General features: G+C 41.7%; 146 protein-coding genes, 1 tRNA gene and 1 other RNA gene (1 of these 148 running past the window's edge). 79 read left to right on the top strand and 69 right to left on the bottom strand.

Annotation, left to right across the window (positions count from 1 at the left end; translation table 11 throughout):
• Positions 1–308: 308 nt before the first annotated feature.
• Positions 309–1,412, bottom strand: a complete 1,104-nt coding sequence (locus LX73_RS13070; RefSeq protein WP_211359415.1) for a TolB family protein — start codon at positions 1,410–1,412, stop codon at positions 309–311.
• A gap of 247 nt (positions 1,413–1,659) precedes the next feature.
• On the opposite strand from LX73_RS13070, the gene LX73_RS10665 reads away from it, so the two are divergent.
• The 4 genes from LX73_RS10665 (at position 1,660) to LX73_RS10650 (ending at position 7,351) form a co-directional block, all read left to right on the top strand.
• Positions 1,660–2,250, top strand: a complete 591-nt coding sequence (locus LX73_RS10665; RefSeq protein WP_148899486.1) for an RNA polymerase sigma factor — start codon at positions 1,660–1,662, stop codon at positions 2,248–2,250.
• Between the two features lie 73 nt (positions 2,251–2,323).
• A complete protein-coding gene (locus tag LX73_RS10660; RefSeq protein ID WP_148899485.1) occupies positions 2,324–3,733 on the top strand; it encodes a hypothetical protein in 1,410 nt (469 codons plus the stop codon).
• Between the two features lie 22 nt (positions 3,734–3,755).
• The gene (locus tag LX73_RS10655) at positions 3,756–4,709 is read left to right on the top strand and encodes a FecR family protein (RefSeq protein ID WP_148899484.1); all 954 of its coding nucleotides are present in this window, start codon (positions 3,756–3,758) and stop codon (positions 4,707–4,709) included.
• A gap of 5 nt (positions 4,710–4,714) precedes the next feature.
• A complete protein-coding gene (locus LX73_RS10650; RefSeq protein ID WP_148899483.1) occupies positions 4,715–7,351 on the top strand; it encodes a TonB-dependent receptor in 2,637 nt (878 codons plus the stop codon).
• Between the two features lie 136 nt (positions 7,352–7,487).
• Here the strand turns inward: LX73_RS10650 and LX73_RS10645 are convergent, their stop codons facing one another.
• The 3 genes from LX73_RS10645 to LX73_RS10635 form a co-directional block, all read right to left on the bottom strand.
• Positions 7,488–8,072 (bottom strand): outer membrane protein, encoded by a 585-nt coding sequence (locus LX73_RS10645; RefSeq protein WP_148899482.1) that lies wholly within the window; start codon positions 8,070–8,072, stop codon positions 7,488–7,490.
• A gap of 202 nt (positions 8,073–8,274) precedes the next feature.
• Positions 8,275–8,982 carry a hypothetical protein gene (locus LX73_RS10640; RefSeq protein WP_148899481.1) on the bottom strand — a complete coding sequence of 236 codons (708 nt, stop codon included), beginning with the start codon at positions 8,980–8,982 and terminating at the stop codon, positions 8,275–8,277.
• A gap of 73 nt (positions 8,983–9,055) precedes the next feature.
• Entirely contained in the window at positions 9,056–9,418 is a 363-nt protein-coding gene (locus tag LX73_RS10635; RefSeq protein WP_148899480.1) for a response regulator, read from the bottom strand.
• A gap of 215 nt (positions 9,419–9,633) precedes the next feature.
• Between LX73_RS10635 and LX73_RS10630 the strand changes: the two genes are divergently transcribed.
• The 3 genes from LX73_RS10630 to LX73_RS10620 all read left to right on the top strand — a co-directional run bounded on the left by LX73_RS10630 (position 9,634) and on the right by LX73_RS10620 (position 12,118).
• Complete coding sequence (locus LX73_RS10630) at positions 9,634–10,098, top strand: NfeD family protein (protein ID WP_148899479.1); 465 nt, start codon at positions 9,634–9,636, stop codon at positions 10,096–10,098.
• Positions 10,099–10,235: 137 nt separating this feature from the next.
• On the top strand, positions 10,236–11,180 hold the full coding sequence (locus LX73_RS10625) for an SPFH domain-containing protein (protein WP_148899478.1): 945 nt from the start codon (positions 10,236–10,238) through the stop codon (positions 11,178–11,180).
• Positions 11,177–12,118 (top strand): SPFH domain-containing protein, encoded by a 942-nt coding sequence (locus LX73_RS10620; RefSeq protein WP_148899477.1) that lies wholly within the window; start codon positions 11,177–11,179, stop codon positions 12,116–12,118. Before LX73_RS10625 ends, LX73_RS10620 begins: the two co-directional genes overlap by 4 nt.
• Positions 12,119–12,129: 11 nt before the next feature.
• On the opposite strand, the gene LX73_RS10615 is transcribed toward LX73_RS10620, so the two are convergent.
• On the bottom strand, positions 12,130–13,125 hold the full coding sequence (locus LX73_RS10615) for a TIGR00341 family protein (RefSeq protein WP_148899476.1): 996 nt from the start codon (positions 13,123–13,125) through the stop codon (positions 12,130–12,132).
• 530 nt (positions 13,126–13,655) lie between these two features.
• On the opposite strand from LX73_RS10615, the gene LX73_RS10610 reads away from it, so the two are divergent.
• A complete protein-coding gene (locus LX73_RS10610; RefSeq protein ID WP_148899475.1) occupies positions 13,656–13,970 on the top strand; it encodes a hypothetical protein in 315 nt (104 codons plus the stop codon).
• 138 nt (positions 13,971–14,108) lie between these two features.
• On the opposite strand, the gene katG is transcribed toward LX73_RS10610, so the two are convergent.
• The 3 genes from katG to LX73_RS10595 all read right to left on the bottom strand — a co-directional run bounded on the left by katG (position 14,109) and on the right by LX73_RS10595 (position 19,810).
• Positions 14,109–16,334, bottom strand: a complete 2,226-nt coding sequence (gene katG / locus LX73_RS10605; RefSeq protein ID WP_148899474.1) for a catalase/peroxidase HPI — start codon at positions 16,332–16,334, stop codon at positions 14,109–14,111.
• A gap of 348 nt (positions 16,335–16,682) precedes the next feature.
• Positions 16,683–17,052: a transfer-messenger RNA gene (ssrA, locus tag LX73_RS10600) on the bottom strand.
• Between the two features lie 172 nt (positions 17,053–17,224).
• Positions 17,225–19,810 (bottom strand): bifunctional aspartate kinase/diaminopimelate decarboxylase, encoded by a 2,586-nt coding sequence (locus LX73_RS10595; protein ID WP_148899473.1) that lies wholly within the window; start codon positions 19,808–19,810, stop codon positions 17,225–17,227.
• A gap of 200 nt (positions 19,811–20,010) precedes the next feature.
• On the opposite strand from LX73_RS10595, the gene LX73_RS10590 reads away from it, so the two are divergent.
• The 3 genes from LX73_RS10590 (at position 20,011) to LX73_RS10580 (ending at position 22,563) form a co-directional block, all read left to right on the top strand.
• Positions 20,011–20,688, top strand: coding sequence for a DUF4159 domain-containing protein (locus tag LX73_RS10590; protein WP_148899472.1), 678 nt, complete (start codon positions 20,011–20,013; stop codon positions 20,686–20,688).
• A gap of 126 nt (positions 20,689–20,814) precedes the next feature.
• Positions 20,815–21,258 (top strand): ribose 5-phosphate isomerase B, encoded by a 444-nt coding sequence (gene rpiB, locus LX73_RS10585; protein WP_148899471.1) that lies wholly within the window; start codon positions 20,815–20,817, stop codon positions 21,256–21,258.
• A gap of 6 nt (positions 21,259–21,264) precedes the next feature.
• On the top strand, positions 21,265–22,563 hold the full coding sequence (locus tag LX73_RS10580; RefSeq protein ID WP_148899470.1) for a serine hydroxymethyltransferase: 1,299 nt from the start codon (positions 21,265–21,267) through the stop codon (positions 22,561–22,563).
• A 4-nt stretch (positions 22,564–22,567) separates the two neighbouring features.
• On the opposite strand, the gene LX73_RS10575 is transcribed toward LX73_RS10580, so the two are convergent.
• Entirely contained in the window at positions 22,568–22,753 is a 186-nt protein-coding gene (locus LX73_RS10575; RefSeq protein ID WP_148899469.1) for a twin-arginine translocase TatA/TatE family subunit, read from the bottom strand.
• Between the two features lie 199 nt (positions 22,754–22,952).
• Here LX73_RS10575 and tatC point away from each other — a divergent pair, with 199 nt between their 5' ends.
• The 3 genes from tatC (at position 22,953) to LX73_RS10560 (ending at position 25,642) form a co-directional block, all read left to right on the top strand.
• Positions 22,953–23,795: a twin-arginine translocase subunit TatC gene (tatC, locus tag LX73_RS10570; RefSeq protein WP_246138234.1), complete on the top strand. Its 843-nt coding sequence runs from the start codon at positions 22,953–22,955 to the stop codon at positions 23,793–23,795.
• A gap of 61 nt (positions 23,796–23,856) precedes the next feature.
• A complete protein-coding gene (locus tag LX73_RS10565) occupies positions 23,857–25,095 on the top strand; it encodes a TlpA disulfide reductase family protein (RefSeq protein WP_148899468.1) in 1,239 nt (412 codons plus the stop codon).
• The gene (locus LX73_RS10560) at positions 25,088–25,642 is read left to right on the top strand and encodes an FKBP-type peptidyl-prolyl cis-trans isomerase (RefSeq protein WP_170245666.1); all 555 of its coding nucleotides are present in this window, start codon (positions 25,088–25,090) and stop codon (positions 25,640–25,642) included. Before LX73_RS10565 ends, LX73_RS10560 begins: the two co-directional genes overlap by 8 nt.
• Positions 25,643–25,645: 3 nt before the next feature.
• Here the strand turns inward: LX73_RS10560 and alr (LX73_RS10555) are convergent, their stop codons facing one another.
• Together alr (LX73_RS10555) and LX73_RS10550 are read right to left on the bottom strand one after the other, a co-directional pair.
• Entirely contained in the window at positions 25,646–26,710 is a 1,065-nt protein-coding gene (gene alr, locus LX73_RS10555) for an alanine racemase (RefSeq protein ID WP_148899466.1), read from the bottom strand.
• An 81-nt stretch (positions 26,711–26,791) separates the two neighbouring features.
• A complete protein-coding gene (locus LX73_RS10550; RefSeq protein WP_148899465.1) occupies positions 26,792–28,390 on the bottom strand; it encodes a phytoene desaturase family protein in 1,599 nt (532 codons plus the stop codon).
• 103 nt (positions 28,391–28,493) lie between these two features.
• Here LX73_RS10550 and sppA point away from each other — a divergent pair, with 103 nt between their 5' ends.
• Positions 28,494–30,281, top strand: a complete 1,788-nt coding sequence (gene sppA / locus LX73_RS10545; protein WP_148899464.1) for a signal peptide peptidase SppA — start codon at positions 28,494–28,496, stop codon at positions 30,279–30,281.
• A gap of 194 nt (positions 30,282–30,475) precedes the next feature.
• On the opposite strand, the gene rho is transcribed toward sppA, so the two are convergent.
• Entirely contained in the window at positions 30,476–31,948 is a 1,473-nt protein-coding gene (rho, locus tag LX73_RS10540) for a transcription termination factor Rho (RefSeq protein ID WP_148899463.1), read from the bottom strand.
• Between the two features lie 131 nt (positions 31,949–32,079).
• Entirely contained in the window at positions 32,080–33,345 is a 1,266-nt protein-coding gene (locus LX73_RS10535; RefSeq protein ID WP_148899462.1) for a bifunctional folylpolyglutamate synthase/dihydrofolate synthase, read from the bottom strand.
• Positions 33,346–33,640: 295 nt separating this feature from the next.
• Here LX73_RS10535 and LX73_RS10530 point away from each other — a divergent pair, with 295 nt between their 5' ends.
• On the top strand, positions 33,641–34,723 hold the full coding sequence (locus tag LX73_RS10530; RefSeq protein WP_148899461.1) for a quinone-dependent dihydroorotate dehydrogenase: 1,083 nt from the start codon (positions 33,641–33,643) through the stop codon (positions 34,721–34,723).
• An 8-nt stretch (positions 34,724–34,731) separates the two neighbouring features.
• Here LX73_RS10530 and porW read toward each other — a convergent pair whose 3' ends face one another.
• Positions 34,732–37,305, bottom strand: a complete 2,574-nt coding sequence (gene porW, locus LX73_RS10525) for a type IX secretion system periplasmic lipoprotein PorW/SprE (RefSeq protein WP_148899460.1) — start codon at positions 37,303–37,305, stop codon at positions 34,732–34,734.
• Positions 37,306–37,406: 101 nt separating this feature from the next.
• Positions 37,407–38,837, bottom strand: coding sequence for a pyruvate kinase (gene pyk / locus LX73_RS10520; RefSeq protein ID WP_148899459.1), 1,431 nt, complete (start codon positions 38,835–38,837; stop codon positions 37,407–37,409).
• 211 nt (positions 38,838–39,048) lie between these two features.
• Here pyk and LX73_RS10515 point away from each other — a divergent pair, with 211 nt between their 5' ends.
• The 4 genes from LX73_RS10515 to LX73_RS10500 all read left to right on the top strand — a co-directional run bounded on the left by LX73_RS10515 (position 39,049) and on the right by LX73_RS10500 (position 46,991).
• Positions 39,049–40,494 (top strand): GWxTD domain-containing protein, encoded by a 1,446-nt coding sequence (locus tag LX73_RS10515; RefSeq protein ID WP_148899458.1) that lies wholly within the window; start codon positions 39,049–39,051, stop codon positions 40,492–40,494.
• A 19-nt stretch (positions 40,495–40,513) separates the two neighbouring features.
• A complete protein-coding gene (locus tag LX73_RS10510) occupies positions 40,514–41,920 on the top strand; it encodes a GWxTD domain-containing protein (protein ID WP_148899457.1) in 1,407 nt (468 codons plus the stop codon).
• Between the two features lie 449 nt (positions 41,921–42,369).
• Complete coding sequence (locus LX73_RS10505) at positions 42,370–45,420, top strand: SusC/RagA family TonB-linked outer membrane protein (RefSeq protein ID WP_148899456.1); 3,051 nt, start codon at positions 42,370–42,372, stop codon at positions 45,418–45,420.
• A gap of 11 nt (positions 45,421–45,431) precedes the next feature.
• Positions 45,432–46,991 (top strand): RagB/SusD family nutrient uptake outer membrane protein, encoded by a 1,560-nt coding sequence (locus LX73_RS10500; RefSeq protein WP_148899455.1) that lies wholly within the window; start codon positions 45,432–45,434, stop codon positions 46,989–46,991.
• A 221-nt stretch (positions 46,992–47,212) separates the two neighbouring features.
• On the opposite strand, the gene alr (LX73_RS10495) is transcribed toward LX73_RS10500, so the two are convergent.
• From alr (LX73_RS10495) to LX73_RS10470, 6 genes are all read right to left on the bottom strand, one after another.
• Positions 47,213–48,388, bottom strand: coding sequence for an alanine racemase (gene alr / locus LX73_RS10495; RefSeq protein ID WP_148899454.1), 1,176 nt, complete (start codon positions 48,386–48,388; stop codon positions 47,213–47,215).
• Positions 48,385–49,542, bottom strand: a complete 1,158-nt coding sequence (locus tag LX73_RS10490) for an amidohydrolase (RefSeq protein ID WP_211359414.1) — start codon at positions 49,540–49,542, stop codon at positions 48,385–48,387. The genes alr (LX73_RS10495) and LX73_RS10490 overlap by 4 nt, the downstream gene beginning before the upstream one ends.
• 106 nt (positions 49,543–49,648) lie before the next feature.
• Entirely contained in the window at positions 49,649–50,245 is a 597-nt protein-coding gene (locus tag LX73_RS10485; protein WP_148899452.1) for a peptidoglycan DD-metalloendopeptidase family protein, read from the bottom strand.
• 75 nt (positions 50,246–50,320) lie between these two features.
• A complete protein-coding gene (locus LX73_RS10480) occupies positions 50,321–51,391 on the bottom strand; it encodes an alanine racemase (RefSeq protein ID WP_148899451.1) in 1,071 nt (356 codons plus the stop codon).
• A 3-nt stretch (positions 51,392–51,394) separates the two neighbouring features.
• Positions 51,395–51,835, bottom strand: a complete 441-nt coding sequence (locus LX73_RS10475; RefSeq protein ID WP_148899450.1) for a GNAT family N-acetyltransferase — start codon at positions 51,833–51,835, stop codon at positions 51,395–51,397.
• A gap of 1 nt (position 51,836) precedes the next feature.
• Positions 51,837–53,384 (bottom strand): sodium:solute symporter family protein, encoded by a 1,548-nt coding sequence (locus LX73_RS10470; protein ID WP_148899449.1) that lies wholly within the window; start codon positions 53,382–53,384, stop codon positions 51,837–51,839.
• A 216-nt stretch (positions 53,385–53,600) separates the two neighbouring features.
• On the opposite strand from LX73_RS10470, the gene rocD reads away from it, so the two are divergent.
• Positions 53,601–54,836 (top strand): ornithine--oxo-acid transaminase, encoded by a 1,236-nt coding sequence (rocD, locus tag LX73_RS10465; RefSeq protein ID WP_148899448.1) that lies wholly within the window; start codon positions 53,601–53,603, stop codon positions 54,834–54,836.
• A 462-nt stretch (positions 54,837–55,298) separates the two neighbouring features.
• On the opposite strand, the gene LX73_RS10460 is transcribed toward rocD, so the two are convergent.
• Positions 55,299–55,371: transfer RNA gene (locus LX73_RS10460), tRNA-Met, on the bottom strand.
• Between the two features lie 113 nt (positions 55,372–55,484).
• Between LX73_RS10460 and lat the strand changes: the two genes are divergently transcribed.
• Positions 55,485–56,819, top strand: coding sequence for an L-lysine 6-transaminase (gene lat / locus LX73_RS10455; RefSeq protein WP_148899447.1), 1,335 nt, complete (start codon positions 55,485–55,487; stop codon positions 56,817–56,819).
• A gap of 89 nt (positions 56,820–56,908) precedes the next feature.
• On the opposite strand, the gene LX73_RS10450 is transcribed toward lat, so the two are convergent.
• The 3 genes from LX73_RS10450 to LX73_RS10440 form a co-directional block, all read right to left on the bottom strand.
• Positions 56,909–57,628 carry an SDR family oxidoreductase gene (locus tag LX73_RS10450; protein WP_148899446.1) on the bottom strand — a complete coding sequence of 240 codons (720 nt, stop codon included), beginning with the start codon at positions 57,626–57,628 and terminating at the stop codon, positions 56,909–56,911.
• 175 nt (positions 57,629–57,803) lie between these two features.
• The gene (gene purL / locus LX73_RS10445) at positions 57,804–60,050 is read right to left on the bottom strand and encodes a phosphoribosylformylglycinamidine synthase subunit PurL (protein ID WP_148899445.1); all 2,247 of its coding nucleotides are present in this window, start codon (positions 60,048–60,050) and stop codon (positions 57,804–57,806) included.
• Positions 60,051–60,079: 29 nt separating this feature from the next.
• Positions 60,080–60,772, bottom strand: a complete 693-nt coding sequence (locus LX73_RS10440) for an HAD family hydrolase (protein ID WP_148899444.1) — start codon at positions 60,770–60,772, stop codon at positions 60,080–60,082.
• 246 nt (positions 60,773–61,018) lie between these two features.
• On the opposite strand from LX73_RS10440, the gene LX73_RS10435 reads away from it, so the two are divergent.
• From LX73_RS10435 to LX73_RS10425, 3 genes are read left to right on the top strand one after another with little or no spacing between them, the layout of a single operon-like run.
• A complete protein-coding gene (locus LX73_RS10435) occupies positions 61,019–61,606 on the top strand; it encodes a LemA family protein (RefSeq protein ID WP_148899443.1) in 588 nt (195 codons plus the stop codon).
• An 18-nt stretch (positions 61,607–61,624) separates the two neighbouring features.
• Positions 61,625–62,065, top strand: a complete 441-nt coding sequence (locus LX73_RS10430) for a TPM domain-containing protein (RefSeq protein WP_148899442.1) — start codon at positions 61,625–61,627, stop codon at positions 62,063–62,065.
• Positions 62,066–62,080: 15 nt separating this feature from the next.
• Entirely contained in the window at positions 62,081–62,866 is a 786-nt protein-coding gene (locus LX73_RS10425) for a TPM domain-containing protein (protein WP_148899441.1), read from the top strand.
• Between the two features lie 65 nt (positions 62,867–62,931).
• Here the strand turns inward: LX73_RS10425 and LX73_RS10420 are convergent, their stop codons facing one another.
• The 5 genes from LX73_RS10420 to trmB all read right to left on the bottom strand — a co-directional run bounded on the left by LX73_RS10420 (position 62,932) and on the right by trmB (position 68,751).
• Positions 62,932–64,167 carry a trans-sulfuration enzyme family protein gene (locus tag LX73_RS10420; RefSeq protein ID WP_148899440.1) on the bottom strand — a complete coding sequence of 412 codons (1,236 nt, stop codon included), beginning with the start codon at positions 64,165–64,167 and terminating at the stop codon, positions 62,932–62,934.
• A 4-nt stretch (positions 64,168–64,171) separates the two neighbouring features.
• A complete protein-coding gene (locus tag LX73_RS10415) occupies positions 64,172–64,648 on the bottom strand; it encodes an Lrp/AsnC family transcriptional regulator (RefSeq protein WP_148899439.1) in 477 nt (158 codons plus the stop codon).
• A gap of 178 nt (positions 64,649–64,826) precedes the next feature.
• Entirely contained in the window at positions 64,827–67,319 is a 2,493-nt protein-coding gene (locus LX73_RS10410) for an acyl-CoA dehydrogenase (protein WP_148899438.1), read from the bottom strand.
• A gap of 33 nt (positions 67,320–67,352) precedes the next feature.
• A complete protein-coding gene (locus LX73_RS10405; RefSeq protein ID WP_148899437.1) occupies positions 67,353–67,964 on the bottom strand; it encodes a TetR/AcrR family transcriptional regulator in 612 nt (203 codons plus the stop codon).
• 109 nt (positions 67,965–68,073) lie between these two features.
• Positions 68,074–68,751, bottom strand: coding sequence for a tRNA (guanosine(46)-N7)-methyltransferase TrmB (trmB, locus tag LX73_RS10400; RefSeq protein ID WP_148899436.1), 678 nt, complete (start codon positions 68,749–68,751; stop codon positions 68,074–68,076).
• A gap of 345 nt (positions 68,752–69,096) precedes the next feature.
• Here trmB and LX73_RS10395 point away from each other — a divergent pair, with 345 nt between their 5' ends.
• Both LX73_RS10395 and LX73_RS10390 read left to right on the top strand, forming a co-directional pair.
• On the top strand, positions 69,097–69,312 hold the full coding sequence (locus tag LX73_RS10395; RefSeq protein ID WP_148899435.1) for a hypothetical protein: 216 nt from the start codon (positions 69,097–69,099) through the stop codon (positions 69,310–69,312).
• Positions 69,305–69,478: an energy transducer TonB gene (locus tag LX73_RS10390; protein ID WP_170245665.1), complete on the top strand. Its 174-nt coding sequence runs from the start codon at positions 69,305–69,307 to the stop codon at positions 69,476–69,478. Before LX73_RS10395 ends, LX73_RS10390 begins: the two co-directional genes overlap by 8 nt.
• A gap of 8 nt (positions 69,479–69,486) precedes the next feature.
• Here the strand turns inward: LX73_RS10390 and pdxH are convergent, their stop codons facing one another.
• The 7 genes from pdxH to LX73_RS10355 all read right to left on the bottom strand — a co-directional run bounded on the left by pdxH (position 69,487) and on the right by LX73_RS10355 (position 77,218).
• Positions 69,487–70,143, bottom strand: coding sequence for a pyridoxamine 5'-phosphate oxidase (pdxH, locus tag LX73_RS10385; RefSeq protein ID WP_148899433.1), 657 nt, complete (start codon positions 70,141–70,143; stop codon positions 69,487–69,489).
• 12 nt (positions 70,144–70,155) lie between these two features.
• Complete coding sequence (locus LX73_RS10380; protein ID WP_148899432.1) at positions 70,156–70,734, bottom strand: thioredoxin family protein; 579 nt, start codon at positions 70,732–70,734, stop codon at positions 70,156–70,158.
• Between the two features lie 283 nt (positions 70,735–71,017).
• Complete coding sequence (locus tag LX73_RS10375) at positions 71,018–72,085, bottom strand: PA0069 family radical SAM protein (protein WP_148899431.1); 1,068 nt, start codon at positions 72,083–72,085, stop codon at positions 71,018–71,020.
• A gap of 140 nt (positions 72,086–72,225) precedes the next feature.
• Complete coding sequence (locus tag LX73_RS10370; protein WP_148899430.1) at positions 72,226–73,026, bottom strand: hypothetical protein; 801 nt, start codon at positions 73,024–73,026, stop codon at positions 72,226–72,228.
• 147 nt (positions 73,027–73,173) lie between these two features.
• Positions 73,174–74,535, bottom strand: a complete 1,362-nt coding sequence (locus LX73_RS10365) for an NAD-dependent succinate-semialdehyde dehydrogenase (RefSeq protein ID WP_148899429.1) — start codon at positions 74,533–74,535, stop codon at positions 73,174–73,176.
• A 183-nt stretch (positions 74,536–74,718) separates the two neighbouring features.
• Positions 74,719–75,831 carry a vWA domain-containing protein gene (locus LX73_RS10360; RefSeq protein WP_148899428.1) on the bottom strand — a complete coding sequence of 371 codons (1,113 nt, stop codon included), beginning with the start codon at positions 75,829–75,831 and terminating at the stop codon, positions 74,719–74,721.
• Between the two features lie 196 nt (positions 75,832–76,027).
• Positions 76,028–77,218, bottom strand: a complete 1,191-nt coding sequence (locus LX73_RS10355) for an aspartate aminotransferase family protein (RefSeq protein WP_246138233.1) — start codon at positions 77,216–77,218, stop codon at positions 76,028–76,030.
• 84 nt (positions 77,219–77,302) lie between these two features.
• On the opposite strand from LX73_RS10355, the gene LX73_RS10350 reads away from it, so the two are divergent.
• A complete protein-coding gene (locus tag LX73_RS10350) occupies positions 77,303–77,740 on the top strand; it encodes a hypothetical protein (protein WP_148899427.1) in 438 nt (145 codons plus the stop codon).
• A gap of 1 nt (position 77,741) precedes the next feature.
• On the opposite strand, the gene LX73_RS10345 is transcribed toward LX73_RS10350, so the two are convergent.
• From LX73_RS10345 to LX73_RS10335, 3 genes are all read right to left on the bottom strand, one after another.
• Positions 77,742–78,371 carry a thioredoxin family protein gene (locus tag LX73_RS10345; RefSeq protein ID WP_211359413.1) on the bottom strand — a complete coding sequence of 210 codons (630 nt, stop codon included), beginning with the start codon at positions 78,369–78,371 and terminating at the stop codon, positions 77,742–77,744.
• Between the two features lie 43 nt (positions 78,372–78,414).
• On the bottom strand, positions 78,415–79,257 hold the full coding sequence (locus LX73_RS10340) for a UbiA family prenyltransferase (protein WP_170245664.1): 843 nt from the start codon (positions 79,255–79,257) through the stop codon (positions 78,415–78,417).
• 258 nt (positions 79,258–79,515) lie between these two features.
• Positions 79,516–80,262, bottom strand: a complete 747-nt coding sequence (locus LX73_RS10335; protein WP_148899425.1) for a hypothetical protein — start codon at positions 80,260–80,262, stop codon at positions 79,516–79,518.
• 217 nt (positions 80,263–80,479) lie between these two features.
• Between LX73_RS10335 and LX73_RS10330 the strand changes: the two genes are divergently transcribed.
• Positions 80,480–81,382 carry a 3-methyladenine DNA glycosylase gene (locus tag LX73_RS10330; RefSeq protein ID WP_148899424.1) on the top strand — a complete coding sequence of 301 codons (903 nt, stop codon included), beginning with the start codon at positions 80,480–80,482 and terminating at the stop codon, positions 81,380–81,382.
• A gap of 23 nt (positions 81,383–81,405) precedes the next feature.
• Here the strand turns inward: LX73_RS10330 and LX73_RS10325 are convergent, their stop codons facing one another.
• Positions 81,406–82,308: a LysR family transcriptional regulator gene (locus LX73_RS10325; protein WP_148899423.1), complete on the bottom strand. Its 903-nt coding sequence runs from the start codon at positions 82,306–82,308 to the stop codon at positions 81,406–81,408.
• A gap of 132 nt (positions 82,309–82,440) precedes the next feature.
• Here LX73_RS10325 and LX73_RS10320 point away from each other — a divergent pair, with 132 nt between their 5' ends.
• The 5 genes from LX73_RS10320 (at position 82,441) to thrC (ending at position 88,929) form a co-directional block, all read left to right on the top strand.
• Positions 82,441–82,773 (top strand): hypothetical protein, encoded by a 333-nt coding sequence (locus LX73_RS10320; RefSeq protein ID WP_148899422.1) that lies wholly within the window; start codon positions 82,441–82,443, stop codon positions 82,771–82,773.
• A 305-nt stretch (positions 82,774–83,078) separates the two neighbouring features.
• Positions 83,079–84,362 (top strand): proton-conducting transporter transmembrane domain-containing protein, encoded by a 1,284-nt coding sequence (locus tag LX73_RS10315; RefSeq protein ID WP_170245663.1) that lies wholly within the window; start codon positions 83,079–83,081, stop codon positions 84,360–84,362.
• Between the two features lie 19 nt (positions 84,363–84,381).
• Positions 84,382–86,742 carry a DUF2309 domain-containing protein gene (locus LX73_RS10310; protein WP_148899420.1) on the top strand — a complete coding sequence of 787 codons (2,361 nt, stop codon included), beginning with the start codon at positions 84,382–84,384 and terminating at the stop codon, positions 86,740–86,742.
• Positions 86,743–86,856: 114 nt separating this feature from the next.
• A complete protein-coding gene (locus LX73_RS10305) occupies positions 86,857–87,111 on the top strand; it encodes a hypothetical protein (RefSeq protein WP_148899419.1) in 255 nt (84 codons plus the stop codon).
• Positions 87,112–87,216: 105 nt separating this feature from the next.
• Complete coding sequence (gene thrC / locus LX73_RS10300) at positions 87,217–88,929, top strand: threonine synthase (protein WP_148899418.1); 1,713 nt, start codon at positions 87,217–87,219, stop codon at positions 88,927–88,929.
• A gap of 238 nt (positions 88,930–89,167) precedes the next feature.
• Here thrC and msrA read toward each other — a convergent pair whose 3' ends face one another.
• The 4 genes from msrA to LX73_RS10280 all read right to left on the bottom strand — a co-directional run bounded on the left by msrA (position 89,168) and on the right by LX73_RS10280 (position 92,423).
• Complete coding sequence (gene msrA, locus LX73_RS10295) at positions 89,168–89,848, bottom strand: peptide-methionine (S)-S-oxide reductase MsrA (protein WP_211359412.1); 681 nt, start codon at positions 89,846–89,848, stop codon at positions 89,168–89,170.
• Between the two features lie 95 nt (positions 89,849–89,943).
• A complete protein-coding gene (locus LX73_RS10290; protein WP_148899417.1) occupies positions 89,944–90,696 on the bottom strand; it encodes a 2,3,4,5-tetrahydropyridine-2,6-dicarboxylate N-succinyltransferase in 753 nt (250 codons plus the stop codon).
• Positions 90,697–90,846: 150 nt separating this feature from the next.
• On the bottom strand, positions 90,847–91,731 hold the full coding sequence (gene dapA / locus LX73_RS10285; protein WP_148899416.1) for a 4-hydroxy-tetrahydrodipicolinate synthase: 885 nt from the start codon (positions 91,729–91,731) through the stop codon (positions 90,847–90,849).
• Positions 91,728–92,423 (bottom strand): 4-hydroxy-tetrahydrodipicolinate reductase, encoded by a 696-nt coding sequence (locus LX73_RS10280; protein ID WP_246138232.1) that lies wholly within the window; start codon positions 92,421–92,423, stop codon positions 91,728–91,730. Before LX73_RS10280 ends, dapA begins: the two co-directional genes overlap by 4 nt.
• A 110-nt stretch (positions 92,424–92,533) precedes the next feature.
• Between LX73_RS10280 and LX73_RS10275 the strand changes: the two genes are divergently transcribed.
• From LX73_RS10275 to LX73_RS10260, 4 genes are all read left to right on the top strand, one after another.
• Entirely contained in the window at positions 92,534–93,787 is a 1,254-nt protein-coding gene (locus LX73_RS10275) for a DUF819 family protein (RefSeq protein ID WP_148899415.1), read from the top strand.
• A 131-nt stretch (positions 93,788–93,918) separates the two neighbouring features.
• Positions 93,919–95,121, top strand: a complete 1,203-nt coding sequence (locus LX73_RS10270; protein WP_148899414.1) for a serine hydrolase — start codon at positions 93,919–93,921, stop codon at positions 95,119–95,121.
• Between the two features lie 16 nt (positions 95,122–95,137).
• Positions 95,138–95,620, top strand: a complete 483-nt coding sequence (locus LX73_RS10265) for a hypothetical protein (protein WP_148899413.1) — start codon at positions 95,138–95,140, stop codon at positions 95,618–95,620.
• A gap of 5 nt (positions 95,621–95,625) precedes the next feature.
• The gene (locus LX73_RS10260) at positions 95,626–96,351 is read left to right on the top strand and encodes an SAM-dependent methyltransferase (protein ID WP_148899412.1); all 726 of its coding nucleotides are present in this window, start codon (positions 95,626–95,628) and stop codon (positions 96,349–96,351) included.
• Positions 96,352–96,412: 61 nt separating this feature from the next.
• Here LX73_RS10260 and LX73_RS10255 read toward each other — a convergent pair whose 3' ends face one another.
• From LX73_RS10255 to LX73_RS10240, 4 genes are all read right to left on the bottom strand, one after another.
• A complete protein-coding gene (locus LX73_RS10255; protein ID WP_148899411.1) occupies positions 96,413–96,790 on the bottom strand; it encodes an ankyrin repeat domain-containing protein in 378 nt (125 codons plus the stop codon).
• Between the two features lie 163 nt (positions 96,791–96,953).
• Positions 96,954–98,507: a dipeptidyl-peptidase 3 family protein gene (locus LX73_RS10250; RefSeq protein ID WP_246138231.1), complete on the bottom strand. Its 1,554-nt coding sequence runs from the start codon at positions 98,505–98,507 to the stop codon at positions 96,954–96,956.
• Positions 98,508–98,624: 117 nt separating this feature from the next.
• Complete coding sequence (locus tag LX73_RS10245) at positions 98,625–99,620, bottom strand: mechanosensitive ion channel family protein (RefSeq protein WP_148899410.1); 996 nt, start codon at positions 99,618–99,620, stop codon at positions 98,625–98,627.
• A gap of 4 nt (positions 99,621–99,624) precedes the next feature.
• Entirely contained in the window at positions 99,625–102,501 is a 2,877-nt protein-coding gene (locus tag LX73_RS10240; protein ID WP_148899409.1) for a coiled-coil domain-containing protein, read from the bottom strand.
• 253 nt (positions 102,502–102,754) lie between these two features.
• Between LX73_RS10240 and LX73_RS10235 the strand changes: the two genes are divergently transcribed.
• The 4 genes from LX73_RS10235 to LX73_RS10220 all read left to right on the top strand — a co-directional run bounded on the left by LX73_RS10235 (position 102,755) and on the right by LX73_RS10220 (position 105,761).
• Positions 102,755–103,966 carry an N-acetylmuramoyl-L-alanine amidase family protein gene (locus tag LX73_RS10235; RefSeq protein ID WP_246138230.1) on the top strand — a complete coding sequence of 404 codons (1,212 nt, stop codon included), beginning with the start codon at positions 102,755–102,757 and terminating at the stop codon, positions 103,964–103,966.
• Between the two features lie 6 nt (positions 103,967–103,972).
• Positions 103,973–104,593 carry a uridine kinase gene (udk, locus tag LX73_RS10230; RefSeq protein WP_148899407.1) on the top strand — a complete coding sequence of 207 codons (621 nt, stop codon included), beginning with the start codon at positions 103,973–103,975 and terminating at the stop codon, positions 104,591–104,593.
• Positions 104,594–104,655: 62 nt separating this feature from the next.
• A complete protein-coding gene (locus tag LX73_RS10225) occupies positions 104,656–105,375 on the top strand; it encodes an SDR family oxidoreductase (RefSeq protein ID WP_148899406.1) in 720 nt (239 codons plus the stop codon).
• Positions 105,372–105,761 (top strand): DUF4296 domain-containing protein, encoded by a 390-nt coding sequence (locus LX73_RS10220; protein WP_148899405.1) that lies wholly within the window; start codon positions 105,372–105,374, stop codon positions 105,759–105,761. Before LX73_RS10225 ends, LX73_RS10220 begins: the two co-directional genes overlap by 4 nt.
• A gap of 10 nt (positions 105,762–105,771) precedes the next feature.
• Here the strand turns inward: LX73_RS10220 and LX73_RS10215 are convergent, their stop codons facing one another.
• Complete coding sequence (locus LX73_RS10215; protein ID WP_148899404.1) at positions 105,772–107,706, bottom strand: RecQ family ATP-dependent DNA helicase; 1,935 nt, start codon at positions 107,704–107,706, stop codon at positions 105,772–105,774.
• 113 nt (positions 107,707–107,819) lie between these two features.
• Between LX73_RS10215 and LX73_RS10210 the strand changes: the two genes are divergently transcribed.
• The gene (locus LX73_RS10210) at positions 107,820–110,588 is read left to right on the top strand and encodes an AAA family ATPase (RefSeq protein ID WP_148899403.1); all 2,769 of its coding nucleotides are present in this window, start codon (positions 107,820–107,822) and stop codon (positions 110,586–110,588) included.
• Positions 110,589–110,673: 85 nt separating this feature from the next.
• Here LX73_RS10210 and LX73_RS10205 read toward each other — a convergent pair whose 3' ends face one another.
• The 3 genes from LX73_RS10205 to LX73_RS10195 form a co-directional block, all read right to left on the bottom strand.
• Positions 110,674–111,441 (bottom strand): succinate dehydrogenase/fumarate reductase iron-sulfur subunit, encoded by a 768-nt coding sequence (locus LX73_RS10205; RefSeq protein ID WP_148899402.1) that lies wholly within the window; start codon positions 111,439–111,441, stop codon positions 110,674–110,676.
• Positions 111,442–111,552: 111 nt separating this feature from the next.
• Positions 111,553–113,472 carry a fumarate reductase/succinate dehydrogenase flavoprotein subunit gene (locus tag LX73_RS10200; protein ID WP_148899401.1) on the bottom strand — a complete coding sequence of 640 codons (1,920 nt, stop codon included), beginning with the start codon at positions 113,470–113,472 and terminating at the stop codon, positions 111,553–111,555.
• A gap of 88 nt (positions 113,473–113,560) precedes the next feature.
• Positions 113,561–114,256, bottom strand: a complete 696-nt coding sequence (locus LX73_RS10195) for a succinate dehydrogenase cytochrome b subunit (RefSeq protein ID WP_148899400.1) — start codon at positions 114,254–114,256, stop codon at positions 113,561–113,563.
• A gap of 375 nt (positions 114,257–114,631) precedes the next feature.
• Here LX73_RS10195 and LX73_RS10190 point away from each other — a divergent pair, with 375 nt between their 5' ends.
• From LX73_RS10190 to coaBC, 7 genes are all read left to right on the top strand, one after another.
• The gene (locus tag LX73_RS10190) at positions 114,632–115,255 is read left to right on the top strand and encodes an IMPACT family protein (RefSeq protein ID WP_148899399.1); all 624 of its coding nucleotides are present in this window, start codon (positions 114,632–114,634) and stop codon (positions 115,253–115,255) included.
• Positions 115,256–115,414: 159 nt separating this feature from the next.
• The gene (locus tag LX73_RS10185; RefSeq protein WP_148899398.1) at positions 115,415–115,969 is read left to right on the top strand and encodes a cob(I)yrinic acid a,c-diamide adenosyltransferase; all 555 of its coding nucleotides are present in this window, start codon (positions 115,415–115,417) and stop codon (positions 115,967–115,969) included.
• Positions 115,970–116,101: 132 nt separating this feature from the next.
• Positions 116,102–117,445, top strand: coding sequence for a phosphoglucosamine mutase (glmM, locus tag LX73_RS10180; RefSeq protein ID WP_148899397.1), 1,344 nt, complete (start codon positions 116,102–116,104; stop codon positions 117,443–117,445).
• A gap of 235 nt (positions 117,446–117,680) precedes the next feature.
• A complete protein-coding gene (locus LX73_RS10175) occupies positions 117,681–118,562 on the top strand; it encodes a YicC/YloC family endoribonuclease (RefSeq protein WP_246138228.1) in 882 nt (293 codons plus the stop codon).
• The gene (gene gmk, locus LX73_RS10170) at positions 118,555–119,136 is read left to right on the top strand and encodes a guanylate kinase (RefSeq protein ID WP_148899396.1); all 582 of its coding nucleotides are present in this window, start codon (positions 118,555–118,557) and stop codon (positions 119,134–119,136) included. The genes LX73_RS10175 and gmk overlap by 8 nt, the downstream gene beginning before the upstream one ends.
• A 4-nt stretch (positions 119,137–119,140) precedes the next feature.
• Positions 119,141–119,434 carry a DNA-directed RNA polymerase subunit omega gene (locus LX73_RS10165; protein ID WP_148899395.1) on the top strand — a complete coding sequence of 98 codons (294 nt, stop codon included), beginning with the start codon at positions 119,141–119,143 and terminating at the stop codon, positions 119,432–119,434.
• Positions 119,435–119,437: 3 nt separating this feature from the next.
• The gene (coaBC, locus tag LX73_RS10160) at positions 119,438–120,640 is read left to right on the top strand and encodes a bifunctional phosphopantothenoylcysteine decarboxylase/phosphopantothenate--cysteine ligase CoaBC (RefSeq protein ID WP_148899394.1); all 1,203 of its coding nucleotides are present in this window, start codon (positions 119,438–119,440) and stop codon (positions 120,638–120,640) included.
• Here the strand turns inward: coaBC and LX73_RS10155 are convergent.
• Together LX73_RS10155 and LX73_RS10150 are read right to left on the bottom strand one after the other, a co-directional pair.
• Positions 120,627–122,768, bottom strand: coding sequence for a PAS domain S-box protein (locus LX73_RS10155; protein ID WP_148899393.1), 2,142 nt, complete (start codon positions 122,766–122,768; stop codon positions 120,627–120,629). The two genes, coaBC and LX73_RS10155, sit on opposite strands and share 14 nt — an antisense overlap.
• Before the next feature lie 68 nt (positions 122,769–122,836).
• Positions 122,837–123,979, bottom strand: coding sequence for a hypothetical protein (locus LX73_RS10150; RefSeq protein WP_148899392.1), 1,143 nt, complete (start codon positions 123,977–123,979; stop codon positions 122,837–122,839).
• 128 nt (positions 123,980–124,107) lie between these two features.
• Here LX73_RS10150 and LX73_RS10145 point away from each other — a divergent pair, with 128 nt between their 5' ends.
• Together LX73_RS10145 and LX73_RS10140 are read left to right on the top strand one after the other, a co-directional pair.
• A complete protein-coding gene (locus LX73_RS10145; protein ID WP_148899391.1) occupies positions 124,108–125,082 on the top strand; it encodes a hypothetical protein in 975 nt (324 codons plus the stop codon).
• 2 nt (positions 125,083–125,084) lie between these two features.
• Positions 125,085–125,945, top strand: a complete 861-nt coding sequence (locus LX73_RS10140; RefSeq protein WP_148899390.1) for an esterase/lipase family protein — start codon at positions 125,085–125,087, stop codon at positions 125,943–125,945.
• 23 nt (positions 125,946–125,968) lie between these two features.
• Here the strand turns inward: LX73_RS10140 and surE are convergent, their stop codons facing one another.
• The 7 genes from surE to LX73_RS10105 are packed head-to-tail and all read right to left on the bottom strand — an operon-like array spanning position 125,969 to position 130,760.
• Positions 125,969–126,736 carry a 5'/3'-nucleotidase SurE gene (gene surE, locus LX73_RS10135; RefSeq protein WP_148899389.1) on the bottom strand — a complete coding sequence of 256 codons (768 nt, stop codon included), beginning with the start codon at positions 126,734–126,736 and terminating at the stop codon, positions 125,969–125,971.
• Positions 126,729–127,556: a 3-methyl-2-oxobutanoate hydroxymethyltransferase gene (panB, locus tag LX73_RS10130; RefSeq protein WP_148899388.1), complete on the bottom strand. Its 828-nt coding sequence runs from the start codon at positions 127,554–127,556 to the stop codon at positions 126,729–126,731. Before panB ends, surE begins: the two co-directional genes overlap by 8 nt.
• Positions 127,557–128,012, bottom strand: coding sequence for a 3-hydroxyacyl-ACP dehydratase FabZ (gene fabZ / locus LX73_RS10125; protein WP_425461090.1), 456 nt, complete (start codon positions 128,010–128,012; stop codon positions 127,557–127,559).
• Positions 128,013–128,043: 31 nt separating this feature from the next.
• Positions 128,044–128,733, bottom strand: coding sequence for a bifunctional demethylmenaquinone methyltransferase/2-methoxy-6-polyprenyl-1,4-benzoquinol methylase UbiE (gene ubiE, locus LX73_RS10120; RefSeq protein WP_148899386.1), 690 nt, complete (start codon positions 128,731–128,733; stop codon positions 128,044–128,046).
• Positions 128,734–128,764: 31 nt separating this feature from the next.
• On the bottom strand, positions 128,765–129,388 hold the full coding sequence (locus LX73_RS10115) for a histidine phosphatase family protein (RefSeq protein ID WP_148899385.1): 624 nt from the start codon (positions 129,386–129,388) through the stop codon (positions 128,765–128,767).
• A gap of 2 nt (positions 129,389–129,390) precedes the next feature.
• Positions 129,391–130,026: a hypothetical protein gene (locus LX73_RS10110; RefSeq protein WP_148899384.1), complete on the bottom strand. Its 636-nt coding sequence runs from the start codon at positions 130,024–130,026 to the stop codon at positions 129,391–129,393.
• Positions 130,027–130,079: 53 nt separating this feature from the next.
• On the bottom strand, positions 130,080–130,760 hold the full coding sequence (locus tag LX73_RS10105; protein WP_246138227.1) for a ComF family protein: 681 nt from the start codon (positions 130,758–130,760) through the stop codon (positions 130,080–130,082).
• A 156-nt stretch (positions 130,761–130,916) separates the two neighbouring features.
• On the opposite strand from LX73_RS10105, the gene LX73_RS10100 reads away from it, so the two are divergent.
• The 6 genes from LX73_RS10100 to ggt all read left to right on the top strand — a co-directional run bounded on the left by LX73_RS10100 (position 130,917) and on the right by ggt (position 139,747).
• Positions 130,917–132,056, top strand: a complete 1,140-nt coding sequence (locus LX73_RS10100) for a helix-turn-helix domain-containing protein (RefSeq protein ID WP_148899382.1) — start codon at positions 130,917–130,919, stop codon at positions 132,054–132,056.
• A gap of 27 nt (positions 132,057–132,083) precedes the next feature.
• Positions 132,084–134,084, top strand: coding sequence for an NAD-dependent DNA ligase LigA (gene ligA, locus LX73_RS10095; RefSeq protein ID WP_148899381.1), 2,001 nt, complete (start codon positions 132,084–132,086; stop codon positions 134,082–134,084).
• Between the two features lie 183 nt (positions 134,085–134,267).
• Positions 134,268–136,691 carry an HD family phosphohydrolase gene (locus tag LX73_RS10090; RefSeq protein ID WP_148899380.1) on the top strand — a complete coding sequence of 808 codons (2,424 nt, stop codon included), beginning with the start codon at positions 134,268–134,270 and terminating at the stop codon, positions 136,689–136,691.
• A gap of 6 nt (positions 136,692–136,697) precedes the next feature.
• Entirely contained in the window at positions 136,698–137,606 is a 909-nt protein-coding gene (xerD, locus tag LX73_RS10085; RefSeq protein WP_148899379.1) for a site-specific tyrosine recombinase XerD, read from the top strand.
• A gap of 151 nt (positions 137,607–137,757) precedes the next feature.
• Positions 137,758–137,943 (top strand): hypothetical protein, encoded by a 186-nt coding sequence (locus tag LX73_RS10080; protein WP_148899378.1) that lies wholly within the window; start codon positions 137,758–137,760, stop codon positions 137,941–137,943.
• A 103-nt stretch (positions 137,944–138,046) separates the two neighbouring features.
• A complete protein-coding gene (gene ggt / locus LX73_RS10075; RefSeq protein WP_148899377.1) occupies positions 138,047–139,747 on the top strand; it encodes a gamma-glutamyltransferase in 1,701 nt (566 codons plus the stop codon).
• A 266-nt stretch (positions 139,748–140,013) separates the two neighbouring features.
• Here ggt and ytxJ read toward each other — a convergent pair whose 3' ends face one another.
• The gene (gene ytxJ, locus LX73_RS10070) at positions 140,014–140,397 is read right to left on the bottom strand and encodes a bacillithiol system redox-active protein YtxJ (protein WP_148899376.1); all 384 of its coding nucleotides are present in this window, start codon (positions 140,395–140,397) and stop codon (positions 140,014–140,016) included.
• A 186-nt stretch (positions 140,398–140,583) separates the two neighbouring features.
• On the opposite strand from ytxJ, the gene LX73_RS10065 reads away from it, so the two are divergent.
• Positions 140,584–141,150, top strand: coding sequence for an ECF-type sigma factor (locus LX73_RS10065; RefSeq protein WP_148899375.1), 567 nt, complete (start codon positions 140,584–140,586; stop codon positions 141,148–141,150).
• Positions 141,151–141,192: 42 nt separating this feature from the next.
• A complete protein-coding gene (locus LX73_RS10060) occupies positions 141,193–144,009 on the top strand; it encodes a tetratricopeptide repeat protein (protein ID WP_148899374.1) in 2,817 nt (938 codons plus the stop codon).
• A gap of 60 nt (positions 144,010–144,069) precedes the next feature.
• Here LX73_RS10060 and LX73_RS10055 read toward each other — a convergent pair whose 3' ends face one another.
• From LX73_RS10055 to LX73_RS10045, 3 genes are all read right to left on the bottom strand, one after another.
• On the bottom strand, positions 144,070–145,254 hold the full coding sequence (locus LX73_RS10055) for a DUF5050 domain-containing protein (protein WP_148899373.1): 1,185 nt from the start codon (positions 145,252–145,254) through the stop codon (positions 144,070–144,072).
• Positions 145,255–145,529: 275 nt separating this feature from the next.
• Positions 145,530–146,717, bottom strand: coding sequence for a DUF5050 domain-containing protein (locus LX73_RS10050; protein WP_148899372.1), 1,188 nt, complete (start codon positions 146,715–146,717; stop codon positions 145,530–145,532).
• 369 nt (positions 146,718–147,086) lie between these two features.
• Entirely contained in the window at positions 147,087–147,755 is a 669-nt protein-coding gene (locus tag LX73_RS10045) for an L-threonylcarbamoyladenylate synthase (RefSeq protein WP_148899371.1), read from the bottom strand.
• A gap of 214 nt (positions 147,756–147,969) precedes the next feature.
• Between LX73_RS10045 and LX73_RS10040 the strand changes: the two genes are divergently transcribed.
• Entirely contained in the window at positions 147,970–148,677 is a 708-nt protein-coding gene (locus tag LX73_RS10040; protein WP_148899370.1) for a metal-dependent hydrolase, read from the top strand.
• Between the two features lie 162 nt (positions 148,678–148,839).
• On the opposite strand, the gene LX73_RS10035 is transcribed toward LX73_RS10040, so the two are convergent.
• On the bottom strand, positions 148,840–149,403 hold the full coding sequence (locus tag LX73_RS10035) for a DUF420 domain-containing protein (RefSeq protein ID WP_148899369.1): 564 nt from the start codon (positions 149,401–149,403) through the stop codon (positions 148,840–148,842).
• A 476-nt stretch (positions 149,404–149,879) separates the two neighbouring features.
• On the opposite strand from LX73_RS10035, the gene LX73_RS10030 reads away from it, so the two are divergent.
• The 12 genes from LX73_RS10030 to LX73_RS09975 all read left to right on the top strand — a co-directional run bounded on the left by LX73_RS10030 (position 149,880) and on the right by LX73_RS09975 (position 163,036).
• On the top strand, positions 149,880–150,530 hold the full coding sequence (locus LX73_RS10030; protein WP_148899368.1) for a cytochrome c3 family protein: 651 nt from the start codon (positions 149,880–149,882) through the stop codon (positions 150,528–150,530).
• Between the two features lie 36 nt (positions 150,531–150,566).
• Complete coding sequence (locus tag LX73_RS10025) at positions 150,567–153,617, top strand: TAT-variant-translocated molybdopterin oxidoreductase (RefSeq protein WP_148899367.1); 3,051 nt, start codon at positions 150,567–150,569, stop codon at positions 153,615–153,617.
• Positions 153,618–153,634: 17 nt separating this feature from the next.
• Positions 153,635–155,068 carry an NrfD/PsrC family molybdoenzyme membrane anchor subunit gene (gene nrfD / locus LX73_RS10020; RefSeq protein WP_148899366.1) on the top strand — a complete coding sequence of 478 codons (1,434 nt, stop codon included), beginning with the start codon at positions 153,635–153,637 and terminating at the stop codon, positions 155,066–155,068.
• A 12-nt stretch (positions 155,069–155,080) separates the two neighbouring features.
• Positions 155,081–155,629, top strand: a complete 549-nt coding sequence (locus LX73_RS10015; protein ID WP_148899365.1) for a DUF3341 domain-containing protein — start codon at positions 155,081–155,083, stop codon at positions 155,627–155,629.
• A gap of 140 nt (positions 155,630–155,769) precedes the next feature.
• A complete protein-coding gene (locus LX73_RS10010) occupies positions 155,770–156,648 on the top strand; it encodes a c-type cytochrome (RefSeq protein ID WP_211359410.1) in 879 nt (292 codons plus the stop codon).
• A gap of 46 nt (positions 156,649–156,694) precedes the next feature.
• Positions 156,695–157,879 (top strand): hypothetical protein, encoded by a 1,185-nt coding sequence (locus tag LX73_RS10005; protein ID WP_148899363.1) that lies wholly within the window; start codon positions 156,695–156,697, stop codon positions 157,877–157,879.
• Positions 157,880–157,938: 59 nt separating this feature from the next.
• Positions 157,939–158,487 (top strand): hypothetical protein, encoded by a 549-nt coding sequence (locus tag LX73_RS10000; protein WP_148899362.1) that lies wholly within the window; start codon positions 157,939–157,941, stop codon positions 158,485–158,487.
• A gap of 16 nt (positions 158,488–158,503) precedes the next feature.
• Complete coding sequence (locus LX73_RS09995; protein ID WP_148899361.1) at positions 158,504–159,340, top strand: SCO family protein; 837 nt, start codon at positions 158,504–158,506, stop codon at positions 159,338–159,340.
• Positions 159,327–160,277 carry a cytochrome c oxidase subunit II gene (gene coxB, locus LX73_RS09990; RefSeq protein WP_148899360.1) on the top strand — a complete coding sequence of 317 codons (951 nt, stop codon included), beginning with the start codon at positions 159,327–159,329 and terminating at the stop codon, positions 160,275–160,277. The genes LX73_RS09995 and coxB overlap by 14 nt, the downstream gene beginning before the upstream one ends.
• Position 160,278: 1 nt before the next feature.
• Positions 160,279–162,018: a cytochrome c oxidase subunit I gene (gene ctaD / locus LX73_RS09985; RefSeq protein ID WP_148899359.1), complete on the top strand. Its 1,740-nt coding sequence runs from the start codon at positions 160,279–160,281 to the stop codon at positions 162,016–162,018.
• 36 nt (positions 162,019–162,054) lie between these two features.
• Positions 162,055–162,711, top strand: coding sequence for a cytochrome c oxidase subunit 3 family protein (locus LX73_RS09980; protein ID WP_148899358.1), 657 nt, complete (start codon positions 162,055–162,057; stop codon positions 162,709–162,711).
• A gap of 22 nt (positions 162,712–162,733) precedes the next feature.
• The gene (locus LX73_RS09975) at positions 162,734–163,036 is read left to right on the top strand and encodes a cytochrome C oxidase subunit IV family protein (protein WP_148899357.1); all 303 of its coding nucleotides are present in this window, start codon (positions 162,734–162,736) and stop codon (positions 163,034–163,036) included.
• A 255-nt stretch (positions 163,037–163,291) separates the two neighbouring features.
• Here LX73_RS09975 and LX73_RS09970 read toward each other — a convergent pair whose 3' ends face one another.
• Positions 163,292–164,233 carry a COX15/CtaA family protein gene (locus LX73_RS09970; protein WP_148899356.1) on the bottom strand — a complete coding sequence of 314 codons (942 nt, stop codon included), beginning with the start codon at positions 164,231–164,233 and terminating at the stop codon, positions 163,292–163,294.
• A gap of 166 nt (positions 164,234–164,399) precedes the next feature.
• On the opposite strand from LX73_RS09970, the gene cyoE reads away from it, so the two are divergent.
• Positions 164,400–165,305 carry a heme o synthase gene (gene cyoE, locus LX73_RS09965; protein ID WP_148899355.1) on the top strand — a complete coding sequence of 302 codons (906 nt, stop codon included), beginning with the start codon at positions 164,400–164,402 and terminating at the stop codon, positions 165,303–165,305.
• Positions 165,306–165,325: 20 nt separating this feature from the next.
• Positions 165,326–166,519 carry an FG-GAP repeat domain-containing protein gene (locus LX73_RS09960; protein ID WP_148899354.1) on the top strand — a complete coding sequence of 398 codons (1,194 nt, stop codon included), beginning with the start codon at positions 165,326–165,328 and terminating at the stop codon, positions 166,517–166,519.
• 58 nt (positions 166,520–166,577) lie between these two features.
• Here the strand turns inward: LX73_RS09960 and LX73_RS09955 are convergent, their stop codons facing one another.
• Complete coding sequence (locus LX73_RS09955; RefSeq protein ID WP_148899353.1) at positions 166,578–167,294, bottom strand: RDD family protein; 717 nt, start codon at positions 167,292–167,294, stop codon at positions 166,578–166,580.
• Positions 167,295–167,430: 136 nt separating this feature from the next.
• On the opposite strand from LX73_RS09955, the gene LX73_RS09950 reads away from it, so the two are divergent.
• The 4 genes in view from LX73_RS09950 to LX73_RS09935 are tightly spaced (at most 52 nt apart) and all read left to right on the top strand, a layout consistent with a single transcriptional unit that may run on beyond the window.
• On the top strand, positions 167,431–168,399 hold the full coding sequence (locus LX73_RS09950) for a stage II sporulation protein M (protein ID WP_148899352.1): 969 nt from the start codon (positions 167,431–167,433) through the stop codon (positions 168,397–168,399).
• Entirely contained in the window at positions 168,392–169,267 is an 876-nt protein-coding gene (locus LX73_RS09945) for a DUF7847 domain-containing protein (RefSeq protein ID WP_148899351.1), read from the top strand. Before LX73_RS09950 ends, LX73_RS09945 begins: the two co-directional genes overlap by 8 nt.
• Positions 169,268–169,319: 52 nt before the next feature.
• Positions 169,320–169,994 (top strand): DUF4129 domain-containing protein, encoded by a 675-nt coding sequence (locus LX73_RS09940; RefSeq protein WP_148899350.1) that lies wholly within the window; start codon positions 169,320–169,322, stop codon positions 169,992–169,994.
• Positions 169,991–171,068, top strand: the 5' portion of a protein-coding gene (locus LX73_RS09935; protein ID WP_148899349.1) for a DUF4350 domain-containing protein. 116 nt of this gene lie beyond the right edge of the window; only the first 1,078 of its 1,194 coding nucleotides appear in the window; it begins with the start codon at positions 169,991–169,993; the stop codon falls past the right edge of the window. The genes LX73_RS09940 and LX73_RS09935 overlap by 4 nt, the downstream gene beginning before the upstream one ends.

Raw genomic sequence — 171,068 nt, 5'->3', positions numbered from 1 at the left:
AGGTCGCTATTTGTATTGGTCGTCTCATAATGAAATAAGAGGTTTGTTTAAGTTAATTGTTGTGATTGGATATCATCACAGGTTGTTATACACATCGGTGGCAGGGGTACCCCTAAGATTATTCAACTTTTTTTTAAAAATTCTTGGATTGGCAGATTATTTCGTCTAAGAAGCAGGGGCTTCGTTAAAACCTCTTAACAATAGCAATGCCGCCGTAGTCAACGGCGGCATTGCTTGGCTTTCGCTCATCGGGGATTCGCGTCTGCCCAAGGGAGTTTCGAAGCTAAACTTCTTTTACCAATTTAGAACTACATGTCAACTAATTGAGCTATTGCTTCTGTTTTGGGAGTCCTAAAAGGTGGTATATCTCCTGAATTCAACAATGACTCTTTGGAGTGCTTGATATCATCTGGAGTCATAAAATTGGGTAAAATTACATCTCTTAATAGTGAGTGTGGAAAAGATGTAAGCTGCTTTGTAATTCTGCCATTAAAACCTGCTAGGTAAATATGTTCCATGCCCATCCATCCTTCACCAATTAACATTATTTTTCTGCCATCCGGCGACCACGAAGCAGAATGATCGGTACGAGTATTATCCGTTAACTGTCGAATTTTATTTGTCCTGGGATAAGTAACAAATATCTCTTTATCACCATCACGGTCACTGGTAAATGCTATTTTAAGCCCGTCCGGGGACCAGTCAGGCGCAACGTCCTCTGCCGCATTATTAGTAATGTTCTGCTGATTAGATCCATCCTTGTTCATTATGAAAACCTCGTGATTACCGTCAACAATGCGACTAAAAGCTATCTTAGTACCATCAGGAGACCAATCCGGCTGCCGGTCATTACCTCCTGTTGTAACTTGTTTGAGCAATCCATCTGTAGTTTCAAACGTCCAAATATTGCCATCTTTGCTAAATACTATTTTACTTTTATTTATTGTTTGATCAAGAAAAAGATCAGGGGCATTTAAGGTTTTTACTTCAGAACCATCCTTCATAAGACTATATAATACTGGACCTTTACGGCTGTCGATGAGGTAAACGAATTTGTTCTTCCACGGTGTATCTGGCATTGCATTACACTGAAGCCTCAATGTCACAGAAGTAGTATCATAACTATAAATATTAATACTGCGATTAGTATTTATAGACTTACATTTTTCTGAATGATTTGCTACTCCTAACTTATAAGTCCCTTCACGAAGAGGATTAAGAAAAAAGGTAGTTGTTAATTTACGTTTTTGACTAGATACTCCAGTTTTATGTGTTTGTACTGAAACTGTAATTTTGGCGATACCTGTTCTAGAATGATATACTTCCATATTAGAACAAATATTATAACCCCATCCTGCTACTAACAACAGTAACACCGCAAGTAATCCGAAAGGTTGTATCAGCTTTTTCATAATACTATGTGCATTAGGTTTTAAAATGATCATTACTCAGATCATCTACTTGTTATACACATAAATCCCTGCCCTACCCCTAACGGATCTGCAATATTTTCAACACTTATGAAAAATATTGGAACAGACACTTTATGTTACTGAAGTGTACAAACAGTTTATGTATTTTATTCTCGTATCAATCCTGATGATTTTAAATATAAATTTGTACATTATTATCACTGTTTTTTAACAACCTCAACTGTTAATGACTATTCCTCTTGGTCTTTCTCTCATATTACTATCCGTAGCTTCTTCAAAAGACAAGGAGTTAGACAGCACTGCATTAGCTCGGCAAATTAGGAAAGGTAACCACCAGGCTTTTCGAACTTTTTTTGATAAACATTACGATTCCCTGCTTCGCTTTCTTGTCAGCAAAAATACTACTAAAGAAGCTGCTGAGGATCTCATCCAAAAAGCATTTATTTATATCTGGGAAAATCGGCAATCCATCGATCCCGAAAAATCACTGCGGTCATATATATTCAGAATTGCATACACGCGCATGCTTAATCACCATCGGGATAACAAAAAATTTAACACAGAAGAGCCTATTCCCCAGCAACAGACAAACCTGACACCGGAAGATTCTGCCCAAAAATCTGATCTGGAAGAAGCCATCGACAAAGCTATTGATGCAATGCCCGAAAAAAGAGGAACAGTATTTTCGCTCTGTTTTATAGAAGACCTGACCTATAAAGAAGCCGCCCAAACACTCGAAGTTAGTCCCAAGACTATTGAGAATCACATGGGCCTAGCCCTAAAGGATATTCGCAAATCATTAGAAAATTTCCGGTAACCTCTTTAGGGGTACCCCCACTTTTCATGTGTACTATAATGTTTAGACATACATAAAAGACAACAATAATCCCATGCAATTACATTATCTCACCTATTTTTGGCTATTAATTCTTGTTTTCGTCAGCGGTTGTACGCTCGAAGTTTCTGATAGCAGTACTGATAATGCCATTACTGAATCGGATTTATTGGCCGCACGCCAAATTATCGGTGAAACTATATCAAGTGATAACAGCGGTGTTGTGCTGAGTATCAACGATGCCCTTACGATAATTGCCCAAACCGGTACCTCTCCATCAGCCCCTATTGCATATGCTAAAGATCGCAGCGGAATCGGCAATGAATCTGACATACAAACCGGCTTTAACCAACAGTCAGGTATATTTACGGTGTCTTTTCAACGAGAGGTTCAAGATCCGCTGTTTAGCAAATCAATTGTCAGTAAGCTTATTTATTTATACCAAAACAAAAACGGGGATATTGTTGCTAACCCGAATCAAAATATGAGTGCCGTTTCTTCTATTCAGTACACTGCAAATCATGATGGGGAGATACAAACACTCCGTAAACAATCATCTTTTATTTCGGATGATTCCCTGTTTATTTCAGGATTTGAATCAGGACAATCGAAGTCAATTGATGGGGTGCACAACAGAGGCGGCTCCGTTCAGTTTAAACCTTTTACCGACAATACAATACAACGATTTTACGACTTGCGTATTCGATTTTTGAATATTACGTCTCCCAAACAATTAAGCAGCGATGGACAAACCCCAAATATAGCATTAAACGGCAATATGGCATTTGAACTTGAACTCCGCTCAACGGAAGGCTCAACAACGAACCGGACATCAATAAGCGGTACGCTAGAACATAACGGGGACGGGACAGCTCTTTTACGATTCAAGAATAATCCTGAGCTATATCTTGTTGACCTTAAAAATGGAGAAAGTGTAAACCTGAATGAAGCGTTCAAAGGACAAGTGCTATCAGTAGATATCAACCAACAAAGTGTTTCTCTGGCCAGCGGTATTACTGTTTATATTAATGAAAATACGACATTCGAAAACCGCGATTTCAGCACATTGCAATCCGTTAAAAATAGCCTTTCAAATAATGAACCTATCTATACAAAAGGCGAAGGAACAGTTGACAATAATAAATTTATAGCCTCTTCCATTAATTTTGAAGTAGGCCAGCCTCAACTTGTTAGCCGAAAGGAAATTTTAGAATTTGAAGAAATTGTAAGCGAAACCAATCCCGTTGATTCATCTTTCCGGCTTGCAAACCAAGTAACGGTACAGCTCATAGACAGCACACAAGTAAATGAAAATGGCGATTATACTTCTCTGAACCAGTTAAAAGATGCCCTACAACGAGATATTACTGTAATTGCAGAAGGGAGAGCAATGCCTAGTAATAGTCGGTTATTAATCCCGGATACAGAAGGGGTAACATTTAAACGTATTGGCAATAGTAATTAATCTTAGTAATATTAACTGAGTAATGGATAACCAACTACCACATAACGATCCCGATTTAAAACGTGCCCGCTCTATTCGCAAAGCGAAGCAGGACAATAAGTCTCTGGAGGATTCCGACGATTCCATTCTTCAACAGCTACAGGAATATCAAGACATTAAACACGGGAAGGTACTCACATCCGACAAAGAAAAAGTCTGGCATAATATTTCCTCAGAAATTAGTGACCAGAGCAGCACCCCCGTCACTCCTCTTTTTAGCTCGTCAACGATGAAATGGGCTGTCGCTGCAGTTCTAATTTTAGGAGCCTTTATCAGTTATGTTATTTTTCAACCTCAACAGCCAGAACTGGTAGCTTCAAGCCAACAATCTATTAAGACCGTAACGCTTGGCGACGGTAGCTCTGTCACTCTTCGCCCACATTCAAAACTGTACGGCGTTAACAAACCAAACACCAGACAGTATCAACTAGAAGGTGAAGGTTTTTTTGAAGTTACCCACAATCCCAATCGTCCTTTTGCTGTAGAAACATCTTCGGGAACGGTAAACGTGCTGGGAACAACATTTATGCTCAGCTCTTGGGGACAAAAAATGCAGGTATATCTTAAAGAAGGCTCAGTACAGGTTAAAGCCTCAGAACAAGACAGTGCTGTTGTTCTTGAACCAGGCGAATCCGCTTCTGTTACAAATACAAAAGCCATACCTTCGGTACAATTGGCTAATGCCCAAGAGTTCACGGACTGGATGAACCAACAAATGGTCTTTAGTGATAAATCTGCCAGGCAAGTTGTAGCAGAATTAGAGCAACAGTTTAATATATCAATATCACTGCCTAAGGAGGTTACACAAAATAAATTATCGGGTGCACTTTCGCTGAACAATCTGTCCAAAGCACTTAATGATCTGGAACTGGTGTTAAATGGAAAATTTGTTAAAATGGGAGAACAAAGCTACCGCTTTGAAGGTAATTCGCAATAACAATCATGAGCAATAAAAAAATACTGCGCAAGGGGGTTTGTGTTCTATTTGTATTTATCTTTATGGCAAACTATGCCATCCAAGCCCAATATAACTATCAAGAAGAGCCACTGCTGCAGATTATCAATAATATTGAACAACAAACGTCTTATCGTTTTCTATACCGTGATGCACTAATAGCAGATATTACACTCAGCATAGAAAATAGTGATAATATATTCTCTGATTTACAAACAGCCCTGCTCGCTAAAGGCATTCAACTAAAAGTTGACCGGCAGCGAAAGCAAGCCATTATTTATCAACAGAACGATAATTCTTCTCACAAAGTTAGTATTCGCGGACAAGTAGTTGATGCTCAAACCGGTGAACGGCTTCCCTATGCCACTATAACCTGGAAACAGAATGGACAAACAAAGGGAACTTCCACGAATGAAAGCGGATCTTTTACGATAGATCGCACCTTTTTATCTGAATCTGTGGACATCAGCTGCTCGTATATAGGATATAACTCTAATAAAATTACACTGGATTTTTCTGAGTCGAACAACATTCAAAATCTTACTTTCCGGCTTAATCCAGAGCGAATAGATGGAAATCAACTTGTTGTAACCGGCTCCAATTATTACAGTAATCTTAATAAACAGGCTTCAAACCTTGTAGATATTGGTACTTTTAGTGTATTCGGTGAAACTAATAGCCTGCGCGCCCTGCAAACACTGCCTTCCGTATCACCATCCACAGCTGTAAGCGATGGTCTAAATGTACGAGGCAGCCCTTCTGATGGCTTTCGGGTACTTGTTGATGGTATTACTATTTACAACCAAAGTCACCTTTTTGGCCTTGTTGACAGTTTTAACGGTGATATTCTGCAGCGTAGCGGCTTTTTCTATGATATAGCTCCTGCCAATGTTCAAGCTCCACCCGGAGGAACACTGTCTCTTCTGACCAAAACAGGATCGCTCAAAGAATTTTCAGGTTCTGCCGGACTCAGCAATTCGTCCGCCCGCCTAACTTTGGAAGGTCCCATAAAAAAAGGGCGCAGCAGCTGGCTTATTTCAGGCAGAAAATCATACCTGAATACTATTGACTGGCTAAATAATTCTGAGCTCATAAGCCATGGACTAAATGTTGACCGCGACCACAGTATCCTCAATGACGGCTTAATTGATTTACAGTCACGGTTAGTTCGCCCAGGCAAAACAGATGCTTCATTTTTTGATCTGCATGGCAAACTCTACTTTGAAAACAAGAATGGCAACCGGTTAATCATCACCGGATATTTTGGAGGTGATAATACCCGTCAAAATGCAGAACGATTATTTCGAAATTTTTCCACATCCGTCGGAAACACCTTTGCTTATGAATCTGTTGCTGCTGAAAATGACTGGCAAAACGGGGCTGCTACCATCCAGTACCAACAATGGTTCAACGACAATTTATATAGTACTTCAACCCTTGGTACTAGTATTTACAGCACTTCTTTTTTAAAGGATGATTTTACCTACACGCGCGTTACGCCGGCCACACAATCACTGCAAAGCTTCGTTTATCTGTTCGAGAACAAAAGCGTGCTTAACCAATTTAAAGCCGAACAACAACTTGAGCTAAATGCCAATCCCTGGCTCCTTACAGGAGGTGTTTCTTATAACTACTATTTGAGCGAATATTACGAAAATTCGTTTGACCGTCCGGGCTATTTTACCTCTCGAGAATCGCATAAACTGGATACCTATCTACAACTCGATTTTACCGGGTGGGATCCTATCGATATTTTCGGTGGTACAAGGGCTCATTATTTTAGTAACGGACAGTACCTAAAATGGTCGCCCCGTATAAAATTCAATCTTTTTCCTGATTCCAGACTATCTTTTAGCGGTGGTTTCAGCCGCAACTATCAGTTCCTGAACCAGATAAAAATAAGTAACACCGTTACTTCTGATGTATGGATTTTATCCGGTGAGAATCAGAAACCCACGTCCGTAAACTATTTCTCAGCGGGCAGCTACTTTGATATTTCTAATCACTTTTATGCACAAGTAGAAACCTATTACAAAAGGTTCGAAAATTTACGACTACATGAGGTGAACACCTTTTCACTCAGCAACACCTTTAACACGAATCCTTTTTATAGTGATAACCAAGGTGAAGCCAAAGGGATAGAATTTTTACTGCGCTCACAGTGGTCTGTTTTCACTTTATCGCAAACGTTTACAATTTCTGAGATGGTAATATCAAACCCATCTATTAATAACGGGGAGCCATTTTATGCCGATTGGGATCGTACCTATAGATACAATGCTACGCTGGCTACCCAACCGCTTCCCAATTTTTCGCTATATCTTTCATGGATATATGCCAGCGGACGCCCCAACAAGCTTGCAACCTTTGGCCCTCAAAACAATGATCGACTCAATAAATATCAACGCACTGATATCTCTGCCGAATACAAACGTAAGTTTGAGTCACTACAACTTATGATTTCGGCTTCGGTATTTAACGTGATGGACCGACAAAACCCATGGTATCGAAAACTCAATATTGCCGTTGATAAAAATACAACTCCCAGCCAGTTTCGCCGAGCTTCGGTTGACGTTTATGATATTGGATTCCAACCCTCGATTAATATCCGCGTAAAATTTTAGCAACTAGAAGATTTATACTCCTTCATATAAAAAGCCCGTCTATAACTAGTAACTAGACGGGCTTTTATATTTTTAAAGAAGGAATTTTTCTTGATCATTTTCGAATTTATATCCGGTGAACTTCAGATTCAAATAACTAAAAATAAAACATAAGTCCACCGGTTAGCACATTACCGCTGTAATCTGTGTTCTGAAAGTTCGACTGGTTGTCATTAGGATTTAAGAATAAATATCGATAATCAACATTAAGTGCCACATTTGAACTAATAGGCAGCTCCACACCAAAACCGAGATGGTATCCAACATTGAATTCGTTCTCAGTATTGTTACTTATGGGGCCATCGGCATCATAAATAGTATAGTATCCCCCCAAGCCGGCAATACCATAAGGCGCAAAACTTTCACTCACCGGCAAAAATAACAACGCAGAAGCTGTTACCGGTACAAATTTAGTCTTAAAGGTTTGGCCAGCCAAGGAGTACTCCTGACCAGCGCGATACTCTATAGAGCCCTCCAAACCTAGTACCGTACCCAATCGAATGCGTGTTTGCAGACCAAAATAAAAATTACCTTCGTCTGCATCGTTTGCCTTATAGAATCCCACACGGGGACCTAATCCAATAGTATTTTCAATTCCTTTACCTTCGGATGAATTTTGTGCTTGTGATAGAAAAGGAACAAATAAAAATAACAGAAATGGCAGTAGAATTAGTTTTCTCATAATGAAGTTATTTAATTGTCATTAACTTCATTCCGTAGGTTCAACGGCAATATTTTGTTCCAAAATTGTTGCAGGCTTTGCATCTTCCCTTTTACTTTATCACAAGTCAGTTTATTTAAAAAGAGAGGACTATACTAGAGTTTTGGAATTTCATTGCACTACATGTTCTCGAGATGACTAAATATACCGTACCAAGAAAGCTCTACTGATTACTGATATGATAGCGAATAAGCTCTTCAATGGCAGGTAATTCTTCCTCACGTTGTTCAATGAGCCGTTGGACCTCATCTATTTCTACACCTGTATCTTTTAGTCTGATGAGCTCTTCTTTGGTAACATCAGTATACCCTAAATCATGTAAATTGCTGGTATAATAAGCTGTAACGCCATGCTGACGCAACTCCACCAACTCATCAACCGTCAATGTGTATCCCAGCTCTTTCATCATCGCCGTAAACGTAGAAGATACATCATTTTGGCTTAGCTGTACCACCTGGTCCAGTGTTAGGTCGGTGTACCCCAAATCATGCATACGCGAGATGAAAGTGGCTGTTACTCCTTGTTCGCGCAAGTCAATAAGTTCTTGTCGACTCAGATCGGTGTATCCCATTTCCTCCATCCAGCTGCCCATACCCTGCAGTAAATCTTCATCAGGTTCATTAACCCAGCTTTGGACGTCATCAAAAGAGGTATTGACAGACGGGATTGATCCTACGAGTGTAAATCCTGAGTAAAGCAGAAAGCTACTAAGAAAGCCAACAAAAAGTGCATTTTTTAGCCACTTTGGAGCAGAAAGACCAGAGAAAAACAATCCTCGAGATTGTCTCCCTTGCATCATTGATCGAGAGATAAGTTCTCCCTCTTCCAGCGATTTTAACTCGTCTTTCAGCTTCTGAAATTTGGCCGCCATGGTAATGTATATTTGTGATAATTCACAAATACATATTACGAAACTTTAGACGAAAAGATACAACAAATTTTACTTACGACGCCAGGTCGAAAGAGTCACTAAGTTCAGCAAGCGTAACCGGCTTAGCCAAAAACTCAATGTACTCACTTGGATCAACATCGGCACTTTTTAGCATATCGGTGTTGCCCGATACAAAAATAACCGAGATGTCATGTTTTTCTCGAATTATCTTTGTCGCTTCGATACCGTTGATTTCTCCATCCAACCGGATATCCATTAAAATAATATCAGGACTATGTTCTTCTGCCGCATCGATGGCTTCTTCTCCAGATGTTACTTTATGAACAACCGTATGTCCTAAATTATCAACCATACGCTCCACTAATAGAGAGATAATTGACTCGTCTTCGACTATTAATACGTTCTTCTTACTCATATATGATACCTTGTATATTTTGGGAGTTGCCTTGGACGTTTATTAACCTAAAGAGCTATTGAATATCTTGCCTGTTATAGTATAGGGGCAATGGGGCAATAATGAAACAGTTAAACATTAGAGTTAATTAATGTTTAATTATTAAATTTAACAAGTGTAATTTACCCATTTGTAATTTTTTAAGTATAATAAGCAAAAACTTATTTAATACAATAATGGATGGAGAAACTTTAACAACTATTTTTCTGGTGGGGGGAATCGTTTTTATGATTCTCGAAACCTTTATTCCGGGCGGAGTCTCTTTTTTCCTGGGCGTAAGCGGGCTGCTAGTTGCAGGGCTCCGGTGGATGGGCATTGTTGCAAGTCCGCTCACATCAGTCATCACATGGCTGTTTACCTCCGTTGGGCTCATTTTAGCCATGCGTCCCCTGTTGATGAAATACTGGGGTGGCGAGAGTAACTACAAACTGGCCAATGAAGATATAGAAGCAATGGACCAAGTTGTGGATGTCATTGAACCGGTTAACGCAAAGGATCAATCCGGACGGGTACGCTTTCAGGGGATTTCCTGGCAGGCTAAAACACTGGAAGGCGAAATACCGGCCGGGGCTAAAGCAAAAATCCGGTACCGCGATAATGTAACCTGGATTGTAGAGCCGGTAAATGATATTGAACAATAACTTTTTTCAAGACACAAACATAAAGACAGCGGGATGGAACAAATACTGATCACTAAATAGAGTGCTTTATCCAATCTGAATTATCATAGACTTTTATTCAAAAAAGCTTTCAACACTAACTATTAAATAACACTGCCATGTGGACTTTTTTTCTTATCGTTATTGCCATTGGCGTTTTCTTGTTTACCAAAGTGTTCATCATCGTTGAGATGCGCGAAGAGGTTATTCAAGAACGGCTGGGCAAATATGTTAAAACACTAAAACCGGGGCTGCATTTTTTGATCCCCTTTGTAGATCAACCGGCCTACCGGCAAGAAATGCGCGAACAAGTCATCGACGTGCCTAGCCAAACGTGTATCACCAAAGATAATATCGAAGTAGAGGTAGACGGCTTGGTCTATGTTAAGGTAATGGATTCGCACAAAGCCAGTTATGGCATCGGCAATTACAAACGGGCAGCTATAAATCTGGCCCAAACGACCATGCGCAGTGAGATCGGTAAAATTACACTCGACGACACCTTTTCGGAACGTGAGCATATGAATGAAAATATTGTTCGCGAAATTGACAAAGCCTCCGATCCCTGGGGTATAAAAGTACTACGATATGAAATAAGAAACATTCGCCCCTCGGATAATCTCATCAACACCTTGGAAAAACAGATGGAGGCTGAGCGTGACAAGCGCGCAGAAATTACTAAGTCTACCGGTACACGCGACTTCAAAATAAATGAATCGCAAGGCGAACGACAGGAAGCCATTTTGCTCTCCGAAGCCCAGCGGCAAAAACGTATCAACGAAGCAAAAGGACAAGCAAAAGAAATTAAACTTATCGCCAAAGCTACTTCTAAAGGCATCAAGCGAGTATCGGAGGCTATCCAAAAACCGGGTGGAGACCTAGCCGTAAAAACCCAACTTATTGAACAGTTTATTGAGCAGCTGGGTAACGTCATCGATCGATCCAATGTATCTGTGCTACCTACCGAAACTGCCAACTTAAAAACCTTTTTTGAAGGTGTAGGCAAAGTTAGCGACCATACTCCAACCTCAGCAACTTCTAATCCTCAGGGAGGCCAACAATGATTGAGACCATAAGCCAAATCGTACTCGGACTTTTAAGTATTTACATATTATATAAATTTATACAATCCATTCAACTGGTGCCTACACAACGTGCATATATTGTAGAACGGCTCGGAAATTACCATAAAACGCTGGGGCCGGGATTTCATGCCCTTATTCCCTTTTTTGACCAAGTCAAATATCGACAGGACTTGCGTGAAGAAACTATTGAAGTACAGCCGCAGGAATGCTTTACCAAAGATAATGTAAAAGTAGAAGTGGACGGTGTCATCTACCTAGCCGTGATCGATCCTGTAAATGCCAGTTACGGCATTACCGACTACCGTTTTGCTGCCGTGCAGCTTGCCCAGACGACTACCCGCTCTATCGTCGGCACAATGAATCTGGATGATACCTTCGAAGATCGCGCCATTATCAATAAAGAAGTGGTTAAAGTGCTTAGTGAGATGGAGCAGGCTTGGGGCATTCGGGTGATGCGTTATGAAATCAAGAATATTTATACTCCCAAGACCATCCAAAATGCAATGGAGCGCCAAATGACCGCCGAGCGCGAACGCCGCGCCACTATTGCAAAGTCTGAAGGTATCATGCAATCTACCATTAACGATGCCGAGGGAGAGAAAAAAGAAATTATTAACGTGTCGGAGGGAGAAATGCAGCGGCGTATTAATGAAGCTGAAGGTGTAGCTGAAGAGATTACCGAACTAGCTGAAGCTACCGCCGTTTCTATCGAAGAGATCGCGGATGCGCTTTCCAATGATAAAGGTAAAGAAGCGATGCAAATGCGTCTGGCTGAAAAATATATTGGCCAGCTTTCTAAACTGGCCGATGACAGCAACGACATTATCATCCCTACAGATATCACCAACTATGATGACATGATTAAGGGCTTGTCATTAGACAAGATCTCGATTATTCCCGATGAGGAAAAGAAATAGACTGCGGATAATTACTTTCCCCACAACCAAATGATGACGGCCAAAATAGCGAGCAGTCCGAACCAAACGCCAAGGGCTATCTTTGTGGCCCGTTTAGCATTTTCGGCCTCCCACCACGTGCGTGGCCGTACACCTTGGATAAGAAAGGTTAAAATTCCGGCCAAGTTGATGCAAATAAAGTTTGTAAGAGTTAAAATAATAGATCCCACTGCCAGAGTATTATATCCCGAGCCATAAAGCAGTCCCACATTCACCAGCGGGGGTAGCAGTGCTACTGCCACCATCACACCCACAATAGTTGCCGGAACGCCCCGGGTAAAAGCCAGTACGCCTGCGCTTCCCGCCGCCATGGCAATGGTTATATCCCCTAAGCTTACAATAGTGCGATTGTAAATTTGCTGTGATTCCGGATCCACATGCAAAATAAATCCCATAATAAACGCCACGGCTAATGCTGACACCACCCCTGCCCCGTTTGCCTTTAGTGAGCGCCAACCCAGCTCCACATCACCCAGCGTTGCCGCCAATGCCATCGAAACATTAGGTCCCAGCAACGGCGCAATAACCATGGCCCCAATAATTACTGCAACATCACCGCGGACCAACCCCACCCCGGCAACCAAAGTTGACAGTACAACCATAGCTACGTATACCCAATTTAGTTCACTGCCGCTGGTAACATCGGCATAAAGTTCTTCCCGGCTAATGCGTCCGACCAAGGATTCTTCCTCTTCGGCCTGCTCGTCTTCTTCCTCAATTTCGGGCTGGGGCAGTGTTGCCTGTACCGTAAAGAGCATAATTCTGAACCCTTCCTCGTCAGCGAATTTTCCGGTAAGGGTATCTGTAAGGGCCTCCGTTTTATCAGCATCAACTAACACTCGCAAAATAGCACAACCGTCCTCAAGATTATCGGACCATACGCCCATTACATTTTTCTCTTCCACAATGGGACGGGCCTTTTGTACCGTTTCCGGCGAAGCCGTGAGTTCCAGCATTCGATAAGTCATAGACGACCATTAAGGTTTTTGATAATTTTTCACAGGGTACAAAGGATTGGGAAAAGAAAAAAATGTACTGCCAGAAATTTAATGTAATATCACAACATTATGCTTATCAGCAATACATTTTATAACTATCTGTATATTATTTTATCGCTTTTATAAACTTTTTTAACCTATCAGTAGATAACAAGTACACTATAATATATCATGCAAATCTTCTTATCGAGATATTTATTGTGCTGAACCCAATCCTGACAGTTAAAAGAATTCGAGCTAAAGGGAATTATCAAAACTAAACCAAAGTGATCTTTACAAACGGGGCCAAGGAATCTGAAGTGATGGCAGATACTTTAGAAGAAGCTTACATAATTCAGTGGCCATATGCCTTCAAAAGAAAATGACAGATTCATTACCTTTAGCTGATAGTTCGACAGAAATATTAGAAGTACTACGGGACAAGATAAAAACCAGGGAAGCTAATGATATGGAACCGATCAAGCTTGATATGACAAGCGATCCATTACCCAACAAGCAATTTGATTTGGTTTATACGATATGACCCTCCATCACATTCCCGATACACAACTCATCCTCACGCAGTTTATGAGCTGCTAAATTCTGGCGGACACCTTTGCGTAGCTGACCTTGATAAAGAAGATGGCTCCTTTCACGGTCATGATGCTGAAGATGTCCATAAAGGCTTTGACCAGAAGAAACTAGCAGGGGTAGCGGAGAAACAGGGTTTTATAAATATCAGCTTTTCTACAGCCTATAAAATGGAACGAGAGGTGAATGAAAGCGACGAAACTAAACTTTTCCCAATTTTCCTAATGGTTGCTCAAAAGGAATAACCCGATTGGTTCCTTGGAGTATATTCAACTAGGTATGCACAAATAATAAAGGCAGCCTTAAAACAGGCTGCCTTTAAATATTATGGGACTTTTTAAACACTTACGGTTCTACAAAAGAACCATTAGTATTTATACTATTTACTTCAGATCAAAACGATCCAGTTTCATCACTTTGGTCCATGCATCTACAAAGTCCTCAACGAACTTCTCTTCAGCATCATCAGCTGCGTAAGCTTCAGAAAGAGCACGCAACTCAGAATGCGATCCAAAGATCAAGTCAACACGAGTAGCTGTCCATTTAACATCTCCGGTGTCACGATCTCGGACTTCAAAAAGCATTTTTTCATCCGAAGTCGGCTCCGTAGTGTAATTCATATCAAGCAGATTCGCGAAGAAATCATTGGTCAACGTTTCGGGTTGATCAGTAAAGACGCCGTGATCAGAATCGTCGAAGTTAGTATTCAGCACACGCATTCCGCCTACAAGTACCGTCATTTCAGGTGGCGTAAGCGAGAGCAATTGTGCTTTATCAACCAACAATTCTTCTGGTTTTGCTTTACGCTCACCGCTGTAGTAATTACGGAATCCGTCAGCATCAGGTTTGAGCCATTCAAATGATTCCTCATCTGTTTGCTCTGGCTTAGCATCATTACGTCCCGGAGTAAAAGGTACGTCGACCTCATGACCGGCATCTTTAGCTGCCTTTTCAATAGCAGCAGCACCACCGAGAACGATCAGATCCGCAAGTGAAATACGCTTATTATCTGATTGAGCATTATTAAATTCTTCCTGAATACCCTCAAGCACTTCAAGTGCCTTGGCTAGTTGTTCAGGATTATTCACTTCCCAGTCTTTCTGTGGAGCAAGTCGAATGCGAGCACCATTGGCACCGCCCCGCTTGTCAGAATCGCGATAAGTTGAAGCCGAGGCCCATGCTGTTTTAACAAGCTCCGATACGGTTAGATCAGTATCAAGGATCTTGCCTTTAAGTTCTTCGATATCCTTCTCATCGACCAGCTCATAATCAACTTCGGGGATGGGATCTTGCCAAATCAGATCTTCTTCGGGGACTTCAGGTCCAACATACCGAGATTTAGGGCCCATATCGCGGTGAATAAGCTTAAACCATGCACGTGCATAGGCATCTGCAAATTCATCAGGATTTTCATAGAATCGCTTTGAAATTTTCTTGTACTCCGGATCTGCTTTCAGAGCAAGATCTGTGGTCAACATCATCGGAGCATTTTTCTTATCCGAATCATGGGCATCGGGAACAGTACCCTCTCCTTCCCCATCTTTTGGCTGCCACTGATATGCGCCTGCAGGACTTTTTGTTAGCTCCCACTCATACTCAAAGAGATTTTCAAAAAAGCCCATATCCCATTGCGTAGGATTATTCGTCCATGCTCCTTCCTCACCGTCGGTAATGGTATCTCCGGCTTTCCCTGAACCATAGTCACTCATCCAGCCAAAGCCTTGCTCTTCGATGTCAGCTGCTTCTGGTTCTGGTCCTTTATGTTCTAAGGGACCGGCACCGTGAGTCTTACCAAAGGTGTGTCCGCCGGCAATAAGCGCAACTGTTTCTTCGTCATTCATTGCCATGCGTGAAAACGATTGTCGAATAAAGTGCGCTGATTTTTCGGGATCCGGTTCTCCATTCGGTCCTTCGGGGTTAACATAGATCAATCCCATATGGTCAGCAGCGAGGGGACCTTGTAAATTACCTTCTTCATCATGACGTTCATTATCCAACCATTCTTCTTCGGAACCCCAGTTAACAGAAGTATCAGGCTCCCAGTCATCTTCACGTCCACCGGCAAAACCAAATGTTTCAAAACCCATTGATTCCATCGCAACGTTACCGGCCAGTACTAACAAATCTGCCCATGATAGTTTGCGACCATATTTTTTCTTGATAGGCCAAAGCAAGCGACGCGCCTTGTCTAAGTTGGCATTGTCTGGCCAACTGTTAAGAGGTGCAAAACGTTGTTGCCCTCCGGCGGCTCCACCACGACCATCTGCAACACGATAAGTACCTGCAGCATGCCACGACATTCTGATAAAGAGACCACCATAGTGTCCCCAATCGGCAGGCCACCAGTCTTTAGAATCAGTCATGAGGTCGTTAAGATCCTGCTTAACGGCCTCAAAATCTAGTTTTTGAAATTCTTCTGCGTAATCAAAATCCTCATCCAGTGGGTTATCCTCCGATGAATGCTGGCGCAACATATCTACATTTAATCTTTCAGGCCACCATTTATCGAGTTTTGTACCACTGGCATCGGTTTCATTTGGATCCCCATTATGAAATGGGCATTTGCTTTCATTACTGCTTGACGTATTCTCTGTTTTATCTTTATCCATACAACGCTTGGTTTATCAGTTTCTATTCTTTCTAAAGTAAAAGTAATCAAATGATTTAATGATATAAATTAATCCTTAATAGATAATTATTATCACCTAGATTCCATTTGATTATAATGCTTAGTTAAAAGAGTATAACTTGACTGCGGGAATATCACTATAGTCAAACTAGTTAATATTACAAAAGCCCGAGCAAATACTTCTTATCAGGATGAGCAACACCTTTTGAAGTCGGCCTAGCTGAACCAAAGTACAATGAAATCCAAATAATGATATTAATTGCAGGAGACCTATAGAAGACTGCAAAATAAAAAAGCCCGACCTTGTCCCGGTCGGGCTCTAACATCATTGTGGAGGTGCGGGGAGTCGAACCCCGGTCCGAAATGGTATATCGTTCAAGTACCTACATGCATAGTTACCGAATTTAGGTTCGCCTGCAGGAACGCTCGGTAACAAACAACTGCAGACTATTCCGCATAAATTTTACATGGCACTTGGCGGAAGACAAGATACCATGCTATCCTATCATAGTCGGCGTTGCAACGGCACTGATAGGCAAGAAGCCGAAGCAACGGCAAAGCTGCGTTACGCAGCTAAGCTATAAGAATAGTTGTTGTCAACTACATTTAATGCAGAATGATTTTTATACGAGTGTCATTGCGCAAACTCGGCATGCAACCTGCGATTCTACTCACTCCGTCGAATCCGGTACACCCCCAAATTTTCAAAGAACTTTTCCCTTCTCAGCAATTAGATAATATAACAATTTTTATGCGAGATATCATTCCATCTTGTTCACTGATTTCTTGTCGCCAGTTACTATATAACCTGATGGTGATAGAACAATATTTTAGTTAGGAAATATAGTTTCAGTGGTCTTACTAAAAGATCTAGATCACCACTTCCTCAGCGGGCTCCCGCAGATTGTAATTCGAGCTCATCACATGTCCATAGGCTCCGGCATTTGCCAATAAAACTACATCTCCCTCCTCAGACTCTGGAAACATGCGATCAATACCCAGTTTATCTCCCGACTCACAAATGGGACCCACAATATTTACGCTCTGATTTGAAGGCTGATCAAGTTTTGAAAGATTTACAATAGTATGCCGTGCTCCGTACAGTGCCGGACGAATAAAAGAATTCATCCCCGTTTCAACACCCACATAGCGGACGTCCCCTTTTCCTTTAAGCTGCGTAACTTTGGTCAGCAATACTCCTGCGGCAGCTACCAGGTACCGCCCCGGCTCTACCCAAAGCTCATACTGGGGGTGTGCTTCCTTGAATTCGTTTAAGGACTTATTCACTTCTGAAATACCCAGCAACGACTGCGAATCATTTTCGGGAATCCCAAAGCCACCGCCCAGATCCAGAATTTGTACTCCGCCTAGTTCCTTGGCCACGCGGTGCAATGCTACGGCTGTGTCCTTCCAGGAATGGGGATCTTTGATACCGCTTCCAATATGAGCATGCAGGCCTTTGACAGTAATATTCAAATCGGCAACAAGATCTACAACTTCAGGTACCTCAAAGCGGGGAATCCCGAACTTGGAATGCACGCCCCCGGTTTTTACATGTTCGTGGTGACCGTGTCCGTGACCGGGATCGATTCTCAAAAACACGGTTTCATCCTTAAATAATAACGGCCACTGCTGTAATGGATAAATGTTATCCAGCGTAACATTAACACCCAATGACAACCCCTTTTCATATTCCGACCTGGGAGCAAAATTAGGGGTAAATAATATATTTTGGGGATCTATATCAGGGAACAGTTCCAATATTTTGTGCACCTCACCGATAGATACACATTCAAACCCCAGTCCCAGATCGCGAAATGTATTAAGCAATTCAGTATTATCATTAGCTTTCATTGCGTAAAGCGTACGGTCAACAGCATCAAGCGACTGGATTTTCTGGGCATATTTTTGGGCCGCTTGAGGATTATATACATAGGCCGAAGCCGACTCATCAGCAATCTCCAACAAACGATCCCTCTTTTGAACCCACCAACGGTCTTCAACCGTTTCCTCTTCTTGTTCGTCCCCCATAAGCTGCGGCCATGATGCCCCAAACGACTGCTGGTTAGAAGACTGCAAAATCACCTGTTCATGCAGCTGACGCACAAGCCGCTCGGCCTGTTCAGTTTCAACTACAAAAGTAAAGTTCAAGTCGTTAGCAGCCTGACTAACCAGATATACTTGGTGCTCCTGAAACACCTCGAAAGAAGGTCCCAGCTGATGAAGGATTGTACGAATATGTCGCCCCATCAAGCTTACAGCTGATACCGACTCAATCACATCTACCTGGCAAAATTCTTTTAATTCTTCTACAAACTGATCGCGTATATCTGCAAAATGATCATTAAGTCCGGGATCAAGCGATACCGTCACATTTGATTGCGATGTTGATACCAAGTCGATGGATAGTCCATACTGTTTGAATGTTTCAAAAGCATCTGCAAGAAAACCAACCTCTTGCCACATCCCCAGTGAGTTCATACTTACCAGTGTTACATCGTCCCGAACGGCCAGTGCTTTCACCAAGGCCTCATCACTGGCTGCATCCGCTGAAATAACGGTTCCCTCCAGCTCGGGATGCTCAGTGCATCGCACGTGCAGCGGAATCTGATGCTTCCGCACAGGCATAATACTTCGGGGATGCAGGATATTAGCTCCATTCGTGGCAATCTCTTGTGCTTCGGCGTAGCTAAGGTGCTTCAACAACCGCGCAGATGGTACTGCATGCGGATTGGCAGAAAACAAGCCCGGAACGTCAGTCCACACTTCTAGCCGATCAGCTCCAATTTTGGCAGCAAAATAAGCTGCAGACACATCCGATCCACCGCGTCCCAGCGTTACCGTTTTCCCTTCGTTATCACTACCGATAAATCCCTGAGTTACCACCAGTGAACCGGCCTCTTCTATAGCCGAAGCAACGTGAGGATCAGTGTCGGTACTGCTCACGGCCGAAAGAATTTGTGCTCGTTCGCTCACATTCTTCTGCGGAATTGTTTTAATATGATTGCGGGCATCTAGCCATATGGCTTCTCCTAATTCTTTTTGCAGATAGGCAGCACCGAGCTTCGTAGCCATCAGTTCTCCCATAGCCAGCAGCCGTGCCTGTACCCGGTAGCTGGCTTCACCAATCAGCTCAATGCCTTTTACAATATGTTCCAATTCCTGAAAATCATCTTCCAGCAAATCTTCAGCATTTAATCCCAGATCATCTGCTAATGAAATGTGCCGCTCTATGATCGAAGAAAGAAGCGGATCGAAATTACCTTGTGAAGCTTTTTCTATAATGGCCTGCAACTTGTTGGAAATACCGCTAAGCGCAGAATGAACAAGGCAAACGTTATATCCCTCTGATTGTTTTTGCTTTACTACAGAGACAATATTTTGCCAGTTTGAAAGGCTGGAGACACTTGTGCCACCAAACTTCAGAACAATAAAATTCCCAGAACGTTTAGTCATGTTTAGCTAAAGATTAATTATTTGAATAAGCTAAAATATATGCAGCTGTAATCATTTTTTTGAATTTTTATTACATAATTTTGCACCTGGTTTTATCACCATTATTATCAATCTTCATTTTTTCATCTACTCTTCAATATTCATTATCATGAATTCCTTTATCTATGAGAACGGATCTGTATAAATAAGGAATTATATTCATGAGAAATATTCTGCTGATACTTATTACATTTAGCTTTGTTTGTGGATATCACTTTGCAGCTACCGCTCAGCAAACTGAAAAATTCAAACTAGCCCGCATTAAATATCGCGGTGGAGGTGACTGGTACAATGACCCATCTTCGCTCAAAAACCTGGCAGAATTCGCATCCCAACAGGTAACTATTGCCATTAATCCTGAATATGACGATGTGGCCCTGGGCAGTAGCAATCTCTCTGATTATCCGTTTGCCTTTCTCACAGGTCACGGCAATATAAAAGTTAATGAAGCTGAAATCTCTAATTTGCGTACGTACTTAAATCGCGGTGGATTTCTCTATATTGATGATGATTATGGACTTGATGAACATCTAAAAAAAATGCTAACCCAACTGTACCCCAATGAAGAGTTAGTTGAACTGCCTTTTAACCATTCTATTTACCATCAGGTATATGACTTTCCTGAAGGACTTCCTAAAATTCACAAACATGATGGTAAAACACCGCAGGGATTGGGTCTCTTCCACAAGGGGAGATTGGTCATCTTTTACACTTATGAGACTAATCTTGCAGATGGCTGGGCAAATCCGAAAGTACATAATGACCCCGCCGCTGTACGGCAGAAAGCCCTGCAAATGGGTACCAATATCTTGATTTATGCGCTCACCCACGGTCGTTAGAACTTTACTTGTGCTATCCTCTATCCCATCCTAGGATACAATTTAGTTTTAGTTTCGATTCATCTTTTTGTGTTATCCTTTTTTTCAAGATATTTGAACTGTTATTTCATACTCAAACTACTAACTATGATTATTCCCATTGCCAGCGACCATGCGGGCTTCGAAGCCAAAGAAAAAGTAAAAAACATCCTAGAAGATCTCGGTCACATGCCGGTTGATTTTGGAACCCGCTCTGATGATTCTGTAGATTATCCGGATTTTGCAGTGCTCGTAGCAGAAAAAATTGATGAGGGTGATCAAGATTTGGGAATTCTCATTTGCGGAAGCGGTCAGGGTATGTGTATGACAGCCAATAAATTTCCCAATGTTCGGGCGGCGCTGGTTTATGATGATCATTCAGCAGAGATGACCCGTCAACACAATAATGCCAATGTCCTGTGTTTACCAGGACGAGAACTTAATGATGAAGAGCTTAGAAAAATTGTCACCACTTGGCTGCAAACCGATTTTGACGGCGGACGCCACGAACGACGCGTCAATAAAATCCACGACTTAACAGAAAATAAATAAGCATTCATGCAATCACTTTCGGAACAAGATTCGACCATTTTCAATCTCCTGTCTGATGAAAAGGAGCGTCAAAACAATAATTTAGAACTTATCGCTTCCGAAAATTTTGCTTCTCGAGCAGTCATTGAAGCAATGGGATCAACCCCTACCAACAAATATGCCGAAGGGTTACCGGGCAAACGTTATTACGGGGGGTGCGAAGTGGTTGACAAGATTGAAGAAGTAGCTCGTGAGCGTGCTAAAAAACTTTTTGGCGCAGAGTGGGTAAACGTACAGCCCCATTCAGGTGCACAGGCTAATGCTGCCGTGTACCTTGCATTTATGGAACCCGGTGATACGCTATTGGGATTAGACCTCTCCCACGGCGGACACTTGACACATGGATCGCCTGTTAATTTTTCAGGGATTTTATACAACTCTGAATTTTACGGCGTGGATAAAGATACAGGCCGTATTGACCTTGATGAAGTCCGAAAAAAAGCCAAAGAAGTACAGCCAAAGCTTATCTCTATTGGTGCGTCAGCCTATCCGCGTGACTTCAACTACAAAGCTTTCCGCGAAATTGCCGATGAAGTAGGGGCTTACCTCTGGATGGATATGGCACACACTGCCGGCCTGATCGCTACCGGATTGCTAAATAATCCCCTGCCGCACTGCCACGTTGTTACGACCACTACTCATAAGACATTGCGCGGACCCCGCGGGGGGATGATACTACTTGGTGAAGACGGCAAAAATACACTTGGCGTTGAGGCACGAAAATCGGGACGCACTAAACAGTGGAGTGAAGTGCTCGACTCAGCAGTCTTTCCCGGTACGCAGGGCGGGCCCTTGATGCACGTAATTGCTGCCAAGGCCGTGTCGTTTGAAGAAGCATTACAAGATGATTTCACTGCCTACCAACAACAGGTACAACAAAATACGCAAGCTATGGGTGACAAATTTATGCAGATGGACTATGACCTTGTCAGCAATGGTTCCGATAACCATCTTGTTCTCATTGATCTTCGCAACAAAGGACTGACGGGTAAAGTAGCCGAAGAAGCACTTGAAAAAGCAAAAATTACCCTTAACAAAAACATGGTTCCCTTTGATACTGAAAGTCCGTTTGTAACTTCGGGTATTCGTATAGGAGCACCGGCCATGACCACTCGTGGTTTTGGCAAAGAAGAGTTTGAACGAGTAGCCGAGCTGATTGATCAGGTGCTACAAGATCCTGAAGACGAAAATGTAATCAACAAAACAAAAAATGAAGTTGAAAATATGTGTGATCGATTTCCACTTTATGATTTTGTAACAGCTTAATAAACTAGGTCTGCTTATTTGACTCTTGGGTATTTCCCTCGACTTCTTGCTGCTCATCGTCTTCGGTAACGTTTTGAAATTCAGTAATTCCTTGACCAATACCACGTGCTAGCTCTGGAATTTTTTTAGCTCCAAAGAACAAGAGAATCACTAAAAGTATGAGAATAATTTCTGGGGCTCCAAAGGTCATAATATTTTCTGTTTACCAAAATTCACGGCTTTTTATCTAATCTTAAATTGACAGAAAATTTTGCCAATTCAAATCATGATTACGTTTGTCCAGAGAAATAATAACTATATTATTATTCAACAGGTATCTTTAAAAGTATGAAATTATACGCTTTAAATTTCTTACATTTACATTTTTCGCTATTTAATCAATAAGTATAGTGCAGAAACGAGAAATCATGACCGGAGATCCACCTCAGGCTGAACCTCCTGAGGATCGTACAGGTAATATGTCCTTTTTAGATCACCTTGAAGAATTGCGGTGGCGTATAATTAAAGGACTCGGGGGAATTGCCTGTGGAATCATTATTGCCTTTTTTTTTGGAGATTTTTTGGTGGAACATGTAATGCTTGGTCCCACAAAGTCGAACTTTTTTGTCTATAAAATACTGGGCATTGATGCTATTGACCTCACGATACAAAGCCGTAAGCTGCCCGGACAATTTTTTACCTACTGGGGTACGCTGATTGTCTTTGGGACTATTGTAGGATCACCTATACTTTTTTACCAGCTCTGGGCTTTCATTGAGCCTGCAATGGAAAGTACTGCAAAATGGAAAACATTCGGACATACAATTTTTATCACATTTTTCTTTCTGCTGGGTATTGCTTTTGGATATTTCGTGCTTGTACCTTTTGCCCTCCAGTTTTTTAGCCAGTTTCAAATTTCAGATGCCATCCATAACGACTTTGATATTAATGAATATTTTAGCTCGCTAACCATGTGGGTTATTTCTTGCGGAATTATATTTCAACTCCCTGTTTTAAGCTATTTCTTATCTAAATTTGGATTACTGACACCTGATTTTCTTAAGCAGTATCGGCGCCACGCAATTATTTCTTGCTTCATTTTGTCGGCATTCTTAACACCTCCTGACCCTGTCTCCCAGGTACTTATTGCTGTACCACTCATTCTCTTATTCCAACTTTCTGTTTGGGTAAGTCGTCTTGGGGTACGAAAACGCAATAAAACACTGGAAAAGGCATTTGGGAACGAAGGATAAAAATAGAGAAAGCTCAAGATTACGTTTTCCAACTCCACCTAAAAGTTTTATTTTTGTGCTCATGAATAAGCGACTCCAATATTTATTTTTATTCTCTGCTCTTTCGGTAGTATTAAGCGCATGCAGTGTGTCACCTACTCCTAAATCAGTAAGCGGACAGTACCGGGGTGTAATTCAAAGTCCGGGCGGTGAACTAGCTTTTCCTATTCATCTAAAAGCAAATGACAAATCCCTGAGCGGCTTCGTAGTTAATGGGGCTGATACTGCAGCTTTTGATGAAGTAAAGCTTAAAGGTGACTCACTCATCATGGGCTATTCTTACTATGATTCCTACTTGAAGGCAACTGTTCAGTCCGACGGGTCGTTGGCAGGCCAATGGGCCCGCCGAAGCGAAGGCGGTGATTATATTTCTATGGATTTTTCTGCTGAAAAAGGCAAGACATATCGTTACGAAACCGAATCTCCCGAATCGTATCCCTTTGACGGTGAATGGCAAGCTACTTTTAAAGAAGAAGACGGCACCACCTTTCCTGCCCACGGAAATTTTGTCTCCCAGCCCGGTGGTAAACTGTATGGGACGTTCCAAACTGAAACCGGAGATTATCGCTTTTTGGATGGTGTCTTCACTGATTCAACATTTACGCTATCCACTTTTGATGGGCCGCACGCTTTCCTTTTTAAAGGCAAACTTCAACCTGGTGGTACCATAGAAGGTGATTTCTGGTCAAAAGATACTTACCATGCTACTTGGACAGCCCAAAAAGGTGAAAACACATTACGTAATCCTCTGCAAATATCAGCCGAACAAGCTGTAGGTAATCATGTTACCTTTTCATTCCCTGACTTAAACGGTGATACAGTCTCATCCGCCGATCCAAAATTTGTAAATAAACCTATGCTCGTTTACCTGTTTGGCTCGTGGTGCCCAAATTGCGCTGATGAGGCCCGAATGCTGCGCAAACTGTATGCCCAAGAATACCGTGATACCGAATTACAGATAGTAGGGCTTGCTTTTGAATATACTGGTAACTTTCAAAAAGACGCTGACGTCGTTAGTCGATATAAAAAACGCTTTAACATTCCATGGACATTGTTAATTTCCGGAACAAGTGATAAAGACAAGGCTGCTGAACAACTTCCGTTTTTAGATCAAATAATTTCGTACCCAACTAGTATTTTTGTCGACAGAAATCATAATATAGAAGCTATCCACGTTGGTTTTAACGGGCCTGCAACGGGTAGCACTTATTATAATGAAATTCAACGCTATAAAGCACATATCAATGCGATTCTTGAATAAAAACACCTTTTTATCCCTGGCATTTATATTAATAGCTATTTTTACACTTCAAGGTTGTGGGGGTGGTAATAACAATCCTACCAGAGTTGAGTTTACACCTCCAGCCCCCTTCAATATTGAAAGCAATGCAAATGTAGATAGTTCATACACAACCAGTGATGGTCTGCAAATTTATATTATTGAAGAAGGGTACGGACCCTTTAAAGTAATTGCTCGTGATCAAGTTAGTGTTTTCTATACCGGCCGGGTAATTAAAAATGGGGATATTGACCGCGTTTTTGACAGTTCATATCAAAATAACAACTCTTCACCAAGAATCCTTCAAAACTTAACAAAAAGTCCTATTTCAACTGGTTCAGGGCGAACCGTCTCTCCCCTTATTGATGGATTTCGACGGGCCATTCTAGGAATGCGAGCTGGTGGTAAACGTGTAGTTATTATTCCTCCCTCCTTAGGTTATGAAGACGCACAAGAAGGATCAAGAGGTTATCAATTACGTAATGACACCCTCCGTTTTGATATCGAATTGGAAACTATTCTTGATTAAGGGTTAATTTTCATAGTTCCTTCGAATTTTAGGATTGATGCTTGTAAGTATCTCGTAGGGAATCGTATCTATTGAAGAGGCCCAATCAGTAGCATCATTTTTATCATATAATAATTCTACCGCAGTGCCCGGCTCATAATAATCACCATCCAAGTATACCATGCAATAATTCATAGTGATGGTTCCTACGACATTATAGATATTACCTTCTATTCGCACTTTGATCTTATCCGAAAGACTGCGCTTTAGTCCGTCGTCATATCCCACCGGGATGATTCCGAGATTTCCCGAACGGGGTGCCGTCCAATTAGCACCGTAACTGACTGAATTCTTTTTAGCTACCTTTTTTACTTGCACCAATCGAGATTGCCAATCTAGAACCGGTGAAATACCGGGAATTTCTTGCTTGCCCGGCGGATATCCATAAAGCCCTATTCCCAAACGGACCATATTAAACTGCTTAGTATCATAAAATGCCGTTGCTCCGGTATTAGCAATATGCGTGGCTAGTTCATCAGAGAAATAAGATCGAATTTCTTTAAAAATAGATTGTTGTTCTAATACTTGCTCTGAACTGGGGGTGTCAGCCGTAGCAAAGTGGCTGTATATACCGGTACAAAACAGCGTAGGATGATCTGAAATTAATGCTGAAATTTTTTCTGCCTCGTCAGGAAGAAATCCCAAGCGTCCCATACCTGTATCAAAATTCAGGTGAAAAGAAGTACCATTCGGCAACCAGTTAAAATGTTCAAACGCACTAACGGTCGCGGTTAAATTATGTACCCGATACTGTGAAGCCGAAGCCTTCTCCGGAACGGCAAAAACGAGAATTGGTTTCGTAATGCCATGTTCTCTAAGTTCTATCCCTTCCTGAATATCATTCACTGCAAAGCCCCCCACTCGGTTCTCAATATGTGCAGCAACCTCTGTGGCACCATGTCCATAGGCGTCAGCCTTAACAACGGCCATGATCCGTGTACCTTCTTGAATGTGCTCTTCCAAACTGTCAATATTTGTTGTCAGCTTGGAAAGATCTACTGTAACAGTAGAATTCGTTTTTTTAATCATAATCAATCTTCAAAATTTCTAAAAGAAAATATAAACTATATCAACTTTAAAGTTTCTACTTATTCACTTACCATGTTTCTGCTAAAAGTGAAACCAAGAGGTTTTTAAATCTTCTAAAATTACGGTAGCTGCATTATATCCGGCTGCACCAAAAACTCCCCCTCCCGGATGACAAGAAGCAGAAGACAGATATAAGTTTTCAATGGGAGTCTTATACTCACTCATTTCTGGAATAGGACGAAACATAAACATTTGATCAAAGCTCATCTCTACATGCATAACATTCCCCTTCAGCAAACCGTGTTTTCGTTCTATATCCAATGGAGATTGAATATACCAGTCAATACATTTACCTTCCATATTTGGTGCATACTCGGTAATAACATTATAAATTTTATGGGCCTCATGCTCACGAATATCATCCCAGTGAAGCCCTTCTTGCAATTCATACGGATGCCACTGCGCCCAGGCAAAAAGAGTATGCCCACCGCTCGGCGCCACATCAGGATCAATATTAGAAAATGTCATGGCCAAAACAGCAGGATTTTCCGGCGGTTTCTTATTAAAATAGTCACCAATAGCATTATTCATATACTGAACAGACGGTGCCAGTAACTGCATACCATTATGAATATATGGATCGTCGGGGCATGCCTTATACTGTGGTAACTCTTCAACAGCGCAGCGCAGGACCATTCCAAAACCATTACCCACATTGATATTTTCAATTTTTTTGTAGGTGGATTTAGGTAAATGCTCGCGTCCCACTAACTTCATCATCGTCGTCTGCACATGGGCATTAGATACGATGGTCTTGGCACGATACTCATCCTCTGTTGTTCTTACGCCTATTGCTTTTCCATTTTCAATAATAATCTTTTCAACTGGTTCTGAGGTTTGTAGGCTCCCACCATGAGCTTTTAAATAATTAGCCATAGCCTGAGTCAACATACCGCTACCCCCTCTCGGATGTTTGGCTCCACTTTTGTGGAGCATCGACTGCCATCCTGCAAAATCGCCGGTAGCTGGCTGATCGGGCGTGGGACCAGACTGTGCCGCAAACCACATTATTGCTGCTTTCAAATAATCATTTTCAAACGCATCATCTACAACTTTACCATAACTGCTAAATATCTTTTGTAACCCATCGGTCTGCCCTCCTTTTTCAAACATAGATCCATTTTTGATCTGTCCCTTGGCCAATTCAGTCATAATATTTTTACCGCTCGGGGGTACCATAAATGCTTTTAGTACACCTTCGTTAATACGTCCCCAGAATTTCACGAATTCTCGGTAATTATCAACATCTTCGGGTACTACCTGTGATATAGATTCAAGGGTACGTTCCAGGTCTTTGAAAAAGTGAATAACACCACGACCATCCGGTACGGGATACGACATGATGGGATCCATTGGGATATATTCAAGGCCATATTCTTCCAGTTCCAGCTCCTCGATGATACCTGTCTGGTGAATCATGATATGCACTGAAGATCCCACATCCATTCGAAATCCCTGCGGATATTTTTGTGATTTGAACATGGTCTCGGTACTTACGGCCCCACCCAACTGCTCCTGCCGCTCCAGCACAGTTACACTGTATCCATTCTTAGCCAGATAACAGGCTGTAATTAAGCCATTATGACCAGATCCTATAATTATGACATCTTGTTTAGGCATTGTTTATGACAAACACTTTTAATAACATAAGCTATCAATTTTCGTACCGCTAATATCTACAGTACAATTATCTAATTTCTTGAAATAACTGTCTCATACTATTATGAAATTTTTAAAGACGCTAATTGCAGCTACACTTGGAACATTTATCGCTTTTTTGATTCTTTTCTTTATTGGTATTATTACGCTTTCAAGTACATCACAAGAACCCGAACCGTATGTGAGCAGTAATTCTGTCCTGAAAATTCCGCTGAGCGGCACGTTGCCCACCCAATCCTCTTCCAATCCATTAGATGAGTTATTTAACCAAGAGAATAATAAGGTGTCGCTACAAACATTAAAAGCTAATTTAGCAAAAGCCCAAACCCATGAAAATATTAAAGGTGTCTGGCTTAATATAGATTTTATGTCTGAGGGATGGGCCAACCTCCAAGAAGCACACCATGCAATCCAAACATTTAGAGATAGTACTGACAAATTTGTTTATGCCAGTACTAATGATATAGGATTTAACGAAAAGGGATACTTTTTAGCCACAGCTGCAGATTCTGTTTTTGCTCCGCCGGAAACGTTCTTTGAATTCGATGGTTTTTACAGCAAAGTCACTTTTTATGACGGTATGTTCGAAAAAGTTGGTATCCAAACTGAAATTACCCGACACGGTAAATATAAAGGAGCGGTAGAACCCTATTATCGGAAAGAGCTGTCAGACGAAAATGAATACCAGCTGACTCAGCTTGTTGATCAAACAAGTAAAACATTTTTAAATGCTATTGAACAAAAAACCGGGCATTCAATAGAGTCGCTAAATAGCCTGTTAAATGCCAAACCAAATATTACCTCCCAATTTGGATATGAGGAACAACTTATTGACTCTCTAATGTATGCCGATCAGATGAAAGCTCATATCGAGCATCGGCTGGAACTGGAAGAGGGTGAATCATTTAATACCATCTCCAACAACCGATATACTAAAGTATCAGCTTCTTCGGCTGGATTAAATACACCTTCGACATCCGATAAAATAGCAGTTATTAATGCCAAGGGACCTATTTTACCTGAAGTGACCAGTAACTCTCCATTTGATAATCGAGAGTTTATTACCGGTACCTTTTTTGAGAAACAACTTGAAAAAATTCGTGATGATGACAATGTGAAAGCGTTGGTCGTTCGAATTTCAAGTCCCGGCGGATCAGGCAGTACCTCGGACGTTATCTGGCGTATGCTCCAAGAAACGAAAAAAGAAATGCCTGTCATTGTTTCAATGGGTAATGTAGCTGCGTCCGGCGGCTATTACATTGGCATGGCCGGCGATACCATCATTGCTGAACCTACCACCATAACCGGTTCTATTGGTGTATTCGGTACCAAGTTTAATGCTAATGAATTATTTTCTGATAAAATTGGCATTACTTTTGACGAGGTGAAATCTCATAAGCATGCCGACTGGCTAAGCCAAACAAGCAGCTTTACATCTGCCGAAAAAAAGGCCTTTCAACAATACATCGACGGTTTCTATCAAACATTTATTGATAAGGTAGCCGCTGCACGCGGTATGGATGTAGAAAAAATTGATGAACTGGCTCAGGGGCGTGTATGGACCGGTTCTGACGCCAAGAAAAACGGACTCATAGATCAGTTAGGGGGATTAGAAAAATCGCTCTCAATTGCAGCCGAAAGAGCTGATCTGGAAAATTACCAAGTTGACAACTATCCCAAGCCTAAAAGCATTTACGAAATGTTTGTAAACTCAGCCGGTGCACAGGCTAAATCTCTGCTGGGCAATCAATGGTTTAACAACGAGACGGCCCAAAATATCAAACGGCAGTTATCTATCTTAAAACGTCGTGATGCCATGTTCCTTATGCCCTATGAGATATCAATCCAATAAAAAGTTTCTTTTAAATTACAACCTTTGCAAGGTCCTTATGTAATACGAAAATGCATATTAGACCGTCTTTTATCTACATCCGTGGCTCTCGCTGCGGGTGTAGTTTTATTTGCCAAAGCAAATAAAATGGCAGGTGTTATAATCTGATCTGAGAGAAAAGACTGTTTTATCAGCAGACAATAAGTAATGGTAGGCTATTTGTTCATTGAGAGCAAGAACTCTTCGTTGTCTTCAGTACCTTTCATCTTATCCAACACAAACTCCATCGCTTCAAAACTATTCATCCGATTTAAGTAGCGTCGAAGCAAGACCACCTTTTCGTGTTCTTCTTCCGGCACAATGAGTTCCTCTCGACGTGTACCACTTTTAAAAATGTTCAACGCTGGATAGATGCGACGCTCAGAGAGGTTGCGGTCAAGCACTATCTCCATGTTACCGGTGCCTTTAAATTCCTCAAAGATAAGATCATCCATACGCGAACCGGTCTGCACAAGAGCTGTTGCTAAAATGGTAAGACTCCCCCCGTCTTCAATATTCCGGGCAGAACTGAACAATTGTCTTGGGGCTTTAAGTGCTTCTGAATCTACACCGCCAGACATTGTACGTCCTGATGATGGTTGGCATACATTGTAAGCACGGGCTAAGCGCGTGATTGAATCCATAAGGATAAGCACATCGTGTTCGCTTTCGACCATACGTTTTGCCTTCTCAAAAACAATTTCTGAAAGGCCAATATGATTTTCAGGTTTTTCGTCAAAGGTAGAAGCGACCACTTCGGCATCATCAACCGTTCGCTCCATTTCCGTCACTTCTTCCGGACGCTCATCAATAAGTAGAATAATGACTTTTGTCTCAGGATTATTTTCATTTACGGCATTTGCAATATTGCGTAATATCGTTGTTTTACCGGTTTTGGGCTGAGCTACAATAAGTCCACGCTGGCCTTTGCCAAGTGGGGAGAAAAGATCAAGTGTCCGGGTGGTATATTCAGTGGGATCATGCTCTAATTGCAGTCGATCCTCGGGATAAATGGGCAGTAGATCATCAAAATCTTCACGGTTATCCATATCGCGGGGAATTTTGCCATTCACACCGTCAACACGGAGTAAGGCAAAATAACGCTCCCCTACCTTGGGGGGACGAATGATGCCGATCACACAATCACCCTGTTTTAGTCGGAACCGTTTAATTTGCGAAGGAGAAACATAAATATCATCCGGACTGGCCTTGTAATTATAGTTAACTGATCGAAGAAAACCATAACCATCAGGGAGAATTTCGAGCGTCCCCTCCTGCACCAGATAAGGTCCCAATTCAGGACGTATTTCCTCAATTCGTTCTTCTAAAGTTGGAGCATCAGATTCCGGAAGGATCTCATGTACATTTTTTTTCTTCTGTGACCGGCTATTGTTAGACTTATTATCCGATCGTCGGTTTTTTTGTCCATTTCTGTTCTTCTTTCCCCCACCATTATCATCAAGCTCCCCACGAGCTCTGGCCTTGTCTCTTACTGATTGGGTAATGCGATCTATAAGCTCCTTCTTTTGCAGATTTGAAACAGAAGAAAGCCCTTGTTCCTGTGCTAAATTCCGAAGTTCTGTAACCGTTTTTTGGTCAAGGGTATCAATTTCCTCAAGAGAAACTCCATCGGTTTTATAATCCGACATAATAATATGCTTCTAGATATTTTTATTGATTTGCAATACGTAAAAAAAGTGATAGAATATTAAGGCTAAGCCCTAAGTGGTGTAGATCTACACTGCAAAAGGGAGCAATTCAGGTAGATATGAATTAATTCTTAATCAACATTATTAACCCAATCCCGAACTGTAGAATAAAAGTAAAAACTTCCTGCAAAAATTACTAATTCTGATTCTAACTTGTCAGAAAGAAGTTTTTGAACACGAGAGCTCGGAAAGGAATGTGCGCTTGGCAACAGTTCATTAATATCGTTAAAAGTTGCCGCCCGTTCAACCTTTAATTCATAATAAAAGATATTTTTGAATTCCGAAAGCTCCTTTGCTATCTCTGCAGTCAACTTGTCTTTCATAATCGAAAGTACTAGTACAGCCTGAGATACTGTTCCCACCGCAGCAACAGATTCTTTGAGTGCCTGAACCGCCTCAAGGTTATGCGCTCCGTCAAAATACCACTTTTTATTTGGCACCAACTTCTCAAAACGTCCCTCTGTTGATTTTGTCTTTGCAATACCCTTAGCAAAATTATCAACAGTTGTAGGAAAAAAATCCTTAATTTGCTGTAAACATCGCCAAGCAGTGGCAATGTTTTTACGCTGAACGGGCGCATCAAGGCCACTGGTTAGTTTTAAACTGTGACCTCCCGCCTCTAAGACGTACCCTCCCCAGGATGAATAAGAACACTGTAGGTCATTAATCCCTGCAACAGTACTATTTTTTGTGGATGCAATCTCCCGAATTACACTTTTGGCTTTTTCATCCAAGTCACCAATAACAACCGGGGTTTCTGTGTTAATGATCCCTGCTTTTTCGCGAGCGATCTCCTCTATAGTGTCACCAAGTATGTCGGTATGATCTAATGCAATGCTGGTAATTACGCTCAATATTGGATTAATGATATTGGTTGCATCCAGCCGTCCCCCCAATCCTACTTCAATAATGGCAATATCAACCTTAGCTTTTTGGAACCACCAAAAAGCGATGGCTGTGCTTATCTCAAAATAGCTTAACTCATATTTCTCAATAAGAGAAGCATACTGTTCAAAAAAAAGAACCAGCGCATCATCCGAAATCTGCTCATTATTAATTTGGAATCGCTCAGAGAATGCCCTGATATGCGGAGAGGTATAAAGCCCCACGCTGTATCCTGCTTCTTGCAATATATGCGACAGTATTCGGCAAACACTGCCCTTTCCGTTAGTACCTCCTACATGAATGGCAGCAAAATCTTCCTGTGGATTTCCCATATCGTTGCAAAACGATCGGAACCGCGACAGATCAAAATTAGCTGACTCAACCCCTGTGGACTTAAACTTGGGAAGACTTTCTAAATAGGTTGCAACTGAATCCGCCGAATTCCAATCCATCACAGGCTAAATACTTTTATAAAGTAAAATTAATTATAACGTAACTTTTCTCTTCTATGTGTCTTCTGGACCACTGAGTGGTAGGAAAAGTGCCATATTTCCATTGAGGCAATCATTATTAGACTGTTTTTTAATATGATCTTCGGAATGAAGAATATGAGTAGCTCATCCCTTCACCATCACATTCAGTGTTATCCATTGACCGACAAACACTTTTAAATATCAATAATCTAAAATTTTGTTTTAGCATAAAGCTCCTTAGTTTGAGCGTGCAAAAAATATACGGCTTTAAACAATGATATATAACTCTCTGTTAAAACCACTTTTATTCCAGCTTGATGCGGAATATGCCCACACGTTAACCCATCGCTTTGCTAAAGCAGCTTCTCAAAATTCATTATTAGGGCAGCTGGCAAAAGGTATTTATGACTATCAAGCTCCTGAACTTGAACAGCAGATTTGGGGGCTTTCATTTCGAAACCCCATTGGTCTGGCTGCCGGATTTGACAAAAATGGTGACATTCCCGAAATCATGGAAGCCTTAGGATTCGGATTTGTAGAAATCGGCAGCATTACCCAACAGCCCAGCACCGGTAATCCCAAACCAAGAGCATTTCGGCTACCCAAAGACCGGGCACTAATAAATCGCATGGGCTTAAATAATGATGGTACCCAAACCATTATAAAACGACTAAAAAACAAGAACCTGTCGATACCCTTGGGTATCAATATTGCAAAAACACATGACAGTAATATTATGGGTGAAGCGGGAATTAAAGATTATGTATATAGTTTTACCAAAGCTAAAGAAATTGCCGACTATATTACCATCAACATTTCGTGCCCTAATACCACTGAGGGCAAAACATTTGAAGATCCCGAAGTGCTTGCTAAACTCCTTTCTGCTCTGAGCATTCGCGAAGATGCCCGAACAGTACCTACTGTAGTCAAATTTTCTTCTGATCTGACGAAACCTCAACTTATGGAGTTGCTGGATATATGCGAGCAACATCGCATACATGGCTATATGGCCTGTAATACGTCATCATCACGTGATGATCTTTCCACCAATCGAAGTACTCTCAGGCAGATTGGGCGCGGCGGACTCAGCGGACGTCCTCTTGCGTCCAAGAGCGTAGCAATGATTTCCTGGATTAGTAAAGCAACCAATGGACAGAAACCTATCATCGGGGTTGGAGGTATTGATTCTTTTGATACAGCACTCAAAATGCTAAAGGCTGGTGCCGACCTGCTGCAAGTTTATACCGGACTCATTTATGAAGGACCAAGTTTAGTAAAATCAATCAACAAAAAACTGGCTAACCACATTAGAGAACGCAATATCTCATCGATTCATCAACTTGCTGCTTCAGAATAATTTTACTCCTATTGCCGAATGGGAAAACGAATAGTGCAGCGAATACGATCTGCTGTCACAGTATCCGGCAACGAACCAAAACGCAAAGACTCATCAAAAGCATCTTCGAATGCTTCTTCAATTCCCAGAGAGGTTCGGGTAGATTCTAGCGTATATGATTCAATACTGCCATCGGAAGAAAGGGTAAAACGATAAACCACTTCTCCAGAAATAGATTTCCTCTCTAATTTTTGAGGATAATCAACAGTCGATAAAAACGTTTCTTTATCGGGTAAAATGGTAAGGGAGATACCTTGCTCTTTACACGTAGTAATATCACCTGCTTTTCTTTGCTCTTCCAGGAATGAACGCATTGCCGCTACTTTCTTTTGTTGACTGGCATTGGTAAAGGTGGTATCAAATTGGCCGAGTGCAAAACGTACGCTATCCCAGGCAGAGCTTTCAAATGATTTTTTTGCACTGTTATCACTATTGGCAATAACAGCCGTAAATATTCCGGTAGAATCAGCCAAAGCCTCTTCATTCTTGGCGCGATGGATATATCGCTCAATAGCCTCATAATAAATATGTGGAGCCAGCGCAGACGATCGATTAGCAAGGGCCAGCTTACGCAATGCTGTTGGAGTACTGTAATGCTCAGAAGATACAATATGCTGATATTTTTTTCTCAGAACAGAATTACTGTCCTCTGCAAAAGCTTCATTAATCTCTGAACCTTTGTTGCGTATCGCATGTGCATATTCCGAGTTGGGATACTGCTTTAAAATACGATCTTTCCAATAGTTCAGGCTCTCCGTATTTTCTTGTGTATTGTAGCTCTCATATAATGAATACATGGCTCGTGCCCGGAGTGATTTAGATGGCGAACTGTTAGTCACCTTTCGGAAATATGAACGAGCACTATCCGGCATATTTAAGGTAAAAAAGAATAAATTACCCAACTCGTACCGGGCATTTGCCTTTTCTTTGTGAAGAGCGGTTTTAGCCTGCTCGTTACGAGGAATGTCATCAAGTGAAAAGTCAACAGCTAAAGAGTCGGCAGTAATATTTTTGCGTGTTTTCTTTGCTACTATTTCTTCTTCACCGGAGGCAGATTGCCGGACAACCTCAATGCGGCGCCAATTATCAACCAATGGACGGTTACCCCACCGAACTCTAAATTCTGATATTCCGCGTTGTACAAACTGAGCACTGCGATAGTTTAGAAACCCATATTCGCCGGATGCAAGCTGCTGGTTATTATCATTCGCCAATTCCCGGTTGGCTAACTTTCTATTTGATTTTGATTCTTGCTGCTCCAAAAGCGCTTGTCGTTTTTTTCTCCTTATATCTGCAATAGCGGAATCCAGTTGTAAGGCGGTAAGGGATCCCAAATGCAGCAGACTATCAGCTCGTGCAATTCTATTTTTTAGCCCCACATATTGTCCAAAAGCATCTGCCATCGTCTGGGCATCTGGTGTATTACTATTTATATTGGGCTTATTACTTACTGACGAAGAAGTATCAAAATAGGCAGCTGCCCGACGAAAATTATGGTGATATTCACTGTTAATTATACCCAATCGGAAATAAATTTTTCCACTGATACTACCAATATTCCTTGTTGATGACTTGTACAGTAAGTCTTTATATCGACGTTCAGCTTCCGTAACATTCCCTTTCATTTCTAACGTACGGGCAATCTCATAATTAATAGTAGAAATTCTATCCACATTCTTATCATCAGCCCGTAATTTTTTATAAATCGAAAGAGCCAAATCCAACTTATCATTTTTACGAGCGACATCGGCCCGTTTCATCTCTCCCCAGTATCCAAACTCAAAATCAACAAAGTTTTTACTGACTCTGGAAAAAGCGATATAAGCCTCTCCATATCTGCCTAGACGTTCTAATACCTGACCATATAAGAAATAGGTGCGTCCCAATAGTTTGTTATTTTCGATATCAGGTAGTGCGGTTAAAAAAGCTGATTCAGCCTCTTGCCAGTGTTCAAGCATTACCTGATGCTGGGCAAATATGATACGGATTTCTGCTTTTTTACCATCTGGCCAGTCGTTGGGATACTGTACCAGTTCATTTTCTAAAAAACTTATGCCCTCACTGTAATTTTCCAGTTCAAGCAGTGTTCGCCCCTTCCAGATAATGGCCTGGCGTTCCATCTCAGCTGACTCACTGGCATTACGGAGCTCTTCGAATTTTTGTAATGCCGCAAAAAACTCTTGCTGATAGTAATAGGATTTACCAATCAAGAACAAGGCATCATCCGTCCATTTAGAGTCGGGAAATTTACGAATAATTTTAGCAGCCTTTTCAATGGCCTGCTCAAAATCTGCTTTGCCCGCCTGTATGGGCGATGGATGTATTCGAATCGGTTTAGCGGGATCTAATGTAACAGGTTGATCACGAACCTTTTCTAACCCTGCCTGATAATTTTTTTCCGCATTATAGTACGTATTATAATAAGCCCGAAAGTTGCCCCAAGAATTTTTGATCGGTTGTCCACAGCCTGCTGTCAACAAAGAACACAGGAATATTCCCAAAAGGATGTTTATTCTTATATCAATTTCTACAGCTGACCTCATTTCAAAAAACTCACATTATCAAATGTAATCAATCTCATGTTTAACTCTGCAACAGTAAGTATAAGTTATATTTACACCTATGTGATTATAAAACACTAACTTTAAATAGTACTTACTTTAATCATATTGGTACGCCCCCGTTTTGCGATGGGCATTCCGGTGGCAATGATAACCCGTTCATCACTACTAACCAGTCCATTCTTATGTAAATAATCTTCCATGACCTTTACACTACGATCCGTATCAAAAATTTCATCTATCATTACAGGACGAACACCCCAGATCAGTCCCAGCTGGCGGCGTACCTCCTCGCTTTCTGTAAATGCCACAAGCGGTACTCCCGGACGAAACTTCGCTATGCGTCGGGCCGTGCTTCCCGAATGCGTAATAGTACTAATCACTTTAGCATCAACATTTTCTGCCAAAGCTACACAAGAATATGCCAGTGATTCAATAACCTGTTTCTCTTTCCACTCGGGCTTGCGATAGCTTAAACTATTATAGATATGAGGAGCGTTACCCTCTACCGATCGACAAATTTTATCCATCGTTCGAATAGACTCTATAGGATATTCACCAGCCGCCGTTTCTCCGGACAACATCACTGCATCCGTTCCATCAAGCACTGCATTGGCAACGTCAGAACTTTCGGCTCGCGTAGCACGCGGGTTTTCTATCATAGAATCCAACATCTGGGTAGCCGTAATAACTGGCTTGCCGGCTTTGCGACAGCGGTCAATAATATTTTTTTGCACCATCGGCACTTTTTCACTGGGTATTTCTATGCCCAAGTCGCCCCGGGCTACCATAATACCGCTGGATTCTTCAATGATATCATCTATAACTTCTACAGCTTCGGGCTTTTCAATTTTTGCAATAATTCCGGCATTGGAATCTAAGGCTCGTACCCGTGATATTACTTCCTGGATATCATCAGCCGAACGTACAAACGACATGCCGATATAATCAACCCCTTTTGAGACGGCAAATTCCAGATCATCAATATCTTTATCCGTAAGCGAAGCCATCGATAAATCTACCTTGGGCAAGTTTAAACCCTTACGGGATTTAAGCGTACCACCCACCATTACTTGTGCAGTAAGGCTGTCACTATTTTTTTTCACAATTTTGAGTTCCAGCAATCCGTCGTCAATAAGAATTTTATTACCTTCTACGGCATCATCTATCAACCCATTATAATCGACGGGTACTTTTTGCGCGGTACCTACAACATCTTTGGTGGTAAGGGTAATATAGTCACCCATTGAAATTTCACATGCCCCATCTTTTATTTCACCTACACGAATTTTGGGGCCTTGCAAATCCGCCAAAATAGGCAGGCTTACATCATACCGATCAGCTACGGTGCGAAGATTAGAAATAACTTCTTCGTGCTTCTCGTAAGTACCATGCGAAAAGTTAAGACGAGCAATATCCATTCCATTTCGCACCAACTGGTCTATTTTTTGTTCACTATTACTGCTGGGGCCCAGGGTGCAAACAATCTTTGTTCTGCGCTCACTTATGCTCATGAAATAATTATTTAGCTAAGTAAATTCTATTAGTGTTTAAGGTATAAAATATTATCTATAAACGTTATGCCTGCTTTTCGAATCTTGCTGAATACCAAAACTTGGTATTTATAGTCTATTATATTTTGAACACTTTTTTTAATAAATCTTTGAAATTGGATATCAATTGATATATTGATTTACATACATTTAAATACAATACTTCCTTTAAATGTTTACAATAAAAGATCACAATTTCTTTGTTTTTTGCACCATTGCGGGAATCTTTTGCAGCTTATTTTTGGGATGCTCAAAGTCTTTTAACCCCAATGTAGAACGAGGAAGTACCTACAATTTTAAAGAAGGGCATCCCGAAGTTCGATTTTCTGCTTTTGGTTTTGTTAATGAACAAGGAAATCCCACCATCAACCTTGCCGCTGATATCGTTTATGGGAGTCTCATCTATAATCAAGAAGGAAGTAACTATATATCTAAACTTGCCGTTGATGTACGTGTAATTAAACAATCTGATTCAACTGATGTTATAGATTCCAAACAATATACCTTTCAGATCAAAAAAGAAGACCCCAATATAGCTTATAGTCAAGAAACATTTACTTTTCAAAAAGAGTTAGAGGTTGAACCCGGAAAATACAAAATAAATTTTACGCTAACTGACCTTCGATCTAAGAAAAAAATTGCTAGTTCTACAAAAACCTTCATTCCAAATCCGGCTGCCAATATCCCAAATTTGACGAACATTAAAATGTTAGGTAAAAATATGGAGAATAATACTCCAAGCTGGTCCCCTATTACAACCTATGATGTGCCCGGACGTGTTGATTCCCTGCGATTTGTTTTTCAAGTAACTAATAACAGCTCTGACAAACCCTTGGTTGTCAATTCAAAACTGATACGATTTGCCTCTGATACCACTCCTGCCCGTCCTATGCACTACAATAACTATAGTCCCTCTACCATTGGATACAAAGGAATTGAATACGATGATACCCAAACAATTGAATCGACCCAACGAAAATTACGGCAAGCTGGTAATGTATTAATTGAGTTTACTTTTGCTAATCAACAAAGAGGAAATTATCGATTTAGAGTAGAAACAAATAAAACAGGCGGAGAATCTGGCAATCACTTTAAAGCACGAGACTTTGGGGTAAAAAGCAAGAACTATCCCTCTGTTAAAACGGCAAAAGAACTGGCTCGTCCCCTTGTCTATTTGATGGGTAAAGATAAGTATGATAAATTACTTAAAATCAATAATCCAGATTCCTTAAAACAAACTATTGATCGATTTTGGCTCAAACATATCGGCAATAAGAATAAAACAAAAAGTATTATTCAGAAATATTACAATCGAGTAGAGGAAGCTAATAAACAGTTTTCTAACTTTAAGGAAGGATGGAAAACCGATCTCGGAATGATATATATCCTTTTTGGCTCTCCTTGGTATATTGAAGACAGGCTTGATGAAATGCAGTGGTCATATTCTTACAATCGATCAGATCCTGAAAGAAATTTTTATTTCTACCAGCCAAAATTGCAGTCACAATATTTTCCTTTCCAGCACTATCTTCTCGAACGTTCACAGTCCTATTTTTCTATACAATACCAACAAGTTGAACTTTGGCTAACAGGATTAATATTGCAGCGTAATATTTAATTCGTACAAAATAAATATTATGGATCCCTTAAAAGTTATATATATCATATTAGGCGGGCTTTCTTTCATTATTACTGGTTGTGCTCAAAACGCCAATACTCACATTCAACGGGGAAGTGATTATAAATTCAAAGCAGGATATCCCGAAGTACAACTGGCAACTGTGGGATTTATGAGCCCAGACAATAATCCCAAGATAAATATTACAGCAAATATTGTATATGGAAGCTTAACATTCAAAGAGATTAATAATCAACAACAAAGTAATATATCTGTTGATATAGTTATTAAAGCCCAAAATGAAGGCAATAAAACTTTAAACAAAAAACACTACGATATTGAGATTGAAAAACCCATTTCCAACATCAATCAATCTTATATCTTCGAAAAACAACTACAAACAACATCAGGACCCCAAAAAATATACGCTACAATAACAGACAAAAATTCTGGTAAAAAGATTACTCGAGAAGCAACCATCTCCATTCCCAATCCTAACAACAATAAAAAAAATTTGACGAATATTAGGGTACTGGGCAAAGATACTGACACCAATTTATCTTGGGTACCCATAACCACATATAATATACCTTCTCGGATTGATTCCCTATTATTTCGTTTTCAAATAACAAATTACTCTGCTGCAAATCCCCTAACGATTAATGCCCAGCTTATGCAGATAAAATCTGATAATTCTGTTGCCCGGCCGATGTTTTTCAGTAATTATAGTTCTGCTACTATTGAATACACAGGCATTAATTATGACGATAAGAACGTGTTAAAAAAATCTAGCCGTAAACTTTATGATAAAGGCAACGTATTTATTGAATTTCGCTTTGAACAATTAGGTATTGGCAACTATCGATTTAAAGCTCAAACTCAAAACAATGATCAAATTGTCAAAGCTCGTGATTTTGGTGTAAAAAGCAAGAACTACCCCACCCTTCAAACGCCCCGAGAGTTAGCGCGTCCTCTTATTTATTTGATGAATGACGAGAACTATGAAGACTTACTTGCTATAGATAATCAAGATTCACTCAAAACTGCTATAGATAAATTTTGGCTCAAAAAAATTGGGAATAAAGTAAAAGCTCGTAAAGTACTTAAGAAATACTATAACCGCGTTGAAGAAGCCAACAAACAGTTTTCAAATTTTAAGGAAGGATGGAAAACAGATCCTGGCATGGTATATATTTTATTTGGCCCGCCTGTCTTTGTACAGAACACACTGGGTGAAATGAAATGGAATTACTCTAATAACGTTGTTAACTCCAGGAGAACTTTTATCTTTAATCAGCCAAAAATAAATAATGAGTCCTTCCCATTTGACCATTATTTATTGCAACGTAATCAATCATATTATAGCTTAGCATTTCAGCAACGGCAATTATGGCTTTCAGGACTTATTCTTCAACGAAATTTTTAAATGATAGGCATTAAATATTACATAATTTATTCGTAAAGCTTCACCAAAGCCAGCTGTCCTCCTGAACAAAAGTGAAAACCTCCCTTAAAGACTAAAATCATTAGAAGGAATTACATCGGCAGGCTCAGTATGTTAACCGATCTGATTTTGCTACGACTTCTTGTTAAGATAGAATTTTCTTTCCTTGGACGGTTACTTTCTTTAAGCAGTTTAAGCAATTTACCATTCCAATTAAATCCATTTTAAAGTTTTATTTTTTATCATTAATTCTTATAGTATAATTGCTCTCTAATCAACTAGAAATCTTAATTAAGATTTGATCCTTTTACCAAAAATTGGTGAAAGTTTAATAGTACAAGTTGGTCTTCAGATATGTAAAACGTCAAAAAGCATACTTTGAAGGGCAGTCTTGTTTATACTTTATAATCCTAACCTAATCAAAGGTCATTATGCTTAGAAAGATACTTTTGGCAGGTATGTTTCTTGTATTTGTAAGCCTTAGTGCTTTTGCACAGTCTGGTTCTATAACTGGAACAGTGACTGACGCAAATACAGGAGATGTATTACCTAGTGCAAATGTTTTCATACAATCCCTTCAAAAAGGAACCGTTACTAATGCAAATGGAGAATATTCCATTTCCGACGTTCCTGCTGGTACATACACTGTTAGATACTCATATGTTGGGTATGGAGCAGTTGAACGAGATGTTCAAGTCCAGTCTGGTGAAGTGACAATAAATGTATCACTTAAACCAGGTGCCGAGTTAGAAGATGTTGTGGTAACCGGATACCAAACAAAAACCAAAACGAAAAGCAGCATTTCTTCTTCTCAGGTAGATGCAGAAAGTTTAAATGATGTTCCAAATGCTTCTGCCTCTCAAACACTTACTGGGAAAGTTGCTGGTCTAAATATTACAACTTCCAGCGGACAACCCGGTGCAGACCCTCAAATCAACCTTCGTGGTGTTTCATCACTTAATGGTGATACCGAACCACTTATTTTGTTGGATGGTACACCCGTTAATGATGATAACATTGCTAGCTTAAACCCAAGCGTAATTGAAAATGTAACGGTACTTAAAGATGCCGGTGCAACTGCTATTTATGGTACGCGTGGTGCTAATGGTGTTATACTCATTCAAACTAAAACCGGTGCTTACAACTCAGGTGTACAAGTTAACTACTCAGCACAGGTTAAACGGACTACAATTCGCGAAGAAGAGTATGATTTGTTGTCAGGTCCTGAGCAACTTCAGCTGGAACAAGATGTTTTGGGCGGTAACGTGTTAGGACTTAATCCTTCGAACTTTTCGGATGCTCCTACTACAGACTGGATTGATTACTTTTTTGATCCCGCTGTTGCTACCCAACACAACTTATCAGTTTCTACCGGTAAAGAGAACATCAAAACATACACCGCTTTTGGCTTTACCAATCAAAAGGGAGCATTAAATGGTTCTCGTTTAAAGCGATTTAATGTTCGAAATAACATTAGCGGACGGTCAGATAACCGTAAGTTTAACTACTCGGTGAATACATCTATCAACTATAATAACGATAAGTCTCTCACCAGTATTGGAACAAGCGGTATTAACCAAAATCCCTTGCTTGCTGCAAAGGAATCTGTTCCGTACTTGACCCCTGAGGATTATCCCGGTAATGGTTCTGACTTAGTTTCATTATCTGGAGTTTCATTTGCTTATACACCGCTCTACTTAATTGATAAACAGAACTATAACAACAACCGTGACAGAAAAGTCAAAGTAACCGGTGGACTAAGCGGATCGTATCAGATTACGAAAGAACTGGAAGCTAACGTAAGACTTGGCGGTGACTATGAACGGAATGACAACCGGTATTCCCGTAACCCAAATTCATTTAACTCCATAATATTTGCCCAAACAGGCAACAGTTATAATGGAGTTCAAGATGTTAACAGCACTGAATCGTTTACTTATGATCTGAATACTAATTTACAGTATCAGACTCAATTTAACGAAGTTCATGAAGTAACAGTTGGTGCTTATTTTGAAATGAATCAGGGATTCTATGAATTTAGTGGGTTTACCAATAATGGAATAGTTCCCAATACTTTTACTCCGGGTGATGGATCTTCATTCATAGGAGATGGTCCTACAAATGACTTCTACGTTAATCCCGTAAGTCTTAATAAGCTAAAGTCAGGCCTGTTATCATATTTTGGTACAGCTGATTATAGTTACGCTGATCGATTTGGTGCCTCGGTAACAATCCGACGCGATGCTTCGTATCGATTCTCTGATAGTAATAAATGGGGAACCTTTTATGCTGTCTCCGGTTATTGGAATATTGCCAACGAGTCGTTCATGAGTGATGGTCCTTTTGATGTATTAAAGCTTCGTGCTTCATACGGAAAAAGCGGAAACCAAAACATTGTAGGCTCTCAAGGTCAATTTGCTTCTTTTGGTGGAAACTCACTTACCCAAAACTTATACTCTTCAGGCAATCTCTACCGAGGAGCACCTGCTCTAGCTTTCTCTCAGCTCGGAAACAATACACTTAAGTGGGAGGAAGTTAAACAAACCAACCTTGGTATTGATTTCGAACTATTTGATTCACGTTTAGTTGGATCTTTAGACGGGTATATCAAAACAACTGATGACCTATTCCAGAGCCAACCTATTTCAGCAGTTTCCGGACAAACATCCATCAATACCAATGTTGGTACACTTGAAAACCGTGGTATTGAATTTGATGTTAGTTATGATTTTTTGCGCAATCGCAACGGCTTTAACCTAACCTTAGGTGTGCTGGGCGGTTACAACAAGCAGGAGGTCATAGACTTGCCTCAAAATGACGGAGAAATTGTTAATGGGATAACCATTCTTCGCGAAGGTGGTCCTCTTAACCAATTCTATGTTTATCCGTACGAAGGTGTAAACCCCAATAACGGGAACCTCCAGTTCCGTGATGCTCAAGGTAACATCACAGAGAATCCTGTTCCCGCTGAAGATCGTGTAGCCACAGGAAAAAATATTTATCCTGACTGGCAGGGAAGCATCAATCTTGACGTAAGTTATAAAGGGCTCTACCTGCAAACACAATGGCAATATGCTATTGGAGTTTACCGAATTGATAACCGGTATGCAGGCTTGGTTGATCCTACAAGTGTAGGACAGTTTGTAAGTTCCAAAGACTTACTTGACAACTGGACTCCACAAAATACGGACGCTTCTCAACCGAGATACGATGCGCCTAACAGAAGTCTCGATAATAACTCAGATCGATTCCTAGTGAATTCCGATTACTTTCGACTGCGGAATGCTATCATAGGGTATAACTTACCGTCCAGTATTCTTGAGTCGGTTAACCTTCGTGGTGCACGTATTTTCGTAAGTGGAGAAAACATACTCACGTTTACTCCGTGGAAAGGACTTGATCCCGAGACGTTAAACGCTACAAATTCTCGACTATATCCTAATCCGCGTATTTTCACGGTAGGTCTTGAACTTCAATTATAAAACGTATTACAATGAAGAATTTAAATAGACTTTTATTATTTAGTTTTATACTGGCATTTACATTTGCCAGTTGCGACAGTGTCACTGACATTCAACAACCCGGTAATCTTCCCGCAGACCAAGCTTTTGAAAAAGTGGAAGATTTAGAGTTAAGCCTTTCCGGTTTGTATGCAAATGTCGATATCTACGACCAAGTTTACATCAACTCCGTGCGAACCGATGAAATTACGATCGGTCCCGGTAATGGTGGTCAAGGGCTTGGCGGACAGTATCAATTTGTGCTCAATACCACTAGTGCTACATCTACTGTTTGGACCAGTGGCTATAGTTCAATTGATGAAATCAATCGCTTCATTAATGGAGCCCAAAATGTACAGCCTAAAAGTAGCCAGCAAGCTGCCTACGATGATTATCTTGGTCAGGCATATGCTATGCGTGCTTTTGAGCATTTTAAGCTACTTAGCTTTTACTCAGAAGACATCACGGATAATAGCTCGCTGGGTGTTATCGTATCTACGGAAGTACAAGACCAAGATGTAAAACCTACGCGTAATACAACGGGCGAAACCTTTAGCCAAATTCTCGATGATATCCAATCTGCTGAGAATTTAATAAATAATGCAAGTGCTTCCGGTGGAGATATTACACGCTTCACCCCTGCAGCACTTACAGCATTAAAAGCCCGTATTGCTACATATCGGAAAAACTATGCACGTGCTGAGTCGCTGGCAACAGAGGTAATAAATAACAGTGGCATATCACTGGCAACCGGTACAGTCTCAGGTGGTAATTTGACTGGTACATATTCGCCAATGTTTGGCAGTGATTCACCAGGTGAGGTCATCTTTAAGTTAGAGCGTACACTTGCGGATCCCTATGACCAGCAAGCTAATGTGGGTACTCCCGCAGGTTCTGGCTATATTGGTAATGTATATGCGCAGGTTGCATTCTATTCAGGTGCCCATTACACTGTAGAGGCGGCTCTTGCAAACCTTTATTCTGCAGGTGACATTAGGTTTTATACAAACCTATTTTCTAATGCAAATTTACCGGCATCTGTGCAAGCAGATGAACCTCACGACTTTGTATATAAATATAGTGGAAATGTATCCGGTGAGGACACACCACTATTAAACGATCAGAAGGTATTTCGCCTTTCCGAAATGTATCTGATCAGAGCTGAAGCCCGTGCAGGTAAATCTAGCCCGGATCTGAACGGTGCAGCACAAGACATCCAAACAATACGTGCAGAACGTTCTTTATCGAATAGTGCTCCGTTACCATCTTATGCCAATCAACAGCAAGCGTTCGCCGATATTCTTACCGAACGTCGTAAGGAGCTGGCATTTGAAGGGCATCGCTGGTTTGATCTCCGGCGTATGGGACCAACTGCAAATGCCGAAATTGACCGCGATGAAACGGTCACAGGTATTCGTGGATGTTCAAACTATAGTGCTTGTGACGGCCCCGTACCTGGGCAAAGCCATAAATATGTTCTCCCTATCCCTCAGAGCGAACTTAATGCAAATCCAAATATCCAACAGAATCCTGGATATGGAGGGGGATCATAACTCTTAAAATTGTCTAGCAATTTCAAAAGCCCGTCGCCTGTTAAGGTGACGGGCTTTTTTATTGAAGAACATATCCAATTGGTTAGTACTCCAAAAACTCTGTTAGGCAAACAAACTATATCACTAGTTTAATATTACTTACAATAATTAGAAAATAGATTTAAAGTATACCTGCAATTCAACAGAAAATGAGTAGCCTAATGATACCGGGAATGTAGGTTTTACTTTACCACGAACCTCGGTATAGAAGACGGTATCTGTACCAGCACTTCATAATTCATGAAGTTTCTCATCTCACTAAAGGATGCAACAGTCATCTCTTGATCACCTTGCTTACCAATTATAACCACTTCATCTCCTTTAGATACCTCGGGGATATCCGTAATGTCGATGGTGAGTAGATTCATATTAACAAGTCCTGCCACTGGTGCGCGCTCTCCTTTTACCAATACAATCCCTACGTTTGTTAAGTTACGACCAAAACCGTGTGAATAACCAATAGGTATGCTGGCAATTTCTTGGTCGCGACTGGTTAAATAAGTATTGCCGTATCCCACAAACTCACCGGCAGGAACCTTCTTCGTGCTCATTATTTGGCTTTTCCAAGTCAATACACGTTCCAGCGGATCTTTGTGCTTGGCCTGCACATCAGGATATCGTTTGACAAAGTTCATGTAGGTTTCACGATTGGGCCAGAATCCATACTGGGAGATACCTATGCGCACCAAGTCCATAATCGTCTCTGGATAGTTAAGAGCCGAAGCAGAACAAGCTGTATGACGATGTTTTGGATTTATATCACGCTCTTCAAACCAATCGCAATATTCCTCAAAATTTTCAATTTGCTCTTGAATACGCACATAATTCCCAACACTCTCAGCTCCAGCATAATGTGTGCAAATTCCATCGAGCTGTAAATGTTGCCTATATTTCTTGATGAGTGAGACCGCTTCTTCAAATTTATGCTCTTCGAGTCCCAGCCTGTTCATGCCGGTCTCAAGATGCAGATGGATCCGTGCTTGCTTGCCAATACGATCGGCTTCCTCGATAGCTGCCTTTAACCTATTAAGTTCAAACACAAAAAAGGAGACATCATTTTCGATGGCCCAGCCCAGCGCACCATTATTGATCATCCCCATAATCATAACGTGGGTCTCCTCGTAATTTTTAGCTCGACAAGCTTTACGAGCTTCATCAGAACTAAAAACTGAAAAATGACGCACTCCGCACTCCTCTGCCATAGGCACAAAATCTTCGATCCCGTGCCCATAGGCATTCCCCTTGATGACAGAACTAAACACCACATCCTTACCAACGTAATCCTGTAGAAATGAAACATTTTTCTCAAAAGATGATTTACTCAGCTCAATACGGGATGGATATAAAGCATTCTTCATGATTCGTTCAATACCTCTGTTACAATTTGCATAAACATTGAAATTCCAGTGGAAATAATTTCATCAGGAAAGTCATAATCCTCGGCGTGCAAAGCAGGCTGCTCTTTTCCTGCTCCTAATCCAAACATAGCACCTGAAATCTCCGCCGTGATATGACCAAAGTCTTCTGACCAGCTAAACGGATACTGTTTTACATTTAACTTATGCTCTAAATTCTGAGCAGCTGAAGTTATATAATCTACGGCCTCACTATTATTAATCGTTGAAGGAAATTCCTCTACCCATTCATGATCAATAGCAAGTTCATACGTTTTTGCAGTATGGTTGGCAATACGCAGGCACTGTTCTTTCAAGTTGGCCAAGACGTTATCATCATAGGCGCGAAGTGTGGCCATGACAGTTGCCTCACCGGGAGAAGTACCGAAAGCTCGCTCCCCCAGGTCGGCATTAATAACCGTTACCTTTGCGGCCTGCTCTAGTGAACTGTAGAATTGAGGAATAGCCGAAAACGCTTCAACCATTTGCGCCATCGCCAATGCCGGACTCTTACCTTCTTCGGGATGGGCAGCATGCGCCGTTGCCCCTTTGAGGCGAATAATACATCCTACTGATGCTGCTGCAAATACATCTTTACGAACAATAATCTGGTGCTTCTGAAAGCCCGGAAGATTGTGCAAAGCAAAACAATAATCTGGCGATAAATCTTGAAATTTTTCATCCTCAACAACCCTTGACGCTCCCTGTCCCGTTTCTTCGGCTGGCTGAAAAAGCAGTGATACCTTTCCGGTTTCTAAAGGGTTTTGAGCCAATAACTGAGCCACTCCACATAATATAGTCATGTGTCCATCGTGGCCGCACTTGTGACCAACGCCTTCAGTCTTTGACTGGTAATCAACATCATTTATGTCGGGAATGGGCAACGCATCAAGTTCGGAACGCAGCAAAATATGTGGGCCTGTATGGTCTCCCTTATAGGTAGCTAAAATTCCCTCTCCCCCAATGCCGGTTTGCAGATGATGGGGGGCCGTTTCTTCCAAAAAATCTGTAATAAATTTACTGGTTTTTTGTTCATTCCCCGAAATTTCTGCAATGGAATGAAGATGATGCCGAATGCTCGTTAATTCTGTAAGATCACTGTCAATATTAAAAGGCATGCTGTACATTCTAACTCTAAATTTCCACAATGCTTAATTAGTGGATTTTCACGCAGAATTGCCAATGGTAATAAGAGTAAAACGATAGAAACACTCTTCTTTTTACTTAATACAAATCTCCTAATATTATTCGGGGATCTGGGTACTTTTCTAACGCCTCTTCTCTATTTTTTTCTGAAACTACACCGGGCATATCGGCTTCTTTGGGATCATCAACCGAAAGTTGAAAATGAAGATGAGGCTCCCACCCTCCGTTGACTTTTTCGCTACCGAGAGTGGCAATCTGCTGTCCTTTTGCAATCTCACCTCCTACTTTTACCATCTCCAAAGATTCGCGGGACAAGTGTCCATATAAGGCAAATAAATCTTCATTATCAAAATTGTACTTGATAACAATAGTAGGACCGTAGTCACCGTCGTTGTCGTTTTGTTGTTTATAAACAACTAGCCCCTCCCAAAAAGAGAAAACGGGCTCCCCTGCCGATGCCCAGATGTCAATACCCATGTGGATATTCCTGCGACCATCAAACAAAGGCGTATTATACATATCGGTACGCTCTTCGTTATATCGGCCAATTCCCCAACCCTGTTCTCGGATAAATGCTTCATCATATCCGCCAGAAAAATCAAATATATAAAATGCTTCCGGATCATCCGGATAATCCATTACTTTTGAAAAACTATAATCAGATAAGTCGGACATAGATTAAAATTAAACTATTTATATCCTAAAGAAATACTAAGCAACATGCTATTAACGGACAGAGTGACAAAATTGTTACTCTACAATTTTATCAATATAGTCGGAGTTCATAATACCAAGGGCTCCCATGTATTTCATTCGAAAACGAATAAAGTCACCAACCTCGTAGCCGGCTTCATTTTCACCCACATCAAGAATAAGCATATCCGAGCTGGCATCGGCAATTTCAACATTCCCTTCTATATCTATAAGATGGTCGGGATTAATATCCAGGTATCCAATATCCAAGATGGCGCGATAGGAAGTTTCTCCCAGCTGATCTTCGTCAATTTCAGTCCTTTCTCCCTGTGGATCCAAACCCAGTTCTCCACTGGGCACTTTGGGTTTTTCGGCTATTTCAATAACCTGCGAATAAAGCTCAAGAACATCATTATGCATCCCTTCGATCGTGCCCTCTGTAAATAAATTCTTTCCAAAGAACAGAGCCTCCCCTACTCTAAAATGATTCACGCCGCTGGGCAGCTGGTTACGCAAAAGTAGTGGTATGGTCACTGTTGTTCCACCGGATACCAAGGGGATGTTTTTATCAAAGCGAAGCTCAATAATCTGTTTATAAAGTGAAAGCTGAATCAGCTTATCCTCATCAGGCATTACCCCGTGCATGCAATTGAGATTGGCACCAATCCCAATCACTTCGATATTGGTGAGCTTAAAAACTTTCTCATAGAAATCGATCAAATTTTCCCTGATCACCCCTTCTCGCAGGTCACCCAACTCAATCATGATAATGACCTTATGAATTTTATCCTGCCGTTGGGCCTCTTCGGAAAGAGCGTGGAGCGTAGAAAGCTCAGTATTAAGACTCACATCAGCATATTTTACCACCGAATCGATAATATCTCTCGGCGGTGGCTTGATATATGTCGTCAGAGTATTGGGGTCAATCTCCTTAATCTTTTTCAGGTTGCTGATCCGGGAATCAAGCATTTCACCAATCCCAAGATCAGCTACTTCTTTCAAATATTCTTCATGTCCACAGAGCAGCTTTGTGGTAATACCCCACTTGATGCCATTTTCTTTGAACAGATTATCGAGATAATCGTAGTTATCGCGTAGTTTATCACGATACAGTTTTAAATAGGCCATTCCCTATTTCTTAAGTCTCATTTCTAAATATTTGTTCGTAAACCCGTATTTCTCATACAGGTGCTTGGCAGGATTGTCGGGCTCAACATGCAGCGCTATATCTCCTTCGGTTTCGTCAATAATTCGTTCCATCAGTTTTTTACCCAATCCCTGTCCGCGTGCCTCAGACGCTACGGCAATATACACCAAAATATGCTCGGGAATAAAGCCAGCCATGTTGGTATCGTTAATAATTACCGTACCTAAAATTTGATCCTCCTTATGGGCAACTAAAATAAAACCGTCCTGAGCTTCTTTATCTCCATATGCATAACTGATGCACGATAATATATGCTTTTTTTCATCTCCATATTCATCTAGATGTTCATACAAAAAGTCTGCGATATCTTCGCGACTAAAAGCTGTGGGATTCTGGATATCAGATTGTATAATATCAAATTCCATGTTAAGCAGTTGCATTAATATTTTCTTGTGCCTGTACTTCGGCTTTTGATCCCTTACTATCGGGAAAGATCAGTGAAACAACAAAGAATACGATCGCTGAAACACTAATACCAAATACGTTAGCATCTAGTCCGGCAGGTAGTTTTTCTATAGACCAAACAATTTTCGGTAAATTAAACAATGGTATAACTTGAAGGTTTAAAACAATAGTTTGCAGCAAAAGTTCCAGCGCCAGTGTTGTTCCCCCGCCTAAGATCATAGCTGCAATTGCACCTGTGCTGCTACTCTTGGGCCAGTAAAGTGCACCCAAAATAGGTACGAACAATCCTGATACCATAAATGCATATGAGTACAGCATTAGATTAAGCACATTAGTCATTCTTGTAGCTATTAATAATGCTCCGGCACCAATGATAAGGGTCGTTATCTGCGAAAACCGCAAAAAGGTATCGCTGTCATGGTCAACATCTTTAAAATAACCAATAATATCGGAAACTACATTACCGGATGCGGCCATCAGACAACTATCTGCGGTAGAGAGTATAGCCGAAAAATAGGCGCTCATCATAATCCCCATAAGTCCAACGGGCAGTACGGTACGTAACAGCATAGGGAGACCAGTTTCAGGATCGGCCTCGGCAGCGTTTGCAACACCTAAATAATCGAACATGCCTTGAGCAGCACCCACTTTAGCAAACAGTCCTAAGGAAATACCCATAAATGCCATCACCGGCCATTCAAAAAGTCCGGCTAAATACCAGGCTCGCTTAGCCGTTTCCTCGTCATTACAAGCGTAAATGCGCTGGTACAACGTCATGCCTACAAACCAGATAGGAATAATCGTGACTGCCCAGTACACCACGCGTTGCCAATCCATATTTGTCATTGAAAGCAGAGCCGGATCAACAGTTTGTGAAATAGCTTCCCAGCCGCCCACGGCATAGTATGATATAGGAATACCTACAAAAATGAGTCCGACCATTAGGATGGCCCACTGTACGGTATCAGTGTAAATAACAGCTTTGAGCCCGCCCATTACGGTATAAAGTACGGCTACAGACCCCATAATAATAAGTGCTGTTTGTAAGTCCAGATCAGCGAAAGTGCCTGTTGCCAGCTTCGCGCCGGCTAAAATCTGAGAGCTTGTAAAACCAGCGTATCCCACTGCCGAAATAATACCGGCTACCAAAGCTACTTTAGGATTAAAATAATACTTAAAAACTTCTGGAAAGGTGTAAGCATTATCAAAGGCTTTATTCCCTTTCACTTTTGGGATAAGAAGCACAGCGGCAAGCCAAGCACCAATCAAACCTGTAAAGAGCATCCATGATCCCGATAGGCCCATCACAAAACCCAAGCCACCAAGACCAATAGAGAATCCACCGCCGACGTCAGTAGCAACAACTGAAAGGCCAACGTGCAGACTACCCATGTTGCGACCGCCTACATAATAGTCATCAGCTCCTTCATTTTTTTTCAAAAAGAATAACCCAAAACCTAACATGGCTACCATATAACAGCCAATAATCGTCAGGTCAATCCAATGCATATAACAATTGTCGAATAAATTGGACTTCTATCTAATAGAAAAACCCTTGAGTATTACAGCTCAAGGGTTTTAATTTGCACTTAATATAGCCGTAAACAGATGTAAATACCAAATTTCAGTTCGGCCTTTCTGCAATATATTATAATATCACCAAAGCAATTTTTCTTGACCAAAAATCATTCTATTTTATATACCATTTTTAATTAATAAGTATTTATGATTTCTACCCCACAAGCCATAGAACTAGAACAGTATTACGGAGCTCATAATTACCATCCATTGCCTGTTGTATTATCAAAAGGTAAAGGCGTACATGTATGGGATCCTGAGGGTAATAAATATTATGATTTTTTATCAGCCTATTCGGCAGTTAACCAGGGACATTGCCATCCCCGAATTGTAGAAACATTAAAAAATCAGGCCGAAAAATTAACGTTGGTCTCACGTGCTTTCCACAGTGATCAGCTCGGCAGATATGAAAAATACATGCACGATCTTTTTGGATACGACAAATTGTTGCCAATGAATACGGGAGCTGAGGGCGTGGAGACAGCCATTAAGCTCTGCCGAAAATGGTCGTATGAAAAGCAAAACCTGACACCGGAACAAGCAACAATCATTGTTGCCAAAGGTAATTTCCACGGTCGAACAACCAGTATCATCTCTTTCTCGAATGACCCAGTGGCACGCAAAAATTTTGGCCCCTACACTCCTGGTTTTGTTTCTGTACCCTATAATGATTTGGAAGCGCTGGAACAGGCACTGCAAGAAAAAAATGTAGCAGGATTTATGGTAGAACCTATACAGGGTGAAGCCGGCGTGGTTGTTCCCGATGACGGTTATCTTAAAAGAGCAGCTGAACTGTGTGAGAAGTACGATACACTTTTTATTGCTGATGAAATTCAAACCGGCATTGCCCGAACTGGTAAAATGCTTTGCGTAGATCATGAAAATGTGCATCCTGATATTGTAATCTTGGGGAAAGCATTGTCTGGTGGGGCTTATCCGGTATCAGCAGTACTGGCTGATGATCCTGTAATGGAATGTCTGCGGCCCGGTGAACACGGCTCTACCTATGGTGGTAATCCGCTTTCTTGTGCTGTAGCTATGGAAGCACTTCAAGTTATTGAAGATGAAAAGCTTGCTGAAAATGCAGAACAGCTAGGGGCAATCTTTCGCGAAGAAATGAATAAACTTGTTGAACAGTCGGATTTGGTAACGCTCGTAAGAGGAAAAGGACTGCTTAATGCCATTGTGATTAATGACTCTGAAGATAGTGATACTGCCTGGAATATTTGCCTGCAACTAAAAGAAAATGGACTCCTAGCCAAACCTACGCACGGCAATATCATTCGCTTTGCACCTCCTCTTGTTATGACTGAAGAACAACTTTATAATTGTATCAAGATCATTAAGAAGACTATTGAACAATATGAAAAAACGGCTGTTTAGTGTATACAAAATCCCATTGTCACAAGTTATAAACTTGCGACAGTGGGTACTAAACCGTTAAAGCTCATAACTATAGTTCGATACTTGTTCTAAACCATAACACTTACTGTCTCTCTCCTTATTTTCTTTTATAACAGTTACTGTAATAGCCGTTCTCTTTTCTTATTAGATCGATTTTTTGGGGAAGCCAACCGACAGATGAAATCCTAAAAAGAAGATCGGCCTTGTGCTTTTCGAGTTGTTTCCCAGCCCATTATTTCAGCTCAAGCAACTTTTAAGACCGATTTTCACAACCCTCTCTTGGTAGTTAATTCCTTATGGAATTCAATTCCCTGTTCGAGATATATCTGATATAAAGTTTACCATATTCTGATGAATACGGTACGTAAACAGTATATATTGTATTTCTTTCCTAAAAATAAAAAAGCGACTTTCTCGTCTTGAGAAAGTCGCTTTTGGTAGTGGCGGGGAGAGGACTTGAACCTCTAACCTTCGGGTTATGAGCCCGACGAGCTACCAATTGCTCCACCCCGCGATGTGAGTCCCAAAGTTAAGGCTTGACATGGGTACTTGTCAATAGTAAATTCAATTTTCTTCAGGGACACACCATTCCTCTCTAAAACACTGTTTAACCAATAGAAATAGCTTATGTCTCAGACTGATAACGTAACGGCCGAACAAGTTCACGATATTCTTGGCAAGCATATTTTAACTGATGGGTATGATATGGTGCTCGACCTCGAAAAAAGTGAAGGTAGCTACCTATATGATGCCCGGAATGGTGATCGATATCTGGACTTTTTTACATTCTTTGCTTCTAATCCCCTGGGAATGAATCACCCACGGCTGGCCAATAACAAGTTCCGTAATAAAATCGGTAAAGTAGCCGTCAACAAGCCATCAAACTCGGATGTTTATACCGAAGAGATGGCCAAATTTGTAGATAATTTTGATCGTGTGGGTATACCGGATTATTTACCCCATTCGTTTTTCATTTCCGGCGGAGCCCTGGCCGTAGAAAATGCACTTAAGGTAGCCTTCGACTGGAAAGTGCAAAAGAATTTTGAAAAAGGATATCGGCAAGAAAAAGGACATAAAGTACTCCATTTTGAGCAGGCTTTTCATGGTCGTACGGGTTATACTATGTCACTCACCAATACTGACCCCACCAAAGTAAAATACTTTCCTAAGTTCGACTGGCCGCGCGCTATTTCTCCAGCCATGACCTATCCGGCTACGGACGACAACATTCGTGAAACCGTAAAAGATGAAGAGCGTGCAATTGCCCAAGCCAAACGATTTTTTGATATATATAAAAATGATATTGCCTGTATTATTATCGAACCTATTCAGGGTGAGGGCGGAGACCGGCATTTTCGGCCAGAATTCCACCAGGCACTGCGCGACTTAGCCGACAATCACGAAGCACTACTTATTTATGATGAGGTACAGACTGGTGTAGGGCTGACGGGCAAATTCTGGGCACATGAGCATTACGTTAAACCCGATATTTTAGCATTTGGTAAAAAAGCCCAGGTATGTGGAATACTGGCCAGCGAACGCGTCGATGAAGTTGAAGATAACTGCTTCAACGTGTCTTCACGTATTAATTCGACTTGGGGCGGCAACCTTGTGGATATGGTTCGATTTGGACGGATTCTGCAGGTAATTGAAGAAGAGAATCTTGTTGAAAATGCTGCCAAAGTTGGAACCTACCTGCAGGATAGACTCCAAGATCTACATCAACAGTTTGAGCACGTACAAAATCCCCGCGGAAAAGGATTATTTTGTGCTATCGATTTTCCCAACTCTCACATCCGCGATGCTGTCATCGAAGAATGCAAAAGAAATAAGCTCATGATTTTGTCTTGCGGTTCAAGAACAATGCGCTTTCGACCACCCCTTACTGTTTCGAAAGAGCAAATTGATGAAGGAGTCGAGATTATTGGTCAATCCATCAAGACTGTTCGTGATAAGGTGTAAGTATTATAACTAATCAGCAACTGCTGACTAAAATAAAGTAGCCCGTTGGCAGTAGACGGTCTGGTTATTTACTGTCAGGGGCCTACTTTTTATACCATCTGATGTGACTCAGGCTGGATAGTAATCTCATTAAGCACCGATCCTTCTGGCTGATTGGCAGCATAATAAGTGGATTTTGCCACTTCCTCGGCCGACAACATTTTGTCTTTCTGTACACGCATATCTACTGTTTCACTATCCCACATTGGGGTATCAACACCGCCAAGATACATAAGCGTAAACTTGACACCGCTACGCTTGTATTCTTTCACAAGAGATTTTGTAAATCCGGTGATAGCAAATTTTGAAGCAGAATAAAGCGACGAATTTTTCATGGAATACTTACCTACACTGCCGGGAAACATAATAACCCGCCCCTTCTTTTTAGTCGCCATATAACGCACTACCGTCTGCGTCACCAGAAAGGTGCCATACACATTTACATCCAGCATCTCTTTGGCATCTTCGGGATTGATATCAAGCAGTGGCTGAATTACAGCAGTACCAAAAGCATTCACGAGCACATCAATAGATCCCAGGTCCTCAGTCACTTCACGCGCCATTTTCGATACCGAAGCTAAGTCTGTAACCTCCACATTGATTACAAATGCTTCACCGCCTTCATCATTAATTTCTTTAGCCACTTCTTCAACTTTCTGTTGATTGCGGGCGGCAAGCACTACTTTTGCACCAGCCTTAGCAAATACGCGTCCACATGCACTGCCAATTCCACCTGAACCGCCAACAATGAGTACAACCTTATCTTCCATTATGCTAATACTTTTTATTCTGGTTTTCTGGTCTGCTCTATAAAGGACTTTGCAACAAGATTCGTTCATCTAAAACAAAAGCACCGCAGCGGAGCTACGGTGCCAGAAAATTCAATGTTATCTGTGAGAAGCATGAGAGCCTGCCTCAACAGCCAAGTGAGATATTAATCTCACTTTACCGCTGCTGCATATCGGCCTGAATCACATTATCATAAATCGACAACATCTCGTCTGTTGACAATCTTAACAGATCTGCAATTTCGAAATCATCTTCCTGGTCGCCTACTACTCCCAATTTAACAAATGGAATATCATTATCTGAAAAATGATTTTCTAACGATGACTGCTGATCTTTACCACAAGTGACTACCACTCCGGATTGTGCTTCACTGTACAATACTTCGTGAGTACTATTCTTAAGCTCATCTACTGAAATGGAAGCGCCTTTCCCAGCAAACATCGCCATTTCTGCCAAGGTTGTTGCTAATCCACCATCAGAGATATCATGGGCTGCATTCACCAGATTCTGCTGTATCGCCTCCAAAAGTGTTGATTGTAATTGCGCTTCGAAGTCCAGATCAATTTCAGGTGCATCTCCGGTGTTAAGATCATGTACTGCATGTAAGTATTCACTTGCACCAAGTCCTTCCCGTTCTGCACCCATGTAGTAAATGATATCGCCCTCATTCTTGAACTCCGGGGTCATACGATCGTTCTCCAGATCTTCAATCAAACCCAACATGCCGATCACCGGCGTTGGGAAGACCGCCATTTCCGGGTTTTCATTATAAAAACTTACATTTCCACCGGTTACCGGTGTATTAAACGTTCGGCACGCATCACCCATGCCCGCCAATGCTTCTTTAAATGTCCAATATACTTCGGGTTTATAAGGATTCCCGAAATTCAGGCAATTGGTAATAGCCATCGGCTTGGCACCGCTGCAAACAACATTTCGCGCCGATTCGGCGACGGCAATTTGTCCACCCTTACGCGGATTTAAATGCACATACCGACCATTGCAATCAGTCTTAACGGCTAAAGCCTTATCCGTTCCCTTAATACGTACCACGCCTGAATCTGAGGCACCGGGACCGTTAACTGTATTAGTACGTACCATAGTATCATACTGTTCATAAACCCATCGTTTGGATGCGATATTCGCGGCTCCCAGTAACTGTTTCACGATAGCTTCGTGATCATCAGAATGGTCCAGTGAATGCATATCGAAGCTCTGTGTCTCTTCGAGATATTCTGGTTTAGTGGCTTCGCGCTCATAGCGCGGTGCTCCGCCGCCCAATACCAGACTGTCAGCGGGAATATCGGCCTTCACTTCTCCATCTTTGACATAGGTCACATTTTCGCCTTCTACTACTTCACCGATAACCACAGCGTTCAGGTCCCACTTCTCATATATATCAATAATTTCTTGCTCCCGACCTTTCTCGGCCACTACCAGCATCCGCTCCTGACTTTCAGAAAGCAATAGTTCATAAGCTGTCATACCGTCTTCACGTGCCGGAACCTTATCTAAATCAAGACGCATGCCCACGCCCCCTTTGGCAGTCATCTCAGAAGATGAACAGCTAATCCCTGCTGCTCCCATATCCTGTACACCTACAATGCCCCCATTTTTGATAATTTCGAGCGTAGCTTCGAGCAGTAGTTTCTCCGAGAAAGGATCGCCCACCTGCACACTTGGACGTTTATCTTCGCTTTCTTCACTAATCTCTTCGGAGGCAAACGTCGCACCATGGATCCCATCCCGGCCGGTATCAGAACCAACAATAATTACGGGATTGCCTACTCCTTCGGCAATAGCGGATGCCGTTTCATCTTCTTTGACAATACCAACACTCATAGCATTAACCAGTGGATTGCCTTCATACTTTTCATCGAAGTATATTTCTCCACCTACCATCGGCACGCCAAAGGAATTGCCATAGTCTGCAATGCCGCGTACCACGCCATCCAGCAAAAAGCGAACGCGAGGAGTATCAAGATCACCAAATCGCAAAGAATTTAGGCTGGCAATGGGACGCGCTCCCATCGTAAAAATATCGCGGTGAATGCCGCCCACACCCGTTGCTGCACCTTCATATGGTTCAATGGCAGATGGATGGTTATGGCTTTCCACTTTAAATACGCAACCGAGCCCATCTCCAATATCAACCAAGCCGGCATTTTCTTCGCCGGCATCAACCAACATCTGCGGGCCTTCGTTGGGCAGTTTTTTAATCTCCAGGATGGAATTTTTATATGAGCAGTGCTCACTCCACATCACCGAATACACCCCCAGCTCAGTAAAGGTCGGCATACGTCCGAGATAATCCTTGGCCATCTCGAACTCTTCTTCTGTAAGTCCGTGATCTTTGGCTAATTCAAGTGTTACTTCTGGTTCTTTAATGGTTGTATCAGACATCAGTTATAAAATATGTAAGTGTTGGAAGGTTATATTTCCAAATAATTTATTAATGCGTCAAAATCTTGAAAAACAAAATCAGCTTTCTTGTGCTTGTTCGTATCCCCATTGGATGTAAACCATGCAATACTCCATCCATATTGTGAACCACCTTCAACATCAGAAGAAAAAGAATCACCGACATACAGGATCTCATCCTTTTCTACGCCGGCTTGCTCGGTGGCATGGGCAAATACTTTGGGATCAGGCTTAAGTGCACCTACATTTTCGGATATTATTGTATGATCAGCTGATTCGTAAAATCCGAACTGTTCAAACTTAAGCCGCTGAGTTTCGGCAAATCCATTGGTTAAGATTCCCACCGGATGATACTCCGATATTTTCTGATAGGCTTGTTCCGCACCATCAACCCATTGCCAGTGATTGCGGTAAAATTGCAAGTACTGATCCCCAACCTCTTTGTACTTGCTACCGTCCAGGTCCAAATTTTGTAGCGTCTGTTCAAAGCGATTGCGCTGAAGTTCCGTACGGCTCACCTCCCCCTGGCTGTACTTCTTCCATTGCTTACTGTTTATCTTGTGATATTCATCAATAAGTTCTTGTACATCAATATCCTCAAAAAATGGAAAGTGCCTGTGGACATCCTTTAATCCTGACTGCTCAGCTTCTTTGTGGTGGAGCAGCGTATCATCCAGATCAAAATAAATAAAGCTGTAGGACAAAACTACAAAATTAGCATATTGAAAATTAAGAGCTTAAAGATAGGGAACTCCATACTGATCAAAAAATATTGTTCGGCTAAAATTGATTTACTGCTGAGCTATCAGCGGCAAAATCAACGGTAGATGGCTATAACATTTTTTATTACACAGAGTTAAACTCGATTTATTTTTAACAAGTGATATGTTGTATCAATTTTATTAAGCTTTCGTATATTATGGCAAATCTTTCACTCAAATTTTTGGCAAATGAATATTAAGACTATTATCGGAATTGCTATTGCAGCCCTCATAATATTTTATGGGGTGAGCGTAAACAATAGCCTGGTAGAAAAGCAAGAAAGAGTAAATCAAAGTTGGGCACAAGTTGAAAATCAGTATCAACGGCGGTCAGACTTGATTCCTAACTTAGTAAATACCGTAAAAGGGGCAGCAGATTTTGAACAGAAGACCCTTACTCAGGTTACCGAAGCTCGCAGCAAGGCTTCCTCCATTCAGGTTTCGGCTGAAGATCTAAACAATCCGCAAAAAGTACAACAGTTCCAACAAGCCCAGAAGCAACTTTCCGGAGCACTATCCAGATTATTGGTAACGGTCGAAAAGTATCCTGAGCTTAAAGCCAATCAAAATTTCCAGGATCTGCAAACGCAGCTGGAGGGAACCGAGAATCGTATTTCCACGGAACGACAACGCTTTAACGAATCAGTACAAACCTATAATACCGCAATTCGTAAATTTCCGGGCAGCCTGTTTGCAAGTATCCTCGGCTTTGATAAGAAAGCCTACTTCGAGGCTGAAGAAGGCGCCAGTGAAACGCCCGAAGTAAATTTTAACTGACTATAAACTATCAAGACAATGGCAACACAAGAACTACTTACAGAAGAAGAGGAGCAGCAAATTATAGCAGCCATTAACAAGACCGAACAGAAAACAACCGGAGAAGTTCGCGTCCATATCCAAAAACAATGCAACGGAAATGCACTGGAACACGCCGCACGTATTTTTCACGATTTAGGTATGGATGCTACAAAAAGAAAAAATGGCGTGCTCATCTATATCGCTTTTGAAGATCATAAAGCCGCCGTTTATGCTGGTAAAGGTATCGATAAACAGGTACAGGAAGGATACTGGAATGATGTACTGAATATTCTGCTTACTCATTTCAAAAAAGATGAGTTTGCAAAAGGAATTCAGGAGGCAATCAGTGAAGTCGCAGGCAAACTTGCTGAACTGTATCCCTACGAACACGATGACATTGATGAACTAACCAATGAAATAAGCTATCAGGATAACTAAGATTTTACTTTTGATATGACCTTTTCGCGATTTCAACAATCATTATCCGTACTGTTACTTTCAAGCGTGTTTTTACTGTGTCTTCTTCCCACAGCAGTGGCACAAAATTTACCTTCTGAACCCTCTGGCCATGTGAATGATTATGCCCATATGCTCAGCAACTCCGATCAAGAACGGCTGGAAACCAAGCTTCGCAATTATCGAGATACTACCACGACGGTCATTGCCATTGCGATGTTAAAAAGTCTAAATGGGGTTTCTATTGAAGAAACAGCTACGACCCTATTCAATGACTGGAAGATGTGGCAGGGAAATAAAGATAACGGCGTACTTATTGTAGTAGCCAAAGAAGAACAGAAAATGCGTATTGAGGTAGGTTATGGTCTGGAAGGTGCTATACCCGATATTATGGCTGGACGAATTATCCGGCAGATTATGAACCCAAATTTTAAAAAGGGTAATTACTATAAAGGACTGGACGAGGCTACCTCCGCTTTAATACAACTGTCCAGCGGAGAATTTGAGGGCCAATTGACCAAAAAATCTTCAGAAGATGATGATATGGCTTCATACATCATTTTTGCCCTCTTCATCATTTTTGTAATCTATTCTTCCTCTCGCAAAGGGCGCGGTAAAGGCAAAGGGAAACGCAGACGTACACTGGGTCCGGCAGGTTTCATATTGTTTGGCGGTGGCTCTGGTGGAAGTTCAATCGGAGGAGGAAGCAGCGGTGGTTTCGGTGGTTTTAGCGGCGGAGGCGGATTCGGCTCTGGTGGTGGTGGCGCGAGTGGTGGCTGGTAAAATTGTGTTTGATAAGACCTTAATCTAAAAGCCCCAAACCTTAACAGTAGCGGGCTTTTAGAATTTTAAATCGTTACCGGCTCAACCTTAGCCAATGCCTGGGTTAAATCAGCAATAATATCATCCCCCTTTTCAATACCAACAGCCAAGCGGACTAATCCATCAGTAATACCCGCCTGCAAACGCAACTCTTCATCCATCACTGAATGCGTCATTGAGGCAGGATGCTGAATCAGTGTATCGGCCGTACCCAAACTCACGGCCAGCGTGCAAAGATCAACATTTTCCATGAGCTCCACACCGGAATCAAAACCACCTTTGAGCTCAAAACTTAATACTCCTCCATAACCATCCTCAAAAATATCAGACGCTAAATCATGATCTGGATGAGAATGTAGTCCCGGGTAAAATACATTACTAACAGCTTCGTGCTGGTCCAAGTATTCTGCAATCTTCATCGTATTTTCAGCGTGGCGCTCCATCCTCAGGCTAAACGTTTTCAACCCATTTAACAGCAACCAGGCTTCAAAAGGACTCATGACGCCGCCCAAATTTTTTCGATACGTTGCCAGGTTAAACTCCTCAAAAATAGTATTCCGACCAACTACTGCCCCACCAATGAGCGTGCCATGACCATTTAAATACTTTGTAGCTGAATGTACCACAATATCTGCTCCATGCTCCAGTGGCCGTAGGTGATACGGTGTAGCAAAGGTATTATCAACAACAAATGTCACATCGTAAGCTTCAGCCAAATCAGCAATTGCAGAAATATTTGATACCTCCATTGTTGGATTGGCAATCGTTTCAGCATAAATCACCTTCACATCCGGGTTATCATTCAAGGCTTTATCCAAAGCATCCAGATCATTCAAATTCAAAAAATGCGTATCAATACCCAGCTCCGGAGCCTCCTCTTTCAAAAACTGTCCGGTGCAGCCATAAAGGGCGGGTTGTGCAATGACTGTTCCCTCTTTCGCCATAGCAATCAATGCAGTGCTTATTGCCGCCATACCACTACTGAATGCCAGAGCTGAAATTTCTTTATTGTCTGGTAAACCCAAACCTTCCAACCGAGCAAGTATACTTTCCAATCTATCTACAGTTGGATTACCTAACCTTGAATAAGAATGCGTTGCTCCACCCTCCTCATGAGCAAAAAATTTGCGACCGTCTGCTACAGAATCAAATTTGAAGGTTGAAGTCTGGTAAATCGGCATTACATGTGAACCAAACGGATCACTTTTGGGATGATCTGCATGTACAGTTTCGCTTTCGATACTGAATTTTGATTTGTTCATGGTCTTAATCCTCGTCTATCGGAAGATGATGATTTTCTTTTTTCGTGGACAGCACAATATTACTATAGATACGCTCAATCCCCGGCAGTCGGGTTAGTTTATCATGCATAAAATTCTCATAGGCCGACATATCTTTGACGACAATCTTCAGCAAAAAGTCAGAGTCACCGGTTATGTGATAACAGGTCTGAATCTCTGACATCTCATCAATGCGCTCACAAACCTCGTCTAATGTATGCATCTGGTGCACCGCCAGCCGAAGCGAACAAAAAACGACTAAACCTTTTCCAATTGCTTCTTCATCTACCCGGGCACCATATCCTTTGATAATACCTTCCCTCTCCAAGCGCTTTACACGCTCTAAAGTAGGCGTTGTCGTAAGGCCAACCTTGTCAGCTAATTTATTATTGGGGATACGTCCGTCCTGTTGAAGGATGGTTAAAATCTTTCTATCAATATCATCTAAATTATAACCAGACATATCATATTAAGCTATTCTTTAACCTTTTAAAAGAATTATATACTATATAAATTATATTACATAGACTAAATAACTATTTTTATTCGTAATAATCAATATAAATTGGTTGCAATAAAAAAGCCCCGTCAACCCTAAAGGTTAACGAGGCTCTTATACTCAGACTAAATTATTATACCAGCTATCCTGCTACATTTTCAGCCTCGGCACTGTCTTTTAGTTCGGGAGTCGAAGGCGTCTGATTCTCATACTCCTCCAGCGTAAACTCATCCACCTGCACAAGTTCTACGCGTGCATCTTCTGCTTTTCGGATCAGTTCTGCCTCTTCATCCGTGATGATACCTTTCTCTTTGGCTTCATCAATGACAAAACGCGGCTGTGTTTTAGGCAGTTCTTTTTTCTTGGTTGCTTTATGAATTTTCTTATAAACAGGCTCTGCTTTTTCGAGCGATTCAAGCGCATGTTCATATCGGCCCATTGCCTGATCAATATCCTCAGGCATATAGATACCATCCGTCATTCGATCACGCTGGGCTCCTCTTTTTTGCATAGCCTGTGCAACTTTATGCCCAAGCTTATCGGAAGGCCGACTACCAATACGGTTTACCCTGGACCACAGTGCAATGGGACCTTGAAATAACCAGCTTAATCCCGGAACGCTTATATCCTCATAAATAGCATCAAAAGCCTCTTGAATTTGGCCAAAGGCATGCTCCATCGCCCATTCAAAGAAAATTTTGTCTTCTTTTTGATTTCCTTCAGCTTCATAGCGTCGAAGTGTAGCAGTAGCCAAATACATCCAGCTAAGGATATCAGCAAAGCGTCCGCTTATCTTTTCTTTTATTTTAAGTCCCCCGCCATATGATCCCAATGCAATATCAGCAAGTAAGGCAAAGGAGGCAGATGCCCAAGACAGTTTCTTATAATACTTCGAGGCCGCACCGCTTACCGGCGTCGAGGTGAATTTGCCGCGGGTAATACTCATTAATAATGCACGACCTGTATTACGTACTACATGACCAATATGCCCCCAGAAAGCACTATCAAACTTTCTAGTATCACCTTCCGTAAGGGCATTAATCTCATCATACGCATAGGGGTGGCAACGGATTGCCCCCTGTCCAAATATCATAAGGCTTCGGGCCAAAATATTAGCTCCTTCTACCGTAATGGCAATAGGCATAGCAATATATTGATGGGCCAGAATATTTCGAGGTCCACGTGAAATTCCAGCTCCTCCCTGAATATCCATTGCATCATTAATAATATCACGGGCAATTTCCGTAAAATTGTACTTGGCAATAGCCGTAACCACCGATGGTTTTTCGCCAGTGTCGAGCGCGCCGCAAGTATATCTACGTGCAGCATCTAACAAATAAGTAGAACCACCTATACGGGCCATCGGTTCTTCGATACCCTCAAACTTTCCAATATTGATACCAAACTGTCGTCGAACGGCAGTGTAAGCTCCCAGTGCTCGGGTTGCTACTTTAGCACCGCCGGTACTTTGGGCGGGCAATGAAATACCACGACCCACGCCTAGCGACTCCATCAACATTTGCCAACCGTCACCGGCATTCTCGGGACCACCAATAATTTGATCAACAGAGACTACAGCATCTTTGCCGTCAATGGGACAGTTATAAAATGGCACGCCCAACGGATCGTGACGACGTCCTAATTTAATCCCTTCAGTCTCACTCGGAACAAGCACACAAGTAATACCGGGAAACTCACCATTACCCAGATGATTCTCCGGATCGTGTAACTTTATCGCCAATCCAATAACCGTAGAAATAGCAGCCAGCGTAATGTACCGTTTCGTAAAGTTTAGACGGATGTATAACTCTCCGTCATCTCCTTTGAATACTTCTCCTTCAGCTGTCATTGCCCCGGCATCAGAACCAGCGGTAGGTTCGGTAAGCCCAAAACAGGGCATTTCTTCTCCGGTAGCCAATCGTGGCAAATAATGATCTTTTTGCTCGTCCGTTCCGTAGTGCATCAGCAATTCTGCCGGACCCAATGAGTTCGGTACCATTACCGTCGTTGCCAAAGGGCCACACCGTGACGCAAGTTTAGATACTATAGCACTGTGTGCCGTTGCAGAAAAATTAAGTCCACCATACTTTTCGGGAATAATCAGCCCGAAAAATTTGTGCTCCCGCATAAATTCCCAAACTTCATCTGTAAAACCTTTACGCACAAATACATCCCAATCATCAACCATCCCGCAAAGCTCTTCTACAGGACCGTCCAGAAAAGCCTGCTCGTCTTCAGTCAACTCGGGATACGACTCATTCGCCAAGCGATCAAGATCCGGCTTACCAGAAAACAGCTCGGCATCCACCCAAACATTACCTGCTTCTATAGCCGTACGCTCCGTTTCTGATATGGCCGGCAAGAAGTTAATCGCCTCCAATAACTTCATCAGCGGACCAGATAGTAACGTCCTGCGAACGGGTTTTACATTAAACAGTACAATAAGGCCGGCATAAACCCAGAATGCCCAAGTTGGTGCCGAAAAGCCCCACAGGGCTATAAATCCAGCGGCACCCCATATTAAAAGCGGCGTTCCCCATGCGGCAAACAATACAGACACAATGACCATAGTTGTAATAACCGCCCAAAGTGGATACTGATATAAAAATCCAAAACTTTCTTTTAAAAATTCCATAATATACTTGGTTTAAGTTACATGCTTACAAACTTAGCTTTCTTTTAATGCAGTACGAACCTGATATCCTTTGATAATATGTTCAATAGCTTCTTGAATAAACTCTTCCTGTTCAATCCGCTTATCCAAACGCTGTGAAAGTACCACAGACATAACGCCGTGTAATTGTGCCCAAAATGTATAAGCTGCCATGCGCGGCTGACTTTCCGAAATTAGTCCCGATTTCACGCCTTCTTCAAGCACTTCGGTTACAATCTCATAACCACGGCGTGCCTTACGAAATTTATCTTTGGGATACCGGGTCATCTCGTCCGAGCTGATTAAGTAAATTACCTGATACTCCCGGGGATGATTCAAGGCATACGAAACATATTCATGAGCCAAAGCTTCAAGTTTTGAAATAGGATCTTCATACTTGCTTATCTCATTTTCGAGCTGATCATTGAGTCGAGAAATTGCCCGCTCCATTAGTGTATGTACCAGATCATCCTTGTTTTCAAAATGTAAATAAATACTGGTAGCACTTACACCGATTTCTCGAGCAATTTTACGAAGCGAAAAATTGCGATAGCCTTCAGCAAGCAATACCTGCCGTGCAGCTTCAGTTATGCGTTTCTTTAATTTTTTTTCTGTGGCTTGAGCCATTGCACATATGGTTAACGGTGTTAATTTATTTAATTAAACATTTCTGAATCGATAAAGCAATTATATTATATAAACTTTTTTCTGGCTAAAAACAGTCCTAAAACTGTAATTATATGGGATCATCAGGCAAAGAAAAACTAATAAATGAAATAGTTCGGCCTTTCGCTAAATGTTCTTTTTCATAGTCCGTTTGAATAGTAAGCAGCTTGTTATTAGACTTCTGTCGATATATATCTTCTACAATATCGATCTGCTCACAAGAGGTATCCGTAATCACCTGTTGCGTAAATGAAAATAGCTTATCGCTATCGGTTTTAAGACGCACTTTCCCTTCAGGATGCAATACTTTTTGATAAATCCTCAAAAACTTAGGGGATGTCAACCGTTTGTTGCGATCACTCCCTTTTGGATAGGGATCAGGAAAAGTAATCCATAAATCGTCAATTTCAGCAGGACCAAAATATTCGTGCAGATGATCGATATAAATACGCAAAAAATGCACATTTTCGAGCTGTTTATCACGAGCACAAGTAGCCCCCTTCCAAATACGAGCTCCCTTAATATCAATTCCAATATAGTTTTTCTGTGGATTCCTTCGTGCCAGCTCCAAGGTATAAGTGCCTTTACCACAGGCCAACTCAACAATATTGGGATTTGAATTTCCAAATATGTCTTTATTCCACCTGCCTCTGGGCTTTTCCGACTTTTCATCTTGAAAATCAGTCAGTTCTGATACATGATCAAAACTAGCTACTTCTTCAAATCGCTGTTTCTTATTTACTCCCATGGGGTTAACAGTGTTTAAAAAACGAATATGTTATTTCGGCTACTCGCGAAGATATTAGTTTACAAATAACATATATAACAAGCACCAATTTTAATAAAACACGGGACTAGTATGAAAATAAGCGGTGATCTAAAAAAAAGGCTATTATGTTATGTTTGAACTGGGATTAATATTGGCACTTCTTCTGATATTATCTGCGTTTAAATTTCCGGCAGAGAAACAGGAAGCGCTAATTATTTAAAGTCGGTAAATGTCCCCATTAGGAATCAACAGAAAACACCTGCCACTCCATCCAAACCAATCGTAATTAACGAGGTACCTAATCATGAAACCATTGAAGAGTCGATGGACGACCCTGATTTTAAAGTTAAAGAGGACAGCAATATGCCAATGCCGGAACAGTCAGCAACGAAAGGACACAAGGAGAAAATATTTCGAGCGGTAGAGCAAGAAGCTAAAATAAAGGGCGCCAAACAATCTCTTTATGATGATACCAACTATCCCCGTAAAGCAAAATTAGCAAGCACTGAAGGTACCGTACAAAGTTCAGTTTGTGGTTGATACTGACGGGAAGGTCAAAAATGCTAAAATCCTCAGAGAAATTGGTGGTGGATTTGATAAAGAAGCACTTCGCGCAGTCCGTAATTTAATATTTGAACCTGGCAAACAACGAGGAAAATCCGTTCAGGTTCGTATGACTATACCCGTTGTTATTCAGTTACAATAAAATTATGCTTAGGGCGCAAGGCGGAAGCTCTCCCACCCTTCTGTCTTTTTTTTATAACAAATACGATCGTGCAGCCGACCTTCTCTACCCTGCCAGAATTCCATTCGTTCAGGCCTCAACAAGTATCCACCCCAAAAATCAGGCAAAGGTATATCTTTACCTGCAAAACGTTTTTTAATTTTTTTAAAGCGAGATTCAAGCTCTTCACGGGATGAGACCTTAGTACTTTGTTTTGATGCCCATGCTCCAATCTGACTTAAGCGGGGACGCGCTTGGAAATATGCTGCAGACTCTTGTCGATTTAATTGTTCTACCTTGCCTTCAATACGAACCTGGCGTTCGTGCGGCGCCCAATAAAAACAAAGCGAAGCATATGGGTTTTTAGCTAATTCTTTTCCTTTTCGGCTGGCATAGTTGCTATAAAAACGAAACCCTTTTTTATCGACTCCTTTTAATAATACAATCCGCGAAGATGGCTGACCCTTTTGAGATGCGGTTGAAAGTGTCATTGCATTCGCATCTATGAGATCAGCCTCAATGGCTTTCTCGAACCAAACTGAAAACTGTTTTATCGGATCATCATTAATTGATGATGCTGATAATTTTTCGAGTGAGTAATCGCGCCTAATTTGAGCAATATCCGCTTTATCTTTATTTCCACCCATATCACTAGATATTTAACTAATATATTCTGGCTGATTGCCTTTCTTCCACTTAATACCACAGCCAGCACTGGGTTTTTGATCATCCATCGTTTTGCCATCAAACAACATTTCAACCGCTTCGCGAAGATCGCTACCAGTAACTGATTTATCATTGCCGGGACGGCTATCATCAAATTGTCCGCGATAGGCAAGCTCATCATTTTCATCGAACAAGAATAAATCGGGAGTACAGGCAGCACGGTAAGCCTTTGCAACTTGTTGGTTCCCATCATACAAATACGGAAATGAAAACTTCTTTTCTCTGGCAAATGAAGCCATTTTTACCGGACTATCTTCGGGATAGTTTTCTACATCATTCGAGCTAATAGTTACAACACCAATTCCCTTTTGTTGAATATCTTTAGCCGTTACCACAAATTCATCAATAATATGTTTTACATACGGACAATGGTTACAGATGAAAACCACGAGTAATCCCTTGGCATTATTGAAATCACTCAGTGAAACTAGCTGATTATTTATAGTATCGAATAGTTTGAAATCCGGAGCTTGGGTTCCAAGTTCCAGCATGGTAGATGGTGTTTCTGACATAATAGAAAATTAGATTCTTCCAAAATTAGCAAGTTACAATTAGCTCATTTGATCATGATAATATATTAATATCAAGTAGATAAATGAACATTAAATACTGATTTTTTCATCCCCCATAATATTTATCTTATCGTTCAATTTCATTTGTCGATATTATGGAACAAATAAGAAATCAATATCAGTAAGGACAACACAAAGCTATATTGTATTAGAATTTTTAGATACAAATATCAAAGTTAGTATTCCCTTTGGGACATTATCAACGCTAATTTATCATATTTTTTTACGTTTTGAATAAATTTAATTGCCCCTCTTCTGGTCTCTTAAAATACTTAGTTGACAGTTTAACGGGTTCTTCATTAAAGCCTAATCGTTCCGTTTGTATGTTAAACAAATTTCTTATTTGATCGGCGAACTCTCCCTCTCCATGAAACCGCTGCCCAAATTCGCTTTCGTTTAGCTTTCCACTGCGTATATTACGGATTCTATTCAACACTTTTTCTTTTCGATTCGGAAAATGTTGTTTCAACCAATCTTGGAACAGATCTTTGACACCGTATGGCAAACGAACAATAGTGTACCCGGCATAAGTTGCTCCAGCATCTTTTGCTGCTTCCAAAATATCCGGAAGTTCGTGATCTGTTAATCCAGGGACAATGGGAGCTACATTTACGCCTACAGAGATGCCCTTTTTAGTTAATCTCTCGATGGCTTTAAGGCGACGCGGTGGCTGTGACGTTCGCGGCTCCATCACTCGAGCCAAGTCGCGATCGAGCGTCGTTACCGAAAGTGTTACATGAACAGCATTATACTTTGAAAGCTTTTCCAAAAGATCAATATCCCGCGTTACTCTGTAATTTTTTGTAATTATACTCACGGGATTTCTAGCCTCCATACATACCTCTAAACAGTCTCTGGTTATTTCCAGTTCTCCCTCGATGGGTTGATAGGGATCCGTAACACCGCTAAACACGATAGGTTCGGGCATCCATTTTGGGGAGGCAAATGTAGAACGTATTTTTTGCGCCGCATCGTACTTGACCATAATCCGCGACTCAAAATCGAGTCCGGCCGAAAAACCCAAATATTCATGCGTGGGCCGTGCATAGCAATAAATACAACCATGCTCACATCCCCGATATGGATTGAGGCTATACGTAAACGGAATATCCGGACTGTCGTTCTCGGAAAGAATCTCATTACTGTCATCAGGAATAAGCTTGGTATCCTGCGACGGCTTTTCACCAGTTTCATCGTCAAGATCGTAATCTGTATAATAGCCCTCAAAACGATTACCCGGATTATCGGATGCGCCCCGTCCTCGTATGGAATTTTGTATTGAATCTGACATGATAGTGCAAAATTCTGTTCTATATCACTATGAACAAAATATCATTATTCAGAATGCCAACGTTATGTCATCTTATTTTTTTAAAATAAAAAAAGCCCGGGAGTACCGGGCTTTTGAATAGCTAAAAAGTATTAGCCTAATTAAATATCTTGCTGGTTAGAATCCCACTCGTGTTTCGTACCGTTTTCTTGGATATATCCAGCTCCGGTATCTGTATTCCAGAACACAATGACATCGGAACTACTGCTAACTGTTGATATAGTAAGAGTATGTTCAGCCCCGTCTTGTACATACTTATAAGTTCCAGTTAAACTTCCAGAACTATCATAAAACTTAGCTGTAAGTTCTCTTTGCGTATCGCTGGTAATATCATATTTACTTACAATTGCCGGAATTTCCTGCGTTCCATTAGGATCAAGGACATTGAACGTCCAGTTGCCTGTTGAACCATCATTGCTTACAGTACCTTCAAATATTTTATAGTCATTATAACTATTCCCTTGACTATCATCGTATGTCCAATATTGAGCCCATTCCACTTTATTATTCAGTTCCTCAGCAGTTGTCCGAATCTCGAGACTGGTGCCTTGGTAACTGTAACTATACGTCCATTCCCATACTCCATTATTATAGTTGGGCTGTTGTTGGCCCGCAGCACTGAGGAATCCCTGGTAAGTATTGCCGTATAGCAATGTACTAGATGCTCCTATGGCTGTGTTTTTAGCATCAGTATAATTTTGTGTTGTAGCAGAAGAGGCAGTAGCCAATGCCTTGGGATTTGTGTTTTTGAAAAAAGACACATCCATTTTAGCCTCCTCATTTTGGAGTTCTGGAAGTTGTGGTGCTTCTGAAGGATCTGGTCCAGTCGAATCATCACTACAACCCAAAAGTGCAACCATGAGTCCAATAAGTATCGTATAAGTTATGTAACGTCGTATCATAATTATTTACAAATTTTAGTTAGTATTTTTTTTTGATTTAGTATCTCCCACACATAGTATATACGTAATCTAGTACAAAAAGGGGTCATTTTAAAAAATATTGATGTATAACAGTCTTTGATAGCTGCTTATTACTAATTTTCTTATTTATGCCTGGTAAACAGTCTTGATGTTTACAAATTCTTTAATGCCAACCTGCGAAAGTTCGCGCCCAAAACCCGATTTTTTTATACCCCCAAATGGAAGACGAGGATCAGATTTTACATACTCATTAATAAAACAACAGCCGGCCTGCAGTTCCTTGGCGGCTATTTCCTCAGCGCGATCAACATCTTCGGAAAAAATAGCGGCACCCAATCCATAATCAGTATCGTTAGCAACCATTATAGCCTCTTGTTCATTTTTCACTTTAATAACAGAAGCTACGGGACCAAACAACTCTTCTTCATAGGCCGGCATACCTTGGGTAATATTTGTTAATATCGTAGGCGGATAAAAAGCACCTTCCCGATCGGGAATTTCACCTCCCAATATACATTTGGCACCCGCTTTTACACTTTCTTGAACCTGATTATGTAGCTTATCTCGTAAATCTTTGCGCGCCATAGGACCAATGTCAGTATCATCGTTAAAGGGATCCCCGATCTGTTTATTAGCCATTTTTTGATGTACAATGTCCAAAAATTGTTCATATTTATCTTCCACCACAACAAAGCGCTTAGCAGCAATGCAACTTTGCCCACTGTTAAGTAACCTGGATGTCACACACGTTTCTGCTGCCTTCTCGATGTCGGCATCATCAAGAATGATATACGGATCACTACCACCTAATTCCAGCACTGTTTTCTTAAGCTTACTACCTGCCTTAGATGCAACTGCTTTACCTGCGCGGGTACTGCCCGTTAATGTAACGGCAGCAATTCCAGGATTTACAATAAGATCTTGCGTCTGATCTACATCTGCTACAATCGTTCGAAACAACTGTTCAGGGACCCCCGCTTGGTGAATAATTTTCTCTATTGCCAAAGCACAACCTGTTACATTGGGTGCATGTTTTAGGATTACAGCATTTCCGGCCATAAGCGCAGGTGCACCGAAACGAAACAGCTGCCAAAACGGGAAATTCCACGGCATAATAGCTAATACTGTTCCCAGTGAATTGTAGGTGATATAGCTTTTGTCTGCATCAGATTCAATTATTTCATCTTCCAAAAATTCTTCCGCATACTCTGCGTAATACCGGCACACCCATGCACACTTTTCACTCTCTGATTTACCTTGTGGCAACGGCTTGCCCATTTCACGGGCCATCAGTTCAGCATATTCATCACTATTATTTTCTAAAATTTGGGCTATCTCTTTGAGATGCGATGCCCGCTCATCAAAACTCTTGCGTCGCCACTTATTCTGGGCTTCTGCTGCATGTTGAACAATTGATTTAATAGTAGAATCACTCATTTTCTCATATTCTGCAATAAGCTCTTCAGTAGCGGGATTAATAGATTTCATAATGGCTATGGTAAATTTGTTCGTAAGATAACGTTTAAAAAGCGAATCAGAACGCCTTAATTATAAAAACAATTGGGTACGCTTTTCCATTTCCAAAATGGTCTCACAATCAACATTTTTTGAATAAAAAAGAGCCTGCCGGTTTATTGGCAGGCTCTTTCTAAATCGTATTTTAACTAGATACTAATTAGTAGAGGGGACACTAAAAGAAAAGAAGGCTTCTGCCTGTCCATTACCTGTAGCCAACTTGAGGGTAAAGTACAGTATAGTACCCGGCTGGAGGTTACTAAATCCTGATCCTGAAAGCTTAGCCTTAAATTGAATATTCCCTTTTGATGTAGCGATGGCAATATTCCGATAAAGTGATGAGGCATTTACAGAATTATTATTAGGATCAATGCCAGAATAACTTCCTCCTGTACAAGTAGATATATCCCGCATCTCCTGCACAGCATCCGGATCCGGATTGTTACTAAGATCTGAGGCTGGCCCCAACCCAATCGAATAAATAGGCGAATCCATGTTATTGGCTACCTTACATACACTATCTCGTAAAGCGGTACTGTTTGGATAACCATCAGAAAGTAATACTATTCCTCGTTCATTTGACTGATGAGGTTTCTCCTGTTCGGAATACTCCAGAACTTCAAGCAGAGATGGATACGTAGGTGTACCACCACTGGCTTCTACATTATCAACAGAGTCTTTGAGCGCTGAAGTATTACTACTGAACTCAGATAGAAGTTCTGAATTAGATAAAAAGGACCGATTAGGATCACCTTCATAAGTAAATATACTAATTTCAAAGTTGCTCGCATTTTGTGAAAATTCATCCACAAAATCTTTTGCTCCCTGCACCCGCGTACGATTGGGATCATTATTACTCATACTTCCACTACCATCGATATCAAGAGAAATTGCAAAAGGGTCGTTTCCCGCTTGGTTCACTGCTCTCGATCGAATATCAACAGTTATATCTGAGACAGGCTTGTTCTTTCCAAAGACGACCCGGCTGTTCTTTCGGGCAATCTTACTACTTGTATTTCCTGAAAGTGAGTCGAGTGTTATCTTTGCACCCACTACATCGGAAAGTATGCTCTTCCTATCTTCATCTAACGGTGTACCTAACACATCAAATTCACCAGTATTCAAAAAGTCTGAAGATACCTGCGTACCAACTACTAAGGCTTCTTCAACCGGTTTTTCTTCTGTACCCGTGCTATTTGAACAACTGATGAATAATCCAGCCATCAATAGAATAGCTGTACTATATAAAATTGTAGAGTATTTAGTCATAATTTATCTCCTATTTTTGAATGTACTTTTATGGTATATCGCCGACAGGATTATCCTGTCATATATTATATACGATATCTCGCTCGATTTTGGCTCATTTTTTTTAAAAAAAAGAAACTATTTGGCATTTCCACACATTAAAAAATACTAATATTATTAGCAGGCTTACGCCAACAAACAATTTCAATGAACAATCTTATTGTTGACAATATTTTTTTATCGTACCGTTAATTTTTTTGAAAATATCTTGAAGCAGCTCTAGGTCTATTATCAGTGGGGGGGCCAGTCGAACGAGAGTATCAGAGTGCAGAGTCCATCCAAGAATAATACCCTGATCCATACAATCCTCTACAACTTGGCGGGTTAACTCTGTATTTTTTAGCTCCATTCCCAGCATTGCTCCTACTCCGCGTACCTCGCTAATACCATCAGCTGTCAATTCTTTTCTGGCAATAGATTCGATCTGATCGGCCTTATAGCCGTAATCATCCGATAATAGTTCACTGAGTGTTGCATGAGCCGCTGCACAAGAAACAGGATGTCCGCCGAATGTGGTTACGTGATTTAATGGCGGATTGTACATAAACGACTCAAATATTTTTGATGAAGACACAAATGCTCCCATGGGCATACCTCCACCCATGGCTTTAGCCAGGCACAGAATATCCGGTACCACATCATATTGCTCGAAAGCAAAAAGAGAGCCTGTTCGATAAAAGCCGGTTTGAATTTCGTCAAAAATAAGTAATGCTCCAGCCTCATTGCACCGTTGTCTGACATTCTTCAACCACTTTTTTTGAGCCGGAATAATACCTCCTTCTCCCTGTATAGGCTCCATAATAACTGCTGCTGTCTGTTCGTCGATGGTATCAAGTGCTTCAAAACTGTTAAAATCCAAAAAGTGCACATTGGGCAGCAACGGCTTGTAGGGATCCTGATATACATCTCGGCCGGTAACGCTGAGTGAGCCGTGGGTATCACCGTGATAGCCGTGATTAAAGGCCACAAACTTATGTCTGCCGGTATGCTTTTTAGCCAGTTTAAGCGCTCCTTCGTTAGCCTCAGTACCACTGTTTACAAAATACACCCGATCTAACGAAGAAGGAAGCTGAGACGTCAATAAGTCAGCATAAGCTGACTGAGGTTCTTGGATAAACTCACCATAAACCATGACGTGTAAATGCTGATCTGCCTGTTTTTTTACTGCTTCTACCACTTTTGGATGACGATGACCAAGGCTACTTACTGCAATACCAGAAATAAAATCTACATACTGCCGACCATCTGTGGTATAAATATAAGGCCCCTCGGCATAATCAACCTCCAGCCCCATCGGGGCATCACTGGTTTGGGCGACGTGATCGTAAAACTTTTCTCTATTGTTCACTACTTAAATATAAATCAGTGGAATTAATTGCGTTTAATTATTCTACCATTATTTTACATTCAAACTTAATACAAATATAGTCTCATGTCATCTATGTATCGTTGGGTTATTGTGTTTATTGTGAGTATTGGATTTTTGGCTTGCGCATCATCAAATAACAAAGCACAAAATAAAACTCCCAAACAGGATACTCTGAAGGTTCAGAATGATACCACTCCCTCAGCCGACCGTCCCCTGCCCGGTTTAGCGCCCGGCCAATCCCGTGTAAATGGTAAAGTGCTGGTGTGGAAAGACAAAAACACGCTCCATCTTAAAGTCGAAGAAGTTAAGGGATATGGAAGCGGTACCCCACCGATTGCACAAGGTGATACACTATCAATCCATACAATTAAAGACCAGCTCGAGAATCCTGAGAAATTTTATATTGATTCCGTTATTACCATAAGGATACAAAAACGAAAAGTTATGCAAGCTAATAAAAGCGAGAGTTCAAGTTGGTCTTTTGTTGCACTCGACGAATAAATTACCTGTCGTTTGTGGACCACTGATTGAGCAACTCTTCAAAATCAGCCATCAGTTCTTGTCCCTTGTTTTTAGCATACCACTTGTGCAATTTTTCAGCCCATTCTTCTTTGCTAATATCTGAGTCGTTTTTCCATTCCATCGCCTTTTTTTGAAAATCACCGGGACGAGGTCCCCAAGTTCCAATTTCCTGTAACGTTTCAGCGTCCAGACATACGAGCTTGGGTATAGACCGGCCGCCATCCGTTAGGTATTCATCTATAATATTCAAGTGCTGATCACGCAGAATAAGTCGGAGCTCAATATTCTCAGTTTGATCGGCTATCTTAGCAATAATCGGCACATTTTGCGCTGCATCTCCACACCATGCTTCGGTAAGTATCAGCCAAACCCAAGATTCATCAAGCTGGTTAAGCTTTTCAACAAGGGAGTCAGCCAACTCAATTTGTTTATCAAGCCGGTCCATCCGTTGCACATTCATTTTGGTGTATTCAATCATTTCTTCGGAATGATCATCTCCGGTAGTCTCATTTTTATTTACCAGCTCGTCAATCATCTGCCGGTATTGACCGTAGGTCATTGCATTATCAATAATGGATTGATTAATCACCTGCTTGGTCGTAGTACTCATACAATACTTTTATTTTATTGAAATTAAATTTATCAAATATGTCTTACCGTAATAACCAATTTTGGATGATAGGTATTCCATTTATTTGTCCGTGTTTTAGCAAAATGGCTATTATCAAAAAAAATACGAAGGCTAATGAAAGACCGTATTTTATTTGCATCACCTTTTGGTATCCCTTTTCACCATCTTCAACCAACTGAACTTTTTTATTGGTGATAACTCCCACAATAACGCCAATTCCTGCAAAAAGAACTCCCAATCGCACATGCTCCCAAATCAAAACACCGCTTAGCATTGTTAAACCTAAACTGTATGCAATTCTAAAAAAAGTTTGTACAGCTGAACTACCAAAAGTAATTGCAAAGGTACGATCTCCGCGGGCTTGGTCTTCTTTGTGCTGATAGATCTGCGAAATAGGATATAGGCTCAATAATATCAGGGCTACGCCTAAAGCAGCCACTAAAATGATCGGTGATAAAATATGACTTCCGGCTGCCACATATCCCAAAAGAACGGCATTAAATCCGGTACTTATGCCAATAGCAATTAAACTTATAATTGGGCTACCTTTCCAACGAACCATGGGAGAAGAATATCCCCAAAACAGAAATATACTCGCTAAAAATATAGCGGTATAGGCTATGCCAAGGGAGCATGCAATTGTAAGGCTCAAAAACTGTAATAAAACCGAAGCGGGGTGCATCCATCCTTGCATAGGAGGCGGATTTCGCAAACCTCCAATTGCCCCTTCATCTTTATCCCAATATGAATTATAGGCTGTTGCACCACCAAAAAGGAGTAGATGGACATTAAAAAACTGGATAATAAAGGAAGTAGAGGTAAAACTGGAACTCAAAAATCCACCCAATAGAAACCCTCCGGACAAAATAAACAACTGATAATGCCAGCGGAGATGTAAAAGAAAATGCCATAACTGGATGGCAGGACCTATATCTCTCGATTTTGGGGTTCTCAATTTCTCGATTTAATGGGCATTCAAACAAGGATACCAACTTTAACAAATCTATCCAATAGTACTCAAAAAAAGCTCCTGCCCTCCAACTTAAAACGGAAGAGCAGAAGCAATAAATATATTACACTTAAACCGGCACTCTTTCGAATGTCTATCGTATAAAGCCGAATACTAATCCGAAAGATTATCTTGAATAAACTCTTCAGCCTTTGCCATAGCTTTGTCAGTGGCATCTTGAACTAAGGGCTGAATCTTATCAGGATCCAATATAGCTGCATCTAACACAACCTTCATAGAATTGTCAGATTCCGCTTTTTTATTAATAGTCAGAATTCTTTCACCATTCGGCTTCACTAATCTTATATCTAAATCTGCTTCAATCTTTCCTTTATTAACACCTGGAATCATCGAATTTTCTTGAAATAATTTATATGATAATCCAACCATTAACATTGCTTCAGCTTCGTCCGGCATTGCCTCAAAAAGCTTTGCTCGACGTCCCTGTAACATACCCGAAGGATTATATTTCTTATAATTTTTAACAGTAATAAAATTTGAATTCCCATCTGTTGCCTCTTCATATCCTTCATTATATAGCTCAAAATTTTTATACCGTTCGGTTTCTATCACCTCTTCTTCAGGTATTAAAGTAAATGGCATAACTTCGGTGTACACACCAAACGTATTTTCGTGAAGATTTTCAGCAATAGGTTGCAGATCAAATTTATCACTCTGTGCCAATCGCTGAACGAGCTGAGGTATTTCAAAGTCGTCAGTATAATTAATGTGTTTTTCCACTCCTACTATAGCCACAGCAGCTTTGTCTACCTTTTTAACCCGGGAAGTATCCATCGATGAACATGAAGTGATAAAAAATAGTACCCCTAAAATGCATACTAAATATGTAAATCGTCTCATAATGAATAAGTTGTTGTTTATATTAAATTTAACAAGCAAAAAACGTATTAAAAAAAATCCAAGGTTATAAATTTCAAAAGTTAATTTTGGTAAAAAGTGAAATAGTAAATTTTTATTCCAAATTGATCTCACTTCTCAAGTTTAATTTCACTTAACAAATAACAGGATCTGTAGTTAGCGCTTATCAATTCATAAAAAGATTGGTATTTTAGGAGCTATGGTTACAACGCAAACAGCTCAGCACGTTCCCTATATTACCAACCAAGTAGAGCCAGAAGACTGGCAACAGCAAAAGGCCCAACACCAACGGCAAATTGGTAATCTCATTGATGATTATTTACAGCGGCGGTCGCAGCAGCAAAAAGACCCGGTGATGGATTTTCTTTTTGAATATTATGCTTTCCGGCCTTCTTATCTTAAAAGCTGGTCGCCGGGTCTGGGCGTTCTGCTAATAGACGGATCTTTGGAGGATTGGCGTTTTAATGAAATGGGAACAATCGATGGCAACAGCTTTTTGGACATCGACCATTTTGATCGTGATCGTATTTCAGCCTTAAAATGGATTATCAATGTATTAGAGCAGTCCGCTGAGCGTGAGCCTTCATTTGGCTGTTTTGGAATGCACGAGTGGGCTATGGTTTACAAAGCCGACCGCGTACGCCACGACTACCTCTCCCTGCGAATGGATAAAGAAGAGCTGGCAGAATTTGTAGAATCGCGTCCCCTCGTCTGTACACACTTCGACGCCTTCCGCTTTTTTACCGACGAAGCCAAGCCACAAAACAAACACGAGCTCAGCCGTGATAAATTTGCCGAGATGGAACAGCCCGGCTGTCTTCACACGAACATGGATCTGTACAAATGGGCATTCAAAATGTATCCCTGGATTTCCAGCAACACGATCCGCCGGGCGTTCAAGCTGGCCGTTGAAACCCGCGTCATGGATATGAAAGCCAGTCCCTATGATCTTCGTGAACGCGGGCTGGAACCCATCAAAATTGAAACCGACGAGGGCCGCCAAAAATACATGAGGAAACAGAAGGCCATTTTTCAGAGTTCGCAGCCCATCCGTCGGCAGCTGATAGAGCAGTATGAATTTATTTTGGAAACACTTTCTTAATCACAGCGTTGAGCGAATCCCCTTTATGGAAGATATTTCTCGATATTATTCTCCTGAAGAAATGAAATAAAGTTTTGTGTCACGGGGGTTAACCTCTTGTCTTTTTTATACAGCATATGCCAGTGGGTCATCATGGGAAAGTCAGGCACATTCAGAATGGATATTTTATTTAGATTGAGCTCATTTTCCAAACTGAGTTTTGAAATGAGGGACAATCCAATGCCGGCCATAATGGCTTGCTTGACCGCCTCATTCATGCCCAGTTCCATTATCGGGCTGACATTCATTCCATTCTCCTTGAAATACGATTCCATTACCATTCTCGTACCCGACCCCAGTTCGCGGAAAACGAAAGGCTCTTCTGTTAACTGCTCAGTACTAACTTTTTTTTCACCAGACAACGAATGTTCCGGCGGGGCTCCCATCACCAGTGGATTTTCCAAAAAAGGGATAGAATCTATGGAATCATCATTAGGGATTTGAGTAAGTATTCCCAAATCATATTCATTTTGTGAAAGATGATGTATCACCTCATTTCGATTCGTGACCTTTAGAGATATTTGAACTTCGGGATACCGTTTTTGAAACTCTCCCAACAAATAAGGCAAAAAATATTTAGCTGTAGAGGCACAAGATACGTTAAGACTTCCTTTTAACCCGCCTTTAAGTTGAGAAGTTACAGCCTCAAATGACTCCAACTCTAAATCTATGTTTTTATATGCTTCATAGAGCCGCTCCCCCGCTTCGGTTAAATATAGCTTCCGTCCAACCACTTCTATCAGTGGAATATCTACGGCTTCTTGTAATTTTTTGATTTGAATAGAAACTGCGGGCTGTGTCATATGCAAATGTTGGGCAGCTTCAGTCATACTCTTGTGACGAGCCACCATTCCAAATACATATAGCTGGTGAAGTGTGAATTTCATATCATAAAGAATAGTTAATGTTAGTCATTAAAAATATTAATTATCCCTTATGTAAAAAAGCTTATTATTTTTGACTCATTTTAAAAAGAACCAATGAAATACAACAGAATAAATCCTCACTATAGCAATACTATGAGTAACAAATCCAATCCCTCATTGACCCTAAACAATGATTTAAATCAAAATCTTTCTCTTGTTGAAGGTACATTCAGTGCTGAAGAAGCCCGAGAAATATTAATGGCCCTCATTCAAAGCAAATTAAAGTTTCACAACCTTAAAAACCTCCGCTCGTTTGAACAATCCGGACAAGCTGATTCCAAGTCTGAAAATAGAATTCAAGAACTACAAGAGATGCGTGAAGAGGTGCTAGAACTGATTAATCACGCCGACAAAACAGACCAGCAACTACAAATAGATTCCAAGGTTAATATTACGCTGGAAAATAATATATCCGACAAACAATAATCCTGCCTGTTTTAGGAATAGGTATTACGATATAAACCTCTGCTTATACAAAGCATTAAGTATATTAATTAAAACTTATTAAATCGCTTCCATAAGTTTAGCAGAATTTAATCAAGACTTCTAGTTTAATCAGGAAAATAGTAACGTAAATGATCTCTAAATCAACATCTGAAAGTCTCAGAACTAAAAATCGCACCTTCACAAAAACCATTGTTCGGCTGTCGTGGTTCTTATTCACCTTGTTCTTTATACTTCTTGGAATCTCATATTTTCATCCCATACATTGGACTGCTAATAGTTTAATTATGGTTGATCAGTTAAGTCTGGTCATGAGCACAGCGGTTACCCTATTCAGCAGTATTGTGCTAAGCTATTCCGGCAGATATTTAGCAGGATATGCTTATCTACCCAAATTTATGTTGAATGGGCTACTGTTTTCCTTTGCAGTTATCCTGATGGTTATCTCGAATCACATTGCCCTCTTTATTACAGCCTGGCTTTGCATGGGTCTTTTGATGGCGAAACTCATTGGGGAATACACGCATACCGAAGAAAGCGTTGGCTCGAAGCGAACTGCCCGAAATTACTTCTTGATGAGCGCGTTTTTCCTGTCAGCCGGTTTTATTTGGCTGGGATACACAACGGGATTTTGGCATATTACCAACATCGTTGAAGCCAGTGCTTCCGCTGATCCATCAATAATTAAACTAGGAGGAATATTATTAATCATTGCTGCCATTATACAATCGGCCCTTTTCCCTTTTCATCGCTGGCTGATGTCTTCAATGACAGCCCCAACTCCGGCTTCCGCTCTGATGCACGCGGGATTTGTGAACGCAGGAGCAGTGCTACTTGCGAGAGTCGCCCCCATTCTATTTGGCAGTCATCTGCTGTGGATACTTGTCATTGCCGGCGGTATCGGGGCGCTTATCGGCAAATTTAGCAAATTTATGCAACCCAATGTAAAACAAAAGCTGGCTTGCTCTACCACTGCTCAAATGGGCTTCATGTTGTTGGAATGTGGCCTGGGATTCTTTGCTGCAGCTATTACGCACTTAATCCTACATGGATTCTATAAAGCCTACCTTTTTCTGTCATCAGGAGACGCCATAGAACAAAAACCGGTAATCAGTAATGAAAAGGAAAGCTGGAATAAATGGCACCTCCCGGTCATGCTGCTCAGCGGAGCTGTAGGCGGGCTCATATTTGCCTTTACCACCGGTAAAGGATTACATCTCGACAGTGGCTTGTTTCTAAACCTAGTTATCGTCCTAACCGTGATACATGGAAGCCGTGACATCCTCAAACATAGCAGCCTATCTCGAACAACGCGACTCGTTACACTTCCCGCAATTATCATTCCGGCATTGCTAGTCTATGCTGTCGTGTTTGAACTGATAGATACTCTACTTACTACAATCCCAATGATTCAAGTTGCTACTCCTCTCAGCTGGGCACAAATATTTATAGGAGTGTTATATCTTATTTCATTCATAGTGATTGAACTCAAACTCTACAAAAAGTCCAGCCGATTGTATGTATATATGTTAAATGTGTCTCAACCTAAATCTAATACGATTCTTCATTAAATAACCTGAACTGATTTCCATGAAAAAAGACGCTATCGTAGATACAGTTCGATCAATATCTGATAATTTAATCAAAAATTGGCCCCTGTATTCTTTTGTCACTTCAAATCCATTATCTGGCCTGGAAGACCAGCCTTTTGAGCAAGCTATCGAAGACACCCGCAAGTACTTAAACATCAATGGGTACCCTTCAGCAGATGCATTTGAACAAGCCTTCACCCAGGGTGATATCGATCAGGACATCCTTGAAAAACAGCTACAAGAAAAAGGTATACCGCTTTCGGTTGATAAATCGCTGCAACAAATGCACACATTTGAAAACCCTGAGAACGCCCAGACAAAATTGGATGATGTTAATCGCAATCTGATAAAATGGCTGAGTGTTTTTCTGGATCAGGGATCAACAGAATGGCCCATGCCTTATCGTGATGAAGGATTCTATAATTCCTGGAAGAAGAACGCCCAGCATGATCACACCCTACCCAGACGTGATCTGATTAATACCTTGCCCGATGATCCACTTGACGCTCTGCAACATTTACTGGAAGACGTTGAAAAGAATGAGCTGGAAACCATATTGAAACACCACTTGCTAACACTACCCGGTTGGACCGGATACATCAAATATCGCATGGAAAGTGGCAATGACTGGCAGCTGGCTTTCCCTATTACCCTGATCGACTACCTGGCAGTGCGACTAACAATTTATACAGAGTTTGGAAAAGATTTTCGCGAACATCAGTCTCCCTCAACCAACACCTCTCACAAAGGAGATAACATCAAGTCGGCATGGCTTCGAGCCATGGAGCTGACCTATCAGCAAAAACTTACCAAACAGCTGACCGCCCAGTCGATCCCCGAAAATGATCGTGACGGAAAAAGACCGGAAGCACAACTTGTGTTCTGTATCGATACTCGATCTGAACGGATACGCAGGACAATTGAACAAGTGGGTGACTACGAAACGTTTGGGTATGCGGGATTTTTCGGAGTGGCAATGGAATATCAGCATCCCGAAAAAAATATTAGTAATAAATCGTGTCCACCTATCGTAGATGCCAAATTTGAGGCACGAGAAGAAATACGTGCTGACCAACAAGCAGCAGCTGATAATTTTGATTTCTACAACACCTTGCACAAGGCCTTTAATGAGTTTCGCTTCACGCTAAAAAATAACATCCCGGCATCATTCGGATATGTAGAGTCAGCCGGATTTTTCTATGGATTAAGCATGATCTTGCGAACATTATTTCCCGCCTCAGTGTATCGCCTTAAAGAAAAGGCAAAGCGTCGCAAAGGCTCTCCGGAAGGGTTCAGTAAAGCAAAATTATCAACCAAGGCTACATCTGATTCTGGTCATCCCGATCATTTATCAATCGATCAGAAAGCACAGATTGCTAGTGCGGCATTTGACTTGATGGGATGGGACACCTTTGCTCCACTTGTGGTTTTTGCCGGGCATGGAAGCGAGACGTCAAACAATCCCTTCGGATCAAGCTTGGATTGTGGAGCCTGTGCAGGTAGCAAGGGGCGCCATAATGCGCGCATACTTGCTGATATTTGCAACGAGCAAAAAGTGAGAATGACACTGGCCGAACAACATGATATCCATATTCCCAAAGACACCCTTTTTGTAGCGGCTGAACACAACACCACATCCAATGGGTTTGAATTTTTTGACCAGCACCTACCTGATGATAAGTATGCGCAGATCAAGGAATTGAAAGACAAGCTGGATGATGCTCAACACCTTGCCAATAAGGAGCAATTTAATCTTGCTGATGCAAATACTACACAAACATTGGCTGAAGCTCATCGTCGAACTTCAGATTGGGCTGAAACGCGTCCCGAATGGGGATTAGCCGGCAATGCCTCATTTATCATCGGCCCACGTGCGTTAACATCTAACCTTGATCTCCAAGCACGAAGCTTCCTTCATTCCTATAACTGGCAAAAAGATCCTGATGGACAAAAACTGGAAGGCATTCTTCAAGGACCAATGGTTGTAACGCAATGGATTAATAGCCATTATTATTTTGCCTCAGTCGACAACGAATTCTTCGGAAGCGGGACTAAGATTACACAAAATATTACCGGCAATTTTGGGGTCGTGCAAGGTAATGGCGGCGATTTAAAATCCGGACTTCCCCTTGAATCCCTGAGAGAAAATGATTATCAGCTACAACATTTTCCCCTCCGTCTTTCTGTCTTTATTCATGCCCCCCAGTCACGGGTAACCCCAATCATCTCCGAACATCCGGATACACTAGGCAATCTAATAGAAAATGAATGGGTTTACCTTTCCATAATTGATCCAACATTAGGCAATAAAGTCATCCCCATGAGTAATCACTCAAAAACCTTAGAGAATATACGCTAGCCCCCCCTAAAGACTATTTTTTAAAAAACACATTCATTCCCCATTGACTGCCTACCAGCTATTGCGTATTGTTGGAAAAGAAATATCAATTATTTAACTGCAAAAGTTATAGAAATGGCTGAACTCGAAGATGCTGATTACGAAACTTACGAACAAGATATTGAAATACTTGTCGACACCCTGCGCAAATGTTTTAATTCTGAAAAAGCGCGGTATAACGTAGTTGGACATCAAAATACACTTTTCATAGAAATTGCGGGACTTGACCAACTTAGCCCTGAAGAAATATCAGAAGTAGCCGAACCAGTACTTGACGAGCTCGATATGGATTTCGATGAAATTTCTCTACTGCCCCTCAAAAATAGTTGATCGTCCTATCCAAAAAAGAATGTAATTCTTGGTTGAAATCCGCTATTTTACACACAGTATTTTAGATCATTTTTGATAGTAATAGTACAAAACTGAGCCTGACTTATGGCAACTGCAACAACAAATTACGAGCTGAAATGTGTAGCTAATGGGCACATTAACTCAGCCGAAGAAACTACCACCTATTGCACCCAATGCGACAGTGTACTCTGGGTAGATTACGATGAATCCTCTGAGGACATTCAGTACCCCCTGGAACAGTTAGTGCCCGATCCCATAAAGACCAATCCTACTTCACTAAAAGAACTTGACCGACTGTCTGAAAAGTATGGTGCAGCTATTTTCGGAAAGCTCGAATTTGAGCACCCTACCGGGTGTTTTAAAGATCGCGGCAGCTATATTGAAGTGCAAAAAGCCATGGAGCTGGATGCTGATGCTATCTGCCTGGCATCTACAGGAAATATGGCAGCCTCAGTAGCAGCTTATGCCTGCTATTTTAATATACCCTGCTTTGTTTTTGTACCCGAAAAAACGACTGAGGCCAAACTGGCCCAGGCAACTATTTACGATGCCAACATCATTCGTATCAAAGGATCATTCAGCACTTGTGAACAACTGTGCCGTGAGTTTGCAAAATCAGGCAACTACTATTTGGCCGGTGATTTCGTATTCCGCGAAGAGGGACAAAAATCATTTACCTATGAATTGATGGACCAGGGCGGAGAAGATATTGACTATATTTTTATACCTATCGGCTGTGGAACCAACTTTGGCGCTATCTATAAGGGATACAAAGAAATGAAAGCGGCTGGAAGTATCGATAAGATTCCCAAATTTGTAGGTATCCAGCCTGAGCAAAGTTCACCCGTTGTTGAGGGTATCTTTAAAAAAGAAAAGATCGTCAAAGAACAGGTACAAACTATGGCTAGCTCAGTTGCCGTACCTGACCCAGTGGATTTCTACAAGGTGCTGGATGGCATCGATAATACTGACGGCATGGCCATGACAGTGACGGAGGACGAAATCCTGGATGCGCTAAAAGAACTAGCTGTGCAAGAAGGACAATTCGTAGAACCTGCCGGCGCCATTCCCTTGGCAGCCTTTAAAAAACACAATGAAAAATTTCGAGACAAAAATTGCCTGTTTGTAATGACCGGCACCGGTTTTAAGGATACCAAGGTAGTCGCTAAACATTCGCTCAGCTCTCCGGTACTTTCACCTGACCTCGACAAGGTTATTAATTACGTAAATTCGGGTTTTATTGAGATGCAAAAGGAATCCTGGGGCAAATCGCGGGATACTTTTATGGCCAACCTCAAGATGGACGAAGACCATGAACGGTTGTATAACGAATACGTCTCAAAAATAAATAAGAAAGGAAAGACGCTGACTAACAATGAAATTGAGGTACTGCAGTCCCTCGTTTTTGATGAAGATATTGATCTCGAATACCCCGCAGAAGTGCTTGACTATAAATTGACAATGCGCAAGCACGGCCTGGTGCATGCAAAAGTTAAGCTGGCCCTGCAGGATCGGGAAGTTATCACCGAAGCCAAAGGCGTGGGACCTATTGATGCCATCCTTTCCGGCATCCGATCAGAAACTGATAATATCTTACCACTTCAAGTTGATAACCACGAAGTGGATATTCTTAGTCCTGATACAGATTCGCTGGTGATGGTCACCCTCACCCTTTCCAACGAAGGGCAACAGTGGGTTTCTAAAGGAGCTTCGCCAGATACGCTGGAAGCGGTTATTCAAGCCTTTACCAAGGGATTGGCTATTGCTACCAAATCAACCAGTCGTATAAATGGTTAAGGACAACTAACCGTCGAAAAGTAAAAATCCTATTAGTCCTTTTCTTTTTCCATTTATTAATAGTCACTCTTAATTATTTATTACATGACTTTGCAAAACGTTGTGTCATTGTGCATAGAGTGCATGGAATGAGGGAGATGTGGTAATACACACAATATTCGAGATCGCCACACCCCAAAAATTGTGGGGCTTGCGATGACAATTTCACATTTTGTGAATTTTGTAAGGGAAGGGATTCCTAATCTTTGTACTGCTCTTTTAGCAGATGTTTAAAGTTCTTTATAAACTTCTCTACTTTTGGCTTCGATACATTTACGATGTATGAATCATTGGGGTGCGCATCATAATATCCCTGGTGGTAATCTTCAGCCTCGTAAAATTGATCGTATTTTGTAAACTTAGTTACAATCGGATCCTTATACTTGCCGGCCTCTTCCAGTTTCTTCTTAATCTCTTTGGCAATAGCTAGTTCTTCATCATTCTGATAAAAAATAACCGACCGGTATTGTTTCCCCACATCCGGTCCCTGTCGGTTAAGCTGCGTGGGATCATGTGATCCATAAAATACCTTCACCAACTGCCGATAACTCACTACATCAGAATCGTATCGCACGCGAACACTTTCGGCATATTCCGTAGAGCCGGAAGCCACTTCTTTGTAACTGGGATTCGGTTTATCGCCACCCGCATAACCGGACACCACTTCCTTAACACCTTTCACCCGCTCAAAGACAGCTTCCGTGCACCAAAAACATCCACTTGCAAAATAAGCCGTTTCGAGTTTAGCCAGCTGCTCTTCGGTGAGATCGGGCTCAGTTTTTTCTCCCTGTTTGTTCTGCGGTGCCTCTTTCGCTGCACAGCTGACAATAAATAACAGGCCCAAAAATACACTTAAAAACTTTGTTATGGATTTCATCATAATAGTTATTGATTAACAGTCCCCATTCGCTGCTATTTTAAGAACAATATAATACCGCTATTATTATATACGTTTTTATTCCACAAACGGATTTATTACCGGAGAGCATCTTCCAGCTCAAGAGAAGCATCACTGTCGGCATCACGATATTTTACGATAAGCGGACATGCAACATTGAGTCCCTGCTCCTGTGCCCACTCGCCACTCATGGGACGCGTCCCCGGTACGACCACTGCTCGCTCCGGGATGTCGGCCCCTTTACCAAGCACTTCTTCATTTACGCAGTCATACACAGGTATTGATTTTGAAAGTGTAACACCGGGAGCAATCACGGCGCCTTCTTTAACGAGAATTCCCTCTACGATTACCGAACCTGCGCCAATAAAGCAATCATCTTCAATTACTACAGGACGTAATCCCACCGGTTCTAACACACCACCCAGCTGAACGCCGGCAGAAAGATGCACATTTTTACCAACCTGCGCACATGATCCTACCAAAGCATGACTGTCAATCATAGCCCCCTCATCCACATAGCCGCCTACATTAACGTAAGCCGGAGGCATAAGGATAACTCCGGAAGCCACATAGGCTCCGCGCCGCACCGATGATCCGCCGGGAACCAAGCGTACATTCTGTTCCGATTTAAACTTCTGAGGCGGCAGATTATGTTTGTCAACAAACCCCTCGTAGATACCCGAATATTCAGTATTTTCTCCCGCACTGAAAGATTCCAAGATAGCCTCCTTAACTTCTCGGTTTGCCTCCCAGCCATCTCCTTTCGGTTCGGCAGCACGTATTTCTCCAGTTTCCAATTGATCTAAAATGTCTTCCCAGTTATTACTCATTGTAAATTATTTTTTAGTTATATGAAGCTTTTTCGTAGTCCGGCGGGCGACTTCCCGACGGCTATCCTAAAATTATTGTAAAACTCTTTTCAAAGCAGAGTACTGCAATAAGTAAGCTAATCAAATCCTGGAATAAGTTCAGGATTGGATCTACTCTATTTCACTATACCACTGCTCAATCATATTATCTGCATTTTTCAGCAGGCTTATATCTTCTACATCATCTTCAGTGAGCGGCGGGTGTAAGGTCGAGTGTTCAATCTCTTCCTTTTCGTGCAACAATACTTTCGCCGGCACGGGGTTTGGTCCTTTGAACAATGCATCCGTACACTCCTGCCATAGCGGCAACAATTCGGGACCTCGTCCATCAAGAGACCGGCTCACATATTCATGCGTGGCATGGGGCCATACATTTGCTGCCACCGAAACAAGTCCGTGGCAACCAGCCATAGCAAAAAAGGGAAGTAGTGCGTCATCACCGCTGTAAAAAGCAATATCTTTTGCTGCTTTACGATACTGCTGATAATCATCGATACTGCCACTGGCCTCTTTGACAGCATGAAAATTAGGATGATCAGCTAACTCTTTAAGTACCAGCGGACTCATTGAAATGCCGGTCCGCGACGGCACATTATACAGCATGCACGGCCGGTCGGCAGTATCAAGTAGTGACTTAAACCACTGTACCTGTCCTTTAGCACCCGGCTTGGCATAGAGCGGCGTCACCAGTAGAAATGAATCCACATCAAACTGGTGGCAATATTCAATCCATTCGATCTGATTACGCAAGTTAAAGCCACCTACACCCACCATAATGGGCACATCTATATTTAAACTCGATGCTGTTTTTACTACCTGCTTTTTATGTTCTAGACTCTGGGCCAATCCTTCGCCCGTACTGCCCAGCACAAGCACGCCATTCCCAGCCTCATCCTGCCGGTGAATAAGCGATGCCAAGTCATCAAGATGCAAATCCCCATTTTCTTTCATGGGGGTTACGAGTGCCGTATATAGTTGCGTATCTGTTAAACTCATAACTGTTGTTGCATTATATTATCAAATATAGTTGAAAGGCTGTAAAAGCCGGGAGCTATATCGCGATTAACCAGCTGTTCGGTTGCCCAGATAGCACCTTGAGCAAAAATTTTGCGATCGTGTGCTTGGTGCTTTAATTCAATAGATTCAGTCTCAGTTTGCACGTTAAGCTGATGAATTCCTTTGATATCACCTTTACGCTCAGAGGTGATTTGGGCTTCTTCCCCCAGCCATTGCTCCCAGGAAATAGCTGTTCCACTGGGCGCATCCTGCTTATCCGTATGATGAATTTCGTGAATATGAAAAGAGGGATTATCCAATACCGATGAGCTCTGTCCAATAACCCCCAGACAGCGGCGCACAATATTCATCCCCAGACTAAAGTTTGAGGCTTGCAGCCAGGTTAAATCTTTTTTCTTGAGCTGTTCATCCAAATCATCCGGCCATTCATAACCTGTTGTGCCCCATGCCGCTGGAATCCCGGCTTCCATAAGTGTATTAATTAATTCATCCGCCGCAGCACCCGGTACAAAAAGAATAGCCGCATCTGCCTTAGCTAATGCTTCAACAGTAGGTTTATTAGAAGAATCAAATGGACCTATAATTTGATCATCATCTAAAACCTCGAGGACTTTACCGCCGGTTTTACCGGTGCCGATAACGGCAATATTCATAGCCAAATACTTTTTCATTTAAAATTATAGATTAAGTATAAGCTTTTACAGCTCTATTTTCATCCCATTTGCAAAAAACCCCAAATATCATGTAGATTCATGCGTCATCATTTCAACAAAATTAGCTTATGTTTAATATTCTTGCAGCTCCGGTCTTTACCAACGATGCCGTCGTCTTGGGAATTTTGCTTCTTATCCTGGCAGCTATCTTTATCACCTCAAACAGTGATAATCCCAAGTGGCAAAAATTTTATACCTTTGTTCCTTCTCTGTTACTCTGTTATTTCATTCCCTCTATCTTTAATTCACTGGGAGTAATATCGGGTGAAGAATCGAACTTATATTTCGTAGCTTCTCGCTATCTGTTGCCGGCCAGCCTTGTTCTGCTTACGCTCAGTATCGATTTCAAAGGCATTATCGGCCTTGGGCCTAAAGCTATCATCATGTTTTTAGCTGGAACAGTTGGTATCACAATTGGCGGTCCACTGGCACTACTTACCGTTAGCTACTTTGCACCCGAAATGACCGGCGGTGCTGGTCCGGAAGCTCTGTGGCGTGGGCTTTCAACCGTAGCCGGCAGCTGGATTGGCGGTGGCGCCAACCAAACAGCCATGTACGAAGTGTTCAATCCCAGTGATGATCTGTTCTCGGCAATGGTTACGGTAGATATCATTGTAGCTAATATTTGGTTGGGCTTTCTACTGTATGGCGCAGGCATTTCCGAAAAAATTGACAACTGGTTTAACGCCGATGCTTCGCCTATCACTGAGCTCCGCAAAAAGATTGAGGATTATAAAGCGAGCATTGCCAAAATTCCAACCCTTGCCGATATTACCACTATTGTAGCTGTTGCCTTTGTGGTTACGGCTATCGGACATTTGGGTGCTGACTTTATGGCTCCGTGGATTGGCGAAAACTTTCCCTACTTAAGTAATCTGAGCCTCGATTCTAGGTTTTTCTGGATTATCGTTATTGCCACTACCGGTGGACTTGCGCTTTCCTTCACGCCTGCACGTAAGCTCGAAGGAGCAGGTGCCTCAAAATTCGGCAGTCTCTTTCTGTACGTGCTTGTAGCTACTATTGGAATGAAGATGAATGTACTGGCCATTTTTGAAAATCCGGGTTTCTTCTTAATCGGACTGCTCTGGATTATCATTCACGTGACTATTCTTTTTGTGGTAGCTAAAATAATCAACGCTCCATTCTTCTTTGTAGCAGTGGGTAGTCAGGCTAATGTGGGAGGCGCAGCTTCGGCCCCTATTGTGGCCTCGGCTTTTCATCCTGCGTTAGCTCCAGTAGGTGTGCTGTTGGCCGTGATGGGCTATGCCCTCGGTACATATGCAGCCTATCTCTGTGCCATAATGATGAAGTTTGTAGGTTAATTAACGGCGGAGGTGGAACGATAAAACAAAGACGGTTTCACCTCTATCATTTTGATCTATTCTTTGCTGATTTAGCGGAACAAAGTCCGTATATTTGGGATCACTTACATATTTAACTGGTAATCCCATCTATGCGTATCCTCAAATTTGCCGGAACTTTTTTCGGTACCCTTCTGCTCATCTTTCTGATCGTTTTTGGATTTAATCTTGATGCACTTACAACTCTTTTTAATAACAGTAAGGATTTGCAAGAAGGTCAACAGTGGGTTTCTAAAGCAACTTCTTTAAAAGGACTAACCGAATACATTGGCGAAAATCCCAATCATGCTGCTGTTGTATCTCGTTCGGGCATTAATCCTGATACTACTATTAGCTATCAAGGAGAAAAGGCGCGCACCATGGGCACGCTGTCTAATCTCTTTCTGATTACCACCTATGCCCGCCTGATAGAAAAAGGCAATATTAGTCCCAAAGAACTTATCTCACTAAATTCCACAGACCGCTACCAACTGCCGTATATTGATGCCTCCAATCACGAAAATGCTAAGGCAGCACTGTCCAATGAAGGAATCATTAATAGTGAAAACCAAGTACCATTGGACCAGATCGTGCAAAAAGCCATTATCTATAATGATCTGGCTTTCTCGGACTATTTGTTTCACAAACTGGGTAAAGCGGAAATCGATAGCACGATAAGCATACTTGGTCTTTCAAATACGGATATGCCCCTGCCCTTTTCGGGATTGTATATCGCACTACATCCCAAAATGCATGACACTACATTTTCTGCCCGATTTAAAAAGTTACAAAACTGGTCAAAAGATAGATTCCAAGATTCAGTATTGTCAGCTACCAAGCACTTTCGGGATAACAATCAGTTTCATAAGAAAGTGATATCAGTTTTTGAGGAGCAACAGGGACTAGGTACCGGTTTTACCGAGCGGCGTGATGCGCTAAACATGTTTCCTAAATCTACTGCCGATGAACTATCACAACTGATGGTTCAACTAGAGCAAGACAGCTTGCTGTCTCCAGCCATTTCGAGACGTGTAAAAAACATCATGGACTGGCCTTATGAACGTCAAAGCTTAAACAACGATTTTAAACATTACGGTGCTATTTACGACAATCGGCTGGGACTGTTAAATGGTATTGATTACGGGGCCTCAGTCTATTCGAAGGAACCGTTTGGACAGGCCGTATTTTTCGATTCTCTGCAAGTTGCCTTTTGGTTTCATATGAGCAGTAATTTAATGCATCAGGATTACCAGCAGCGGCTAATGTGGGATCCGGCATTGCGAAAAGCCACCCAAAAAGAAATTTCTACTCAATAAATAAACACTACGACTGATGAATCGCTATAAGTTTTTATACCTATTCTGGCTGATGCCGCTGGCATTTCTATTTCTGATAATACAACAGGGAACAGTCTATTACGGCATTAATGACACTTTTGAAAACGGGACCAGCTATACAGCCGAAGTTTTGGAATTTGAGCTCAAACAAATTGCCGCTCAGACCAACGGCTATATTGTATTGCAATTTAAGACTAAAGACGGAACGGAAATCCAGCGACAGCTTTCTTTACCGGTAGAAATGGCAGGTGACCTACAAGAAATCCGGGTAGTACCGGTACGTTATAATCCCGGAGGTTGGCAAGAAATTGTGCTGCTGCCCACTATTGATACACAGAAAAACTTAGTGTGGACCAACGGGCTCATGGCTTTTGTGGCACTCCTGATTACCACGGGTATTGCCATAGCAGCACACCGTTTTGCAAATAAGAAACTATCGGAAGATCAAGAAGAATTTGTTATCGAAAGAGTGGATTAGGCAATATGAGCAGCAATAAATCCCAAAAAGGTACCCTATATCTCATACCCAATACACTGGGCAAAACCCCAGAGAATAATACCATTCCCGACTATGTGCTTTCTGTCGTTCGTCGGCTAGAGGTAATGATTGTGGAAAATGTACAGACAACTTCTCGATACCTGCAATGGGTTGAGAACACTGTACCGGAGTACGAAATTGAGTTTCTATTGCTTAACAAAGAAACCCCTATCCAGGAAATCAGATCATTTCTTAAGCCATTAAAAAAAGGAAGAGATGTAGGCTTAATTTCCGAAGCCGGATGTCCGGCGGTGGCCGATCCCGGATCACAACTTATTAAGATGGCACATGATATCGACATTAAGGTGTCCCCGCTGGTCGGGCCGTCCTCTATCCTGTTGGCACTTATGGGATCAGGATTTAACGGTCAGCAGTTTAGCTTCCACGGCTACCTGCCTATTGATAAAAACAAACGTCAGGCAGCCATTCAAAAGCTCGAGACTAAATCTCAAAAAAACGGCAGTACAGAAATTTTCATGGAAGCCCCCCATCGCAATGATGCCATAAAAAAAGATGTAATTCGGTATTGCCAGCCACAGACACGTTTTTGCACGGCTACAAATCTGACCCTGCCTAATGAGCAAATTATTTCGAAAAAAATTTCTGACTGGCGAAAAGAATTCGGACCCTCTATTAATAAAGACCCCACGATATTTTTGCTCTATGCATAAAAATCCTGGTCCTATACTACAGAAACAGGCTTTTAAATAACTATGTTATAAACAGATGCGGCTACGCTCCCGCATTTTCAAGCATATGTACGATGTCATCATAATGATGAGTACTGGCCTGATCTTTGGCTGACCAACCCCGATCATCAACAACATGTACATCGCTGTGATTTTGGATAAGCAGCTGCACAATCTCATCATGTCCATTACTAGAAGCCCAGTACAAAGCACTGGTTCCACGGTTGTCTCTCGCGTTAACATTGGCTCCATGTTCCAGCAATAACTGCACAATTTCAAGATGTCCGTGCTTGGCCGCTTTCATCAATGCTGTTCGATTATGACTGTCGGCTGTATCAACATTTTCTCCCTCCTCCAAGTGCTGCTTAAAGGCACTCAGATCTCCACTTTCTGCTGCTTCAAGAAAAGCATTTTCTTCCATATTTCCTCTCCTCTATAAATTGAGGTGGTTGTGTAAAATGTATTGTAATCCATTCAACGATCAGAGTCAACTCTTCAACAAATAATCGTTTACTTTTTTGTACTCAAACAGCAAAGGGTGCCCCATAGCACCCTTTCAAAATTGAAATTTGACGACGGTGTTTTTACTTCAATCCGAGTACTTCTCTACCCTGATTAAAGGTAACATCCACAGGGATAGACTGCTCGGACAGTCGATCCAAGGACTCCTGCAACTGATCACCAACCTGACCATATTTTTTCACAAAATCAGCTACTTCTTCATAATCTCCATCTCCCTGTAACGTCAGAATTTTATTCGACAGCGAATCAGTGGCTTCTGCAATTTTGTCAAAGTTTACACGATATGTTTTTGATTCTTCATCATAAGTGAAAGCTCCTTTTTCCTTAAAATAATTGAATCGAATAAGATTGGCTTTGCCATGAGCACTTGAGGAACCAAAACGAATAGAGCGAAAAATACTTGCCATAAAGGTTACATAGTTATCTTTAATAGAACCTTCAGTTACCATCTCGTCTTTTCGCAACTCAGAAACCATATAAAGTCCCAATACATCGGCTTTCCCCTCTTCCAGGGCCGAGGCGTGCTCTTTCAGTGCTTCACGAACTGTCCCCTTACCGGTAATCGTATTTTTGATACCAAGCCCATGCGCTACTTCGTGGAACATGGTATTACCAAAAAAGGCATCGAAGGTTAGATACTGACGCTGATCTTCGGCAATGAGCACATCCGAGATCGGGACCAAAATCTTATCGTACTTAGCACGCATCGCATTCTTAAGCTGCAACCGTCGCGTACCTTTTTCCAGCTGCACTTCCTCATCATTAGGCAGGTTAATTGCAATAGTTTTGGATCCGGCATTAGCATCTCCCGCATAGTATATTGCCGTATACGCATTCAGATCAGAATCGCGCCCCGGTGTTTCCTGTTTATATTTTTTGGAAACCGGAAGCCCCTTCTGTAGCTCAGGCAGTACCTTGGCATATTTCGACAACCGTTTACTCCACTCCTTGTCTTTGATCAGCACAAAGGTTTCATGGGCGGCTTTATATCCAAATAGTTGGTCTTCGTACGTTTCAATGGGCCCAATCACAACCTCAATAGTATTCCCTTTCATATCCATCCACGCCATATCACTGGCCCGGTAATCATCTGTCAACAATGCTTCGGCACGGAGATTAAGATATTTTTTAAGTCCTTTGTTTTCAGCTAATTCTGCAGCTTCCTTCAACTTTTCGGCCGCTTTCTTGTGTTGGGCTGCAAATGCTTCGTGATAGGGAATCGTTTTGAGATTTCCATCATCATCGCGGCGCACCAATGTATAAAGATCATCCTTGGCTTCAGAATCCCAGTTCTGAAATTCCTCTTTGGACATATCTTCAGGATAAAAGTTGGCTCCTTCCGGCTTAGCTTCGACTCCATCTATAAAAGGCTCGTTGCCATTCAGGCGATCCCAGGGACCATAATTAATTTCTGCAAAACGCTTTTCCTTGGGATTAGCAAGCTCCTCCATCAGCTTACTCTTATCTCCATAGGCTTCCATCCAAAAGACTTCTTCCATCGCCTTAGCAGCATCAATCAATAATGGAATCATCTGCTTCTGATTTTTACTGAGTTTCGAAAGATCAGCCTCGAGGCTAAACTCGGTATATTGATTCAACCGATCATCAATACTCATAGAATCAGAGGATTTATCTGTTGATTCTCCACATCCCGCTATAACAAATACGAACAAACAAAATGTGCAGATCCTTGTCATTATTTTAGATTTCATAATCAGTGGTAAGTGTAATTTTTAATGATTTTTTAGAGCTCCTTTGGGCAGTAAATCACGATTCTTAAGTTCTCCTAATATTAACTCAGTCATATCACTTTTGAAAGGAAATTCATAACGGATATCCAATACATACGCCTTGACCCGCAGCTTGACCACATAATTTTCTTCATGCACCTCGTTGAGTGCAATTACGGAAACCGGCTTTTGCAAATACACATAGCGTGATGAAACAGCAGCTTTATATGCAATGCGCTTCACCGTCTCCACATCAACTTCCATCGGCAGAAAAATCTCGGCCACGACCAGGCAGTCCAACGCACTTGCATTGGCGTTAGAAACAGCTTTATTCATCAGCTCTCCATTGGGGATCGACACGATAGAATCATCGGGGGTAACAATACGACTCGAACGCAGACCAATGGCAAGCACTTCGCCGTAATGGTCTCCCACCTCAATTTTATCTCCCACCTGGAAAGGGCGATCCAGGATAATCATAAATCCACCAAAAATATTCTTGAGGATATCCTGCGCAGCAAATCCCACAGCAATACCCACAGAAGCCAATACCGTTAACACGGTACTGATCGGCGGATTGATGATCCCGGCAATTATAATATAGAAAGCCAATATCCAGATAAAAAGTCGAAACACCGGTACCGTTCGCTTGATACCCAGCCGGTAATTGGTAAAACGCTCTGAAAGATTATCCAGAATAATTACGGCCAGCTTATTCACAAAATAGGTGATAATGAGCAGGAATATGACGGCCAGAATGGTGCCGTAGGAAATCAGCTTTTCTAATTCAGCCAGTGTGCTTGAGGTATCACTTTGCTCCGAAGCTGTAGTATCTTCGGAGGCTTGAGAGTTGGATGTAGTATCTACCTGAATGGGACCGATAATGGTTACGGTATCCGGTGATTGTTGCTGAATGGGAGCTGCATTCACAGCTGAAATACCGCCCAGCAATCCACTGATCAGTAAAAATAAAACCAGTATATATCGTTGAAAATCCATAGTGTTACACCAAGTGTATAATATTTCGTTCTTTAAGCACACGCACAATCTGCCGATACATCAAATGATTAATGCCATACGCGCCATCCTTTTCAACCAACAGACCACGCGATTGCAACCGATTTATCATCAAACGGCTTTCTTCTTTCGTAAGGTGCATAATCATAGACAGATCCTCATCGGAAATTGTATCATGCAATACAAAAGCCGCCAGCGTAAACAATACTTGCGGATCTAAGTCCTTAATCATCTCCACGGAGGTGACCTCCAGCGGCTGGATATAACAATAGGTATCGTCAAATTCACGGATCGACCGAATCCAAAAAATCATTGCTACTGAAGCATTCCCTTCAGCTAATTCTGTCAACTTTTCGAAGTAGTTTTCCTGCAAATATTCTTGCGCCTTCTCTTCATCATCCATTAATTTGCGGTAACTGCGTGGCTTAATCGTATCATCATCCACCTCGAAATGTAACGTATAACCGCTGGAGCGATGGCGATTCAAAATCACTCTTTTAATCTGATCCGCATCTAGTCTATCGGTTGTAGTGAGATGAGAGAAATAATCACTCAGCTGTACGGTTTTGTCTAAAAATCGCCAACTATATCGCGAACAACTAACTACCCAAAATACTTGGTTTTTGGTTTCCGAAATCAGGTAGCAAAGCTTCTCAATTACTTCATATCCATTTAAATTGCGTATAAAACAGTTCTGGATACATTCGATACAAATCACCTTGCGGTTTGACCACCCATTTATTATTTCCACAACTTCCTGAATTGATTGTGCACTCTTGATACCAAGCCCATCACCCAAAACTTCAACCAGCTGATCTTCGGTCCAGATAGTATCGTGCATAGTAAGCTGAATCAGCTGGTTATCCGAAATTTCTGCTTCCAGTGTCAAATTCAGGAAGGTCGATTTTCCACTGCCCTTTTCCCCTACCACAGCCAGTGTTGACGGGAACGACTGTTGCCACTGACCATAGGCTTTCTTAAGAATTGAGGCCGAATCCAGTGCCTGCACATAAAATCGCTGATCAGCTTTCGCATCAAAATTGAAGAGCCGACGATAAATATAGGGTAGCTCTTGCATTTTCTGGTCGGTCTCCGAAAGGTAGGTGGCTATATCGGCACGCTTGGTTTCTTCCATCTCCTTTTGAAGAAATCCCAAAAATATACCCAGCGTATGTACCGTAGATTTAATCTTTTTCCATCCGAATCGGCTCCATAATGCCAGATGATCCTGAACCTGGGCCATCCGAGAACGAATGATCGTCTGCCAACCGCTGGTTGTTTCTTTGGCCTTGTACTTAGCATTCAAGAGCTGCAATTCATTGAGATCTCCTTCGTGAACAAGCGCCAATAAGAACTCGGTAAATGATTCCTGACCCTCTTGGATAACATCAATAATTTCACGATGCTTTTCTTCCGACCGGCTTTGTAGCTCTTCAACAGTGTTCAACAAGCGCTCTAATGCTTCCCGAGCTACTTCTTTGGTATCTTCACCCTTCTCCCCCTGGTGATCATCTTCAACTGCCACGGCCGACTCCAGGTTCACGTCTATTACATTTGAGATATCACGTATATCCTCAAGTAATTCTGCAAGAAAGCTAACGTATTGCTGCTGCAATGGCTGTATCTTGCTTACCAGCTGCTCCCGTATTTGCCGCACCACCAACAACCGCCAATCAATTTTGCGAGAGTCAATCTCAGGAGGATTCTTTTCCAAATCCATATCATGTAACATAGTCTGCTCTTGCGAAGCCTGGTTGCCTCTCATCAATAAGTCATCATAGAAATGCTCCGCCTTTTGCGTAAAGACCTGCTGTTCTATGTCCTTTTTGAGACGACCAATTATCTGCTCGTCTACGTGTTGCATCAGCTGCTCTTTCAATTGATGAATTTGTCTCACAGATGTTTCTTTCTTTCCCTGCTGCAACAACCCATGTAAGTCATTAAGCGGATCGGTAACGACCTCTGAAAAATAGCTTTTCAAATCATTCCGTAACCGAGAACATCGATCAAAAATAGCATGGAGAATATTTAAAAGCTCGAGCATCAATTCAGTGCGTCCGTGCAAAAGTTGTTGTGATTCCGTCCACTTTTCTGCCTGCGATTGCAATTTTTGCTCCGTCTCTTTTCGGCGGGATAGCGTACGTGCTTCCCGATAATAAGCAGGACGACGTTCTAGGGTTCCCGTCTTTTCTACCGCCTGATTGATTTGGCTCTTCAGCTTATCAATATCATCGCCCATTCTCTGTCTGATTGCCTGTTCATGATCATCAAGCTTCTTTTTCAGTGTATCCGCAACTGTTGTCCAATCTTCCGTATTTCCCTTTTCTTCAGTGGTCTGTGTAACCAGCAACTCCTCGATTTCTGTAATAATCTCTAACTGTACTCGCTGGAGCTGCTGATGCCAGCTAGAAATAAAATCTACGTTATACAAGTGGTAGGCTACCAGTTGTTGCAATGGTATTTTCTGCTGCCAATTTTCGGGATTGGATCGAGCTATCCCTTTAACTCCTTTGGCGATTGCAACAAACAGTGAATCCTCATCTTGAGAAATAAAACGGTCATCATTCTGCTGCCAGTGTACATGTGAAGGAAGCGGTTCAGTAACTTCACCAACTGCCAATTGGTACACCTCCAATAACTGTTCGGTTGCCTGGTCATCCAACAGCTTTCCCAGTGCTCCCAGAATGCTGGCGACTCCTTCTTCAATTTTTGCCTGATCGTTTCCCTTGCGCTCCAGAGCAGAAAGGTATCGTGTTAACTGCCGGCGGTCACCGAACCATTCCTCAACGTATGCATCGAGTTTGGGTAATAATGTGTCACCCAGGGCGCTGTTTAGCTCTTTTTGAAATGTTTGACGATTCAACAGATCGATCGGTTTGTTTATTAATTTGGAGTAAGGTCAGCAAAAAATGGTGAAATACAAATTATTATCAACCGTTAGAACAAAAATTTGATCTATCTGCTTTTTATTCTTGCGCAAATATTAGTTAATTTCATTCAACAATTCTCTCAGCATTCAATTATAACTTAAGGTGATCTTCAAACGTTTAGCAGATAAACTTAACATGTATAGTTATAATCAGTTTTTAATACTGATAGTGCTGAACTGTCTTCTTTTGTTGCTCTCTTCTCCGTTACAAGCCCAAGAAAATGCCTTACAAAAACTATCCAGTGCAGAGCGCAGCGATGGCAAAGGATACGTGCTTCGCTATCACCTGAGCCAACAAGTGGATTCCTTTGAAGTCTATCAGCCCGATGTTGATCTTATCCAGATGACCCTTTACAGCAATGAGGTTGATACAAATAATATCGGCATTCCAAGTGATTCCCCTATTTTTGATGAAATCAGTTTTTATGAACTGCCCAATGGTGTCGGCGTAGATATCTATATTGCAAAAGATTATTACTACGACAGCAAAGCATATCATGATGCCAGCAGTAATGATCTACTACTGGCCCTGACCGAAACTGATCGAGAGGAATTAGAATATATCACCCAGGATTTGAAACCGCTGATGTGGTCACGCCTGACGATGGATTCTGAAGAGATGCTAGTCGAAAATGAATCTATCGATACGGCTAAAACGCTAAACGGTGACTATCAAAAGACTAAAGATAAAATTAAACTGGATGTAGTAGTTATTGATCCCGGGCACGGCGGACACGATCCCGGTTCCATCGGATATAAAGGCGTAAAAGAAAAAGATATTGTCCTCGACATCTCCAAAAAAGTAGGCGGATACATCAAGAAATATATGCCGGGTGTAAAAGTGGTATATACCCGTGAAAGTGATAAGTTTATAGAACTTGAAGAAAGAGGCAGCATTGCCAATCGCGCCGAAGGCGACTTGTTTGTATCCATCCACTGCAACTCTCACTCCTCTAGACAAGCTTACGGGACTGATGTATTTTTCCTGGGATTAGAACGTAGCCAGACTGCCCTTAAAGTGATGAAGCGAGAAAACAAGGTTGTCCGTGCTAATAATGATACTGAACAAAAAAAGCTAACACAGGAAGAACTGCTTATTTACGAGCTGGCCAACAGCGGATATATTGCCAGCAGTGAACAAATTGCAGGAATGTTTGAGAATCAGCTTGATAACCGCGCACAGCGCCACTCCCGCGGAGTTAAGCAGGCACGATTTGTAGTATTATACCATGCTTCAATGCCTGCTGTATTACTCGAAACCGGTTTTATAAGCAATCCCAGCGAAGCACGATACCTTACCTCTAATTATGGGCAAAGTATTATTGCTTCTGCAATCTTTCGGGCTATCCGAAATTACAAAGAAGATTATGACAAAAGCCAGCACTTTAACTCTAAATAATCATACCTGTTGACACCACTAATAATTGGCGTTGCCGGCGGCAGCGGATCCGGAAAAACAACTGTTGTTGAACATATTATCGAGACTATTGGCGCAGAAGACATACTGTTGATGCAGCACGATTCCTACTACCGCGACCTTAAACATCTGCCTTTTGAAGAACGTACGGAACAAAATTTTGATCATCCTTCTTCCCTCGAAACAGAGCTGATGATTCGGCATCTGAAAGCACTAAAAGAAGGATATCAGGTTAAAGTACCTATTTATGATTTTACCAAACATATTCGCAAAGAAGAGACAAAACTTGCGAAACCCAAGAAAATTATCCTTATCGACGGTATTTTAATCTTTAGCGAACAAAATCTGCGCGAGCAGATGGATATAAAACTTTATGTAGATACCGATGACGATATCCGCCTGCTGCGGCGCATCCAGCGTGATATTGTAGAACGAGATCGAAAACTAGAAAACGTACTTACCCAATACGAAAAATTTGTTCGTCCCATGCACCTAGAATTTGTGGAACCCAGCAAGCGGTATGCAGATATCATTATACCCCGCGGCGGAAAAAACGAAGTAGCTCTGGAGATGGTTAATGCCCTCATCCAGGATCGGCTCAAACCGTAAAAGGAATGAATACAAGCACATAATTGCTGATAATTTAAGAGTTAAAAAAATAATTACTGGATATGGATATTAATTCAAAAAAAGCAATCATCACCGGTGCCAGCAGTGGGCTCGGCGCCGCATTTAGTAAATCTATCATTGAAAAAGGTGGCACAGTCTTTGGGCTGGCCCGCAGCACTGACAAGCTTGAGCAGCTTCAGGACAAGCTGGGTACTGCATTCACTCCTGTTACGATGGACATTACCAATCATGAGGCCATCCAAGAATGGGTAACTAATACATTTTCTGATAAACATGCGCCCGACATTCTTATCAATAATGCCGGGCTTGGCCGTTTTGGGGATGTGGATAGACTGCCGCTGGATGAGTGGGAGGCAATGATCCAAACTAATCTATCGGGCATTTTTTATATGACCAGGCAATGCATCCCAAAAATGAAAGCTAACGACAATGTCTGTCATGTCATTAATATCGCATCTATTGCCGGCAAAGTCGCCAACCCTCAACTCACCGGCTACAATGCTTCAAAGTTTGGTGTTCGTGGATTCAGTGAAGCCCTGTTCCAAGAAGTGCGCTATGATGGTATTAAAGTAACTTGCTTTTACCCTGGATCCACAGCCACCGATTTCTTTGGCCAAAATGATCTGGAAACGCATGAAAATATGATGCAGCCGCAGGAGGTAGCTGATGTATTAATTAACGTGCTTGAAACACCAGACAACTTTTTAATCAATGATGTGACCATGCGTCCGCTTAACCCAAAATCTCCTAATGAACAATGATGGGCAAGCGAATCATCGTTTCTGCTGTATTGCTTTGGGCATTGGGGAGCTGCTCTTCAACACCGGAAAAACCAACAAACCTGATCCCTGAAGATCGATATATTACGCTGCTAATCGAAAAACAGCTGGTACGTACTTATACAGAATTCAATAAAACAGACAGTACCAAAATAGATTCTTTGGCCAATGCTATCTATGAACAATACGATATTACCGAAGAGCAGTTCCAAGATAGTCATCATTATTATCAACAGTTTCCCGAAGAACAAAAAAAGCGCATAAGTCGCGCTATCGAGCAGCTTAAACAAGAGCTGGTAACAGATCAAAAGACTGATAGTTCTACTTCCAAGACGGTAGATGACAGTGTCAAAATTAAAAAGCAGTAATCTGTCGTTTTCAGTCAAGTTGCCAAGAATACTGATTCTTATCCGCTGCTACTTTTTCTTCACGAATTAAATAACCCAACAATTGTTTAGCACGGGCTTCACTCCAGTCAAATGCTGCCCGAATTTCATTAAATGTTTTCCCATCTTCTTCCAGTAGCTCTTTCAACCTCTTTACATCACTTTCTGAAACGCTAATCTCCTGTGCCTCATTGGACAGACAGTTGTCACAGTGTCCGCATTCCTGTACTTTTTCCTCTCCAAAATACTGCCGGATATACACTTCCCTACATCCCTCCGTCTCGATATACCCTTTCATGTAATCCAACTTTTTTAACAAGCTGTTGCGGTGCTTTTCAAGCTCTTTTTTGCTTAATTGCAATTTCGACTGCCGCTCATCTACCAGTCGAACAAGTGGCAGTTCACCAATTAATTCAAACTTGAGCATCTGGTCGTGATCCTGCAGAACTTGTAATCCTTTTTTAACTGCATTAGGGGAGAGATTCAATTTCCGTTGAATATATTCGAATTTAAGATACTTCATTTCTCCCATGGCCTCTCCGCTATACTGCCTAAATAACGTATCCAGGAAATGAGATTTTTTTCGATTTTCCAGTTCTTCAATTTTATCACGAATATAATCAGCCCCTGTGATAAACTGCACACCAATCTGTGGAGTGATGTACTCTATTAGCTCAATGATTCCTAGCTGTTTTAATACCTTCAGTGATGACCGAATAATGCGCTTTGAACTGCCCGCACGCTTTTTAAGCTTTTTGATGGAGACCTCTTCTGATTCTTCCATCGCAGATCCTACTGCCAAATTCAAATGATCGCAAAGCACATCATACACATGCTGCAACTGTTCTTTCTCGGGATATGAGTCCTTAATACGTCGCTCAGCAATAATCGCATCTGATGGTTTAAATAAGAGCAAAGGAAAGCTCTCTTGCCCATCACGTCCTGCTCGGCCAGCTTCCTGATAATACGACTCCAATGAATACGGCATTTCATAATGTATCACATAGCGGCAATCAGCTTTGTCGATCCCCATCCCAAATGCATTTGTCGCTACCACCAGCGGTATTTCGCCGGTAATCCACTTCTGTTGAATCTCCTTCCGATCTCCCGTTTCAATCCCCGCATGATAAGCCTTGGTGTTAATACCCAGCCTTTGAGTAATCTGTTGAGATAATTCTTCACAATTCTTGCGGGTCCCCCCGTAAATAAGTCCCGATCCTCTGCCGGCTGCTTTTTTAACAGCTTGCAATAACTTTTGCTGCTTTTGCTCGGTGGAAGTTACCCACCATTTCAGATTGGGTCGCTCAAAGCCTTTAGACACAATTTCAGAATCTTCAAATCCCAAGCTCTGTTGGATATCATCACGGACTTCAGGCGTTGCCGTAGCGGTAAGGGCCATCCAAGTTATCTCATCTGCAATATCCTTTAAGGCCGGACGGATTTCGCGATAGCTGGGACGAAAGTCATGCCCCCATTCGGAAATACAATGAGCTTCGTCAATGGCAATCAAATCAATATTCAGCTTTGGCATTTCGGCCTGCCAGAGATCAGTCTGCAGTCGCTCGGGGGAACAGTATAGCAAATCGTACATCCCGTTTCGGGCATTGGCAAACCGCTGCTCAATCTCCCAAGATGATATCGTACTGTTCACAAAGGTCGCTGCAATTCCACGATCATTAAGCTGCTGCACCTGATCCTGCATCAGGGCCACCAATGGTGAGATTACCACCGTTAGCCCACCTAATACAGTTGCCGGTACCTGATAGCAAAGCGACTTGCCCCCGCCTGTAGGAAAAAGTACCATCGTATTTTGCCCAGCCAACACCGATTTTATGGCATCATCCTGCCCGGAACGAAAAGATGGAAATCCCCAATACTGCTCTAGGGATTGTTGTGCTTTGCTAAATAGTTCGGAGTCAAATTCCATACAGAAATGTATAACAGCAATTGGTTTTTGATAACATCTGCATATTCCAGCAAATAAAAAAGGCGTAGATTGAAAAGCACTGTTTAAAAAGTACCAATTATTTTCTTAATTAGTTGAAAGATAAAAAAATAACTCAACCTCCTATGCAAAAAATACCATCAGAAATTGCATCCTTAGTTCATCATATAAAACTGAATGAATCTGGATGGTGGGAACATGCCATACAAAATTTAATAATATCCATATTCGGTACAACTGGAAATAAGCCGTTAAAAGTAGAGCAGGTTTGTGAAAAATTAGGTGAAAAATACAATATTACTTTACAAAATGACCGAATAGAAAAACAAATAGAACGTTTAGTCAGTCAACAAAAGGCTGAATCATTAAAAGAAGAACGCTACCAACTAACCGAAGACTTACTTGCCACCTTCAAGGAAGCCTATCAAAATCAGCGGGAAATTGAAAAAACCACAAAGAAAAAATTTAAAAAAACAGTTAACGATTTTAGCCCTAGGTTAGGAGCTGAAAAAGTTTGGGAAGATTTCAATAAAAATGTTTTAATACCAATAATTAAAGAGATTGGCGCTAAGACTTATGAATTTATAGCAGGAGATTCAAAACTTACTCTGACCGATTATTCACATTTTCAATCTTTTCTTAATCGTTTTAAAGAAGATAAAACAAATTTAAAGAAGGCTTTAAATTTCTTTTTCTCTCAAGATGATGAAATCGTAAATGACTTTATCTTGCATCAGTTAAATTCTTATTTCTTCTTAGAAGCTACAAACTTAGATCAAGAAACAATTCAGAGGGTCTATGACTTATCAAAGTCACAAGCAAATTTAAAAATTTTTGTAGATACTAATTTTCTGCTTTCAATTTTAGATTTACATGAAAACCCTTCGGATAAAAGTACGGAATCCCTACTGGATCTCATTGATGAGATAAAAAATAAAGTAAGAATAAAATTTTACGTTCTACCTGGAACTATTAGTGAATTCAAAAATTTACTAGAAAGAAATCGAGAATCTCTAAAACGGATGAGACCTTCTTTGAACCAAATGAAAGCTTCTGTAAAAGAAGGAGCATTTTCTGGGGTTAAGAAAAAATACTTTTTAAAATGTCTCCAAAATAATACGGTTTTAGACATAGATGAATACTTTTCACCGTACTTAGATAATTTTACTGTTACAATTAGAGAAAACGACTTAGAATTATATAATCATGACTTTGATGAATATAACAAAAGACAAGATGTGGTTGACGACATATTAGATCAGAGAGACTATAGGCTAAGAAGGATTACAGGCAAAACCAAAGAAAAACGAGAGGAAGAAAAGCAAAATAATAAAGAGAAAAAGCAAGAGTTTGAGCAACTTGAGAACAAATTTTATTTAAAACTAAGACATGACTGTAAAATATGGCATATAGTAAAAGATTTTAGACCCAATTATGTTGACTCTCCTAAAGAAATTGAAAACTGGATCATTACTTTAGATTTCAATTTTCTAGAATTTGATAAGTTCAAACAAAAAATTGACTCACAAAATAATGTAAGTGTCTGTTTACACCCTAATGAACTAGTTTCAATGTTACAATTTTGGATTCCTAGAACTGATAAATTTGAAAAGGCAGTTCTAGGAAACTTTCAACTACCTTTCCTTTTCAAGGATTTTGATTTCGAATCTGAAAAAGTGAGTGAGGACATAATTGCTTCTTTATCTAGATTCAAAAATAGTGATGATTTGTCCTACGATACAGTTACCGAAATATTAACGAATAATGCTATTAGGAGTAAAATAAAATCTTCCAATTCAGTTGAAAAAAATGCTGAACTAATAAAAGATGAAATTCTTAGAAAATACGAGCAATCTAGTAAAAAGCTAAACCAAAAAACTAGTAAGAACAAAGAGTTAGAAGAACAGATATCAAATATTAGTCAAGAAGTAAAGGAATTAAAAAAAGACCTTAACGCTCACCTTGAAAGACTTTTTAAAGAAAAAGCTGATAATCAAGTAGAAATATTAAAAGGCAGGAAAGAAAAACTTAAAAACGAATATAATTCTTTAGATAACAGAATTGCAGATATTTTAGACAATAAGAGAACCGCTTCTAAAGAAATAAAACGAAAAAGTGCCAAATGGTTTAACAAGTTTAAATTTGCCTTTATAAATAAAGAAGATTGGGAGCAAAACATCCGAAATAAGTTCTATAATGCTGAAAAGCTTGAACAACTTAAAGACGAAAGGGCTGAAGTTGAAAATAAGCTTGATAATATCCCTTCTGTATCTGAGAAAGATAAGATTATGGTCCTTTGTGAAAATCAGAATCAAGAGATCTTTAACTCACTATCCCTTGATGAAGTCGATTTTATACCTGAAAAAGACGCTTACTCACTGTTCCAGAAAATAAGGAATAATATGAAATACCTTGGTATAAGAGATCGAGATTACTTAACCGACCAAGAAATTGATAGGATAACCAACAAATTCACAAACTATATCATTTTAGATTATTACTGCATTGAAAATTATTTATACCATCCAAAAAATCTCGAAGAACTAGATATTGAGAACCTCAACATAGATAAATACAAAGAAGAGCTAATACGCCAAAAGGAAGAAAAACGAGATGAAATAGTTCTCAATCTGAAATCTACAAGAAAAGGATATCCAGAACTAAAAATTCCTGGAGAAATACGTATGGATACAGAAGACAAAATTATCGATAATATTGATTCAAACAATATAGAGACTTTTTTAAAATCATTTAGCCTTAAAGATAAATTTGATAAAAGTTATTTAGCAGAATTTAATTTAAATAAAAATGTTCTTGCCTCAACTAATTGGTTTAGAACACAAATAGAAGAATTAATCTCATAATAAAAAAGCTCCGCAGCAGAGCTACGGAGCTCGTTCCATCTAAAACTAATTTCAAAGCCTGAAACTAGTTCAGGACACTAAAAATTTATACTTCTTCACCGGCAAAAGTTGCTTTCATATAATCACGGCGCATCTCTGCAATGGCGGAGATGGAAATACCCTTTGGACAAACAGCTTCACACTCAGCATAGTTTGAGCAATCTCCAAAACCTTCCTCCTCCATCTGCTCTACCATAGCTACTGTTCGCTTCTTGCGCTCAGGTTCGCCTTGGGGCAAACGATTGAGGTGTGCCAGTTTCGCCCCTGTAAACAATGAAGCTGAAGAATTGGGGCACGCAGCAACGCAAGCTCCGCATCCGATACAGGTAGCATAATCAAAAGCTGTATCGGCTACAGACTTATCAACAGGAATGGAATTGGCATCCGGGGCAGATCCGGTTTTTACTGATACATATCCACCCGATTCGATAATGCGATCAAAAGCTGAACGATCCACTACCAAATCTTTAATAACGGGAAATGCTTTAGCGCGGAATGGTTCAACGGTGATGGTATCGCCGTCGCTGTAATTACGCATGTGCAACTGGCAAGAACAGGTCATTGCTTTAGGTCCGTGCGCCCGGCCGTTAATCATCAAATTACACGAACCGCAAATACCTTCGCGGCAGTCGTAATCAAATTCGATTGGCTCTTCTTCCCCTTTGGCAATGATCTGCTCATTTAACACATCGAGCATTTCCAAAAACGACATGTGAGAGTTGACATTATCAACCGTATAATCAACTAACTTGCCGGGTTTATTGGGCCCTGCTTGCCGCCAAACTTTCAAGTGAATCGTAAATGTATCAGCCATAATATCTTAATTTATCTATTAGTTGTCATTCCAAGGAGAGAAGCGTCGATAGATCTCAAAGTAGAATCTGTTCTAATTTTGAGATACTTCGCTCCGGTCAGGATGACTTCGTCACTTATAACTGCGTTGCTTTAGTTCTACAAAATCAAATTCAAGATCTTCTTTGTGGAGTTCTTCGTTAAGCTCACCGTTTACGCCCTGGAACTCCCAAGCCGCCACATACGAATATTCTTCATCGTTACGAAGTGCTTCTCCTTCTTCGGACTGATGCTCTTCGCGCAAGTGGCAACCCGCTGACTCATCGCGGTGAAGGGCATCTTTGGCCATCAGCTCACCGAGTTCAAGAAAGTCAGCCACGCGTCCTGCAAATTCTAAATATTTGTTGTAATTAGATTGTTCTCCAGGCACACGAACATTATTCCAAAATTCTTCGCGCAATTCCTGAATCTGTTTGATCGCTTCCTTAAGGCCTTCTTCGCTTCGTGAAATACCAACTTTGTCCCACATAATTTGCCCAAGCTCGCGGTGAAAGTCTACCACGCTACGGTCACCGTCCACTTCAAAAAGCTTATCAATTTGTCCCTGGGCATTTGCAGCTGCCTCATCAAAGGCTTCGTGATCTTTACTTACATCTCCAAAATCCTGTTGGGCAATATAGTTGCCAACTGTGTATGGAATAATAAAGTAGCCGTCCGAAAGCCCTTGCATGAGTGCACTGGCCCCTAATCGATTGGCTCCATGATCAGAAAAATTCGCTTCTCCGGCCACAAACAGTCCTGGAATATTACTCTGTAAGTTATAATCCACCCAAAGTCCGCCCATGGTGTAGTGTACAGCGGGAAAGATCCGCATCGGCTCTTCATAGGGATTATCACCAGTAATATTTTCGTACATCTCAAAGAGATTTCCATATTTCTCAGAGATCGTCTGGCGACCTTCGCGCTCAATAGCATCACGGAAATCCAGATATACTGCTCGTCCTGTCGGACCAACGCCCATACCTTCATCACAAACAATTTTGGCGTTTCGGGATGCCACATCACGCGGCACCAAGTTTCCAAAGGCAGGATACTTTTCTTCGAGATAATAGTACCGTTCATCTTCTGGGATGTCATTAGGATGACGGTCGTCATCTTTCTCTTCGGGTACCCAAACACGTCCGTCATTACGGAGACTCTCACTCATCAGCGTAAGCTTGGACTGATAATCTCCTGAAACAGGGATACATGTCGGATGAATCTGCACGTAACAGGGATTCGCAAACCCTGCACCCCGTTTATGACATCGCCATGCCGCCGTCACATTTGAATTTTTGGCATTGGTTGACAGATAAAACGCATTGCCGTATCCGCCACTGGCCAGTACTACCGCATCGGCCATCCAACGCTCAATTTCACCGGAGACTAAATCGCGCGTAACGATTCCCCGTGCTTTGCCATCAATGACCACCAGATCAAGCATTTCGTGCCGGGTATGCATCTCAATTTTATCTTTGTGTACCTGACGCATCATCGACTGATAGGCCCCCAATAACAGCTGTTGACCTGTTTGTCCTCGAGCATAAAATGTTCGTGAGACTTGCGCCCCACCAAACGAACGATTGGCCAACAAACCACCGTATTCACGGGCAAAAGGCACACCCTGCGCTACCGCCTGATCAATAATTTCATTAGAGATCTGCGCCAGCCGATAGGTATTAGATTCGCGAGAGCGATAATCACCGCCCTTAATCGTATCATAAAAAAGACGCCAAATGGTATCTCCATCATTGGGATAGTTTTTGGCTGCATTTATTCCACCCTGGGCAGCAATACTGTGGGCGCGTCTTGCTGAATCCTGGATACAAAAACTTTTTACGTTATACCCCAATTCAGCCAAGCTGGCGGCAGCAGACCCACCGGCCAAACCGGTACCCACAACAATAATATCGTGATTACGCTTGTTGTTGGGCGAAACCAGCTGAATGTCATTCAAATGTTTAGACCATTTATCTTCGAGTGGTCCGGAAGGAACTTTTGAGTCTAAGTTCATAATCTGATCAAGTTAAATTATAGAACGCTAATAACACTGATGACACAGATCCAATCCACTTAGTCTATTTGATCTGCGTACTGTATTTCTAAGCAATTAACATACCCTGTCCGCCGGTGAAGTAGATATAAAGCGGAATAAATAGAAAGCCAACGGCCATCAAAATGGCAAAAATAATACCTGCTGCATAAATAATACCTGACATTTTATTGTGCTTCATTGTCAGCGATGTGATGGCACTCCAAAATCCATGCCCCAAATGAAAACCAAGTAAAATCATCACAGCCGTATATCCGAATGCGTATAACGGTTGTGTAAAAGTCGCAATTACTAATGCCTTAAGGTCTCGCGCTTCGTGCCCGTTGAGCATAATAGTGTCGGTGGCACCAAACTTAAACGTGTCAATATGAATCACAATAAACACAAGGAGTACGATACCGGTAAATATCATTGATTTTGATGCCCATGTCTGATGACTGGGACCACCCTTACTGTTGTATACCTCATAGCTCTCGGGACGAGCTTTACGACGGTTCCACCAAATAGAAATTCCTATATAGGCATGCAACAGAAAGGCAATAACCAAGCCGGCTTCAAGTACATACAATATCCAGCCCAGACTTTCGAGCGCATAGGTATATTCGTTGAACGCCTGTGCATCCCCGAAAAGCGTAAGATTACCAATCAGATGAAATATGATAAAAAGAATCAGCCCCAATCCGGTAACAGCTGTCAAAATTTTACGACCGACCTGGGATTTTAATGCTCGTATAATTGAAGGCATTGTATAAAATAAATTTTTCCTAAGTATTTTGTACGCTGCAAAAAACACCAACGTGCGGAAGCTCGTTCCGAAGGGTGAAGATGTGGTGAAATACGTAAAAAGGCAAGGGTTGGTGATCGACTTTTCAATTTAAAATCTTATTCAGAAGTATTCTAAATTGTTATTTTGGCTTTCGACCTTATTACCGGTTAATTGACGATAGTTAAACGAATATGGTAGTTAATCTTTTGTATGAGATGGTTTTTAATCCTTAAGATAATATCATTCCTCCCTCTTGGAGAAGAGAAATTGAGGAAGATTGACCAACTACATGGTCATACCAACATTCTTATCTGCTAAATGCGTTTAATTTGTTAATCCTCTTCAAAACAAGAGATGTTGAAAACGGTAAAAACAACAACACATAGTAAATTCCGTGAAAAGGGATCAAAATTTTTGGGACACCTGTTTCCAACAGATTCCGAAAAAGCATTTGAGAAACGGCTGAAAAATATTCAGTCCCAATATCCCGATGCTACTCACCACTGTTACGGATGGCGGCTGTATCCCAATAACATCAAAGAGTTTGCACAAGATGACGGCGAACCCGGCGGTACGGCAGGTCTCCCGATCTTAAACCAGCTTAAATCTTTTGAAATGGTGAACTGTGGGTGCATCGTCGTTCGGTATTACGGTGGTACGAACCTCGGTACATCAGGGCTCATTAACGCTTATGGAAAGGCTGCAAAAAGATGTCTCAGTCAGGCATCATTACTACAGCTTGTACCTACAGCAAATTTCAAAATTAACTATCCGTATGATCAACAAACACACATTGAGCAACTTAAAAACCAATTTGATCTAAAAGAGATTGATGCCCAATACCTGGAAGAAATCACCCTTAAAATAGCTTGTAGATCGAAACAGGCCGATGATTTTCTGGCCGCTCTCAAGCAGCTTACCCACAAAGGAGTTGAGGTCGAGTCGTTGGGCCGTGGATTTATAATTATGCAATCCTAAATAGCAGTATTTTTATCTGAAAATCTATCCTGTACTCCGTACTTTAGGCTATCAAGTCGAGTTTCATTTTTTGAACTTACATAATCACTGAAGATTTACAGAAGTGCACGGATTATTCAGTCTCTGTGGCCTCTGATATTGCATCAAAAAAATAGAGCTATGAAAATTTATACAAAACGAGGAGATTCTGGAGACACCTCGCTTTTTGGTGGAGACCGTGTTTCCAAATCCTCAGAGCGTATCAAAGCGTATGGTACCGTCGATGAACTAAACTCTGTCGTGGGATTGGCTGCCAGCTATGAATTATCCGAAAGGGGTACAATCTTACTGCGCAGAATACAAGAACTGCTATTTACTTTAGGCGCTGACCTGGCTACCCCTCCCTCTTCAGATACACGTATTGATCGGATAGCACAAGAAGATATCGATTTTCTGGAAGAGGCTATTGATGAGCTGGAAGAGAATCTGGAAACTCTGAAAAACTTTATCCTTCCCGGCGGATCGCAGCCGGGTGCCACCCTTCACCTTGCACGTACTGTCTGCCGACGTGCTGAACGTGCGACTGTTGCATGCCATGAAACTGATGAGATATCAGATGAATGTATTAAGTTCTTAAATCGCCTTTCTGACTTTTTGTTTGTGATCGCTCGGCATGAAAACAAAGAAGCAGGCATTCGTGAAGAAACCTGGAAGCCAGAACGTAATGAGCAGTAACCAGTTAACCGTTAATAGTTTTTAAAACAAGAAATTAAACCTCATGTCATGCTAATTTTATTTTAGCAATCTGTAATCCATAGATCCTGATCTCGAAAATTCGGGGCAGGATGACATTAAATATTTACCAACATGTCATTAATGATTTCTGTCTCCGGTATCCGGGGCATTTTTGGAACTGATTTAACGCCCGAAAACCTTAGTCAATTTACAGCTGGGTTTGGCAGCTGGACGGGCACGGGCAAAGTAATCGTTGGGCGTGACACACGCGTAACAGGGCAAATTTGCGAGGATATTGTAGTAGCTACACTGCAATCTGTAGGCTGCGATGTAGTAAAGGTCGGCGTTGCCCCTACCCCTACTGTGGCTATGGCCGTTCACAAACACGATGCTGATGGCGCAATTATCATTTCAGCCAGCCATAATCCTGAAAACTGGAATGCGCTTAAATTGCTTAACAGCAAAAGCGAATTTTTGGATGCTGAACAGGGACAGAAAGTAATTACTACCAGTAAAGAACAGACATATTCTTACAAAAAATTTGACGAAATTGGCTCAGTTAAAACTGATGAAGATGCGCTGGACTATCACGTTCAAAAAATATTAGAACTGCCTTATATTGATCGTGATTTGATTGCATCAAAAGACTTTTCGGTAGCGATTGATCCTGTTAATGGTACCGGTACTATTGGAATTCCTGCTATCTTCGAAGCCCTGGGCGTGGAAAATATTCATTCCATCAATGATGAACCCAATGGACTTTTTGCTCACAATCCCGAACCCCTTCCCGAATATCTGGAAGATATTTGCAACCTTGTTAAAGAGCATAGCTGTGATATAGGCGTTGTCACCGACCCCGATGCGGATCGACTGGCACTGGTTACCAACAAAGGCAATCTGTTTGGTGAAGAATATACCCAGGCTACCGCTTTCGACTTTTTATTAGGTAAAAAATCAGGACCCTGCGCTACCAATTTGTCCTCATCACGGGTGGCCGAAGATGTAGCCCAAAAGCATGGGCAGCAGTGCTACCGATCCTCAGTAGGCGAAATTAATGTCGTTAAAAAAATGCAGGAAGTGGATGCTGTAATTGGCGGCGAAGGAAACGGTGGCGTCATCAATCCGGACCTGCACTATGGTCGCGATTCAATGGTGGGAATAGCTATGGTTCTACAGTTGCTTGCAGAACGCGATATCACCTCCGAAGAATATCGCAATACTCTGCCGGATTACGAGATGCGCAAGGATAAAATACAACTCTCTGATGTCGATGGGGATGCCATCCTGAAAAAGACTGAGTCGATATATACAGAATATAATCCTGACACCACTGATGGGGTAAAAGTCGATTTTGAGGATGGATGGGTACACCTGCGAAAATCAAATACTGAACCCATCATCCGCGTCTATTCAGAAGGCACCTCAGCCCAAAAAGCAAAAGAGCTGGCAGACCGGGTGGTGGCAGCCGTTCGGTAAAAAAGGATTATGAAACCTAACCATATATTGTGATTCTGTCCGAATCATTCTAGATCAGAGTCTAACTATACACCTACTAACATTTATATCCGAATCCTGACGAAATACTGAGACAAGCTTAGTACATAGCTCAGAACAAAAAGGGAGTTTTATTAAGCACTCCAAGAAATTTTATCACCCAGCATACTTTGTTATCTTTGGCATCACTTTTTAATCTTTATACGAGCATTCTTTTATGATTCGATCGATGACCGGCTTTGGACGTGGCGAAGCTTCTACTGGAGGTATTGCTGTTACTGCAGAGGTCAAAACAGTAAATAGCCGATATCTGAACATTTCTTTCCGTACCCCTAAGTACTTGCAAGACAAAGAACTTGAACTCAAAGAGCTACTGCAAAAGCATATTGAACGTGGTAAGGTTACGCTGTCGATTAATGTTGACAAATCTGATATGGGTATTCCCGAGGTAACTTTTAATGAAAATCTGGTACAGGGATATCGTTCGATGCTCGACAGCCTGCGGGAAACAGCTGATATTGAAGAACCGATCCGGCTGGAAACATTGCTGGAATTTAGCGATATCTTCGAGTCCCGTGAGCAAGATGAGGAAATGACCGAACAAATTTGGTCGCTCACTCAACAGGCCGTCAAGTCTGCCACAGAAGGTTTAGTTTCAATGCGCAAACAAGAAGGTGGACAGCTATATGAAGATTTGAGTAGCCGCATTGATCACATTGACAAGATGCTAGCTACTATACAGGATAAAGTAGATGGTCGATCAGCTGAAATTAAAAAAGACTTGCAGACCCGTATTAATGAGTTGATTGAGAGTGACAAGATTGATGATGATCGCCTGGAAATGGAAGTCGCTGTACTGGTGGACAAAATGGATATCACAGAAGAGATCGTACGTACTCGCTCACATATCAAATTTTTCATCGAGACACTAAATGATGAAGAGTCTACCGGACGAAGGCTCAAATTTTTGAGCCAAGAAATCAATCGGGAAATTAATACTATAGGCTCCAAAGCCAACGACTCTGAGATTTCCCGGTATGTAGTACAGGCCAAAGAAAGTTTAGAACAAATCAAAGAACAAATTCAAAACGTTGAGTAATAACCCCACCGGCAAGGTAATTGTGATTGTAGCACCCAGCGGGGCAGGCAAGACAACGCTGGCTCAGCGACTCCTTAACGATTTTTCGGATATTAAATTCTCCGTTTCCGCCACTACACGCCCCCCTCGAGAAGATGAAATACATGGAGAAGACTACTATTTTTTGAGTGATGAAGAATTCGATCAAAAAATAAAAAATGATGAGTTTTTAGAGTGGGAGTCTTACAGTGGCAACCGCTATGGCACCCTCCAATCTGAAGTTGATAAACTGGTGGAAACTGGGTATTTTCCGTTGCTTGACATTGAAGTACGCGGTGCACTCAATGTGGCACAGATGTACAACAGCAATGCTGTTTCCATCTTCATAGAACCGCCCTCGATGGATGTACTTGCACAACGATTATCCGGCCGGGGCAGTGAAACAGATGATTCACTCACAAAACGATTAAAACGCGCCGAAAAAGAGATGCAATATGCTGATCGTTTTGACCATATTGTAATTAATGACGATCTGGATACAGCGTATAGTAAAATTGCATCAATCGTAGAACCTTACATCACTGAAAAAAGCTGATTATATGCCTATTAAAACGCTCGATATTGAAAAACTAAATAAGGATACTGGTAATCAATACGAATTGATTAGCATCATGGCAAAGCGGGCCCGGCAGATTGCGGCCAACGAAAAGTTAGAGCTGGATGAAAAGCTCAAATATTTTGAAGGCTTTGACGACGACGATGATTTCACCTTCAACGAGGAGCAGGAGAATATTTCAAAGGAATTTGAGAAGCTTCCCCACGCTACTCAACGTTCTATTGATGAAATGCGACGCGGCGAAGTGTACTTCCGCTATCCTGAAACTGAAGAATAATTTATGTTATCCGGCAAACGGATAATTCTCGGTGTTACCGGTGGAATAGCAGCTTATAAGGCTGCTATTCTTTTACGTGCCTTCCAAAAATCCGGCGCCGATGTACGCGTAACAATGACACCTAGTGCCACTCAATTTGTGGGCGTTGAAACATTCTCCGCCCTCTCTAAACATGACGTTGCTGTTAACATCTTTCCGGAGAATCGTCCCACAAGCGAATCATGGACCCAACACATTAGCTGGGGCGAATGGGCTGACCTTTTTGTCATAGCTCCCTGTACGGCAAATACTCTGGCAAAAATTGCTCACGGGATTTCTGACAATATGCTCACTGCTACCGTGCTGGCTGCGCGCTGCCCCTTACTTCTTTGTCCTACTATGGACGGTGAAATGTATCAATCCCCGGCCGTGCAACAGAACTTGAAAGAAGTACAACGTCACGAAAATCACTTGTTGGAACCCACGGAGGGTTATTTAGCCAGCGGATTAGAAGGAAAAGGGAGACTGCCGGAAACAGATGACATCCTGCAAAAAAGTAACAGCATAATAAGTAAATCACGTACTAATGGCCCATTGGCAGGTAAAAAAGTATTGGTAACTGCCGGACCTACCCGTGAACATATCGACCCGGTGCGCTTTATCTCCAACCCCAGCTCGGGCAAAATGGGAACAGCTATGGCAGAGGCCGCGTTACAGATGGGGGCTGACGTCACTCTTATTCACGGCCCTGTAAATATCCCTCTTCCGGAAGGCATCGACACTGTAGAAATTGAATCAGCGGAAGAGCTGTTCAAGCAAGTAAAAGACCACGCAGATGCTGATGTCGTTATCATGGCAGCTGCTGTTTCAGACTTCCGTCCTGCCAGTTATAATAGTCAAAAGACAAAAAAAGAGGACGCAGAATTTTCTCTTGGCCTTACTCAAACAACTGACATTCTGGGATGGCTGGGGCGACAAGATCTCCCAGGCCAAATACGGATTGGCTTTGCAATGGAAACAGAAAATCTGCTAGAGAATGCTAAGACCAAACTAAACCATAAAAATGCTGACTGGATTGTTGCTAACTCTCTCAACGGCGATCAGTCAGGCTTTGAATCTGATAAAAATACCGTACATCTACTGGGAACTGAAACGGAACAAACATTTTCTGGTACTAAACAGGACGTTGGCCGCGAAGTCTTGGAGAAAATTTTTAATTCTCAATAACATCAGTGTGTCGGTTGCTCCCCTTTCTTTTAGCTTTTGTGAAACTGATCTCAAACCAAGCGCCTTTGTTATTATCTTCATAACGAAGATTACCTTTCAGCTGATTTGTTAATTTACTTATCACGTTCATTCCAACAGTAGATTGATCTTCAACTGAAAAATTATCCGGAAGTCCGACTCCATTATCCTGTATTTCAACAGATATCAATTTCCCGGTTTTCTGCAGCTCAATTTCAATCACTCCGCTTTCTTCGTTAAAGGCATGTGCATAACAGTTGGCCACTACTTCGTTAATAATGATAGTTAGCGGTACAGCCTGGTTAATATCCAGCGTCACATTTTCCTTAGTTGTTTCAATGTCAATATTTTTACTCTCTTCACTCCTGCTTTTTTTAATCTTGTTAACCAAGTTATCAATGATCTTTCCGAATAATATTTCTCCAAAATTTTTCGATTCATAAAGCATCTCATGTACCAACGCCATCGATTGTATGCGAAGATAGCTGTTTTCCAGTTCCGCTTGTGTCTGTTCATTATCAACTTGTAAGGCCTGCAGCTGCAAAAATCCGGATATAACTGCTAAATTATTTTTTACTCGATGATGCACTTCGCTAAGCAAAACTTGTTTTTCGTCAAGTGATTTTTGCAGCTTCCGCTGGTTCTGTTTTTGCTCAGTAATATCCACATAGATCCCAAATCCACCAATCGCTTCTCCATCTACGTAAACGGGAACGGTGCCAAACAACAGATCACGCTCCTCATCATCTTTTGTAAAACGGGTAACTTCCTTGTACAGCTTATCTTCAGCAAGATTCCGCTCAGATAAATCGGCCGATATTTCATCCTGTTGGGGAACAATAGCCTCATTAAGGTCTTTACCCACCAGCTCTTCTTCGGTAAACCCAAACAGGCGTTCAAAACTATCATTTACCATAGTTACCTTGTTATGACGGTCAACTTTGGCAATAGCCGCCGGAGTATTAAAGAACAGGTTTTTGAATAATTGTTCGCTTTTTTTGAGTTCTCTTTGGGCCTTTTTTTGTTCTGTTAAATCCCGAATAATAGCCTGTATATAAACACCTTCGGCCAACTCCAGCCTGTTTAAACTAACCTCTACATTGATAGGCGTACCATCTTTTTGATGATGTTTCCACTCAAACACCTGTGGCGTGCCGTCAAGAGCATTCTGTATTTTTCGGTCTGCTTTTTGAGATGATTTTTGTCCGTCAGGTTGATGTTCGGGAGAAAAGTCAAGAGGCGTATGACCTATAATTTCTTTTTTGGTATTACAACCATAGATTTCTAAAACCTGCTGATTACATTCAACAAACTCTTTGTCCTTTATTAGGAAAATGCCGTCATTCGCATTTTTAAACAGTCGATGATATCGTTCTTCCGTCTTTTTGCGATTAGTAATATCCTCCATCAGTGTCAGTATCGATACAATATCATCATTTTCATCACGTAGCGCCGAGGCATGGATCCGCAAATCAACAAGCGTGCCATCACGGTGGTACATTTTACATTCAAAATTGGTTCTATCTCCTCTGCCGGATATCAGATACCTCATACTTTGTTCAACTAGCAACTGATCACGACCCGAAAATAAAAATCCTTCAGGGTTATTATCTTCTACAAAATCTTTTGGAAAACCTGTTATTTCTTCAGCCCGCTTTGACCATTCCTGAATTTTAAAATTCACATCCCATTTGACCAAAGCCAGCGGGCTTTCCTCCACAAGATGATTCAACTCCTGAAAAGCTTGTTCGGCCTTTTCTTCTGCCCGTATCCGATCTGTAATATCGTGTACAACAACTAACCGAGCTTTCTTGTCCTCAAATGTATATGCATCAGAGGTTATATCAACATAGAATATTTCACCTTCTTTTGAGATATGACGAATAGATTTGGTCTTACTGGATTCTTTATTATCTAGTATCTGCAATACCTCCTCAATTTTTTGATACTCATCCTGTGGATGGATATCAAAAATCGTTAATTCTGCAACTTCATCTTTTGTGTACCCATACTTCTGAGAAAAGGCATCATTGGCCGTCAGTATCTGATAAGAATCAGCTTGATAAATAAGAACCGGATTAGGATTCAGATCAAATAAAAATCGATCCATAGTTGTTGAATAGTTTTAACAACAAATTACGATACAACCAACATGTTTTTCAATTTATATATTTAAAACTAAAACTCCCATTTATACGTCCGGTGGGTCTTATAATGATGGCACCCCAAGGCTTCAAGGCTACGCTGCATCAGCCAGTTCTTTTCGCTAACCCAACCGCCTTCAAGATATTCCAGTGATGGCACAGCCTCTCGGGTATGCTGGATACCGCGGGTAAAAGTAAGGGCCTCAAGTCCCATTTTTCTATACTTGGGACGAGTGCCATACACAAGCGTTCGTAATCGCGTAGCGCGCCGCTTAAACCAAAAAAGTTTGGGATAGTGCCACCATCGCAATTCTCCATTGGTTTCTTCAGATACCTCATTGAGATCTGGCACGCAAACGATAAACGACGCCGGTTCTCCATTAACAAATGCTATGATCACACTCTCAGGTATTATCACCGGCTTTAATTTATCAACCATCTCCTCAATCGTATCACTAGTTAGTTCAGTAAACTCCCCCTCTCGCTCGGTAATTTCCTGATTACTCCAGGCCTCATTATAAATCTGGCGGATATATTCCCCATCCCGATAAATATTTTTTAAATCAATGGAACGCCATTCCACCGAATCTTTATTTTCAATACGATTTGTGATGCACTGCATACGATCGGGAACGGGCATATCAAAACGGCGCTTATAACTCCAGTGGTCATCAAGCTTCTCGGCGCCGGTCTGCTCAAGCAGTGTTTTATAGTAAGGAGCGTGATAGAGCATCCCATAAACGGGCGGATCATCATAATTTTCAACCAGCAGGCCCCAATATGTATCATTTTCACCAAAATTTATCGGTCCCCGCATAGCATTATATCCCCGTTGGCGATGCCAGTCTTTTGCAAAATCGATAATAGCCTGTGCCAACTCAGTATCATCTTCCATTTCAATAAAACCGATACCTCCCATCACAGGATCAAGTACATTATCGCGCTCGGGTGTATTCATTACGGCAAAACGCCCCACTGTTTGGCCAGACTTTTTCACAACAAAACGTTCACATTCTCCCTTTTGAAAAAAAGCGTTTTCCTCTTCATCAAATATGTTTTCGATCTCAAATCGAAATGGTGGTATCCAGGTTGAGTCATTCTCATAAATTCGAAACGGCAGTTCATGAAATTCATCAACCAGTTGCGGAGATGTTACGGCTTCAAAATTATATGACATTATTGAGGTAACCAGCTAATTTAGCGATGCAGTAACATCGATAGTTTCATTGAAATTATGATAGATTTAAAGTCACAGATCAACTATTATAACACGGCTTAAAGGTCAACGCAATATCTATATCTGAATTGAAGGAACAAAAGAAAAAACTGATCGTAGCGGCACTGTTATTGCTATCGTGCCTTATTTGCGGATATCTCCTTATATCAGCCGATTATAGAGCCTACCGGCTTAAACAGATCTCTACGGCCGATTCGCTAATCCAAAACGTAATATCAGATTTTGATATCGGCGAACAGCAAATTAATATTTCATCAACCCGCGTCGATTCGAATTTTAAGCGAAAGACCTATCGGGTGGGCGTTCCCTATCAGTTTTCTAAAACACAATTCCATGCTGAGCTTAATAACCTGTTTTATGCCTACGGCGTCCAAACCCCAACAACCGTTGATTTTCCTCAAGAAGATTTCACTATCCAGCTACTATATAATGATACGGTTATACGCACAATTTTACTGCAAACAGATCCAAAATTGGCAGCAGCAAATAAAAAACAAATCAGCCTGCTTATCACTTTCGACGGGATACCCAGTACAACAATATTAAACCAGTTAAAACAACTCGGTGAGCCAATCCCTATCGTATTGAAAATCACCAATCCTATGCAAGCCAACCAGATGAGGGAAGAAATAGCTTCCAATTATGACCATATAATTTACCGGCTCTACAACGATCAGGGAACAGATCTTTTAAAAACCAATCAACGAAAAGCAGTTACCAAACTTACTCAACTGCAAGAAATCTTGCCTAATGCCACAATGCTTTTTTATTCACGTGCCGATCAACAAAAAAAGCAGCAGACAAAACAGCTTCTTACTCAGTCTAACATCACTTTTGTGGACGCTACGGATGCACTCATGCTGCATGAACGGATGGGCAAAACTTCTTTTGTACAAAGCCTGGAACAATTACAACTTAAAGAGTCTGCGTCGATGGCTGTTATCAATGGAACCCGAGAAACCATCGACTGGTTAAACCAACAGATACCGAGGCTTAAAAAAGCCGGTATCACAATAACAGCACCTCCTCAAGAAAATAATTAGGCATGATAGAACAACTTAATGCTGATAAATGGCTTAAAAGATTTGAACTTGATGAATTTCCGGAACCGGAAGTCATTACACTTCAGCATCCGATATTACTCTGTCACGGCTATGGTGCCATTGCTACGCTGGTAAAACCCTCTCCGCTTTATGATGTTTCCATGCTGCTGCGCTCGCACAATGTACTGGCTTTTGCGCCCAATATTGTACCCTATGCCAAGATAGAAACCCGAGCTGAAAGCTGGGTACAGGTGATCGAAAATCTAGCTGAAAAATCCACCACCGGCAAGATTAATATTATAGCACACAGTATGGGCGGGCTTGACATCCGCTATGCCCTTTCCAAACTCGGCATCGCCGAGCATGTGGCCTCTTTTACCACTGTCAGTACTCCGCACCGGGGCACAAGTCTGGCAGAATTGACGCTTAAAACGCCCAACGCTATTCGGGATAAAATGGCTGATTTTCTTGACTGGATGGGCGACCGCATCTACCCCAAAATAAAAAGCGATTCGGTAGGATCGGCAGAACAGTTAACCCGTCAGTATGCCAGCGAAGTTTTCAATCCCGAGATCAAAGATGTACCCGGAATCCCTTATTACTCATATTCTTCGGCGGTAGGCAAAGGAACCCAAAATCCTATACGAGTAATTGCCCGCTATCAAAACAAGCATATATTTGAAGAAGAAGGCCCCAACGACGGCATGGTATCTGTCAAAAGTGCAAAGTGGGGTGAACATATCAAAACCTGTGGTCTTTCGCACCTGGAACAGCTGGATATGCGGTTAAAAGATGATCGAAAACCGATCTACAAAAAGTTTTGGGTAGATATAGCTAAAACACTCCAAAAGAAAGGACATTGAAATTTTACGGTAGAAAAGTACGCTTATAACTTAATATCCTTACTTTCTTTAAGCAGCGAATAGGCCGTCATATCATACTGAATGGGCGTAAGCGAAGCATAACCTTTTTCCAGGGCATTTACATCAAGGTCATCTCCCTCATCAAGCAGCTCAAGCTTACCGGTTAACCAGTAGTACGAACGATCGTTGGGATCAACGCGGCCTTCAAACTCTTCAACATACCGACTATTAGCCTGCCGTGTCCATTTGATGTCTGTCAACGGACCCGGCGGTACGTTTAGATTAAGCGTAATCCCCTTGGGCAGACCTTCGGTAAGCACAAAATTTATAACCCTTCGTGCAGCTTCTTTTGCCCCGCTAAGATCAGCATCTTCATCAAAATCAGTACAGCTTACGGCAATCGATGGATATCCCAGAATGGTGCCTTCTGTTGCTGCACTAACCGTGCCAGAATACAAAATATTTACACCTGCATTACTGCCATGATTAATTCCACTTACCACCAAATCAGGCTTTTGATCCATCAGCTGATCGTGCCCTAGTTTTACTGAATCTGCTGGAGTGCCGGTTACTGCCTGTCCACTAAACTGACCATCAATTTGAAAAGAGCGTGATCGCAATGGCGTATCAACTGTAACAGCATGACCAACGGCACTTTGTTGTCGGTCGGGCGCAATAATTTCTACCTCTCCGAACTCATCTGCCACTCCAGAAAGGGCTCGTATTCCTGGAGAGAAAATTCCGTCATCATTACAAACAAGTATTTTTGGATCGTCTTTGGAATCACTCATATTGCTCATCTTTATTAGGAAAATCTCCAGTTTTAACATCCGAGATGTATTGCTGAACAGCTTCTGTCATCGTACTGTCCATATCGGCATAGCGGCGTAAAAATCGCGGTTTGAACTCTTTGTTAAGCCCCAACATATCATGCGTTACCAGCACCTGCCCATCACACTCAGCACCAGCTCCAATCCCAATAGTGGGAATACTAAGTTCTGATGTTACTTTCGCTGCCAATGGTGCAGGAATCTTCTCTAACACCAGCGAAAAACAGCCAGCCTGTTCCAGCGCTTTAGCGTCCTCAAGAAGCTGTTGCGCCTCCGATTCCTCTTTTGCTCGAACTTGATAGGTTCCAAATTGATAAATGCTTTGGGGCGTTAATCCAAGGTGTCCCATAACCGGTATGCCGGCCTCTACAATTTTGGCAACCGTATCCACAACCGGCTTTCCGCCCTCCATCTTGATTCCATGAGCACCCGCTTCTTTCATCATGCGACCGGCATTGGTGAGTGCTTCGTTAGCCGTTACCTGAAAGCTCATAAATGGTAAGTCAGCTATGACTAATGCCCGTTCTGCTCCACGTACCACACATGAGGTATGATAAATCATTTGTTCCATGGTCATGGGCACCGTCGTCTCATGCCCGGCCATAACATTACCGGCCGAATCCCCTACCAGCAACACATCAATACCTGCCCGATCTACAATTCGTGCCATAGTGTAGTCATAGGCCGTGAGCATGCTGATCTTTTCATTATCTCCCTTCATGTCCACGACCGTCTGGGTCGTCACTTTTTTGGGTTTTTCGGATGTATCTTGTGTACTCATTTATTCTTCATTTGGAACTATAGCCGCTGAGGCTTCCAGCTCACATACTACATTATCTTCTACCTTGGCCTCTCCTTCCATAGTTATAAAGTTACGACGTTGATTAACAAGTTCAACTTCCATTACAAGTTGATCACCGGGTACAACCGACTTTCGAAATTTTGCTCTATTAATGCCGGAAAAAACAATTAACGAATTTTCGGGATCATCAATATGTGAATGCATAAGCATCAAGCAGCCACTTTGAGCCATTGCCTCTACTTGCAATACGCCGGGCATCATGGGGCGACCCGGAAAGTGTCCGTTAAAAAACTCTTCGTTGACGCTCACATTCTTTATCGAAAGTATACGTTCCTCTTCAACCTCTAACACGCGATCTACTAACAAAAACGGATAGCGGTGAGGTATTAATTGTTTTATTTCTTCAATCTTGAGTTGGTCCATGTGCTTGTGTATCTGTTTTCAAAAAGATATTAATATAGCAGAATTATTTTACGGTACCTACATAAATATAGGCAATGCCGGCGGTAAGTTTTTCTGCATCGTGAGAGCTAAAAACAGCGGCCTCTTCCATAAGCGAAACAAACTTTTCACCGGCGGGAAATTCAGCACTCGTACGTGGCAAATAGGTATATGCTTCGCGATTACCACTTATCCATCCGCCGATAGCGGGCATAATATGCTGGCTGTATAATTCATAAGGATACTTCATCAGCCCTTTGGGCTGTCCAAACTCCAACACTACCACCCTACCACCTGTTTTTACAACCCGAGCCATCTCACGTAGCGCCCGAATCGGGTCATCTACATTACGGATACCAAAAGCGATGCTTGCAATATTAAAACAATCGTCGTCATACGGCAGATTCATGGCATCAGCCACTTCAAAATCAACATCTAAATTCCGCTGGGATGCTTTGGCTGGAGCATGTTCAATCATCTCTTTACAAAAATCTGTACCAAGAACTCTACCATCAGCACCCACTTGCTCTTTGAATTCCAGCGCCAAATCGCCGGTACCGGTAGCACAATCAAGCACGACATCCCCTTTGCGAGCGCCGCTCAATTCTACTGTTTTAGAACGCCACAGGTGATGCACTCCGAATGAAAGAATGGAGTTAACCCGATCGTAATCATCGGCGATATCAGCAAACATACGCCGTACTTTCTCACTCATAACTATATCTATATTGTTCAATTTTCTGTATCTATACCCCATTCTGCAAATGGTCGGTATAGTTTAAATATATGGGTTCAAACCTGTCCCCATCCCACTGTAGATGATAAAGTGCCCCATTGGTGTGAGGCACGCGGTGCATCCCCTGCAAACCATACTGCAACCAGTGCGAAAGTATAATACGAATCAGCCGACCGTGCAGTACAAATAGTAAATTTGTACCGCTATGCTGATTGACAATTTTCTTCATCTTACTATCAGCTCGCTCCAAAACTATCCTCGGACTTTCACCTTCTTGGCAAGCATAATCCACATTACCGGACCGCCATTTCTCATGGAGTTCCTGCAACTGCGATTCAACCTCGGAGGCCGGACGTCCTTCGAACACGCCAAAATCCATCTCATCTAAATCGGCATGCGATTCTAGTTCTATCTCATGTTGCTCTGCAATCAACTGAGCCGTTTCTTTCGATCGTTTTAGACTGCTGCTAAAAATGCGGTGCAAACCGATACCATCAAGATGATCTGCAATAGCACGTGCTTGCCGACGACCAGTATCATTAAGAGAAATGTCAATGCCCCGTCCCTGCATTTGGTCACAACGATTGTACTCTGTTTGACCGTGACGTGCTAAATAAATATTTGAGATGCTCACTGTTAATCCTTTTTAGCTTTCCTGCTCGTTGCCAGTTCTACAAATTTTTGTTCCATATTCTGTACTCCCTCTGGGGATTTGTCATAGTGCATAGCATACTTTGTTAGAACCATCTTAAAGACTCGGTCATTTAATGAAAGTTCATCAGAGCTACCTTCATCTATCTTATCCCAAAGCATTTTCAGGAGTCCTAATTTCATTAGAAAAAAGAACACCAGTCCTACTCCCGCAGCCATATATTGTCCATCCATTCCAAGAAAGCTGATGACAACCAGCGAAGTTACCAGCAGATATCCATCGGTGTTCATCAACTTTAAAAGCTTACCAAGATAAATAGTTACAAAAGCACTTTTAGACCGATACCAGAAAAAATGAAAAGCTATAGCCACTGTTACAGCTAAAATAGGATGTATAAAAATAAGAAGCCCAAGCAATATAGTGAGTGCTAAACTATCGGCACTGCGTACCCAGGCAATGGCTTCTTCGACCAGTAAATCCAGAGAGCGCTCATCAAGCAAGCCCGGCACAAACTCTTCAATTTGATCGGAAGTGGTATGAAACCAGTCTCCGGTTCGGGTAACAATACCCAATTGGGTTTCTAAAAAGACAGCATCAGATCGAGATCGGTTGTTTTTCATAGCTCATAAAATATCCTTCTTTTAGCAAAAAATGAATTTTTACAGTCGCACCGTTATGCTTGGGCTATTGTCAATATAATAATACTTTCCGCTTCTGATTTTAACAGGGTCTGAGCCAGCTCAAATGTTGTAGCTCCGGTCGTAAAAACATCATCTACAATAACAACAATCTTGCCGGCAAAGGCTGATTTGTTTTTGACGGTAAAAGCATCGCTAATATTTTGTAGTCGTTTTTCGAGAGAGAAACCCGTTTGTGTGCGTGTATTTTTGGTTCGCACTACATCTTTAATGTTACAAATATTGAGCTCAGAAAAAACTGATCCGAATCCTTTTGCAATTTCAAAGGCTTGGTTAAATCCACGATACCTAAATTTGAGATAGTGCAAAGGGACGGGCAAAATAACTGCATTTTTCTGCTGTAGTGCCTCATTTATATGGGGATGATTTTGTACCCGCTCCCCCAGCTTGCGTCCCAAATCAACGCCAATAGTGGTAAGCCGATCGTATTTAAGCTGATGCAGCAAATGCTGCAAATCTCCTCCTTTGTCAAATGCCCATAATGCATGCTGAAATAAAACTTCTTCTGGTAGCAAGGTATCACTCGAAGCTTGCTCATTATTGGGATTTGCATCCTCAAAACGGTCCTCAAGACAAAATGAACAAATCTGTCGCTGAGCCTGTGTATTTTCTCGTCCACAACACACGCAAACATTGGGAAAAGCTAGCTGGGACAAGTTTTGTGATATTTTTTGGAAAAAATTAAGCATACTTTATAAAGTAAGATCACTTAGCGGGGAAAACCTTACAACTGATTTACTCAAAAAATTTTTGGCAACCGCTATATTTGTTTAGATTAACAGCAGGATTTTATCTTAAATTAGCCATTTTTTATGGAGTCACTTGGAAATGACTTAGCACGCATACGAAAAGAAAAAGAACTTAGCCTGGACGATATTAACAAGGCTACCAAAATTCCTCTGCATATTCTGCGATCTATCGAGGATGATTCTATTTTTTCTGATCTACAGGAAAGTCCAACCTATATTCGCAGTTATATCCGGAGTTACGCCAAAGCACTGTCGATTGATGAGCAAAAGATTATTTATGCGCTCGATAAAAAAGAAAAGGGACAGTATAGCGGATCTCTACAAAAAATACTCGACGATAGTTACGATCAAAAGGAGAAATCGACCTTTGAGCTTGATGAAGATAATTCTGATTCTTCTGTTGAATCGACCGACAATGCCGAAGAGCAAATGATTCATGATCACTCACCAGAGTTTAAATCCGATAGCAATGACTCCTCAGATTCTGAAAGTGATCATCCAGAATCCGAAGAAGAAGTCCCCACTGTTCAAACGGTAGATTGGGCCGACATGGGTCGTCAGTTCCAGCCACTGGAATCCACAAAATCGAAAGTTTGGATTTTCATTATAGGCATTATAATTGTCGTTGGAGCAGTCATTTATTTCTTCTTTTTTAATAATCGCTTTACAACTTCTGAGGATACACCTTCAACAGCTCAAACTGAAATTACAACCGACAATACTGACGAACCCGCTGACTCTCTGCAACTTAACGTTATGCCTTCCACACCCGCCGATTCGGTTACGGCAATAAACGATACTTCTAAAGTTCCCAATCCGGTACAAAACACTACGCTTAGCGAATTGCCGGATACATTACATATAGTACTCTATGCTGCTTATGGTAAGCTCGAGCCGGTGCGTGTTTTTACTGATGTTATGGATGATATTAATCCCTATTGGCTTGAGCAGGGAGAAGCATATAAATTTAACTTTATAGATGAAATTCAAATCCGCGGGCAGTACAGCCGAATGGAACTGTTACTAAATGGACATCCCATTGAAAATTTACGTGAGCAGTTTTATAATCCCGACACTCGTCTTTTAGAAATTAACCGCTCGTATTTTGTCGGTGATTCCACATGGCTGAAAGCTGCACCCGATTCACTGCCGATTGATGCCCCTCCCCCTTCTGTTATTAAAGATCGGCCAACGTTTAACTAATCAATTGATTTACCTTTTTGTTTGACGATGGATAAAAAACAGGCTCAACAGCGCGTTCATGAACTGCGTAACCTCCTTAAAAAAGCAAATAAAGCATATTATCAAGATGCCCAACCATTTATATCCGATAAGGAATTTGATGCATACCTTGATGAGCTAGAACATCTGGAAGACAAGTTTAACCTTTCTAAACCGGATTCACCTACCCAACGTGTAGGCGGTCAGCCCAGCAGTGATTTTGAAACAGTGGAACATCCCACTGATTTGCTAAGCCTGGACAATACCTACAACGAAGAGGAACTTAACGACTTTAACCGCCGCGTTCAGGAAGGATTGGGACATACCAATTTCTCCTACCTGGTTGAGCTAAAGTTTGATGGAGCAGCACTCCGACTACGATACGAAGACGGCAAATTGGTGCTCGGCGCCACGCGCGGCGACGGTGCCCGCGGCGACGATATTACTCGAAATGTAAAGACCATCAGGGATATTCCTCTCCATCTAAGTGGCGATTATCCGCCGGTAGCAGAAATACGAGGAGAAGCATACATGGAGCAGGAAGCTTTCCAACGCCTTAATGAGCACCGGCAACAGCAAGACCTCAATGCCTTTGCCAACCCGCGTAATTCTACAGCCGGATCCCTCAAAATGCAGGATCCGCGGGAAGTTTCTCGGCGCCCTATTCGTTTTTTTAGTTTTGACCTGCTGACCGAAAGCAACAAATCTATGACACAACTTAAAAAGATGGAGCTGTTGTCAGAGTTTGGGTTGCCAGTATGTAAACACTTTCAAAAATGTACCAACATTGAGCAGGTACATGATCTAATTGATGAATGGAAAACACTGCGAGATAATCTCCCTTACAAAACCGATGGAGTAGTTATCAAGGTAAACGAAGACAAGTTTCGTGATTCGCTGGGGGCCACTTCCAAAGCACCGCGCTGGGCTATCGCTTTTAAGTTTGAAGCGGAACAAGCCACTACCGTAATTGAAAATATACGCCTACAAGTTGGGCGTCTGGGCAAAATTACACCCGTAGCTGATCTCAAAGCTATAGAACTTGCCGGTACCACTGTTAAACATGCATCACTACATAACGAAGATGAAATTCACCGGAAGGATATCCGGGTCGGTGATCGCGTCATTATTGAGAAGGCCGGCGATATTATTCCACAGGTTGTTGAAGTGGTCAATCCTGACAGGGACAATAGATCATCAAAATTTGCGATGCCACAAAATTGTCCCGCCTGCGGCGAAAAACTAACCAGATTGGGTGAAGATGTGGACTGGCGGTGCATCAATCCCGAATGCCCGCCTCAAATTCGTCAGCGTATTGAACATTTTGCCTCTCGCGATGCTCTTGACATTGAAGGTTTGGGAAAAGCTGTTGTCGATCAGCTTGTAACACAAGGACTTATTAGAACCTACGCTGATCTTTACGAGCTTGAAAAAGAGCAATTGCTCCCTCTAGATCGTATGGCCGAAAAAAGTGCCCAAAACTTGCTCGATGCTATTGAAAGTAGCAAACAGCAACCGTTGGACCGAGTTATCTATGGGCTGGGTATTCGTTTCGTGGGCAAAACGGTAGCACGCGACCTTGCCAATGGATTGCAACACATGGATGCACTTATGACCGCTGATATAGAAACGATTACAAACATTGAATCAATAGGTCCTAAAATAGCAACATCCGTAGTTGAGTTTTTTGAACAGGATCACAACAAACAAATAGTTAATAAACTACGTGCACAAGGACTTAGCTTTGAAGTAGAGCAACAGAAACAAGCCTCACAAAAACTGGAAGGCAAAACGTTTGTATTAACCGGTAGCCTACCCTCCCTCACTCGCAAAGAGGCTACTGAAATCATTGAAAAACACGGTGGCAAAGTTACTTCGTCAGTTAGCGGTAATACCGATTATCTACTAGCCGGTGATTCTCCGGGTAGCAAATTAGACAAGGCTAAGGAACTTGGAATTGATCCTATTGATCAGGATGATTTTAAAAACCTGACCGATGAAACATTTTAATTTTCTACCTATGACTCGGAGTACAATAAATTCTCGGCTGTGATTTCTTAAAAGCTATTTTGAATAGTGAGTTGTAGCCAACAAGATTGTTTGGTAATATAACTTCCGGTTGGTATCATTTTATGATCGGGGAACTCTTGGCATTTTACCCCAGATTGCTCTTGAACTATATTGAATAAAATTATGAGTATTCTCGAAAAATTAGGTCTGGCTCCAAAAAAGCAGCGTGGCGCTCCCGTTATCGGCGAAAACAAAAAGGAGCAAGAAGAAGCTTCTTCCCTGAAATATAACCGCTACATCCGGGCCTCTATTCTGTTGGTTTTTCTGGGCGTACTTGTTATATCTGTTCCTCAAAGCTCATTTAACGATTCTACAAATTACAAGATCGATGAACCCTGGAGGGCTGATGACCTCACGGCTCCCTTTACTTTTCCAATCAAAAAAAGTGCAGAGGAAGTTGAAAAAGAACGAGAGGCAATTCGTAAATCCACACCTCCAATTTTCCATGTTGATAACAATGCCAACGTGCAGGTTCAAAATCGGCTGGATTCCCTTTTCCAATATATAAAACCACTTGCCACCACCTATGAAGAGTGGCAGTCTGCTAAAAAAAATGAAGAAACTGATGCCAGCCAAGACAGCATTCAGGTTGCACAACTTAAAAAGCGGGTACCAGTTTCTCTATCTGATGAAGGATGGCAAACCCTATTAGAAAATTATGATTCCATCCAAAGTCAAAACCGGTCATCGGGCAATGAACAGTCCTTCACTGATCCAAATCTAAAAAATCAGCTTTCGTCATTAACCTCTACCCTTTTGGATGACGGAATCATCAACAGATCAAAAAGTGAACTTGATACGGACGAAATTACTGTTCGCGATTTGGGAAAAAGTACGGAACGGACATTAAATTTAGTGAACGTCCGTGATATGGATGAGGCCCGTGAATTCGCCCAATATCGTATTTCTCGGAACTTTTATGAAGCATTGGCCCAAGTAGGTGCCCAACTTTTTAACTACATTATTCAGCCCAACTACATCTACAATAAACAGGAAACAGAAAATAGAATTAATGAGGCAATAGCTGATATATCCACTTCCAAGGGGGCTGTTGCTCAGGGACAAGTTATTATACGCCGCGGTGATATCATCACCCAGAAAAAATATAATATGCTACAGAGTTTGGCTCAGGCCCGCTCGAAAAATGCTACAACGCTGGAACGATGGCTAGGATACGGTGGGAATATCATAGCTATTATTTCTATTCTCACCATTTTCTTTTTCTACCTGTACCTATATCGTCGTTATATTTTTAGCGACAACTCTATGTTGTTGTTGGTTCTTATTGCCATGGCTATCATTTGTGTGGCCTCTTCAGTGGTTTTCCAAATCGATAATATCTCCCCATACATTGTACCAGTAGCTATAGCCCCTATCATTTTAACAATTATTTTTGATTCTCGCGTAGGACTCATGTGTACCGTTACCCTGGGCCTATTAACCGGACTTATTAATGGTAGCAATTTTGAATATGTAACAGCTACAATTGTAGCATGCAGCCTGGGATTATTTTCAGTTCGCGATATTAAAAACAGGTCTCAATTCTTTTTTACGACGCCAGGCATTGTGTTTATTTCTTATTTGGCAGTGATTATTGGCTTTAGCATGAGCACATTTGACGGGTGGGGTGAGCTGGGAACCCAAGTACTTTATGTTGGCATTAATGCAATATTTATCCTATTCACTTATCCTCTTATCCTCCTGTTTGAGAAAACATTTAACGTTACCACAGACTTTACCCTTCTTGAGCTAAGCGATACCAATTTGCCGCTGCTTAAACAGCTGATGAACAAAGCACCCGGTACCTTTCATCACAGTCTGCAGGTATCAAATCTGGCAGAAGCAGCAGCCGGCGCTATCAGTGCAAACAGCTTGCTTTGCCGAGTTGGCGGTTTGTATCACGACATCGGCAAAATGGAAAACCCCGGCTATTTTACGGAAAACCAAACAGAGGTGAATGAACATGAAAAACTAAAACCCCGAATGAGCGCGCTTGTTATAAAAGCTCATGTATCTAACGGGGTCAAATTGGCTGAAGAACATGGACTACCTGATGTTATTATCGATTTTATTAAAACACATCATGGTACTTCACTCATTAAATTTTTCTGGGAGAAGGCCAAAGAAAAAGCCGATGCTGACAAAAAAGAAATTCGGGAAGAGGACTTCAGATACGATGGTCCGCCGCCCCAAACAAAAGAAACAGGCATTTTACTGCTTGCCGACTGCGTAGAGGCTTCATCACGCGCTATGAAAGATCCCAATTATCAAAAGCTTGAGAATCTTATTGACAAGATGGTTGATGAACGCGTAAATGAAGGACAGTTAAGCGAAACACCACTTACCTTTCAGGATTTACGTGCTATTAAAAAAACATTTTTGAATATACTGGTAGGTATTTATCACAGCCGCGTTGAATATCCCGATGATGAGCAAGAAGAAGAGCAGGATAAACAAAAACAACCCATTGACTCTGATGAGCAGATTCCCCGTCATCCTGAGCCTCCTGAAAGCCCACCACCTGTAGATGAATATTATAACTCTTAATCGGCTATGCATTACGAAAAAGAGCTCAAGCGATACCTGCAGTTTATAAAGCTCGAAAAAAATTTATCGGAAAATTCTATCTCTTCCTATAAAAATGATCTTAGGCGATATCTGAAGTTTGTTTCCAACGATCTTCAAATCCAGGACCTGAGCGGCCTTACACTACAGCATATCGAAAAATATCTTAAAGAACTTACTGCTATGGATTTGGCTGTCAGTTCGGTAGCACGTAATATTTCCAGCATCCGTAGCTTTCACGAATTTGCCGTAGTTGAAGGCATGGCTGATGCTAACCCCGCAGAGCTAATTGAACTGCCCAAAAAAGCTAAAAATCTGCCAGAGGTACTAAATCAAGAAGAAGTAGCTGCCATTATTAGTACTCCCAACCGTGAAAATGATGCAGGTATTCGTAATGCGGCTGTATTGGAAACGCTCTATGCCACCGGCATGCGGGTAAGCGAACTCGTAGGACTGGAACTTGATAACTTAATTTTTGAAATCGGCTTTATTCGGGTAATCGGTAAAGGAAACAAAGAACGATTGGTACCTGTTGGAGAAGCTGCCCAATCAGCTTTGGAACATTATATTGAAGTTATACGACCTAAGTTCCAAAGTGATGAAGATCCACAAAAAGCAAAGAACAGAGTTTTTTTGAGTCAACGGGGCAACCCACTTTCGCGCATGAGCATCTGGAATATTGTAAACGATGCTGCCGAACGTGCCGGTATCGAAAAAAATGTGTATCCACATATTTTTCGCCATTCTTTTGCTACTCACCTGTTGGAAGGCGGTGCGGACTTACGTGCTGTACAAGAAATGTTGGGACATTCCTCAATCATTACGACTGAAATTTATACCCATGTTGACCGCTCACTACTTCACCAAGTGCATAAAGAATTTCATCCGCGGGCATAGTACGCAAAAAAGAAATTAACTATGCCGCTCCAGAACAAATCACAAACAAAGGCACCACAGTAACAGAAAGTCAGCGATTTTCAATTTATTTGGCCCATTTTTGCTTTGGTTTACGCATATAATAGTAAACCAGGACAAAAGGCTTATCAATATGGACCAAATACGTTGGAAAAAGATTGAGGGAATTATTGATGAAGCTCTGGATAAGGATACCCCTAAAGAGCAAAAGAAAATCATTGATAAATACTCCGATAAAAATAAACAGCTTCATCAAGAGCTCCTACTATTTTTAGAATCTATACATGAAGCACAAGAAGAAAATTTCCTCCAGAAATAATAAAAGTATATCATCCTCTCCCTAATTACCCCAAAATTAAGCGACTTCATTTATTTTTCTATATTTTAATTTAACGAACTAATTGCAATTGAAGTCGTTTCCAATGAAAAATATCGTTCGAAGTTTTTTTCTTTTCATCTTTGTATTAACGATACAAGTTCAACCGACTGCTGCACAAACAGGATCGTCAAAATCGTATAAAAATGCTGTAGTAGTTACCGCTGATGAACGCGCCTCACAAGTAGGACGTAATATACTGCAACAAGGTGGTAATGCCGTTGATGCAACCGTAGCTGTACAGTTTGCTTTGGCTGTTACCCTGCCTCGAGCCGGTAACATTGGAGGTGGTGGATTTATGATGCTCCATATGCAGGACGGGACGAACCGAGCCCTTGACTTCCGCGAAAAAGCCCCACTTAAAGCTTCCGAAAACATGTACCTACGTAACGGAAAATATGTGCCTAAGTTAAGTCGCCAAGGAGTATTAGCTGTAGGTGTGCCTGGTGTGGTAGATGGTATGGTTAAAGCCCTTGAACGGTATGGCCGTTTACCTCTGGAAACGGTCATGCAACCAGCTATAAAATTGGCACGTGAAGGTTATAAATTATCATGGAGCCAAGCCAATGATCTTAACAACAGCGCTGATGCATTTAAAAGATATCAGGGATCTCAGCGGTATTTTTTAAAATCAGATGGCAACAGATGGCAAGAAGGGGATCTTTTCATTCAAAAAGACCTAGCCCAGACACTCAACCGCATTGCCAACCGCGGCCGTGACGGCTTCTATTCTGGACGCACTGCTGATTTAATTGTAGGAGAAATGCAAAAACACGGCGGACTCATTTCGTATGAGGACCTCGAAAAATATAATAGCGTATGGCGTGATCCCATTACCGCTTCTTATGCAGGCTATAGCCTAAATATTATGCCTCCTCCCAGCAGCGGCAGTATTGCCATTCATCAAATTCTGGATATGCTTCGTCCTTATGATCTTAAAAAGCTGGAATTCAACTCTGCTGATTATGTACACTTAGTAACCGAAACCATGCGCCGTGCTTTTGCCGATCGCGCTTACTTTTTGGGGGACCCTGACTTTATAGACATTCCACAGAAAAAGCTGATGAGCAAAAACTATAACAAAAAGCGAATGCAAAATTTCCAACCCACCAGTGCCACTTCCAGTAATGAAATTGGCCACGGGGATATTCCATCCTTTAAGGAATCCACGGAAACTACCCACTTTTCGATTGTGGATAAGAATGGTAATGCCGTTTCGGTGACCACCACTCTAAATGGCAACTACGGCAGCAAGGTAGCCGTCAATGGTGCAGGTTTTTTCCTGAATAATGAAATGGATGACTTTACAGCCGAACCGGGTGAACCCAATATGTTTGGGCTTATCCAAGGCAAAGCTAATGCTGTAAAACCTGAGAAAAGAATGCTGAGTAGCATGTCTCCTACTATTGTTACCAAAAATGGGAAAGTGCGCATGGTGCTAGGCGCAGCAGGCGGACCAATGATTATTACAGCAACACTGCATAACTTTTTGAATATGGCCGTGTTTGGAATGGATCCACAACAGGCAAATTCAGCTCCTCGGTTTCATCACCAGTGGAAACCGGACAAACTTTTTTATGAAGAGTTTGGGATTAGCCCCGACACCCGGCAAAAGTTACAAAAAATGGGGCATACGATTACTCCCACTGACGGCATTGGCAGGGCTCATACCATTTTCATTGATGAAGATGGGCGCAAGTTTGGATCACCGGATCCGCGTGGCGACGGTACTGCAGAAGGATACTAGATATAAAATAATATTAAATCCCAGAATTACATCTAACCTACGACACTCCATAAATACATCGTGGGATTCATTACCCAAAAAGGCATCATCGAACCACCCTTTACGAAAAATTTAAAAAAGCTTTCAAGGATTGAGAAGAACCGCTGAGGACACGGAGCTATTCGCTGAGGGACGCCAGCCATTTCAAAGAAGCGACTAAGCTAATCGAGGATTAAATCAAAGATTATTCAACAAGAGCTCTCTGTCGGTACCTCTGTGTAAAAGCATCAGCTAAGCTGTTCCAAAATTTTTGAGCCTTCTATTTTGCCATGTGATGCGTGCCATACAACCTCTCCTTCATCCAGTAAAATAACCTGTGGTGATTCGTGACGTACATTCAGCTTAGAGGCAACACTATCTGATGCTGATCTATTTTTTACGACATTAAGATAATGCATATCAGCATGCTCAAGCAGTTGTTTAGAAGATTGCTCCAGATTACCCTTGGCCACAAAACAGACACTGCAACGATTGCTGTGTTTATAAATAAGTTGTGGACGGTTTCCAGATTTATCCACAATCGATTCCAAATCAGAAGGTTGAGAAATAGTATCCCAAATATCATCCGAAGATCCCGAAAAAGTATTGCTTATTGCATCAAATAGTCCCATAAAGTATTGCTTTTTTTCTCACTATGGCTTAACGTTTTGTTAAAAATAAACCGTCTTGTCTGTTAGTCAAATAGAAATATAGAACATATAGTCCACCCGTCGGAATAAATTTTGGTATTTCAGTCACTGCTATTTATTTATAGATTGCGTTGCAGGCATTATTAACAGTGACACAAAATATTTCAAATGGGTGAAAGAGAGAAGTCAGATGTAACCCAACTTCTGATTAAAATGAAACAAGGTTCAGAAGAGGCTTATGAAGAGATATTTCCTATAGTCTATTCTGAGCTAAAACGTTTGGCACACTCCAAGCTTAAAAAAGAACGTGACAACATCACGTTCACAGAAACTGAGCTTGTTCACGAAGTATATTTAAAAATGGTTGACCAAACGCTCATTGATGCCAACGATAAAGATCATTTTATGGCTATTGCCGCTCGTTGTATGCGGCAAATTCTCGTTGACCATGCTCGAAAGAAAAATGCTGAAAAACGAGGTAGCGGTCAGCAGGATGTTACCTACATTGACAAACTGCTAAAAGCCCATCACGAGGCCGAAGAATTGGTTGAACTCGATGATAAGATTAAAGAATTGGCAGAACTGGATCAACGTATGGCCGACGTCGTTACCCTGCGCTTTTTTGGGCAAATGACCGTTTATGCTACCGCCAATGCACTGGACGTTTCAGAACGAACGGTAAAACGAGATTGGGCCAAAGCACGGGGTTGGTTATATAAAGAGTTGAATAAATGAGGGCTTTGTAAAACCTCCCTTGAAATACAATAAATCTTATTTATGGATCAGCAGGAATGGAAAAAAGTTAACGATATTGTAGATACGGCTCTGGAGATTGAAGGGAAAGAACGCATTTCATATATCAATGAACAGTGCGGCGATAATGAAGAGTTGCGTTACCAAGTCACCGAACTTCTCAAATCTATTGAAGAATCAGATACCCAAGATTTTTTAGAAGGAACTCAGGCCTTCCCTGCCCACTTGGCTGCCGACCTCTCCGACGATAAAGAGCAGCCGCCTGCCTCTTCCATGGTCGGCGAAACCATAGACCAATATCAAATTAAAAAGGTAATCGGTCACGGTGGTATGGGTTCTGTCTTTCTCGCTGATCGGGCTGATGATGCTTACCAAGGGAAAGTAGCACTTAAGATTATGCGGCAGGGCATGGACACCCCCTCTAACATTGCACGCTTTGAACGCGAGCGGAATATCTTGGCCATGCTCGACCATCCCAACATTGCACGATTACTCGACGGCGGCCTAAGCAATCATGGACTGCCCTATCTGGTTATGGAGTATGTGGACGGTATATCGCTCTTCAAGTATTGTGATAAAAATAATCTTTCTGTAGAGCAACGTCTTAATCTATTCAAAAAAGTTTGCCGAGGCGTCCGTCACGCTCACAAAAATGCCGTTATCCACCGTGATCTTAAGCCTTCTAACATCCTAATAACCCAAGACGGCGACGTAAAAGTGCTCGATTTTGGAATCTCCAAACTGCTGAAAAGCGGAGACTTCGATAGCACTCAGCTTCAGACTCAAACCGGTGCACGCATGCTTACATATGGATATGCAGCACCTGAACAAATTGAAGGTGAATCTGTTACCACTTCCACCGATGCCTATTCTCTGGGCATCCTCCTTTATGAGTTGCTGTGTGGCGTACATCCTTTTGATTTGGATGATAAAGGCTTAACAGAAGTTGAAAACATTATCCGCCAACAATCTCCCACTCCCCCTTCTACAAAATTTGATCAATTACCTAAAGAGCAACAAAAACAACTGACGGACAGACGGAATACCACTCCCAAAACACTTACAAAAATATTAAACGGTGATATTGGAGCTATTACCATGAAGGCACTGCGCAAGGAACCGGAAAAACGTTACCGGTCAGCTGATAACATCCTTGAGGATCTGAAAAGACGAGAACAAAGTCTGCCGGTTATTGCCCGAAAAGATACCGTTCGATATAAAGTTGGCAAGTTTGTTCGGCGCCATAAAAACGGTATAGCCATAACTGCCGGCGTATTATTATTCACTATTGCCCTTAGCACTTTTTACGCCTGGAAAATTACTGAGGAACGGGACAAGGCACAAATGGAAGCCCAAAAGGCACAGCAGGTAAGCAGCTTTTTGACAGATATGTTTCGGGCAAGCGATCCGACTTTCAATCCAAAAGATACCGTAACTGCAGCCACTTTTCTTGAGCGAGGTAGTGAGCGGATCGGTCAACTTGAAAACCAACCTGAAATCCAAGCTAGCTTGTTATCCATCATTGGACAAGCGCATAGCAATCTTGGAAGATTTAATAAAGCTAAACCTCTTATAAAAAAGAGTCTAAGCCTCCGAAAGAATACCTATGGAGCAACCAGTTTTGAATACGCAGAAGGTATTTCAGAATGGGGTATTTTGCAGCGTCAATTAGGCAACTTTTCAAAAGCAGAGTCGCTTCATCGAAAAGCACTTAAGATTAAAAAGAGCACCGTTGGTATTCATAATATTGAAACTGCATCTACCCTAAGCGATCTGGGGTTAGTATTGGACCAAAAAGGCAAATATAAAGAAGCAGACTCTTTGTACAGAGAAGCCCTAACATTAGAAAAACAAATTCTGGATTCAGAAGATCCTCAGCTGGCAGAGTTATTTAATAACAGAGCTGGAGTACTAAGCAAAATGGGTCAAACGGAAAAAGCAGAGAAATTCTTTCGAAAAGCTTTATCCATTTGGAGAGACAATTATGGAGAGGTTCATCCAAAAACTTCTACAGGATATAATGACTTAGCCCTAGTTCTACAGAAACAGGGAAAAATTGCAAAAGCTGATTCCCTCTTTCAAAAAAATATTTCGATTGACAAAAAACTCTATGGTGATTCACATCCTTATATTGCACAATCATATAACAACATGGGGCTTTTGTATGGTCAAAACGGACAGCTTGAAAAAGCCAAACCTTATCTTGAAAACGCCTTAGCATTACGTCGAAAAATTTTAGAGAAAAATCATCCAAGATTAGCAGAAAGCTTAAATAATTTAGCTCGCCTTTATATTGAAATGGGGAACAATGAGGAAGCTCGATCTTTAGCCGAAGAAGCATTAAAAATTGATAAAGAAAATTTTGGTGAAAAACATCCATACGTCGCTGGAGACTTATCCAATTTGGCTCTTATAGAAAAGAAAACAGGCTCATATATTTTAGCTGAGCAATATCTGCGAGAAAGCTTATCAATATTTGAAAAGGCTTTACCTGCCGGGCACCCTAAAAAAAGCGGTGTTATGCTAGAACTCGGAGCTGTCCTTACACTTAACAACCAAGCGATTGAAGCTATACCATTGGTACGTAAATCGCTAGAAATAAGAAAAGAAACATATAAGGAAGGAAGCTGGCGCATTGCCTATGCACAAATAATACTGGGAAATGCATTTACCCAAACTAAAGACTATGCTAAATCTGAAAAGTTTTTAAAGCAAGGGTACCAAACACTTAAAAAAGAACGAGGTACAACTAGTCAAGAAACGAAAAAAGCACGGGAGTATCTTTTTCAACTTTACGAAGCTTGGGATAAACCAGAAATGGCAAAAAAGTATAAAAAATAAAACCTACAGCAGTTTTAATCCCGCTGTAGGTTATATTAAAAGGGCAATTTCAACAGTCAATTATTGCACCGGACTCCAATTTGGAAACCGCTCTTCGGCACTGTTATTAGAGAGATTAACTAAGTTACCAGATCCATCTGCATTAATTTTATAAATTTCGTCATTACCGTCGCGGTCCGAATCAAATACTATTTCCGTTCCATCACGCGACCAGCTCGGATATTCGTCACTGGCTGAATTATTTGTAATACGCTGAGGATTTGTTCCATCAGCATTCATAACATAAACTTCTTTATTCCCGTCTCGGCTGCTGGTAAATGCAATCTTACTGCCATCTGGTGACCACTCAGGATGAACATCATAGGAACCATTATCTGTCAACTTCTGAATATTACTCCCATCTGGATTCATCGTATGGATTTCAGCATCACCGTCGGCATCGCTGGTATAGACAATCTTAGAGCCGTCCGGCGACCAGCTGGGGTCTTCATCATTAGCACTATTGTTCGTCAACCGCTGTTCATCATTACCATCAGGGGCAATAGTATATATTTCTTCATTACCGCTTCGGTTGTCCCCAAATACAATACTGGAATCATCGGGAGCCCAACTGCTGTCAAACGTATCTCCAGAAGAACTTGTGACCTGTCTAATATTTGACCCATCAGCATTAACAATAAACAGATTAAAGTTTTGATTGCGATAACTGGAAAAAAGTACGCGAGTTCCTGAATAAGAAATCTGTGGTAAATAATCCGTTTCAACATCATCAGTCAATGCTTGTTGATCCGATCCGTCAGGATTCATCAGATAAATATCTGCATTATTTGAACCACGTGTGGTTTGAAAGGCAATCCGACCATTAACTACCGCCTGGCACTCCACGTCAAAAGAGGTGGAGGTGGTATCCCCGGCGGTAATGGTTACCGTTTGGGAGTTGCTCCCGTTTTTTACCGCACAGTTGCCGGCCATGCCGGACAATTCGGTATTCACGTCCCCTTCGGAGAGACCCGCCAGGATTACGCTGCCTGACGACGACACGCTCTTGCTGGTGCCACCCGCACTGACGGTGTAGCCGTCGCCGTCAATGTCATCACCGGTGCTGCTGGTGGTCACTTCCACCGCCCCGGTGGTGGGCTCGTCATTATTATTGCCATTGGTCGGGCCGTGGCCGTCATCACCGCCGCAAGAAAAAATAAATAAGGTTGAAAGAAATAGAATTGATAATTGTAATAATCGTTTCATAATCAATAAATAAGAGTTTGTATCAAAGTTAACTGTTGTGATCTGCTGTCATCACAGGTCCTTATACACATCGGCGGCGGGGTACCTCTAAGGGAATTACCTGCCCAACAAAGCCAACGAAATACTACTTCTACATTGCAACATGCGTGTTGGCCAGCAAACATAGGACAAATTAATTTCATCATAACCCCCGGCAGGTCTGATCCATAATAAAACCCGCAGCGGCTGTGATGCCACTGCGGGTAAAAGTCACTATTCGGAAAAATACCCGTCGTTTACTCCATCGGGCTCCAGTAGGGAATAGTGTCGGTGGCGCTGTTAGCCGTCAGGTTAGTCGGCATTCCACTACCGTCAGCATTAATTTTATACACTTCCGTATTCCCAGCGCGGCTGGAGGTAAAGGCGAGTTCGCTTCCGTCCGGCGACCAGCTGGGGAACTCATCCGACCCCGGGTCGTTAGTTACCTGCTGCACGCCGGTGCCGTCGGGGTTCATGGTGTGAATTTCTAGGTTCCCTGAACGGTCGCTGGAAAAAGCAATCTTACTACCATCCGGCGACCAGCGGGGCATACCATTATCGTCGGTGTCGGTGGTGAGCTGCTGGCGGCCGGTCCCGTCGGGGTTCATGGTGTAAACCTCAAAATCCCCGTCGATATTGCTGGCGTAGAGAACCTTGGATCCATCCGGCGACCAGTGGGGCCAGCCATCCACCGCACTGTTGTTGGTCAGCCGCTGCTCGCCGCTACCGTCGGCTCCGATCGTATAAAGTTCGTCATTCCCGCTGCGGTCATCTACAAAAGCCAGGCTGCTGCCATCCGGCGACCAGTTAACCACTCTATTTACAATCACACTTGCTCCCGAGGAGGTCAGCTGCTGGACGTTCGAACCATCGGCATCCATCACATACAGGTGGGTCGTAGAACCCCCGCGGTCACTGACAAAAGCAATCTTGGTGCCGTCGGGAGAAATCGGTCCGGCTATTTCACCGGCGGAGTTGTCGGTGAGTTTCGTCGGGGACGAGCCGTCGGTATTCATCAGGAAGACTTCCCCGTCCCCGTCCCGGTCGCTGGTAAAGGCAATCTGGCCGTCGGCGACCGTCTCGCAGCTCACGGCAAAGGAGGTGGAGGTGGTATCCCCGGCCGTAATGGTCACCGTTTGGGGATTGCTGCCGTTGACCGAACAGTTGCCGGCGATCCCGGACAGTTCGGTATTCACGTCCCCTTCGGAGAGGCCGGCCAGGGTTACGGTGCCCGAAGCGGACACGCTTTGGCTGGTCCCACCGGCAGTGACGGTGTAACCGTCGTCGTCAATATCGTCACCGGTGCTGCTAGTGGCCACTTCCACCGCCCCGGTGGTGGGATCATCATTGTTGTTACCATTGGTCGGGCCGTGGCCGTCATCGCCACAAGCCGCCACCAATAGGATGGTCAAGAATAAAGTCGCTAGTTGTATTGGTCGTTTCATAATGGAATAAGAGGTTTATTTAAGTTAATTGTTGTGATTGGATATCATCACAGGTCCTTATACACATCGGCGGCAGGGGTACCCCTAAGGGAATTACCTGCCAACAAAGCCAACGATAGTCTACTCCTACATTGTAATATGCGTATCGGAAGAGAAAAAGAGGACAAATTAACTTCGTAGCACAGCTGGGAGACACAATCGATAGTTCTATTACCACAATAAAATGTAAGCGTCCAACCTGTACAAAAGTGACATGCCGGCGGGATGGGAATTAAGGTTCGAATAAAAAACCTTGGCAGATTCTGGACTCTGCCAAGGTTCATACATAGCGTTAAAACTAACCAGTACTATCTATTAAACGGGAATCGCCTATACTTCTTCCAATGGTTCGCGCTGGGTTCGAAATACCTCTTCCAACTCATCTATACCTAAACTTCGACGAACTAGTTTGGTTTTGTCATCCGTCATATCAACAATAGAGGTTGATTTAGAAGGAAGTGTTTGCTGGTCATCAATCACAACATCCACCAACTTTTCAAACTCACGCAAAAAAGGTTCACGGTCATAGTCTTCCAGCGATTTATTATTCATGGACGGCTTTTTAGCAGTAATACCTAACATAGGATTCCCCAACTCTCGAACCAGCCCCTCTGCAATGGGATAGTCGGGTACCCGAAAGCCTACGGTTTTTTTCTTGGGATGCACTAGCAGCTTAGGCACATCTTTGGTAGCCGGTAAAATAAACGTATAGGGACCGGGGATCATCCGCTTAATCAGCTTAAAATTATGATCAGAAATATGAGCAAATTTGGCAATGCCGGAGAGAGAGTCACACAAAAGGGTTAAATGATCATCACTATCCATTTTTCGGATGTTACGTATGCGCTCAATACCCTTCTTATTATTATAGTCGCAACCAATGGCATATTGGCTATCAGTAGGGAAAAGTACAACAGCACCTTCGCGAATTTTATCAGTAATTTCAAAAAGTCGTTTTACATGTGGCGTTTCCGGATGAAGCTTAATACGTTCTGCCATGGATATACCTCAATAATTTTTGTAATTACGATTCCTAATATCCCAAGTACAGGGAATGATCTTTTTTAAAAAGTTGTGATAATAAACGAAATGAAACAATAACTATTCTTGTCATTATTTTATCATTTTTAAACACTACTAGTTGATGTATAACACTTTGGATTTAGATAGTCAATACAATTTCCAATAATCAAAAATTAAAATCATTATTCTTATGGATACTTCAGCTCAAGCACAATGGTTGGGGCACTCAGCATTTAAACTTACAAGTCCCAACGACACCACCATTTTAATTGACCCTTTTCTTTCGCAAAATCCCACCACCCCCGATGCTCATAAAAAGCAGGAGGAGATAGATTATATTTTACTTACACACGGACATGCTGATCACGTAGGCGATACTCTTGATATTGCCGCCGATACAGGATGTACGGTAGCTGCTCCGGTTGAACTTTCGCGTCTGCTGGTAGGCAAGCATGGGCTGGATGAAGATCAAGCCATTGAGTTTAATAAAGGCGGTACTGTAACCTTTGATGATTTTTCCGTAACCATGGTTTCAGCCAACCATAGCTCATCTTTCCAAGGCGATTATGCTGGCGAACCTGCGGGACTGGTTATCTCTTTTGATAAGGATATCACCTTTTATCATCTGGGCGATACTAATATTTTCTACGACCTTGAACTCTACGGCGAACTCTATGAACCGGATGTTCTTGCCGTACCTATGGGCGACCACTACACTATGGATCCTAAAGAGGCGGCTATGGCCTGCGATCTGATACAAGCCGACTATGCCGTACCAATTCATTATGGAACCATGCCTGTGCTCTCCGGTGATCCCAAAGATTTCAAAAAACTTACCGAAGAAACTTGCGATACCGAAGTTTGGATCCCAGAAGCAGGACAAAATTTCTTAGCGTAATAATTGGAATAATCGGTATAAGTTCTAAAACCCACCCTCTTAAACACTTTCTTTATTTCCCCTTCGTAAGGGAAATATTTGCTCTATAACTTAACTCCACAAACTCCTCCTTTCTAAAGAAGGGGGAGTTATTTCTTAAAAGGGTTTAATATTATTACAAATCTACGAATAGGCCCGGAGCATAAAGAATACTATTACTCCCGTCACCGATACATATAACCACACCGGTAGTGTCACTTTTGAAACTTTACGATGCAATTTCAACTTCCCTGAAAATGCCAGGTAAAAACTGGTCAATATCATAGGCATGACTAACGCCGAAAGAATGATGTGCGAAATCAGGATAAAAAAGTAAACCGGCCTGATAAAACCCTCTCCCGTAAATGGCGTGCTGCCATGAAAATTATGATAAATCATATAGCTGATCAGAAAAAAGGTAGAGGTTACAAAAGCTGTGAGATTAAATTTCATGTGCCGGGAAAAATTCCGATCTAAAATAGCTTTGTATCCAAAAAGTAGAAGTACGGCACTAGTACTATTTAATAAAGCATTGAGGGCAGGCAGACTGGTAATCACTTCCGAACTGTAATCACTACCTCCTTTAAAGTAAATCAGCCATACTAAAAAACCGAAAGCCGCTGCACTTATTAATAGTATTACGCCAATGGCTTTTACTAGGCTGATATTTTTAAGTAAATCTATTGTTACCGGTTTATCAGAACTCATCAAATATGTAAAAGTTATTTCTTTCAGAGACCCTTGCTAAATCCAGCATGTTATCCTGAATTCAGTTCGGAATTTTGGGTTAAATGCTAATAATTGCGATGGTGTGGCAAGGCTGCTTTCAGTTTCAATCATACCGAAGGTAATAATAATTATAGAAATTTAGCAGTGCTCATCCGCCAATACTACTACCTATAAATAGCTTATCTGATTTAGAATGTTGATTCATTAACACTGTCAAGTTTTCACCATTTTTTGTAAAATATTTGGAAATTGAATTAAGCATTTTTAAAAAATAGATTATATCTTTAGCATGCTTTTGTTAAAGGCTTAAGGAAATCCAATCTATTTAGAATCATTTTAAATATATCGTATGGCTTTTTTGCAGGTTATAAAATAGAGTGATTTTCTGTACCTTCAGTCTGATATTTTTTTGTAGATCATATTACAACAAGGAACGATAAATTTTTTGATCAGTTATGGCTCAGATTTTTCCCAAATGGGCAGATGAAGTGCCGCGGCAAATATTGCTCGGGCTTATTATTTTTGCAACCGCAACCGTAGCGGGTGTTTGGTACTTTTTCTCTCCGGAATATACCGATGTAGGTTACGCTCCCGAGCAGCCGATCGCTTACAGCCATAAAATTCACGCAGGGAAGTTAGATATTGATTGCCAGTACTGTCATACTAATGTTTTTAAATCAAAGCATGCAAACGTTCCTCCCACTCAGACATGCATGAACTGTCACAATCAAGTTGATTCAAATAATCCCGAAGAAGTGCAGAAAATTCGGGACAAATGGAATTCAGACGAATCTATTGAGTGGGTTCGAGTACACAACCTACCGGATTATGCTTATTTCAATCACGCTGCACATGTTAATGTTGGTGTAGGATGTGAAAGCTGCCACGGGCGCGTTGATCGCATGGAGGTTGTTCAACAAAAAGAACCATTGAGCATGAGCTGGTGCCTCGATTGTCACAGGAATCCCGAAAAGAGTGTGCGTCCGGTAGAAGAAGTGACAACGATGGGATACGAACCCAAGAAAGAACAAATAAAAATGGGCCGCGAGCTTGTAGCCAAGAACAACATCAACCCCCCAACCTACTGTCAAGGTTGTCACTATTAATTAATAACGAATCTGAATTAACGCAACGGTAACGGAATGAGCGAAGATGTAAAAAGTCCTAATTACTGGAAAAGCCTGGGAGAACTGGCAAAAAATGACGAGTATCAAAAGTACGTTGAGCGCGAATTCCCTGAAAATGCTACGGAGCTCAATGATGAGGTTTCCCGACGAAGCTTCTTGCGCGTTATGGGAGCTTCTATTGCGCTTGCTGGATTTGCGGCGTGCCGACGCCCCGTACAAAAGATTATGCCGTACAGTAAAATGCCGGAAGATATAGTACCCGGCAATCCGCTGTATTATGCATCAGCCATGCCTTTCCAGGATGCACTGAACGGTATTGTTGTTGAAAACCACGAAGGGCGTCCCGGAAAGATTGAAGGAAATGAAATGCATCCCGCCAGCAACGGCAACACTAGTATTTATGGGCAGGCGGAAATTCTGAACATGTTTGATCCTGACCGCTCGCGCTATGTTCGCAAAAATGGCGAGCGTTCTTCGGTTAGTGCTTTTGCAGAATTTTGTAGTAATCACTTTTCGAATACGGAGCAAAACATTGCCTTTGTTTCAGAAGCAAATTCTTCACCCACGTATAACAGGTTGAAGGAGCAGGCAATGGATAGATTCTCGAATGCTCAGTGGGTCACCTATGAAGCATTCGGTGAAGACAATGCGCTGGAAGGCACTAATATTGCTTTTGGCCAGCGCCTGAGGACAGCCAATCACTATGATGAAGCAAATACAATTGTCAGTTTTGATGACGATTTCTTAAATCCCGCTGCTGATAAAAACAGTGTAGCCAATACCAAGAAATTTACTGATCGGCGGGCTGTTACCTCTACCGAGGATGACATGTCTCGGTTATATTCCATAGAAAGTACTTTTACATTAACCGGCTCCAACGCAGACAATCGCCTGCGAATCAAGTCTGGCGAAGTGGAACTCTTTATATATGCGCTGGCAGCCAAATTGGAAAAGTCTGTAAATGGGTTATCAGCTTTTAGCGGATATTCCAACAAATTTTCTGACCACGAATGGATTCCCGTGCTTGCCGAAGACCTGTTGGCAAATCGCGGTGAGTCTATATTAACAGTGGGACGAGATCATTCTCCCGAATTGCACGCCACTGTCGCAGCCATGAATGCTGCCCTTGGTAATGACGGAGAAACAGTTACGTATCATGATGTGCCACATATTGACGACCAAAATAACCAAGAAGCATTTGCCAGTCTGGCTGAAGATCTCAATAACGGCGATATTGATACAGTAGTACTCGTCGGCACCAATCCTGTATTCTCAGCTCCGGCTGACCTAAACTTTGATGATGCGATATCTCAGGCCGGACAGGTTATTCACCTCTCTGATTATTATGATGAGACTTCAAAGCTGGCCAATTGGCATATTAACAGAGCCCACTTTCTTGAGGCCTGGGGTGATGGATACTCTTACACGGGTACTCGTTCCATTATTCAGCCGCAAATTGAGCCACTGTATTCCGGTGTCAGCGAAATCGAGTTTTTGAGTACCATCCTGAACGGTAATAAGCCCAAAGGATATGATCTTGTTCAGGAAACATGGAAAGATTTTTACACAACAAACTTTCAAAAACAGTGGGAGCAAGCCCTGCATGACGGTATCGCAGGCGAAAACACCTTTCCACTTAAATCAGTAAGCATATCAAACGAATTCAGCTCACAAGCCGACAGCTTCTTAAACAATGCTGAAACTTCTGATGGTATGGAGCTGGTAATTCGTGCTGATTCTAACGTATTTGACGGGCGATTTGCCAATAACGGCTGGCTACAGGAACTCCCTGAGCCCATGACGAAAATTACTTGGGACAACGTCGCGCTGATGAGCAAGAAAACAGCCGACGAACTGGGTGTTAAAGAAGCCGGACTAGGCAAATCAGAAGTTGAAGTAATTGCCCTTACTGTTAACGGCACTACGGTTGAGTTGCCAGCTTGGGTCCAACCGGGACATGCTGACGACAGCATCACTATTACCGTTGGGTATGGACGTGAAGGTATCGGCCGGGTAGCAAATGAGACCGGTGTTGATACTTATCCACTGCGCACCACTCAAAATATGCACTTTGCGAGTGACATTTCCGTGGAAAAGACAGGCGAAATGTACGAAATTGCCTGTACGCAGGATCATAACACTATGGAAGGTCGCTCACTGCTACGCCATGCCACTCTTCAGGAATATCGTGAAGATCCCCATTTCTCTAGCTATGAATCTTCTTATGATGCAGAAATGCCGGGTCTTGCCTATGCTGAGGAACACGGAGAAGATGAACCACTTTCGATTTTTAATTCTTACGATGAACAGGAATATCCTGACGACCAGCCGCAATGGGGTATGTCTATTGATCTTAATGCCTGTACAGGCTGTGGCGTTTGTACTATTGCCTGTACTGCAGAAAATAATATCCCGGTTGTTGGTAAGCGCGAAGTAAGCAACGGGCGTGAAATGCACTGGATTCGAAACGATCGCTATTTTGATGGCGATGTTAACAATCCCAAAGCATTGCATCAGCCAGTGCCTTGTATGCACTGCGAGATGGCACCTTGTGAGCAGGTTTGTCCAGTAGCGGCGACCACTCACAGCGAAGACGGTATGAATCAAATGACCTACAATCGTTGCATTGGCACGCGTTACTGCGCCAATAACTGTCCCTACAAAGTTCGTCGTTTTAACTTTTTCAATTACTCCGAAGAGTTTCTAACAAGTGGTGACGATCCGGAAATCGTACAAATGGCGATGAATCCGGAGGTTACGGTACGCTTCCGTGGTGTGATGGAAAAATGTACATACTGCGTACAGCGCGTAAATCGTGCCAAAATTGAAACTGATATTGAAACGAATGGCGAGACGCAAAAGCCCGAAGACGGTGCTGTAGAAACTGCTTGTCAACAAGCATGCCCCGCTGACGCAATCTACTTCGGCGACCTTACCGATCCGGACAGCGAAGTGGTGCAAACAAAGAAGAACAACCGTAACTACCTACTACTAGAAGAACTCAATACGCGGCCACGTACGTCGTATTTATCAGAACTTAGTAACCCCAATCCGAAATTGGCTTAATTTCCAACAATTTTACGATGAGCACAGATTATCAGTACGAATCTAAGCCGGCACTTATAAAAGGTGATCACTCTTTCGGGAGTATCACTGATATGATTGCCAAGACACCCCTGTCGCCCACTCCTAAATTGTGGTACTTGGCATTTGGTCTTTCCAATGTACTTCTCATAATATTGCTAGGTGCAATTGGATATCTTGTTTGGGATGGCACAGGTATTTGGGGGCTTAATAATCCCGCTGGATGGGGTTGGGCTATTATCAACTTTGTTTGGTGGGTTGGTATTGGTCACGCAGGGACCTTAATTTCTGCTATACTTTTTCTCTTTCGCCAAGGTTGGCGAACGGCTATTAACCGTTTTGCAGAGGCTATGACCATCTTTGCTGTAATGTGTGCGGGTATTTTCCCGGCTATTCACGTAGGACGTATCTGGGTCATCTACTGGGTCTTCCCTATCCCCAATCAAATGGCAGCGTGGCCCAACTTCTCGAGTCCCCTTTTATGGGATGTCTTTGCCGTAAGTACCTATTTTACCGTTTCGCTGCTCTTCTGGTATGTTGGGCTTATTCCCGACCTTGCTACACTGCGCGATAAAGCCAAGAGCAAAATCGCTAAAATTTCGTACGGTATAGCTGCTCTGGGCTGGACAGGTAGTTTTCGCAACTGGTGGCATTACGAAAAGGCATACATGATTCTAGCCGGTCTTGCCACTCCCCTCGTACTTTCGGTTCACACTATTGTATCTTTTGATTTTGCCGTTTCTGTCATTCCGGGTTGGCACAGTACTATATTTCCACCTTATTTTGTAGCTGGTGCCATTTATTCTGGTTTTGCCATGGTCCTCACCCTGATGTTGATTGCCCGAAAGATCTATAAGCTCGAGGATATCATGAATATTGACATCATGGAGAAAATGAATCTCGTGATGATGGTAACAGGTAATCTGGTAGCTTTTGCCTACCTGATGGAAGGATTTATCGCTTGGTATAGCGGGTATATTTATGAACAAGGTATTTTCTGGCTCTATGTCGTTGGTCCTTATGCTTGGGGATTCTGGATCCTGATGTTCTGTAACGTTATTACTCCACAATTCCTCTGGTTCAAAAAAATACGGCGCAATGTAGGACTAACATTTGTGATTTCAATAATTGTGAACATCGGCATGTGGTTTGAACGATTTATGATTGCCGTTGCTTCACTCTCTACCGATTTTATGCCCTCATCTTGGGATTATTTTTCACCCACATTCTGGGATATTATTACCTACATCGGCACATTTGGATTGTTTTTCACCTTCTTCCTGCTCTTCCTACGGTTCTTGCCTATGGTTGCCATTGCAGAAGTGAAAGGGGTAATGCCTCAGGCCGATCCCCATAATTACGATGAGGACTCCAAAGAATTTGATGCATCTAAAACCGAACCTGTTATGGTTCAACAAGAACAAACTGTTTAGGATCTGATATCTATGGAAGCAGACAACAGACAAATTTACGGCGTATTAGCTGAGTTCCGCAATCCAAAGGAGCTTGTTGATGCGGCAGAATCAGTCAAAAACTCCGGCTATTCGGATTTTGATACCTATGCTCCCTTCCCCATCCACGGGATGGAAAAAGCAATGGGCGTCAAAAAATCACCGCTCGGCTGGATTGTATTATCCGGTGCCTTAATTGGTATGGTTGGTGCACTTGCCCTTATGGTTTGGGTGATGGGCTATGAATATCCCATGAACATCAGTGGAAAGCCGTTCATTAATATTCCCATTTATGTGCCTATAACATTTGAGCTGACTGTTTTACTTGCGGCATTTGCCGCTACCTTTGGAATGATTGGACTCAATAAACTACCTCGATTCAATAATCCTCTGTTTAACGTTGAGCGTTTCGAGAAAGCTTCGGACGACGGATTCTTTGTCTGTATTGAAGCTTCTGATGATCTTTTTGCTGAGGAAAAAGCTGAAAAACTGTTCCGTAGTAACGGAGCAACGCATATTGAAACTGTTTACGATTCGGAATAATTCACCACAAAATTTTTAGTTTGCATAACGATCCGATGAAAGCTTTTAAGTACTTACTTTTTGCAACCATTTTTCCCCTGGTTCTCATTTCTTGTCGCGGAGAAAAGTTTGAAAACCAGCCGGTTCATCCAAACATGAACATGGATCAACAAAACCGTTTTGAGCAACAGGAGGAAAACAAGTTTTTTGCTGACAATCGAGCTATGCGTCACCCAGTAGAGGGAACTATAGCTCGAGGCAAACTCAAACAGGACAAACAGTACTACCAAGGCATTAACAAGGACAGTAGCTTTGTCGAAGAAATTCAGGTAGATGTAACAAAATCCTTTATCTATCGCGGTAAAGAGCGATATGAGGTGTTTTGTACGCCCTGTCACGGTATTAGTGGCGATGGTAATGGAATTATTATGGCTAACAATTATGGTTTTGTACCGGCACCCAGTCTCCATATCGATCGCCTGAGAAACCAAAGTGACGGCTATATTTATTCTGTCATTACAAATGGCATTCGAAATATGCCAGCATATAATCATCAAATTTCTGTAAAAGACCGGTGGGCAATTGTGGCTTACGTTCGCGCATTACAACGCAGCCAGAATGTGCCAGAAGAAGAAGTTCGAGAAAATTATGATGTAGATATCGCCTCGATTAAAGAATCTCACAAGCAAAAGTTGGCTAAAGCTGAAGCAAAAAAAGAATCTAAATCTGGTGGGGGCGAAGTTTCCATAGAACGGGGCAAATCCATAGCCTCAGCCAATGCTTGTGAAAGTTGTCACTCTACGGATGGATCACGACTTGTCGGTCCAACATGGAAAAACCTTTATGGTAATGAGCGAGCACTTGAAAACGGTGAAACTGTAGTCGCTGATGAAGAATACTTACGCGAATCTATTGTTGAGCCGGGTGCCAAAATTGCAAAAGGCTTTCCACCATCAATGGTTCCTTACGACCACCTTAGCGACAGTAAAATTAATTCGCTCATTGCATACATAAAATCACTGAGCGACAATAGTGAATAAGATTTTTAAAACGTATTAACGACCATAATTAACTTGGTTCCATTTTATGAGCAAGCCCAAAATAACTGATACACTGCAATTTCCTGCTGATTCAAACATTACCCAGTCGTTGTTTGGCGTGGGTATTGTAGGATTACTGGCTACTGGTGTAGGATATTTTCTAGAACACGATCAGTTTTTCTTCTCCTATTTGGTAAGTTTTTCCTTCTTTTCGAGCATAGCACTGGCCAGCCTGTTTTTCGTAATGCTCCAGCACCTGACGCGATCAGAATGGAGTACAGCACTACGACGTATTCCCGAGACGATTTCTTCAAATCTCTGGATTTGGGGCCTATTTATCATACCGATATTGCTGGGTATGCACTCTCTGTATCATTGGACACACCCCGAAGCAGTTGCCCACGACCCAGTACTGCAAGGTAAGCAACCATACCTCAATAGCACCTTCTTTATTATTCGACAGGTAATCTATTTTGCTATCTGGAGTTTTTTGGGTTATAGAATGTATCAAAAGTCGGTTGAAATGGATAAAACTGGCAACTGGGGATTACAAACACTTCTCCGCCGTACTAGCGGTCCGGGCATATTTATTTTTGCAATTACGCTGGCCTTTGCATCTTTCGACTGGCTAATGTCACTTGATCCACACTGGTATTCCACAATCTTTGGCGTTTATTATTTTGCTATGAGCTTTCAAGGGTTGTTTGCTACCCTCATCCTTATTGTAATGTACTTATGGAAAAAGGGATTATTAACGAATACCCTGGAAGACGGTCATATTTATGATTTGAGCGTGCAGTTGTTCGGTTTCACCGTATTTTACGGATACATTGCTTTTAGTCAATTTCTCTTGATCTATTATGCAAACATTCCTGAGGAGACGGTATGGTACCTGGAACGACTCAGTGGCGGGTATGAATATTTAGCTTATTTTTATCTTTTTGCACGATTTGTCATTCCCTTTATAGCACTGCTTTCTAAAGGAGCCAAGACAAATCACAAGATTGTCAATACAGTGTCGGTATTAATACTGGTTGCCCACTTGGTAGAACTCTACTGGATTGTAATGCCAGTATTAAACCACCACGGTTTCCATTTAAGCTGGATGACAATCACAAGCTTTATTGGTCTTGGCGGTATTTTTATGGGTCTCTTTTTCTATCGGTTTAAGCAGAATAAGATGATCCCCGTCAAAGATCCAACACTTGCAGAATCGCTAAACAAACATTAATCAATAATTATCTGAACGCAGTTAGGGTTTGCCCACTGCGATCACAAGCTATACACCCTATGGCAAGCGAAGAAAACAATTATACTGCCGCTTTTAAGAAAAAAGTTGCACAAAAGGCACTAGATCAGTCCAAAAAGAATCTGGACAAACTGTCCGAGAAATATGATGTCCCTGTTTCAGTGATCCTGATGTGGACAACTGAGTATGAAAAAGGTGGCGAGGATGCTTTTGATACCATCCAGGAAGAAGAAAAGCCTGTTGAACAACAGGTTACTAATGTTGATGTTGAAATTTCTGACCAGAGGGTTGCTGACTCAGTTGAACACGGAGTCATGGACGATCGGCTTAATTATAAACGGCTGATCTGGTGGAGTGTTTTAGGTACAATTCTTGTTATCATATTTGTAAAAGCTCTCTTTGAGATGTATCAATATAATGAGCGATTAACCAAAGAGAATGTATCAGCAGACAGTGAATACTACCAAGTAAGCCAAATGAAAGAAGAAGCACGGAATCAGCTTGATAATTTTGGTGTTGTTGATTTAGAAAATAAAGTCTATCGAATTCCGATCGACAGCGCAATCAACGAAATTGCTGCCGATCAGTAACAACTAATGCAACATAATGAAATATGTTGGGCTAATAGCAATATTGAGCCTGCTTTTACAACCAGTAGGATCTTTTGCTCAACTAAATAAACAAAAGCCGAGTAATCTAAAGGATGTAGGCGTAACCGAGCAGCTGGGTGAACAAATTCCGCTCGACTTACGGTTTGCCAATGCCAAAGGAGACTCGCTGACATTAAAAGAATTATTTAATGATGGAAAACCGGTGCTGTTGAATCCGGTATACTATGAGTGTCCGCAGCTCTGTTCCATGGTAAAAGAAGCCATCTTTAAAGGTGTTAACGACCTTAAATGGAGCCCCGGCACCGAGTACAATATTGTGACTTTTAGTTTTGATCCCAGTGAAACGACAAAGATGGCTGCTGAAAACAAGAAACGATTTTTAAAAAAGCTGGACAGAACAAATGCCGAGAACGGCTGGCATTTTCTAACTGGCAACAAGAAGAATATTCAACAACTTATTAAAGCTGTAGGATTTGATGTACGCAAGCTGCAAAACGGGCAGTACGCTCACGGGGCATCTATCATGTTTTTGAGTCCCGATGGAATCATTACGCGCTATTTGTATGGACTCAAATTTGATGAATTTAACATGCGAAACGCCCTATACGAAGCCGCAGATGGTAATATAGGTAGTACCTCCGATCAGGTGTTGTTATACTGCTACCAGTATGATGCAGACTCTAACACCTACGTGCCCGTGGCATGGAGAATTATGAAAGTGGGCGGCTTTGCGACCATGATAATTCTGGGTATATTCCTCGGTTTTATGTGGATGCGACACCGATATTCTAATAACGAAAAGCAAATAACAGATACGAATGGACTGGCTTAACGATCTCCTTTTACCTCCGGCAAAATCAACGCTGGCCGAACAAACTGATACGCTGTTTTGGTTTGTTCATCTAAGCAGTTTGGTATTAACGGTCGGGCTAATTGCCGTAATCGTTTACTTTGTAATTAAATACCGACGGCAGTCAGAAGATGAAGTAACTCCTGTCATCACTCATAACAATGCCCTAGAAGTTACTTGGTCAGTCATCCCACTTATCTTAGTCCTTATCGTTTTTGGATGGGGATATGAAGTCTTTATGAATCAACAAGTTGCACCGGATGATGCCTATGAAATTAATGTAACCGGCCAAAAATGGGTGTGGCAGTTTAAATATGAAAACGGTGCACGTTCTAATGGTAAGCTTCACGTCCCTGCTGACCGGCCGGTAAAGCTTATTATGAGTTCCAACGATGTTATTCACTCCTTTTATGTTCCCGACTATCGTCTCAAGCAGGACGTAGTACCGGGACGATACACCGAAATGTGGTTTAATGCACCTGATACCGGACGGTCCACTGTCTATTGCACTGAATACTGCGGTACCGGTCACTCCGATATGCTTGGAGAAGTGATTGTACACAGCCAAGAAGAATTTGAAACGTGGCTGGCTAATAATTCCGGCGGTGGCAGCAAGCCCGAAGATTTGGCACCCGAAGAATGGGGTAAACAGCTAGCCAAAGAATATGCCTGTACAACATGCCACTCACCAAGTGGAGAAAAATTAACCGGACCAACCTGGAAGGGTAAATTTGACAGTCAGGAACAACTTTCTGACGGTTCATCCGTCACTGTTGACGAAAACTATATCCGGGAATCTATTTTAGAACCAAACGCCAAAGTTGTCAAGGGATATCCTGCGGTAATGAATACCTACCAAGGACAACTCAACGAAGAACAAATTAGCGCGATTATCGAATACATTAAAACACTGAAGTAATATGGATACTGCAGAAACGAATGAAAGTCTAAAGAAAATTCAGGTAGAACGGTTCAAGCCGGAAGAAGATCCGGAAAGCAACTATCTGAACGAAGAAACCGGTTTGTGGTCATGGCTTACCACTGTTGATCACAAGAAAATCGGTATCATGTACCTTGCGTCTATCACCTTCTTCTTTTTCGTAGGTGGTATTATGGCTTTGCTGGTACGTACTGAACTATGGACCCCCGCCAAGACTTTTATCGAGGCCAACACCTACAATCAGCTGTTTACACTGCATGGGGCCATTATGATTTTCTTATTTCTGGTACCCTCGGTACCAGCAGCACTCGGTAACTTTGTGTTACCGCTGCAGCTTGGAGCCAAAGACGTAGCTTTTCCCAGGCTAAACCTGCTGAGCTACTACCTATATCTTGCTGGTGCTACAATTTCAATATTTGCGATCCTCAATGGTGGTATAGATACCGGGTGGACATTCTACACCCCGTATTCCTCATCAACGGGCGGTGCGGTAACAACCATGACTTTTGGTGTATTTGTCATCGGATTTTCGTCTATTTTAACAGGCGTTAACTTTATTACCACCATCCACAAAATGCGGGCACCCGGCCTCACCTGGGACAAACTCCCGCTCTTCTGCTGGGGTTTATATGCAACAAGTATCATTCAAATTCTTGCTACTCCGGTACTTGCAATTACGCTAGCGCTTGTTGCCATGGAGCGCATTCTCGGAATCGGAATTTTTGATCCTGCACTTGGCGGTGACCCGGTACTCTATCAACACTTTTTCTGGTTTTACAGCCACCCGGCCGTATATATCATGATTGTTCCCGGCTTTGGTGTAGTCTCTGAAGTGATTACTACATTTACCAGGAAGCACATTTTTGGATACTGGGCAATTGCTATTTCATCTTTAGCCATTGCTTTTATTGGGTTCCTTGTTTGGGGACATCACATGTTCGTTTCCGGGCAGGCATCGCTGGCCTCAATGGTATTTTCCTTTTTGACATTTCTCGTCGGTATCCCAACGGGAATCAAAATGTTTAACTGGACTGCTACCCTTTATAAGGGTTCGATTGATTTAAAATCACCTCTACTCTATATCTTTGGATTTTTCTTTCTGTTTCTCGTAGGTGGGCTCACAGGCATTGTTCTCGGTTCTATTGCATTGGATGTGCACCTGCACGATACTTATTACGTAGTAGCTCACTTCCACTTTGTGATGGTAGGTGGTATGGTGATGGCTTTCTTGGCTGGTTTACACTACTGGTGGCCTAAAATCACCGGTCGCATGTACAATGAACTAATGGCAAAAATTGCCTGCGGTATCATCTTCGTTGGCTTTAATGTTACCTTTCTTCCCCAGTTTGTAATGGGATCACAAGGTATGCCCCGACGATACTTTAACTACATTGAGCAATTCCAGCCGTTTCACCAAGTTTCGACCATTGGTTCTTACATTCTTGGTCTTGGCTTTCTGATGGTCTTCTACTACCTAATGAAATCATTATTCGACGGTAAGAAGGCTACCCCAAACCCCTGGGGCAGTCGAGGACTTGAATGGCAAATTAACACATTACCGCCACTACATAATTTCCATCATACACCCGTTATCATTAACGGTCCATATGACTATCATAAGCCGATGGAAGAATTTCAGCTTGGCCTTGCTGATTCCGGTAATGGACACAGTCACGCCGAAGACATAGAAGCAGAAGGCAAAGAAATTAATGCCGAATAACTGATAACTTAATTTCCAAAATAGTATAATCTGATTATGGCAAATCATTCATCATCCGCATCGCACTCCAGATTTATGCAGCATCATTTTGTGGATGCCGACCAGCAGTTCGACGCTGCTAAAATGGGAATGTGGATATTCCTTGTAACGGAGATTCTCTTTTTTGGAGGACTTTTTGCAGCATATATTGTGTACAGGCTCTGGTATCCCGAACTATTTACGCTAGCCTCTGAAGAACTTAATACTCTCTGGGGTGCTGTTAATACGGTAGTACTCATCGGCAGTAGCCTTACAGTAGCAATGGCCATTAAATCGGCACAGCTCAATCAGAAAAAAAATATTGCAATTAATCTGGGCATTACCCTGGCCTTGGCCGCTGTATTTATGGTAATTAAATATTTCGAATGGACACACAAATTTCATCTCGGGATATTTCCTGGAAAATTTTATGCGTTTGAAGGGATTGACCATCCAAAAGCTAACGTGTTTTTTAGCCTTTATTACCTTATGACCGGTCTCCACGGTATTCACGTTGTTATTGGGATCGGATTGATGGTTTGGCTGTTATGGAGATCCATGAAAGGACACTTTAACAGCGAATATTATACACCAGTCGAAATAACTGGCCTTTATTGGCACCTTGTAGATATTATCTGGATTTTCCTCTTTCCACTTTTCTACCTAATTGACTGATAACTCTAAAGCATTTGTACTCATGAGCGGACATCATATATCAACAGATAAAACTCTTCTTGGCGTTGCCGGCGCATTATTCATTCTTACTATTCTCACTGTTGGCGTGCACTATATTCATATCCCTGAGCCATGGTCAATTATTGTAGCCATGGGCATTGCTATATTTAAAGCAACGCTGGTTGCTGCATTTTTTATGAACCTTTACTGGGATGAACGATTTAATACCATGCTCTTTATTGCTTCTATCGCCTTTTTTGGACTACTTGTGGGGCTAACCCTCCTTGATACTCTATTCCGACCAGAAGTGATGCCTGCATTTTAGAGCAACAAACCAATTTTTGGTTGAAAAGGCTCTGCAAAAACCAGCAGCTATTCTAGACCAAAGGAAAATCTGCAATTGTTAGGATCCCTTCTGGAAACGGAAGAAGAGGATCAGAATCATCTTTCAGTTTGATTGTTATCTACAGCCGATTGGCAATAATGCTAATCGGCTTTTTTATTAGAATTAACTAAACTGCTTTTTCTATCACGAAGATAAAAAACAGAACGATAATTGAAGATTATCCTCAGGTTTGACTTATCCCTCGACAGGAACTTCATCTGCATGCAATACCAGCAGAAGGAATAAAAATTCGAAAGCTACCAGAAAAGCAATACCTGTTAGGTGAACAACCTGATAAACAGGCGGCAATCCAAGGTAATACAGTCCTATACCTGTAACTATCTGCAAAAGGATTAGCCCAAAGATGATAAGCCCGATTTTACGAATTCTTGGCGCGTCAGTTACCCACCACCGGCTAATATACAATATCCCACCTCCTGCAATCAGTACTAGCCAAGAAAAGCTTCGATGAATATTATCAACGACTCCTACTTCTGATATCCAAGTATCACGAGGGGGAGAAACGGTCATATTCTTTAGCACATCAATTGCTTCACGTACCTGCGTACCTAATCCAATCTGGATAAAGCTGCAAAAAAATAGAATGGCTACCATTACCAAAAGCCACTGTCGTTTTTGGTTAGGCAGGGTTATTCTAAGCTCATCTACTGATGCTCGAAATACTCCATAAATAAGTGTAACCATAATAAGCATCGCAAGCAGCATATGCAGTGTAATCAGCCATTCCCTTAAGCCTGTCAGCACCACTTGCCCGCCTAGCCATCCCTGCACGAGTACCAGTACAAATGCAGTTGCTGAACTATACAACACTTTGGGTTTATCTTTTCGATATCGGAATGAAAGTGCAAAAGTAACTGTAATGAGAAGACCAATGATAACCCCAATCAGACGATTAACATACTCCGTCCACGTTTTGAAAACATTAAACTCTGACAGATCGTAATTGTTTGGCAGTTCTGCTGGAGATATAGGTGGCATCCACATACCAAAACATTTAGGCCAGTCGGGACACCCCAATCCCGCACCTGAAGCACGAACTAATCCGCCAACGAAGATGAGGAAAATCGTTGCTGCTACGGTACTGAGTGCAACTTTCTGATAGGTATTCAGTTTCATAATAAATCTTTCAGGCTTAGCCGATGTAATTACAAATTCTGTTGTCTCAATTGAACTTAAAGTCCAGTAGAATAAGTCCAATTATAATAGAAATTATGTCTCTGTGAGAATAACAATTTAGGAGAAAAATCCATAAATTGAGCATGATTTAAAGTACTCTCAAAGCATGAATATTCGCACAGATACTACCCTTTTAAACGCTATCAATACGGAAAAGCTTACAGCTTATTACGAGCTGACAAAACCCGGCATTACTTTTACTGTGTTGGCCAGTATGCTTATCGGTTTTATCCTGGGATCGGGAAGTGAGATTAGCTATATGACCATGTTGCATGCCACAATTGGTACTTGGCTCATTGCATCAGGCACAGCAGCACACAATCAATTTTTGGAGTGGCGTTTTGACGGCAAGATGAAACGCACTCAACAACGACCCGTGCCGGCAAGTAAAATTAGTCCTAAGCAAAGCGTTATCTTCTCTTTGGGATTAATTTTTGGCGGACTCATCTACCTGTTGGCCGTTGTTAATTTTGTCGCCGGGATCGTATCCCTTCTCACCACATTGATATATCTCGGCATCTATACGCCCATGAAGCGCATCTCCGTTGTTAACGTATTTATCGGAGCTATCCCGGGTGCACTACCTCCTGTTGGCGGATGGGCGGCAGCTACCGGACATTTGGGCAGTACCACGATGTGGATTTTGTTTACCATTGTATTTTTGTGGCAGGTTCCTCACGTGATGGCTATTGCCTGGGTCTGTAAGGATGACTATTCTACCGCCGGATTTCAGATGCTACCTAAAAACGATGGCAAAGGATTTAAAGCTTCAGCAATGATTTTACCTTGTCTTATTGCACTTCTCCCGGTCTCTGCAGGATTATATCTCGTTGGGATGAACAGCTGGCTCTATTTGGTAGGCGCTATCGCCAGCAGTCTTGTATTTCTCTACTATGGTATCCATTTTGTTTTTAAACGTAACAAATCATCCGCCAAAAAGTTGATGTTTGCTTCTTTTGGTTATCTGCCTGCAGTTTGGGCCTTTGTAATTATTGATCTGCTGTTACTTTAAACTCGTAAGGGATATCAATTATGAAGATCAGCTACCTAATTTGCATAATTTTATTTGTGGGGCTGATTAGCAGTTCGTGCCAGCTAAATCTTAATGACGACGGAGATGATGGCGGCAGACCTGATACTGCCAGCGTTTTTTATACAGCAACCGATAGCCTGCCTTCCAATCTTTCAGGAACATCCAACAATGCTTCAACCGCTGATCTTGACGGCGATGGTGATCTGGATATTGCTCTTGCCCTGCCAACTGCACGAAATCTCATACTTTTTAACAATGGCAATGGGACATTCTCTACCTCCATTATCTCGTCTCAAGCCAATAATTCCCAATCTGTCATTACCACTGATTTTAATAGTGACGGGCGCACAGATATTTTCTTTGTAAATCTTGCAACTAACAGCACGCAAAACAGCGAGTTGTATATTAATAGTCAGAACAATTTCTCAGATCTTAGTAATCAAATCCCTGTTAACGGTGCTTTTACATCGGTCGATTTAACCGACTTTAATGATGATGGGCTGCCGGACATGCTCATTGGTAGCGAAACACAAAATAGCCTGCTGCGCAATAATGGCAACGGCTCTTTCGATGACTTATCCACGCAGCGCCTTCCACAATTTACCGGCATCACCAGAGATGTCGTCTTTGGTGACATAACCGGTAATAATCTTGAGGATATCATCATTGCCAATCAAAATAGCAATCGTGTTCTCATCAATACCGGGTCCGGCTTTTTTACTGACCAGTCGGGACGGTATCCATTTTTAAATCAAGTCGAAGAAAGTCGTGATGTAGAACTGGCAGATGTAGATGCCGATGGTGACCTTGATCTCTTTGTAGGCAACTCAAACCTACAAGGAGGGGCCTCTTCACAAGATCGATTGCTTATTAATAAGCAAGGTAGCTTTGTGGATCAAACCACAGATCGTCTCCCTGATTTGTCGTCCAATACTTTTGATACTGAGTTTGCCGATTTTGACGGAGATCGTGCTATTGATTTAGCTGTAGGAAATTACGACGGCGGGCTTCGCCTGCTTCTTAATAATGGCAACGGTTTCTTTAATGATCAGTCCGACAGCTGGATTCCTAAAAACTTCTTCCCACTTACAACTGATATTGAAATCGGTGATTATAACAACGATGGTTCTTTCGATATCTATGTTGCCGTACGCAACGGTACCGACCAACTGTTGTTACAACATAGCCAATAGTCATAAAGCATTTTACCAATTCGTACTTATCTACTTAATACAATATTGGTATATATATTTACCCATGAACAACATTATAATCCTTGACAATAGTTTCCAGAAAGGCTTTTGGATTCTGATCATCAGCCTCCATTCCCATCTTTTTGCAAACAGCATTGCGGGTTTTTAGCAGTATATTACGTTGTGTGCCGCGATCATATTTGTACCCATCGCGCAGTACCTCTTTCACTACCGAAATATCACTGTCATCAAGTGCCGCCGCCTGTGGATATTTCGGTGTATAGCCCTCTTGAATATCAGCATATAGAGTATCATTAAGACCTGTGTTATTCTTTGTTTTAACTACTGCTGTTCCTGCTGCCATATCACCCAGCCTTTGTCCCTCACCGTTAATAATAATCGAAAAAAAGGCAATTAGACCTGATGTTACTGTAATTTCAAACAGCCGAAATATCCATCGGAGCAAATAACTACCCAATGTGCCAGGTGTCCCATCCGTTTTGATAACACGAATATTCACGGCCTTCTTACCAATGGATTGCCCATTAAAAAACAGTTCAAATAACAGGTGATAGCTCATGGCCGGTAGTACGAAAAAAAGTATAATAACCCATCTCTGACCAGAAGCACCGCCAAAAACGAAGGGGATACTAAAAATAAGAAACAAGCCAATTAGAAAAGAATCGATCACAAATGCTCCTACTCTGGGACCTATACCAGCTGGCTCATAGTCAATCTGTACGTGTTGTGAGGTCTCAATATTCAAATTTTTCATCAAAGATTTACTCTTGAAGCCATAAAATATTTTGGCTAATCTGATAAATTCTCTTTCTTAAAGAAGAATATTAATTTATTACTTAGATCCAAATCATTTTCGGGTTCAAATATAATTAGACGGGAAGAGAAACAGTATGAGAGAGGTTAAATTTCTTCGGGAAAATGCCGACAAATGGGAGGAGTTTGAGCAACTTCTTGATCACCCCGACAAGGCAGATGCTGACGAGCTGGCCGACCTGTATGTGCAACTTACCGACGATCTCTCTTGGGCTCAGACCTTTTATCCCCAAAGTAAAACAACGGCATACCTTAATCAGCTGGCTTCCCGTGTTCACAAACGAATCTACAAGAATAAAAAAGAAGAAAAAGGACGTGTTGTTAACTTTTGGAAGAACGAATTACCCACTCTTTTTTATAAACACAGGGTAAAACTGGCAGCAGCCTTCCTGATTTTTATAACGGCTATTGCTATTGGTTCCATCTCTTCCGCCAATGATGCCATGTTTACCCGCATGATCATGGGTGATCAGTATGTAAATATGACACTGACTAATATTGAGCAAAATGATCCTATGGCAGTATATAAAATGGATCACTCGATGGATATGTTTTTAGGCATCACCTTTAATAATGTACGCGTTTCGTTTGTAGCGTTCCTTGGGGGCTTGCTGGCTTCGCTGGGCACGGGAGTCATCCTTATGAAAAATGGCATTATGATTGGTGCTTTTCTCTCAATGTTTTTTAGTCATAACTTACTCACTAAATCTCTTTTAGTGATTTTTATTCATGGCACGCTCGAGCTTTCAGCTATTATTATTGCCGGTGCTGCCGGATTTGTAATGGGTAACGGCCTGCTGTTCCCCGGCAGCTTTAAACGCAGCCAATCATTTAAGCGAAGCGCCAAAGAGGGGCTCAAAATGACTGTTGGCCTAATTCCATTATTTGTCATGGCAGGACTTTTAGAATCATTCGTTACCCGTTACACCGCAATGCCGATTGGGCTGAGCCTATTTATTATTGGCAGTTCATTGTTTTTTGTACTCTGGTACTTTGTGTATTATCCCCATCAAATGTTCAATAAAAAAACTTCTAGCAATGGCTAATAATTTTGAAATTAAAAAAGTACAAGATTTTGGAGATCTGGTTTCTGCTCCTTTCTTCTATATTCGGGAACATTTTCGATCGCTGGGCAAAAGTATTCTCTATTTTGTAGTACCATTGATTGTTGTAGCCGGTATTGCCGTTTCACAACTCGTAACTACGCCCTTTAATATGGACCCTGAAGATATAGAGTCAGGAGCTTACATCGCCGAGGTAATTGCGTCTTCACTTTCGGGTTCAATATTTGGTATGCTGGCCATGACGGCCCTAGCCGCAGTCGTATATCACCACATAAAACTAGTCGCAGACGAAACAGTCGATAATAATTCCATTGAACCTCAAGATATTTGGCCGGGCGTTAAATCTGATTTTCTAATGCTTCTGCTAATTTCCCTGGCCATTGGACTGGCGACCGGCATTGGCATTATCTTTTTTATCCTTCCGGGCATCTTTATTTCTATTAAACTTATTCTTACCACTGCTGTATATGTAATGGAAGATGTTGATTTCGGAGATGCCTTTTCACGCTCTTGGCATTTGGTAACAAACTACTGGTGGTACACTTTCGGGCTAGTCGTTATTATGTATCTTTTTTCCTCCCTTATGACTAATGCCATTACTTTCCCGTTTATAATTGTTAGCTTTTTCTCGGGATTTTCAGGCTTGGAAGATCCTGAAACCATGGAACAAACACTGGGACCTATTTTTTCCATTTTTTATGGCCTAACTACTTCTCTTAGCTATGTTTTCTACACCATCGTGTATATTTGCTTGGGGATGCACTACTACAACCTCATAGAACGTAAAGAAGGCAAAGAACTAACCGAACGTATCCAACAAATCGACGACTCAGCTGGAGCTGAAAGCTAACTACCCCATTTTGCATCTATACCGCCTCTTTTTCATACTTTTTTTGTTTGCATTGCAACCTTCAGTTCTAGGTGCACAGCAAACCATACAAACCGACTCTACAGCGGTAGAGGTACGGCAACCTGCACAAGAAGATTGGGCGGAATATAGTAATGACGAAGCATTTAATTATGGGCGAACACCTAAAGAAGAACAATCACTGCTGAATAAAATTAAAAGCTGGATTGGCGAACAGCTCAATAAATTTTTTAGTAATGCTACCATCCGCGGTTTACTAAAAATACTTTTATATGTGCTGTTTGGCGGTCTTATCATCCTTTTGATAAACCAATACCTAAAAGGAAATCTCCGGCAACTTTTTGCAGGTAGCACGGCTGAGCGTCCCCAAGAATTTAGTATCAACCAAGCTGAAAATGAAACACACAATTGGGACCGGCTGGTCACCAAGGCTATTGATAACCAACAATACCGGTTAGCTATTCGATATTTATACCAGCAGAAACTACATCAACTGCAACAAGGTGGGTATATAGAATGGAAACAAAATAAAACCAACCACGATTATCTTCACGAAATTAAGGAATCACGATTGCGTAATCTATTTCGTGAAGTTACCCGCTACTATGAATTTACCGAGTACGGCGGCTTTTCAATTTCTGGTGATGATTTTAAACATATGCACAGCCGATTTAAAGAAATGACAACACAAATGCAGTCTGTAGAGTGAAAAAGAAACATCTATACATAAGTATTTTAACCGTTTCTCTTCTGGCCTATTTTGTGTATGAATGGAGTCAGCCCAAACCCATCAACTGGACAGAAAGTTATTCAGGTATCTCTAAAATACCATATGGGTGTTTTATTATGCGAGATAAGTTGCCTCAACTTTTTCCTGAGGAAGATCTCCGCTACCAAAATAAGCCTGTTTACACCACTGACGACTCACTTAAGGGCAAGAACATCATTTTCATTAATAATAAATTTAGTCCCGACAAATTTGAGACTGAAAGATTAGTCCGGCAAGTGAAAGAAGGAAAAAATATCTTTATTTCTGCTTACCGAATTCAGGGTACATTAGCCGATACGCTCGGAATTTCACTATCTGAAGCTCCTATTTTCGAAAACGGTCTTAAACTCTTGCAACAAGATACCGTTCATTTTTCTTTTACAAACAAGCGGCTGCAAAAACCTGGGGGCTGGGGGTATTCTAAACAACTTGCAGAATTCCATTTTACTGATTTTGATACTGCAAACACCACCGTATTGGGCACCACCGAAAAAGATCAGTCAAACTTTATTAGAATCAAAAACGGGGATGGAGCTTTTTATATTCATACTGTGCCTTATATTTTCACCAATTATTATATGCGAAATTATAGTCAGGCAACCTATGCCTTTCGCACTTTGTCATATCTGCCAAAAGCTCCCACAGCATGGGATGAATATTACAAGGCAGGCCGGGCTACAAACAGCTCTCCGCTCCGTTATATCGTGTCCCGTGATTCTCTAAAATGGGCATGGATTACCACACTTTGCGGACTGTTTTTATTTATTATCTTTCGTGCAAAACGACGTGAGCGCATCATCCCAATAATTGAGAAACCCCAAAATACGACGCTGCAGTTTATTGAAACCATTGGTCGATTATCCCATCAGAGCGGCAACCGTAAAGAACTGTCGGACAAGAAAATTATTTACTTGATGGATTATATCCGCGAAGAGTTGAATGTGGATGTCGGACGTGAACATCCCAATTTTGTACAGCGAGTAGCCCAGCGAACTGATACAGATATTGAAACAG

The sequence above is a fragment of the Fodinibius salinus genome (assembly GCF_008124865.1).
GTDB classification, from domain to species: Bacteria; Bacteroidota; Rhodothermia; order Balneolales; family Balneolaceae; genus Fodinibius; species Fodinibius salinus.
The sequence above is the reverse complement of the archived record's forward strand: the minus strand, read 5'-3'. Positions and strand labels throughout refer to the sequence as shown.

Excerpts from the sequence above, each read along its gene's own strand:
- LX73_RS13070 (WP_211359415.1), bottom strand. The coding sequence starts at position 1,412 with ATGAAAAAGCTGATACAACCTTTCGGATTACTTGCGGTGTTACTGTTG.
- LX73_RS10665 (WP_148899486.1), top strand. The coding sequence starts at position 1,660 with ATGACTATTCCTCTTGGTCTTTCTCTCATATTACTATCCGTAGCTTCT.
- LX73_RS10660 (WP_148899485.1), top strand. The coding sequence starts at position 2,324 with ATGCAATTACATTATCTCACCTATTTTTGGCTATTAATTCTTGTTTTC.
- LX73_RS10655 (WP_148899484.1), top strand. The coding sequence starts at position 3,756 with ATGGATAACCAACTACCACATAACGATCCCGATTTAAAACGTGCCCGC.
- LX73_RS10650 (WP_148899483.1), top strand. The coding sequence starts at position 4,715 with ATGAGCAATAAAAAAATACTGCGCAAGGGGGTTTGTGTTCTATTTGTA.
- LX73_RS10645 (WP_148899482.1), bottom strand. The coding sequence starts at position 8,072 with ATGAGAAAACTAATTCTACTGCCATTTCTGTTATTTTTATTTGTTCCT.
- LX73_RS10640 (WP_148899481.1), bottom strand. The coding sequence starts at position 8,982 with ATGGCGGCCAAATTTCAGAAGCTGAAAGACGAGTTAAAATCGCTGGAA.
- LX73_RS10635 (WP_148899480.1), bottom strand. The coding sequence starts at position 9,418 with ATGAGTAAGAAGAACGTATTAATAGTCGAAGACGAGTCAATTATCTCT.
- LX73_RS10630 (WP_148899479.1), top strand. The coding sequence starts at position 9,634 with ATGGATGGAGAAACTTTAACAACTATTTTTCTGGTGGGGGGAATCGTT.
- LX73_RS10625 (WP_148899478.1), top strand. The coding sequence starts at position 10,236 with ATGTGGACTTTTTTTCTTATCGTTATTGCCATTGGCGTTTTCTTGTTT.
- LX73_RS10620 (WP_148899477.1), top strand. The coding sequence starts at position 11,177 with ATGATTGAGACCATAAGCCAAATCGTACTCGGACTTTTAAGTATTTAC.
- LX73_RS10615 (WP_148899476.1), bottom strand. The coding sequence starts at position 13,125 with ATGACTTATCGAATGCTGGAACTCACGGCTTCGCCGGAAACGGTACAA.
- katG (WP_148899474.1), bottom strand. The coding sequence starts at position 16,334 with ATGGATAAAGATAAAACAGAGAATACGTCAAGCAGTAATGAAAGCAAA.
- LX73_RS10595 (WP_148899473.1), bottom strand. The coding sequence starts at position 19,810 with ATGACTAAACGTTCTGGGAATTTTATTGTTCTGAAGTTTGGTGGCACA.
- LX73_RS10590 (WP_148899472.1), top strand. The coding sequence starts at position 20,011 with ATGAGAAATATTCTGCTGATACTTATTACATTTAGCTTTGTTTGTGGA.
- rpiB (WP_148899471.1), top strand. The coding sequence starts at position 20,815 with ATGATTATTCCCATTGCCAGCGACCATGCGGGCTTCGAAGCCAAAGAA.
- LX73_RS10580 (WP_148899470.1), top strand. The coding sequence starts at position 21,265 with ATGCAATCACTTTCGGAACAAGATTCGACCATTTTCAATCTCCTGTCT.
- LX73_RS10575 (WP_148899469.1), bottom strand. The coding sequence starts at position 22,753 with ATGACCTTTGGAGCCCCAGAAATTATTCTCATACTTTTAGTGATTCTC.
- LX73_RS10565 (WP_148899468.1), top strand. The coding sequence starts at position 23,857 with ATGAATAAGCGACTCCAATATTTATTTTTATTCTCTGCTCTTTCGGTA.
- alr (WP_148899466.1), bottom strand. The coding sequence starts at position 26,710 with ATGATTAAAAAAACGAATTCTACTGTTACAGTAGATCTTTCCAAGCTG.
- LX73_RS10550 (WP_148899465.1), bottom strand. The coding sequence starts at position 28,390 with ATGCCTAAACAAGATGTCATAATTATAGGATCTGGTCATAATGGCTTA.
- sppA (WP_148899464.1), top strand. The coding sequence starts at position 28,494 with ATGAAATTTTTAAAGACGCTAATTGCAGCTACACTTGGAACATTTATC.
- rho (WP_148899463.1), bottom strand. The coding sequence starts at position 31,948 with ATGTCGGATTATAAAACCGATGGAGTTTCTCTTGAGGAAATTGATACC.
- LX73_RS10535 (WP_148899462.1), bottom strand. The coding sequence starts at position 33,345 with ATGGATTGGAATTCGGCGGATTCAGTTGCAACCTATTTAGAAAGTCTT.
- LX73_RS10530 (WP_148899461.1), top strand. The coding sequence starts at position 33,641 with ATGATATATAACTCTCTGTTAAAACCACTTTTATTCCAGCTTGATGCG.
- porW (WP_148899460.1), bottom strand. The coding sequence starts at position 37,305 with ATGAGGTCAGCTGTAGAAATTGATATAAGAATAAACATCCTTTTGGGA.
- pyk (WP_148899459.1), bottom strand. The coding sequence starts at position 38,837 with ATGAGCATAAGTGAGCGCAGAACAAAGATTGTTTGCACCCTGGGCCCC.
- LX73_RS10515 (WP_148899458.1), top strand. The coding sequence starts at position 39,049 with ATGTTTACAATAAAAGATCACAATTTCTTTGTTTTTTGCACCATTGCG.
- LX73_RS10510 (WP_148899457.1), top strand. The coding sequence starts at position 40,514 with ATGGATCCCTTAAAAGTTATATATATCATATTAGGCGGGCTTTCTTTC.
- LX73_RS10505 (WP_148899456.1), top strand. The coding sequence starts at position 42,370 with ATGCTTAGAAAGATACTTTTGGCAGGTATGTTTCTTGTATTTGTAAGC.
- LX73_RS10500 (WP_148899455.1), top strand. The coding sequence starts at position 45,432 with ATGAAGAATTTAAATAGACTTTTATTATTTAGTTTTATACTGGCATTT.
- alr (WP_148899454.1), bottom strand. The coding sequence starts at position 48,388 with ATGAAGAATGCTTTATATCCATCCCGTATTGAGCTGAGTAAATCATCT.
- LX73_RS10490 (WP_211359414.1), bottom strand. The coding sequence starts at position 49,542 with ATGCCTTTTAATATTGACAGTGATCTTACAGAATTAACGAGCATTCGG.
- LX73_RS10485 (WP_148899452.1), bottom strand. The coding sequence starts at position 50,245 with ATGTCCGACTTATCTGATTATAGTTTTTCAAAAGTAATGGATTATCCG.
- LX73_RS10480 (WP_148899451.1), bottom strand. The coding sequence starts at position 51,391 with ATGGCCTATTTAAAACTGTATCGTGATAAACTACGCGATAACTACGAT.
- LX73_RS10475 (WP_148899450.1), bottom strand. The coding sequence starts at position 51,835 with ATGGAATTTGATATTATACAATCTGATATCCAGAATCCCACAGCTTTT.
- LX73_RS10470 (WP_148899449.1), bottom strand. The coding sequence starts at position 53,384 with ATGCATTGGATTGACCTGACGATTATTGGCTGTTATATGGTAGCCATG.
- rocD (WP_148899448.1), top strand. The coding sequence starts at position 53,601 with ATGATTTCTACCCCACAAGCCATAGAACTAGAACAGTATTACGGAGCT.
- lat (WP_148899447.1), top strand. The coding sequence starts at position 55,485 with ATGTCTCAGACTGATAACGTAACGGCCGAACAAGTTCACGATATTCTT.
- LX73_RS10450 (WP_148899446.1), bottom strand. The coding sequence starts at position 57,628 with ATGGAAGATAAGGTTGTACTCATTGTTGGCGGTTCAGGTGGAATTGGC.
- purL (WP_148899445.1), bottom strand. The coding sequence starts at position 60,050 with ATGTCTGATACAACCATTAAAGAACCAGAAGTAACACTTGAATTAGCC.
- LX73_RS10435 (WP_148899443.1), top strand. The coding sequence starts at position 61,019 with ATGAATATTAAGACTATTATCGGAATTGCTATTGCAGCCCTCATAATA.
- LX73_RS10430 (WP_148899442.1), top strand. The coding sequence starts at position 61,625 with ATGGCAACACAAGAACTACTTACAGAAGAAGAGGAGCAGCAAATTATA.
- LX73_RS10425 (WP_148899441.1), top strand. The coding sequence starts at position 62,081 with ATGACCTTTTCGCGATTTCAACAATCATTATCCGTACTGTTACTTTCA.
- LX73_RS10420 (WP_148899440.1), bottom strand. The coding sequence starts at position 64,167 with ATGAACAAATCAAAATTCAGTATCGAAAGCGAAACTGTACATGCAGAT.
- LX73_RS10415 (WP_148899439.1), bottom strand. The coding sequence starts at position 64,648 with ATGTCTGGTTATAATTTAGATGATATTGATAGAAAGATTTTAACCATC.
- LX73_RS10410 (WP_148899438.1), bottom strand. The coding sequence starts at position 67,319 with ATGGAATTTTTAAAAGAAAGTTTTGGATTTTTATATCAGTATCCACTT.
- LX73_RS10405 (WP_148899437.1), bottom strand. The coding sequence starts at position 67,964 with ATGGCTCAAGCCACAGAAAAAAAATTAAAGAAACGCATAACTGAAGCT.
- trmB (WP_148899436.1), bottom strand. The coding sequence starts at position 68,751 with ATGGGAGTAAATAAGAAACAGCGATTTGAAGAAGTAGCTAGTTTTGAT.
- LX73_RS10395 (WP_148899435.1), top strand. The coding sequence starts at position 69,097 with ATGGACGACCCTGATTTTAAAGTTAAAGAGGACAGCAATATGCCAATG.
- pdxH (WP_148899433.1), bottom strand. The coding sequence starts at position 70,143 with ATGGGTGGAAATAAAGATAAAGCGGATATTGCTCAAATTAGGCGCGAT.
- LX73_RS10380 (WP_148899432.1), bottom strand. The coding sequence starts at position 70,734 with ATGTCAGAAACACCATCTACCATGCTGGAACTTGGAACCCAAGCTCCG.
- LX73_RS10375 (WP_148899431.1), bottom strand. The coding sequence starts at position 72,085 with ATGTCAGATTCAATACAAAATTCCATACGAGGACGGGGCGCATCCGAT.
- LX73_RS10370 (WP_148899430.1), bottom strand. The coding sequence starts at position 73,026 with ATGATACGACGTTACATAACTTATACGATACTTATTGGACTCATGGTT.
- LX73_RS10365 (WP_148899429.1), bottom strand. The coding sequence starts at position 74,535 with ATGAAATCTATTAATCCCGCTACTGAAGAGCTTATTGCAGAATATGAG.
- LX73_RS10360 (WP_148899428.1), bottom strand. The coding sequence starts at position 75,831 with ATGACTAAATACTCTACAATTTTATATAGTACAGCTATTCTATTGATG.
- LX73_RS10350 (WP_148899427.1), top strand. The coding sequence starts at position 77,303 with ATGTCATCTATGTATCGTTGGGTTATTGTGTTTATTGTGAGTATTGGA.
- LX73_RS10345 (WP_211359413.1), bottom strand. The coding sequence starts at position 78,371 with ATGAGTACTACGACCAAGCAGGTGATTAATCAATCCATTATTGATAAT.
- LX73_RS10335 (WP_148899425.1), bottom strand. The coding sequence starts at position 80,262 with ATGAGACGATTTACATATTTAGTATGCATTTTAGGGGTACTATTTTTT.
- LX73_RS10330 (WP_148899424.1), top strand. The coding sequence starts at position 80,480 with ATGGTTACAACGCAAACAGCTCAGCACGTTCCCTATATTACCAACCAA.
- LX73_RS10325 (WP_148899423.1), bottom strand. The coding sequence starts at position 82,308 with ATGAAATTCACACTTCACCAGCTATATGTATTTGGAATGGTGGCTCGT.
- LX73_RS10320 (WP_148899422.1), top strand. The coding sequence starts at position 82,441 with ATGAGTAACAAATCCAATCCCTCATTGACCCTAAACAATGATTTAAAT.
- LX73_RS10315 (WP_170245663.1), top strand. The coding sequence starts at position 83,079 with ATGGTTGATCAGTTAAGTCTGGTCATGAGCACAGCGGTTACCCTATTC.
- LX73_RS10310 (WP_148899420.1), top strand. The coding sequence starts at position 84,382 with ATGAAAAAAGACGCTATCGTAGATACAGTTCGATCAATATCTGATAAT.
- LX73_RS10305 (WP_148899419.1), top strand. The coding sequence starts at position 86,857 with ATGGCTGAACTCGAAGATGCTGATTACGAAACTTACGAACAAGATATT.
- thrC (WP_148899418.1), top strand. The coding sequence starts at position 87,217 with ATGGCAACTGCAACAACAAATTACGAGCTGAAATGTGTAGCTAATGGG.
- msrA (WP_211359412.1), bottom strand. The coding sequence starts at position 89,848 with ATGATGAAATCCATAACAAAGTTTTTAAGTGTATTTTTGGGCCTGTTA.
- LX73_RS10290 (WP_148899417.1), bottom strand. The coding sequence starts at position 90,696 with ATGAGTAATAACTGGGAAGACATTTTAGATCAATTGGAAACTGGAGAA.
- dapA (WP_148899416.1), bottom strand. The coding sequence starts at position 91,731 with ATGAGTTTAACAGATACGCAACTATATACGGCACTCGTAACCCCCATG.
- LX73_RS10280 (WP_246138232.1), bottom strand. The coding sequence starts at position 92,423 with ATGAAAAAGTATTTGGCTATGAATATTGCCGTTATCGGCACCGGTAAA.
- LX73_RS10275 (WP_148899415.1), top strand. The coding sequence starts at position 92,534 with ATGTTTAATATTCTTGCAGCTCCGGTCTTTACCAACGATGCCGTCGTC.
- LX73_RS10270 (WP_148899414.1), top strand. The coding sequence starts at position 93,919 with ATGCGTATCCTCAAATTTGCCGGAACTTTTTTCGGTACCCTTCTGCTC.
- LX73_RS10265 (WP_148899413.1), top strand. The coding sequence starts at position 95,138 with ATGAATCGCTATAAGTTTTTATACCTATTCTGGCTGATGCCGCTGGCA.
- LX73_RS10260 (WP_148899412.1), top strand. The coding sequence starts at position 95,626 with ATGAGCAGCAATAAATCCCAAAAAGGTACCCTATATCTCATACCCAAT.
- LX73_RS10255 (WP_148899411.1), bottom strand. The coding sequence starts at position 96,790 with ATGGAAGAAAATGCTTTTCTTGAAGCAGCAGAAAGTGGAGATCTGAGT.
- LX73_RS10250 (WP_246138231.1), bottom strand. The coding sequence starts at position 98,507 with ATGAGTATTGATGATCGGTTGAATCAATATACCGAGTTTAGCCTCGAG.
- LX73_RS10245 (WP_148899410.1), bottom strand. The coding sequence starts at position 99,620 with ATGGATTTTCAACGATATATACTGGTTTTATTTTTACTGATCAGTGGA.
- LX73_RS10225 (WP_148899406.1), top strand. The coding sequence starts at position 104,656 with ATGGATATTAATTCAAAAAAAGCAATCATCACCGGTGCCAGCAGTGGG.
- LX73_RS10220 (WP_148899405.1), top strand. The coding sequence starts at position 105,372 with ATGATGGGCAAGCGAATCATCGTTTCTGCTGTATTGCTTTGGGCATTG.
- LX73_RS10215 (WP_148899404.1), bottom strand. The coding sequence starts at position 107,706 with ATGGAATTTGACTCCGAACTATTTAGCAAAGCACAACAATCCCTAGAG.
- LX73_RS10205 (WP_148899402.1), bottom strand. The coding sequence starts at position 111,441 with ATGGCTGATACATTTACGATTCACTTGAAAGTTTGGCGGCAAGCAGGG.
- LX73_RS10200 (WP_148899401.1), bottom strand. The coding sequence starts at position 113,472 with ATGAACTTAGACTCAAAAGTTCCTTCCGGACCACTCGAAGATAAATGG.
- LX73_RS10195 (WP_148899400.1), bottom strand. The coding sequence starts at position 114,256 with ATGCCTTCAATTATACGAGCATTAAAATCCCAGGTCGGTCGTAAAATT.
- LX73_RS10190 (WP_148899399.1), top strand. The coding sequence starts at position 114,632 with ATGTTGAAAACGGTAAAAACAACAACACATAGTAAATTCCGTGAAAAG.
- LX73_RS10185 (WP_148899398.1), top strand. The coding sequence starts at position 115,415 with ATGAAAATTTATACAAAACGAGGAGATTCTGGAGACACCTCGCTTTTT.
- glmM (WP_148899397.1), top strand. The coding sequence starts at position 116,102 with ATGTCATTAATGATTTCTGTCTCCGGTATCCGGGGCATTTTTGGAACT.
- LX73_RS10175 (WP_246138228.1), top strand. The coding sequence starts at position 117,681 with ATGATTCGATCGATGACCGGCTTTGGACGTGGCGAAGCTTCTACTGGA.
- LX73_RS10165 (WP_148899395.1), top strand. The coding sequence starts at position 119,141 with ATGCCTATTAAAACGCTCGATATTGAAAAACTAAATAAGGATACTGGT.
- coaBC (WP_148899394.1), top strand. The coding sequence starts at position 119,438 with ATGTTATCCGGCAAACGGATAATTCTCGGTGTTACCGGTGGAATAGCA.
- LX73_RS10155 (WP_148899393.1), bottom strand. The coding sequence starts at position 122,768 with ATGGATCGATTTTTATTTGATCTGAATCCTAATCCGGTTCTTATTTAT.
- LX73_RS10150 (WP_148899392.1), bottom strand. The coding sequence starts at position 123,979 with ATGTCATATAATTTTGAAGCCGTAACATCTCCGCAACTGGTTGATGAA.
- LX73_RS10140 (WP_148899390.1), top strand. The coding sequence starts at position 125,085 with ATGATAGAACAACTTAATGCTGATAAATGGCTTAAAAGATTTGAACTT.
- surE (WP_148899389.1), bottom strand. The coding sequence starts at position 126,736 with ATGAGTGATTCCAAAGACGATCCAAAAATACTTGTTTGTAATGATGAC.
- panB (WP_148899388.1), bottom strand. The coding sequence starts at position 127,556 with ATGAGTACACAAGATACATCCGAAAAACCCAAAAAAGTGACGACCCAG.
- ubiE (WP_148899386.1), bottom strand. The coding sequence starts at position 128,733 with ATGAGTGAGAAAGTACGGCGTATGTTTGCTGATATCGCCGATGATTAC.
- LX73_RS10110 (WP_148899384.1), bottom strand. The coding sequence starts at position 130,026 with ATGAAAAACAACCGATCTCGATCTGATGCTGTCTTTTTAGAAACCCAA.
- LX73_RS10100 (WP_148899382.1), top strand. The coding sequence starts at position 130,917 with ATGGAGTCACTTGGAAATGACTTAGCACGCATACGAAAAGAAAAAGAA.
- ligA (WP_148899381.1), top strand. The coding sequence starts at position 132,084 with ATGGATAAAAAACAGGCTCAACAGCGCGTTCATGAACTGCGTAACCTC.
- LX73_RS10090 (WP_148899380.1), top strand. The coding sequence starts at position 134,268 with ATGAGTATTCTCGAAAAATTAGGTCTGGCTCCAAAAAAGCAGCGTGGC.
- xerD (WP_148899379.1), top strand. The coding sequence starts at position 136,698 with ATGCATTACGAAAAAGAGCTCAAGCGATACCTGCAGTTTATAAAGCTC.
- LX73_RS10080 (WP_148899378.1), top strand. The coding sequence starts at position 137,758 with ATGGACCAAATACGTTGGAAAAAGATTGAGGGAATTATTGATGAAGCT.
- ggt (WP_148899377.1), top strand. The coding sequence starts at position 138,047 with ATGAAAAATATCGTTCGAAGTTTTTTTCTTTTCATCTTTGTATTAACG.
- ytxJ (WP_148899376.1), bottom strand. The coding sequence starts at position 140,397 with ATGGGACTATTTGATGCAATAAGCAATACTTTTTCGGGATCTTCGGAT.
- LX73_RS10065 (WP_148899375.1), top strand. The coding sequence starts at position 140,584 with ATGGGTGAAAGAGAGAAGTCAGATGTAACCCAACTTCTGATTAAAATG.
- LX73_RS10060 (WP_148899374.1), top strand. The coding sequence starts at position 141,193 with ATGGATCAGCAGGAATGGAAAAAAGTTAACGATATTGTAGATACGGCT.
- LX73_RS10055 (WP_148899373.1), bottom strand. The coding sequence starts at position 145,254 with ATGAAACGATTATTACAATTATCAATTCTATTTCTTTCAACCTTATTT.
- LX73_RS10050 (WP_148899372.1), bottom strand. The coding sequence starts at position 146,717 with ATGAAACGACCAATACAACTAGCGACTTTATTCTTGACCATCCTATTG.
- LX73_RS10045 (WP_148899371.1), bottom strand. The coding sequence starts at position 147,755 with ATGGCAGAACGTATTAAGCTTCATCCGGAAACGCCACATGTAAAACGA.
- LX73_RS10040 (WP_148899370.1), top strand. The coding sequence starts at position 147,970 with ATGGATACTTCAGCTCAAGCACAATGGTTGGGGCACTCAGCATTTAAA.
- LX73_RS10035 (WP_148899369.1), bottom strand. The coding sequence starts at position 149,403 with ATGAGTTCTGATAAACCGGTAACAATAGATTTACTTAAAAATATCAGC.
- LX73_RS10030 (WP_148899368.1), top strand. The coding sequence starts at position 149,880 with ATGGCTCAGATTTTTCCCAAATGGGCAGATGAAGTGCCGCGGCAAATA.
- LX73_RS10025 (WP_148899367.1), top strand. The coding sequence starts at position 150,567 with ATGAGCGAAGATGTAAAAAGTCCTAATTACTGGAAAAGCCTGGGAGAA.
- nrfD (WP_148899366.1), top strand. The coding sequence starts at position 153,635 with ATGAGCACAGATTATCAGTACGAATCTAAGCCGGCACTTATAAAAGGT.
- LX73_RS10015 (WP_148899365.1), top strand. The coding sequence starts at position 155,081 with ATGGAAGCAGACAACAGACAAATTTACGGCGTATTAGCTGAGTTCCGC.
- LX73_RS10010 (WP_211359410.1), top strand. The coding sequence starts at position 155,770 with ATGGATCAACAAAACCGTTTTGAGCAACAGGAGGAAAACAAGTTTTTT.
- LX73_RS10005 (WP_148899363.1), top strand. The coding sequence starts at position 156,695 with ATGAGCAAGCCCAAAATAACTGATACACTGCAATTTCCTGCTGATTCA.
- LX73_RS10000 (WP_148899362.1), top strand. The coding sequence starts at position 157,939 with ATGGCAAGCGAAGAAAACAATTATACTGCCGCTTTTAAGAAAAAAGTT.
- LX73_RS09995 (WP_148899361.1), top strand. The coding sequence starts at position 158,504 with ATGAAATATGTTGGGCTAATAGCAATATTGAGCCTGCTTTTACAACCA.
- coxB (WP_148899360.1), top strand. The coding sequence starts at position 159,327 with ATGGACTGGCTTAACGATCTCCTTTTACCTCCGGCAAAATCAACGCTG.
- ctaD (WP_148899359.1), top strand. The coding sequence starts at position 160,279 with ATGGATACTGCAGAAACGAATGAAAGTCTAAAGAAAATTCAGGTAGAA.
- LX73_RS09980 (WP_148899358.1), top strand. The coding sequence starts at position 162,055 with ATGGCAAATCATTCATCATCCGCATCGCACTCCAGATTTATGCAGCAT.
- LX73_RS09975 (WP_148899357.1), top strand. The coding sequence starts at position 162,734 with ATGAGCGGACATCATATATCAACAGATAAAACTCTTCTTGGCGTTGCC.
- LX73_RS09970 (WP_148899356.1), bottom strand. The coding sequence starts at position 164,233 with ATGAAACTGAATACCTATCAGAAAGTTGCACTCAGTACCGTAGCAGCA.
- cyoE (WP_148899355.1), top strand. The coding sequence starts at position 164,400 with ATGAATATTCGCACAGATACTACCCTTTTAAACGCTATCAATACGGAA.
- LX73_RS09960 (WP_148899354.1), top strand. The coding sequence starts at position 165,326 with ATGAAGATCAGCTACCTAATTTGCATAATTTTATTTGTGGGGCTGATT.
- LX73_RS09955 (WP_148899353.1), bottom strand. The coding sequence starts at position 167,294 with ATGAAAAATTTGAATATTGAGACCTCACAACACGTACAGATTGACTAT.
- LX73_RS09950 (WP_148899352.1), top strand. The coding sequence starts at position 167,431 with ATGAGAGAGGTTAAATTTCTTCGGGAAAATGCCGACAAATGGGAGGAG.
- LX73_RS09945 (WP_148899351.1), top strand. The coding sequence starts at position 168,392 with ATGGCTAATAATTTTGAAATTAAAAAAGTACAAGATTTTGGAGATCTG.